Origin of the sequence: Vibrio sp. SCSIO 43086 (assembly GCF_051132235.1) — a bacterium.
GTDB lineage: Bacteria > Pseudomonadota > Gammaproteobacteria > Enterobacterales > Vibrionaceae > Vibrio > Vibrio diabolicus.
Map to the genome: position 1 here is coordinate 1036522 of NZ_CP072677.1, position 230686 is coordinate 1267207.

General features: G+C 44.4%; 204 protein-coding genes, 1 tRNA gene, 1 other RNA gene, 2 riboswitches and 1 other annotated feature (1 of these 209 cut by a window edge). Of the genes, 127 read left to right on the forward strand and 79 right to left on the reverse strand.

Features of this window, described 5'->3' with window-relative positions:
* The 6 genes from J8Z23_RS04855 to udp all read left to right on the forward strand — a co-directional run.
* Positions 1 to 13, forward strand: partial view of a GGDEF domain-containing protein gene (locus J8Z23_RS04855; protein ID WP_104974319.1) — the final stretch only. It extends 1991 nt beyond the left edge of the window; the window shows 13 of its 2004 coding nt (coding positions 1992-2004); its start codon lies beyond the left edge, outside the window; it ends in the stop codon at positions 11 to 13.
* A gap of 137 nt (positions 14 to 150) precedes the next feature.
* Positions 151 to 247: signal recognition particle sRNA small type (ffs, locus tag J8Z23_RS04860), an RNA gene on the forward strand.
* 208 nt (positions 248 to 455) lie between these two features.
* Positions 456 to 1190, forward strand: a complete 735-nt coding sequence (locus J8Z23_RS04865; protein WP_282149347.1) for an RNA methyltransferase — start codon at positions 456 to 458, stop codon at positions 1188 to 1190.
* A gap of 248 nt (positions 1191 to 1438) precedes the next feature.
* Positions 1439 to 1858: a CBS domain-containing protein gene (locus J8Z23_RS04870; protein ID WP_005390603.1), complete on the forward strand. Its 420-nt coding sequence runs from the start codon at positions 1439 to 1441 to the stop codon at positions 1856 to 1858.
* Positions 1859 to 2037: 179 nt separating this feature from the next.
* Entirely contained in the window at positions 2038 to 4344 is a 2307-nt protein-coding gene (locus J8Z23_RS04875) for a zinc/cadmium/mercury/lead-transporting ATPase (protein ID WP_301658977.1), read from the forward strand.
* Between the two features lie 306 nt (positions 4345 to 4650).
* The gene (gene udp, locus J8Z23_RS04880; protein WP_012842006.1) at positions 4651 to 5409 is read left to right on the forward strand and encodes a uridine phosphorylase; all 759 of its coding nucleotides are present in this window, start codon (positions 4651 to 4653) and stop codon (positions 5407 to 5409) included.
* A gap of 156 nt (positions 5410 to 5565) precedes the next feature.
* Here udp and J8Z23_RS04885 read toward each other — a convergent pair whose 3' ends face one another.
* Together J8Z23_RS04885 and J8Z23_RS04890 are read right to left on the reverse strand one after the other, a co-directional pair.
* A complete protein-coding gene (locus tag J8Z23_RS04885) occupies positions 5566 to 6726 on the reverse strand; it encodes a DUF1887 family protein (protein WP_005390608.1) in 1161 nt (386 codons plus the stop codon).
* A 163-nt stretch (positions 6727 to 6889) separates the two neighbouring features.
* Positions 6890 to 8881 carry a methyl-accepting chemotaxis protein gene (locus tag J8Z23_RS04890; protein WP_434635153.1) on the reverse strand — a complete coding sequence of 664 codons (1992 nt, stop codon included), beginning with the start codon at positions 8879 to 8881 and terminating at the stop codon, positions 6890 to 6892.
* A gap of 267 nt (positions 8882 to 9148) precedes the next feature.
* Between J8Z23_RS04890 and hinT the strand changes: the two genes are divergently transcribed.
* The 7 genes from hinT (at position 9149) to J8Z23_RS04925 (ending at position 15368) form a co-directional block, all read left to right on the forward strand.
* Entirely contained in the window at positions 9149 to 9499 is a 351-nt protein-coding gene (hinT, locus tag J8Z23_RS04895) for a purine nucleoside phosphoramidase (RefSeq protein ID WP_005390611.1), read from the forward strand.
* Between the two features lie 72 nt (positions 9500 to 9571).
* Positions 9572 to 10969, forward strand: a complete 1398-nt coding sequence (locus tag J8Z23_RS04900) for a COG3014 family protein (protein WP_434635155.1) — start codon at positions 9572 to 9574, stop codon at positions 10967 to 10969.
* On the forward strand, positions 10969 to 11361 hold the full coding sequence (locus J8Z23_RS04905; protein ID WP_301658974.1) for a YcfL family protein: 393 nt from the start codon (positions 10969 to 10971) through the stop codon (positions 11359 to 11361). The genes J8Z23_RS04900 and J8Z23_RS04905 overlap by 1 nt, the downstream gene beginning before the upstream one ends.
* 66 nt (positions 11362 to 11427) lie before the next feature.
* Positions 11428 to 12018 (forward strand): penicillin-binding protein activator LpoB, encoded by a 591-nt coding sequence (gene lpoB, locus J8Z23_RS04910; RefSeq protein ID WP_005378467.1) that lies wholly within the window; start codon positions 11428 to 11430, stop codon positions 12016 to 12018.
* Between the two features lie 24 nt (positions 12019 to 12042).
* Entirely contained in the window at positions 12043 to 12924 is an 882-nt protein-coding gene (gene thiK, locus J8Z23_RS04915; RefSeq protein ID WP_395213358.1) for a thiamine kinase, read from the forward strand.
* Positions 12925 to 12999: 75 nt separating this feature from the next.
* Positions 13000 to 13539, forward strand: coding sequence for an alpha/beta hydrolase YcfP (gene ycfP / locus J8Z23_RS04920; RefSeq protein ID WP_012842003.1), 540 nt, complete (start codon positions 13000 to 13002; stop codon positions 13537 to 13539).
* 539 nt (positions 13540 to 14078) lie between these two features.
* Complete coding sequence (locus tag J8Z23_RS04925) at positions 14079 to 15368, forward strand: NAD(P)/FAD-dependent oxidoreductase (RefSeq protein ID WP_395185554.1); 1290 nt, start codon at positions 14079 to 14081, stop codon at positions 15366 to 15368.
* Between the two features lie 81 nt (positions 15369 to 15449).
* Here the strand turns inward: J8Z23_RS04925 and J8Z23_RS04930 are convergent, their stop codons facing one another.
* The 4 genes from J8Z23_RS04930 to J8Z23_RS04945 all read right to left on the reverse strand — a co-directional run bounded on the left by J8Z23_RS04930 (position 15450) and on the right by J8Z23_RS04945 (position 20976).
* On the reverse strand, positions 15450 to 15998 hold the full coding sequence (locus tag J8Z23_RS04930; protein ID WP_048626173.1) for a GNAT family N-acetyltransferase: 549 nt from the start codon (positions 15996 to 15998) through the stop codon (positions 15450 to 15452).
* 163 nt (positions 15999 to 16161) lie between these two features.
* Complete coding sequence (locus tag J8Z23_RS04935; protein ID WP_074191059.1) at positions 16162 to 16932, reverse strand: peptidoglycan binding protein CsiV; 771 nt, start codon at positions 16930 to 16932, stop codon at positions 16162 to 16164.
* 7 nt (positions 16933 to 16939) lie between these two features.
* Positions 16940 to 20401 carry a transcription-repair coupling factor gene (gene mfd, locus J8Z23_RS04940; protein ID WP_257887135.1) on the reverse strand — a complete coding sequence of 1154 codons (3462 nt, stop codon included), beginning with the start codon at positions 20399 to 20401 and terminating at the stop codon, positions 16940 to 16942.
* 5 nt (positions 20402 to 20406) lie between these two features.
* Positions 20407 to 20976, reverse strand: a complete 570-nt coding sequence (locus J8Z23_RS04945; protein ID WP_006742154.1) for a hypothetical protein — start codon at positions 20974 to 20976, stop codon at positions 20407 to 20409.
* 249 nt (positions 20977 to 21225) lie between these two features.
* On the opposite strand from J8Z23_RS04945, the gene lolC reads away from it, so the two are divergent.
* Genes lolC through lolE form a run of 3 tightly spaced genes read left to right on the forward strand, consistent with a single transcriptional unit; the run spans position 21226 to position 24381 of the window.
* Positions 21226 to 22434, forward strand: a complete 1209-nt coding sequence (gene lolC, locus J8Z23_RS04950) for a lipoprotein-releasing ABC transporter permease subunit LolC (RefSeq protein ID WP_167426758.1) — start codon at positions 21226 to 21228, stop codon at positions 22432 to 22434.
* Positions 22427 to 23134, forward strand: a complete 708-nt coding sequence (gene lolD, locus J8Z23_RS04955; RefSeq protein ID WP_005378457.1) for a lipoprotein-releasing ABC transporter ATP-binding protein LolD — start codon at positions 22427 to 22429, stop codon at positions 23132 to 23134. The genes lolC and lolD overlap by 8 nt, the downstream gene beginning before the upstream one ends.
* Before the next feature lie 2 nt (positions 23135 to 23136).
* Entirely contained in the window at positions 23137 to 24381 is a 1245-nt protein-coding gene (gene lolE, locus J8Z23_RS04960; RefSeq protein ID WP_109168568.1) for a lipoprotein-releasing ABC transporter permease subunit LolE, read from the forward strand.
* A gap of 148 nt (positions 24382 to 24529) precedes the next feature.
* Here lolE and J8Z23_RS04965 read toward each other — a convergent pair whose 3' ends face one another.
* Positions 24530 to 25039, reverse strand: coding sequence for a DUF2062 domain-containing protein (locus J8Z23_RS04965; protein ID WP_005390643.1), 510 nt, complete (start codon positions 25037 to 25039; stop codon positions 24530 to 24532).
* A gap of 8 nt (positions 25040 to 25047) precedes the next feature.
* On the opposite strand from J8Z23_RS04965, the gene J8Z23_RS04970 reads away from it, so the two are divergent.
* On the forward strand, positions 25048 to 27303 hold the full coding sequence (locus J8Z23_RS04970; protein ID WP_434635161.1) for a DNA internalization-related competence protein ComEC/Rec2: 2256 nt from the start codon (positions 25048 to 25050) through the stop codon (positions 27301 to 27303).
* A 38-nt stretch (positions 27304 to 27341) separates the two neighbouring features.
* On the opposite strand, the gene J8Z23_RS04975 is transcribed toward J8Z23_RS04970, so the two are convergent.
* Positions 27342 to 28331 (reverse strand): glycosyltransferase family 8 protein, encoded by a 990-nt coding sequence (locus J8Z23_RS04975; RefSeq protein WP_434635163.1) that lies wholly within the window; start codon positions 28329 to 28331, stop codon positions 27342 to 27344.
* Between the two features lie 344 nt (positions 28332 to 28675).
* Between J8Z23_RS04975 and msbA the strand changes: the two genes are divergently transcribed.
* Genes msbA through kdsB form a run of 4 tightly spaced genes read left to right on the forward strand, consistent with a single transcriptional unit; the run spans position 28676 to position 32352 of the window.
* Positions 28676 to 30424, forward strand: coding sequence for a lipid A ABC transporter ATP-binding protein/permease MsbA (gene msbA / locus J8Z23_RS04980; protein ID WP_301658969.1), 1749 nt, complete (start codon positions 28676 to 28678; stop codon positions 30422 to 30424).
* 5 nt (positions 30425 to 30429) lie between these two features.
* Positions 30430 to 31437: a tetraacyldisaccharide 4'-kinase gene (lpxK, locus tag J8Z23_RS04985; RefSeq protein ID WP_065645404.1), complete on the forward strand. Its 1008-nt coding sequence runs from the start codon at positions 30430 to 30432 to the stop codon at positions 31435 to 31437.
* Complete coding sequence (locus tag J8Z23_RS04990) at positions 31418 to 31597, forward strand: Trm112 family protein (RefSeq protein WP_005390649.1); 180 nt, start codon at positions 31418 to 31420, stop codon at positions 31595 to 31597. The genes lpxK and J8Z23_RS04990 overlap by 20 nt, the downstream gene beginning before the upstream one ends.
* On the forward strand, positions 31597 to 32352 hold the full coding sequence (gene kdsB / locus J8Z23_RS04995; RefSeq protein WP_085343551.1) for a 3-deoxy-manno-octulosonate cytidylyltransferase: 756 nt from the start codon (positions 31597 to 31599) through the stop codon (positions 32350 to 32352). Before J8Z23_RS04990 ends, kdsB begins: the two co-directional genes overlap by 1 nt.
* Before the next feature lie 77 nt (positions 32353 to 32429).
* On the opposite strand, the gene J8Z23_RS05000 is transcribed toward kdsB, so the two are convergent.
* From J8Z23_RS05000 to J8Z23_RS05040, 9 genes are all read right to left on the reverse strand, one after another.
* Positions 32430 to 33989, reverse strand: coding sequence for a SpoVR family protein (locus J8Z23_RS05000; protein WP_434635166.1), 1560 nt, complete (start codon positions 33987 to 33989; stop codon positions 32430 to 32432).
* A gap of 11 nt (positions 33990 to 34000) precedes the next feature.
* Entirely contained in the window at positions 34001 to 35272 is a 1272-nt protein-coding gene (locus J8Z23_RS05005; RefSeq protein ID WP_005390656.1) for a YeaH/YhbH family protein, read from the reverse strand.
* Between the two features lie 47 nt (positions 35273 to 35319).
* Complete coding sequence (locus J8Z23_RS05010) at positions 35320 to 37254, reverse strand: PrkA family serine protein kinase (protein ID WP_005390658.1); 1935 nt, start codon at positions 37252 to 37254, stop codon at positions 35320 to 35322.
* A 486-nt stretch (positions 37255 to 37740) separates the two neighbouring features.
* Entirely contained in the window at positions 37741 to 38241 is a 501-nt protein-coding gene (locus J8Z23_RS05015) for a YfbU family protein (RefSeq protein ID WP_005390659.1), read from the reverse strand.
* A 136-nt stretch (positions 38242 to 38377) separates the two neighbouring features.
* Positions 38378 to 39043 carry an energy-coupling factor ABC transporter permease gene (locus J8Z23_RS05020; RefSeq protein ID WP_006742143.1) on the reverse strand — a complete coding sequence of 222 codons (666 nt, stop codon included), beginning with the start codon at positions 39041 to 39043 and terminating at the stop codon, positions 38378 to 38380.
* Between the two features lie 154 nt (positions 39044 to 39197).
* The gene (gene pflA / locus J8Z23_RS05025; RefSeq protein WP_005390663.1) at positions 39198 to 39938 is read right to left on the reverse strand and encodes a pyruvate formate lyase 1-activating protein; all 741 of its coding nucleotides are present in this window, start codon (positions 39936 to 39938) and stop codon (positions 39198 to 39200) included.
* Between the two features lie 212 nt (positions 39939 to 40150).
* Entirely contained in the window at positions 40151 to 41128 is a 978-nt protein-coding gene (locus J8Z23_RS05030) for a lipid A deacylase LpxR family protein (RefSeq protein WP_301658967.1), read from the reverse strand.
* Positions 41129 to 41280: 152 nt separating this feature from the next.
* Positions 41281 to 43557, reverse strand: a complete 2277-nt coding sequence (gene pflB, locus J8Z23_RS05035; protein WP_005390666.1) for a formate C-acetyltransferase — start codon at positions 43555 to 43557, stop codon at positions 41281 to 41283.
* Positions 43558 to 43862: 305 nt separating this feature from the next.
* Entirely contained in the window at positions 43863 to 45410 is a 1548-nt protein-coding gene (locus tag J8Z23_RS05040) for a DUF3360 family protein (protein WP_005390668.1), read from the reverse strand.
* A 455-nt stretch (positions 45411 to 45865) separates the two neighbouring features.
* On the opposite strand from J8Z23_RS05040, the gene J8Z23_RS05045 reads away from it, so the two are divergent.
* The 6 genes from J8Z23_RS05045 to J8Z23_RS05070 all read left to right on the forward strand — a co-directional run bounded on the left by J8Z23_RS05045 (position 45866) and on the right by J8Z23_RS05070 (position 53468).
* A complete protein-coding gene (locus tag J8Z23_RS05045; protein WP_005390670.1) occupies positions 45866 to 47227 on the forward strand; it encodes a hypothetical protein in 1362 nt (453 codons plus the stop codon).
* 237 nt (positions 47228 to 47464) lie between these two features.
* Positions 47465 to 48235 carry an ABC transporter ATP-binding protein gene (locus J8Z23_RS05050; RefSeq protein WP_005378438.1) on the forward strand — a complete coding sequence of 257 codons (771 nt, stop codon included), beginning with the start codon at positions 47465 to 47467 and terminating at the stop codon, positions 48233 to 48235.
* An 82-nt stretch (positions 48236 to 48317) separates the two neighbouring features.
* Complete coding sequence (locus J8Z23_RS05055) at positions 48318 to 49088, forward strand: ABC transporter substrate-binding protein (RefSeq protein WP_012841998.1); 771 nt, start codon at positions 48318 to 48320, stop codon at positions 49086 to 49088.
* A gap of 81 nt (positions 49089 to 49169) precedes the next feature.
* A complete protein-coding gene (locus J8Z23_RS05060) occupies positions 49170 to 49910 on the forward strand; it encodes an ABC transporter permease (protein WP_006742137.1) in 741 nt (246 codons plus the stop codon).
* Between the two features lie 3 nt (positions 49911 to 49913).
* A complete protein-coding gene (locus tag J8Z23_RS05065) occupies positions 49914 to 50591 on the forward strand; it encodes an ABC transporter permease (RefSeq protein ID WP_053807157.1) in 678 nt (225 codons plus the stop codon).
* A gap of 156 nt (positions 50592 to 50747) precedes the next feature.
* Positions 50748 to 53468 carry an ImpA family metalloprotease gene (locus J8Z23_RS05070; RefSeq protein WP_434635172.1) on the forward strand — a complete coding sequence of 907 codons (2721 nt, stop codon included), beginning with the start codon at positions 50748 to 50750 and terminating at the stop codon, positions 53466 to 53468.
* A gap of 96 nt (positions 53469 to 53564) precedes the next feature.
* On the opposite strand, the gene xthA is transcribed toward J8Z23_RS05070, so the two are convergent.
* The 5 genes from xthA to dinG form a co-directional block, all read right to left on the reverse strand.
* Positions 53565 to 54371 carry an exodeoxyribonuclease III gene (gene xthA, locus J8Z23_RS05075; protein WP_256966103.1) on the reverse strand — a complete coding sequence of 269 codons (807 nt, stop codon included), beginning with the start codon at positions 54369 to 54371 and terminating at the stop codon, positions 53565 to 53567.
* Positions 54372 to 54465: 94 nt separating this feature from the next.
* Complete coding sequence (gene rsmS, locus J8Z23_RS05080) at positions 54466 to 54630, reverse strand: pleiotropic regulatory protein RsmS (RefSeq protein WP_005378432.1); 165 nt, start codon at positions 54628 to 54630, stop codon at positions 54466 to 54468.
* Positions 54630 to 55175, reverse strand: coding sequence for a primosomal replication protein (locus J8Z23_RS05085; RefSeq protein WP_012841995.1), 546 nt, complete (start codon positions 55173 to 55175; stop codon positions 54630 to 54632). The genes rsmS and J8Z23_RS05085 overlap by 1 nt, the downstream gene beginning before the upstream one ends.
* A complete protein-coding gene (locus tag J8Z23_RS05090; protein ID WP_005390688.1) occupies positions 55172 to 55957 on the reverse strand; it encodes a sulfite exporter TauE/SafE family protein in 786 nt (261 codons plus the stop codon). Before J8Z23_RS05090 ends, J8Z23_RS05085 begins: the two co-directional genes overlap by 4 nt.
* A 14-nt stretch (positions 55958 to 55971) precedes the next feature.
* A complete protein-coding gene (dinG, locus tag J8Z23_RS05095; RefSeq protein ID WP_164666223.1) occupies positions 55972 to 58047 on the reverse strand; it encodes an ATP-dependent DNA helicase DinG in 2076 nt (691 codons plus the stop codon).
* A 515-nt stretch (positions 58048 to 58562) separates the two neighbouring features.
* On the opposite strand from dinG, the gene J8Z23_RS05100 reads away from it, so the two are divergent.
* On the forward strand, positions 58563 to 59594 hold the full coding sequence (locus tag J8Z23_RS05100) for a porin (RefSeq protein WP_434635176.1): 1032 nt from the start codon (positions 58563 to 58565) through the stop codon (positions 59592 to 59594).
* A gap of 76 nt (positions 59595 to 59670) precedes the next feature.
* Complete coding sequence (locus tag J8Z23_RS05105) at positions 59671 to 60348, forward strand: DUF2057 family protein (RefSeq protein WP_434635178.1); 678 nt, start codon at positions 59671 to 59673, stop codon at positions 60346 to 60348.
* 85 nt (positions 60349 to 60433) lie between these two features.
* Here J8Z23_RS05105 and J8Z23_RS05110 read toward each other — a convergent pair whose 3' ends face one another.
* The gene (locus tag J8Z23_RS05110; RefSeq protein WP_053807161.1) at positions 60434 to 61135 is read right to left on the reverse strand and encodes a pseudouridine synthase; all 702 of its coding nucleotides are present in this window, start codon (positions 61133 to 61135) and stop codon (positions 60434 to 60436) included.
* A 311-nt stretch (positions 61136 to 61446) separates the two neighbouring features.
* Here J8Z23_RS05110 and J8Z23_RS05115 point away from each other — a divergent pair, with 311 nt between their 5' ends.
* A complete protein-coding gene (locus tag J8Z23_RS05115; protein WP_434635189.1) occupies positions 61447 to 63672 on the forward strand; it encodes an NADP-dependent isocitrate dehydrogenase in 2226 nt (741 codons plus the stop codon).
* Positions 63673 to 63859: 187 nt separating this feature from the next.
* On the opposite strand, the gene cspD is transcribed toward J8Z23_RS05115, so the two are convergent.
* Entirely contained in the window at positions 63860 to 64078 is a 219-nt protein-coding gene (gene cspD, locus J8Z23_RS05120; protein ID WP_005378407.1) for a cold shock domain-containing protein CspD, read from the reverse strand.
* Between the two features lie 704 nt (positions 64079 to 64782).
* Between cspD and clpS the strand changes: the two genes are divergently transcribed.
* Positions 64783 to 65103 (forward strand): ATP-dependent Clp protease adapter ClpS, encoded by a 321-nt coding sequence (gene clpS, locus J8Z23_RS05125; RefSeq protein WP_031780157.1) that lies wholly within the window; start codon positions 64783 to 64785, stop codon positions 65101 to 65103.
* Positions 65104 to 65153: 50 nt separating this feature from the next.
* Positions 65154 to 67421 carry an ATP-dependent Clp protease ATP-binding subunit ClpA gene (gene clpA / locus J8Z23_RS05130; protein WP_005390700.1) on the forward strand — a complete coding sequence of 756 codons (2268 nt, stop codon included), beginning with the start codon at positions 65154 to 65156 and terminating at the stop codon, positions 67419 to 67421.
* Positions 67422 to 67556: 135 nt separating this feature from the next.
* Here the strand turns inward: clpA and infA are convergent, their stop codons facing one another.
* The 3 genes from infA to aat form a co-directional block, all read right to left on the reverse strand.
* Entirely contained in the window at positions 67557 to 67775 is a 219-nt protein-coding gene (gene infA / locus J8Z23_RS05135; RefSeq protein ID WP_001040192.1) for a translation initiation factor IF-1, read from the reverse strand.
* A gap of 81 nt (positions 67776 to 67856) precedes the next feature.
* Positions 67857 to 68558 (reverse strand): arginyltransferase, encoded by a 702-nt coding sequence (locus J8Z23_RS05140; RefSeq protein WP_145474280.1) that lies wholly within the window; start codon positions 68556 to 68558, stop codon positions 67857 to 67859.
* A complete protein-coding gene (gene aat / locus J8Z23_RS05145) occupies positions 68555 to 69262 on the reverse strand; it encodes a leucyl/phenylalanyl-tRNA--protein transferase (protein ID WP_048626183.1) in 708 nt (235 codons plus the stop codon). The genes J8Z23_RS05140 and aat overlap by 4 nt, the downstream gene beginning before the upstream one ends.
* A gap of 39 nt (positions 69263 to 69301) precedes the next feature.
* Here aat and J8Z23_RS05150 point away from each other — a divergent pair, with 39 nt between their 5' ends.
* Entirely contained in the window at positions 69302 to 69778 is a 477-nt protein-coding gene (locus J8Z23_RS05150; protein WP_005390705.1) for a glycine zipper 2TM domain-containing protein, read from the forward strand.
* Between the two features lie 290 nt (positions 69779 to 70068).
* A complete protein-coding gene (aroA, locus tag J8Z23_RS05155) occupies positions 70069 to 71349 on the forward strand; it encodes a 3-phosphoshikimate 1-carboxyvinyltransferase (RefSeq protein ID WP_434635192.1) in 1281 nt (426 codons plus the stop codon).
* A gap of 63 nt (positions 71350 to 71412) precedes the next feature.
* On the opposite strand, the gene J8Z23_RS05160 is transcribed toward aroA, so the two are convergent.
* Positions 71413 to 71661: a YciN family protein gene (locus tag J8Z23_RS05160; protein ID WP_005387884.1), complete on the reverse strand. Its 249-nt coding sequence runs from the start codon at positions 71659 to 71661 to the stop codon at positions 71413 to 71415.
* A 437-nt stretch (positions 71662 to 72098) separates the two neighbouring features.
* Here J8Z23_RS05160 and topA point away from each other — a divergent pair, with 437 nt between their 5' ends.
* From topA to J8Z23_RS05180, 4 genes are all read left to right on the forward strand, one after another.
* A complete protein-coding gene (gene topA / locus J8Z23_RS05165; protein ID WP_005390711.1) occupies positions 72099 to 74729 on the forward strand; it encodes a type I DNA topoisomerase in 2631 nt (876 codons plus the stop codon).
* 610 nt (positions 74730 to 75339) lie between these two features.
* On the forward strand, positions 75340 to 76557 hold the full coding sequence (gene glgC, locus J8Z23_RS05170; RefSeq protein ID WP_048626184.1) for a glucose-1-phosphate adenylyltransferase: 1218 nt from the start codon (positions 75340 to 75342) through the stop codon (positions 76555 to 76557).
* Entirely contained in the window at positions 76547 to 78004 is a 1458-nt protein-coding gene (gene glgA, locus J8Z23_RS05175) for a glycogen synthase GlgA (RefSeq protein WP_434635193.1), read from the forward strand. The genes glgC and glgA overlap by 11 nt, the downstream gene beginning before the upstream one ends.
* Before the next feature lie 110 nt (positions 78005 to 78114).
* The gene (locus J8Z23_RS05180; protein ID WP_006742124.1) at positions 78115 to 78918 is read left to right on the forward strand and encodes an alpha/beta fold hydrolase; all 804 of its coding nucleotides are present in this window, start codon (positions 78115 to 78117) and stop codon (positions 78916 to 78918) included.
* Between the two features lie 37 nt (positions 78919 to 78955).
* Here J8Z23_RS05180 and J8Z23_RS05185 read toward each other — a convergent pair whose 3' ends face one another.
* From J8Z23_RS05185 to torD, 5 genes are all read right to left on the reverse strand, one after another.
* On the reverse strand, positions 78956 to 79276 hold the full coding sequence (locus J8Z23_RS05185) for a hypothetical protein (RefSeq protein WP_005390719.1): 321 nt from the start codon (positions 79274 to 79276) through the stop codon (positions 78956 to 78958).
* Between the two features lie 20 nt (positions 79277 to 79296).
* The gene (locus J8Z23_RS05190) at positions 79297 to 79983 is read right to left on the reverse strand and encodes a TVP38/TMEM64 family protein (RefSeq protein WP_046874737.1); all 687 of its coding nucleotides are present in this window, start codon (positions 79981 to 79983) and stop codon (positions 79297 to 79299) included.
* Between the two features lie 115 nt (positions 79984 to 80098).
* Positions 80099 to 80689, reverse strand: a complete 591-nt coding sequence (locus tag J8Z23_RS05195; RefSeq protein ID WP_005390721.1) for a TfoX/Sxy family DNA transformation protein — start codon at positions 80687 to 80689, stop codon at positions 80099 to 80101.
* A gap of 116 nt (positions 80690 to 80805) precedes the next feature.
* Positions 80806 to 80895, reverse strand: a riboswitch (cyclic di-GMP riboswitch).
* Positions 80896 to 81180: 285 nt separating this feature from the next.
* Positions 81181 to 82185 carry an HTH-type transcriptional repressor PurR gene (gene purR, locus J8Z23_RS05200; protein WP_053807169.1) on the reverse strand — a complete coding sequence of 335 codons (1005 nt, stop codon included), beginning with the start codon at positions 82183 to 82185 and terminating at the stop codon, positions 81181 to 81183.
* A gap of 467 nt (positions 82186 to 82652) precedes the next feature.
* Positions 82653 to 83300 (reverse strand): molecular chaperone TorD, encoded by a 648-nt coding sequence (torD, locus tag J8Z23_RS05205; RefSeq protein ID WP_006742122.1) that lies wholly within the window; start codon positions 83298 to 83300, stop codon positions 82653 to 82655.
* 266 nt (positions 83301 to 83566) lie between these two features.
* Here torD and torR point away from each other — a divergent pair, with 266 nt between their 5' ends.
* On the forward strand, positions 83567 to 84277 hold the full coding sequence (gene torR / locus J8Z23_RS05210; RefSeq protein WP_005390726.1) for a two-component system response regulator TorR: 711 nt from the start codon (positions 83567 to 83569) through the stop codon (positions 84275 to 84277).
* A 72-nt stretch (positions 84278 to 84349) separates the two neighbouring features.
* Here the strand turns inward: torR and elyC are convergent, their stop codons facing one another.
* A complete protein-coding gene (elyC, locus tag J8Z23_RS05215) occupies positions 84350 to 85135 on the reverse strand; it encodes an envelope biogenesis factor ElyC (RefSeq protein WP_006742121.1) in 786 nt (261 codons plus the stop codon).
* Positions 85136 to 85249: 114 nt separating this feature from the next.
* Here elyC and cmoM point away from each other — a divergent pair, with 114 nt between their 5' ends.
* From cmoM to mukB, 4 genes are read left to right on the forward strand one after another with little or no spacing between them, the layout of a single operon-like run.
* Positions 85250 to 86041: a tRNA uridine 5-oxyacetic acid(34) methyltransferase CmoM gene (cmoM, locus tag J8Z23_RS05220; RefSeq protein ID WP_012841987.1), complete on the forward strand. Its 792-nt coding sequence runs from the start codon at positions 85250 to 85252 to the stop codon at positions 86039 to 86041.
* 2 nt (positions 86042 to 86043) lie between these two features.
* Positions 86044 to 87381 (forward strand): chromosome partition protein MukF, encoded by a 1338-nt coding sequence (gene mukF, locus J8Z23_RS05225; RefSeq protein ID WP_048626187.1) that lies wholly within the window; start codon positions 86044 to 86046, stop codon positions 87379 to 87381.
* Positions 87362 to 88087, forward strand: coding sequence for a chromosome partition protein MukE (gene mukE / locus J8Z23_RS05230; RefSeq protein ID WP_006742118.1), 726 nt, complete (start codon positions 87362 to 87364; stop codon positions 88085 to 88087). The genes mukF and mukE overlap by 20 nt, the downstream gene beginning before the upstream one ends.
* A gap of 2 nt (positions 88088 to 88089) precedes the next feature.
* Positions 88090 to 92553, forward strand: coding sequence for a chromosome partition protein MukB (gene mukB / locus J8Z23_RS05235; RefSeq protein WP_048626528.1), 4464 nt, complete (start codon positions 88090 to 88092; stop codon positions 92551 to 92553).
* Positions 92554 to 92695: 142 nt separating this feature from the next.
* Here the strand turns inward: mukB and J8Z23_RS05240 are convergent, their stop codons facing one another.
* The 7 genes from J8Z23_RS05240 to J8Z23_RS05270 all read right to left on the reverse strand — a co-directional run bounded on the left by J8Z23_RS05240 (position 92696) and on the right by J8Z23_RS05270 (position 99311).
* On the reverse strand, positions 92696 to 92848 hold the full coding sequence (locus J8Z23_RS05240; protein ID WP_005390736.1) for a hypothetical protein: 153 nt from the start codon (positions 92846 to 92848) through the stop codon (positions 92696 to 92698).
* 229 nt (positions 92849 to 93077) lie between these two features.
* Entirely contained in the window at positions 93078 to 94046 is a 969-nt protein-coding gene (locus tag J8Z23_RS05245) for an alpha-L-glutamate ligase-like protein (RefSeq protein WP_006742116.1), read from the reverse strand.
* A gap of 3 nt (positions 94047 to 94049) precedes the next feature.
* On the reverse strand, positions 94050 to 95555 hold the full coding sequence (locus J8Z23_RS05250; protein ID WP_005390741.1) for an inactive transglutaminase family protein: 1506 nt from the start codon (positions 95553 to 95555) through the stop codon (positions 94050 to 94052).
* Positions 95556 to 95566: 11 nt separating this feature from the next.
* Entirely contained in the window at positions 95567 to 96313 is a 747-nt protein-coding gene (locus J8Z23_RS05255; protein ID WP_012841986.1) for an ATP-dependent zinc protease family protein, read from the reverse strand.
* 276 nt (positions 96314 to 96589) lie between these two features.
* On the reverse strand, positions 96590 to 97561 hold the full coding sequence (gene cmoB, locus J8Z23_RS05260) for a tRNA 5-methoxyuridine(34)/uridine 5-oxyacetic acid(34) synthase CmoB (protein WP_167426749.1): 972 nt from the start codon (positions 97559 to 97561) through the stop codon (positions 96590 to 96592).
* Positions 97562 to 97646: 85 nt separating this feature from the next.
* Positions 97647 to 98384 carry a carboxy-S-adenosyl-L-methionine synthase CmoA gene (cmoA, locus tag J8Z23_RS05265; protein WP_012841984.1) on the reverse strand — a complete coding sequence of 246 codons (738 nt, stop codon included), beginning with the start codon at positions 98382 to 98384 and terminating at the stop codon, positions 97647 to 97649.
* A gap of 93 nt (positions 98385 to 98477) precedes the next feature.
* Positions 98478 to 99311, reverse strand: coding sequence for a DUF72 domain-containing protein (locus J8Z23_RS05270; RefSeq protein ID WP_248381142.1), 834 nt, complete (start codon positions 99309 to 99311; stop codon positions 98478 to 98480).
* 306 nt (positions 99312 to 99617) lie between these two features.
* Between J8Z23_RS05270 and aspS the strand changes: the two genes are divergently transcribed.
* The 21 genes from aspS to J8Z23_RS05375 all read left to right on the forward strand — a co-directional run bounded on the left by aspS (position 99618) and on the right by J8Z23_RS05375 (position 118642).
* Positions 99618 to 101396, forward strand: coding sequence for an aspartate--tRNA ligase (gene aspS, locus J8Z23_RS05275; protein ID WP_046874741.1), 1779 nt, complete (start codon positions 99618 to 99620; stop codon positions 101394 to 101396).
* Between the two features lie 142 nt (positions 101397 to 101538).
* The gene (locus J8Z23_RS05280; protein ID WP_005390747.1) at positions 101539 to 102285 is read left to right on the forward strand and encodes a YebC/PmpR family DNA-binding transcriptional regulator; all 747 of its coding nucleotides are present in this window, start codon (positions 101539 to 101541) and stop codon (positions 102283 to 102285) included.
* Between the two features lie 105 nt (positions 102286 to 102390).
* A complete protein-coding gene (ruvC, locus tag J8Z23_RS05285) occupies positions 102391 to 102912 on the forward strand; it encodes a crossover junction endodeoxyribonuclease RuvC (protein WP_012841980.1) in 522 nt (173 codons plus the stop codon).
* A 67-nt stretch (positions 102913 to 102979) separates the two neighbouring features.
* Positions 102980 to 103591, forward strand: coding sequence for a Holliday junction branch migration protein RuvA (gene ruvA / locus J8Z23_RS05290; RefSeq protein WP_005390750.1), 612 nt, complete (start codon positions 102980 to 102982; stop codon positions 103589 to 103591).
* Between the two features lie 287 nt (positions 103592 to 103878).
* Positions 103879 to 104883, forward strand: a complete 1005-nt coding sequence (gene ruvB / locus J8Z23_RS05295; RefSeq protein ID WP_031780162.1) for a Holliday junction branch migration DNA helicase RuvB — start codon at positions 103879 to 103881, stop codon at positions 104881 to 104883.
* Between the two features lie 461 nt (positions 104884 to 105344).
* Positions 105345 to 106931: a cytochrome ubiquinol oxidase subunit I gene (gene cydA / locus J8Z23_RS05300; RefSeq protein ID WP_012841977.1), complete on the forward strand. Its 1587-nt coding sequence runs from the start codon at positions 105345 to 105347 to the stop codon at positions 106929 to 106931.
* Between the two features lie 17 nt (positions 106932 to 106948).
* Positions 106949 to 108085, forward strand: coding sequence for a cytochrome d ubiquinol oxidase subunit II (gene cydB / locus J8Z23_RS05305; protein ID WP_006742909.1), 1137 nt, complete (start codon positions 106949 to 106951; stop codon positions 108083 to 108085).
* Positions 108086 to 108097: 12 nt separating this feature from the next.
* Positions 108098 to 108205: a cytochrome bd-I oxidase subunit CydX gene (cydX, locus tag J8Z23_RS05310; protein WP_000270284.1), complete on the forward strand. Its 108-nt coding sequence runs from the start codon at positions 108098 to 108100 to the stop codon at positions 108203 to 108205.
* Positions 108198 to 108500 carry a cyd operon protein YbgE gene (ybgE, locus tag J8Z23_RS05315; protein WP_046874743.1) on the forward strand — a complete coding sequence of 101 codons (303 nt, stop codon included), beginning with the start codon at positions 108198 to 108200 and terminating at the stop codon, positions 108498 to 108500. Before cydX ends, ybgE begins: the two co-directional genes overlap by 8 nt.
* A gap of 172 nt (positions 108501 to 108672) precedes the next feature.
* Positions 108673 to 109092, forward strand: a complete 420-nt coding sequence (ybgC, locus tag J8Z23_RS05320; protein ID WP_012841975.1) for a tol-pal system-associated acyl-CoA thioesterase — start codon at positions 108673 to 108675, stop codon at positions 109090 to 109092.
* Positions 109082 to 109780 carry a protein TolQ gene (gene tolQ, locus J8Z23_RS05325; RefSeq protein WP_005378301.1) on the forward strand — a complete coding sequence of 233 codons (699 nt, stop codon included), beginning with the start codon at positions 109082 to 109084 and terminating at the stop codon, positions 109778 to 109780. Before ybgC ends, tolQ begins: the two co-directional genes overlap by 11 nt.
* Before the next feature lie 3 nt (positions 109781 to 109783).
* Positions 109784 to 110227: an ExbD/TolR family protein gene (locus J8Z23_RS05330; protein ID WP_005378298.1), complete on the forward strand. Its 444-nt coding sequence runs from the start codon at positions 109784 to 109786 to the stop codon at positions 110225 to 110227.
* 13 nt (positions 110228 to 110240) lie between these two features.
* On the forward strand, positions 110241 to 111308 hold the full coding sequence (tolA, locus tag J8Z23_RS05335; protein WP_269044185.1) for a cell envelope integrity protein TolA: 1068 nt from the start codon (positions 110241 to 110243) through the stop codon (positions 111306 to 111308).
* 12 nt (positions 111309 to 111320) lie between these two features.
* Complete coding sequence (tolB, locus tag J8Z23_RS05340; protein ID WP_005390758.1) at positions 111321 to 112673, forward strand: Tol-Pal system beta propeller repeat protein TolB; 1353 nt, start codon at positions 111321 to 111323, stop codon at positions 112671 to 112673.
* Between the two features lie 30 nt (positions 112674 to 112703).
* Entirely contained in the window at positions 112704 to 113228 is a 525-nt protein-coding gene (gene pal, locus J8Z23_RS05345; RefSeq protein ID WP_005378293.1) for a peptidoglycan-associated lipoprotein Pal, read from the forward strand.
* A 15-nt stretch (positions 113229 to 113243) separates the two neighbouring features.
* Positions 113244 to 113996, forward strand: coding sequence for a tol-pal system protein YbgF (gene ybgF, locus J8Z23_RS05350; RefSeq protein ID WP_006742904.1), 753 nt, complete (start codon positions 113244 to 113246; stop codon positions 113994 to 113996).
* A 253-nt stretch (positions 113997 to 114249) separates the two neighbouring features.
* Positions 114250 to 115311 (forward strand): quinolinate synthase NadA, encoded by a 1062-nt coding sequence (gene nadA / locus J8Z23_RS05355; RefSeq protein ID WP_301659854.1) that lies wholly within the window; start codon positions 114250 to 114252, stop codon positions 115309 to 115311.
* Positions 115312 to 115429: 118 nt separating this feature from the next.
* Positions 115430 to 116473 (forward strand): potassium channel protein, encoded by a 1044-nt coding sequence (locus J8Z23_RS05360; protein WP_053807179.1) that lies wholly within the window; start codon positions 115430 to 115432, stop codon positions 116471 to 116473.
* Positions 116473 to 116889, forward strand: coding sequence for a DUF350 domain-containing protein (locus J8Z23_RS05365; RefSeq protein WP_005390766.1), 417 nt, complete (start codon positions 116473 to 116475; stop codon positions 116887 to 116889). Before J8Z23_RS05360 ends, J8Z23_RS05365 begins: the two co-directional genes overlap by 1 nt.
* An 8-nt stretch (positions 116890 to 116897) precedes the next feature.
* Positions 116898 to 117467, forward strand: coding sequence for a DUF1190 domain-containing protein (locus tag J8Z23_RS05370; RefSeq protein WP_005390768.1), 570 nt, complete (start codon positions 116898 to 116900; stop codon positions 117465 to 117467).
* Between the two features lie 8 nt (positions 117468 to 117475).
* Positions 117476 to 118642 (forward strand): glutathionylspermidine synthase family protein, encoded by a 1167-nt coding sequence (locus J8Z23_RS05375; RefSeq protein ID WP_150918383.1) that lies wholly within the window; start codon positions 117476 to 117478, stop codon positions 118640 to 118642.
* Positions 118643 to 118715: 73 nt separating this feature from the next.
* On the opposite strand, the gene J8Z23_RS05380 is transcribed toward J8Z23_RS05375, so the two are convergent.
* The gene (locus tag J8Z23_RS05380) at positions 118716 to 119327 is read right to left on the reverse strand and encodes a YecA family protein (RefSeq protein ID WP_301659855.1); all 612 of its coding nucleotides are present in this window, start codon (positions 119325 to 119327) and stop codon (positions 118716 to 118718) included.
* A 53-nt stretch (positions 119328 to 119380) separates the two neighbouring features.
* Here J8Z23_RS05380 and J8Z23_RS05385 point away from each other — a divergent pair, with 53 nt between their 5' ends.
* The 7 genes from J8Z23_RS05385 (at position 119381) to J8Z23_RS05415 (ending at position 130413) form a co-directional block, all read left to right on the forward strand.
* Positions 119381 to 121801 carry a hybrid sensor histidine kinase/response regulator gene (locus J8Z23_RS05385; RefSeq protein ID WP_301659856.1) on the forward strand — a complete coding sequence of 807 codons (2421 nt, stop codon included), beginning with the start codon at positions 119381 to 119383 and terminating at the stop codon, positions 121799 to 121801.
* Positions 121802 to 122319: 518 nt separating this feature from the next.
* Positions 122320 to 122769, forward strand: coding sequence for an L-alanine exporter AlaE (locus J8Z23_RS05390; protein WP_047008566.1), 450 nt, complete (start codon positions 122320 to 122322; stop codon positions 122767 to 122769).
* Positions 122770 to 122913: 144 nt separating this feature from the next.
* Positions 122914 to 123001, forward strand: a tRNA-Ser gene (locus tag J8Z23_RS05395).
* Positions 123002 to 123360: 359 nt separating this feature from the next.
* Positions 123361 to 124998: a methyl-accepting chemotaxis protein gene (locus J8Z23_RS05400; RefSeq protein WP_434635199.1), complete on the forward strand. Its 1638-nt coding sequence runs from the start codon at positions 123361 to 123363 to the stop codon at positions 124996 to 124998.
* 463 nt (positions 124999 to 125461) lie between these two features.
* A complete protein-coding gene (locus tag J8Z23_RS05405) occupies positions 125462 to 126601 on the forward strand; it encodes an efflux RND transporter periplasmic adaptor subunit (RefSeq protein WP_005390787.1) in 1140 nt (379 codons plus the stop codon).
* Between the two features lie 2 nt (positions 126602 to 126603).
* Positions 126604 to 129765 carry an efflux RND transporter permease subunit gene (locus J8Z23_RS05410; protein WP_434635200.1) on the forward strand — a complete coding sequence of 1054 codons (3162 nt, stop codon included), beginning with the start codon at positions 126604 to 126606 and terminating at the stop codon, positions 129763 to 129765.
* Positions 129766 to 129957: 192 nt separating this feature from the next.
* A complete protein-coding gene (locus tag J8Z23_RS05415; RefSeq protein ID WP_012841967.1) occupies positions 129958 to 130413 on the forward strand; it encodes a MarR family winged helix-turn-helix transcriptional regulator in 456 nt (151 codons plus the stop codon).
* A gap of 46 nt (positions 130414 to 130459) precedes the next feature.
* On the opposite strand, the gene J8Z23_RS05420 is transcribed toward J8Z23_RS05415, so the two are convergent.
* A complete protein-coding gene (locus J8Z23_RS05420; RefSeq protein WP_434635201.1) occupies positions 130460 to 131416 on the reverse strand; it encodes an AEC family transporter in 957 nt (318 codons plus the stop codon).
* A gap of 599 nt (positions 131417 to 132015) precedes the next feature.
* On the opposite strand from J8Z23_RS05420, the gene trpS reads away from it, so the two are divergent.
* Positions 132016 to 133038, forward strand: a complete 1023-nt coding sequence (gene trpS / locus J8Z23_RS05425) for a tryptophan--tRNA ligase (protein ID WP_434635202.1) — start codon at positions 132016 to 132018, stop codon at positions 133036 to 133038.
* Positions 133039 to 133128: 90 nt separating this feature from the next.
* On the opposite strand, the gene J8Z23_RS05430 is transcribed toward trpS, so the two are convergent.
* Both J8Z23_RS05430 and J8Z23_RS05435 read right to left on the reverse strand, forming a co-directional pair.
* Positions 133129 to 134085 (reverse strand): ATP-dependent dsDNA exonuclease, encoded by a 957-nt coding sequence (locus J8Z23_RS05430; RefSeq protein ID WP_301659861.1) that lies wholly within the window; start codon positions 134083 to 134085, stop codon positions 133129 to 133131.
* Entirely contained in the window at positions 134082 to 135410 is a 1329-nt protein-coding gene (locus J8Z23_RS05435; RefSeq protein WP_085343592.1) for a sphingomyelin phosphodiesterase, read from the reverse strand. The genes J8Z23_RS05430 and J8Z23_RS05435 overlap by 4 nt, the downstream gene beginning before the upstream one ends.
* A gap of 292 nt (positions 135411 to 135702) precedes the next feature.
* Between J8Z23_RS05435 and J8Z23_RS05440 the strand changes: the two genes are divergently transcribed.
* The gene (locus J8Z23_RS05440) at positions 135703 to 135969 is read left to right on the forward strand and encodes a hypothetical protein (protein ID WP_012841963.1); all 267 of its coding nucleotides are present in this window, start codon (positions 135703 to 135705) and stop codon (positions 135967 to 135969) included.
* Positions 135970 to 136124: 155 nt separating this feature from the next.
* The gene (locus tag J8Z23_RS05445; protein WP_434635203.1) at positions 136125 to 137753 is read left to right on the forward strand and encodes a methyl-accepting chemotaxis protein; all 1629 of its coding nucleotides are present in this window, start codon (positions 136125 to 136127) and stop codon (positions 137751 to 137753) included.
* A gap of 127 nt (positions 137754 to 137880) precedes the next feature.
* On the opposite strand, the gene miaE is transcribed toward J8Z23_RS05445, so the two are convergent.
* Positions 137881 to 138651, reverse strand: a complete 771-nt coding sequence (gene miaE, locus J8Z23_RS05450) for a tRNA isopentenyl-2-thiomethyl-A-37 hydroxylase MiaE (RefSeq protein WP_104974277.1) — start codon at positions 138649 to 138651, stop codon at positions 137881 to 137883.
* A gap of 97 nt (positions 138652 to 138748) precedes the next feature.
* Positions 138749 to 139513 (reverse strand): hypothetical protein, encoded by a 765-nt coding sequence (locus tag J8Z23_RS05455; RefSeq protein ID WP_006742886.1) that lies wholly within the window; start codon positions 139511 to 139513, stop codon positions 138749 to 138751.
* A 313-nt stretch (positions 139514 to 139826) separates the two neighbouring features.
* On the opposite strand from J8Z23_RS05455, the gene cysB reads away from it, so the two are divergent.
* Positions 139827 to 140801, forward strand: a complete 975-nt coding sequence (gene cysB / locus J8Z23_RS05460) for an HTH-type transcriptional regulator CysB (protein WP_006742885.1) — start codon at positions 139827 to 139829, stop codon at positions 140799 to 140801.
* 53 nt (positions 140802 to 140854) lie between these two features.
* On the forward strand, positions 140855 to 142051 hold the full coding sequence (locus J8Z23_RS05465) for an SAM-dependent methyltransferase (RefSeq protein WP_301657930.1): 1197 nt from the start codon (positions 140855 to 140857) through the stop codon (positions 142049 to 142051).
* A 93-nt stretch (positions 142052 to 142144) separates the two neighbouring features.
* On the opposite strand, the gene ald is transcribed toward J8Z23_RS05465, so the two are convergent.
* Entirely contained in the window at positions 142145 to 143269 is a 1125-nt protein-coding gene (gene ald / locus J8Z23_RS05470; RefSeq protein ID WP_005378241.1) for an alanine dehydrogenase, read from the reverse strand.
* A gap of 156 nt (positions 143270 to 143425) precedes the next feature.
* On the opposite strand from ald, the gene lrp reads away from it, so the two are divergent.
* From lrp to J8Z23_RS05505, 7 genes are all read left to right on the forward strand, one after another.
* Positions 143426 to 143920 (forward strand): leucine-responsive transcriptional regulator Lrp, encoded by a 495-nt coding sequence (gene lrp, locus J8Z23_RS05475; RefSeq protein ID WP_005378234.1) that lies wholly within the window; start codon positions 143426 to 143428, stop codon positions 143918 to 143920.
* A 152-nt stretch (positions 143921 to 144072) separates the two neighbouring features.
* Complete coding sequence (locus J8Z23_RS05480) at positions 144073 to 147126, forward strand: DNA translocase FtsK 4TM domain-containing protein (protein WP_434635204.1); 3054 nt, start codon at positions 144073 to 144075, stop codon at positions 147124 to 147126.
* Positions 147127 to 147200: 74 nt separating this feature from the next.
* A complete protein-coding gene (gene lolA, locus J8Z23_RS05485) occupies positions 147201 to 147827 on the forward strand; it encodes an outer membrane lipoprotein chaperone LolA (RefSeq protein ID WP_005390816.1) in 627 nt (208 codons plus the stop codon).
* Positions 147828 to 149183: a replication-associated recombination protein A gene (locus J8Z23_RS05490; protein ID WP_202600664.1), complete on the forward strand. Its 1356-nt coding sequence runs from the start codon at positions 147828 to 147830 to the stop codon at positions 149181 to 149183. It abuts the gene before it with no gap.
* Between the two features lie 91 nt (positions 149184 to 149274).
* Positions 149275 to 150582, forward strand: a complete 1308-nt coding sequence (gene serS, locus J8Z23_RS05495) for a serine--tRNA ligase (RefSeq protein WP_301657928.1) — start codon at positions 149275 to 149277, stop codon at positions 150580 to 150582.
* Between the two features lie 365 nt (positions 150583 to 150947).
* On the forward strand, positions 150948 to 151520 hold the full coding sequence (locus tag J8Z23_RS05500; protein WP_434635205.1) for an ATPase: 573 nt from the start codon (positions 150948 to 150950) through the stop codon (positions 151518 to 151520).
* Positions 151514 to 151954 carry a hypothetical protein gene (locus J8Z23_RS05505; RefSeq protein ID WP_256955038.1) on the forward strand — a complete coding sequence of 147 codons (441 nt, stop codon included), beginning with the start codon at positions 151514 to 151516 and terminating at the stop codon, positions 151952 to 151954. Before J8Z23_RS05500 ends, J8Z23_RS05505 begins: the two co-directional genes overlap by 7 nt.
* Positions 151955 to 152250: 296 nt before the next feature.
* Here the strand turns inward: J8Z23_RS05505 and bioA are convergent, their stop codons facing one another.
* Positions 152251 to 153531 (reverse strand): adenosylmethionine--8-amino-7-oxononanoate transaminase, encoded by a 1281-nt coding sequence (gene bioA / locus J8Z23_RS05510; protein ID WP_243327147.1) that lies wholly within the window; start codon positions 153529 to 153531, stop codon positions 152251 to 152253.
* A gap of 130 nt (positions 153532 to 153661) precedes the next feature.
* On the opposite strand from bioA, the gene bioB reads away from it, so the two are divergent.
* The 4 genes from bioB to bioD are packed head-to-tail and all read left to right on the forward strand — an operon-like array spanning position 153662 to position 157341.
* On the forward strand, positions 153662 to 154714 hold the full coding sequence (bioB, locus tag J8Z23_RS05515; RefSeq protein WP_005378222.1) for a biotin synthase BioB: 1053 nt from the start codon (positions 153662 to 153664) through the stop codon (positions 154712 to 154714).
* Positions 154701 to 155852, forward strand: a complete 1152-nt coding sequence (gene bioF, locus J8Z23_RS05520) for an 8-amino-7-oxononanoate synthase (RefSeq protein ID WP_375222976.1) — start codon at positions 154701 to 154703, stop codon at positions 155850 to 155852. The genes bioB and bioF overlap by 14 nt, the downstream gene beginning before the upstream one ends.
* Entirely contained in the window at positions 155852 to 156658 is an 807-nt protein-coding gene (gene bioC, locus J8Z23_RS05525) for a malonyl-ACP O-methyltransferase BioC (protein WP_046874764.1), read from the forward strand. Before bioF ends, bioC begins: the two co-directional genes overlap by 1 nt.
* Positions 156655 to 157341 (forward strand): dethiobiotin synthase, encoded by a 687-nt coding sequence (bioD, locus tag J8Z23_RS05530; protein WP_434635206.1) that lies wholly within the window; start codon positions 156655 to 156657, stop codon positions 157339 to 157341. Before bioC ends, bioD begins: the two co-directional genes overlap by 4 nt.
* Before the next feature lie 76 nt (positions 157342 to 157417).
* Here the strand turns inward: bioD and J8Z23_RS05535 are convergent, their stop codons facing one another.
* Positions 157418 to 157621: a hypothetical protein gene (locus J8Z23_RS05535; protein ID WP_162860661.1), complete on the reverse strand. Its 204-nt coding sequence runs from the start codon at positions 157619 to 157621 to the stop codon at positions 157418 to 157420.
* Positions 157622 to 158093: 472 nt separating this feature from the next.
* Between J8Z23_RS05535 and htpX the strand changes: the two genes are divergently transcribed.
* The 9 genes from htpX to J8Z23_RS05580 all read left to right on the forward strand — a co-directional run bounded on the left by htpX (position 158094) and on the right by J8Z23_RS05580 (position 165328).
* A complete protein-coding gene (gene htpX, locus J8Z23_RS05540) occupies positions 158094 to 158963 on the forward strand; it encodes a protease HtpX (protein ID WP_005390832.1) in 870 nt (289 codons plus the stop codon).
* Between the two features lie 225 nt (positions 158964 to 159188).
* Entirely contained in the window at positions 159189 to 159608 is a 420-nt protein-coding gene (locus J8Z23_RS05545; RefSeq protein ID WP_005390833.1) for a nuclear transport factor 2 family protein, read from the forward strand.
* Positions 159605 to 160330 (forward strand): SDR family oxidoreductase, encoded by a 726-nt coding sequence (locus tag J8Z23_RS05550; protein ID WP_006743053.1) that lies wholly within the window; start codon positions 159605 to 159607, stop codon positions 160328 to 160330. Before J8Z23_RS05545 ends, J8Z23_RS05550 begins: the two co-directional genes overlap by 4 nt.
* Before the next feature lie 12 nt (positions 160331 to 160342).
* Positions 160343 to 161653, forward strand: a complete 1311-nt coding sequence (locus tag J8Z23_RS05555) for an NAD(P)/FAD-dependent oxidoreductase (protein ID WP_434635207.1) — start codon at positions 160343 to 160345, stop codon at positions 161651 to 161653.
* Between the two features lies 1 nt (position 161654).
* Entirely contained in the window at positions 161655 to 162473 is an 819-nt protein-coding gene (locus J8Z23_RS05560; RefSeq protein WP_046874767.1) for a DUF1365 domain-containing protein, read from the forward strand.
* Positions 162467 to 163723, forward strand: a complete 1257-nt coding sequence (locus J8Z23_RS05565; protein WP_047008586.1) for an SAM-dependent methyltransferase — start codon at positions 162467 to 162469, stop codon at positions 163721 to 163723. The genes J8Z23_RS05560 and J8Z23_RS05565 overlap by 7 nt, the downstream gene beginning before the upstream one ends.
* Before the next feature lie 6 nt (positions 163724 to 163729).
* Positions 163730 to 164242, forward strand: coding sequence for a DUF2878 domain-containing protein (locus tag J8Z23_RS05570; RefSeq protein ID WP_041852975.1), 513 nt, complete (start codon positions 163730 to 163732; stop codon positions 164240 to 164242).
* A complete protein-coding gene (locus J8Z23_RS05575) occupies positions 164202 to 164795 on the forward strand; it encodes a chalcone isomerase family protein (RefSeq protein WP_434635208.1) in 594 nt (197 codons plus the stop codon). The genes J8Z23_RS05570 and J8Z23_RS05575 overlap by 41 nt, the downstream gene beginning before the upstream one ends.
* On the forward strand, positions 164795 to 165328 hold the full coding sequence (locus tag J8Z23_RS05580; RefSeq protein ID WP_373275597.1) for a DUF3833 domain-containing protein: 534 nt from the start codon (positions 164795 to 164797) through the stop codon (positions 165326 to 165328). The genes J8Z23_RS05575 and J8Z23_RS05580 overlap by 1 nt, the downstream gene beginning before the upstream one ends.
* 116 nt (positions 165329 to 165444) lie before the next feature.
* Here the strand turns inward: J8Z23_RS05580 and purB are convergent, their stop codons facing one another.
* The 3 genes from purB to mnmA all read right to left on the reverse strand — a co-directional run bounded on the left by purB (position 165445) and on the right by mnmA (position 168715).
* The gene (purB, locus tag J8Z23_RS05585; protein ID WP_343429345.1) at positions 165445 to 166815 is read right to left on the reverse strand and encodes an adenylosuccinate lyase; all 1371 of its coding nucleotides are present in this window, start codon (positions 166813 to 166815) and stop codon (positions 165445 to 165447) included.
* Positions 166816 to 166962: 147 nt separating this feature from the next.
* A complete protein-coding gene (gene hflD / locus J8Z23_RS05590; protein WP_046874772.1) occupies positions 166963 to 167580 on the reverse strand; it encodes a high frequency lysogenization protein HflD in 618 nt (205 codons plus the stop codon).
* A 10-nt stretch (positions 167581 to 167590) separates the two neighbouring features.
* Positions 167591 to 168715 carry a tRNA 2-thiouridine(34) synthase MnmA gene (mnmA, locus tag J8Z23_RS05595; RefSeq protein ID WP_005390857.1) on the reverse strand — a complete coding sequence of 375 codons (1125 nt, stop codon included), beginning with the start codon at positions 168713 to 168715 and terminating at the stop codon, positions 167591 to 167593.
* Between the two features lie 188 nt (positions 168716 to 168903).
* Here mnmA and J8Z23_RS05600 point away from each other — a divergent pair, with 188 nt between their 5' ends.
* A complete protein-coding gene (locus J8Z23_RS05600; protein ID WP_005390859.1) occupies positions 168904 to 169173 on the forward strand; it encodes a hypothetical protein in 270 nt (89 codons plus the stop codon).
* A gap of 117 nt (positions 169174 to 169290) precedes the next feature.
* Positions 169291 to 170595, forward strand: a complete 1305-nt coding sequence (locus J8Z23_RS05605) for an inosine/guanosine kinase (protein WP_434635209.1) — start codon at positions 169291 to 169293, stop codon at positions 170593 to 170595.
* 129 nt (positions 170596 to 170724) lie between these two features.
* On the opposite strand, the gene J8Z23_RS05610 is transcribed toward J8Z23_RS05605, so the two are convergent.
* On the reverse strand, positions 170725 to 171132 hold the full coding sequence (locus J8Z23_RS05610) for an H-NS family histone-like protein (RefSeq protein ID WP_005390863.1): 408 nt from the start codon (positions 171130 to 171132) through the stop codon (positions 170725 to 170727).
* Positions 171133 to 171714: 582 nt separating this feature from the next.
* Positions 171715 to 171897, forward strand: a riboswitch (Lysine riboswitch).
* 109 nt (positions 171898 to 172006) lie between these two features.
* Between J8Z23_RS05610 and tet(35) the strand changes: the two genes are divergently transcribed.
* A complete protein-coding gene (gene tet(35), locus J8Z23_RS05615; protein WP_046874775.1) occupies positions 172007 to 173608 on the forward strand; it encodes a tetracycline efflux Na+/H+ antiporter family transporter Tet(35) in 1602 nt (533 codons plus the stop codon).
* Positions 173609 to 173934: 326 nt separating this feature from the next.
* Here tet(35) and J8Z23_RS05620 read toward each other — a convergent pair whose 3' ends face one another.
* Positions 173935 to 174888 (reverse strand): sigma-54 interaction domain-containing protein, encoded by a 954-nt coding sequence (locus tag J8Z23_RS05620; protein WP_005390867.1) that lies wholly within the window; start codon positions 174886 to 174888, stop codon positions 173935 to 173937.
* Positions 174889 to 175253: 365 nt separating this feature from the next.
* Positions 175254 to 175391 (forward strand) — a sequence feature (His leader region).
* Positions 175392 to 175444: 53 nt separating this feature from the next.
* On the opposite strand from J8Z23_RS05620, the gene hisG reads away from it, so the two are divergent.
* The 8 genes from hisG to hisIE all read left to right on the forward strand — a co-directional run bounded on the left by hisG (position 175445) and on the right by hisIE (position 182615).
* Positions 175445 to 176341, forward strand: a complete 897-nt coding sequence (gene hisG, locus J8Z23_RS05625) for an ATP phosphoribosyltransferase (protein ID WP_005390869.1) — start codon at positions 175445 to 175447, stop codon at positions 176339 to 176341.
* Between the two features lie 5 nt (positions 176342 to 176346).
* Positions 176347 to 177639: a histidinol dehydrogenase gene (gene hisD / locus J8Z23_RS05630; protein ID WP_005390871.1), complete on the forward strand. Its 1293-nt coding sequence runs from the start codon at positions 176347 to 176349 to the stop codon at positions 177637 to 177639.
* An 18-nt stretch (positions 177640 to 177657) separates the two neighbouring features.
* Positions 177658 to 178698: a histidinol-phosphate transaminase gene (hisC, locus tag J8Z23_RS05635; protein ID WP_262593101.1), complete on the forward strand. Its 1041-nt coding sequence runs from the start codon at positions 177658 to 177660 to the stop codon at positions 178696 to 178698.
* Between the two features lie 65 nt (positions 178699 to 178763).
* A complete protein-coding gene (gene hisB, locus J8Z23_RS05640) occupies positions 178764 to 179837 on the forward strand; it encodes a bifunctional histidinol-phosphatase/imidazoleglycerol-phosphate dehydratase HisB (protein WP_104971507.1) in 1074 nt (357 codons plus the stop codon).
* Between the two features lie 26 nt (positions 179838 to 179863).
* Positions 179864 to 180478, forward strand: coding sequence for an imidazole glycerol phosphate synthase subunit HisH (hisH, locus tag J8Z23_RS05645; RefSeq protein WP_047008596.1), 615 nt, complete (start codon positions 179864 to 179866; stop codon positions 180476 to 180478).
* 12 nt (positions 180479 to 180490) lie between these two features.
* Positions 180491 to 181228, forward strand: coding sequence for a 1-(5-phosphoribosyl)-5-[(5-phosphoribosylamino)methylideneamino]imidazole-4-carboxamide isomerase (gene hisA / locus J8Z23_RS05650; protein WP_025766876.1), 738 nt, complete (start codon positions 180491 to 180493; stop codon positions 181226 to 181228).
* Entirely contained in the window at positions 181210 to 181983 is a 774-nt protein-coding gene (gene hisF, locus J8Z23_RS05655) for an imidazole glycerol phosphate synthase subunit HisF (protein WP_004749837.1), read from the forward strand. Before hisA ends, hisF begins: the two co-directional genes overlap by 19 nt.
* A complete protein-coding gene (gene hisIE, locus J8Z23_RS05660; protein ID WP_005533681.1) occupies positions 181980 to 182615 on the forward strand; it encodes a bifunctional phosphoribosyl-AMP cyclohydrolase/phosphoribosyl-ATP diphosphatase HisIE in 636 nt (211 codons plus the stop codon). Before hisF ends, hisIE begins: the two co-directional genes overlap by 4 nt.
* A 280-nt stretch (positions 182616 to 182895) precedes the next feature.
* Here the strand turns inward: hisIE and J8Z23_RS05665 are convergent, their stop codons facing one another.
* From J8Z23_RS05665 to J8Z23_RS05680, 4 genes are all read right to left on the reverse strand, one after another.
* On the reverse strand, positions 182896 to 183411 hold the full coding sequence (locus J8Z23_RS05665; RefSeq protein WP_213966527.1) for a YchJ family protein: 516 nt from the start codon (positions 183409 to 183411) through the stop codon (positions 182896 to 182898).
* Positions 183412 to 183491: 80 nt separating this feature from the next.
* Positions 183492 to 184706: an EAL and HDOD domain-containing protein gene (locus tag J8Z23_RS05670; RefSeq protein ID WP_005378158.1), complete on the reverse strand. Its 1215-nt coding sequence runs from the start codon at positions 184704 to 184706 to the stop codon at positions 183492 to 183494.
* Between the two features lie 98 nt (positions 184707 to 184804).
* Positions 184805 to 185542 carry a UDP-2,3-diacylglucosamine diphosphatase gene (lpxH, locus tag J8Z23_RS05675; RefSeq protein WP_006743038.1) on the reverse strand — a complete coding sequence of 246 codons (738 nt, stop codon included), beginning with the start codon at positions 185540 to 185542 and terminating at the stop codon, positions 184805 to 184807.
* A gap of 60 nt (positions 185543 to 185602) precedes the next feature.
* Complete coding sequence (locus J8Z23_RS05680; protein ID WP_005390900.1) at positions 185603 to 186097, reverse strand: peptidylprolyl isomerase; 495 nt, start codon at positions 186095 to 186097, stop codon at positions 185603 to 185605.
* Between the two features lie 203 nt (positions 186098 to 186300).
* Between J8Z23_RS05680 and cysS the strand changes: the two genes are divergently transcribed.
* Entirely contained in the window at positions 186301 to 187683 is a 1383-nt protein-coding gene (gene cysS, locus J8Z23_RS05685) for a cysteine--tRNA ligase (protein ID WP_005390902.1), read from the forward strand.
* Positions 187684 to 187770: 87 nt separating this feature from the next.
* Positions 187771 to 188349, forward strand: coding sequence for a thymidine kinase (locus J8Z23_RS05690; protein ID WP_005378154.1), 579 nt, complete (start codon positions 187771 to 187773; stop codon positions 188347 to 188349).
* 61 nt (positions 188350 to 188410) lie between these two features.
* On the opposite strand, the gene J8Z23_RS05695 is transcribed toward J8Z23_RS05690, so the two are convergent.
* The 3 genes from J8Z23_RS05695 to J8Z23_RS05705 are packed head-to-tail and all read right to left on the reverse strand — an operon-like array spanning position 188411 to position 190774.
* Positions 188411 to 189049, reverse strand: a complete 639-nt coding sequence (locus J8Z23_RS05695; RefSeq protein ID WP_005390904.1) for a YdcF family protein — start codon at positions 189047 to 189049, stop codon at positions 188411 to 188413.
* Positions 189046 to 189873 (reverse strand): NAD-dependent epimerase/dehydratase family protein, encoded by an 828-nt coding sequence (locus J8Z23_RS05700; protein ID WP_139059745.1) that lies wholly within the window; start codon positions 189871 to 189873, stop codon positions 189046 to 189048. The genes J8Z23_RS05695 and J8Z23_RS05700 overlap by 4 nt, the downstream gene beginning before the upstream one ends.
* Before the next feature lie 22 nt (positions 189874 to 189895).
* On the reverse strand, positions 189896 to 190774 hold the full coding sequence (locus tag J8Z23_RS05705; RefSeq protein WP_104971509.1) for a LysR family transcriptional regulator: 879 nt from the start codon (positions 190772 to 190774) through the stop codon (positions 189896 to 189898).
* Positions 190775 to 190863: 89 nt separating this feature from the next.
* Here J8Z23_RS05705 and J8Z23_RS05710 point away from each other — a divergent pair, with 89 nt between their 5' ends.
* Positions 190864 to 191322: a PACE efflux transporter gene (locus J8Z23_RS05710; protein ID WP_005390910.1), complete on the forward strand. Its 459-nt coding sequence runs from the start codon at positions 190864 to 190866 to the stop codon at positions 191320 to 191322.
* Between the two features lie 36 nt (positions 191323 to 191358).
* Here J8Z23_RS05710 and J8Z23_RS05715 read toward each other — a convergent pair whose 3' ends face one another.
* Positions 191359 to 191592 (reverse strand): TIGR02647 family protein, encoded by a 234-nt coding sequence (locus J8Z23_RS05715; RefSeq protein ID WP_005378148.1) that lies wholly within the window; start codon positions 191590 to 191592, stop codon positions 191359 to 191361.
* A gap of 299 nt (positions 191593 to 191891) precedes the next feature.
* Here J8Z23_RS05715 and focA point away from each other — a divergent pair, with 299 nt between their 5' ends.
* Entirely contained in the window at positions 191892 to 192752 is an 861-nt protein-coding gene (focA, locus tag J8Z23_RS05720; protein ID WP_005393324.1) for a formate transporter FocA, read from the forward strand.
* 83 nt (positions 192753 to 192835) lie between these two features.
* Here the strand turns inward: focA and J8Z23_RS05725 are convergent, their stop codons facing one another.
* Positions 192836 to 192973, reverse strand: a complete 138-nt coding sequence (locus J8Z23_RS05725; RefSeq protein WP_005378145.1) for a hypothetical protein — start codon at positions 192971 to 192973, stop codon at positions 192836 to 192838.
* Between the two features lie 354 nt (positions 192974 to 193327).
* Positions 193328 to 194140 (reverse strand): ABC transporter permease, encoded by an 813-nt coding sequence (locus tag J8Z23_RS05730; protein ID WP_065645351.1) that lies wholly within the window; start codon positions 194138 to 194140, stop codon positions 193328 to 193330.
* A gap of 462 nt (positions 194141 to 194602) precedes the next feature.
* On the opposite strand from J8Z23_RS05730, the gene torE reads away from it, so the two are divergent.
* The 4 genes from torE (at position 194603) to J8Z23_RS05750 (ending at position 200444) form a co-directional block, all read left to right on the forward strand.
* Positions 194603 to 194782 carry a trimethylamine N-oxide reductase system protein TorE gene (torE, locus tag J8Z23_RS05735; protein WP_005378141.1) on the forward strand — a complete coding sequence of 60 codons (180 nt, stop codon included), beginning with the start codon at positions 194603 to 194605 and terminating at the stop codon, positions 194780 to 194782.
* 50 nt (positions 194783 to 194832) lie between these two features.
* On the forward strand, positions 194833 to 196017 hold the full coding sequence (torC, locus tag J8Z23_RS05740) for a pentaheme c-type cytochrome TorC (RefSeq protein WP_006742852.1): 1185 nt from the start codon (positions 194833 to 194835) through the stop codon (positions 196015 to 196017).
* Between the two features lie 25 nt (positions 196018 to 196042).
* Complete coding sequence (gene torA / locus J8Z23_RS05745; RefSeq protein ID WP_041156583.1) at positions 196043 to 198505, forward strand: trimethylamine-N-oxide reductase TorA; 2463 nt, start codon at positions 196043 to 196045, stop codon at positions 198503 to 198505.
* Positions 198506 to 198704: 199 nt separating this feature from the next.
* Positions 198705 to 200444 carry a glycoside hydrolase family 36 protein gene (locus tag J8Z23_RS05750; RefSeq protein ID WP_301659873.1) on the forward strand — a complete coding sequence of 580 codons (1740 nt, stop codon included), beginning with the start codon at positions 198705 to 198707 and terminating at the stop codon, positions 200442 to 200444.
* 77 nt (positions 200445 to 200521) lie between these two features.
* Here J8Z23_RS05750 and J8Z23_RS05755 read toward each other — a convergent pair whose 3' ends face one another.
* Positions 200522 to 201736 carry a putative manganese transporter gene (locus tag J8Z23_RS05755; RefSeq protein ID WP_268845048.1) on the reverse strand — a complete coding sequence of 405 codons (1215 nt, stop codon included), beginning with the start codon at positions 201734 to 201736 and terminating at the stop codon, positions 200522 to 200524.
* A gap of 186 nt (positions 201737 to 201922) precedes the next feature.
* Here J8Z23_RS05755 and J8Z23_RS05760 point away from each other — a divergent pair, with 186 nt between their 5' ends.
* On the forward strand, positions 201923 to 202828 hold the full coding sequence (locus tag J8Z23_RS05760) for a manganese-dependent inorganic pyrophosphatase (RefSeq protein WP_005393312.1): 906 nt from the start codon (positions 201923 to 201925) through the stop codon (positions 202826 to 202828).
* A 68-nt stretch (positions 202829 to 202896) separates the two neighbouring features.
* Positions 202897 to 203286 carry a DUF2750 domain-containing protein gene (locus J8Z23_RS05765; protein WP_012841946.1) on the forward strand — a complete coding sequence of 130 codons (390 nt, stop codon included), beginning with the start codon at positions 202897 to 202899 and terminating at the stop codon, positions 203284 to 203286.
* A gap of 82 nt (positions 203287 to 203368) precedes the next feature.
* Here J8Z23_RS05765 and J8Z23_RS05770 read toward each other — a convergent pair whose 3' ends face one another.
* From J8Z23_RS05770 to pspF, 6 genes are all read right to left on the reverse strand, one after another.
* Positions 203369 to 204160 (reverse strand): peptide ABC transporter ATP-binding protein, encoded by a 792-nt coding sequence (locus tag J8Z23_RS05770; protein WP_006742848.1) that lies wholly within the window; start codon positions 204158 to 204160, stop codon positions 203369 to 203371.
* Complete coding sequence (locus tag J8Z23_RS05775) at positions 204157 to 205152, reverse strand: peptide ABC transporter ATP-binding protein (protein WP_005378126.1); 996 nt, start codon at positions 205150 to 205152, stop codon at positions 204157 to 204159. The genes J8Z23_RS05770 and J8Z23_RS05775 overlap by 4 nt, the downstream gene beginning before the upstream one ends.
* Positions 205152 to 206039: an ABC transporter permease subunit gene (locus J8Z23_RS05780; RefSeq protein WP_005378123.1), complete on the reverse strand. Its 888-nt coding sequence runs from the start codon at positions 206037 to 206039 to the stop codon at positions 205152 to 205154. Before J8Z23_RS05780 ends, J8Z23_RS05775 begins: the two co-directional genes overlap by 1 nt.
* Positions 206026 to 206988 carry an ABC transporter permease gene (locus J8Z23_RS05785; RefSeq protein ID WP_046874787.1) on the reverse strand — a complete coding sequence of 321 codons (963 nt, stop codon included), beginning with the start codon at positions 206986 to 206988 and terminating at the stop codon, positions 206026 to 206028. Before J8Z23_RS05785 ends, J8Z23_RS05780 begins: the two co-directional genes overlap by 14 nt.
* Positions 206988 to 208607 (reverse strand): ABC transporter substrate-binding protein SapA, encoded by a 1620-nt coding sequence (sapA, locus tag J8Z23_RS05790; protein WP_005393298.1) that lies wholly within the window; start codon positions 208605 to 208607, stop codon positions 206988 to 206990. Before sapA ends, J8Z23_RS05785 begins: the two co-directional genes overlap by 1 nt.
* A gap of 205 nt (positions 208608 to 208812) precedes the next feature.
* Positions 208813 to 209823, reverse strand: a complete 1011-nt coding sequence (gene pspF, locus J8Z23_RS05795) for a phage shock protein operon transcriptional activator (protein WP_048626229.1) — start codon at positions 209821 to 209823, stop codon at positions 208813 to 208815.
* Between the two features lie 232 nt (positions 209824 to 210055).
* On the opposite strand from pspF, the gene pspA reads away from it, so the two are divergent.
* From pspA to J8Z23_RS05830, 7 genes are all read left to right on the forward strand, one after another.
* Positions 210056 to 210727 (forward strand): phage shock protein PspA, encoded by a 672-nt coding sequence (gene pspA, locus J8Z23_RS05800; protein ID WP_005393294.1) that lies wholly within the window; start codon positions 210056 to 210058, stop codon positions 210725 to 210727.
* 14 nt (positions 210728 to 210741) lie between these two features.
* Positions 210742 to 210975 carry an envelope stress response membrane protein PspB gene (gene pspB, locus J8Z23_RS05805; protein WP_005393293.1) on the forward strand — a complete coding sequence of 78 codons (234 nt, stop codon included), beginning with the start codon at positions 210742 to 210744 and terminating at the stop codon, positions 210973 to 210975.
* Positions 210968 to 211357: an envelope stress response membrane protein PspC gene (gene pspC, locus J8Z23_RS05810; protein ID WP_012841944.1), complete on the forward strand. Its 390-nt coding sequence runs from the start codon at positions 210968 to 210970 to the stop codon at positions 211355 to 211357. Before pspB ends, pspC begins: the two co-directional genes overlap by 8 nt.
* A 162-nt stretch (positions 211358 to 211519) precedes the next feature.
* Entirely contained in the window at positions 211520 to 212551 is a 1032-nt protein-coding gene (locus J8Z23_RS05815; RefSeq protein WP_301659875.1) for an efflux RND transporter periplasmic adaptor subunit, read from the forward strand.
* 1 nt (position 212552) lies between these two features.
* Positions 212553 to 213650, forward strand: a complete 1098-nt coding sequence (locus J8Z23_RS05820; protein ID WP_074191125.1) for an efflux RND transporter periplasmic adaptor subunit — start codon at positions 212553 to 212555, stop codon at positions 213648 to 213650.
* Positions 213647 to 216757, forward strand: a complete 3111-nt coding sequence (gene vmeI / locus J8Z23_RS05825; protein WP_104971517.1) for an efflux RND transporter permease subunit VmeI — start codon at positions 213647 to 213649, stop codon at positions 216755 to 216757. The genes J8Z23_RS05820 and vmeI overlap by 4 nt, the downstream gene beginning before the upstream one ends.
* Positions 216758 to 216829: 72 nt before the next feature.
* Positions 216830 to 217396: a DNA-3-methyladenine glycosylase I gene (locus J8Z23_RS05830; protein WP_104971518.1), complete on the forward strand. Its 567-nt coding sequence runs from the start codon at positions 216830 to 216832 to the stop codon at positions 217394 to 217396.
* 25 nt (positions 217397 to 217421) lie between these two features.
* Here the strand turns inward: J8Z23_RS05830 and J8Z23_RS05835 are convergent, their stop codons facing one another.
* The 4 genes from J8Z23_RS05835 to cls form a co-directional block, all read right to left on the reverse strand.
* The gene (locus tag J8Z23_RS05835) at positions 217422 to 218282 is read right to left on the reverse strand and encodes a lipase secretion chaperone (protein WP_301659878.1); all 861 of its coding nucleotides are present in this window, start codon (positions 218280 to 218282) and stop codon (positions 217422 to 217424) included.
* A gap of 12 nt (positions 218283 to 218294) precedes the next feature.
* Positions 218295 to 219224 (reverse strand): esterase/lipase family protein, encoded by a 930-nt coding sequence (locus J8Z23_RS05840; RefSeq protein WP_025998621.1) that lies wholly within the window; start codon positions 219222 to 219224, stop codon positions 218295 to 218297.
* Between the two features lie 221 nt (positions 219225 to 219445).
* Positions 219446 to 220654, reverse strand: a complete 1209-nt coding sequence (locus J8Z23_RS05845) for a cystathionine beta-lyase (protein ID WP_434635210.1) — start codon at positions 220652 to 220654, stop codon at positions 219446 to 219448.
* Positions 220655 to 220895: 241 nt separating this feature from the next.
* Complete coding sequence (cls, locus tag J8Z23_RS05850) at positions 220896 to 222350, reverse strand: cardiolipin synthase (RefSeq protein ID WP_005393277.1); 1455 nt, start codon at positions 222348 to 222350, stop codon at positions 220896 to 220898.
* Positions 222351 to 222780: 430 nt separating this feature from the next.
* Between cls and J8Z23_RS05855 the strand changes: the two genes are divergently transcribed.
* The 3 genes from J8Z23_RS05855 (at position 222781) to J8Z23_RS05865 (ending at position 225898) form a co-directional block, all read left to right on the forward strand.
* Positions 222781 to 224151 carry a sodium-dependent transporter gene (locus tag J8Z23_RS05855; protein ID WP_301659916.1) on the forward strand — a complete coding sequence of 457 codons (1371 nt, stop codon included), beginning with the start codon at positions 222781 to 222783 and terminating at the stop codon, positions 224149 to 224151.
* 81 nt (positions 224152 to 224232) lie between these two features.
* On the forward strand, positions 224233 to 224925 hold the full coding sequence (locus tag J8Z23_RS05860; RefSeq protein ID WP_226421794.1) for a TIGR01621 family pseudouridine synthase: 693 nt from the start codon (positions 224233 to 224235) through the stop codon (positions 224923 to 224925).
* A 31-nt stretch (positions 224926 to 224956) separates the two neighbouring features.
* The gene (locus J8Z23_RS05865; protein WP_301659880.1) at positions 224957 to 225898 is read left to right on the forward strand and encodes a class I SAM-dependent methyltransferase; all 942 of its coding nucleotides are present in this window, start codon (positions 224957 to 224959) and stop codon (positions 225896 to 225898) included.
* Between the two features lie 213 nt (positions 225899 to 226111).
* Here the strand turns inward: J8Z23_RS05865 and J8Z23_RS05870 are convergent, their stop codons facing one another.
* The 3 genes from J8Z23_RS05870 to norR all read right to left on the reverse strand — a co-directional run bounded on the left by J8Z23_RS05870 (position 226112) and on the right by norR (position 230613).
* Positions 226112 to 227167, reverse strand: a complete 1056-nt coding sequence (locus tag J8Z23_RS05870) for an FAD-binding oxidoreductase (RefSeq protein WP_434635211.1) — start codon at positions 227165 to 227167, stop codon at positions 226112 to 226114.
* Positions 227168 to 227247: 80 nt separating this feature from the next.
* On the reverse strand, positions 227248 to 228909 hold the full coding sequence (hcp, locus tag J8Z23_RS05875) for a hydroxylamine reductase (RefSeq protein ID WP_434635212.1): 1662 nt from the start codon (positions 228907 to 228909) through the stop codon (positions 227248 to 227250).
* 174 nt (positions 228910 to 229083) lie between these two features.
* Positions 229084 to 230613, reverse strand: coding sequence for a nitric oxide reductase transcriptional regulator NorR (gene norR / locus J8Z23_RS05880; RefSeq protein ID WP_395203972.1), 1530 nt, complete (start codon positions 230611 to 230613; stop codon positions 229084 to 229086).
* Positions 230614 to 230686 lie beyond the last annotated feature (73 nt).

Sequence of the window (230686 nt, forward strand, 5' to 3'; positions counted from 1 at the left end):
GGCTCAATCATAGAGGAATGAATTGATCGAGTTTTGTCCAAACGGTAATGAAATGACGAAATTCAAGGCTTTTGCTCTTGCATTATGAGGGCTGATACTGAATAATCGCCCCATCGATTGAGGCAAGTCCTCTCGAAAAGAATTATGGGGCTCTGGTCCTCTCGCAACAATAGCTCGTGAACTCGGTCAGGTCCGGAAGGAAGCAGCCGCAGCGGGTGACTTGTGTGCCGGGATGTGGCTGGGGTCCCACCCTTTAAAAGCCCTGCGTATATCGCAGGGCTTTTTTCGTTTTTGAACCCTCTTTTACTGCGTTTGCTCTTCAAAGTCTTCTGATGAATCAAGTTTCTTGAGGTTATTTAAGTATAATTTATAATCTCACGCGCTTGATACCGAACTGTCGTGAAGATTGTTTCGAGTACATTCGCCGAATAACCATTTTCACCTGGGATACTTTAATGATTTCAAAAAACCAATTAAAACTGCTTCGTGCTTTAGGTCAAAAGAAACAGCGTAAAGCGCATGGCTTATTCCTAGTTCAGGGTGAAAAGAACGTTTTAGAGCTGGCAAGCAGTTCATTAAAGGTGAAGCATGTCTTCGCAACCGAGGCATTTCTCGAACAAAACGCTAGTGCGCTAAGTGGTTTTGATTGCATTGAAGCATCGCTTGACGACCTGACCAAAGCGAGCACTCTCGTGAGCAATAACGCGGCCATTGCAGTGGTTGAAATCCCGAGTGTAAAAGTGCCTCAAGCAAAAGGCTTGATGATTGCGCTAGATGGCGTATCTGACCCAGGTAATCTAGGAACGATTATTCGTGTCGCAGACTGGTATGGCATCAAGCACATTATTGCGAGTACAGATTGTGCTGATCCGTATAACCCTAAGACGATCAGCGCGACCATGGGCAGTTTTGGCCGCGTACAAGTGAGTCTGGTGGATTTGCCAAGTTACTTAGAAAAAGCCAATTTGCCAGTATATGGTGCGTTTCTGGAAGGGGAGAGCGTTCATAAAACGGAATTCGCTGCTGAAGGTATTTTGTTGATGGGCAGCGAGTCCCACGGCGTACGTGAAGAAGCTGCGAAGCTCGTGACAAATAAGATCACGATTCCGGCATTTGGTGGTGCTGAGTCGCTGAATGTCGCAATGGCAACCGGTATTATTTTAGACAATATGCGTCGACATCATTGTTAATGTAACTATGCGCCAATAATGAAGCCAGTCAATTTGACTGGCTTTGTTGTATTTACCACCTGTCAAAAGTGAGCCCATTTGCAAGTTGTACTCAATTAAACAACAGTGAATGCCGAGGATGACTTAATTTTGATTCAGATCAATAGGCTGCACCTATAAATAAAATTACTCATTTCCATTTAGTAAATTCAGGAAATTAGGCGACACTTATCTAAAGGCCGCAATAAAATGCCCTTAAGGAGATAAGAATGCATTCATTAAAAGTAAAAGATTACATGACGTTGCAAGCGGTGACCTTCACTAAAGATATGTCACTTTCGGCTGCTTTGAATAAAGTCATGCAAAGCGTCACATTAGGTGGGCCCGTCATTGATGAGAATGAAAAGGTAGTTGGATTCTTATCAGAGCAAGACTTGTTAGATAAATTGGTGAAAGCGAGTTATCACTGCCAAGATACGCATACCGTTCAAGAGTGTATGCATGACGATGTTTTATCTGTTTCTCCAGACATGTCAGTGATTGAGTTGGCTGACATGATGAAGATTGGTAAGCCAAAAATGTATCCAGTGGTTGACGGCAAAGGTAAATTGGTCGGCGTTATCACTAGGCGAGATGTGCTGCGCGCCATCGGGATGACTTTAAATGAGTGTTTTAAGCATCCAGTTTAACCTTTTTGATCAAATTTCATAGGTGCTTGATTTTAAATAAGTCATTTGGAAAGACGCTTCGGCGTCTTTTTTTATTTTCAATCGACGAGTTTTTAAAAAATTACCTTGACCTTGGAGCTAGCTCTAAGGTTTATCCTTAGTCATAGGCAAAGAGCCTACACCAATAAGGAAAATAAATTATGTGTACGAAACATCAAGGTTGCCAATCTAGCAAAATCAAAACTGCGGTGCCGCTTGGCGCGAGCGAGTCGTGCTGCGCACCAGTAAAATCTTCACTCAACATTTCTCAAGCTGGCGTAGAAGTGTCCGAAAGTTCATGTTGCAGCGGAGGGAGTTGTAGCACCGACCCTGGTGAGGAAGAAGAGCCCTCAAGGGAGAGTGATTCCTCAATTCGAAACTCGTGGCTTGTGTCAGGTATGGATTGCCCTTCATGTGCGCAAAAGCTTGAGAAGGCTATTACGTCTTTGGAAGGTGTTAACCAAGCAAAAGTCTTATTTGCAACAGAAAAACTGGTTGTCGATTTTGACGATAGCGAGCTGACCTCTACGATAGAGCATACAGCCCAACAAACAGGTTTTCCGCTTTCTTCACTCGATGCTCCAAAACCAAATACCGCAACGAAGGGCTGGCGTGGGGTAGTAAAAGACAACATTCAAATTCTCTCTATTGCTAGTGCGATGGTTGTCGCGGCAATAATTTCTAAGATCGACCCTCAAATAAGCACTTGGTTATTCACGTTGACCTGTTTACTGGGTTTATACCCAATTGCGCTCAAAGCGTTCAAGTTGGCGCGTAGCGGTACGCCTTTTGCGATTGAAACGTTAATGAGTGTGGCAGCGCTCGGCGCTTTATATTTAGGTGAAACCGCTGAAGCGGCAATGGTGTTATTGCTTTTCCTTATTGGTGAAAAGTTAGAAGCATATGCATCATCCCGCGCTCGAAGTGGTGTCCAAGCGCTAATGGACTTAGTCCCAGAAAATTCAATTTTAATTGTTGATGGTGAGCGTAAAGAGGTGCCTGCAGCTCAGCTTAAGCCGGGGGATATTATAGAAGTTGCCCCCGGTGGTCGTTTGCCAGCGGATGGTGTGTTGCAAGATGCGCTTGCGAGTTTTGACGAAAGTGCGTTAACGGGAGAATCCGTTCCCGTTGAGCACCAAACGGGTGGCAAAGTGATGGCCGGGGCTGTGGTTGTCGATAAAGTCGTTCGTTTACAGGTGACCTCTCGTCAAGGCGAGAATGCGATTGACCGAATTCTCCATTTGATTGAAGAAGCAGAATCTCGTAAGGCACCATTAGAACGTTTTCTGGATAAGTTCAGCCGTTGGTATACGCCGCTGATGATGTTGGTGTCCTTGATGGTTATCGTCACGCCACCACTGTTGTTTGCTCAACCATGGGAAACGTGGATTTATCGAGGACTTGCCCTGTTACTGATCGCCTGTCCGTGTGCGTTGGTTATTTCAACGCCTGCAGCGATTACTTCTGGCTTGGCGGCTGCGGCGAAGCGGGGGGCATTAATCAAAGGTGGTGCGGCGCTTGAGTTGCTTGGTAAGGTGGAGTCCGTCGCATTTGATAAAACCGGTACATTGACGCAAGGTAAGCCGCAGGTGACCGACGTCTTTGCTTTTGATGTAGATGAAGACAAGTTACTTAGCCTGACAGCCTCAATCGAAGTTGGCTCAAGCCATCCTCTCGCGGTTTCTTTAGTTAATAAAGTGCAACAGCAGGGGCTTACTATTCCTGAAGCGCTAGATAAAACCGCGCAAGTGGGCTCTGGTGTCACAGGTTACGTCGATGGGAAAATAGTCCAAGTAGTCACGCCTTCTAAGGCCGATTTCCCACTTTCTCAAGAAACCGAAGAGCGAGTGGTGACGTTGGAACAACAAGGTAAAACGGTTGTTATTGTGCGTTACGATTACGAGGTCATTGGCGTGATCGCATGGCAAGATACATTGCGCCCAGATGCCCAAGAAGCTATCGCTACGTTGAAGGAGCTTGGGATAACGTCGGTGATGCTAACCGGTGACAACCCGAGAAGTGCTGAAGCAATGGCGACCAGAATAGGCTTGGATTATAAAGCAAGCTTATTACCAGCAGATAAAGTGCATTACGTCGAGAAACTATCACAGCAACACACCGTTGCAATGGTGGGAGACGGTATTAATGATGCGCCAGCGATGAAAGCTTCGAGTATCGGTATTGCGATGGGAGGCGGTACGGATGTTGCTCTGGAAACGGCCGACGCGGCATTAACGCACAATCGTCTGATTGAGTTACCTGCCATGATAGAACTATCGCGTGCGACGTTAAGCAATATTCGTCAGAATGTTGCGTTAGCGCTTGGTTTGAAAGGCGTTTTCTTGGTGACAAGTTTATTGGGCATTACGGGTCTATGGGTGGCAGTATTAGCCGACAGCGGCGCAACTGCACTGGTTACGTTAAATGCGTTGAGATTGCTCCGTTTTGAGTCCAAGCAGGCCAAGTGACCTACCTAACTAGCTAATAAAAAGCCCGAGGCATTCGTGTCTCGGGCTTTTTTAACCGTATCGACGAAATCTAATAATATGTTTTAGTTTGTTTTTGAAATCACGCATCGCTATGCAACAAAATGAGCCAAACTCCCCAAAAGTGTGATCATTGCTTGTTTTGGGTGAAATTATAGTTTCATTGCATTTTCTCATTGTGATTGTGATCACTCTATGTTGGTGAAAGGTTCGCTACAGTGCATTTGTACCCAATAACTGATTAATGAGCTTATTGTTCATAAAATAAGCCACAATAAGGAGCGACTTATGTCTCAAGCTGTATTTCATTTAGGTGTTACTGAAGCTGATCTTAATGGTGCGACTCTAGCCATCATTCCTGGTGATCCAGCGCGCGTTCAAAAAATCGCAGAACAAATGGAAAACCCAGTATTTCTAGCAAGTCACCGTGAATACACGCTATACCGTGCCGAATTAGACGGTAAACCTGTTGTGGTTTGTTCTACAGGTATTGGTGGCCCTTCTACCTCTATCGCAGTTGAGGAACTCGCGCAGCTTGGTGTTCGTACTTTCCTACGTGTTGGTACAACTGGCGCAATTCAACCGCATGTAAACGTAGGTGACATGATCGTAACGACGGGGTCAGTTCGCCTTGACGGTGCGAGCCTGCACTTTGCGCCAATGGAATTCCCAGCAGTTGCTGACTTTGAAGTAGCAACTGCAATGAAAGCGGCAGTAGAAGAGTCTGGCGCTGCGGTTCACATGGGTGTGACGGCTTCAAGTGATACTTTCTACCCAGGTCAAGAGCGCTACGACACGTTCTCTGGTCGCGTTGTTAAGCGTTTCCAAGGTTCTATGCAAGAATGGCAAGACATGGGCGTACTTAACTTTGAGATGGAGTCTGCAACATTGCTAACAATGTGTGCGAGCTCTGGTCTAAAAGCAGGTTGTGTGGCGGGTGTAATCATCAACCGTACACAAAAAGAGATTCCAGATCATTCAACTCTGAAAGAGACGGAAGCTCGTTCAATTAAGGTGGTAGTAGAAGCAGCGCGTAAAATGCTGTAAGCCGCGATAATTGGCATTTTAAACAAACGGAAAAACCAGAGGCACGCCTCTGGTTTTTTTCTACCTATTTAAACCCACACTTAAAAATTAGGTATGAAAAAAGCAGCCTGTAACGCTGCTTTTGATCATTTTGAATTCTAGTTCTTATCACTGATACTAGATCTCGTCCGAGCCGCCTGCGTCTTTAAACCAAGCCGTTAGGTGCGTTCTTAAATCTTTAAGCTCATCAGGGCCAATCAGAGCTAGCCCCAAATCTTCTGCACGAGTAATGTCATTATGACGAAGCGGTCGGAAGCTCACCAGCATTGCACGTGCTTGTAAACCACCTAGTAGATCTCTGAGGGATTCTAGCTTGTACAAGGTGTCATCGCCGTCATCTCGCATGCCTTTGGTTTTACACTCAATGATGTGGAGCTTGTTGTTTACCACTGTTGCAACATCCAACTCATTGCGTACTTCACTTTCACCAAGTTTGCGATAAACCTGAACATTCAAAGAGCGATCTTGAATCGTCGGCATCGTATCTTGAATTTGCTTGACCGTGCTGTGTACCAGAGTCTCTAACCATTCACCGTTTGAAAAGCGGCGTGCATCTTCATCTGCAAACGTTAGAACGCCATTCTCATAAGTGGCGATTTGCGCTTCCACTAAGTCCGAAAGCAGCATGTTGAGCTCACGGTAGCCTTGTTGCTTTTCAGAAAGCTCCACATCAAGTTTTTGCTCTTTGCGGCATGTGGTTGCAAGGTAGTTAAGAGTCGCTAAGCCTGGACCAAGTTCAAGCGCATTTGAGGCCCAGCGTTCACCAAGTTCATACAGTTTTTTATCAAGAAGAGGAGGTAAATCAACGTGGTGGAACTCGCCGCGTGCGCCGAAGATAGTGAGGTAGTCAGCAATCGTAATGTGGTCTTCGACTTGAGTATCTTCTTTGCCATCTGGGTATAACCAGCAAAGCTTATCGCTACTTGGCTCAACCACAAAAATTGGCCAGCGATAGGTACGGAAAACCTCGTACACAGACAATAAGCGATGACGAAGACCGCAACTGGCGTTCAATTTCACATCTTCGCCGCGCTCATGGAGATCTTTTGCCAGTTTTTGAATCGCTTGTTTGATCAGCGAAGTATTGACGGCGGATGGGATTTCAAAAAATTCGGAAGTAATGTCTCGTTGCTCTAAAACGGCACTCAGTCGGTCAAATATATCTAACTGGCTCTTGTCTCCGATGAAGACGATATGTGTGCTTAGCGTACGATTATCTAATAGAGGAGTGACCAATCTCACTGGGTCTTGGTCGATAATACCAACATGAACAGCCATAGATTTTCCTTTTTATGAGGCCGCTCGAAAAGAGATGTGCAAGGGGATGAGCTGGCCATATTAATCATATGTAGACATGGCTGATAAAAAACAAGGGCGACTTAACAAAAAGTCGCCCTTATACAGTTGATTGCACTAATTAATGCTCAAATTTATAAATTATTTATAACTTAAAGCGGTGAACCAATTCATTCTGCTGATGAGCCAAGTGAGTCAGGGATTCACTGGTCTGTGCGATGCTCGACATAGCTTGGAAGCTTTCATCGGCGATACTATTGATATCTTCAATACTGCGTGCAATGTCTGCTGAGGTTTCACTTTGCTCTGCTGCCGCTTGCGAAATATGCGTACTCATTTGGCTGATTTCGATGATTAGCGCTTGAATCTCTTCCATTGAGCTGTTCGCTTTTGATGCTTGCTCAACAGACATCTCCATATCGCTCATACAGCTTTGTATTACTTGATTTGCTGACTGAGAGCTGGATTGCAGATTACTGATCATCGATTCAATTTCAGTGGTGGACTGAGTGGTTCTGGATGCAAGCACACGCACCTCATCGGCCACTACCGCAAAGCCGCGACCTTGCTCGCCAGCGCGAGCCGCTTCAATTGCTGCATTCAATGCCAGTAGGTTAGTTTGTTCAGCAATGTTGCGAATCACATCGAGGATAGAACCAATTTGACCACTCATTTTTTGAAGTTCAGAGACAGCGGAAACGGATTCGTTCAAACGCGTTTCCAGTTGATTTATGGTCGAGATATTGCTGCTCATGACATTTCTGCCTTCTTCAGAGGCAGATTCGACACGCTGCACCATTTCTAGTGAACCTTGTGCACTTTGAGCGACTTCTTGCACTGAGTGAGACATTTCCGTCATTGCGGTCGCAACGTTTGCTGTTTGCTCGCGTTGTGAGCTTAATTTGCTTTGCGCTTGCGAAGACGTGCTTTCGTTTGTTGCTGAGGTCGAAGATAGGTTCTCTGACGCTTCGTTGAGTTTCACTAAGATCTCGTGAAGACTGTCGGCTAGTGAGTTAATGTGTCCACTCACTCGGCTGAACTCGTTGTTATAGCGAATATCGATACGTTGTGTCATGTCACCTTCAGTCAGGCTTTCAAGCACTTTTAGAATACGAGTCAATGGTTCGCGAACGCTATGCGCGATGTGGTAGCCAATCGCTGTGGCAAGTAACACGACAACAACGCCAATGATGATGGCTTTTGTCACACCCGCAGAATAAATGTCACCAGCGTCTGCTAACGATTCATTAAGTTTATCCGTTGCGGTTGTCGTAAATTGCTCAAGAATCGCCATGGTTGAATCAACTTTATTCGCTAGGTTGGCGATGTTGTTGTATAGCGCTGCACGAGCATTGAGGTAATTATTGTGCTGGTCTAAGACACCTCCACGCATTCCCACGTCGCGTGTGAATTGTTCTACCGACTCACCAAACGCTGTTTTTAGTTCAGGTAATTGAGTAACTAAACCACGGAAAGCATAGTTCAAGTGAGTCACTGCTTTGCGGTTTTTGGTCACGGCTTGCGTAACAAACTCAGGATCAGAACTGGCGAGGGCATCAGAGGTTATAACTTCCGCATCTTTTAGCTTAATGAAGTAACTCTTCGCCATGACTTTGACAGAAATGCTGGTTTGATCTGCCACATATTCTTTAAGGCCGACCGACAACTCGGTATTCAGCTTTTGGAAGCGACGTGACGATTTTTGTACTTTTTCTTGCGCAGCGAACATCGCTTCGTAGTTGTCCATGGCTTCAAGAGCTTCAGTAAAATAGCTCTGCTCTAACGCTTTTAATTGTGAAAACGGTTCGGTAAGAGAAGGATAGATTTGGCTCGCAGTTTCCAGTTGACCCAAAGTGGATTCGAAACGTTGTTGAGATCTAGCAAATTCCTGACGCATTTCATCCATGCGTTGTTTATTCTCTGTCGTCAGAAAATCTTTAAACGATTTGTCGGCAGAAAGCAGTTCAACACTGGTTTGGTTAGATAACGATACCAGTGGTAGGGATGATTTAGACACGGTACCAAACTTCCCGTGAATATCACTCATTCCTCCCATCATAATGGCAATTGTGACGGCAAATAGGATGATGATCAGAGCAAAGCCCGCATACATCCTTTTAATAACTGAACCTCGCATAAGTGAGCTTCCTCTCCCAAAATAGACAAGCTACCCAAGAATTTTGAGCTTACTTGGGTATAAAAATAATAATTGTCTTAAAAAAGTAACAAAATTCATTGGATTGTATTGAGTTTGTGACGCGCATTTTATGACGCACACGACAAAAAAAGCTTCGTTAATTAGCGTTTGATTAATAATGTTAAGTGAACACTGTTTTTATTGAGCTCCGCTTTTGGTTGGCGCATACTAATTGGGGTCTAATTACCTTTATAAAATGGAGTCCTCATGGCGGAAGAAACGATCTTTAGTAAAATTATTCGTAAGGAAATCCCTGCCGATATTCTTTATCAAGATGAGTTGGTGACTGCGTTTCGCGATATTAACCCGCGCACACCGAGCCATATTCTCATTATTCCGAATAAATTGATCCCAACAACGAATGATGTTGAAGCTGAAGATGAAGCAATGATGGGGCGTTTGTTCACTGTTGCTAAAAAACTGGCGAAAGAGGAAGGCATTGCGGAAGACGGCTATCGCCTGATCGTTAATTGTAACCCGCACGGTGGCCAGGAGGTTTACCATATTCACATGCACCTATTAGGCGGTCGTCCTCTAGGTCCAATGGTATTGAGCTAAGCTTTAAAAAAGTGGGTGGCGCAGTTCACCCACTTCTTTTTCCTGTCGAATGACACATTTGTGGAGATAAATGTGAAACTAGGTGTAAAGCTGTTAGGGCTGATGAGCTGGGCTTTAATGGCCTCTGGCTGCGCGAATTTGTCTGCGGGCAATCTGTTTAGTCACTACAGCGACCAGAATCAAGAAGTTTATCAAGCCGTTGTTGCCGGGGAATATGCGAAAGCGAAACAACTTCAATCGAGCGAAGTGGGTGGCGAGATACTTGGCAACTTTGAAAAGGGCCGTATTTCTTTTCTTGCTGAAGATTACCCGACAAGTTTGAAAGCGCTGGAAAATGGTGATCGTGCCGTTCGTGTTCAGCAAGATCGCGCGACTATTTCTGTGTCAGAAACGGCAACGAGCGTCGGCTCTCTCGCAGTGAACGACAATCTCCAAGATTATCATCCCGCCGATTATGAACTTGGCTTTCTGCACCTTTATCTCGGGCTAAACTATTTACAGAAAAACGATTTGGAAGGGGCGCTTGTTGAAGTGCGTCGAGCCAATCAAGTTCAGGAAGCGGCAAGAAAGGCGCGTGAAAAAGAACTAAAAGCAGCAGAAAAAGACCTGAAAAAGCAAGGCATGTCTGCCAATTTAGGCAGTGTGTTGGCGAGCTACCCTGATGCTGGTAAAAAACTAAGCGCAGTACAAAACGGCTATTTGTTCTATCTTTCTGGCTTGTTATATGAAGCGTCACGAGATTTAAACAGTGCTTATGTTGATTACCGACGAGCACTCGCTGTGATGCCAGACAACAAACAAGTTGTTGAAAGCACGCTGTACGCCGCTAAGAAACTAGGCATGCGTGAAGACTTACGCATGCTAGAGAAACGGTATGGTAAAGCACCTTCTGGGTTAACTCAGTCTCAAGGTCGAGTCATCGTTATTGATGAACAAGGCGTTGTGGAGGCTTTGAAAGGTTGGCGTATTGATCTACCGATTTACGACAGTCGCGATAATGGGGCCATTTATTCGTTGGCGCTTCCTTATTATCCGAATCGGGGTGCTCAACGTTTTAGCGATGTGGTTTTAAATGGTCAGGTATTGCCTTCTAGCACGCTGACTGATGTTAATGCGATGGCACAAAACGATCTTAATGAACGTCTGACTACAATGGTGATCCGTCAAGCTCTTCGCGTTTGGGCAAAAGATCGAATCCGAAAAGAGGCGGCGAAAAAAGGCGATGATGTGGGTAACATACTTTTCAATGTATGGAACACATTGACCGAGCAGCCGGATACGAGAAGTTGGCAAGCATTACCAGCGCAAGTGAAAACGGCATCAAAAGTCGTGAAACCAGGAACACAAAGTTTAAACTTGGGTGATCAAACCTATCAGTTTGAAGTGCCTGCACAGCAGACTACATTGGTATGGGTATCTCGTCAGGGAACACACTCAACCGTGTGGCATAAACAGCTAGGGAGACTGTAATGAAAGCATGGCTTATTTGTTTAGCAATGGCTATTGGTTTAGTTGGATGCGCCGAAAACACGGCTGGTATTCGAATTGATAGTCAAACGCAAAAAGTATTTTTTAATGATAACGTTTTGGGTAGTCGCTTATTAGTTGACAACATCACCATCACTTACGTTGATGATCGTCCACGTGGAGTGGTGCAACTAAGCAGTAACTATAAAGGTGACCAGCACATTCTTTACCGCTTCTATTGGTATGACAATAATGGTTTAGAAGTGAATACCAAGCCTGGCCCATGGCGCAAAATGATTGTGCGAGGGTTTGAGCAAGTCACGTTATCTGAAGTTACTGTGAATCCAAATGGCACCAAATTCCGTGTTCAAATTAGAGAAGCACAAGACAATTAATCTTAACGGCTTTGCCGAAGCTGCCGCGCTAACGATGCGCTGGTATTGAAAAACTAAGGAACTCTCATGAAAAAAAGTATTATTGCTCTTTTAGGTCTTGCCGTCATTTTGGGTGGCTGTTCTAACAAAGTCTCTTACGGCGATGCGCAAGCAACAGAAACCACAACTATCGATTTTGGCTCAACAGATTTACAAAAAATCGCGGCTGAAATGGTGGATAGCATGATGATGTCGGGTTCTGTAGCAGCAATTACTCGTGATCAACGTCCTATCGTTTTTGTTGAGCGAATTAAGAACAAGACCAGTGAACACATTGACACTGAATCCATTACCGACACTATTTCTACTAAGATGCTGAACTCTGGTAAGTTCCGCTTTGTTGATATGGATCGTGTTGAGTCTGTGCGTGAACAGCTTAACTTCCAAAACACGGATGAGCTGGTTAACCAAAGCACAGCGATCCAATTTGGTAAAATGGTGGGTGCGCAATACATGCTTTACGGTAACCTATCTAGCATCGTCAAAAATGCAGGTAGCGATAAAGATGTATACTACAAGATGACCATGCGCCTAATGGACCTAGAAACAGGTTTGATTGAGTGGGCGGATGAAACGGAAATTCGTAAAGCGCAATCGAAGAGCTTATTCGGTCTTTAATCGATACTGATGGAGAAGTCATCAATGGCATGGTTTTCTTGGCAACAAGCAAAACAGTTAGATCCGAGTCTTAATGCTCTCGATGGCTTCTTTACTGAGCCTCCGGTAAAAGTTCAAACCGTTACCGGGGGGCTAACCAACCGTTGTTGGCGGTTGGAATCCTCTCAAGGCCTTGTATACATCTGGCGACCGACCAGTAATGTTTGCAAGGCTTTTTCAATTTCTCGCCACAATGAATATCAAGTTCTGAATGCTATCTCTTCATTAGAAATTGGCCCCAAGCCAGTATTTATCCACGAGCAAGGTTTACTAGTGGAATGGATCGAAGGGCAAGCACTTTCAGAGGTAGGGCTACCAGTAAGAGATTTATTATCCATTGCGGCGACCATTCATCAGCACCCGATCAGCGCGCTCCCTTTGGTTCCATTTTCTTATATTTCTCGCATCGATCATTATTGGCTTGAGCTTGATGGTCAGTATGCGGATACGGAATTTGAGGCTCTATACATGAAGTGGCGCACGGAACCGAGTGTAGCGCCGGTTCCACTAGCTCTTTGTCACTTTGACCTGGGGTGTTACAACCTCGTTCGGGGAGAGAGTGGGGTGAAAGTCATTGATTGGGAGTATGCTGGTATTGCTGACCCTAGGCTTGATTTGACCTTGACTATTCAAGTCGCGGATGCGCCTGTGGAAGAGGCGGTGAAACAGTATTGCCAAATTCGAGGTATCGAAGATGCGTCTCTTTGGTTAAGTGGTGTACAGGCGTGGCAGCCAAGAACCCTAGTGATGGCGATGCTTTGGTATTTACTGGCCTATAAATTGTGGGGATATGAGCAATACTTAAACAGTGCGTATGAGTTGAAAGGCTCATTGTGTATGGAAGATCACTGTTTTGAGAACTCGTGATATTTTCCCCTTTAACAGTAAGGAAATAGTGGTAGTTTTAATAAAAGTACCAGATACACACAGGGAGAGGTACACATGATTATTTACTTACACGGCTTTGACAGTACAAGCCCGGGTAACCACGAAAAAGTTCTTCAACTGCAATTCATCGACGACGACGTTCGTTTTATCAATTACAGCACCCTTCACCCAAAGCACGACATGCAACACTTGTTAAAAGAGGTGTCTAAAGTTATCGATCAATCGGATGATCCAAACCCGTTAATCTGTGGGGTTGGTTTAGGTGGTTATTGGTCTGAACGAATTGGTTTTCTATGCGGTATCAAACAAGTGATGTTTAACCCGAACTTGCACCCAGAAAAAACGATGGCTGGTCGAATCGATCGCCCAGAAGAGTACGAAGATATCGCAACAAAATGTGTTGATCAGTTTCGAGCGAAAAATCAAGCTCACTGCTTGGTTATTTTATCCAAAGATGATGAAGTGCATGACAATGCGAAAACTGCAGCTGAGTTAGAAAAATACTATCAAATCATTTGGGACGAAACGCAGTCCCACAAGTTCAAAAAGATCTCTCACCATTTACAAGCGATGAAGGCATTTAAAAATACTTAAGAGTGTTTGAGTGTGAACAGTAAAGCGGCATTTTTTATCGGCTGCTTTGCTGCGACCCCCTCTTGTGAGTATGCCGAGTCCCTTTCTCTTTAAAGACCTCATTTTCTTGGTTTAGCGCTTAGAATATTGTGTTCTCCTTACCGTTTTCTTACTTCCATCCTATGTGGCACGAATACCTTGTTGTAGAGTAGTCGAAAAGTAGTCAATCCGTACTCGTCACACGGATTTTGGTTGCCTTCAAAGTACGTCTCTATATAATGAACCAGACTAAAATAATTTGATAAATATCAAAAAAAATTGAGAGCGAGTAATAAACTTGCCCAAAAATCTCTGGCGTCGTATGCGTACCAGACAAATATGCTGATTCCTAACAAGTTATTGATAGATAAAGAATAAAATTAGGCAGCAGTTTTTAATCCAAATAAATTGAGACACCTCTAAGAACCAAGAATTCATCGGTTGGATGTATGGCACAGCATGTCTGTGAACCATGTATCGAGCTGAACCCCATATATTCATTTTTGTAGAGGAAAATCATTGTGACACGCATTATCGTTGTAGGCGGCGGTGCTGGTGGTCTTGAGTTGGCAACTAAGCTTGGCCGAACTCTAGGTCGCAAGAACCGTGCGCAAATTACGCTAGTAGATCGTAAAGCGAGCCACTTGTGGAAGCCATTATTGCATGAAGTTGCAACTGGCTCTTTGGACGAAGGGGTGGATGCTCTGAGTTATCGAGCTCATGCAAAAAACCACAGCTTCGACTTCCAAATGGGTAGCCTTCAAGACATCGACCGCGAACGTAAAGTGATCATCTTAAGTGAGCTTAAAGATGAGCATGGTGAGCTTCTGATGCCAAGCCGCGAGCTAGAGTACGACATTCTAGTCATGGCGATTGGTTCAACATCAAACGACTTCAACACTCCTGGCGTTCGTGAGAACTGTATTTTCCTAGACAGTCCAGAACAAGCGCACCGTTTCCGCACAGAAATGAACAATGAGTTCCTAAAACTGCACGCGAAAAACGGTAACGGTACGGTGGATATCGCGATTGTTGGTGCTGGTGCAACTGGCGTTGAGCTATCTGCAGAACTACACAATGCCGTTAAAGAGCTGCGTACTTACGGCTTTGGCGATCTTGACTCTAGCAAGCTGAACGTCAACCTGATTGAAGCGGGTGAGCGTATTCTACCTGCGCTTCCTCCACGTATTTCGGCTGCTGCTCATCAGGAGCTGGTGAAGTTGGGCGTAAACGTACGCACGGCAACCATGGTGACTAAAGCTGAAAAAGATGGCCTCACCACGAAAGATGGTGATAAGATCCCGGCACAAATCATGGTTTGGGCTGCGGGTATTAAAGCACCAGATTTTATTAAAGATATCGCCGGTTTAGAAACGAACCGTATCAACCAGCTGGTAGTGAAAAATACACTACAAACGACGCGTGATGATGACATTTTCGTTATTGGTGACTTAGCACAATGTACTCAGGCTGATGGTTCGTTTGTTCCACCACGTGCTCAAGCTGCGCACCAAATGGCAAGTCAAGCATTCAGCAACATCGTTGCGAAAATTAATGGACGAGAGCTGAAAGACTATGTGTATAAAGATCACGGCTCATTGGTGTCTCTAAGCCGTTTCTCTACCGTTGGTAGCTTGATGGGCAACCTAACCAAAGGGTCGATGATGGTAGAAGGCCGTATTGCACGTGTCGTTTATATCTCGTTATATCGAATGCACCTGATGGCGTTGCACGGCGTATTTAAAACCGGACTGATGATGCTTGTGGGCCGTATCAACCGAGTACTGCGTCCAAACCTTAAGCTTCACTAAGACGCCAAATTCATATCTACGCGGATTGCGCGGATGCATCTTCGAAATATAAAAAGCCACCGCAAGTCGGTGGCTTTTTGTCTATGTTAGATCTGCCGGTAAAAGTGAGTACACAACACCATCCTTAGGCTTACCATGAAAAATAAACCGGTTTCTGGCGATGGTTTCTTTTTGTGCACCGACTGACTCAATTAAGGTTTGGCTTGCTTCGTTGTCGGGGTCACAGACAATTTCCAGTCGAGTTAAACTAAGCTTTGCAAAGCAGAATTCAGCCAAGGCTCTAACGGCTTCTTGAGCATAGCCCTGTCGTTGATAGCGGTCAGCAACCCAGTAGCCAATACTTGCCATATTAAACGTGTGATATAACTCGTTTACGGCGGCCATTCCTACTAGCGTGTTACTTTGTCGCTCATAGATACCGAAACCGAAAGCTTCTGTTTTTACCCAGTTAAGTCGGGTTGCCAACAGGAAGTCCTGTGCATCTTTCAACGTAACGTTTTGATTACACCAATCTAGCCACTGGTGTAGGGAAGGGGATTCTGCAAGCAAACGTTGTAGTAAGTGAGCTTCTTCAGAAGGGATGAGCTTGAGCGCTAAGCGGGGCGCAATGATTTCAAAATCTGGACTCATGAACTGATACGACTTCCATGTTGAGTTTAAGTAATTTGAAAACTGTCTATTTCATACTGTAACGCAGTTATTTTCCTTGCTCTGCGTTGGTTAGGAATAACTGAGGACATAACAGATAAAAACAAAGCGCAGCAAATGCTGCGCTTTGTTGAATCACTCGTGCTTATCGAACGCGACGAACTTGAATGATCATGCCCATCAATGGGTTGTCTAGGTAATGAGTCTCACTACTACGCATACGGCGTTTTTGATCCATTCGGTAGCTCTTGAGGAACTTTTCTTCTGTTATTGTAGGGGAGATTTCCGCCAAGTTACCCACTTGAACATTACCATCGACCTCACCCAAATCATCCGCCAATTGCTCGGTTGAAGTTGGTTCAAAACGCACTTCTCTAACACTTGGCTCGCGCAGGTCTAGTGTCGTTTCAGCGAATAGATAATGCTGCACGTAAATTTGGAATCGACCGTCTAGTTCATACAAAGGACCGTTGACTGTCTCTTCACTGTAACCGTCAGTGGAAAATGTCTGAGTACTGCCATTGATTGGACTACCATCTGCGTGATAAGAATCAGAGAAATCTCGTCCACCAACAATACGGAAAATTGGGGCGCTAGATTTGCCTCGGTCACCTTGACGCCATGCTACGTGTTTAAGCACTTTAAACCCAGCGTGGTTGTTTAATGCTGCTTCTTGCGCATTCAGGCGGAAAGATGAGCGTGGCAGTAGTGTTACGCCTTTAGAGCGACGGTATGATTCACTCTCTAAGCTGCCGACATTTTCCATATCGATTTTTGGCAGTTGATTCGGCCAAGATTCAGTGGTGCTTTCAGCGTCGACTGCTCGCTTGAAAATGATCACTTCAATATCAAATTGACGCTGTGCCCAAGAAGGCATTGAGACACATAGAAGCAATAACGGGATCAGTATTCTCATTCGACTATTAGCTCGTTGGTAATAAATTCTGTTTAAAATCATTCAGTAAGTCTTGAACAAACTGAATGCGTTTACGTCGGTCCGCCAATGGTACGCTAAACTTGAACTTAGTTGGACCTTCCATTGCAAATTTTTGCGGCTGTGATTGCAGCAGTTTAACCAAATACGCTGGATTTATGTCAGCATCAGGGTAAAACTCGATAAATCCACCTTTATCATGGGCTTCTATCTTTTTCGCTTTTAGGCTACCAGCCGAAATTTTCAATTCTGAGACAGCAAGTAAGTTCTTCGTCGCGTCTGGAAGCAGTCCAAATCGATCGATAAGTTCCACTTTGAGCTCTGAGAGTTCTTCACCACTCGTAACACTCGCAATACGTTTGTACATCGACAGTCGTGTATTCACATCCGGGATGTAATTGTCTGGCAAGAGCGCTGGGATTCGCATTTCAACTTCAGTTTGTTCACGAAGCAGCTCGTCCAAAGAAGGTTCTTTACCTTCTTTCAATGCTTGGACTGCTTGTTCCAGCATTTCCATGTACAGTGTAAAACCAACCGATTGAATTTGCCCACTTTGCTCGTCACCAAGCAGTTCACCAGCCCCACGGATTTCCAAGTCGTGAGTTGCTAGAGTAAAGCCTGCGCCTAAGTCTTCCAGTGAAGCAATCGCATCAAGACGCTTGATAGCATCTTTGGTCATGGCTTTTGGATGTGGCGTTAATAAGTAAGCATAGGCTTGATGATGAGAGCGTCCAACACGGCCACGCAATTGGTGCAGTTGCGCTAAACCAAGGTTGTCTGCACGATCCATAATAATGGTATTCGCCGTTGGTACGTCGATACCAGTCTCGATGATCGTTGTACACACCAACACATTAAAGCGCTGGTGGTAGAAATCATTCATGATGCGCTCTAGTTCGCGCTCACGCATTTGACCATGTGCCACGGTAATTCGTGCTTCAGGAATCAGCTTTTGCAAGTCTTCCGCGGTTTTCTCGATAGTTTCTACCTGATTGTGCAGGAAGTAAACCTGACCACCACGCATGATTTCACGCAGTACCGCCTCACGGACCACAGATTCTTCTCTTTGACGAACAAAGGTTTTGATGGCTAAACGACGCGCTGGAGGTGTCGCGATGATCGACAGATCGCGCATGCCACTCATGGCCATATTCAGAGTACGTGGAATTGGTGTTGCGGTAAGGGTAAGAATATCCACATCCGCACGCATTGCTTTGACTTTTTCTTTTTGACGAACCCCGAAGCGGTGTTCCTCATCAACGATCAACAAACCTAAATCTTTGAATTTAATGTCGCTCGAAAGCAGCTTATGTGTACCAACGACAATATCGACTTTACCATCGGCAACGTCTTGCAAAATGACTTTTTGTTCTTTGGCCGATTTAAAACGAGACAGTACTTCAACTCGGATTGGCAAGTTGGCAAAACGGTCACGGAAGTTTTCGAAATGCTGCTGAGCAAGTAAGGTTGTTGGTACGAGTACGGCGACCTGTTTACTGTTATCCGTTGCGACAAATGCTGCGCGCATAGCGACTTCCGTTTTCCCAAAGCCCACGTCACCACACACTAAGCGATCCATCGCTTTTGCTTGGCACATGTCTGACAAGACGGCATTGATGGCCATCGCTTGGTCATCCGTTTCTTCAAATGGGAACGTTGCTTTAAACGTTGCGTATTGCCCACGATCTAGCTCAAATTTGAAGCCCGGTTTTAATTCTCGTTTAGCGTAAACATCCAGCAACTCAGCCGCGACATCACGCACTTTTTCTGCCGCTTTACGACGTGCTTTTGCCCAAGCCTCGCCACCCAATTTATGCAGTGGTGCACTTTCTTCAGCACCGCCTGAATAACGGCTAATAAGGTTTAGTGATGAAACTGGTACGTAGAGCTTGGCATCGTTTTGATACTCAAGGGTTACGTATTCCGTTTTCATGCCACCAGCTTCAAGTGTTTGCAAACCGATGTAGCGGCCAATGCCGTGATCAATATGAACCACGGGTTGACCGGGTTTCAATTCCGCAAGGTGGCGAATAACGGTGTCACTGTTGACTGCTTTTTTATCTTTGCGGCGTCGCTGGATAACGCGGTCACCAAGTAGATCACTTTCACAGATCAGAGCGAAGTTCAGCTCTTCGTGAATGAAACCATGCTCTGCAGCGCCTAAGATCAAACTGAAGCGGTCACCCGAATCTAGAGCTTGGTAAAGTGAGCCATGTACGACTGGGCGAACTTTGATGCCTTGCAACAGTTCCGTTAGTGCTTCACGACGACCTTCTGACTCTACCGAGAAAACAATTTTGCCGCTGAATTGCTCACTGAATTGACGAAGACGCGAAAGCGGTTCTTTATTTTGTTGCTGAACGCCAAGCTCGGCTAACGATTGTACTGGTAGGTTTTGACGACCAGCACGCTTAACCACTTTCTCTAGGCTCAATTGAGCCATAGGGAGCTGTTTTAGTTGGCTGAAGAGTTCGTCTTTTTTCAGCCAAAGTTGTTCAGGAGTCAAAAGAGGACGTAGTGGATCAACTTTTTTCTGGTCGTACCGATATTCGACATCGGTTAAGAAAGTATCGACCGCAGATTCAATATCACCATATGTGATGACTTGAGAGTCTTCTGGCAAATATTCAAATAAAGTCTCGGTATGGTCAAAAAACAGCGGTTGCCAATACTCAATACCCGCGGGCCAAGTGCCTTTGGTCACTTGCATGTAGATCGATTCTGGCTCTCGGCGTGCTTCAAATTGGGTGCGCCAACGTGTACGAAAATCCTCAATCGCTTCTTTAGTGGTTGGGAACTCATGCGCAGGCAGCAATTGAATTTGCTGAATATCGTCGATAGAGCGTTGGTTCTCTGGATCAAACGTGCGAATGGTATCTATCTCATCATCAAAGAAGTCGATGCGATACGGGTCATCGCTGCCCATAGGAAATAGATCGAGAATCGACCCACGGCTCGCGTATTCACCTGGCCCAAATACTTGGTCTACGTGGCGGTAGCCCGAATTTTCAAGTTGTACACGTAGTTTCTCAAGCGAGAGTTGATCGCCGGTTTTCACCATTAAGGTATGTTGCAATAGAAAATCACGTGGCGACTGTCGCTGCAGCACCGTACTGACTGGCACGATGGTAATGCCATTACGTTGGCTTGGCAGTTGGTATAGGCGCGCGATACGTTCAGAGATGATTTCTTGATGCGGAGAAAAGTTATCGTAAGGCAGCGTTTCCCAATCAGGGAACAGGCTTACTGTTTGGTCGGTGAATTGTTCAATCTCCGCTTGAAGCTTTAAAGCGATTTGCGGGTCAGGCACGACGAGTAGCGAGTGACTCGAATGCTGCTTGGCTAGCTCAGCAATAGCTAGAGGTAGAGCCGCGCCCGGTAAATTACCTAGCTGTTTTTTGTCGCCACGCTCAGAAGGATTGGTGACGGAAAGAATCGTTGCTTTTGTCATAGGAGTTATTTTTTATCTCGCTCCATCGAGCGCTGACGTAAAAGTTTTTGTTGTTGATATAGTGCCGCTTTTATGAGCAAATCTTGGTCAGATTCACGTAGCATCTTATATCTAAGCGTGATAATGAAATCTTGCTCTGAAGCATCACATTCTTCTACTTGAGCGTAACCGTAAATCGCTGCAGCAGGATGATCGAGAAACAGTTTAACACGAACGAGTTGTTGGGCAGATAGCGCTGTATCTGAACGGTAACTGAGTTGGCTGGCACCAAACTTCGTGGTTTGGTATCGAATGGAGGCATCATCTTGTTGTGAAAGCATAAAGCTCAACAAGAGGTTAAGTTTCGCGTTTTGCGTATCAAGCAAGTTAATCACATGCTTTAAATCTTTGTTTTTTAGCTCTAGACGTGCATTGTCTGCCAACATATCTAGATGGCTAAATTCGCTGGCAACAATAAACGGTGCTGGAATTTCGGAGACAAAGGTTTCTTCATCTGGCAAAGCAAAATCCGCACTCAACGTTTCGACGTTGATAGTGAGATTATGATGGACGGTAAAGTATTCTTGCTCTGTCATATAGTCGGTCCTTTTGCCAGCGAGCGCTCCTTGTTCACTCAACAAACAAAGAGAAGTAGGGCACTGATTATCGCTAACTGAATGAAGTTATCAAGTTTACCTGATTTGTCCTTGAACTTTTTGCCCTAAATACAGACTTATTGCATGTCGTTGACAAATTTAGCGATTCTCTTGTCTTCTTAATGAGAAGAGTAAGGTAAGATAATCTGCTAAAGCTTTATATCAAAACAACCAGTTGGTTTGTCTTATATGTATCATCCTATCTCATTATTTATTGGTTTGAGATATCTTCGGGGACGCTCTGGGGATAGGTTCAGCCGATTTGTTTCTTATATGTCGACGGCGGGTATTACGATCGGTGTAATGGCGTTGGTGACGGTTCTTTCTGTGATGAATGGGTTCGAATCGCAGTTAAAAGAGCGCATTTTAGGTGTGCTGCCTCACGCTGTTGTTTCACAACATGATGGAAAAACGCCGTTGACCGAGTCTGCCCCTCCATTTGTTCAAGCGATGTCGAGTGAATCTGAACCGGAGCCTATCGTTCGTGGAGAGGCTGTAATTCAGAGTTCTGCGCAACTGACGGCAGGTTATCTCATTGGCATTGAACCAAAGAAAGGCGATCCGATTAGCAACCATTTGATTGCTGGGCGATTATCGTCACTTCAAGCGGGCGATTACAATGTCTTTTTAGGTCATAGCTTGGCGCGCTCGCTAAAGGTATCAATGGGGGATAAAGTGCGCTTAATGGTGACCAACGCGACGCAGTTTACCCCACTTGGCCGTATTCCTAGCCAGCGCAATTTTACTGTCGCTGGTATTTTCAATACGGGATCGGACGTTGATGGTCAATTAATGATTGTTAACATGACGGATGCATCTAAGTTGATGCGTTTTCCGAAAGACACGGTTTCTGGTTGGCGTGTCTTTTTCTCTGATCCATTTATGGTGACGGATTTTGCTGATCAACCCATGCCTGACGGGTGGCAATGGAGTGATTGGCGCGAACAGCGTGGTGAGCTTTTCCAAGCGGTGAAAATGGAAAAGAACATGATGGGACTTATGCTAGGTCTAATTGTGGGCGTTGCTGCATTCAATATTATCTCCGCCTTAATCATGGTGGTGATGGAGAAACAATCAGAAGTCGCAATATTGAAAACTCAAGGCATGACTCAATCTCAAGTGATGACCATTTTCATGGTACAAGGGGCAAGCAGTGGTGTAATTGGCGCGATTGTCGGTGGCGCTGCGGGCGTGATCTTGTCACTTAACCTGAATGCGATTCTTGAATCTGCTGGTGTGGCGCTATTCAGTTTCGGTGGCCATCTACCTATTTTGATTGATTCACTGCAAATTCTTTTAGTGGTGGTGTTGGCGATTGCTCTTAGCCTTGCTGCTACGCTTTATCCTTCTTATCGAGCATCTTCTGTTAAACCTGCTGAGGCACTTCGCTATGAATAAGCTATTAGAATGTCGTGATATTCGTAAAGTCTACCGAGAGGGTTCGTTAGATACGGAAGTGTTGAAAGGCGTAAGTTTCGATATCGATAAAGGGGAGCTGGTTTCTATTGTTGGCTCTTCTGGTTCCGGAAAAAGTACCTTATTGCATATTCTAGGGGCGTTAGATGACGCAACTCATGGTGAAGTTGATTTTCTAGGGCAAAACCTATCGGCTTTAAGTTCGAATAAACAGGCGGCTTTACGCAACAAGCACCTTGGTTTTGTATACCAGTTCCATCACTTGTTAGCTGATTTTACTGCGCTTGAAAACGTGGCGATGCCACTGATGATTGGCGGCGCTAAAGTAGCGGATGCAAAACAGGCGGCTAAAGCGCTGTTAGATAAAGTGGGTTTGAGTCATCGGATGCAACACAGACCCTCTGAGTTATCGGGCGGTGAGCGTCAGCGTGTTGCGATTGCGCGTGCATTGGTGAATAAGCCTGATCTTGTTTTGGCCGATGAACCTACGGGGAACTTAGATCATAATACGGCACTGTCTATCTATGATTTGATGCGCGAGCTCAATAAAGAGTCAAACATTGCATTTTTGGTTGTCACGCATGATAAAGAGCTGGCGGCGAAAATGGATCGTCAAATGCACATGCAAGATGGTTTGCTCGTAGATCGTTTTGTGACTGATACAGCATCTGCGGAGGGCTAATTTTGTTTTCATCTTTAGCATTGATGATTGGTGGTCGCTTCAGTCGAGCGAAAAAGCGCAACAAGATGGTGTCTTTCATTTCGCTTTCTTCAACGATTGGCATTGCGGTTGGTGTAGCCGTGATCATTATCGGTCTTTCTGCAATGAATGGCTTTGAGCGCGAGCTGCAATCGCGTGTGTTGTCAGTTATTCCACACGGTGAGTTGGAAGGTGTTAATGGACCGCTTCATAACTACACCAAAACGATGAATCAAGCCCTAAACCATGAAGATGTTGTTGCGGCAGCACCGTATGTTCGTTTTACGGGCTTAGCAGAAAAAGGCAGTAAGCTAAAAGCGATAGAAGTTCGTGGCGTAGAGCCTACTTTCGAGCAAGCGGTGTCGAGCTTATCGAATTTTATTGACCAAGAAGCTTGGCAAAACTTTTATGCCGGTCAGCAGCAAGTGATCTTAGGCCGAGGTGTCGCAAATGAGCTAAATGTCGCCGTGGGGGATTACATTACGTTGATGATTCCGCAAACCGGCGGCGCAAACAAAGTGCAGGCTCCTAAGCGTGTGCGGGTGAAGGTGTCTGGGTTCTTAACGTTGAATGGCCAAATAGACCATTCTTTAGCGTTAGTGCCATTAGCGGATGCTCAGCAATACGCAAGGTTAGGGGAAGGGGTTACTGGCATTTCACTAAAAACTGACGATGTTCTCAATGCGCCTTCTATTGTTCGTGAGGTAGGTAGCATGGTGGATGTTTACGTGTATTTGAAAAGCTGGCAGCAAAAGTTTGGTTTTTTGTATCGCGATATTCAGCTCGTACGCACCATTATGTACTTGGTGATGGTACTGGTGATTGGTGTGGCGTGTTTTAACATTGTGTCTACGCTGATGATGGCAGTGAAAGATCGAGCCGCAGAAATTGCAATTTTGCGAACAATGGGAGCAAAAGATAGCCTAATCAAACGTATCTTTGTTTGGCAAGGCGTGTTCTCTGGTGTATTTGGCAGTCTCGTCGGCAGTGTTATTGGTGTCTTAGTGGCGTTAAACCTGACTCCGTTAATTAAAGGGTTAGAGAGCTTAATCGGTCATCAGTTTTTATCGGGTGATATTTACTTCGTCGACTTCTTACCATCACAGTTACACTGGCCAGACGTAGCATTGGTGTCGGTGACGGCGATCGTTTTGAGTTTGCTTGCAACGTGGTATCCCGCTTCTCGCGCCGCGAAGTTAAATCCGGCAGCGGTGCTGAGTTCTAAATAACCAACCGTTTTACAATACGAGAAAAGCAAAAAGGACCGAATTCGGTCCTTTTTTGTATTTATCCAACTTGAGCGACATCGTGTTTCATTCTAACTGTTAGGTGCCCCTCAACTGATAGCGCAAATGCTGATTTTTATGCAGTAACGTCTTATCTTATTTTGCGTTTTTGCCAGCTCCGAACCACTGAGTAGCGCCAAAGTCCTCTAATGCCGAAGTAGCCAATAATCGCGGATACGACACCACAGATAGCACAGCCTAATAAGAATGGAGGGCCAATAGTGCTCATCTGTTGCATGATGAATTCCCACGAAAGTTCAAAGTGGAAAGGTTGCGGAGGAACATGCATCACTAAAGCGCCAAGCTTATACGCAAAATAAAATAACACAGGCATGGTGATAGGGTTGCTTATCCATACCAAAGCGACGGAGAGAGGTAAATTGACGCCAAGCATGATTGCCAAACCTGCAGCCATGATCATTTGGCTTGGTAGCGGAACAAATGCCATAAATAACCCGACAGCAAAAGCCCCAGACGCCGAGCGACGATTTAAACACCACAAGTTCGGGTTGTACAACACATTGCCGAAGACCTTCAATGCTTTTTGGCGTTTGATCAATTCATGATCTGGCATGAAGCGTTTTATCAGCTTTCTAGGCATAGGACAGCATGACTCTCTCAGAAAAAAGTTGGACCTTGGCGTTATTTGTAGCGAGCGTAATTTCGTCAGCTTGGTGGCCGACAATACCAGATTGGCGTTGGCTGCTGCTGGGAATAATAACCACTGGCTCAATAATCAAATTACGTCGTGGCTTAATTAGCATAGGCGCAATTGCGGGCTTTATGGTTGTCATCGTCCACGGCAATGTATTGGAGTCTCAGAGACAAGCCCTTTTTCAAGCAGGGGAGAATATTACCATAATTGGTAAAGTTGACAGCCCTTTTACGCAAATAAGTCACGGATATGAAGGCATTGTGGCTCTAAAAAAGGTAAATTCTCAAACTCTGTTACCTTTTCTTAAACCTAAAATCCGTCTTATTACGCCTTTTCCACTCGATGTTAACAGTGAGTTTACGACATCCGTCTCGTTAAAGCCGATTACAGGCCTACGCAACGAAGCTGGTTTTGACGCCGAAAAGCACGCAATGGGTAAAAGTATTATCGCACGCGGTGTTGTTAATAAGGATGTTACCTGGATTATTCGTTCTACTACATCTTTGCGCCAAGCCATTATCGCTGATGTTTCGGAGGATGTGTCCTCCCTTCATCATTTCTCGTTAATAAATGCGTTAGTTTTTGCCGATCGCTCTTGGTTATCTAAGGAGGATTGGCAAGCACTCAGAGACAGTGGTTTACTGCACTTGGTCTCGATTTCGGGCTTACATATTGGTATGGCGTTCACTTTTGGGCTAGTGGTGGGCGGTGCCATTCGTTATGCGTTACCTCAATACCAGCTATTGCCTAGCTTATGTGGGCTGATGTTTGCCGTTGCCTATGCTTGGTTAGCGGACTTCTCATTACCTACTACCCGCGCGGTGTCGGTATGTGTTATTTACGTCGTTCTCAAATATACCTTAGTGCACTGGGCTTCCTGGCGGGTACTTTTGCTCGCGGTAGCGCTACAACTGCTTGTTCAACCTTTTGCATCGTATAGCATGAGTTTTTGGTTATCGTATTTGTCAGTTTGCGCAGTGTTGTTCGCAATCAATTTGATTCGGCATCAAAACGGGGGCTGGAAAGCGAAGTTAAAAGTGTTATTGCTTACTCAATTGATGTTGAGTGTGTTAATCGTGCCTATTAGTGGCTATTACTTTTCTGGTTTCAGTTTGTCATCAATTGCATACAACTTGGCGTTTATTCCTTGGTTCGGATTTATCGTTGTGCCTTTGATGTTTCTGGCCCTGTTCTCATCTTTATTTCTTGAAATGATAGCAAAGCCTCTGTGGCAGTTGGTGGACTGGTCATTGCAGCCATTGAGCACGTCAATTCAGTACGCGATAGGCTCCTGGCAACCCATTAGTATAGAAATGACAGGGTTGATTCTGGCGGGAATTATTTGCTTGGTGTTTCAACGATTCATGTTTCAGTACGCGTGGTGTTTGTTACTTGGCATTGTAATTAGTATTAAGCTCACATCGGAATATGATCAGCAACATTGGCGAATTGATGTACTAGATGTGGGCCATGGCCTTGCGGTGATTGTAGAAAAAGACGATAAAGTGTTGCTCTATGATACAGGTAAAGCATGGCAAAATGGCAGTATTGCGGAGCAGGTCGTCACTCCGGTCTTGCATCAACGAGGTTATGAAAGCATCGATACGATGATCCTCAGCCATTCCGACAATGACCATGCAGGAGGGCGCTTGTTCATTGAAGATGCCTTTTCGCCACAGCGCAAACTCAGTAGCCAAAACTTTATCGGATATGAGTCTTGTACTCGCGGCGATCATTGGAAATGGCAAGGGTTAAATATAGAAGTACTTTGGCCTCCTGCTCTTGTTCAACGTGCATATAATCCGCACTCCTGTGTACTACGTCTTACCGACCCTATTTCTACGTTCAGTATGCTTTTTACTGGTGATATTGAGACCATTAGCGAGTGGATCTTGCTCAGGGAGCCTGAAAAGTTAAAAAGTGATGTGATGTTGGTCCCTCATCATGGTAGTAAAAGTTCGTCGAATCCTCGCTTTATTGAGGCGGTAAACCCGAGTGTGGCCGTTGCTTCTTTGGCAAAAAATAATCAATGGGGAATGCCGGCAGAACATGTTGTTGCAGCATATCGCAAGCTTGACATTACTTGGCTTGATACTGGGGAATATGGTCAGGTAAGCTTCTCTATTCACCGTGATAATTGGCGCTCAGAAACCAAACGTAGCGATACATTTGAGCCTTGGTATAGGCAGATGCTGCGTAAGAGTAACTAATATAAAAAGACCTAATATCGAATTAGGTCTATAAGTTTTTAGCTCTTTATTTTTAACATATCAAATCTGAATTTTTTATTCTTTTTTAATGGCAGTGTAAAACTGAATAGCTTCTTTTCACCATTTGGTCTGACTAGTTGCTCTAAGCTAGAAAAATAGTCTTCGTAAAACTCGGTCTTAAGTAGGCATTCTAACCACAAGTTAGCTTTTATTGAGTCTAACTTGTTCCATGGTTTTATGCTTGATGCATAATGGAGTTGAATCGGATTATCATATGCATCCAATAATTCTTCTTTAGTATAGTTAATCTCATCCACAAACTCTTTTCTGTCATACATACTATACACATAGTTACAAACCATGTTCCTTAAGGGTAATTTTCCAACTTTAGGGTGACAACAGAAGTTTAGAACGTCTTGTTCTGGCTGTATTAATCTGTGAGAGTTTTTTTCGAGGTAGTCTTTAAACCTTTTCTCTAAATTATCTTTTCTAACGAGATCGGCATTCATAAAAAAGTATCCAGCACCTATTTTTAGTTGACTAATTTCTTCATTAGAAAAACTCTTTTTATAAACATCATTATAGCTTAGGATCCTATCTACAGAGAATACCCCTGATATATAATTATTATCATCGTTGTTATTATATTCTATAAAATCTTTTGAAATGTCATTTAAGTAAATGACATCGACATCAGATACGATCATTTTTTTATGCTCTTTAATTAAGCTTGAAATGCTAAGTTTGTAAAACATAGCTTTAGAGTAATGACCTTTTGTCTTTATGTTTTTCCAATCATTTTCAAAGTCGAATTTTTCATTGAAATTAATGAAAATAAGTTCTGAGTTTTTGAATTTTTGTATGGTTTTTTTTAATTTTTCTTGATTTTGCAGCGTAATATCTTCATGTAAGACATATATCTGGTATTTGTAGTTTTTATCTGACTTCTCAAGCAAAGAATAGAATGCTACTGCAGCTGGAATAACATAGTTGTTATCAAAACAATGAACAATGGGAATGACTTGCATATTTTTTTGTTGTAAATAAGGATTAACATGTCAAGAGTATAGAGCGAAATATAAAAGACTAAAAGACTTTCTCTAAGTGGACGTAACACATTTATTAATGTTTATCAGTAGAGGGACAGGTACGATGGTCAAGTTTGCTTAACGATGAGATTTGACCCCCCAATTTTCATATTTAAGATTTAATATCAGTTGAGTCAGAGTTGGTTAGCCAATGACACATTGGAGATCTACTGGAAAAGTGGCAGTCTTATACATTAGCAAACTTAGTGTACGTTCTAGGGATAGGCATATGAGCGCTAACAGAGTAGAATGAATGCCTCAATGTAAGAAAACAAAGCACTTCTATGTCAACAAATACTGATGAAACGACTTGGCAGACGTTTAAGCGTCTCTGGCAATTTATACGCCTTTATAAATCTGGCCTAATCGTTGCTGTTTTAGCATTAGTTATTAATGCAATATCAGATACTTATATGATTTCCTTGCTAAAGCCGCTACTCGATGAAGGTTTTGGGAACGCTGAATCTGACTTTCTACGCACGCTTCCATTGATTATTTTTGCCATGATGTTTGTCCGTGGCATCAGTGGATTTGTCTCCACATACTGTTTGAGCTGGGTATCCGGCAATGTGGTTATGCAAGTCCGCCGTATGGTATTCAATCACTTTATGCATATGCCTGTGTCTTACTTCGATAAGGAAAAGACGGGCAATTTATTGTCACGCATTACCTACGATTCAGAGCAAGTATCTGCGGCAACCAGCCAAGCGTTAGTGAGCATTGTTCGCGAAGGTGCAAGTATCATTGGCCTGTTAGTCCTGATGTTTTACAACAGCTGGCAGTTGTCGTTAGTGTTGTTTGCTGTTGCTCCCGTTGTCGCGTGGGGTATTGGTGTCGTTTCTAAACGTTTTAGAAAAATATCCAAAAATATGCAGACAATGATGGGCAACGTGACTGCGTCAGCAGAGCAGATGCTGAAAGGCCATAAAGTCGTGTTGAGCTACGGCGGCCAGGATATCGAACGTAAACGATTTGAAAAAGTCAGCAACCAAATGCGTCAACAAAGCATGAAGTTGGTGACGGCTCAAGCGGCGGCTAACCCTATCATTCAAATGATTGCGTCACTTGCTATTGTTGCCGTTCTTTACTTAGCAAGTATTGACTCGATTAAAGAGCAACTGACTCCAGGTACATTTACGGTTGTCTTCTCTGCGATGTTTGGTTTGATGCGTCCGCTTAAAGCGCTTACTAACGTTACCTCTCAGTTCCAACGTGGTATGGCCGCGAGCCAAACGCTCTTTGCGTTGATTGACCTTGAGCCTGAGAAAAACGAAGGTAAGTTGACAGTTGAACGCGCAAATGGCGATGTTTCAGTTAAAAACGTAAGCTTTACTTATACTGGCGCAGAAAAGCCAGCATTGGAAAATGTCAGCTTCGATATTCCAAGAGGGAAGACCGTTGCGCTGGTTGGTCGTTCTGGTTCCGGTAAAAGTACCATCGCGAGTTTGCTTAACCGTTTCTACGATGTAAATAGCGGCTGTATTACGCTTGATGGTCATGATATCCGTGACTATGAGCTGAAAAACTTACGTAAACAGTTTGCTTTGGTTTCACAAAATGTGCATCTATTCAATGATACGATTGCGAACAATATTGCGTACGCGACAGAAGACAGGTATTCACTTGACGATATTGAACGTGCTGCTTGTCTAGCTCATGCGATGGAGTTCATCAGTAAGATGGATGGCGGACTAGATGCGATGATTGGTGAAAATGGCGCGAGTCTATCTGGCGGTCAACGTCAACGTGTCGCTATTGCACGTGCTCTATTGCGTGATGCACCGGTATTGATTCTTGATGAGGCGACCTCTGCTTTGGATACGGAATCCGAACGCGCTATCCAAGCTGCATTAGATGAGCTGCAGAAAGACAAAACGGTACTCGTGATTGCGCACCGCTTATCCACAATCGAGAAAGCCGATGAAATTCTTGTGGTTGATGATGGCGCCATCATTGAGCGTGGCAACCACGCCGATCTTATTGCAAAAAATGGTGCGTATGCACAATTGCACCGTATTCAGTTTGGTGAATAGACGCGGTGGTTGAAAAAATCTGGTTTGAAAACCATCCAATAAAATATCTATTGTGGCCGCTTTTGTGGCCACTGAGTGTATTATTTGGAGCAATAAGTAAGTCTAAGCGAAAGCAATATCAAACGGGCCGTAAGCAAGCCTACAACGCGCCTATCCCTGTTATTGTTGTCGGCAATATCACAGCTGGTGGTAATGGCAAAACACCAGTTGTCGTTTGGCTTGTTGAGCAACTGCAACAGCTTGGACTTAAGCCAGGGGTCGTTTCTCGTGGCTATGGAGCAAAAGCTCCTGCCTATCCGTTAGTGCTAAAAGAAGATACGCCTGCGAAACATTGTGGTGATGAGCCTAAGTTGATTCATCGCCGCACAGGAGCGCCTGTTGCGGTAGACCCGGTGCGTTCAAATGCTGTGAAAGCACTGTTAGAGTCAGGTGTAGATATCATTATTACGGACGATGGGTTACAGCATTATGCGTTAGGCCGTGATATTGAGTTAGTGATTGTGGATGGGAATCGCCGATTTGGGAATGAAAGCCTCATTCCGCTTGGCCCACTTCGTGAAGGGGTCGAGCGTCTTGCTGAAGTCGACTTTATCATCACCAATGGCGGTCAAGCACATACGGGCGAAATCGCAATGACTTTAGCGCCATCTAAAGCCATTAACCTCAAGACTAAGCAACTTGTGGAAGTTTCTGAGTTAAAAGAGCTAGTGGCATTTGCAGGGATTGGGCATCCACCACGATTTTTTCATACATTAAACTCGATGAACGCAGATGTTAAAGTCACAAAAGGTTTTGCTGACCATCAAGACTTTGACCAACAAGAATTAGAAGCATTGGCTCAACAAGGAGCCAATGTGATTATGACCGAGAAAGATGCCGTCAAGTGCAGCCATTATGCGCAAGATAATTGGTGGTATCTGCCTGTATCTGCCCAGTTTGAACCAAACGATGCAGAGCAAATTTTAAAGAGAATAAAAGAGGTTAAAGCGGCTTATGGATCACCGTCTGCTTGAGATTGTAGCTTGCCCTGTTTGCAAAGGTAAGCTGACGTACGATAAAGAGAATCAAGAGTTGATCTGCAAATTGGATCGCCTCGCTTACCCGATCAAAGAGGGTATTCCTGTTCTGCTCGAGCCTGAGGCTCGTACTATGAGTATGGATGAGGGACGCTAATGTCTTTTACGGTTGTCATTCCTTCGCGTTACGCATCGAGCCGTTTGCCTGGTAAACCGTTAGCGGATATTGGCGGTAAGCCTATGGTTCAGTGGGTTTACGATCAAGCGCTACAAGCGGGTGCGGAAGATGTTATCGTGGCAACTGATGACGAGCGTGTTGCTGATGCTGTCTCGTCGTTTGGTGGTAAAGTCTGTATGACTTCTCCTAACCACGAATCAGGTACTGAACGCCTTGCTGAAGTTGTTGAAAAAATGGCTATTCCTGCAGACCACATTATTGTTAATGTGCAAGGGGACGAGCCTTTGATTCCACCGTCTATCATTCGTCAGGTTGCTGATAACTTATCGGGGTGTGATGCTCCGATGGCGACATTAGCCGTAGAAATAGACTCGGAAGAAGAAGTGTTCAATCCGAATGCAGTTAAAGTTGTGGCTAATGAGCAAGGCTATGCGATGTACTTTAGCCGAGCAACTATCCCTTGGGATCGCGATAACTTTGCCAAACAAGACAAAATCATTGCCAATCCATTAATGCGTCATATTGGTATTTATGCTTATCGAGCTGGTTTCATTAATACGTATGTAAACTGGGCTCCGAGCGCATTGGAGCAGATCGAGTGCCTTGAGCAACTACGAGTGCTTTGGTACGGTGAAAAAATTCATGTAGCGGTAGCGAAAGAAGCGCCAGCAGCCGGCGTTGATACGCCAGAAGATCTAGAGGCGGTGCGCGCTATTGTGGCGAAGCAAGCATAACTAAAGGTCACATTGAATTAAGAACGAGAAAGGCTCCTGAATTAGGAGCCTTTTTGTTGCTTATATCCAAGTATTAGTTAGATGTTTGTGTCATATTGGTTCCGTTTAGGGCAGGTCGCTAAGACTTCTCGGTGACCTGTGTCTTTTACTTCTTGCAGAATGACATCAAATCCCCACAATCGGTACACGTGTTTCAGAACTTCTTCGTAACTGTCATCAAGCGGGATTCGGTTATGAGGTACGTATTGCAACGTGAGTGAGCGGTCCCCACGAACATCGACATTAAATACCTGAATGTTTGGCTCAAGATTAGATAAGTTGTACTGAGCGGCTAAGGTTTCTCTAATACGTTTATAACCCATCTCATCGTGTATCGCGGCGACTTCAATAAAGTTTTTGTGGTCATCATCGTTGATCGCAAACAGCTTGAAATCACGCATTAATTTCGGAGAAAGGTATTGGCTAATGAAGCTTTCATCTTTGAAATTATGCATCGCGAAATGTACCGCATCTAACCAATCGGTTCCTGCCAAATCCGGAAACCACTCCTTGTCCTCATCAGTTGGTTCTTCACAGATACGTTTAATATCTCGGAATATTGCAAAGCCCAAGGCGTATGGATTAATACCATTAAAGTAAGGGCTATTATAAGGCGGTTGAGCTACCACACTGGTATGGCTATGTAAGAACTCTAGTATGAACTTTTCGGATACCAAACCCTCATCGTAAAGATGGTTGAGAATGGTGTAATGCCAGAATGTTGCCCAGCCTTCGTTCATTACCTGCGTTTGTTTTTGCGGATAAAAATACTGACTGATTTTGCGTACAATCCGCACGACTTCACGTTGCCACGGCTCTAGTAGCGGGGCATGCTTTTCGAAAAAGTAGAGCAAGTTTTCCTGAGGCTCGCTTGGGAACCGTTCTTTAAGATCTTCCTCTTTGGTTTTGGCTCTTGGTACTGTGCGCCACAATTCATTCACTTGAGACTGTAAGTATGCCTCGCGTTCTTCTTGTCGCGCTTTCTCTTCGGTAATGGAGATTTTTTCTGGTCGCTTGTAACGATCCACACCAAAGTTCATTAAGGCGTGGCAGGAGTCGAGCAGTTTTTCCACTTCCTGTACTCCATATCGCTCCTCACATTCAGCCAAATACTTTTTGGCAAACAGTAAATAATCGATGATGGAGCTAGCGTCCGTCCAGGTTTGGAACAGATAATTACCTTTGAAGAAAGAGTTGTGTCCGTAACAAGCGTGAGCAATCACCAGCGCTTGCATTGTCACGGTATTTTCTTCCATCAAATAAGCGATACACGGATTGGAGTTAATGACAATCTCGTAGGCTAACCCCATTTGACCATGCTTATAGTTCTGCTCCGTTTGGATGAACTTCTTACCAAACGACCAGTGGTTGTAATTGATGGGCATACCAATACTTGAGTAGGCATCCATCATTTGCTCGGAAGTAATCACTTCTATCTGGTTAGGGTAAGTGTCTAGGCGATAGTGTTGTGCGACACGCTTAATCTCTTTGTGGTAGCGTTCCAACAGCTCAAATGTCCAATCCGGTCCATCTGGCAGCATTTTACTATTACGCTTCTTAGGCGCCTCTCCTGAGAGGTTTTTCGTTGCGGTACTCATCGCTAGCCTCCTTACGCCGTTTCTTTTTGGAATAGTTCACGGAAGACTGGGAAAATATCCTCCACAGAGCGAATGTTTTTCATTGCGAAGTTCGGAAATTCATCGGTAAGCTTTTCGTACTCATGCCATAAAGTTTGGTGCGAGCGTCGTGTGATCTCTATGTAGGAGTAGTACTGACAGTTTGGCAGTAGTTTGTTCACTAATAGATCGCGGCATCTTGGCGAGTCATCTGCCCAGTTATCACCATCGGATGCTTGCGCAGCATAAATGTTCCATTGTCCAATTGGATAGCGCTCTTTTACGATTTCGTCCATCAGTTTCAATGCGCTGGATACAATGGTGCCCCCGGTTTCTTGCGAGTAGAAGAACTCGTGCTCGTCCACTTCTTTCGCTTGGGTGTGGTGGCGAATAAAGACAACGTCTACATTCTCGTAAGTACGAGTTAAGAACAGGTATAACAGAACGTAAAAACGTTTAGCGATGTCTTTCGTTGCTTGATCCATCGAGCCCGATACGTCCATCAAACAAAACATCACAGCTTGACTAGATGGTACAGGGCGTTTTTCATAGTTTTTAAAGCGTAAGTCGAAGGTGTCAATAAATGGAACCCCCTCAATTTTCTTACGCAGCTCTTCAATTTCAGCCTTCAAGCGGTTCTCTTCAAACTGCTGAGCGGGTTCAATGTTTTTGATGCGAGCAAGTTCATCTTCTAGCTCTTTGAGAAGACGTTTCTTACCCGCGGTCATTGCCGTACGTCGTGCAAGAGATTGTTGCAGCGAACGTACTACCGCAATGTTTGAAGGGATACCAGCAGTTTGAAAGCCTGCGCGGTGCGTTTTCCATTCAGTAATTTTGGCAATTTGGTTTTTTTCTAGATTAGGCAGCTCGAGATCTTCGAACAAAATATCGAGGTACTCATCTTTTGATATTTGGAATACAAATTCGTCTTGGCCTTCTCCATCTGGACTGGCATTGCCTTCTCCCGAGCCACTACCTTGACCGCCACCTTTGGGACGCTCAATTTTATCACCAGTAATGAATTGGTCATTGCCGGGATGAACTCGTTCGCGAACACCACCTTTGCCTTGATGAAAGATCGGCTCATTGATGTCTTTGTGAGGGATAGAGACGTCTTCGCCCGTTTCCGTATTCGTAATCGAGCGTCGATTCACTGCGTCTGCTACCGACTCTTTTATTTGCTCTTTGTGGCGCTTCAAGAAGCGCTGTCGATTAACAGCGCTCTTGTTCTTGCCATTGAGCCTTCGGTCTATAAATTGCGCCATGAAATAGCCCTCTTCATGTTTCACAAGCGACCTAACTCAATACTGGGTTAGGATGACTTACGTACTCGTAGGTACCACTCAGAAAGTAGGCGAACCTGTTTCTCGGTATAGCCTTTTTCCATCATGCGAGCGACAAAGTCGTCATGCTTCTTCTGATCTTCAGAAGAGGTTTTCGCATTAAATGAGATAACCGGAAGTAGCTCTTCGGTATTGGAGAACATTTTCTTCTCGATTACTGTGCGCAGTTTTTCGTAGCTGGTCCAAACCGGGTTTTGACCATTGTTATTCGCTTTCGCACGAAGCACAAAGTTAACGATTTCGTTTCGGAAATCTTTCGGGTTAGAAATACCAGCGGTTTTCTCGATCTTCTCTAGCTCAGCGTTGAGTGAAGATCGATCAAATAGCTGACCAGTTTCTGGATCTCGGTACTCTTGGTCTTGAATCCAGAAGTCTGCGTAGGTGACATAGCGGTCGAAGATGTTCTGACCGTATTCAGAGTAAGACTCGAGATAAGCGGTCTGAATCTCTTTACCAATAAATTCAACGTAGCGAGGCACTAGGTAGCCTTTCAAGAACTCGAGATATTTCTCTGCCGTTTCAGCAGGGAACTGTTCACGTTCAACCTGTTGTTCAATCACATAGAACAGGTGTACAGGGTTGGCTGCCACCTCGGTTTGGTCGAAGTTAAATACGCGCGACAAAATCTTAAAGGCGAAACGTGTAGAGAGACCATTCATGCCTTCATCGACACCCGCATAATCACGATACTCTTGATAGCTTTTTGCCTTCGGATCGGTGTCTTTGAGTGTTTCACCATCGTAGACGCGCATTTTTGAGAAAATGGATGAGTTTTCAGGCTCTTTCAGGCGTGAAAGAATACTGAATTGCGCTAGAGTTTCGAGCGTGCTTGGAGAACAAGGAGCCTGAGACAGCTCACTGTTTTCAAGCAGTTTTTGGTAAATTTTCACTTCTTCGGATACGCGGAGACAGTAAGGTACTTTTACAATGTACACACGGTCGAGGAAGGCTTCGTTATTTTTGTTGTTACGGAAGGTCTGCCACTCAGATTCGTTCGAGTGAGCCAGAATCATACCGTCGAATGGAATCGCAGATAGACCTTCAGTACCGTTGAAGTTACCTTCTTGCGTTGCCGTCAATAGTGGGTGAAGTACTTTGATCGGCGCTTTGAACATCTCGACGAATTCCATTAAACCTTGGTTTGCTTTACACAGAGCACCGGAGTAGCTGTAGGCATCTGGGTCGTCTTGCGAATAATGTTCGAGTTTACGGATATCGACTTTACCAACCAGTGATGAGATATCTTGGTTGTTTTCATCCCCAGGTTCTGTTTTAGCAATACCGATCTGATCGAGAATTGAAGGGCGAACTTTCACTACTTTAAATTTAGTGATATCACCGCCAAATTCATGAAGGCGTTTAGCGGCCCATGGCGACATAATCGAGCGAAGATAACGTTGCTCGATACCATATTCTTTTTTCAAAATATCGCCGTCTTCCGTGGCTTTGAATAGACAGAATGGATGGTCATTCACTGGGCTACGTTCGCCATTGGCAGTAAGTACATAGATAGGCATCTGTTCCATCAGAGCCTTAAGTTTTTCAGCAAGTGAGGACTTACCACCGCCGACAGGACCGAGTAGGTAAAGGATCTGCTTACGTTCCTCTAAACCTTGCGCCGCGTGTTTTAGGTAAGACACAATTTGCTCTATGGCATCTTCCATACCATAAAAATCTTTAAAGGTTTCATAACGAGAGATAACACGATTCGAGAAGATGCGGCTCAATCTCGGGTCTTTTGCCGTATCAATTATCTCTGGTTCACCGATCGCCATCAGTAGGCGTTCTGCTGCATTAGCATAAGCGCTTTTGTCATCCTTACACAGGGCTAGAAACTCCTGTAACGACATCTCTTCATCTTTTGCAGCTTCATATCTTGATTGATAGTGGTCGAAAATACTCATGTCGCTTTCCCCTTTAATAGTCAGTCTACCGACGAACGTTGATTCAGGCTTTCCCACCTATTGTTATGCTCCTTGTTGTTTGAATATACGTCCTGTTATCACATTTGGTTCGTACAGAATGTAAGATTGGCGACACCAAAGACTTTGCTTTATGGACAGTTTTTTCATTACAACGGTGAGCGGTGGGTATGAATCTTTCAATCACAGCCTTTCTCTACTTAAGCCTAGTCGGGGATTTGCAATTTTGCTTAACAATTATGAATTTATTGCAAAAGTGACATTTGAATCACTCTTTCACTGAAGATGAATTTATGTCGTGAATAGGTGCAATAGAAATCAGATATTTGGCAAAGACAGAAGAGTCTCAGTGATTCATTGCTCTACATCGCACAAGGGAAGCGTAAGAAGGTGAAAAAGCAGCGGTAAGGTTGTGACAGGGCAAATAAAAAAGGAAAGCGAGTGCTTTCCTTTTCGTAGACGAATATTTTATGCGCTGAAGATTTGTGCAAGCTCGTTTTCGCATAAATGGTACTGACGAGGGCAGTTGCGCCAAGTTTGTAGCATACGACGGTATTTATCCAGCATTGGCATTTGGCTGTTAAAGTGATGGTCTGCTTTATCAAATTGAGGGTACAGACCTTCAGAATCAATAAGGAAGCGTACGTAATGGACTTGTTGGGCCTCTGAAGCAATATCAAACCCAAGAAACTGCAAGCGGCGCTGATCCACTTTGTTACGATCTTCGGTATCGAGCATGTTGTAAGATTCTTGCATCGCGTGATACATCTCCATAACGTCGATGATCTCACGACACTCCGCTTCTGACAGACAGCCGAAATCTTTATTCAACTCACGCATTTGTAGCTCATAGCCACGTTCAACGATCGTTTGTAAGCGTTTGTATTTGGCCGCATTACTTGGATCAAGTTGAGACATAAGGTTGTATTGGTTTGATAGAATCAAACGTTGAGCGTTTGACATTTCCATGATGACCTCACTAGATATCTAATACATTTTTAATGTGCTTAGGTTAACGCTTAAGACATGAGTGAAACATGATCTCAACACATATTTAATACTAAAAAATGGCAAGAACTGTCACTTTTGACCAGTTTAAAAACACTTATTTATGGTAATGATTGTATATGTAGTCTCGGTCTGAAAATACTCTTAGCCACTCTGGCTTGAATACGGTTAAAACCGCCAGTGACATACCATTTAATAGGCCCTCAGGGAAGGCAAGCAACGGTACAAAAATAAAGTAGTTATGTTGAATGGTTTCCCAATCGTAATGACCAACCGATAAATGGTAAAAGGAGTTAATCAGCAGATGCAGGCTTCCTGTTATCGCGCCGTTGAAAAAACCTGCAACGAAGATGAACACAAAAATGTTTCTTGGCAAGTAGTGATAACTCAAAAGAAAGACGAGGTAACTAATGAAGATAGGAAGCAGGGCAGACAATACTAAAGACGTGGGTAACTGCAACAACGACACATCATGTAGCAGGTGGTTGACCAGCATTGCGGGGATACTGATTAGAAAGGCCATACGCCAACCATACATCATCGTCAGCGTTGTTAGCGCGAGAAAATGAATCTGTAGTCCTTCTTTTACGCCTGCCTGGGTTGCCCATAAGATGCTGAAAAAAAAGAGTGTTGCAAAAACGAGGTGCTGAAATGCTTTTTCCTTTTCAAGCTTGGGCCAAACGACTTTTTTCCAATCTGGTAGACAGTAGGCGAGTACTATCCAAAGTATGACAACCAGCGAGCCCAAGTTAAACCAATCCATGTTACTACCTTCCTATGCGATCATGACGCAATCATTTCTATTGTTCTTTTTATACCTAAATCACTTCATAGATATTCATTGAAGGTACTTAGGTATAGTTAAAAAAATACCAGCAATATGCTGGTATTTTAAAGAGGTTAGTCTTGCTGTTCACTTAGTATTTTACGTTATCGTTGTACTGCGCAAGAATGGATTGAATCTCGTCCATGGTTTCTTTCGGTGGAGGGTTTACCCCTTCGAGTGGGTATTCTAAGCCCAATGCTTCCCATTTATGGGCACCCAATTTGTGATAAGGAAGTAACTCGACCTTTTCGATGTTATCCATATCTTTAATAAACTCACCAAGCATGTGTGCTGCTTCTGGGTCATCTGTGTAACCAGGCACGACTACATAGCGAATCCAAGTTTTCTTTCCGATTTTTTGCAAGTAACGAGCAAAGTCCAATGTACGTCGGTTCGATACGCCGATGAGATCTTGGTGTACTTCATCTTTCATGTGCTTGATATCAAGCATTACTAAGTCTGTTGCATCCAGTACTTCATCGATAACATCAGTGTGTTTACGAACATAACCGTTCGTATCTAGACACGTATGAATACCTTCTGCCTTAGCTGCGCGGAAAAAGTCCCGTACAAATTCAGGCTGAAGCATCGCTTCGCCGCCAGAACAAGTAACGCCACCACCTGATGCATTCATGAAGTGGCGGTAACTTTTCGCTTCGGAAATGATCTCTTCAACCGTAACTTCTTTGCCATCATGCGTATCCCATGTATCGCGATTGTGGCAATACTTACAGCGCATCAAACAACCTTGCAAGAAGACGATAAAACGAATACCAGGTCCGTCTACGGTACCACATGACTCAAATGAGTGAATACGACCAGTTGTTGACATCTTTTGCTCTCATTACTAGTAAATTCTAGCTGTTATTTTATTACAAAAAGCAGGGTTAAAACAGCTTTGTCGGTACTAAAGGCAAGGTTATGTGAAGAAATAAAATAGATAGACCAATCTAAATAAATGCTTGATCACAGGGTTGGTTAATACCAAACGAGAGAACTTTGCCTTGTATTTAGATTGGTACGGATACAGGGATAAGTCAGCTTTTAGAAAAAGGCGAACACAGAGAAGGAGCCTGTCCCATAAACATCAGTTTGGGATTCTTCATAATCTGGCGTTTTTATCGTAAAGGTTAGGCTTGCACCGTAATTTTGGTTATACCAAGTTGCACCCGCTACGGCGCTTGCTTGCCAATTTTGCAGTGTGACGTCGTATGGCGCGGATGGCTCAGGAATACCAGGGCGATCGCCTTCGATGGTCATGTCATTGAAACGGTAACGACCTTCAAACCCCGTAAATAAGAACCAGCTTGAAGTATCCTGTGCGAGCATACTCGCTGAGAACGGGCTCTCAACACTAATATTGGCGGCTCCGATACTGCTTGCTAGGTTTGTACCCCAACGAAACATGACGCCTTGAGAGACATCACTACGGAAGTTACCTGCATTGATGTCGTTAATGTTGGTGATTTCCCATTGCGTTTTTTGTTCTTCGCTGCGCATCAATTTATTAAATACGCGGTAGCCAAGGCTAAACGCCACTTTATCGTCGATCTGGTAATCCCAACCTTGTGGGTCAGTCGAGCCTGTTATGCCGTGAACGATTTCTTGCGCTTTTTCTGAAAGCGAACTTTCACCTGTTGCACCGATGGTGAAGTTGTAGCGGACGGCCTTATCATCAGTCAAAGAAAGATAGTTGATCTCAGTATGTAGATAACCCGCATATGGGCGATCATTGACCAGTGGATAATCCGCTTCAATGTCGCTCGGAGTCCACATTTTGTGGCCAAGAACCAACTCTATTTTATCGATATTGGCGTGTTCTGAGTCATCCAGACTCAGCCATTTCCATTGGCTTTCTTGTTTCAGTTGGCCTGTTGCGTAGGAAAGAAAAATACCATTTGTGTAGTCTTGGTCGACGCCGAAAATACCATCATTGTCGAGTGTAAAAGAGACCGTAGACTTAGTGGATGCCATCGCAACTGGAGAAAGAAGAGTAAGAACAATTAATTTACTGAGTTTCATATACTTTATTTACTAACTTTTTTCGCATCATACGTAAGAATGTGGGCAAAATCTTTCGTAATATCACAACTTTCATTCAAGAAATAAAAAAAGGCTGATGCTTAGAAGCATCAGCCTTTGTTGTATCACTAAAACGTTATTTCACTAAAGTCTTATAGAGACTCTGTGAATGTACGTGCGATTACGTCAGCTTGTTGCTCTGCAGTTAGAGAGTTAAAGCGAACAGCGTAACCAGATACACGGATTGTTAGCTGAGGGTATTTCTCTGGGTGCTTAACGGCGTCTTCTAGAGTTTCGCGGTTAAGAACGTTCACGTTTAGGTGTTGACCACCTTCGATACCCGCTTCGTGGTGGAAGTAACCATCCATCAGGCCAGCTAGGTTAGCGCGTTGTGAACCCTCATCTTTACCTAGTGCATTAGGTACGATAGAGAATGTGTAAGAGATACCATCTTGTGCGTCAGCAAACGGCAGTTTTGCAACTGAAGTTAGTGATGCTACGGCACCTTTCTCATCGCGACCGTGCATTGGGTTAGCACCTGGAGCAAATGGAGCACCAGCACGACGACCGTCAGGTGTGTTACCAGTTTTCTTACCGTAAACCACGTTTGAAGTGATAGTAAGAATTGACTGAGTAGGGATTGCATCACGGTAAGTCTTAAGCTTACGGATTTTGCCCATAAATACAGAAACAAGTTCACATGCGATATCATCAACGCGTGGGTCGTTGTTACCAAATTTAGGGTAATCACCTTCGATTTCGAAGTCGATTGCTAGACCGTCTTCGTCACGGATTGGCTTAACTTTTGCGTATTTGATTGCAGACAGAGAGTCAGCCGCAACAGATAGACCAGCAATACCACAAGCCATAGTACGTTTAACGTCACGGTCATGTAGAGCCATTAGTGCCGCTTCGTAGCTGTACTTGTCGTGCATGAAGTGGATAGCGTTTAGTGCAGTCACGTACTGCTTCGCTAGCCAATCCATGAAGTGGTCCATTTTCTCCCACAACTCATCGTAGTTCAGTACATCGCCTTCGATCTTCGGCATTTGTGGACCAACTTGGATTTTTAGCTTCTCATCCACACCACCGTTGATGGTGTAAAGCATAGTTTTCGCAAGGTTAGCACGAGCACCAAAGAACTGCATTTGCTTACCAACAACCATTGGAGATACACAACATGCGATTGCGTAGTCGTCAGAGTTCATGTCTGGACGCATTAGGTCGTCGTTTTCGTACTGGATTGAAGAAGTATCGATAGACACTTTCGCACAGAACTTCTTGAAGCCTTCAGGTAGTTGCTCAGACCAAAGGACAGTGATGTTTGGCTCTGGAGAAGGACCCATTGTGTATAGTGAGTTTAGGAAACGGAAGTTTGTACGAGTAACTAGCGTACGACCGTCAAGACCCATACCACCCATAGACTCAGTTGCCCAGATAGGGTCGCCAGAGAATAGATCATCGTACTCAGGAGTACGTAGGAAACGAACCATACGTAGTTTCATTACGAAGTGGTCGATCATTTCCTGAGCTTGTTCTTCTGTGATGCGGCCAGCAGCGATATCGCGCTCGATGAAGATGTCTAGGAACGTAGACGTACGGCCTAGAGACATTGCCGCGCCGTTTTGAGATTTAACAGCAGCTAGGTAACCGAAGTAAGTCCACTGGATAGCTTCTTGTGCAGTTTCAGCAGGACGAGAAATGTCACAACCGTATTTTGCAGCCATTTCTTTGATTTGACCTAGAGCACGGTGTTGCTCTGCGATCTCTTCACGAAGCTGCATTGTCATTTGTAGGTCTTCGCCGTTCTCGAAACGCTCTTGTAGAGAAGAGAACTGTGCGAATTTATCCTTCATTAGGAAATCAATACCGTATAGAGCAACACGACGGTAGTCACCGATGATACGACCACGACCGTATGCATCAGGAAGACCAGTCAATACGCCAGACTTACGACACGCCATGATTTGTGGAGTGTAGATGTCGAAAACGCCTTGGTTGTGAGTTTTACGGTATTCTGTGTAGATTTTCTTAACTTGTGGGTCAAGCTCGCGGTTGTAGGCTTTGCATGAACCTTCAACCATACGGATACCACCGTTAGGGATGATCGCACGTTTTAGAGGAGCGTCAGTTTGAAGACCTACGATAGTTTCTAGGTCTTTTTCGATGTAGCCTGCATCGTGAGCAGTGATGGTAGAGATAACTGAAGTATCAAAATCAACAGGAGCGTGAGTCGCGTTCTCTTGTTTGATGCCTTCCATTACCTTAGCCCAAAGCTTGTTAGTCGCTTCAGTACCTTCAGAAACTAGGAAAGATTCGTCGCCTTCGTACGGAGTGTAGTTCTTCTGAATGAAATCACGAACGTTTACTTCGTTTTGCCAGTCGCCTGCAGCAAAACCTTCCCAAGCTTTAGCAAATTGCTCTGCCATGACATACCTACCTTTTTAGTAGAAAAAAATACGTACTGCTTCGCCGTTGAGCCAGCTATCCCCAAGTTAAAGAGGGGAACAGTACACTCTTATGAATAACAATATTTATAGTCTTAAATTTAAATGTTCGAGTTACAAAACTATAAATATTGTCACTAGTTTTAACGTTTCTCTTTTTAAGCAACAGTTAGAGGTTAAACTAAAATTTTTTTGCAAACCTTAAACTAAATCAATAAATCCTCAAAAATCTCGATAAAAATGGGGTAGCGACTAGCGCTACCCACACATTTTCTGAACTTTCAGCTTTACAGCCAAGCTTGGATGCCATATTGGCCTTCAAGCATACCAACTGCAAGCATAGCAACTAAACAGATAATAAGTACGCTTACTGGGATCACAATCTTGTCTACAAACGACAAGCGAGACGCGCGCTCTTTATCACCAATTAAGCCGTTGTTATCTAAAAGCATAGTTAGTGCCCAAGCTAGAACAGGGTTAACGACTGCTGAACCAAAGATACAGATGCCTGCTGCTTGTGAATCTTTTGAGTCTTTCACCATCTGCATGCCTGCTTCAAGTAGTGGTAGAGAGACACCAACGAGAAGAGCAACGCGCATAACTGGTGGCCATACTGCAACATCCATAGGGAAACCAAGGATTGCAACAATAATACATAGAGAACCTAGTAAGATTGCACCGCCAGGAATAGGGCGCTTCGCGATTGCTGCAGGGATCATGTAAGTCCCCCAAGATGATGTGATGTTACCACCACCGACAGCGGTACCGACCATTTGGCGCACAGAACACATTGTCATTGTGTCATCAACGTCCATCAGTACTTTTTCACTCTTACGTGGGTAGTTCATTTCTTGGAAGATGCGGTGACCCAAGAAGTCAGGAGACCACATTGCTACAGCAAGAATTGCGAATGGTAGAGAAGCAATGAAGTGTTCCATATTAGGAAGACCAAGCATCCAACCTTCTTCTGTTGAACCCCACCAGTAGATTGGGTTTAGGTTTGGAAGACCCGTCTCGGTTACGAATTTAATATCGAAGCCTGCGCCAAGAACAAGTGCGATTGCAAGGCCAGTGAAGGCACAAACAGGGATTGCTAGCCAGCGTTTGTTCACTTTAGCAAGGAACGCGTATAGGCCAATAGTAACCGCAAGAACGATTAGACCGATGTAACCCATGCTACCTGCGGCAACTGTGTCGGATTGCAAACCAACAGCCCAAGCTTGAATGGAATTAATTTGGCTCATCGTTCCGGTTAAACCCAAGAAGATGAGAAGGCCACCAGCCGTACCTTCAGAGGTGAGGTTAACCAGTTTTGAACCACCTTTTAACAGGCTCAGAATTAAACCAAACACACCAATGAGAATTGCCAATGCAAGAGGGTGAGCACCAGCAAGCGCGATGGTACCAATAAGAGGGATCATTGGGCCGTGGTTACCAGCTAGGTTGGCTTTAGGGTTAATAAAGCCAGAAGCAAGTACACAGAAAAGAAGTGCAGGGATGAGCATCTCTACACGGGCAACTTCGATGGCGAAATCTTTGCCCAGATTAACATGGTCCCATGCGGCAGTTAGGCCTTCAGCCCAAGACATCATTACCGCAGAGTACATCGCGATAATACCAATCGTACCGGCAAGTGCTGGAACAAGATCTTCAAGTTCAAAACGGAAGTCACGACCTGGCAAGTTTAAGCCGAAACGACGCGGCTTCATAATTTGTAGTTCGTGGTCTAGGTAGTCTGAACGGCTTGCGAACTCAGATGCTGGACGATGAAGCTCACGGTAGCTCTTGGTCTCGATATCTGAATCAGAGTGCGTTTTGTTAACTGCGTCTGACATAGATTCCTCATATATTTAAAGTTATGAATTCTTCATTCAATTGTGTTAATCCGCATCCTGCGGCACGCTTATGCTAGCTATTATTAGATTTGTTACACGTCGACATTGTGCCTAAGCATAGCTAATAACTTATTGTGTTGAGGCACAAAAAAATCCTCATCTTTTGGCAGGAGTCTAGCAAGATAGCCATTTAGGGTGATTGATTTAGATCACTTTAAGAATGGTTGTGAAATAAAACTACAGAAAGTTTCTGGCATGCGAATGAGATGGTGAAATCTTGTGTAATTTCATTACACAAGTTGCATAAAATTAGAATTTGTTGCTCTTATCGTTCGAGGGATGCGGGGTAAATATCAATATTCATGATGATTATATAAAGCTGGCTTTATTCTTGCTTTCTACAGGGCAAAGACGATTTTTTGGCTAATCATTGCCGCTCAGTTTAGGAAAAAGACATGAAACAGCTTAAAGTACTGCCACTAGTGGCAATCATCTCAGGGTTAATGGTCGGTTGTGGCGGCGGTGGCGGTGGCGGCGGTGGTGGTACTCCGTCAGACTATGTCACTCTTACTTTTATTCAGAAAGTGACAACTACAACTGATAAATCTGCTACTTGCACTATTTTCGATAAAGTACAGAAAGATAACATTACGACATATACGTATGCGCGAAAGGCTAGCGATGTAACAGTTTATATCCATGATTCGAAGGGCAATGTCATCGATACTAAACACCCTGATACTAATGGGGTTCTAACTATTGATAAGTATCCTTTGGAGGCTAATAGCTATGTTACGGTTATAGATTCTCCGAGTGATAGTGACCCTTTCTATAAAGCGTTATCTATCCAAAAAGAGTATCTTGAGTCGCAACTTATACAAGTCAAAAGACCGCAAGTTGACAAATGTTATTCAGCAGATGCTACACCTGTTCCTCAAAAAGGTTACATCTTAGCATCAACACTAAACGTGCAAGCTGATAGTTACCAATTTTTGTCTTCCCAAGAGGGCAATAGCATCGATACATCTAACTCTAAGGAAGTTGAAAAACTCGGCGATGAATCAGTTCTTGTTAAAGGTATCCTTAATGGAAAACTTTCTGGTTATGAATTTACGAGTAAATTAGGCTCTGAGTCTGCGCCTTCCATAGCAGTACTGGAAACTATTGATACAGATTTGGATTGGACAAACCTATTTGCTCCAACATCAAATCTTGAGTCTCTAAACATTAGTCTAAGTAAAGGTTTATACAGTTACTCTTGGTTTACGCCAGATGTTGCTACGGAAGAGTCGTTCCCTATATCAAGCCTTGATAATAATTATCACTACCAAGCTTATGGCACGTTAACGACAGGTTGGAAATTTAAAACTGTAGGCGGAATCTTAGGTTCTCTCGATGTCAAATTGCCGGACTCATTGCAGACTTACGATGTTAAGCCCTCTATTATCAACTCTGGAGTAAATGGAGTTGTGCGAATCACGGGAGTGGACTCTTCGAACGAGTTAGTTGTCCGCGCGAAGTATACTCAAAGTGTTAGTTCACCTACAATCAAAACGCTAGAGCACGTAATTATTGGTAAACCGGCGGGGTCACAACTGGTGATTCCAGATTTGACTCAAACGGGGCTTTCCTCAGCTACCCCTGAAACTTTGTCTGTGGATGCTTATGAGTACGACAGTTTGTCAGAAGCGCAGGTGCAAAACTTAATGGCGCAATATGAAGACGAAGACACTGTTGCATTGGTCGTAAAACCAAGCCAAAGAGCGAGGCATGATACTGACATCCGAACCCTTAAATATACTAAGTTGTCACGATAATTGTTAAAAATATTCATTATTTAGCCCCTCGCTTGAGGGGCTTTTTTGTGGTCTATATTCACGAATAAAAGAATAAGTTGCTATATATTGCATATTAATTTGGCTATCGTATCTTTCTATTCGAATTATTTAGGTTAATAATTTGTTGCAAGTTTCAGGGTGTGGTGCTAATTTGTTCCGAATTAGAGAGGGCGGAGTCCCTTAATTGCAGTGACAAAAACACAGGGAGTAGAGCGCATGAATGATGTACCAGCGCTAGATATAAAAGACCTGCACAAAACATTTGGACAAAATGAAGTTCTCAAAGGAATTTCTCTTGCCGCGCACAAAGGAGATGTCATCTCCATCATTGGCTCTTCCGGTTCTGGTAAGAGTACCTTTCTTAGATGTATCAACTTGCTAGAAACGCCTACCGCAGGCGAAATTTGGGTGAATGGTGAATTAATCCAAATGAAGAACAACCGAGCAGGGGAATCCGTTCCTGCTAATGAAAAGCAAGTGCAACGTATTCGCTCACGTCTAGCGATGGTGTTCCAAGGTTTCAACTTATGGTCACACCTGACAGTATTAGAAAACGTGATTGAAGCCCCTGTTCATGTTCTAGGCGTACCAAAAGCCCAAGCGATTGAAAACGCAGAAGTCTTGCTTAAGAAAGTAGGCCTGTATGAGCGTAAAGACTATTATCCTGGGCACTTATCTGGCGGTCAGCAGCAACGTGCCGCTATTGCCCGTGCGCTAGCAGTTGACCCTGAAGTGATGTTGTTTGACGAGCCAACCTCTGCGCTTGACCCAGAACTTGTTGGGGAAGTATTAGGGGTAATGAGAGATTTGGCAGATGAAGGACGAACCATGCTGGTGGTCACGCACGAAATGGCATTTGCGCGAGACGTATCAAACCATGTGATGTTCTTGCATCAAGGCTTAGTGGAAGAACAGGGAAATCCAGCTAAGCTATTTACAAACCCGGATTCAGAACGATTACAGCAGTTTATCTCATCCATTTACTAATATTTTTAGGCGGCAGACTATTGCCTCCTAAGCCAGCACAACAAACAAAACGAAATAAAATAGCAATCACAGGAGTATGGAAATGAAAAAGTGGTTATTAGCAGCAACGATCGCTGCAACGGCAGTATCTGGTGTCGCTCAAGCGAAAGAATGGAAAACAGTTCGCTTCGGCATTGAGGGTGCTTACCCTCCGTTTAGCTGGACAGAAACTGATGGTTCTCTGAAAGGCTTCGACGTAGACATGGCCAACGCGCTTTGTGAAGAAATGCAAGTGAAATGTAAGATTGTCGCGCAAGATTGGGATGGCATCATTCCTTCTCTATTAGCGCGTAAGTACGACGCAATCATCGCTGCGATGTCTATTACTGAAGAGCGTAAGAAGAAAGTCGATTTCACTGGCAAATACGCACTGATTCCAAACAAATTTATTGCCAAGAAGGGCGCGAATCTGGATTTTGACAACCTAGATGGCAAGAAAATCGCCGTTCAACGTGCAACAACACACGACAAATATCTGACAGATAACTATGGCGATAAAGTAGAAATTGTTCGTTACGGTTCTTTTGATGAGGCTTACCTAGATTTAGCCAATGGTCGTGTTGCCGCTGTATTGGGCGACGCCTCTGCTCTAGAAGAAGGTGTGCTTAATAAAGCGGGCGGCGACGCGTACGAGTTTGTTGGTCCGTCATTGACCGATCCTAAGTGGTTCGGTGAAGGTTTTGGTATTGCCGTGCGTAAACAAGATAAAGATCTAACGAAGAAATTGGACGCGGCGATAATTTCACTACGTGAGAAAGGTGTTTATCAAGAAATTGCTGGTAAATACTTTAACTACGATGTGTACGGTGAATAAACCGTAATTAAGCGACCGTTGGCTTGTTCCTAGAAGTAGTCAACGGTCGATTTTTTGAGTTTAGGGATTAGGAACTCACCTATGCTAGATTTACAAGGATACGAAGCTTCGATTTTAAAAGGGGCTTTAGTAACGATAGAAGTTGCAGTGCTTTCACTCCTTCTTGCCGTGATCTTAGGTATGCTTGGCGCATTAGCTAAGTTAGCACCTTACAAATGGGCAAGGGCGATTGCCACTCTTTACACCACCGTCATTCGCGGCATTCCAGATTTGGTTCTGATGATGCTGATTTTCTTTGGTGGACAAATACTTTTAAACAATAGCCTGTACTCCATTAACGAAACGCTCAATGAGTGGTTTGCTTCGAGTGATCCAAACCATGAATGGACGTCTTACTTACCCGACTATATTGATGTCAGCCCATTTATTGCAGGTGTACTCACGATTGGTTTTATCTTTGGTGCCTACATGGCGGAGACTTTTCGCGGAGCGATCATGGCGGTGGACAAAGGTGAACTAGAAGCGGCGAAAGCTTATGGTATGAGCTCAGCCTTATCGTTTAGAAGAATCTTACTGCCTCAGATGATTCGTCATGCATTACCTGGATTTGGTAATAACTGGTTAGTGTTACTCAAGACCACTGCGTTAGTTTCCATCATCGGCCTGGATGACATGGTGAGAATGAGCTCGTTGGCGGCAGGTACGACGAAAATGCCGTTTACCTTTTACATGGCTGTCGCGCTCATCTTTCTGTTTTTTACCAGCGTTTCGACCGGGCTACTCAAGCTTGTTGAGCGTAAGTTCAGTATTCATGCGAGGTAAGTTATGGATTTTTCTTTGATTATTGAAAGCTTCCCAACTTATCTTCAGGGACTTTGGACGACAGTTTGGCTGGTAGGGTTAGCGTTGGTTATCGGTTTGTGTGTCTCGATTCCATTAGCTGTGGCACGTAATAGTGCGAATTATGCCTTTAGCTTACCTTCTTGGGGATTCATTTACTTTTTCCGTGGAACACCGTTGTTGGTCCAGTTGTATTTGATTTATTACGGTATGGATCAGTTCTTTCCTGTGAAAGATACCTTGTGGGAAAACGCCTGGTTTTGTGCTTTAGTCGCTTTTATTCTTAATACGTCGGCTTATACAGCAGAAATTATTCGTGGTGCGATTAATGGCTTGCCCAAAGGTGAAGTAGAAGCTGCCAAAGCGTATGGGATGAGTAAGTTTATGACATACAGACGTATTATCTTGCCGAGTGCACTGCGTCGAGCATTACCAGCTTATTCAAACGAAGTGATTTTCATGCTGCACGGTAGTGCGGTCGCGGGTATCGTTACCATTATGGATCTAACTGGCGCTGCGCGCTTAGTTAACTCACGTTACTATGCGCCATTTGAATCTTTCCTTACGGCGGGGCTGTTCTACATGGCACTGACGTTTATGATCTTGTGGTGCTTTAAAGTGGCAGAGAAGCGCTTCTTGGCATACCTACGTCCTTTAAGTTAATAATTAGTGTCAGCAATGGTATCTAAATGGGTACCATTGCTTTTTGATGATTTTGTTATCTTCATTCCTATTTTTCCTACCGATACAAAAGACTATTTCTTTTTATTCATGCACTTACATTAATATTTGATAAACCCATTGTTTAGTAAGTAAAAAATGAAAAAAACAATTCTATCGTTGGGCCTTGCCGCCGTTGCCACTGGATGTGGTGGGGGAGAGGGAGAGTCACAATCTAATGCTCAAGTAAAACCAACGCCAGCTCCAGTTCAACAAGCTCTGGAAACTGGTAATGCTCTGCTCGTTTCTGACCCGAACGATTTCATTCGAGAAAGTCGGCAAGTTGTGGAAGGGCACAAGAAACAGTCGAATACGATCAAATCTGCAATTGCGAAAAACCTTTCTGGCCTTTATTGGGATCCAACCTATGATGCAGCGATATTGGCACCTCAGTATGGGTTCAACGACACAATCTTGATGACCAACAAGGCCATGGTTAGCGGTTATAAAGATCAGGCGTTGTCAATTGGCGTTGCTGGAGAAAAAGCTCATGGTCAACGTTATGCGCTATTAGGTAGTAACCCATTTAGAACGGCACAACGCTTTCCCGAGTCTTCGAATGCAGCGATGACTCAATGGCTAAGCAACCTGGTCACTTGGTTGTCAGGCGGAGCTACTTCAAACGTTGTCATCGCGCAAATGGATCAGTCTTATTACTTCCCTGATGAGCAAGCGACTCGGAATTGGCTGAAAGACAATGTTTCACAAGAGTTGGCGTTTAACGAGGCCAACCTATGCGATGGTTCGAAGCTACTTAGCTGCTTGCAAACCAATACTCCAAACTTATTGATCTTGTCACAGCATCTGCAATCTGGCGACACCAACCAACAAGTACTCGATGCTCTGGCATACGCTGAGCAAGCCCAAATTCCTGTTCTATACCTGCATTGGGATGGAGGACTAACTGAACTTGGCCGAGACATTTTGGAAAAATTCCATGTTGATTATGTGGGAGATAACTATTGGCGTAAGTTAGGCTTGGTTGATTGGGCGCCTTCATCACTCATGAACTTCGTGCCAGACTCTGTTGCTACGCAACAAGCGCTGTTGTCTCGTTTTGAATCTCAAAACTTCAATGTTGACTTGTCACAGTGTGATGACAAATCTTGTCCTGACACTGCGAATATGGAAAGTCAATTTTATGCAGGGGCAAACAGTATTCGCCATCGGTTGAAAAAGCTTGATGAACAAAAAGTAGATTTGTTTAATCAAGATGGCTACCAATACGAAAAACTCATGGTATTGCTGGCTGATCACTATCGTCAAACGGTTGTGTTCCCAATGGACAAACAATCAACCCAAACGACCGAATTCCTAAAATCGTATTTTGCCGATTACGTACAATACAACAGCCGAAGCGTGAACCCAAAACAACCAAATATGGGGAACTTCAGCCGTAGTGAGTTTAGCCCTGAAGTAAAGAGAATCAGCGCAACGATTAATATGGAATCAAAGCGTAACTTCCGCTCTGCTGGTGTGTATGCGCTTCCTGGGGAGACCTTTACGGTCACGCGCAATGACAGTAATGAAGTGACGACTAAAATTGTCATCAACAGTTTAAGAAGTGGTGCAACTCATGAGTTCAGCAAAGATGGATACACGCGACCAAAAATGCTGACTTCTTTCGCCTATGAGGTGAAGCCGGGTGAAACCATCACGCTGACTTCACCTTATGGCGGGCCTATCCAGGTTCACTTTAACAATAATGATGTACCAGTAGCTCTAACATTTAGCCATGTAGCGCAACACCCTGTATGGAGAAGTGAAAAGGATAACGATGCGTTTATTCAGCAGCTTGAAGCGAATTTGTTCGATTGGGCTGAACTGATCACGCCTGGATTTGAGGTACATTCTAAACGTGACAAAATGCTTGAATCTGTCAACGATGAGATGTGGTCGACACCAGCTGAAATGGCGCTGGCGACAGAAGAGTATGTTCATAACTACCCACATGTCTTGGCTGGTTTCCAAGGGCCGGGTATCGATGAGGTTCCGGAAATTATCCAGTATGCCAAAAATCAAGGTTGGGAAATCGCCAATATTGATATGGTGAAGCATATGAACGCTGACCAAGCAACGTGTGGTTACGGCTGTTCTGGTAACCCATACGATGCTTACTGGTCATTCAGCCCACTCGGTCACGGTGATTTACATGAGCTTGGTCATGGCTTGGAAAAAGGTCGATTCCGATTTGCAGGCTGGGAAGGGCATTCAACGACTAATTACTACTCGTATTACAGTAAGTCTCGTTTCTTCCAGAATACGGGGAAAGTTTCAACTTGCCAAAGCTTAGATTTCAAAGGCCAGTTTGAATTATTGCAAGCAAGCCGAACTCAAGCGGATCCAAACGCTTACATGGCAGCGAAAAATCAAACTGGTTGGAGTTGGGGAGCTCGCGTTTACATTCAAATGATGATGGCGACGCAGCATGAAGGTGTACTGCAAAATGGTTGGCATTTATTGGCGCGATTGCACCTGATTGAACGTGAGTTTAACCGCTTGAAATCGGATGATGCGCTTTGGAATGAGAGACGATTGAGTATTGGTTTCACCAACTACTCTCGTGAAGAGGCAAATAGCATCTCAAACAACGACTGGTTGCTTATTGCTCTGAGCTACATCTCTCAGCGAGACATGACGAGCTATTTAGATATGTGGGGCTTCTCGTTCACAGAAAAAGCGAAACAGCAGGTTGTGGCGCTGAATCTACCGCCGATGCCTCTCACTTACTTTGCAAGCAGCAATACCGGCTACTGTCTGAACGAATTTGCTCAAACGCCAGTCAGTGTTGATGGTCAAACGGTTTGGCCGCTGAACTAGCTGAGTAGAAAGTAACTTGCATGAAAAAGGGAGACAGAGTCTCCCTTTTCATGGGGTAAGCTTAGCGTTGAGTCCCGCTTATTGCTCAGTTATGTATTACTTGAACGTCGACCAAATTGGAGCGTGGTCTGAAGGTTTTTCAATACCGCGTAATTCATAATCGATCCCCGAGTCAATACATTTTTTCGCGAGAGAAGGGGTCGCCAAAATGACATCAATTCGTAGACCTCGGTTATCATCAAATCCGCGAGAGCGATAATCAAACCACGAGAATTGATCGTTCACTTCTGGATATAGCTTGCGGAAGGTGTCCTCAAAGCCCCAATCTAGCAAGGTTTTCAGCCATTCGCGCTCTTCCGGTTGGAATGAACATTTACCTGTTTTTAGCCAACGCTTACGGTTTGGTTCGCCGATACCGATATCTGCATCAATAGGGCTGATGTTGATGTCACCCATAACAATCAATTGCTCGTCACTATTGTGATGATCGTTTAGGTAGGTCATCAGATCTTTATAAAACTGACGTTTGTATGGGAATTTTGTTTCGTGGCTGATGTTATCCCCTTGAGGGAAGTAGCCGTTTAGCACCGTGACCTTTTCGCCGTTTTCATTTAAAAACGTTGCCATGATCATGCGCTTTTGGTGCTCTTCGTTATCCGTCGGGAACCCTTTTTGTACGTGTAGAGGTTCTTGCTTACAAAGCATTGCGACGCCGTAATGCGCTTTTTGACCATGGAAATACACTTTGTAGCCCATGGCTTCGACAGCTTCAATCGGGAATGCTTCATCGTGAACTTTAATTTCCTGAAGGCCAATCACATCTGGTTGGTGTTTGTCGATTAGCGCTTGGAGTTGGTGCAGTCGCGCACGTAGTCCATTGATGTTAAAGCTGATTACTTTCATTGTTTATCCTTTTTGAGGGCGTACTTTTTTATGAATAGTATCATTGTGCAAGAGCACTGAAAACGAGTCTCGGTGAAAGGAGCGAAACGTTGGGCTACTTTGCTTTTAATTTGTTTTCTAAGTCGTTTTGCACGATCTTTAAAGCGTTAAGCGCAACTTCTGGATCTATCTCATTGCTCTCAAGTAAATAGATCAAATCGACAGCCAATTTGATCTCTTCAGGTGCGTCATCTAAAGGCGAGGTTGGTTGATCGGCCATTATTGGTGTTTTTCCCTATGTGTAATTTGGTTCTCTAGTTTCAGAAGCGCTGCCTCACAACGAGCCAAACGTTGCTCGGTCGCTAGTAACACTTTCTGAGCCTCGGCACGCATAAAACTAGGAGCGGTTTCGACAGCACGTTCTTTTTCTAACACCATTTCGCGCAAGCGTCTTGCCCACTCTTGGTGTTGAGCGAGTTCCTGATAAAGCACGTTAATAGGCTTGCGGAAATGGCTGCTATGTTTGATCTCATTCTTGCGAATTTTGGTGGTAGAAATCTCGCGTTGAATCGCACCTATTTGCGCTACTAACCGTTCAGTGAGGTACTCAGCACGCAAAGCGGTGAGCTTACCTTCATTTTGCTCACGCACAATCGCATCCAGCGTGGCTTTTGCTTCTTTTACGCAAGGAGTAAGTAAGCGAGAGCGACAACCAAATAAGCGCTCATCAAAAAGCGGAACATGGTGTTCGCCTCTTTGACGGTCAAGAACAGCGGCTTGCTTCGCCATTTGTTCTAGGTTTTCCTGGAGTTGAGAAATGTTCATGACAAACCTACAAACCATGCGTCATAAGCCAATTTTATGGCCAGTATACTGACGACAGTAACAAATACAGGGCGAATGAATTTAGAACCAAACCGAATGGCGGAATGCGCGCCAACAAAAGCGCCAGCCATTAAACATACCCCCATTGTTAAGCCTAGCACCCAGTTGATATGACCGAGGACTGCAAACGTAATCAAAGAGGTAAAGTTGCTGGTAAAGTTCATTGCTTTTGCTAAGCCAGAGGCGAGCAAGATATTCAGCCGATAAAGAGCCATTGAACTTACCGTCCAAAAAGCCCCAGTTCCAGGCCCTGCGAGCCCGTCATAAAATCCTATGGATAATCCTTGCATGTACTGTTTTCTATGAAGTTTTGGGCAAGGCTCGGGAATTGGACTTTGATGAGGAGAGTGCGGTGTTTTATGGAAGACGGTGTATAACGCCGCCGCTAAAATAACAAGAGGTAACCCTTTTTCTAGCCAATCCGTGCTAATCGCGTCCACAAGTAGGGTACCTAATGTTGCTCCGACAAGCGTCGCTACAAATGCTCTTCCCCAGCATTGAGGCTTGAATAAACGTTTCTTGTAGTACGTAAATGCCGCAGTAGAAGAGGCAAAGGTAGCCGCAAGTTTATTGGTGCCTAGTGCAATATGGGGCGGCAAGCCCAATGATAGTAGAGCAGGTACGGTTAGCATGCCACCACCACCGGCAACTGCATCAATAAATCCAGCGACAAAAGCGACAAGCGCCAACACCAACAGCATAGTTGGCTCAATCATTTCCATAAATGGTGATTCTTCTAATATTCTATTTTACGTTTAAATGGAGGTAGTGAGTCGATTAAGGCTTGTCCGTATCGCTTAGTGACTAGGCGTCGATCAAGAATCGTTACTCTACCAGAATCTCTCTCTTTACGCAGTAAGCGACCTACGCTCTGGATCAGCTTTTTGCTTGCGTCAGGTACAGTTATTTGCATAAACGGGTTCCCACCTTTTTTCTCGATATATTCGGAGTGAGCCTGTTCGACAGGAGAGGTTGGAACACCAAATGGAATTTTTGTAATCACCAAGTTTTCAAGTAATTCGCCAGGTAAATCTAGCCCCTCAGAGAAACTGCCAGTACCAAATAAGATGCTGGTTTTATTTGATTCTATTAGATTTTTATGTTTTTTTAGAATTTCTTGACGTGAGCTTTCACCTTGAACTTGCAACGCCCAGCCTTTTTTTATGAACTCCGAAGACAGCGCCTTCGCAACTTGGTTCATCTGCCAATAGGATGAGAATAATACTAAGTTGGCTTTCTTGTCTTCCAAGTACTTAGGCAATATCTCGATAAGATATTCAGTAAATTGAGGCGCTGGTGGTTCATATTTCATCGCAGGGATGAGCAATTCTGCCTGGTTTTGGTAATCGAATGGTGACGCAAGCGCTAAAAACTGTGTGCCTGATTCTGGTTTTCCATCAATACCAACCTGATGGCAAAAGTAATGGAAGGAGTTTAATGCACGCATCGTTGCGGAAACTAAAATGGCGCCAATGCACCTGCTCCAAATTTGTTGGTCGAGTTGCCATCCAATTTCAAGCGGAGAAACACTCACAATGAAATCACCCTCGCGATCGGGGTGGGTTTCTAACCAGCGAGCCAAAGGCGCACCTTTTTCACGAGTTGGCTCAGCCATCAAGTGCCAGACTTGCGCTAGGTTTTCTAACCTTTGAATGTAGAAGCCGAGCTCTGCAAGCGCTGGTTCAGCCAATCTTGTCGCAAGCTCCCCATCTTTTACTCTTTCCGCAATAAGGTCGGCAATTTTTGCCACACTTTGATTTGCTTTTTTACTGAACTGCTTTAACTCTTTGGATTGGTTCTCTAGCCATTCTGGTAGTTCACCGTGCTCAAAGCGGTAGATACTCTCTTCAAATTGAGCTGGATCGAACTGTTTAGGCAGTTGAGTCAGTGCTGGTATCAAGTTCTGAACCGCGTCTTGAAGGTCGTTGCGAAATCGAGCTACGCGCTTCTCGTCTGCGAGCGACGAAAACTTGCTAATCGACTGATTTAACTTCTCAAGCCATGCTGCCGCACCTTTTAAACTCGCAGATGCTGAAGCATGATCGCGGGCGACGTGAGGTAAGTGATGTGCCTCGTCAAAGACGTATATCGTGTTTTCTGGCTCAGGTAAGATTACTCCGCCCCCCAAGTCTGCGTCTGCCATGACGAGAGAGTGGTTCGCAATGATGACATCATTCTTATCCAGCTCCGAGCGCGCTTTTTGAAATGGACAGCCGCGATGGCCCGGTAGACTGTTATTGCAACTGTGTTTATCACTGACAATCAGTTGCCAAAGCTTATCATCGATGGTTTTAGGCCAAGAATCACGGTCACCATCCCATTTACCTTGCGCAAGAGAGCGATGCATTGTTTCCAACAGCTCTATATCTTTTTGCTTAGGCTTGGTTTCGAACATGGCTAACTGACCACCATCAGCACCACAAGATGAAGCAAGTTTTTCTGCACAACAATAGCGTTGACGGCCTTTTGCCAAAATAAAAGAAAACTCTCGGTCGGTAATCCGACGAAAAAGAGGGAGGTCTTTATTTATGAGCTGCTCTTGCAGAGCTACGGTCGCCGTTGAGATAACCACTTTTCTATTGTTATGTACAGCCACGGGGATGGCAGCCATTAGATAGGAGAGCGACTTACCAATTCCAGTCCCTGCTTCTGCAACCAGTATTCGGTTAGATTTGTGGTACTGACCGCACAGCGTTTTTGCAATCTCTGCAACAAGGTAGTTTTGTGCTCTTCTAGGTACAAAGTTATCAAGTTGATCTTGCAGGTTTTGATAGCTATTACGAATCGATTTTTGAATGTTACTGGTCAGCATACGGGCCTCAAATGCGTTGGAGGCGAATAGTAGCACACATCACTAGTTGTACAGTAGTTCACAAAACGGAATGCTTTTATGAGGAATGTAGATCTTCTTCACAAAAAAATATTGAACCTTATCTAAATGAAATTAATTTCATTATATGAAAAATATAAAACTCCAAATATGATATTTGTATGGTTTTTTATTCTATATATTGTGTTTTTTAGTATTTTTTTTGGGTTTAAAATCTCATTGTTAATGGTTTTATAAATTATGAAAAATCAAGAGGATTGATTAGATGTTCGTCGAATAAATAAAGATAAACTTTTCAAGTTATTGTTTTTAAATGTTATTTTTGTTTTTTTACATTGGTATTTAGAAAATTTGACAGCCAGAATAATCTTTTGCACTCTTAGCTCCAGATTTTGAGAAGGCGCTGTATAACGTTTTGTTAACGCTCTATCTCAAACATATAAAAAAAGGGAACCGGACAAGGATATCCCGAACTAAGAAAAGGCAGTGGATTAATTATGAAAAAAACTCTATTAGCACTAGCTGTAGTTGCGTCTGCAACTTCAGTGAACGCAGCTGAAGTATTCAAATCTGAAGAAGGTTCTGTAGATTTCTACGGTCAGCTACGTCCAACTCTTCTATTCCTAGACAGCACAGACCACACTGCAGAGCTAAACACTAGCTCTTCTCGTATGGGTGTAAATGGTGTTTACGTTGTAAACGACAACCTAAAAGTTCTAGGTGAAGTTGAAATCGGTGTTGCTCTAGGTGACAACTACGGTGCAGGTGCTGATTCAAGCGAGCGTACTGATGACTCAGTATACGTACGCCGTCACATCTTTGGCTTCGACATGGGCGATATGGGTACACTTCGTTTTGGTAAAGAAGGTACTTGGGCTGATGACATCTACGGAGCTGATTACTCATACTTCTTCGGTGGTTCTGCACTTCTTTACGGACACGCGTGGAACAACTCTTCTCAAATTAAATACGCTTACGAAAATGACGCATTCTGGCTAAAAGCTGGTTACGCGCTAGGTGAGAAAGATCAAAACGAAGAAATCCGCGAAGTATTCGTAGGTAAGTCTTTCAATGACCTATCTGTACACGCTGGCGTTCTTTCTTCTGAGAACAAGATTGCTTCTAAAGGTAACAACGCTGAGAACCTATCTTTCGAAGTAACTGCTGAATACGCTCTAGATGAGCACACTCTAGGTGCTACGTACTACTACAACGAAAATGAAGACAAAGCAGCTAACGAGACTATCGATTCTCACGGTATCTCTCTAGCAGGCATGTTCGCTGTAGCTCCTAAAACAACACTTTACTCTGGCTACGAGCTAGTAATGTCATCGTCTGACAAATCTGGCAAGAAAGATGGCGACCAATCTAAGTTTTACGCTGGCGTTGAATACAAGTTCTCTAAATGGGCTCGCGTATTCGCAGAAGCGGGTTACAATTTTGATGGTGATAAGCTAGAAGCTGGTAAAACAACTGCAGAAACTGATTCTAAAACTGACTTCGGTGTTGGTGCACGTTTCTACTGGTAATCAATACCCAGTTTGATATTGTAAGACCCAGCTATATGCTGGGTCTTTTACTATGAAGATAAGGATGAAAAACTCTATGCAGTTATCATTAAAAGTGGCAATGGTGTTGTCTATTCTTGCCAGTACAAACCTTTATGCTGCAACGACTTTAGTGGTTCCAGAAGACGTGAAGTTACTGGCCGTCAATATGGAGAAGCCAAAACTTGAGGGGGGACTTTTCTCTAGTGAGAAGACAATTGAGATCCCCGACGGAACTAACCAAATTGTCTTCAAATATCAACCTGCTTTTGAAACAAACGAAAACCTTAAGACAGTTTACAGTGACGTGATCATCGCTAAGTTTGATGTTGAAAATGAAAAACTAAAGTTTGAACTACCAGAGTTTAAAACTCTTCGTCAAGCGCAAAACAACATCTCACCTTTAGATTGGCAACTGCTGGACACCAAAGGTCAACCTATTGCTTTGGTCGAAGATGTATTAGAGTCAGATGGTGTTCAAATTGGTCGTAATTACCCTCAAGAATCTCGTAACTACAATATTGCTGGCGGTATCGCGAGTATTGCCGTTAGTTATGTAACTGTGAATCAGCATCAACAATCAGTAAGTGATATCGAGCCTCGAGTTGAGAGTAGTGATACCCGTTCAACAGTCGCATCGAACGACAGCCCAATGGTTGATGTATTAAAGACGATGTACCAGAAAGCGTCTCCGGCGGAAAAAGAGGCATTTAAAAACTGGCTTGCTGAGCAGTAATCCCTTAGTTCATTAGATAGGGCTTAACTGAAAAAGTATGAATCTAAAAAGCAGGCTTTAAGCCTGCTTTTATCTTTTCTGCCTATTAGAGAGAGATTTCTCTCCATTCACCAGGCATTAGGTCTTTAAGGACGATATCACCCATCGAATGACGAATGAGGCGCAAAGTAGGGAAGCCAATGTGCGCAGTCATGCGACGCACCTGACGATTTCTTCCTTCAATAATGGTAATGGCTAACCAAGTGGTAGGGATATTTGCGCGAAAACGGACAGGAGGGGTTCTATCCCAGACTTGTGGTTCTGGAATCACTTCAACTTCGGCTGGTAGAGTCATACCATCTTTTAGCTCTACTCCCTTTCTCAATTTTTCAAGATCTTGCTCCTGAGGAGCGCCATCGACTTGAACCCAATAAGTCTTCGGGGATTTTGACTTTGGCTGCGTTAGCTTCGCCTGCAAGATGCCATCGTTAGTGAGTACCATCAAACCTTCGCTGTCTCGGTCCAATCGGCCAGCCGCATAGACATCTTTGATTGGGATATAGTCCGCTAACGTTTTGCGACCATCGCCATCGGTAAATTGACTGAGCGTATCGTAAGGCTTATTGAAAATAATGACTTTACGATCTTTGGGGGCCACTTTTGGCTTTTGGCTTTTTGTTGGGCGATTAGGGCGACGGTCTTGCTGAGTACGAGTCTTCGAGCCATTGCGAGCTCCTGAGTGTTTAAAATGGCCCGTTTTAGACTGGTTACGACTGCGACCTTTTTCCTGACCTGTACGAGATGACATGTTAACTACCCTGCAAAAATGTAAATGAACTGTGTTTGAAAGTTTTAAGTTTTCTCATGATCGGATATGATTTGCGCGCCTAAAACTAACAAACGCGCACAGAATGATAGACTAATTCGTGTTATTTGTTTAATTATATCAGTGCACTCATGGATTCAGAGCTTAGAGCTTCAAACTACAACAAAGAGTGCGAACCGCATGTGGCGTTAGTGAGGAGACATGTACTGCTAACGTGCAGCAATGCGTCAATTAAACCAACTCAGACGCTGAGTTGATCAGCCAACAAGTTGATTAAAAAATAGGGAAATTTCATGCCTACAGAAAAACCTACAATTATCTACACCATCACTGATGAAGCGCCGGCGCTAGCAACTTATTCATTACTACCAATCATTCAATCATTCACAGCATCGTCTGGCATCAATGTAGATACTCGTGATATTTCACTAGCAGGTCGAATTATCGCTAACTTCCCAGAGCATCTAAAAGAAGAACAGCGCATTGGCGATGCGTTGACTGAGCTTGGTGAACTGGCTCAAACTCCAGAAGCAAATATCATCAAGCTGCCTAACATTTCAGCTTCAGTTCCTCAGCTTAAAGCGGCGATTAAAGAGCTTCAGGCGAAAGGTTACGATTTACCAAACTACCCAGAAGAACCGAGCACGTACGAAGAGAAAGCGATTAAAGCGGCTTACGACAAAATCAAAGGTAGTGCGGTTAACCCAGTACTTCGTGAAGGTAACTCAGACCGTCGTGCTCCAACTTCGGTTAAGAACTACGCGAAGAAAAATCCACATTCAATGGGTGCGTGGTCATCAGAGTCTAAGTCTCATGTTGCGAGCATGTCAGACAATGACTTCTTTGGTAGCGAAAAGTCCACGACTATCTCTGGTGCAACAGAGGTAAAAATCGAGTTTGTTGGTAATGACGGTACAGTTAAAGAGCTCAAGTCTGCGTTCCCATTACTAGATAAAGAAGTCATTGACACTTCAGTGATGAAGAAGAAGGCGCTGGTTGAATTTTTCGAGAAAGAGATTGCTGAAGCGAAAGCACAAGACGTGCTGCTGTCTCTTCATATGAAAGCGACAATGATGAAAGTTTCTGACCCTGTCATTTTCGGCCATGCAGTAAAAGTTTACTACAAAGACGTTTTCGATAAGTACGGCAAGCTGTTTGAAGAGCTAGGCGTTGATGTAAACAATGGCATCGGTGATGTTTACTCAAAAATTGAGTCTCTACCTGAAGCGCAAAAAGCAGAAATTGAAGCGGCCATTCAAGCGGTTTACCAAACTCAACCAGAACTTGCGATGGTTGATTCTGATCGTGGTATCACAAACTTACATGTACCAAGCGACATTATTGTAGATGCTTCTATGCCAGCAATGCTTCGCTCTTCTGGTCAAATGTGGGGACCAGATGGTAAACAAAAAGACACCAAAGCGATGATTCCAGATCGTAGCTACGCAGGTATTTACCAAGCGGTTATTGATTTCTGTAAAGAGCACGGCGCATTTGACCCAACCACTATGGGTAGCGTACCTAACGTTGGCTTAATGGCTCAAAAAGCAGAAGAGTATGGTTCTCACGACAAGACATTCATTCTAGACGCAGCGGGTACTGTTCGCGTTGTTGATACTGCGGGTAACGTATTGTTAGAGCAAGCGGTTGAAGAAGGCGATATCTTCCGTATGTGTCAGGTGAAGGACGCACCAATCCAAGATTGGGTTAAACTAGCAGTGACTCGCGCACGTGCAACAGGTGTTCCAGCCGTATTCTGGCTAGACGAAAACCGTGCGCACGATGCTGAACTCATTAAGAAAGTAAATACGTACTTACCAGAGCACGATACTGACGGTCTAGAGATTAAGATCCTATCTCCTGTTGATGCTTGTAAGTACTCGCTAGAGCGTATGAAAGCGGGTCTAGATACTATTTCTGTAACGGGTAACGTTCTTCGTGACTACCTAACAGACTTGTTCCCAATTTTAGAGTTAGGCACGTCAGCTAAGATGCTATCTATCGTTCCATTGATGAATGGCGGTGGTCTATTTGAAACTGGTGCTGGTGGTTCTGCTCCTAAGCATGTTCAACAAGTAGAAAAAGAGAATCACCTTCGTTGGGATTCTTTAGGTGAGTTCTTAGCACTAGCTGCATCCCTAGAACATCTAAGTGTGGTGGCAAACAACCCGAAAGCACAAGTTTTGGCGGATACGCTAGACAAAGCGACTGGTGAGTTTTTAGATACCAACAAGTCTCCGTCACGTAAAGTGGGCGAATTAGATAACCGAGGTAGTCATTTCTACCTCGCACTTTACTGGGCGAAAGCACTTGCCGAGCAAACAGACGATGCTGATCTCGCTGCTGAGTTTGCACCGATTGCGAAAGCGTTGTCAGAGCATGAAGAAAAAATCGTCGCTGAGCTAAACAACGCACAGGGTGTGAAAGGAGAACTGGGCGGTTACTACCTGCTAGACGATGCATTGGTTTCTAAGTTGATGCGCCCAAGCGAAACCTTTAACACGATCATTAACAAGTAAAATAGATGAAAAGAGCACGTCGCTTTCGACGTGTTTCTTATTTTATCAATACTTTGTATGTGGTCTATCTGCATTTCATAAGCTACAAATAGTAAGAAACCCGCTATCTTGGCGGGTTTATTTTTCTCTTCAGAACATCAAAATGATGCTTCGAGAGCAATATTTTTATTTTTCGACAGCGCTCTAATTATTTGGCTTGACCTTCAAGAGGCACGACGCTACTCGCGTGACAGCCTTTGGGACCTTTTTCAATCTCGTATGAGACTTGTTGGCCTGCTTTCAGTGTACGATAACCGTCCATCTGGATAGTTGAGTAGTGGGCAAAGATATCTCCCTCTTCTTCATCTGAACAAATAAACCCAAATCCTTTGGCATTGTTAAACCACTTTACTGTACCTGTAGCCATGCTTTTACATCCCTCATGCATTTTTTACTGAGTTGTTACAACAACCAAGTTATACCTTTAACCTGGTACTACTATTGTCAGCGAACGCTAACAAACATCTAGTCAATGAGAAATCACATTCACCAAGCTGCTTAAAAACAAATGGATTCAAAATGACGATTTATGCATCAACACTTTCCACTGTAGTCAATGAATCCCGACAGTCAATAGCATTAAGCAACAAACAGAAACATAATTGAAAACAAATCACTTTTGAGATTAACAAATTTGCAAACAGTTTTTCGTATATACGCGGAAGTTTGGTCAATTAGCCTGCAAAGTAGTATTCACTGGAAAAACCATACTGTTCGTGTTGCTTATGATAGATGAATCCTCTAACTGAATAAAAAATGAAGTTTTCGTGATAATTACCCCATTCTCAGTTAGGAAGTGTGATCTCGGTAGAAGACTGAGAGATGTTTCGCAATAGCTCGGAGGGGGTAAAAAGAAAGTTATTTTATAAGTAAAAATGTGTAACTTATCGACAAGCATCTTTTATTTGCGCCCCCTCAAGACCTGCATTAGTCTCTATATTAGGTAGCAACTTTTATCGATCAAAGATCGAATTCGGTGCCATATCTCACTACACCGCGCTGCACGCTTGTGGTAGATTGTTTTTATAGGTCGAAAACATCAACCCTTTGATACGATATCTTTGAATTGCCATGAGTAAAAATTTTGAATGGGTCACTCCGGACTCTGATCTTCTGGAGCGAGAAAGTACGAAAGTTCAGCCACCTAAGCTGTACAATGTTGTACTAAATAATGATGACTATACACCTATGGATTTCGTCATAGAGGTACTTGAGCGATTCTTTTCACATGACATTGATAAAGCGACTCAGATCATGCTCAAGATTCACTATGAAGGAAAGGCAATCTGTGGCACTTACAGTGCAGAAATTGCCGAAACAAAAGTAGCGCAAGTTACGATGTACGCAAGGGAAAATGAACATCCGCTACTTTGCACTATGGAGCAAGCGTAAACAAAGAAGACTTGCTCGAACAACCCAAGTTGTTTTTTCGGGAGGTACTTATGCTAAATAAAGAACTAGAGTCAAGCCTTAACGGTGCATTTGCTCGGGCGCGAGATAAACGCCACGAGTTTATGACTGTCGAACACCTCCTACTTGCATTATTGGAAAATGATGCAGCTAAGGAAGCCCTTTTAGCTTGTAAAGCGGATCTTGACGCTTTACGTAACGAACTCGATATATTCATCGATCAAACTACGCCTCTTATCCCAGACAGTGATGAGACGCGTGAAACCCAGCCGACTTTGAGTTTTCAACGTGTGCTACAACGCGCCGTCTTTCATGTACAGTCGTCTGGCCGCAACGAAGTAACAGGTGCAAACGTGCTTGTGGCGATCTTCAGTGAGCAAGAGTCGCATGCCGCCTACTTACTGAAGAAAAACGACATCTCCCGATTAGATATTGTTAACTTTATCTCCCATGGTATTACTAAAGCGTCAGGTGCAAGCGAAGACCCATCATCAGATTCGTTCAGTTCAGAGAGTGTCGAAGAGCCGAATTCTGAAGAACGTTTGGAAAGCTTTGCGACTAACCTTAATCAGGTCGCTAAAGATGGCAATATCGATCCACTGATTGGTCGCGATAAAGAGCTAGAGCGCACTATTCAAGTACTTTGCCGCCGCCGCAAGAATAACCCATTACTAGTGGGTGAAGCCGGGGTAGGTAAAACAGCCATCGCAGAAGGTCTTGCTTGGCGAATTGTAGAAGGGCAGGTCCCGGAAGTTATTCAAAACAGCGTGATTTACTCATTGGATATTGGTTCTCTATTGGCTGGTACTAAGTACCGTGGTGATTTTGAAAAACGCTTCAAGGCGATTTTGAAACAGCTTGAAAAAGAAGAAGATGCAATTTTGTTCATCGATGAGATACACACAATCATCGGTGCGGGTGCGGCTTCTGGTGGTCAAGTTGATGCCGCAAACCTTATCAAACCTCTACTAAGTAGCGGTAAGTTGCGTTGTATCGGCTCGACTACATACCAAGAATACAGCAACATTTTCGAGAAAGAGCGTGCGTTGTCCCGTCGTTTCCAAAAGATAGACGTTGTAGAGCCTTCTCTGGATGACACAACTAAAATCTTGATGGGCTTGAAGCCGAAGTACGAAGCACACCATGAAGTACGTTACACCAATAAAGCACTGCGTGCCGCGGTAGAACTTTCGGCGAAATACATCAATGAACGTCATTTACCAGATAAAGCCATTGATGTCATTGATGAAGCTGGCGCTCGCAGTCGTCTTGCTCCTGCAAGCCGCCGTAAGAAAACGGTTGGTGTTGCCGATATCGAAGCGATGGTTGCCAAGATGGCACGAATCCCAGAGAAGTCGGTTTCTTCTTCAGATAAAGACATCTTGAAGAACCTAGATAGCAAGATGAAGATGTTGGTATTTGGTCAAGATAATGCGATTGATGCATTATCCGAAGCGATCAAGCTGACACGTGCAGGTTTGGGCGTGGATAACAAACCAGTTGGTTCATTCTTGTTTGCTGGCCCTACTGGGGTGGGTAAAACAGAGGTGACGGTGCAGCTATCTAAGCTTCTAGGGATCGAGCTACTTCGTTTTGATATGTCGGAATATGGTGAGCGTCACTCCGTGAGTCGCTTAATTGGTGCACCTCCTGGTTATGTCGGTTACGACCAAGGTGGCTTGCTGACAGACGCTGTTATCAAGCACCCACATTCAGTCGTATTACTCGATGAGATTGAGAAAGCGCATCCAGATATCTTTAATTTGCTATTGCAAGTGATGGATAATGGTACGCTAACGGACAACAACGGTCGTAAAGCAGACTTCCGTAATGTCATCCTCGTTATGACAACCAACGCGGGTGTGGCTGAAACTGAGAAGAAATCAATTGGTTTGATTCAGCAAGACAACAGTCACGATGCGATGGCGGAAATTAAGAAGGTATTCACTCCTGAGTTCCGTAACCGTCTTGATAACATCATCTGGTTTAACAGCCTTGATGAAAGCGTTATCCATCAAGTTGTTGATAAGTTTATTGTTGAACTGCAGGTGCAACTTGATGCTCGTGGCGTATCAATGGAGGTATCGCAAGATGCACGCCATTGGTTAGCGAATAAAGGTTATGATAAGGCGATGGGTGCTCGCCCAATGGGACGCGTTATCCAAGAGCAACTTAAGAAACCTTTGGCTAATGAATTGTTGTTTGGCTCTCTAGTCGACGGCGGCACTGTGAAAGTAACACTAGTGAATGACACACTTAAATTTGAATATTTGAGTGAGAAAGAGGCAGCGATGCATTAATTGCTCCGTAGGGAAGTAAAAGCGCACGATTTTATCGTGCGCTTTTTGTTTGTCTGAACCTACTCGGAAATAAAAATCATGCAATAAAAAACGGAGCAAACTGCTCCGTTTTTTATTGCATCCGAAAATCAGAGATTAACGAGCGCGGAAGACGATGCGGCCTTTTGACAGGTCGTATGGAGTCATCTCTACAGTTACTTTGTCACCCGTTAGGATACGGATGTAGTTCTTACGCATCTTGCCAGAGATGTGAGCAGTCACAACGTGACCGTTTTCAAGTTCAACACGGAACATAGTGTTTGGTAGAGTGTCAAGGACCGTGCCTTGCATCTCGATTACGTCTTCTTTAGCCATTTAATCCTCTTTAGAAATTAGGCAATATTAGCGGTCTATATTCTGCCGCTAAATAGTAATTATGTAAAGTTGAGGCGTATTCTACCCTCGCCAACGCTGATTTACTAGCCTTTGGTGGCGTTGAAAGCGTGTTTTATAGTTCATTGCTGGACACTCATCAATCTGATAACCCAAATAAAGCCACTGTTGTTTGTTTTCTTGGCAGTATTTTATTTGATAGAGCACTGCCAAAGTGCCAAGAGATAACGGGTAGTCAGGGTCAAAAAAAGTATAAAATGCACTCGAACATTGAGTCATTACATCCGTTACCGCAATGGCGAGTAATTGATTTGACTCATCGTAAATATGCAAAAATGAAGTGGTCAACCAGCTGGTTTGGGCAAACCGATAAAATTCATCACGCTTTGGTGGATACATAGTGCCGTTTTTATGCCGTTTGCAGATGTACCGACTGTAAAGCGCAAACCATTCCTCATCCATTTCGGGTTTCATTTCCCAACGTAAAGGCTGTGCTTTACTGAGCAGCCTCTTCTGACTTTTTGATAGTCTAACGTCTGGAATCGAGACTCGAATTGGCTGGCAAGCGGTGCAATGCTCGCAGTGCGGTTTATATATGGTATCTCCACTACGACGAAAACCGTTAGCCATCAGTAGTTGATAGTTTTCTTCAGTATGCAGCCCTGCATCAAGTGCCACCGCCACACGCTCTTGCCGTTCAGGCAAGTAACTGCAAGGGTGATTATTCGTTAATCCAATTCGAATATGTTGTATATCCGTACTCATACTGAATCCTGCAAAACTTGGGGCTTATAGGTATCAAATAGTGTTTGTTTTTCTCTTAAAGATAGTAGTTTTTGCATAAACTCGTTACGCTCTAGTTCAAATGCGCCAAGTGATGCCAAGTGCGAGTTCATAACCTGACAATCGATTAATTGACCTTGCTTTGACGCCAAATGGTTGCATAAGTACCACAATGCAATTTTAGATGCGTTATCTTTTAGGCTAAACATCGACTCTCCGCAAAAAAGCTGACCAACGCAGATGCCATATAGTCCCCCAATGAGCTCGTTGTCATGCCATACTTCTACAGAGTGACAGTGACCAAGTTTAGCTAACTCAATGTAAGACGCTTGCATTTCCTCGTTGAGCCAAGTTTCCTCTGCAGGACGTGTTGATGAACATAGTCTAATCACTTCTTCTGTCGCGAAATTGAGCGTTACTTTATAGTTATGTTTACGCTGAAATTTTTTGAGACTTTTAGACGGTTTAAACGCTAAGGGATCAAAAACAGCGCGTGGGGAAGGGCTCCACCATAGAATAGGTTCTCCAGGACCATACCAAGGGAAAATGCCTTGATAGTAACCATTGAGGATTCTCATGGGATCTAAGTCACCGCCAAAAGCAAGCAAACCATTGGGATCGCTGAGTGCTTTATACGGTGAGGGAAAGTTGAACGTATCATCGAGTTCAGTTAAATAAATAGCCATAAGAAGTCGTTACCAACATTAGAGTCAGAGGAGTTTATGATGACCTGGTCAAGAAATATTGTGAAAGTATGGCTTTGGATCATACTGTTTTTCCCACTTGCCGCCAACGCAGCATATGAAAGAAATGTTGCCAAGCCGGTAAATGAAGTGGTGTATGGGAAGATTGACTCTGTCCGTTATATTACTCAGCAAGAGGTCGTTCAATCGAAAAATAATGGTTGGAAAACGCTACTTGGTGCCACAATAGGCGGTTTAGTCGGCAATCAATTTGGTGGTGGTACTGGACGAGAAGTTGCGACGGCAGTGGGTGCACTTGCAGGTGCAGCGGTTGCACAAAATCAAAGTAATTACCAATACACGGTTGAATATAAGTTAGTTGAGCTACTCATCAAAGTGAAGGGCGACAAGCTGATTAATGTTATCCAAGATGTTGATAAAAATATGCTATTTAGTCGAGGGGATGAAGTTCGTATCTTATATTTTGATGATGGAGTCAGGGTTGATATCGCTTATTAATCCTACGTTATTTTAACCTAAGGTAGCCTAACCAGGCATGCACAGTAGGGCTGGCTTATCGTCAAATAAAGTCGAAATAGCTTGCTGTTTCGTCGCGCCTCTTTCGCTCTTATTTACATCGCTGGCAATGCCTTTAATTCTGCATCTTTAGGCTACTTGAGTATATTCATAAATTAGCGCCGATTTGCTCTGGTTTTGTCGTGTTTTTTTGGGTAGTCTGAATTCACGAAGAATTGTTTAGCTCTCATAAAAAATCGTATGTTGAGGGCACAAAGGATTATCAACTTTTAATGGAAAGCCTAACGTTACAACCTATCAATAAAATTCAAGGGGAAGTGAATCTTCCTGGCTCTAAAAGCGTTTCTAATCGAGCTCTTTTACTTGCTGCTCTTGCTAAAGGCAGAACTCGCCTTACTAACCTCCTCGACAGTGATGATATCCGTCATATGCTGAATGCGCTGACTAAACTCGGCGTTCAATACCAACTTTCCGAAGATAAAACAGAATGTCTCGTTGAAGGCCTTGGGCGTCCGTTTTCTGTCTCAGAACCGGTAGAGTTATTTCTCGGTAATGCTGGCACTGCGATGCGACCATTAGCTGCGGCTCTTTGTCTTGGAGAAGGGGAGTATGTACTGACGGGCGAACCTCGTATGAAAGAGCGTCCAATTGGTCACCTTGTCACGGCACTGAAAGATGCTGGTGCGAACGTTGAGTACATGGAAAACGAGAACTTTCCGCCTCTCAAAATAGTCGGTACTGGCCTAAAAGCAGGTACAGTTTCTATCGATGGATCCATTTCAAGTCAGTTCTTGACCGCTTTCTTAATGTCTGCGCCATTGGCTGAAGGTGAAATTCGCATCAACATCGAAGGCGAGTTGGTTTCTAAGCCTTATATCGATATCACCCTGCATATCATGAAGCAGTTTGGGGTCGATGTGATCAACAACGACTATCAAGAGTTTGTGATTCCTGCCAGTCAGCAATACATCGCTCCAGGTGATTTCTTGGTTGAAGGTGACGCGTCTTCTGCTTCTTACTTCTTGGCGGCGGCAGCCATCAAAGGCGGAGAAGTTAAAGTCACGGGTATCGGTAAAAACAGCATTCAAGGTGATATTCAATTTGCTGATGCGCTTGAAAAAATGGGTGCAGAAATTGAATGGGGTGATGACTACGTAATTTCACGTGTTGGTCAATTGAAAGGCATCGATATGGATTACAACCATATCCCTGATGCTGCAATGACCATCGCGACAACAGCGCTATTTGCCGAAGGCACTACTGCTATTCGTAACGTTTATAACTGGCGTGTAAAAGAAACAGACCGTTTGTCAGCTATGGCGACGGAATTACGTAAAGTTGGTGCGGAAGTGGAAGAAGGGGAAGACTACATCATCGTCAAACCTGTCTCTCAGTTAAAGCATGCTGCGATTGATACTTACGATGATCATCGAATGGCGATGTGTTTTTCGCTGGTGGCACTTAGTGATACGCCTGTGACGATTAACGATCCAAAGTGTACGTCGAAAACGTTCCCTGACTACTTCGACAAACTTAAGGCTTTAAGCTGCTAAATATCCTGACCTGAAACAGGAAAGCCAGAGTGAATAACACTCTGGCTTTTTTGTTTTCCGCTACTATTTAACCAGCGTAAATTCCTTGGAAAGGTGATGCGCTAAGTATTTGAACATATTGAATACTGCAGTCGTATTTGAAGTTGGTAAACCTTTGTCATCAAGGAAGTATTCACCTTTAAAAACTAAAACACCTTCTTTTTCTTCTACGCTTGTTGCTCGCATTCCCTCGATGTAATCATCGTGCTCTTGGATGATTTGGTTAGCGATCAAAAGAAGGTCGAACTCTTCGATAAACGTTCTATCAGACATAATTTTTCTACCATTCATTTCAGTTGAGAACGCTGAGTATACCTACAACTAAAATGGGTTTGCATGATTAATTCAGTCAATCGTTCACTTAGCCTAAACAGATCAATTTTTAGAGTGTAAGTATGATTAGTTGGAGGATATGACAGAGCCACTGAACGAAACTATTTTGTGATGCGTAACAAAATTTATTGCATTGGATTAGCGGATGCTAAGTTTGCCTGTTTAGATATGCCGCTCAATACCTTTCAGAACCCTGTCTCTTTGAAGTATAAAGACGATGAATTGTCAACCAATCGGATCTGAATTTCAAAAAAGCAGTTGATCTTCTTTTCATCTCGCACAATAGTAAAAAAAGAAGCAATGAAATAGAACATTATGCGGGTGGCCTTTAAACAAGGTTTCTACCCGCATTATTATGAAGGACGTTAGAGTCAGTTATGGGTAAATCACTCGTTATAGTGGAGTCACCAGCCAAGGCAAAGACGATAAATAAGTACCTTGGTAAAGACTTTATTGTTAAGTCTAGTGTTGGTCATGTGCGTGATCTGCCTACGGCCGGTCAAAGCACTGGTGAGAAAAAAGCCGCAGCCATCTCAACAAAAGGGATGAGTCCGGAAGAGAAAGCGCGCGTTAAAAAAGAGAAAGACCGCAAAGCGTTGATCAAAAAAATGGGGATTAACCCATATCATGACTGGGAAGCGAATTACCAAATCCTTCCAGGCAAAGAAAAAGTTGTCAACGAACTACAAAAACTCGCCAAAGACGCAGATTGCGTTTATCTCGCAACCGATTTGGACCGCGAAGGGGAAGCAATCGCATGGCACCTTCGTGAGATCATCGGTGGCGATGAAGAGCGATACAAACGTGTAGTTTTTAACGAAATTACGAAAAACGCGATCCAACAAGCTTTCCAGACACCTGGTGAGCTGAACATGGATGGTGTTAATGCCCAACAAGCGCGTCGCTTCATGGACCGTGTCGTTGGTTTTATGGTTTCACCTTTACTTTGGAAGAAAGTGGCTCGTGGTTTATCTGCTGGTCGCGTGCAGTCTGTTGCGGTGAAACTATTAGTTGAGCGTGAGCGTGAGATTAACGCGTTTGTACCAGAAGAATTCTGGGATATTCATGCGAATACGAAAACGAAAGACAAAGCTGACTTTAAGCTGCTTGTTGCTCAGAAAGATGGTTCTGCGTTTAAGCCAGTTAATGAGGCAGAAACCAAAGCAGCGATGTCTGTGCTTGAGAATGCAAGTTACGAAGTATGTAAGCGTGAAGATCGCCCGACGAAGAGCAAGCCTTCAGCACCTTACATCACCTCTACGCTTCAACAGGCAGCGAGTACACGTCTTGGCTACGGCGTGAAAAAGACCATGATGCTAGCTCAGCGCCTCTATGAGGCCGGTTACATCACTTATATGCGTACGGACTCGACTAACCTAAGTGCCGAGGCTGTGGACGCTGTACGTGACTTTATTGGTTCTGAGTTTGGTGATAAGTACTTACCAGCGAAACCGCTGACGTATGGTAGTAAAGAAGGGGCACAGGAAGCGCACGAAGCGATCCGTCCTTCAAATGTGGGTGTTAAAGCGGAAGACCTGCAAGGTGTCGATGCTGATGCGCACAAACTTTACGCTTTGATTTGGAATCAGTTTGTCGCGTGTCAAATGACGCCAGCAGAATACGATTCAACAACCATCAGTGTAAAAGCGGCAGAATACACGCTTAAAGCGAAAGGCCGTATCCTTAAATTTGATGGTTGGACTCGTGTACAGCGTCCAATGGGCAAAAACGAGGATACAATCCTTCCTGCGGTACAACTTGGCGATAAGCTAAGCTTAGAGTCACTTGACCCTAAACAGCACTTTACTAAGCCACCTGCGCGCTACACTGAAGCGGCACTGGTTAAAGAGCTGGAAAAACGAGGCATTGGCCGTCCTTCGACTTATGCATCGATCATTTCTACGATTCAAGATCGTGGTTACGTGAAAGTTGATCAGCGCCGTTTCTACGCTGAAAAAATGGGTGAAATTGTTACTGACCGCCTTGATGACAGCTTTAACGATTTGATGAACTACGACTTTACTGCGCGTATGGAACAGAAATTGGACCAAATCGCTGAAGGTGAAGTGAACTGGAAAGCTGTGTTAGACAACTTCTTTGCTGATTTTACTGGCGATCTTGAAAAAGCGGAGCTGGATGAGTCAGAAGGCGGTATGAAGTTAAACCACATCGTCATGACGGATATCGAGTGTCCGACGTGTAGCCGTCCAATGGGTATCCGTACTGCTTCGACAGGTGTGTTCTTAGGTTGTTCTGGTTACGCGTTACCACCAAAAGAGCGTTGTAAGACAACCATCAACTTGGGTGACGAAGAAGGTATTATTAACGTTCTAGAAGAAGACGTTGAAACGGCCGCGCTTCGTGCTAAAAAGCGTTGTCCGATCTGTGAAACGGCGATGGACGCATACCTGATTGATGACAAGCGTAAGATGCATGTTTGTGGTAATAACCCGAACTGTGAGGGCTACCTTGTTGAATACGGCGAGTTCAAAGTCAAAGGCTATGATGGTCCAGTTGTTGAATGTGACAAATGTGGCTCTGATATGGTTCTTAAAAACGGTCGCTTTGGTAAATACATGGACTGTACGAGTGAAACGTGTAAGAACACTCGTAAGATTCTGAAGAATGGTGAAGTCGCGCCACCGAAAGAAGATCCTGTTCATTTTCCCGAGTTGCCATGTGAAAACTCAGATGCGTATTTCGTACTTCGTGATGGTGCTTCAGGTCTATTTATGGCGGCAAGCAACTTCCCTAAATCGCGCGAGACACGTGCTCCTTTGGTTGCTGAACTGGCACGTTTTGAAGAGCGTTTACCTGAGAAGTTCAAATACCTAGCGACCGCACCGCAAGAAGATCCTGATGGTCGTCCTGCAGTTGTACGCTTTAGTCGCAAAACAAAAGAGAACTACGTTCGTTCGGAAGAGAACGGCAAACCATCTGGTTGGACAGCGCTCTTTGTTGAAGGTAAGTGGGAAGTCACAGATAAGCGTAAAAAAGCGAAAGCATAAAAATGCACCATTAAGGTAAAGTAAAAAGGCAGCGATATCGCTGCCTTTTTTGCGTAGGGGCCGACAGTTTTCTCCTGCGCATTCTTCCTCTAATCGACCTTTCCTCACTTTAACAAGCACCATTGTCGCTAGAAAACACCAGAGTCACGATTTATTAGTAGCGAACGTATTTTTTATGTAAAAAACATTCGTCGTAACTTTCATTTTGCGTTCATATATTTGTTATATATTAAGCTCAAAAAGTCGGTCGTGTAGTGAATCCGTTCGTAAATTGTTTTCATAATGTAATCGTTTGCTTTTGCATGTGTGATCTAGATATCGTCTTGAGTAAGCAAGAACTGTATGGAACACAGAATGGCGTATTAAAAATTGTAATTTAGAACCTGCTTAGATAATTTATTACAAAAATTAGTGCAACTGTGTGCATTTTGCGTCGAAAAATAAGAAAAGAGTGGACGTTGCATACTGGAAGTGCCGTAGCTTTTTTATCGTGTTGTAAGAGTTCAAAGAAACTCCTGATACGGTTACTAAATGTATTCGCTTGACTCCCCGAGTATGACTCATTCAAGCGAGTACCAAATCCAAGCTATAACGATATGGAGAACAACAAATGGCTGGTGTTTTGGGAATGATTCTTGCTGGCGGTGAAGGCTCTCGTTTGAGACCTTTAACAGAATCTCGTAGTAAACCTTCGGTACCGTTTGGTGGTAGCTATCGATTGATCGATTTTGCTCTAAACAATTTTGTAAATGCGGATTTAATGCGCATTTACGTCCTCACCCAATTTAAATCTCAATCTTTGTTCCATCATTTAAAAAAGGGCTGGAACATTAATGGCATCACTGACCGCTTTATCGATCCTATTCCTGCTCAAATGCGCACTGGTAAGCGTTGGTACGAAGGAACGGCAGACGCGATCTATCAAAACCTCCGTTTTATGGAACTAGAGGAACCGGATCAAGTTTGTATTTTTGGCTCTGACCATATCTATAAGATGGATATTAAACAAATGCTGAACTTCCATTCAGAAAAGCAGGCTTCTCTGACGGTATCTGCATTGCGTATGCCACTAAAAGAGGCGTCGCAATTTGGGGTTATCGAAGTGGACAGTGAAGGTCGCATGATAGGCTTTGAAGAGAAACCAGCAAACCCGAAGTCGATTCCTGGCGATCCTGATTACGCTTTAGTTTCAATGGGTAACTACGTTTTTGAAGCTCAGGTGTTATTCTCTGAGTTGGTTGAAGATGCGGATAATGAAGCTTCATCACATGATTTTGGGAAGGACATTATTCCTAAGATGTTCCCTCGAGGTGACGTGTTCGTGTATGACTTCAGTACTAACAAAATCAGCGGTGAAAGAGAAGAGGTGTACTGGCGTGACGTGGGAACCATTGATGCGTACTGGGAAGCGCACATGGATCTGCTAGAAAAAGATGCACCGTTTTCACTATATAACCGTAAATGGCCGCTGCATACTTATTATCCTCCATTGCCGCCAGCGACATTTACAGACTCTGATAATGGCCGTGTTCAGATCATCGACAGTTTGGTATGTAATGGCAGTTACGTCAGAGGCTCAAGAATAGAAAAGTCGGTGCTTGGGTTCCGCAGTAATATTGCATCTGCTTGCGATATCAGCGAATGTATCCTTCTTGGTGACGTGAAAATTGGCGAAGGCTGTGTTTTACGTCGTGTGATTGTCGATAAGGATGCCGATATTGCTCCTGGTACTCAGATTGGTGTGAATCTTCAAGAAGATAAAAAACACTTCCACGTGTCTGAGGAGGGCATTGTTGTTATTCCGAAAGGAGCTCGAGTTGGCTACTAACAACTTATCTATTCTGTTTGTAGCTTCTGAGGTCGAAGGTCTCATTAAAAGTGGTGGCTTGGCAGACGTTGCCAAGGCACTACCGGAAGCCCTTCAAAACCTACAGCAAGACGTAAGAATTACCATCCCTGCGTACAGTAGTATTGATAAACTCGCTGACGCAGAAGTTGTATTAGAAACAGAACTAACATCATGGCCGCATACGGAGTATCGAGTTCTGCGGCTCATGCTAGGTCAAAATCCTGTTTATCTGATTGATTGTCAGCCGTATTTCAATCGACCATCGATGTATGCGGAGAACAACCAAGCGTATACCGATAACGGTGAGCGCTTTGCGTTTTTTAGTGCAGCATGCCTCGACATGTTACCCAAGCTCGCCTTTCAACCTAATATCATACACGCGAACGATTGGCACACAGGTCTTGTTCCATTTTTGCTCAAGCACAGGTATGGCAATGATCCGTTTTTTGCTCATACTAAAAGTGTCATTTCTATACATAATGCGGTTTTTAAAGGCGTATTTAGTTATGAAGACGTGCAGTGCTTGCCAGAGTTTCATTGTCGAAACGTTCCCGATGCTGCGGTGAGTACAACGCATATTACTATGCTCAAAGCTGGTGTAATGAATGCCGATAAGATAAACGCTGTCAGCCCTACGTACGCAGAGGAACTCAAAACAGAGCTTGGCAGTCATGGAATGGCTTGGGAGTTTCAGCAACGCGAGCAGGACTTAGTTGGTATTTTGAACGGTTGTGATTACAGTGCTTGGAACCCGGAAACGGATACTTACTTGCCAGTTAATTACTGCGCTAACCAACAAAGTATGACGCAAGGCAAGAAAGCGTGTAAACAAGCATTACAACTGCGGCTAAATTTGCCTGAAAAAGATGTAGCCATGTTCGGTATGGTTTGTCGGTTGACCCAGCAAAAAGGTGTGCATTACTTGTTGCCTGCTTTGGCCGATTTTTTGAAGCACGATGTTCAACTAGTTGTCGTTGGGACCGGAGACCCTGTACTAGCCGCTCAGCTAGAAGAGGTTGCTGCACAGTTTTCTAGTAAATTTGTCTTCGTAGAAGCTTATGATAATGAACTTGCGCATATCGTTGAAGCGGGTTCTGATTTCTTTCTGATGCCTTCTGAGTTTGAGCCGTGTGGTTTGAATCAAATCTATAGTATGGCTTATGGGACATTACCGATAGTACGTGGTGTCGGTGGTCTAAAAGACAGCGTCAACGATTATGATGTGAACCCTTCTGAAGCGACGGGGTTTGTTTTTTTCGAACCGACACCGCAGGCATTGTTGTTAACGATGCTAAGGGCACTGTTGCTCTATGCTCAAAACGAACCTGAAGTGAATAAAGTACAGTTGCACGCGATGCAACAAGATTTTTGTTGGCAAAAGGCCGCAGAAACTTATTTGCAACTTTACAATTCGGCGTTAAATTGACTTAAAATTGTAACGAAAGGCACCGAATAAGGTGCCTTTATTATCTTGAGTAAGGGGAGTGTGGTAGGATGGCTTTTTACTCAATAGCACGACCTTTTTGATACTTGAATATGACCCAGCCGCTACTTTTTCATAAAACCTATTTGCACCCTACTAGTCATGAGTGGGTTGTATTTGTGCATGGTGCTGGCGGTAGCTCTTCTATCTGGTTCAAGCAAATCAAAGCTTACAAGCAACACTTTAACTTATTGCTGATCGATTTAAGAGGTCATGGAAAGTCAAATCAGTTACTTAAAGAGCTCATTGCCAGCCGTTATACCTTTACTGAAGTTACCCAAGATATTTTGAAAGTATTGGACCATTTAAAGATCCAATCCGCTCATTTTGTCGGTATGTCACTTGGTACCATTATTGTTCGAAACCTTGCTGAATTATCAGCGGAACGCGTGCGTTCAATGGTACTCGGTGGCGCTGTCACAAGGCTCAATACTCGTTCTCAAATATTGGTTAAATTAGGTAATTTTTGTAAGCACATTCTGCCGTACATGTGGCTCTACAAACTTTTTGCGTACATTGTTATGCCACAGAGAAGCCAGCGAGAGTCTCGCCATCTTTTTATTCGTGAGGCCAAGAAGCTTTGCCAAAAAGAATTTAAACGTTGGTTTATTCTTGCTGCTGATGTAAATCCTTTAATGAAGTATTTTAAAGATCGAGAGTTACCCATTCCCACACTCTATTTAATGGGCGACAGAGATTACATGTTTATTAAGCCTGTTAAAGAAATGGTTGCGGCGCATAAGCTTAGTGTTTTACGAGAGATCCCAAACTGTGGTCATGTTTGTAATGTTGAGCGCCCTGAAGATTTCAATCAACATTCCATCGAATTTATTAAGCAGCAAACGGTTTCTGCTTAGCGCTGAATAAATCGATTGAGTAGGAGTAGGGGAGTTATTAAGGCTCCCCTATTTGATGTCCACATTGCCAACAAGCACCAAACTGCCCCTCGTTTACCTCATGGCACTTCGGGCACTGCCAATCTTGATACTCATTTCCATCGGATTGTTTGCGGTAGGCTTGTACTATTCCTTCTGCTTTTACTTGTTGTTTGGCGTCAAAAAGCCAGACATAAGGATCGGTATCATCACTAAACGGCAGCTCTCCTTTTAAACCGAAAATACCTTCTCCGCGGACTTCACAGTAGACTTGCTCGGTTTTCAATAATTCGCACACGATATGCGCTTCTGCTGGGTTTTTAGCAATGAATATTTTCATTAAAGACGTCCACTTACTAATTATGAGTTTTGCTGACTCGGTGTTGGCCTTACTTTATTCATAACCCATTTAGTGATGATTGGAAACAGCCCCAGTAACGCAAAAGAGGCCAATACCGCAGGTGAAATAATGCCTGACAGGCTTTCAATTGTTGCTAACTGAGTACCGGCGTTTAAGTAAACTGCAGTGCCTGGCAACATACCTACTTGGCTAGTAAGGTAAAATCGACCTACAGACATTGGCGTTAAGCCCATCAACAAGTTGATAAGAAAGAAAGGGAATACCGGAATGAGACGCAAGGAAAATAGATAAAATGCACCGTCCTTTTCTACACCTTGGTTAATTGCGATTAACTTATTGCCAAACTTGTTTTGTACCCAGTCACGCAGCAAATATCGGCTGCTTAAAAATGCTAGCGTTGCACCCATAGTACTGGCGAAAGAAACCAGTAATAAGCTCGTCCAAAAACCAAATAGAGCCGCACCAAGTAATGTAACCACAGCAGCCCCAGGAATAGAAAAAGCGGTAATTGCAATGTAGGCAAAAAAGTAAATAGCTGCCGAAAAAACAAAGTTCTGATCGATGTATGTGGTCAGCGCTTCTTGTTGGGCTTTTGCATTTTCCAACGTTAAATACTGACTAAAGTTAACGCCTAAAAAGATAATGATCGCGACCAGGATTAGGCCTAATATCAGTTTCTTATTCATATTTATGATTCCAATTTGGGATATATGTAATAAGACAGAAGGAAAGTCGAAAAAATTTCACAAAAAAACCGCAGATTAGACTGCGGTTTTACAAGATAGTTTTTAAGGCCGACTTTTATTGGAGGCCATTCATCAACTCATCTCGGCGAGCTTGAGGTACAACGCTCCAATGAGTACCGTTAATAGCCCCTTCTAGTGCCCATAACAGTTCAATGTTGACGGTTGCAGAGTGCGTATCTCTTATCGCTTTATAAGCGTTAAGTGCACCTTCCTCTTCCAGTTTTTCTACTGACTCAATGCCTGCTTTTTTTAGCATGCGTTCAGTAGCCAGTCGTAAGTTAGGCAAATCTTTTAAGCGATTAGGCTTTGTAGTTGCTTGCTGTTCTTTTTCAAGCTTTGCCTTTTTCAACGATTGGTTAGCTACTTCGATTAAGCGTTCGCTAGACTCCCATAAATCGTTGGAAATTGCGTAGTACTTAGTAACGACTGGGAAGCCACGTTTTTTATAAACGTAAGGCTTTAGCCCTTGTTTCTCGAAGTCAGATGAAGTTTGTTGGTCTGCTCTTATATGAAGCTGATTATTTACAACTAGTGCAAACATTGTTTCATCAGCGAATAGTCCGAAGCCACCAAACATTGAGCGCGACTTGATATTACCAAGTGCCTCAAATAGCTTCATAGAGTCTTTGAGTATCGGTTTATCCATGTTTTGTTATCTCGGTGTAATTAATATTACGCCACCAAAAGTCAGGTCCGAGAGAGTAGCAAACATGCGCAAAAGCAATGTCATTACAGGGTAAAGTCATCGCTTGCACACTTGCCATCGGTAACCCCGCTACCTTCCATATAGTACTATGGTTCAGGCCGGAGGCTTTGCGTCCCACCCTTTCGAATGGTTTGCCCTGTGCGTGACAGAATGAGCATACTTCGTATATTGAATTAACATCACGTTTTACCCGTAAAAGTGTGATTTTGGTTCAATAAAAAGTGTCGACAAGCGCATGTTTGTGCATATTTGAGAATAAGGCGGGATGATCTCGAGGTTGTGAGGGAGTGTGATTTACCTACATATAAAACAGAGACTTAGAGATTCGGGATTTTTTGCCTAACAAACCTAAGTCAGGGAAAAGTTATTTAGAGGTAAAAAATAAGCGCCCTTTTAGAGCGCTTATTTGACATCGTTATATTTGGCGAATTTTAGTTCATTTTCTTCACGGTGTTTCGAATTACAAGCTCAGGTTGCATTTCGAAAATTCGCTTTTCGTGTTCTTTATCTTTGATTCGCTCAAGTAGGATCTCGAACGCATTTTTACCCACACGACGTTTAGGTTGGTGGATAGTTGTTAACGGTGGAGAGAAGTATTCCGCAAGCTCGATGTTGTCGTAGCCGATCACTGAAATATCATCAGGAACTTTGATACCATTTTGTTGTAGGCGGCTCATTAGGCCCAGAGCCATTGTGTCGTTAAAACAGAATACCGCTGTCGGACGTTTGTCCATTGCTGTAATTTTATCTGCGACTAATACGGCCGTATCACATTCAAAGTTACCTTCAAGGATCCAATCTTCATTTACAGCTAGGTTTGCTTCGCTCATCGCGCGACGGAAACCTGCAATGCGCTCTTGGCAAGCAAGTTTTTCAAAATGACCGCTTAGACAAGCAATATCAGTATGGCCATTGTCGATCAGATGTTTGGTTGCGATGTAGCCACCTTCTTCTGAGTTATCCATGATCTTGTCCGCTTGTGAGCTTTCTGGACCCCAATCCATGACCACTTTAGGAATGTCGGCATGACGGTCAAGCATCTCTTTAAGCTCTTCGGTTAAGTCAGAACACATCACTAGGATGCCATCAACACGTTTTTCAGCCAGCATACGGATGTAATCGCGTTGTTTTTCGTAAATCCCACCCGTATTACACAGAATCAGAGTGTAGCCTTGGCGGTAACAGTAGCTCTCAACCCCGTCAATCACTTCTGAGAAGAATAGGTTTGTTGACTGCGTTACTAACATGCCAATCGTACGAGTTGAGTTGCACTTTAGGCTGCGTGCAACCGCACTTGGCGCGTAATTCAACTCGTCCACGGCTTTCATTACTTTTTCTTGCGTTGCTTCTGCAACGAAACGCGTTTTATTGATAACGTGCGAAACTGTCGTAGTGGAAACGCCGGCTAAGCGAGCAACGTCTTTTATAGTGGCCATAAATGGTGTCCTGTATCGAGCTACTGAAATATGTCGTGTTGGATGTACCTGATGCTCTAATGGTTTTACACCCAGCAATCTAAGGTTGGCGCTAAGTGTTTCGGCAGCGGTTGGTCCAAGTACGACAAAAGGGTACGTAGCAGCATCGGTCGATGAATTTTATCTTTTTTCTATCTGATGAGAAATTGCCATCAACCTGTTAAAAAACACAAAAACCGCTATATTTCAGCGGTTTACATATAAATCATATTTAATCGTTTGCGCTCACATTTTAGCCCTATGTGGACTGACTAGCAATGTTTTCAGCAAGAGATTTGTGTATTTGAAGTCACATTTTGACTGCTAAATAACCAAGCGTCTTTGAGCTAAGTTAAGGCAAACGAATAATATACCCAACTTACTTACATTCAGTTATTTCAGGTATACAGGAAGCCCGATAGGCGGGCTCCTTAAAAAATAGGCGGCAATTATTCCCCAAGAAGGTAAGCGCTGTCTAGTTTACAAAATGCAACTAATAGTTTCGCGACGCTCGAGTAGAACCCAAATTCGTCGAATTGTTTACATTTGTCTGCAAACTGAGGTAGCCAAGACATCAACTGTTGCTGGATAAAGTCGTTTTGTTTAACGAAGGCTTCTTCCATGTGTTTTTCTTGCTCAAGTTCGTTTGAGCGGATAATCATGTTGCCGAGAAAGTCGAGTTCAACGGCTAAGTGGTCCGCAGGCTCTTTTAGATTTTCATCTACTTGAACGCCAAATTCTGCCATCAACTTTTCCATTTCCTCGGCTGGCTTGTCATTCAGCAAACCTGATTCACCGATGTACATCGATGCGTAAGGAAGAGCGCCGTATTTTTCTGTCTTCAAAAACAGTTCACAAAAGTCAGCAGCAAGCTCCAATTGAGCGTCTTCACGATCTTGCAATCGGTTTAGCGCATCAACGAGGCTATCAACAGCTGGTTTCAGCGACTCATTTTCACCTAAACCTGCTAGAAAACTGCGAATTTCAACACTGTGGTAGGCTTCCAGCTCTTTCTCTGTTAGTTCTTTTGCGAACAAGCTCGAAAACCACCAGTAAATTTCAGCGCGTTTTTCATTAAAAGCTTTCACTTCTTGCATTTTGGGCTCCTGAATGATGCTTCAAGTTGTGCATCACAAAGTCAATTAGGGATATCCCCTAAGTGTAATCAATTAAAATGAATAGCAGTAACTATAATTATTATGTTTTATGGTCAAAAATTAACGTTTATTAATAGCGATGGGTAAGCTTGTTTTGAATCAATAAAAACGCTAAATCTTGCTTTTTAATGTATCTATGACTAGAAATGTTACTAGTTATGAATAGAATACGTCTTGGATAATAAGAAGACAGAAAAGTGGTGTAAATGAGCTATCACGTATTAGTCGTAGAAGATGATGTTGTAACTCGTAGTAAGCTTGCGGGATATTTCCAAAATGAGGGTTACCAAGTCAGCGAAGCAGAGAGTGGCGCAGAAATGCGTGAGGTCCTGCAAGCGGGCGATGTAGACCTGATCATGCTGGATATCAACCTGCCGGGTGAAGACGGCCTGATGCTTACTCGTGAATTACGTAGCCAATCGGATATTGGTATCATATTAGTAACAGGACGCACGGATAGCATTGATAAAATCGTAGGCCTAGAAATGGGCGCTGACGATTATGTTACAAAACCTTTTGAACTGAGGGAATTGTTGGTTCGCGTTAAAAACTTGCTGTGGCGTATTTCAGCAGCGCGTAGCGGTAGCGCGAAAGCGAACGAAACCAGTGAAGAACATATTGTACGTTTTGGAGAGTGGACATTCGACATTCAACGTCGTGCGCTGAGCCGTAACGGCGAACCCGTAAAATTGACCAAAGCAGAATACGAACTTTTGGTGGCGTTATCGTCTTACCCTAACCAGGTGTTAAGTCGCGAGCGTATTTTGAATATGATCAGCCACCGAGTTGATGCTCCCAATGATCGTACTATTGATGTTCTTATTCGACGTATGCGCGCAAAAATGGAGTTTGATCCAAAGAACCCGCAAATTTTTGTGACGGTGCACGGCGAAGGCTATATGTTTGCTGGTGATTAAACTGAACAAACCTAAGTCTTAAAAAGAAAAAGGAGAGCTTCGGCTCTCCTTTTTTGTGGTTTCAAGATAGTACTACTTTGCTTCAACCATTGGTGTTTGGCCGACAGTATCACGCAATCTTTGCCAAATGCTGCCCAAGTACTCATGCCAATAAAGCTCCGTTTGTTCTAAGTAACGCGCTTTAGGTGAGTATTTATCCCAAGGTTGACTGATTTCGCTAATAGCTAAGAAGTTGGTCGGGGCTGGGATTGGTTTAATGCCTGCTGCGTTGAACTCATACAATGCACGGCTCATGTGGCTCGCAGAAGTGACTAACACAATCTCCTTTTGTTGAACGAATGCAGCCGCTTGACGCGCCTCTTCCCACGTATCTTTCGCATCTTCTAATAAAATGATATCGGATTTCGCGACTCCCAACGCAAGGGCAACGTTCGCCATCATTCTCGCATGGCTAATTTCAGAACCGCCAGCATAGCCAGACAAAATTAATTTAGCACCTGGATACATTCTTAAAATACGAATGCCTTCAGTTAAGCGCATTAATGCTGCACGGCTTAACTGCGAGGTGGGTGGAATTTCGTCATCGATAACATGACCATTCCCTAAAACCATCACGTAGTCGATGGTGCCAGAAACTGGCAAAAAGGCTTTATGCTCTCGCTCTAATGGCATAAGAAGCTTGGTTGAAACAGGTTGGAAGGCAACAAGAAAAATGCCAACAAAAGAGAATAGAACAACGAAGCAGCCAGTTTTACGTTTTGTGGTAAAACTAATGAGAGCAAGACCCAACAAGCCTATCAGCAGCAATGCCGGAAGTGGCATAAGCAAGGCTGACACTACTTTTTTCAGCTCAAACATACATAAATAGTCCGAAAAAACATCAATTGATAATAAAAATGAGGGTACCCCTCTTTATTCCTGCTTTCCTTGTGCCAGAATAGCGGCACAATCCGTTATGATAACTCAGCAGAAGTGACAGAAGACCGCAATTTCGACGATATCGCCCACAAATTTGCAAAAAATATTTACGGCTCCGACAAAGGGGAGATCCGCCAAATCATTGTGTGGGAAGATTTTCTACAGATTCTAAGTGAATTAGATGCTGACCAGCAACCCCTAGAGGTGTTGGATGCTGGTGGTGGTTTGGCACAAATGTCGCAAAAGCTTGCTAAGCTCGGACATCGAATCGCTTTATGTGATCTATCTTCGGAAATGCTGCAGTTGGCTAAGCAGGATATTGAAAAAAACGGTTTGCTTGAGCAGTATCGCCTGATTCATTCGCCTGTCCAATCCATTGGTGAGCATATGGATGAACAGGTGGATCTTGTTATGTTTCACGCCGTCATGGAGTGGTTGGTCGATCCTAAGGCCGCACTTGAAACGGTACTAGAACAAGTAAAACCGGGAGGCATCGCATCAGTGATGTTCTATAACCACCATGGTTTAGTCTATAAAAACGTGGTTTGTGGCAACATTCCTCATATATTAGACGGCATGCCTCACCGAAAAAGATTTAAACTACAGCCGCAAAAAGGCTTAAAACCTGAAGAAGTCTACCAATGGATAGAAGATTCAGGCTTTAGTATTTGTGGTAAATCTGGTATCCGCTCATTTAGTGATTACATAGGCAATATGCAATACATGGGCGATTACGAGTTTGAAGATGTGTTGGCGCTAGAAAAACAACTTTGTCGACAAGAGCCATACCTCTCATTAGGCCGCTACATTCATGTGTGGGCTAAAAAGAACGATAAACAGGAATAACAATGAGTGAGATGACTCTCAATGCTGCAGAGCAACCAATCGATGAGTTGGTTGGCTGGGTTAAGCAGCACGATTTCTCGTTGAACCTGACCACAGAGCGATTGGCATTCTTGATAGCCATTGCCGTACTGAGTAATGAAAGGTTCGATGAAGAATTGGGTGAAGGTGAATTGCATGATGCGTTTGCCATCGTCACTCGATTATTTGATGAGACTGGCGAAGCCTCCGCTTTTCGTGCGAACAACGCCATCAACGAGATGGTCAAGCAGCGCCTTATTAGCCGTTTTGTCAGTGAGATTACCGACGGAGCGAGCATTTACCGCTTGTCGCCTTTAGCGATAGGAATTACCGATTACTATGTGCGTCATCGTGAGTTCTCGAAACTGCGCCTTTCTATTCAACTGTCTATGGTGGCAGATGAAATGGCGAAAGCGATTGAGGCAGCACAAAAAGGTGGCACACCGGGCCACTGGAAGAAAAACGTATACGGAGTTTTAAAATATTCTGTAGGCGAGATCTTCGATCAAATCGATCTTAACCAACGTGTGATGGATGAGCAGCAACAGTCTGTAAAACAACAGATTGCTGATCTGCTTAACAAAGACTGGCGTGAAGCGATCAACAACTGTGAAGCGCTACTGTCAGAAACGTCGAGCACGTTGCGTGAACTTCAAGATACGCTGCAAGCCGCCAGTGATGAACTGCAAACTCAGATCCTAGATATTCAAGAAATTGTTTACGGCGATCCTGAGCTAGAGTTCATCGAAGAAGCGTTGTTTGGTCTGCAAATGAAGCTGGACCGAATCACAAGCTGGGGCCAGCAAGCGATCGACCTTTGGATTGGCTACGACCGACATGTGCACAAGTTCATCCGTACTGCAATTGATATGGATAAGAACCGTGCGTTTAGCTCGCGTCTGCGTCAATCCGTCAAAGATTACTTCGATGCGCCTTGGTATCTGACTTATGCAGATGCGGAAAGGCTTTCTGACCTTCGTGATGAGGCTCTAGTACTGCGTGATGACGAGGTAACGGGTCAAGTTCCGATGGAAGTAGAATACGAAGAGTTTCAACAAGTCAATGATGAGTTGTCTGAACGAATTGGTGACATGCTAAAAGCGCATAAAGATCAAGGCACGCCAATCGACTTGAGTGTGGTATTGCGAGATTACCTTGCACAGCATCCTTACACTCATCATTTTGATTTAGCTCGCATTATCGTTGATCAAGCCGTACGTCTGGGGTATTCAGAATCGGATTACCAAGCGATTCAACCGGACTGGAAAGCAATCAACGAATTTGGGGCAAAGGTACAAGCGAATGTCATCGACCGATACTAATGAATACATGTCAGATAAACTGGCAAAAGCAATTTCTAACCCTCTGTTCCCAGCGCTAGACAGCATGCTTCGAGCAGGGCGTCATATCTCAAGTGAAGATCTGGATAACCACGCGTTGTTATCGGACTTCGAACTTGAGCTTTCTTCTTTCTACCAACGCTACAACACTGAATTGGTAAAAGCGCCAGAAGGTTTCTTCTATCTTCGTCCTCGTTCAACGTCTCTGATTGGCCGCAGTGTGCTTTCTGAGCTGGATATGCTGGTGGGTAAGGTACTGTGTTTCCTTTACCTAAGCCCAGAGCGTCTTGCGCACGAAGGTATCTTCACTAACCAAGAGCTGTACGACGAACTGCTTGCACTAGCAGATGAAAATAAGCTGATGAAGCTAGTGACGAACCGTGCTACCGGTTCTGACCTTGATAAAGAAAAGCTGTTTGAAAAAGTACGTACGTCACTTCGTCGTCTGCGTCGTCTAGGCATGATCATCAACATCGGTGAAACCGGTAAATTCAGCATCAGTGAAGCGGTATTCCGCTTTGGTGCCGATGTACGTATTGGCGATGATATGCGTGAAGCGCAGCTACGCCTGATCCGTGATGGTGAAGCGGTAGTGCACACCAAAGAGCCAAGCCAAGGCAGCCTATTGTCTGAAGAAGATCAAGACGACCAAGCCCAAGAAGAAACAACAGAAGAGGGTGAAGCATGAGCATGATTGAACGCGGTAAATACCAATCGCTGACCATGGTCAACTGGAACGGCTTCTTTGCCCGTACTTTTGACATCGATGGTCTGGTCACCACGCTATCAGGTGGTAACGGTGCAGGTAAATCAACCACAATGGCGGCGTTCATCACCGCATTGATTCCTGACCAAACGCTACTGCACTTCCGTAACACAACCGAAGCGGGCAGCAGCCAATCGTCTCGCGACAAAGGTTTGTACGGTAAGCTACAACCGGGCGCGTGTTACGCGGCGCTGGACGTGGTGAACTCACGTAACCAACGCCTATTGTTTGCAGTAAAACTGCAGCAAGTTGCGGGTCGTGATAAGAAAGTAGACATCAAACCGTTTGTTATTCAAGGCCTTCCAAGCCATGTAAAACCAACAGATATTTTGGTTGAAAGCGTATCTGCGACTCAAGCTCGTGTACGTCAAATCAACGAAGTAAAAGAATCGATCGCGGAATTTGAAGGCGTTCAGTTCAAAGCGTTCTCTTCTATCGTGGATTACCACGCACAAATGTTTGAATTCGGTGTGATTCCGAAGAAACTGCGTAACTCTGGTGACCGCTCTAAATTCTACCGCCTGATCGAAGCATCGCTTTACGGTGGTATTTCAAGTGCGATTACGCGCTCGCTACGTGACTACCTTCTGCCACAAAACGGCGGCGTGAAGAAAGCGTTCCAAGATATGGAATCGGCGCTGCGTGAAAACCGCATGACGCTAGAAGCGATCAAAACTACGCAAGCAGACCGTGACTTGTTCAAACACTTGATTACAGAGTCGACCAACTATGTGGCAGCTGACTATATGCGCCATGCCAACGAGCGTCGTAAAAAACTAGAACAGACATTGTCTTTGCGTTCAGAGTTATTTGGTTCTCGCGAGACCTTGATTGAGCAAAACAATCTGCTTAACCGCGTTCAAGAAGAGCTGGAACTGCTGATCGAGTCAGAATCTTCTTTAGAGCAAGACTACCAAGCGGCTTCTGATCACTTGCAACTGGTGCAAAACGCGCTGCGTCAGCAAGAGAAGATCGAACGCTACCAAGAAGATCTTGAAGAGCTGAGCGAGCGTCTTGAAGAACAAATGATGGTAGTGGAAGAAGCGCAAGAACGCGTGATGATGGCTGAAGAGCAAGCTACCGTTGCAGAAGAAGAGGTGGATAGCCTTAAGACGCAACTTGCTGATTACCAGCAAGCTCTTGACGTTCAGCAAACTCGCGCCCTTCAATATCAACAAGCAGTTCAAGCGCTGGAGAAAGCGAAGCAGCTACTTGGCGATGACAGCCTAACGGCAGAATCCGCACAAGCGTTAGTGGCGGAGCTTAAAAACAAAGAGTCAGAAAATACCAATACGTTGTTGTCTGTGAAACATAAGCTCGATATGTCATCAGCTGCGGCAGAGCAGTTTGATACTGCATTGAAGCTTGTACAGAGCATCGTTGGCCCTGTTGAGCGCAAAGAAGCCTCTGAGCACGCAAAATCGGCAATCGCTAAAGCTCGAGAATCACAGCAAATTGCACAAAACGAACAGCAATGGCGAGCACAACACCGTGATCTCGAACGCAGCCTTAACCAGCAGCGTCAAGCACGTGAACTGGTTGCTGAATACAAAAAGCAATATCACGTCGAGCTAACCGATGAAGTTACGTTTGAACAAGAACGTGAACGTCATGCGATGCAAATCGAATCACTAGAGATAGCTCAAGAGGAAGTTCGTGATCAGCGTGGTGAACAGCGCCGTCTAGAGCAAAACGCGGCGGCAGAAATCAGTAAGTTTGAAGCGATAGCGCCAGCTTGGATTGCGGCGAACGATGCGCTAGAGAAACTGAGAGAGCAGAGCGGGGCAGACCTTGAGGATCGCCATGCGGTAATGAACCACATGCAGGTTGTTCTTGAGCAAGAAAGGGAGCTGTCCTTAGCTAAAGATAAACTTGCTGAGCGTCGCAGTCAGCTTGACACTGAGATTGAACGTCTTGCTTCTCCTGGTGGTTCAAACGACCCTCGCCTGAAAGGTTTGGCTGATACTTTAGGCGGTGTATTACTGTCTGAGATCTACGATGACATCACGATTGATGATGCGCCTTACTTCAGTGCGATGTACGGTCCGGCTCGTCACGCTATCGTTGTTTCTGACCTGTCAGGTATCGAAGAGAAACTGGTAGAGCTAGACGACTGTCCAGAGGACTTGTACATCATTGAAGGTGACATCGATGCCTTTGATGACAGCTCATTCGATGCAGAAGAGTTAGAGGGTGCGGTTTGTGTTCGCATGAACGATCGCCAAATGCGTTACTCTCGCTTGCCTGAGATCCCATTGTTTGGTCGTGCAGCACGTGAGCAGCGTCTTGAGTTGCTGCGTAACGAACGAGAAGAAGTGGTAGAGAAACACGCAAAAGCGGCGTTTGATTCTCAGAAAATGCAGCGTTTGTACCAAGCATTTAACCAATTTGTGTCTAACCATATTCAAGTTGCTTTTGACGCCGATCCAGAACAAGCACTCGCAACCATTCGTGATAAGCGTAACCAAATCGCTCGCGTGCTGGCGGATCTGGATGCAAAAGAGCAGCAGCAACGCTCTCAGCTTCAAACTAGTAAGCAAGCACTGTCTTCTCTGGACAAGTTATCATCACACATGGTGCTTGTTGAAGATGAATCATTGCAAGCGCGTTTTGATGAGCTAGAAGAGAAAATCGCTCAGCTTGCAGAGGCGAAAAACTTCTTAAACAACCATGCAAAAGCCGTCGCGCAACTAGAGAATATTGCGTCTGCGCTTGATGCTGACCCAGAGCAATTTGATGCACTAGAAGCAGAATACAAAGCGGCAGATGAACAGTTACAAGATCTTAAGAAGCAAATCTTTGCACTCTCGGATCTGGTTGAACGTCGTCACTACTTCGCTTACTCAGATTCAGTAGACCTATTGAACAAGAGCAGCGAACTGAGCGAGCAGCTAAAAGCGAAGTTGGTTCAAGCTGAACAGACTCGTACTCGTTCTCGTGAAGAGTTGAAGCAAGCACAAGGACAAATGAACCAATACAACCAAGTATTGGCGTCTTTGAAGAGTTCGCATCAAGCTAAGCAAGAAACCGTACAAGAGTTCAAACAAGAGCTGCAAGAGTATGGCGTAAATGCCGACGAAGGTGCGGAAGAGCGTGCAATGCGCCGTCGTGACGAGCTGCACGAACGCTTACATACTTCACGTAGTCGTAAGAGTGAATACGAGCGCACGATAACGTCGACCGAGCTTGAGATGAAAGGCTTAGCGAAACGTCTGAAGAAAGTGCAGAAAGAATACGCAGAGCTGCGCAAATTTGTCGTTGCAGCGAAAGCGGGTTGGTGTTCAGTACTTCGCTTAGCGCGTGAAAACGATGTTGAGCGTCGTCTACACAAACGTGAACTGGCGTATATGTCGGCAGATGAATTGCGTTCCATGTCGGATAAATCATTGGGTGCGCTGCGTCTTGCTGTTGCAAACAATGATGACTTGCGTGATGCACTCCGTTTGTCTGAAGACAACGCTCGCCCAGAGCGTAAAGTTCTGTTCTACATTGCGGTATACCAACACCTTCGTGAGCGTATTCGTCAGGATATCATCCGTACTGATGACCCAGTTGAAGCAATCGAAGAGATGGAAGTGGAACTGGCGCGTCTAACGGAAGAGCTAACGCAACGTGAAAACCGCCTAGCGATCAGCTCTGAGTCGGTAGCGAGCATCATCAAGAAGACGATTCAGCGTGAGCAAAACCGTATTCGTATGCTGAACCAAGGCTTGTCGAACATCTCGTTCGGTCAGGTCAAGGGCGTACGTCTAAACGTGAAAATTCGCGAAAGTCACGAAGTGCTACTGAACGGTCTAGCGACACAACAAGAGCAGCATAAAGATCTGTTCGAATCGACTCGCTTTACCTTCTCTGAAGCAATGGCGAAACTGTTCCAACGTGTGAACCCACATATCGATATGGGTCAACGTTCTCCTCAGGTTCTGGGTGAAGAGCTACTGGATTACCGTAACTACCTAGAGCTAAGTGTAGAAGTGAACCGTGGTACAGATGGCTGGCTACAGGCTGAGTCTGGCGCACTATCGACAGGTGAAGCGATCGGTACCGGTCAGTCAATCCTACTGATGGTAGTGCAAAGCTGGGAAGAAGAGTCTCGTCGTCTACGCAGCAAAGACATTGTGCCTTGTCGTTTACTCTTCTTGGATGAAGCAGCGCGTCTGGATGCGAAATCGATCGCGACATTGTTCGAATTGTGTGACCGTCTGGATATGCAGCTTCTTATCGCGGCACCAGAAAACATCAGCCCAGAGAAAGGTACTACCTACAAGTTGGTGCGTAAGGTGTTTAAAGACCATGAGCACGTACACGTAGTTGGTCTACGAGGTTTTGGTCAAACGGATAAGCCTAAGACCGAAGCGCAAGAGATGATCGAAGAGTTTGAATCGTAAACTCCAAATCTAGTGAAACGCCCGCATTTATTGCGGGCGTTTTTGTATTTGTTAGCTGGAGGCTTCAAAGCGTATAAAATAAGCCGAGACTGTAGGACGACAGTCTCGGCTTATTAATAGAACTTAGCGGGGAGGCTAAGTTTTATTCCTCTGAAATATCGTCTCTGATATCGATCATTTCAGCAAGCTCTTCAAGTGCTTGGACAGAAAGCTCAGACAAGCGTTGTAAATGCTGGTCTAAGCTCTCTTGTTCTTCAAGCTCTGGTTCATCGTTATCTGTTTCTTTTGTTAGCATTTCTCAACCTCTCAAGTTGAGTAAGGGGAGACCTCATCATACTCAAAAGTTAAAGGAGAAAAGAAACGATCTATGTTGATTCTGTTAGCTCGATCATTGATTCAAGTTATAGGTGAGATGGGTTTGTTTAATAAGATGAGTAGGTAGACGGTTGTAGACGGTTTTGGAAACGGAAACAAAAACGCCAGCAATCCGAACAATTACTGGCGAATGATATTGTGATTGGCGATTAGAACTGTGGTTTTACCCCAAACTGCTCTGCTGCGTAGGCGACACGTTCAATCGGCTTTGGATACTCGGCAGGTGTGCCGAGGCTCTCTATGTGTTTCAAACGAGGAAGCAAGCCTGCACCATTGGCGATTTGGATTGCCAAGCCAGGACGAGCGTTGAGCTCTAAAACCATAGGTCCTTCCTCTTTATCCAGCACCATATCCGTACCCATGTATCCCAACCCTGTCATCTCCCACGCACTAGACGCCAGTTCCAGCAAGCGCTCCCAATGCGGGACTTGGAGGGTAGAAAGGTCTTTGCCGGTATCCGGATGGTGGGTGACTGGATGGTCGAATTGCACCGCTCGGATTGCTTTACCTGTGGCGATATCAATGCCCACGCCCACAGCGCCTTGGTGGAGGTTTGCTTTACCGTCCGACGCCGCCGTAGAACAGCGCATCATTGCCATAACAGGGTAGCCTTTAAATACGATGATTCGAACATCAGGCACGCCTTCATAACTGAAGCCATCGAAACAATCATCAAACTTAATCAGGTTCTCAACGACTGCGACGTCGTTTTTACCACCAAGAGAGAAAAGGCCAGCAAGCGCATTACTGATATGACGTTCAACTTCATCCTTACCAATTGTAGAGCCGGAAGGTTTGGTATAGACCCCATCTTTATGCGAGGTAATAACCAAAATACCCTTACCACCACTACCTTGAGCGGGCTTGATAACAAAACCAGGCCAATCTTGCACCATTCTATGGATTGTCTTTACTTCTGCTTGGTTATGAATAACGCCGATCAGGGCAGGGACTGTCGCCCCTGCTGCCTGCGCAATGATTTTAGTCTTGAGCTTGTCATCAACTAATGGGTACTTAGAACGATCATTGTAACGGCCGATATAACTGTGGTTACGTTTGTTCATCCCCATAATGCCTTTATGGCGAAGCTTAGCTGGCGAAGTAAAACTTTCGAACATCGTTTAGTCCTCCGCTAGTGGTTTGAAACGACGTAACTCAGTTAGACGGTAACCTGTGTAAGTACCTAGCAATAGAATACCGGCCAGAACAATCAACTGTAGACCTATGAAATTAAAGGTTAGGTGCTGAATGTATGAGTTCGTCATTGCTAAGTAAACCAATACTGCGGTGAGCAGTGAGCCCCCACCTTGCAAAGCGACTTCTTTCGCACCTTCTTCTTCCCATAGGATAGACATACGTTCAATTGTCCAAGACAAGATGATCATCGGGAAGAACGTAATTGTTAAGCCTTCCGTTAAGCCCATCTTAAATGCGACTACTGTGAACACCGAAATGATCATAATAACGGTAATAATGACCGCTGATATCCGTGCTACAAGTAGTAAGTTCAACCTCGATAAGTAACTTCTAATAATCAAGCCTGTGCCAACGATCAGTAAGAAACCGACAATACCCGTTAATAGCTGGGTTTGAACAAACGCAACAGCAATCAGTACTGGCATGAAAGTACCGGATGTTTTTAGACCGATAATCACACGCAAGAACACCACGATAAGGGCACCGATAGGGATCAGCATGATAGTCTTAAACATCGCTTGTTCTTCAAGAGGCAAGCTATGAATTGAAATATTCAGCAGCCCATCAGCTTCTATCTTGTTGTTCGTCGCTTGCTGTGGAGTCATTTCTTGCTTGATCATTGAGAAATGAACTTGGCTATTTTTACCACCAACAAGATCAAGCAGGGATACATTCGACTCATCCCAAACTAATAAGTTTGGTTTCACGGCTTTCTGTTCGGAATTTGGTGAGAACAGTACCCAATCTTTACCCGACCAAACCTGAACCATTGGTTGAATGGTTTGGCGTCGACGTCCATCTTCTAGTTCGATAACACCGACTGTTTTACTCTGTATACCTGCGGTAAGCAAAATATTATGTAGTGCATCAGTACGGCTGAAGTCATTCAGTAGTAGCGATGAATTTTGACTGTCTGGGTCATTAAGCGCTTTGATGAGCTCACGAGTAAAGGTCACATTGTCGGCAGAGCGACTCATCGCACGCTCTACAAGGGCATTTGCCGCCGCGGCTTGTGGCGCTGATAGCGTTGGTGGCGTAATGTCTTCAGTTGGTGGTAGAGGCGTAACTTTAGCCTGAGGGTCCACTAAGAACTGCGCTTTGTAGTAAATGGTTTGAGGACCTTTGGCCTGACGAATGGACCACTCGGCACGACGTCCAGAATCAGAATTAATGTAGGAAACGCCATAACCAGAAGAGGAAGCGGATTCACCGATAAGCGTATAACCACTTTGTGTATGAGGTGCTGCGAGTGAAGCTTTGACTTCATTGCCGTTAGCATTGAACTCAATACGTGCCTCTACATCCCATACCTGACGAGTTTCGCCTGGTGTCCAAGGCACGCCGTAGTTTTCATGTCTGAAAACACTCAAAGCAATGCCCGCAATCACCAATAAGATGATTGAAAGGTAAAACGGTATTTTTGACGTCATAATCTACCTTATTATTTTTTATCTTCGTCCGTTTGGATATAGGTACGACTTACATCGACAAGTGCGATGTCGCGCATAAATTCTCTACCCAGTAAAATAGGATGGTTCATATGCGAGCGATCTGCCAACGTAAATTGCGCTTTTTCATGAATTTTTCCAACGCGCACCCAAAGTTCGACTACAGCGCGACGTTCTAGTTCTTCACTGGTAACTTGGCGAATTTTTACGTAACGAATGACTGGCGCTTCGATCCAAGTATTTTTTTCTTCTTCAGATTTACTGGTATCTGCCAGGTGGAATCGAACCCAGTTTTTGCCGTTTCTTTCGAACTCTTCAATATCAACTGCATTTAAAGATGAGGTTGCGGCACCGGTGTCGACACGTGCATCAAAAGTCTGCTTAATGGAGTCGATAGTGACCTTTTCAATTGAGCCAAGGACAATATCATGAGTTGGTGTTGGTTCCACAGGAGCAGGAGATTGGACAATAATCGGCTCTTTTGGCTTTTTCACTTCTGCCATTGCTTCATCACGAAATGTCAGAAGTTCAACCTGTAGTTTATCGACTTGTTCTTCAAGGCTGTCGATATAGTCCGATTGGTTGCTGAGCTGAAGCTCTAAGTTAGTAATGCGATTATTGACATTCGCTTCTGAAGTTTGAATAGCCGCTAACGTTTCTTGGTGGTACTGTTCGCCTTTGGTTAGTGAGCATCCAGATAGTAAGGCGATGGCAACAATCGGGGTCAATCGTAATAACATTGAAAACCTTGGGATTGGATTAAGTTGTTTATTTTTTAGGAGTTTAGCTCATATCGATAAAGCCTCACAAGTAAGAATGTTTCTCTATTACTTATTGTTTGAGGAATAGTGATGAAAAGCTAAAAATCAAGGACATAAAAGCGCATCCTTATTTAGAGCGTGCTTATGTTTTGATGTAACAAATGGACTCGAAAAACAAACACGCTCAGTACGAGGAAAGAGGGTAATGTCTTAACTCGTAAAATGAGTTAAGACAATGTCAGGAATCTCAGCGAATTATGGTTTGCGAGCGACAAGAACCGCGCGGCGAGGGGCAGGGTAACCTTCTACAGTCTTGCTTGGGTCGTTCGGATCTAGATAGTCTGGTAGAGAGTTATGCGTCATCCAATCTGTGGTACGTTGCTCATCAACCGAAGTGACGCTTTCATCAACGATGCGCACATCTTCAAATCCTACCAACTCTAACCACACTTTCAGCGCTTTTGCTGAAGGGAAGAAATAGACATTACGCATTTGTGCGTAACGAGAAGTTGGAACCAACACTGCATTCTCATCACCTTCAATCACGAGTGTTTCCAATACTAGTTCACCACCAGACACTAATTGATCTTTTAGCTGCACCAAGTGATCCAGTGGAGAGCGACGGTGGTAAAGTACGCCCATGCTGAATACCGTGTCGAACGCTTCTAACTTAGGTAGTTGTTCAATACCCAACGGCAGTAGGTGCGCACGTTGGTCATCGCCCATTAGTTTACGAATTGCTTCGAACTGAATTAGGAACAGGTGAGATGGATCGATACCGACGGTTAAGCGTGCACCTTCACCCAGCATACGCCACATGTGGTAGCCGTTACCACAACCAACATCGAGTACGCTGCGGTTCTTTAATGGAGAAATATGCGGAAGCACGCGGTCCCATTTCCAATCACTGCGCCACTCAGTATCAATATGAATGCCGTGTACGTGGTATGGCCCTTTGCGCCACGGATGGAATGTACGAAGTAAGTTCTCTAATTTCTTCAGCTCACCTTCATGGAAAGGAGTGTCGTTGCTGATGGTCACTGAATTCTTGATGTCAATTTGATCCGGTGAGCCTTCTGGGATCTTGTTCAGTGCTTTCAACCAGCGACCAAAGTCACCGTGCTCTGCATTTTGCCAATCCGTTAGCTGTTGTGGTAGCACATTGAGCCAAGGTTGAAGACGTGTGTCTTGGGCAATCAATTGGTAGAAGTTTGCAAAGTTAAACATAGTTAGTTAATCGCTGAGTTGATGGTATTAAAATTATTAAATAACAGCCTAAAGTGGCGTGATTCAGGGCCTTTATATGCAGGGTTTATTTAATTGCGAACATAGAGCCAAAGTTAAAGCATTGGAACCAAACATCGTAGCTAGAAAAGCCAATTTTAGCGAAACGCTCTTTATGCTCTTTCTTTGAATCTGGGCGCATTACGTTTTCTATCGCGCTGCGCTTTTGGCTGATTTCTAGTTCGCTATAACCATTTGCACGTTTAAAGTCGTGGTGAAGGTCAATTAATAGCTCGTTTGACACTTCATCTTCGAAGACGAATTTCTCCGACAAAATCAAAATTCCGCCTGGACGTAGACCCGCGTAGATTCGTTCAAGCAGGGCGTAACGATCGTCTGGAGAAAGAAATTGCAGAGTAAAGTTCAGTACGACAACTGATGCGTTTTCAATATCGATATTACGAATATCCGCTTCAACCACATCTACAGGAGTATCGCTTCGGTACGCGTTTACATGCAATTTGCAACGCTCAACCATCGCAGGAGAGTTGTCCACTGCGATGATTTGGCAACCTTCTTGTTTGATATGGCGACGCATAGACAATGTTGCAGCACCCAAAGAACAGCCAAGGTCATAGATGTTTGAGTGGGGCTTTACAAAACGCTCTGCCAGCATACCGATTGCAGAAATAATATTGCTGTAACCCGGTACCGATCGTTGAATCATGTCAGGAAATACTTCCGCTACGCGTTCATCGAACGTGAAATCCCCAATTTTATCGATTGGAGCCGAAAAAATAGTATCTGGATTGCTCTTAGGGTTCATAACCAAGTCTCTGCATACAAGCTGCCTGAAAACGTCAGGCACCAAAAAAGGCGCGTATTTTATGGGAATTTCACGCCTCTGTCATGTGTTGCGTTAGAACATCTGCAACTGCGAGTTGCCATCGTTAGCCGGGAAAGATGCCAAGTCAGGAAGTGTTATACGCTTTTGTATGTCTTTATACAGATTGGCTGCCAACTCCGGCGCAATTATATTGTCCGCAGTATGGATCATGACATACGGCTGTTTACCTTCTGCAATCCATTGCGGCAACTTGCTGAGCCATGGTGTAAAAAACTCGTAATTTTGCTGTTCTTCTGGATGACCAATAAAGCGAATCAAAGGGTGTGAAGCGGTAGCAATGGCGTGGACTGGTACTCTTGGTTTTTTCATTTGCGCATCGATGATCGCTTCATTGTCTGGCTTAGCGGCAAAGACAGGGCGGCTATCCATAATAATGCGGTCAATGTTATTTTCTACTAACCATTGGTTAAGCGCTCGCTCTTCTTCACCTTTGGAGAAAAATGCCATATGACGAACCTCAACACCAAGAGGGAAGTTAGGTGGAAAGCTCGCACAGAACTTTTTCAGTCGATCAAGGTGCTCAGGACCAAATGCGGCTGGCAATTGAATTGTCCATTGCCCCACACGGTCATGCAACGGCTCCATGACTTTCATGAAGTCTCTCAGTTGTTCGCTGCAACCTCTTAGCATTTGCTCATGAGTGATGGCTTTAGGAAGTTTGAAAGTAAAGCGAAAATCATCGTGGGTTGCTGCTCTCCAGTTTTGCACCGTGTTGAGCGTCGGCGTGGCATAAAATGTCGTGTTGCCTTCCACGGTATGGAACACCTGTGCATACTTTTCTAAACGTTCAGCGGGCTTTGTCCCGCTGCCGTAAAAGCTTTGTTGCCATTGATTGTGCGACCACATTGTCAATCCAAGTCGAAGAGGTAAGTTATCCATTATTCTTTACTGCTTGCTACTCGTGTGAATACTTTACGAGAGTTTTGCTGAAATAGGTAATTTCACGCTATAATCCCCACCAATTTTTTCGCTTTGGTGCGCTTTTGAACATTTGTTGTACTAAAAAGCACCAGTGAATGATAAAACACACTTAATTGTATGTTGAGTAGTCGATTTTCGTGGACATTCAGCGTATAACTGAATCTTTACTCTGCTTGGCAATGAGGCTGACAGAGCGTAGTTAACAACATTTGAGAGATTGGGAATTTCATTATGCGTACCCATTACTGTGGTCACCTGAACAAGTCCCTTGCAGGACAAACTGTAGAACTTTGCGGCTGGGTTAACCGTCGTCGTGATTTAGGCGGTCTTATTTTTATTGATATGCGAGATCGCGAAGGTATCGTTCAGGTAGTTGTTGATCCAGATATGGCGGATGCGTATGAAGTGGCTAACACACTTCGTAATGAATTCTGTATCAAACTAACGGGTGAAGTACGCGTTCGTCCAGAAAGCCAAGCAAACAAAGACATGGCAACAGGTGAAGTTGAGATCCTTGCGACAGGTCTTGAAATCATCAACCGCAGTGACGTTTTGCCTCTAGACTTCAACCAAAAGAACTCTGAAGAGCAACGTCTGAAGTACCGTTACTTAGATCTACGTCGTCCTGAAATGAGCGATCGCATCAAGCTACGTGCTAAAGCGTCTAGCTTTGTTCGTCGTTTCCTAGACGACAACGGCTTCCTAGACATTGAAACTCCAGTACTAACGAAAGCGACACCAGAAGGTGCGCGTGACTACCTAGTACCTAGCCGTGTTCACAAAGGCAGCTTTTACGCGCTTCCTCAGTCTCCACAGCTATTCAAACAGCTTCTAATGATGTCTGGTTTTGACCGTTATTACCAAATCGTTAAGTGTTTCCGTGATGAAGACTTGCGTGCTGACCGTCAGCCAGAATTCACTCAGATCGATATCGAAACGTCATTCATGACGGCTGACCAAGTACGTGAAGTGACGGAAAACATGGTTCGCGATATGTGGCAAGAGCTACTAAACGTAGACCTAGGTCAGTTCCCAGTAATGCCATTCAGCGAAGCTATTCGCCGTTTCGGTTCTGACAAGCCAGACCTACGTAACCCGTTAGAGTTAGTTGATGTCGCTGACCTAGTGAAAGACGTTGAGTTCAAAGTATTCTCTGGCCCAGCAAACGACGAGAAAGGCCGCGTTGCCGTTATTCGCGTTCCAGGTGGTGCATCTTTGACTCGTAAGCAAATTGATGGCTACGGTGAATTCGTTGGTATCTACGGTGCGAAAGGTCTAGCTTGGATGAAGGTTAACGACCGTGCAGCAGGCATGGAAGGTATCCAGTCTCCAGTGGCTAAGTTCCTAAACGAAGATGTGATCAACGCTATCCTAGATCGCACTCAAGCGGAATCTGGTGATATCATCCTATTTGGCGCTGATAAAGCGGGTATCGTTGCAGAAGCAATGGGCGCGCTACGTTTGAAACTAGGTAAAGATCTAGAACTAACTGACGAATCTGCATGGGCTCCACTATGGGTTGTTGACTTCCCAATGTTCGAAGAAGATGACGAAGGCAACCTACACGCGATGCACCACCCATTCACGTCACCTCTAGGTGTGACTGCGGAAGAGCTAAAAGCGAACCCAGCTGCGGCAAACTCTAACGCTTACGATATGGTTCTAAATGGTTACGAAGTTGGCGGCGGTTCTGTTCGTATCCACAACGCAGATATGCAAGAAGCCGTATTTGATATTCTAGGCATCACACCTGAAGAGCAACAGCTTAAGTTCGGCTTCCTGCTTGATGCACTAAAATTCGGTACGCCTCCACACGCTGGTCTTGCATTCGGTCTTGACCGTCTAGTGATGCTGCTATGTGGTACCGAGAACATCCGTGATGTTATTGCATTCCCGAAAACAACAGCAGCGGCGTGTCTACTAACAGACGCACCAAGCATTGCGAACCCAGCAGCGCTAGAAGAGCTAGCAATCGCAGTGACTGCAGCGAAAGAAAAAGACGCAGAATAAGCGCACAACATTTGAAGAAAACTCCCGCAACTGCGGGAGTTTTTGTTTAAATAAACCTAAGAAACTTCCAAAGCAATTTCCCAAGCAACGCTTTTTAGCTCATGTTTGCTATTCAGCGTCAAAATACATTAAAAGGTGAATTATGGCAGGTCATAGTAAATGGGCGAATATTCGTCACCGTAAAGCAGCGCAAGATGCGAAGCGCGGCAAAATCTTTACCAAATTAATCCGTGAAATCGTTGTTGCTGCAAAAGAGGGAGGCGGTGAGCCAGAAAATAACCCACGTTTGCGAGCTGCAATTGATAAAGCGTTGTCTAACAACATGACGCGTGACACTGTCAACCGCGCTGTCAGCCGAGGTGCTGGTGGTGAAGGCGATGACAATATGGAAACCGTAATCTATGAAGGTTATGGTCCGGGTGGCACTGCGGTCATGGTCGAATGTATGACGGATAACCGAAATCGCACAGTATCTGGCGTACGCCATGCGTTCTCGAAGTCAGGAGGCAATCTGGGTACGGATGGTAGTGTAAACTATCTTTTCGACAAGAAAGGCGTGATCTCATACGCCCCAGGTTTAGATGAAGATGCGGTGATGGAAGTGGCGTTAGAAAGTGGCGCTGATGACATCGAAACATCAGAAGATGGCTCGATTGATGTTTACACCGCGCCAAGCGATTTTGGACTCGTAAAAGATGCCCTTGATGCTGCAGGTTTTGAGGCGGAAAACGCCGAAGTGTCGCTTATCCCTTCAACGAAAGCAGAACTGGATGTGGACACTGCGCCAAAACTACTTCGTTTGATTGACGCTTTAGAAGATCTGGACGATGTTCAGGAGGTTTATCACAACGGTGACATCTCTGACGACGTTGCAGCCTCTCTAGAGTAAACTCAATGTGCAGTGAGCGGTATTCGCTCCGACGAAGTTAGAAAGTAAGCTAAAAGTAATAATAAGAAATTGAGGCCGTATTCGGCCTCCTTTTTAGGAACATTCATGTCAATTATTTTGGGCATTGACCCAGGTTCACGCATTACCGGTTATGGGGTCATTCGTCAAAATGGACGCCATTTGCAATACCTTGGTAGTGGCTGTATTCGTACTTCAGAAAAAGAACTTCCGGGCCGTCTTAAGCAGATTTACGCTGGCGTCACGGAAATCATTACTCAGTTTCAACCGGACGTATTTGCGATTGAACAAGTGTTTATGGCTAAAAATGCGGATTCAGCATTAAAGCTTGGCCAGGCTCGTGGCAGCGCAATTGTTGCTGCGGTGAATGCAGAGTTGCCGGTATACGAATACGCCGCGCGTCTTATTAAGCAAGCTGTAGTCGGTACTGGTGGTGCGGACAAAGCGCAAGTTCAGCATATGGTTCAGCAGATGCTTAAACTGCCCGCCAAGCCTCAAGCGGATGCAGCCGATGCTTTAGGTGTGGCGATTTGTCATGCCAATACGAACAAAACCCTCGTTGCCTTAGCGGGCAAAGCAACCAGTGCCAGAAAAGGGCGCTACCGATAAAATTAACTGGATGTCTATCCAGTTCTTTATTATCCTGTCGCAAATTCATTTCCAAAGAGTATTTATAGTGATTGGACGTCTTCGTGGCACACTGATTGAAAAACAACCACCTGAAGTATTAATTGAAGTTAATGGCATTGGTTATGAAGTACAGATGCCAATGAGCTGTTTTTACGAGCTGCCAAATGTTGGCGAAGAAGCCATTATTTATACTCACTTTGTCGTCCGTGAAGATGCACAATTGCTATACGGTTTCAACACAGTAAAAGAACGAGCACTTTTCCGTGAAGTGATCAAAGCCAATGGCGTTGGTCCTAAACTCGGTCTTGGTATTCTCTCTGGTATGACAGCAACGCAATTTGTTACTTGTGTGGAACATGAAGACGTTTCTACGCTGGTTAAGCTTCCAGGCGTTGGCAAGAAAACCGCAGAGCGATTGGTTGTTGAAATGAAAGACCGCTTGAAAGGGTGGGGCGCTGGCGATCTATTTACACCATTTACGGATGCTGCTCCTGCGGATTCTGGTTCGACATCCAACAACGCGGAAGAAGAGGCAATTAGCGCGCTTCTAGCTTTGGGTTACAAGCCGACTCAAGCGTCGAAAGTGGTGTCTCAAATTGCTAAACCGGACATGAGCAGTGAGCAAATGATCCGTGAAGCTCTAAAATCAATGGTGTAACGCTGGTTTCACAGTGAGCATTTGTTCAAGATAACTCATTCTCTAAGGTTAATGCCAATCGCTTAACGATATTTTTGTGTCATTCCAGCGAGCCTTGGCGAGACTAGGAATCTAATAGCAGCGCGCTGAGCGGTTAATGAAACAATTTTGACCATAAAGTGCTCGGATAGAAGATCCTGTATCACGCTCCTTCGTCGCTGTACAGGATGACGAGATACAGAAATATGCCACTTGCTGTTAAACGAGCGGCATTATTCTCTCAGGTAACCATTTTTCAAGGTAAAAAGATGATTGAAGCCGATCGTTTAATCGCTCCAGAAAACCCTGCCTTTCGTGATGAAGATGTCATTGACCGTGCTATTCGACCAAAGAAGTTGGCGGATTACCAAGGTCAGGACCACGTTCGTGACCAAATGGAGATTTTCATCAAAGCCGCTCAGTTACGTAGTGAAGCTCTTGATCACCTGTTAATTTTTGGCCCTCCGGGTTTGGGTAAAACCACGCTAGCAAATATTGTCGCCAACGAGATGGAAGTAAACATCCGTACTACTTCAGGGCCAGTTCTTGAAAAAGCAGGCGATTTAGCCGCGTTACTAACCAACCTAGAAGAAAATGACGTTCTATTTATTGACGAAATTCACCGCTTAAGCCCGATGGTTGAAGAGGTTCTGTATCCGGCGATGGAAGATTATCAACTGGATATTATGATCGGTGAAGGTCCGGCCGCTCGTTCTATTAAGATCGATTTGCCACCGTTTACTTTGATTGGTGCAACGACCCGAGCTGGCTCTTTAACGTCACCATTACGCGATCGTTTTGGTATTACTCAGCGTCTTGAGTTTTATAAGATAAAAGACCTACAAGATATTGTGCAGCGCAGCGCGGATTGTTTAGGTTTGTCAATGGAACCTGAAGGCGCCTTGGAAGTGGCAAGACGTGCACGTGGCACACCACGTATTGCTAACCGTCTACTACGTCGTGTTCGCGATTATGCGGAAGTGAAAGGAAATGGTCACATTTGTGCAGAGGTTGCCGACAAAGCGCTGAATATGCTTGATGTGGATGCCGAAGGTTTCGATTATATGGACCGCAAACTGCTACTCGCAATTATGGAGAAATTTGGTGGTGGTCCGGTCGGACTCGATAACATGGCGGCAGCGATTGGTGAAGAAAAGGATACTATCGAAGACGTTCTTGAGCCTTATCTTATTCAGCAAGGTTATTTGCAACGCACTCCGCGTGGAAGAATCGCGACAGATCGTGCGTATTTGCATTTCGGAATTGAAAAATAAGATTCCCGCGCTGGGCCTTTGCTGCCCAGCGCTTCATTAAAGTTGACCAAACTCACATTTTTTGAATTTCTTCTCATACCAGTTTAGTAAGTAAAAAGCATTGATTGTTAACTCTATGTTTGCTCGCAACTGGTTAATTTCTCTCCTGATTACTCTCTCTTAACATCCGTATCTAATACTGGTTGATCTGGATCAATGTGATGGATTTTTGTGCAAATTCCGCGCATAAACATTGATGTATATCAAAGCGCATTCCGGCTATAAACCTTTTGAAACAATCTGTTTTTACAAGTAATATTAGCCCTAGCTATATTAGCTGATGCTTAACAATTAACTAACCAATGAAGCACATTTTTGCAACAATGAGTTGTGATAATTCAACATTTTTCAAGTGTAAATAACACTTGAATATGGATTGCAATATGTAGAGAGTGTCATTCAGCCGACACATAGGAGTTACCATGATTGACGTAGTTGATCTATCGCGGTTGCAGTTTGCACTGACAGCGATGTATCACTTCCTATTCGTACCATTGACCCTTGGTATGGCCTTCCTTCTGGCCATTATGGAATCGATGTACGTAATGACGAACAAGCAAATCTACAAGGACATGACCAAGTTCTGGGGTAAGCTATTCGGTATTAACTTTGCACTTGGTGTGGCGACAGGCCTTACCATGGAATTCCAGTTTGGTACGAACTGGTCTTACTACTCCCACTATGTAGGTGACATCTTCGGTGCGCCGCTAGCGATCGAAGCCCTTGTCGCATTCTTCCTGGAGTCAACTTTTGTTGGTCTATTCTTCTTCGGGTGGGATCGTCTATCTAAACGTCAACACTTAGCGGTTACTTGGCTTGTGGCGCTGGGCTCTAACTTCTCTGCACTTTGGATTCTTATCGCAAACGGCTGGATGCAAAACCCAGTAGGCGCGGACTTCAACTTCGAAACCATGCGAATGGAAATGGTGAGCTTCTCTGAAGTTGTACTAAACCCAGTTGCTCAGGTTAAGTTCGTGCATACGGTTGCTTCTGGTTACACTTGTGGCGCAATGTTTATTCTAGGCATCAGTTCATACTACCTATTAAAAGGTCGTGACATTGCATTTGCTCGTCGTTCATTTGCTATCGCTGCTTCTTTCGGTATTGCGGCTATCTTATCTACCATCGTTCTTGGCGATGAATCTGGCTACGAGCTTGGTGAAGTTCAAAAAGTGAAGCTTGCTGCAATTGAAGCAGAGTGGCACACAGAACCAGCTCCAGCAGCGTTTACGTTGTTTGGTGTTCCTAACCAAGAAACCATGCACACAGATTACGCAATCAAGATCCCTTACGTAATGGGTATCATCGCGACACGTTCTTTTGATGAGCAAGTAACAGGTCTTCGTGACCTACGTGATGAGCACGTCGATCGTATTCGTGACGGTATGTACGCGTATGAACTTCTTGAGAAGCTTCGTGCGGGCGACAAGTCAGAAGAAAACATGACTGCGTTTGATGAAGTGAAGGGTGACCTAGGTTACGGTCTACTTCTAAAACGCTACACAGACAATGTTGTTGATGCGACAGAAGAGCAAATCCAAGCTGCTGCGGATGACTCAATCCCAACAGTATGGCCGCTATTCTGGTCATTCCGTATCATGGTTGCTTGTGGTTTCATCATGCTATTCGTTTTCGGTGCGGCATTTATTCAAACGTGTCGTCAGAAGATCGAACAGAAACAATGGATTCTTAAAGCTGCACTATTCAGCATCCCACTACCGTGGATTGCGATTGAAGCGGGTTGGTTCGTCGCTGAGTACGGTCGTCAGCCATGGGCTGTTGGTGAAATTTTACCAGTGCACGTTGCAGCTTCTGCACTAACTGCTGGCGAAATCTGGACTTCACTCTTCGCAATTCTGGCGCTATACACGGTATTCCTGGTTGCAGAAGTTTACCTAATGTTGAAATTCGCTCGTAAAGGCCCAAGCAGCCTGAAAACGGGTCGCTACCACTTCGAGCAAAATGCTGACTCTGTTGAAGACAAAGTTAGTCGCCAAGTAGAAGCGTAAGGTAAGGAGATAACAAGATGTTTGATTACGAAATCTTGCGACTCATCTGGTGGGTACTAATCGGTGTTCTACTAGTTGGTTTTGCAGTAACAGACGGTTTCGATATGGGTGTAGGCGCGCTTGTACCTATTATCGGTAAAAACGACACGCAACGTCGCGTCATGATTAACTCAATTGCCCCTCACTGGGATGGTAACCAAGTTTGGCTTATCACTGCTGGTGGTGCATTGTTTGCAGCTTGGCCTTTGGTTTATGCAACGTCATTTTCAGGCTTCTACTTAGCGATGATTTTGACACTAGCAGCACTTTGGCTTCGTCCTCTGGGCCTAGACTACCGCTCTAAAATCGAAGATCCAAAATGGCGCAATACCTGGGATATCTGTATCTCAATCAGTGGTTTTGTTCCACCAATCATCTTTGGTGTAGCGTTTGGCAACCTACTACAGGGCGTACCATTCCAATTGAGTGAGTTCTTGATGCCAACATACCATGGCTCATTCTTTGGTCTTCTAAACCCATTTGCACTGCTGTGTGGCCTAGTTAGCTTGTTCATGATTTTGATGCAAGGTTCGACTTGGCTACAAATGAAAACAACGGGCGAAGTGCATGTGCGTGCTCGCAACGTTGCTCAGTTGGCAGGTTTACTGACGGTTGCAGCGTTTGTAGCGGCTGGTTTCTGGATCCAAAATATCGATGGTTACGTCATTGTTGGCGGTATCGACACTAATGCAGCTTCTAACCCTCTAAACAAAGAAGTAATCCGTGAAGCTGGTGCGTGGATGAAGAATTTTGAAAACTACCCACTACTATGGGCAGCTCCTGTACTAGGTGTTGCAATGCCGCTTCTTGCCGTATTGGCATCTCGTCTTGAAAAATGTGCGATTTCGTTCATTACTTCAAGTCTGGGTGTTGCTGGCGTTATCTTTACTGCAGGTTTTGCGATGTTCCCATTCATCATGCCTTCAGACTTAATGCCAAGCCACAGCTTAACAATGTGGGATGCAACGTCATCTGAACTGACTCTGAATCTAATGACAGGCGTTGCGTTTGTTATGGTACCAATCATCCTTGGTTACACGTCTTGGACTTACTACAAGATGTTTGGTCGCCTTGATGATCAGTACATTGAAGACAACAAAAACTCACTTTACTAAGGAGCATTTACTATGTGGTATTTCGCATGGATTCTAGGTGTACTACTTGCTTGTGCATTCGGTATCATCAACGCTCTTTGGTTAGAGCACTCAGAAATGATGGACAAAGACAGTGAGTAATCTCGCTGATAAGGTAGCGCAACTTCATGCTCCGATGGATAAGACTCTGTTAAGAGTCTTATCTCTCATCCTTGGCTTTATGCATGTAGGATTGGTGATGTGGGATCCTGAAGCTTATCATCAAGCGATTGGTGGTTTTAACTCAATCATCGCACCGGCACTGATTTGGTCTGTATGCTCAAGCATGGTTTACGGTGTGGGCTTCAAACCGAGAAACTGGTACTGGCAAGTTTTGTTTAGTCCCTATTTTTCGTTAGCTATCTTAATTTATCTAACGGCACTTTATTTCTTTTAGGCTGAAATACGCTGTAATAAAGTCGGTTACTAAATCATCGAATAAAAGCTAGGTATTTCGCCTAGCTTTTATTTTTTCTACAAATTTCAAAAATATTCCCTTAGCTCGGTACCAATTGCTGTCGCTTCAGTTATAGTAATTACTTTAAAGAATTGAATATATTGGGACTCCCTTGCAAGGCACATCAAATCTCTTTCGCTGGCCGATCACCGTGTACTATGAAGACACCGATGCGGGCGGCGTTGTATATCATTCTAATTATCTAAAATTCTTTGAGCGCGCGCGGACAGAAATGTTACGTGCTAAAGGCATTTCTCAACATGTGTTACTGGAACAAAATATCGGCTTTGTTGTCCGACACATGGATATTGATTTCAACCAAGGGGCAAGGCTGGACGAGCATTTGACAGTATTAACCCGAGTGTCAGAAATAAAACGTGCTTCCCTGCAATTCTGTCAAGAGTTGGTCAATGATCAAGGCAAGATATTGTGCAAGGCCTCTGTTAAGGTAGCATGTATCGATAATAAGAAAATGAAACCAATAGCTATTCCAACCTTTATAAATTCGGAGCTAACAAATAGTGACTGCTGATATTTCCATTTTAGATCTCTTTCTTCAGGCCAGTCTGTTGGTAAAGCTTGTGATGCTGACGTTGCTTGGCATGTCAATTGTGTCATGGGCAATGATCATCAAGCGCAGCAAAGTGCTTTCTCAAGCGTCAAAGAATGCAGAGCAGTTTGAAGATAAATTCTGGTCGGGTACTGATCTTTCTCAGCTTTACCAAAAAGTAAAAGCGCGTAAAGACGAAATTGAAGGCACAGAAGAAATTTTTTACGCAGGTTTCACGGAGTTTGCTCGTCTACGTAAGAGCAACGCAAACTCACCAGCGTACATTATGGAAGGCACTGGCCGCGCAATGCGCGTTGCTGTCTCTCGTGAAGTTGATGAACTAGAAACAAGCTTACCGTTCTTAGCGACAGTCGGTTCTATCAGTCCTTACATCGGCCTATTTGGTACCGTTTGGGGCATCATGCACGCTTTTATTGCGTTGGGAGAAGTAAAACAAGCTACGTTGTCTATGGTTGCACCGGGTATCGCCGAGGCATTGATCGCGACAGCGATGGGTCTATTTGCGGCTATTCCGGCTGTAATGGCCTACAACCGCCTAAGCAATAAAGTGAGCAAACTAGAGCACACTTACGCAACATTCTCTGAAGAATTCCATAGCATCCTTCATCGTCAAGCGATGGCTGGCCGAGACAGCGCGGATAAGGAATAAAGCATGGCGGGTTATCAACCTAAAAAGCGAAAAATGACAGCGGAGATCAACGTTGTTCCGTACATTGACGTAATGCTCGTACTGTTGATCATTTTTATGGCGACCGCTCCATTTGTGACTCAAGGCGTCGACGTTGATCTTCCGAAAACATCGACCGCAGAATCTATGCAAGACCTTGCTGGCGAGACTGACAGTAGCTTTATTATCATCGAAATTGATAGCGAGGGTAATTTAGGCCTAAGCGTAAATGATGAAGAAGTTCAGCGAGGTTTGTCGTTGCAAGATGTTATTGTGCGAGTGAAAGCGGAGCGAGAGGTTAAGCCAGATTCACCAGTTGCGGTAGGTGGCGACGCGGCAACACCATATGCCGATGTTGTTCTATTACTGGATGAACTAAGTCGAGCTGGTATCCCTAAGGTAGGTCTAATGACCGATATCAGGGAATAGACATCAATTATCTATGAAAGATCACAAGAAGAAACCCAACCAATACGCCAAACCGATAGCAATATCGATTGGCTTGCATGCAATTCTAGTTGCAGCCCTGCTTTGGGGGACGGACTTCAACATGTCTAAACCAGAGCCTACAGGGCAAATGGTTCAAGCTGTTGTCATCGATCCAAAACTTGTGCAGCAACAAGCGAAAGAAATTCGCCAGCAACGCGAAAAGGCAGCAAAAAAAGAACAAGAGCGTCTTGATAAACTGAGACGCGAAGCGGAGCAGCTAGAAAAAAACCGTAAAGCTGAAGAAGAGCAAATTCGCAAGTTGAAAGAACAGCAAGCGAAAGATGCTCAAGCGGCACGAGAAGCAGAAGCAGCACGTAAGAAAAAAGAGCAAGAGCGCAAGCAGGAAGAAGAACGCGTTCGCAAAGAAAAAGAGCGAGCTGCTAAGCTAGAGAAAGAGCGTAAGGCAAAAGAAGAAGCTGTGCGTAAAGCTGAGCAGGAGCGTTTAGCGAAAGAAGCGGCTATAGCAAAAGCTGAGCAAGAACGTCTAGCTCGTGAAAAGGCGGCAAAAGAAGCGGAAGAAAAAGCACGTCGTGAGCGTGAAGCCGCTGAAAAAGCTGAACAAGAGCGCATCGCAAAAGAGAAAGCGGCAAAAGAGGCGGCAGAGCGAGAGCGCAAAGCGAGAGAAGCTGCGGAACGTGCAGAGCGCGAGCGTAAAGCGCAAGAAGCCGCGCTAGATGATATTTTTGCAGGCCTTGAGGATGAGGTTAGTAAAAATAGTGCTGCTCGAAATCAATTTATTGACGACGAACTTTCTCGAATGTCATCCATCTATACTCAAAATATTCAGCAAAAGTTGATTAAGGATGACTACTTGCTGGGAAAGGAGTGTAGGGTAAACATCAAATTGATTCCGACAGGAACTGATATGATGGTCTCTGGTGTTACCGTTTTGAGTGGCGATACTCGAGTATGTGCAGCGGCGAAGCGAGCGATAGCTCAGGTAGGGACGTTCCCTAAATCTTCAGAAGCTGCGGTAAACGAAAGACTAAAAGACATCAACATAACTGTTGCTTTGGACTAAAAGGAATAAGACGTGATTAGACGCCTTTTACTAGGAATGTTTGTACTGTTTAGCAGTATGACAAATGTGGCGAATGCCGCATTAGAGTTGGTCATTACCGATGGTATTGATTCAGCACGACCAATTGCTGTTGTTCCGTTTAAGTGGGAGGGCACTCAAGCGCTTCCAACGGATATTTCTGCTGTTATTGCCTCGGATTTGCAACGCAGTGGTAAGTTCAGCCCCGTTCCAACGAGCAAGATGCCACAAACTCCGTTCAGTGAATCAGAAGTCAATTTTGATGCCTGGACTAATTTAGGTGTAGATGCTCTGCTGACTGGCTCAATCAAACAAAATGCTCAAGGTGATTACGTTATCAACTACCAACTTGTTGATATTGTGCGTGGCCAGCTAACGGGCGGGAAAAGTAAAGCGCTTGGTAGCGATGGCGAATTAGTACTGTCAAAAGATCATGTGCTGTTCAATAAGGTCGCGACCGTTCAAGGCCCTCGCATGCGTGAGTACGCTCACCGCATCTCTGATTTGGTGTATGAGCAGTTAACGGGTGACCGTGGTGCCTTCATGACCCGTATTGCATACGTGGTGGTGAATGATAAAGACCGTTTCCCTTACCAACTTCGTGTGGCTGATTACGATGGTTACAACGAGCGCTTGGTTTTACGTTCTAAGCAACCATTAATGTCACCAGCATGGTCGCCAGATGGTAAAAAGCTTGCGTATGTTAGCTTCCAAAATGGTCAAGCAGAAATCTTTATCATGAACATCTACACCGGTGAGCGTGAGAAGATTACTTCATACCCACGTCATAATGGTGCGCCAAGATTTTCGCCTGACGGCAATAAGTTAGCGATTGTTCTCTCTAAGACAGGCTCGCTTCATGTTTACACGTTCGATCTTAACACTCGCAAGCTGACGCAAATTACGCGTGGCAGATCAAATAATACTGAACCGTTCTGGCATCCAGATGGAAAATCGTTGATTTTCACATCGGATAGGGGTGGTAAACCACAGATTTATCAAGTAAATTTGGGCAGCGGTTCTATTGACCGTTTGACTTGGCAAGGCAGCCAAAATTTGGGTGGCCAGATTACTCCTGATGGGCGATTCCTAGTAATGGTGAACCGCAGCAACGCAGGATTTAACTTGGCGAAACAAGATTTGGAAACTGGTGCTCTTCAAGTCTTAACTAAGACCTTGCTTGATGAGTCTCCTAGTATTGCCCCAAACGGTGGCATGGTTGTGTATAGCTCGATTTACAACAAGAAAAACGTACTATCGATGGTGTCAATTGATGGTCGATTCAAAGCTAGATTACCGGCAACAAATGGGCGTGTTAGAGCGCCTGCATGGTCACCGTTTTTGTAGTAATAAGTTTGATTAATAAAGGAAAATAAGATGCAACTGAACAAGGTTCTAAAAGGGCTACTAATCGCGCTTCCTGTAATGGCTGTTACAGCGTGTAGTTCAAGCGACGACGCTGCTTCTAACACTGGTGCAGCAACAAACAACAATGGCGCAGTTGAAACAACAGTAGCTACGCCAATTGATCAAAGCGGTCAGCTAACAGAGCAAGAGCTAAAAGAGCAAGCGCTACGTGAAACTCAAACAATCTACTTTGCTTTTGATAACTCAACAATTGCAGCAGATTACGAAGAGATGCTTGCAGCTCATGCTTCTTACCTAAGCAAGAACCCAGCTCTTAACGTGACTATCGAAGGTCACGCTGATGAGCGTGGTACTCCTGAGTACAACATCGCTCTTGGTGAGCGTCGTGCACAAGCAGTAGCGAACTACCTGCAAGCACTAGGTGTTCAAGCTGACCAAATCTCAATCGTTAGCTACGGTGAAGAGAAGCCACTTCTTCTAGGTCAATCAGATGAAGTTTACGCTAAGAACCGTCGCGCGGTTCTAGTATACTAATTCGAGGTAATCCTCATGTTCAGTAACACTAAGCGCGCTGTTGCGCTTACGTTACTGGCAAGTGCAGCGAACTTTGCGTTCGCTGCACCAGCTCCAGTATCCGATCTCAACAGCACATCATCCGTCTCTAAAAGCCGTTCATCTGAAACGGAGGTAGAGCGTCTAGAGCGCTTGCTACAAAACCGCAATCGCGTTCAGCTCCAAATGCAACAGCAAATTGACCAAATGTCACAAGAGATCAGTGAATTACGTGGTCAATTAGAGCGAAATAGCTACGAAATGAAGCAAATGTTGCAACGTCAACGAGAGTTGTTTGTCGAGCTAGATCGTGTGCGTGGAGAAATCAAATCCGCGCCTGCGCAAGAAGCGAAACCGGCTAAAACAGGTGGTCAGTATACGCCAAATGTTGATGAGCAAACGGCATACCAAAATGCAGTCGACCTCATTCTCAAGAAACGTGACTACACTGGCGCAATTGCAGCGTTCCAGCAGTTCCAGAAAGATTATCCTGACTCCACATACTCAGCGAACTCTCACTATTGGCTAGGCCAATTGTACTTCGCTAAGAAGCAGGACAAAGATGCTGTAAAGAGCTTTGCTGCGGTGGTGTCTTATAAAGACTCCAATAAGCGAGCCGATGCTTTGCTCAAGTTAGGTGAAATCGCTGAGCGTAATAACAATGCAGCTCAAGCGAAAAAGTACTACCAACAAGTGGTTGATGAATACCCAGGTAGTGCATCTGCAAAACTTGCCAGCTCTAAGCTGTAAGACGTTATGTTTTAAAAAGGAAGCTTCGGCTTCCTTTTTCTTTTCCGTTTCTTTATCGGTGGTGATCGAATAAATCGAGAGGAATGGCATCGAGCCTTTTATCCCCATCTTGCAACGGATCCTTTCAATCAGAAATGCTACCTGTAACAAAGATATACGGCTAGATAGCTAGAAATCCCCGCGACAAGTTGGTTTTTGAAAATTAACGAGGTTACAATACTCGGATTAAAGGAAGTTGCGTAGAGCAAGAGCAATGAGCCATATATTAGATAAAATCGACACTGTTTACCCATTCCCACCGAAGCCAGTTCCATTAAGCGAAGAAGAAAAAGCGTCTTACATTGAGCGCATTAAAAAGCTGCTAAAAGAAAAGGATGCGGTACTTATCGCACACTACTATACCGATCCTGAGATTCAAGCCCTAGCGGAAGAAACGGGTGGTTTTGTTGGTGACTCGTTGGAAATGGCGAAGTTTGGTAATCGTCATCCTGCAAGCACACTGATCATTGGCGGTGTTCGCTTTATGGGCGAGTCGGCCAAAATCCTAACACCAGAAAAGCGAATTCTAATGCCAACGTTGGAAGCGGAATGTTCGCTCGATCTTGGCTGTCCAGCGGATAAGTTCAGTAAGTTCTGTGATGCTCACCCTGATCACACGGTTGTGGTTTATGCAAATACGTCTGCCGCAGTTAAAGCTCGTGCCGATTGGGTCGTTACATCAAGCATTGCGCTTGAAATCGTGGAACACTTAGACGCTGAAGACAAGCCAATCATCTGGGGACCAGACCGTCACCTAGGGTCGTACATCGCTAATAAAACTGGCGCAGACATGCTGCTATGGCAAGGTGAGTGTGTGGTTCATGATGAGTTCTCTGCTGATGCGCTACGCAAAATGAAGAGCGTGTATCCAGATGCGGCTATTTTGGTTCACCCTGAATCACCAGCAAGCGTGGTTGAACTTGCCGATGCCGTTGGATCAACGAGTCAGTTGATCAAAGCAGCGAAAGCGCTTCCTCACAAACAAATGATCGTTGCTACAGACAAAGGCATTTTCTTTAAAATGCAGCAACTTGTGCCAGAGAAAGAACTTATCGAAGCTCCAACCGCAGGTGCTGGCGCAACATGTCGTAGCTGCGCACACTGCCCTTGGATGGCAATGAACGGTTTGAAAGCGATAGAGAAAGCGCTTAGCGAAGGCGGTGAAGAACACGAGATCTTTGTTGATGAAGAATTGCGTGTTAAATCGCTCATTCCGTTAAATCGCATGTTGGACTTTGCTGAGCAGCTAAATATGCAAGTGAAAGGTAATGCTTAAAAAGTAGGCGTAACTGAAAGTAAATCTCAAAAACCAGCCGAATATGGCTGGTTTTTTTGTGTCTTACTATCAATGAGTTACTATTGATACAATCAATGAATATCGAGGTTATAAATTTATGGCGGTGTGGTTAGTAGTTAAAAAGTGGCTTAGTTCACACCTTTTTAAATTGAGCAACCGAAGTCTTCTCATCTTTAGTGGCTTGTATGTGAGCCTTTCATGGGGACTGCTCGTTCTCGCTGGTGAAACCGCATTAACAGACAGCTTCTCTAACTTTATCTATTACCTTATGGTTACGGCGAGTACGGTTGGCTATGGCGATCATTCTCCAGTGACAGATTTGGGTAAATGGGTTGTTGTTCTGTTTGTGATCCCAGGCGGTTTGAGCCTATTCGCTGCATTATTGGGACGTGTCGCTGGAGCAGCGATGGATTACTGGCGAGCGGGTATTTTAGGAAAACGGAGAGTAAGAGTGGAAAACCATATTGTATTGTTGGGTTGGAATGGATCGAGAACGATGCACCTTATTCGCATGTTACAACATGAAGAAGAGGGGAAGCGTCCGATTGTTTTATGCAGCCGTTCAGAAATAGAAAACCCGTTGCCAGGCGAGATCAGTTTTATCAAAGTGACCAGCTACACGGATTCGCAAGAGATGAAAAACGCCAATATTGCTGAAGCAGCTTGCGTTATTGTTGATAACCTCTCGGACGATATTACGCTGTCAGCCGCGCTGTACTGCGCTTCTGTGAATCCTTCCGCACATTTGGTCGCTTACTTTAAAGATGAGGCGTTAGGCCGTCTTTTAAGTCAACACTGTCCTAAAGCGGAATGCATACCTGCAGTTGGCGCAGAAATGTTGGCAAAAGCGGCGGTAGATCCAGGCTCAAGTGCACTTCACCAAGAGCTATTAGCTTCAACACGGGGTATGACTCAATACTCGGTCATTTATCCTGAAAGGCTGCCAGTAACTACTGTTGAGAGTCTCTTCGTTTTTCTCAAAAGACGTCATCATGCCACGCTAATTGCTTTTGACATTGGCCATGGTATCCAACTCAACCCAGATTTAGATGCAGAAGTACCACCGAGTACCAAGCTGTTTTACATTGCAGATGAACGTATTGAAGATTTTGCATGGAAAGAAATGAACAAGGAACAATAATGCACATGATTGCTGACCTGTTAGCAGGTTTTCCCAATTTTTTACTCTATTTTTCTGTTTCTATTATTTTCGTTTTGGCGTTTAAGTTCATCTACGTCAAGCTTACGCCTTACGATGAATGGCACCTGATCAAAGAAAAGCAAAATACAGCGGCAGCGATTGCACTAAGTGGCGCATTTCTTGGTTATTGTATTGCGATTTCGGGGGCTGCAAAAAACTCAGTCAACATTGTCGATTTTATGGTGTGGGGCGTTGTTGCAATGCTGGCGCAGATCATTGCATTTGCGATTGTACGTTTTGTTTTACTTCCAAAAGTGACTGAGCGTATCGAAAAAGATGAGCTGCCTGCCGGTATTGTATTAGCGGCTGTTTCTATATCGGTCGGTGTATTAAATGCCGCTTGTATGACGTACTAGGAGGGACGATGAAGCGGAGTTCTAACGTTAAACGTTCTTCCATGGACAAAAGTTTAAAGCTTGGGAAAATTATTCCCTTTGCTGCTTTTGGCGGTATTTTCTTCTTTGCGACACAAGAATCGAAAACCGAAGGCTACATTTTTTCTGACGCTGATGAATGTAAATCAAACTCGCCAGAGTTCAGTGAGCAGTGTGACATTGCTTATCAAGAAGCTTTGGCTCGCGCCGAACGAAATGCCCCTCGCTACAACAATGAGTTCGAATGTGAAAATGATTTTTACGAAGACGATTGTTACTACAGTTCCAGTTCCCGAGCTTATGTGCCTCACTTTGGGGGCTTCTTTTACAGTCGAGCACTGAGCGGTTTGAAAGGTTACAACAAGAGCTATTACTCTGAACCAATGTATCGCTATAAATCCAAATTCTATAATGGTGCCGGACAATTTTTTGGTTCCTATCGTAATCAGCCGACGAAGGTTGCGACCAGTAACCTAAATAAACGTGGTGGCGGAACTATTGGTAGAGCAATGTCTCGAGGCGGGTTTGGTAAAGCGGTATCGGTCAGCCGAGGCGGTTAATAAGCACTATGTTTCGACGAGAAATACAAGAACGAGAAAACTGGCGTGATTTAGCACGCCAGTTTGGTTTTGGCTTCCATTCCATGTATGACCAACCGTATTGGGATGAGAGTGCTTACTATCAATTCACGCTTGAGCAAATAGAGAACGATATTGAAGCGCCCACTGAAGAGCTGCATCAGATGTGTCTGGCTATTGTGGATGAAGTAGTTCGGAGTGAGAGGTTGCTGACGCAATGTGCGATCCCTGAATTTATGTGGGAGCAGGTTGCTTCTTCGTGGCACCGAAATGAACCCTCACTCTATTCGCGTCTGGATTTTGCATACAACGGAACTTCGCCAGCTAAGTTACTGGAGAACAATGCGGATACGCCGACCAGCCTGTTTGAAACGGGTTTTTGGCAGTGGGTGTGGTTAGAGGATGTTGTAAATAAAGGTCTAATTCACCAGAGCGCGGATCAATTCAACATTCTTCAAGATTTTTTGATTGAGCGTTTTTCCGAGATAGCCAAATATCAACCCGGGCAAACCCTTCACTTTAGCTGCTGCAAATACACTGAAGAAGATAAAGGGACTGTCCAGTATTTAGAAGATTGCGCGCGCGAAGCTGGGTTAGCGACGGCGTTTGTTTATGTCGAAGATATTGGTGCGACGGAAGATGGTCAGTTCGTGGATGCAGATGACAGAGCGATTCGTTGGATGTTCAAGCTTTATCCGTGGGAGTTTATGTTTGAAGAGGAATATGCGAAATACTTAGCGACCGCGAAAGTGAATTGGTTAGAACCCATGTGGAAGTCGATTCTATCCAACAAAGCACTTTTACCGTTATTGTGGGAGCGCTTTCCGAATCATCCTAATCTTTTACCTGCCTATTTTGCTAACGATTCAAAAGCGAACGGTTTGAAAGACTATGTAATCAAACCACTATTCTCTCGAGAAGGCGCAAATATTGAGATCGTCAAAGGTGGGAAACGCATACTCAAAACGGCAGGGCCTTATGAATCTAAATTCAATATCGTCCAGCAGTATCGTCCGTTACCCAAGTTTGGGCAAAGCCATACGTTAATTGGCAGTTGGCTAGTCAACGATAGAGCCGCTGGGATTTCGATTCGGGAAGACACTAGCTTAGTCACGCAAGATATGGCGCGATATATTCCACATGTGATTTTAACATGATCAAAAAAGCTCTCCATCCAGAGAGCTTTTGTCTATTCAGCGGTTCAATCTTGATGGTCGACAGCGTTGTGTCTTATTGTTCTTCAGCTAATACAACACCGCGCTGAGTAAGACCACATAGCATCACTGGCATGGCATTGAAGATCTCTTCAAACTGTTCTAAGCCTTCCATGCCTTGTTCTGCCAATGTTTCAATGGTCGTTTCTGGATCGTAAAGCATCGTAAGAGAAAGCAAAACACCGCCGAGCAGAGCATTATCTTCGCTGTCCTCTGGCATTAGCGTTTCCCAGTCATCACGAGCAAGTTGCCAACCTTGTAATACACCTTCACAGAAATCACGGGTCTGGCTTGTTACAATATCTTGTTCATCTAACGCGCATCCTTCAGGCCACTGCCAAGATCCTTCTAGAAGAGCAGGACGAGTTTGGTTCCACATTTGCACAATCTCATCAATGTATTGCTCTAATTGCTCACCGTCAGTAAATGGCGCTGTTTCTTCACCACCCCATAAGAATGGCAACCACTCTTGAGGCATTAATACGTTTGGCGCTGCAGCCATCGCTGTTACAAAGCCTTGAGTTTTTGCTAGGTTTAGTAGTTTACCGTCAAGTTCTGGGAGAGAAAGGATGTCTTGTAGTTTCAAAATAGAATACCATTTGTTAATGGGCTGGTTGATTGCGCTCATCTTACCAATCAATTTGTGATAAATCGATATTAGGGAATGATTCACAGACATCTATGGAAATTCGCTCATCACTTAGAAAAAAAAGCATTCTCGCCCTGACACTGTACCTGTGTTTCTTTATCGCAACGATTGGTTCTGTTGCCTATTTGGTTGTCGAGCCTCCGGTTAGGCAAAAGCTGGAGCAAAACCTAGAGTTACGCACCCAACTGCTTGCACTAGAGATTAAAGAGCCTCTCCTTAGCTCTACTGGTGTATTGAGCAGCCTAGCAGGACTCGCCCAGGGGACTGAAAAAATTCAATCTCTCAACACGACAATTCCGCATATTCTCCAATTGAGTGATGAGATGCTCGTCAGTGGTGGCGTATGGCCTAAACCAGAACTCAAAGCTGAACAATGGCGATATAAAAGCCTATTCTTCAACAAAAACAGTGATGGCGGTATTGACCAAATTCACTCCTACAATAATCCTGAATCTGGCGGCTATGATAATGAACCATGGTATAAGGCAGCTGCTGACGCGCCAGTTGGTTCTGTGAGTTGGTCTACGGTTTATATCGACACTTTTACTCAGGTTCAGATGATTACTGCGTCTTCCCCATATTATCAAAACGGTCAATTCGCTGGCGTTGTAACGGTAGACTTATCGCTTGATGCACTTTTTCAGTTTATTCGAGAGCACACGAACCTGCACTCTTTAGGTGTGGTGGTTCGCGATGCTGACTCGAACGTGATTATTGAGCACAACTTCCAACTAACAGACGAAATTTATGTCAGTGAGCTTGATTTTGGAGAGTTCGATTGGCGCATGGAAGTTGTCAACGCGAAAGCTAAAGTAGCCGATCAAGTGTTTGAACAAGTCATGAGTGTTGAGGGGAGGATCATTCCATTCTTACTCTTGTGTGTACTGGTCGGGTATTACTTGCTGAATCGTTACATTGTCGAACCGATTGTCCTTATTGCGGCTAAGATTGATGACTCGAAAACTGGCGGGATCATAGACATTGATTACGATAGCGAAGATGAAATTGGACAGCTCATCGAGAAGTTCAATGAAAAAACCATCTATCTAGAGCAAGAGAGAATAAAAGCCCAGGCTTCGACAAACGCTAAAACGGCATTTTTAGCCACATTATCCCATGAGATTCGTACGCCAATGAACGGTGTATTAGGAACCGCTCAGATATTGTTAAAAACGCCACTCACCGATGATCAACGTAAGCACCTGAGAACACTTTATGACTCAGGTGATCATATGATGACGTTACTTAATGAGATTTTAGATTACTCAAAAATTGAGCAAGGACATGTTGAATTCGAAAATACGCCTTTCCCCATTGAGTCGATCATCGGCAGCATAAAAAGTGTTTATCAAACACTATGTGCAGAAAAAGGTCTTCGTTTTAGAGTCGTGTCTCATTTACCAACAGGGCGCTGGTACAACAATGACAAAGCCCGTCTGCGCCAAGTATTGTTTAACCTACTAAACAACGCTGTCAAGTTCACCGACCGAGGCATCGTAGAGGTAGAGCTGACCGAGAAATCGAGCAAGGCAGGTACCAAGCTTATTCTCGCGGTGAAAGATACGGGGATCGGTATTTCTCAAGAAGCGCAAAAACGCATTTTCCGTCCTTTTGAACAAGCGGAGTCCTCGACGACGAGGCGGTTTGGTGGGACAGGGCTTGGTTTAGCGATAGTAAAAGAAATTGCCGAGCATATGGGAGGTCATGTGATTGTGCAGAGTCAAGAGAATGTCGGGACAACCTTTACCGTCGAGATCGCGCTTACGCCTTGTGAGCCTGGGAAAGTGGAAGCAGTCAATGCACATAAGCTGAATTGCAAAGGTTTGAAAGCGCTCATTGTCGAAGACAACCGAACAAATGCAATCATTATGGAAACTTTCCTAAGAGCCAAAGGCTTTGAGTGCACAAGTGTTGAAAATGGTCAGCTTGCCGTCGATGAGGTGGCCGTTCAGTCATTTGATTTGATATTAATGGACAATCATATGCCTGTTCTTGATGGTGTTGGGGCGATATCAGCCATTCGAGCGATGAGTTCGCCTGTAAAGTCGGTACTGATCTTTGGCTGCACAGCGGATGTATTCAAAGAAACACAAGAGCGCATGATAAATGTAGGAGCCGACCACATAATTGCGAAACCAATTGTGGAGTCTGAATTAAATGATGCGTTATATCTCCATGCAGCACGGTTATACCAATACCAGTCGGACTTTGGTGATAATACAACGGATATCCTTGATGCGGAAAAGTGGCTACTAAACTTCTATGTTGCTCTAGATAATGGTCATCTCAACGAAGCGCTAGAGGCTATTTCAGCGATTATTGCTCAAGTCACCCCAGATGCTAATAAAGACGTTTCTTTAGTTGCCGAGCGAATAAGGCGTAACTTAAAGCGTCAGCAGTCTCCAAACCAAGATGATATCGACACATTAACGCTCTTGCTCGCATCATCATAGCTTAATCCATATAGCGCGATTCAACGCAATCATGAATTGTCTTTACTCTTCATACCTAACCTTAGCTGAATCGTCTGTTTTTTCCTTACTTTCAATGAGCTTAGCGCTGCTGTTGGATTCTGTCATAAGAGAAACGGTGCGGCTCTAAGTTGCGCTCGCATCGGGAATACTCTGAATTTTTACAACTCAGTAGCATAAGTTATTAGAATGATCGTTTATTCCCCGAACTTTATCCTAACCTTCCATCCAAACAATCACTTATCCCACTTTTTGTGTAAGTTAAATCCGTATTTTTCTACCATTTTTACGTCATTTTAAGCGTGTTTAGTTGTTAGTGGTGAAAAAAACTACTTTTATTTTAAAAAATGGTTATAAATTTACAACTTGATTTCAAATACAGTGCCATGCGCTGCTTTTTATGTGATTTAATTGTCTTATTAACTGGTCATGTGTTTGTTTGATGGTTGATAGTTTTATTTTGTTTATTGTTGGTAGTATTTAATTTTAGGGGTTGGTTAATGAAGTCTCGTGGACCATTTTGTATTCGTCACGCCGCAGCGGATACCTTTGCTATGGTTGTTTTTTGCTTTATCACAGGGATGATTGTCGAGATTTTGATTTCAGGGATGACGTTTGAGCAATCTTTAGCATCACGTACACTATCTATTCCAGTGAATATTGCTATTGCTTGGCCGTATGGCGTTTTTCGTGATTGGGTACTACGTCAGGGTAACAAGGTATCGCCGTCTTCATTTATGAAAAACGTATCTGATCTGGTCGCTTATGTGCTTTTTCAGTCTCCAGTTTATGCGGGAATTTTATTCGCAGTTGGTGCGTCTACAGACCAAATAGTGACCGCGGTGACAAGTAACGCCATTATTTCTTGCGGTATGGGTGTGTTGTATGGGTACTTCTTGGACATGTGCCGCCGTTGGTTCCGTGTTCCCGGTTATTCTCAAGGCATCTAAATGCCCCAGTTTTGCTCAATTTAGTTACTTAGTGAGCAATCGAGTGGAAAAGGGCGCTTTTTTTTATGTTTAGCCTTGACCATCAGGCACATAATCATTAAATTAGCGCCTCGTTAGCCAATGATGCTAACCAAAAATTGATTCGGTGAGTTGTCCGAGTGGCTGAAGGAGCACGCCTGGAAAGTGTGTATACGGCAACGTATCGAGAGTTCGAATCTCTCACTCACCGCCACATTTAAGCCCTAGCAGAAATGCTGGGGCTTTTTCGTATTACGCGACAAGTTCAATCCCAGAGCTGTATATCGTATTGATTCTCAATTACTCATTGAGTCGGCAAGCCCTTCAAAAAGCCTCCTTTTTTATTCATCTTTTGTTACACATTTTCCGTACAGGTAGTGCGTTTTTATTCGCATGTTGTGATGAGCGTTCCTTATTAAATTTTCCATAAAATCAATTAATTGTTGAAATTAGAACGCTTGTCAAAAAGTCATCAGATATCATGTTTAATAGAGTCTTTTACCTAATGGGATACTCTATTTGTTTGATATAATTTCTGGCAGTTTGTATACCATAATTAAAGAGAGTCTATTCATGTTCCAGAACTTAACGATCAAGCAGAAGATAGTGATTCCGCTGTCACTGATTATTGGATTGTTTATTGTGAGCTCTGTATTAAACGTTATGACAAGTTGGAAACAATCTGAGTTGAGTGAAACACTTAACGAACAGATAGTGCCGAACTTATTAACGATTGAGGATGCTTACCGCGATCTTTACCAAGCTACATCTGCAATCCAAGGTGTTGCTCTTTCTGATACTCAAACCGATATTGACCACCACATCGGTGAATACAAAGACAACGCATACAAGGCGCTGCCTCGTATGGAGAAAATGATTGAGCTATCGCAAGCTGGCGTGATGCCTTCTTCGCACGGTAATGAAGTGAGAAAGCTTGTCTCCCTAGGTGAAAAATGGTTGGCGAGTTATGAAGCGATGTTGGGTTTACCTCAATCACAATGGCTTGGTTACTACAACGAACACAAACACACCTTTGAAAATCAGTTTATCGAGGTAAGAGCGCAACTTAATGTTGTGAAAGATGCGATAGAAGAAAAACAAAGCTTATTGAAAGATGAAATCTCAGCAGCCGCAACAAGAGCTCAGGTAATTCTTGAAGCGGGCATTGTGATTGTTATTCTGGCCGCTATTGCGATGGCATTTTTGTTGTTGCAAACCGTCGTGAAGCCTATCAACGATATCAAAAATGCGATGACAGAAATTGCTTCTGGTGAAGGTGATTTAAGCCAGCGAATCGATGTGAAAACACAAGACGAAATTGGCAATTTAGCGAACGCGTTTAATCAGTTTGTGTCTAAAATCCAAGCGACAGTTTCTCAAGTAATTGAAAGTTCGAATACCTTGCGTAATGAGATGGAAAATCTTAGCTCGTTGACCACGACCATCGCGAACTCGACCGTTTCACAGCAAAAAGACAGCGAGGCGGTAGCGGCGGCAGTGCATGAAATGCAAGTCACCAGCAGAAATGTCAGCGATAGCGCTAACGAAGCTGCGGTTGCGAGCCAAACAGCGAATGATGAACTTACCAATACCAATATTATTTTGGATCAAACCGTTAGCTCAATTCGTAGCCTCGCAAGTGAAATCGAAAGTGCAAGCCACGTCATTAACACATTGGATCATGATGTGAGTAACATTGCTTCTGTATTGGATGTCATTCGTGGTATCGCAGAGCAAACGAACTTATTGGCGCTTAACGCAGCGATTGAAGCGGCTCGTGCAGGAGAACAAGGGCGAGGCTTTGCTGTTGTCGCAGATGAGGTCCGCTCGTTAGCCAGTCGCACACAACAGAGCACGGGTGAAATCCAAACCATGATTGAAAAGCTACAATCTGGTGCGGGACAAGCCGTAGAAGTGATGCGTGGTAGCCAAAATAGCAGTGATGAAACAATTCAATCGGCAGGGAGAGCGAGTCAATCCCTTTCTGAAATCTTAAACGCGATTTCACGTATGAACGAGATGAACACACACATTGCAACGGCTGCAAGCCAGCAAAGTACGGTAAGTGACGAAGTAAATAGCAACGTACAAGGCATTGCAGATAGCAGTACATCTATTGTGGAAATCGTCAACCAAGCGCAAGCATCTTTAGCCATGTTATCAGAGCAAACCCAGCGCTTAGATCATCAGGTTAGTCAGTTCAAAGTATAAGCTTGAGAACTGCAGTCTCACTGACGAAATAACCCGCTTCTGAGCGGGTTATTTTTTAGATAAGGGTCGAACCTGACTTGTGAAGGCTCGACTATATTTACATTCCTCTTTTACTTAACTTTGTATACCAGAGGTGCAAATAATCCTAGACAGCGGTGACAAACTCTGTACAGCGTGATGATGCTTTTATCATCACTTTTGCTGCTTTTTAACCATTGCAATTGCTCACAGGAAAGTGTGATTTCCAACCCAAAATCTTCAAATTTGAGAACTTCATTACACCTTTACCATAAACGTTTTTCGTAAGCGTATAGAACTGTAAATTTTGTTGTATGTACAACACTGGGTAATTATCATCCTAATTAATTTGTTCTGGATATACATCCGTTAGTCATCATTAAGTCATTCTAGAAGTTTTTAGCAAGGAATCTTGAAGGCTTGTAGGTAAAAGAGAGAAAAATTCATGAGACGTAAAACCACGCTATCTCTGCTGATTGCGTCGAGCCTTTTTGTGGTTGGATGTCAACCTAGCGAAGAAGGATCGAGCCAAGGTAGTGGTCCTGCGCCCGCAACCGAAGTTGAAGTGTTAACGGTGGAACCAACTCGCCAAGCGTTAACTGTCGAGTTGCCAGGTCGTAGCCGTGCATTCAAAGAAGCGGAAGTTCGTCCGCAAGTTACAGGCATTATTTCAGAGCGAAATTTTGTTGAAGGGGGCCTTGTTGAACAAGGACAGTCCCTATATCAAATTGATGATTCATCATTTCAAGCGGATTTGCTGAGCGCTGAAGCGGAATTAATCCGAGCTCAAGCAGCGGCAGAATCGACCCATGCCACAGTGAAGCGTTACAGAACCTTGATCACCAAAAAGTCCATCAGCCAACAAGATTTGGATGAAGCAGAAGCAGCATACAAGGAAGCGCAAGCACAGGTCCTAGTCGCAAAAGCGAAGATCAATACGGCAAAAATCAATTTAGATTACACGCAAGTGAAAGCTCCGATTAGCGGTGTGATCGGTAAATCGAGTGTGACGGCGGGTGCGTTGGTTACGGCTAACCAAGCAGCCAAATTAGCGACCATTCAGCAGCTTGATCCTATCAACGTTGATATTGTGCAATCATCCGCGCAACTGCTGCGTTTAAAAGCGGCTCTTTCCCAAGGTCATATGCAAGAAGATGATTCTGCGCAAGTTACATTGATGCTTGAAGATGGCAGCACGTACGAACATAAAGGCACGATGAAATTTACCGAGGTCAATGTGAACGAAAGCACGGGTAGCGTGACGCTTCGTGCTGAATTCCCAAACCCTGACGGTTTGTTGCTACCAGGAATGTTTGTTCGTGCGACGGTTATTACTGGTGTTGACCCTGACGCGATTCTGATACCACAAAATACCGTTTCTCGCGATGCGACAGGCAAAGCGACAGTGATGATGGTGAATGGTGAGAACAAAGTGGAAGCGAGACCAGTGAAGACAGCCGAAGCGATCAATAATCAATGGCGTATTATTGATGGTTTGAAAGCGGGCGATAAAGTCATTACTGCTGGGTTACAAAAGGTAGGTCCAGGCAGTCCTGTAACTATCCAAAACGGTGAACAGGAGTAATCATGGCACGATTTTTTATCGATCGTCCGGTATTTGCTTGGGTTCTCGCAATTCTAACGATGTTGGCGGGGGTAATGTCATTATTCAATTTACCCGTCTCGCAATACCCAACGATTTCACCGACAACGATCACCATCAGTGCACGTTATCCAGGTGCATCAGCGAAAACCGTTGAAGACTCGGTAACGCAGGTTATCGAGCAAAATATGACGGGATTAGATTATCTTCGCTACCTATCATCGAGCAGTGATGCATTCGGTAATGCGACAATTACCCTGACGTTTGATAGCGAAGCTGATCCTGATATCGCGCAAGTACAGGTGCAGAACAAGCTGCAATTGGCCTTGACATCATTGCCGATGGAAGTACAAAACCAAGGTATCGTTGTGAATAAATCCAACACGGCGTTTCTCATGGTGGTGGCAGTTTATTCTGAAGATCCTGACTTTACAGAAAACGATATCGGCGACTTTGTTGTAACGAATATTCAAGACCCGATAAGTCGTGTAACTGGCGTAGGACAAGTGCAGGCGTTTGGTGCGCAGTATGCGATGCGAGTCTGGCTGGACCCATTTAAGCTTACGCAGTTCAACTTGACCGCAATCGATGTAGCAAATGCTATCAGTGAACAGAACGCGCAAGTTTCTTCAGGTCAACTTGGTGCAGCACCTGCGCAGGAAGGTCAGCTGTTGAATGCAACGATTTCGTCTGCAAGTCGTTTGAGCAGTGTAGAAGAGTTCCAAGACATCATTCTTAAGTCTGACGCCAGCGGTTCGAATGTTTATTTGAAAGATGTGGCTCGTGTTGAACGTGGTGCAGAAAGTTATGACATTCGAGGCCAATATAATGGCTTCCCAGCATCGGGTTTAGGTATTTCATTAGGTACTGGTGCAAACGCGCTTGAGACAGCCAATGCGGTGAAAGAGCGTTTAGAACAACTGAGTGCAACGTTCCCAGAAGGGTTGCAGATTGCTTACCCATTTGAAACAACGCCATTCGTCAAAGCCTCGATTCAAGAAGTGGTTAAAACGCTATTAGAAGCCATTCTTCTTGTGTTCTTAATCATGTACCTGTTCTTGCAGAACTTCCGTGCGACGATCATTCCAACGATCGCAGTGCCTGTTGTACTGCTCGGCACCTTCGCTATTTTGTACGCGACTGGATTTAGCGTAAACACGTTAACCATGTTCGCGATGGTTCTGGCTATCGGTTTGCTGGTGGACGATGCCATCGTTGTGGTGGAAAACGTCGAGCGTGTGATGCATGAGGATGGGTTAGAGCCCAAAGAAGCGACCAAAAAATCGATGGGGCAGATCACTGGTGCTCTGATTGGTGTGGGTCTGACGCTTTCTGCGGTATTCGTCCCTATGGCGTTTATGTCTGGTTCTACAGGGGTTATTTACCGTCAGTTCTCGATAACGATTGTGGCGGCGATGACACTTTCAGTTTTGGTAGCGATAATTCTGACTCCAGCATTATGTGCAACATTACTGAAAAAAGGCGATGCTGAGCTTCTAGAAAAGAAAGGCTTCTTTGGCTGGTTTAACCGCAAGTTTGATGAGATGACAGCTGGCTATGAAACCGGCGTTGCTAAACTCCTAAAGCGCACAGGTCGTATGTTGATTGTATTCTTGGCAATGAGTGCAGGTGCGGGCTGGCTGTTTATGAACCTTCCGACGTCATTCTTGCCGGATGAAGACCAAGGCACGGTATTCTCAATGGCCATTTTGCCGCCTAACTCAACGCAAGAGCAGACGGAAAAAACACTTGAGAAAATGCGCGACTTTTACCTTGTGGATGAGAAAGACAACGTGAAATCCGTCTTCTCCGTTGCGGGCTTTAGTTTTGCAGGCCAAGGCCAAAACATGGGGATGGCCTTTATCGGTCTGAAAGATTGGTCAGAGCGTGAAGCGCCGGGTGCTGATGCAGCTTCCATTACGGGTCGAGCGATGGGGTACTTCTCAACCATTAAAGAAGCACTGGTGTTTGCATTTGCACCTCCTGCGATTCAAGAATTGGGTAACTCGACAGGCTTTGATTTCTATCTTCAAGATTCGTTGAACAAAGGTCACGACGCATTAGTCGCTGCGCAAGGTCAACTGCTTGGCATGGCTGCACAAAACCCGAAACTTGTCGGTGTTCGTCCGAACGGTCAAGCAGATGCGCCAATGTACAAAGTGAACATTGACCACGTTAAACTGCGTGCTCTGGATGTTAGCATTAATGACGTCAACCAAATCCTGTCAGCGGCATGGGGCGGAGCGTACATTAACGACTATATTGATCGCGGTCGAGTGAAAAAAGTCATGATGCAAAGTGATGCGGAATACCGTATGCAGCCAAAAGACTTCGATTCGTGGTATGTGCGTAACTCAAAAGGTGAGATGGTGCCTTTCTCTGCCTTTGCGAGCGGAGAGTGGACGTATGGTTCACCTCTTTTGCAGCGTTTTGATGGTTTGCCAGCGATGAATATCCAAGGCGGCGCAGCTCCTGGCGTCAGTACTGGTGAAGCTATGGCAGAAATTGAAGCAATGGTAGAAAAGCTACCAGAAGGATTCACGGTGAACTGGAATGGTATTTCGTATGAAGAGCGCCTTTCCGGAAACCAAGCGCCAATGTTATATGCGCTGTCTATCCTCGTCGTATTCTTAGTTCTCGCCGCTTTGTATGAAAGTTGGTCAGTACCTTTCGCCGTGGTGTTAGTTGTGCCTCTTGGTGTGCTTGGTGCTGTGCTCGCGGTAATGACGCGAAGTATGGACAACGATGTATTCTTCCAGGTGAGCTTATTAACGACGGTCGGCTTGGCAACTAAAAACGCCATTCTGATTGTTGAGTTTGCGAAAGATTACTACGAGAAAGGTGCTGGCCTTATCGAAGCAACCCTGCATGCCGTTCGTGTTCGTCTGCGCCCAATTATTATGACATCGCTTGCCTTTGGTCTAGGTGTAGTACCGCTTGCTATCAGCTCTGGCGTGGGCTCAGCAGGTCAAAATGCGGTAGGTACTGGTGTACTTGGTGGCATGATCAGTGCAACGATCTTAGGTATATTCTTTGTGCCAATCTTCTTTGTGGTGGTTGAGCGATTGTTTGATCGACGTGCGAGAAAAGAATCGGAGGCAGAGTTGTCTGAGATTAATCCTAAACCAGCTCAGCAAAGCGAGTAAGACGTGGTTGCTGTAACTAAGTTATACTGGTGAGAATAAACACGATAAAAGGGCGCTTCGGCGCTCTTTATTTTATGTTTTCACTTGGTGGTCACCGTCTTTGACGCAAACTTGAAGGGGGAGCGTTTTGCCTTATGCAGAATCTGTTTATTCCTTCCGACCGAATGAAAGCCTAAAGAAGAACAAACGACGATGAAAGATCAGAAAATCTCCCCAATTTCCGTTTTGGATCAAAGCCCTATGTTTGTCTGCGGTGTGATGCAGCGAATGTACCGCAATCGTGCTCAAGCCGAGCTCTCTCGGCAAAACTTAATGACACTCGAGATGGCAAGTGCACTGGCCGCTTTGGAAGAGTTTCAACCCATGAGTCAGCAAGCGTTGGCTGACGCGGTTCGAACTGAGCGAAGTGTAGCAAAGCGAATGGTGGATAATTTGGAAAAGCGAGGGTTTGTTCAAGTTTCTAAAAGCAAATCGAATCAGCGTCTTAAAATGCTCAGCATGACAAAAGAGGGGGCAAACGCTTTAAAGCAAGTGCATCAAATCATGACGAATTTACAGAAAGAATTTTTTGCTTGTTTGTCTGAATCAGAAGCGAGTGAGTTTTTTCGTCTGGTAAGAAAACTCACTTTTGCGAATCACGACCAGTAGCTTATCTTAATGCTATCTAGCGCGCCTTTACTTTATCGCTGGCCAATTATATTAAGTCGTAAAACTTAAGAAATAGAATGCCCAACGTACACGTGACGGTAGAAAGCACCGTAGTGAGTGCGATGATATTTGCGGCTAATGTGGCATTGCCTCCCATCGAACGTGCCATGACATAACTGGCTGCTGCCACTGGGGAAGCGTTCATAAAGAAAAGAATACCTAACTCAATTCCTCGAAAACCTACTAAGTAAGCACCAATAGTGATCATTACGGGTGCCACGATGAGCTTGTAACTGCTTGCAAACCAAGATGGACCTTTCTCTTTTCTCATCAAGCTAAAATCGAGTGAGCCGCCCGTACACAACAGCGCTAAAGGTAATGTCATTTTGGACAAGTAGTCCCCTGCATCAATAACAACATTCGGTACTGGAATAGAGAGCAAATAGAAAGCCATCCCTAGGACGATTGAGATTATCAGTGGATTCCTCGTCAGTGTTCGGCCCATCATTTTTGCGGCTTGTGGGACAGAAGTTGCCCCCTTGGGCGATAAGCAAATTACCGCTTGGACGTTGTAAATAAATGTGGTGATCGCGACATAGAGCGCTGCTAGCGCCACACCTTGAGAACCATACGCATTGGCAACGTAAGCGATGCCAATAATACCTGTGTTTGCTCGGAACCCACCTTGGATGAGAACGCCTTGGTCAGGCGATGCTTTGAAAAGAAGTTTGACGGAAAGGTAGGTGAAAATGAAAAACGAAATACTAGCGATGACGCCGAAATTGACGAATTCACTTGCCGCGGAAAAGTCGTGTTCTGAAGCCACAATGCTGACAAATAACATTGCAGGCAAGGTAACTTGAAACACCAGTTTAGAGCCTACTTCGATAAAATTATCGTTGATTAGACCAAAGCGCTTAAAAAGAACGCCAAGTACCAACATCAAACAGATAGGTCCGGTTATCGACAAAGAGAATTGCAACTGATGTAGAACAGCTTCCATGTAAGTACCCGCAGCAAAAGAAAATATTCCTGCTGTCTATTAAGCCATAAACTCTGGGAGACAGGATAGAAAAGTGATGAAATTTTCCTCTTTTGTTGTTTCCAGAACCATTTGCATTCCAAGTTATGGACGAGGTCCCAGTTTAACAAAGCTGCACTGGTTCTATGCGCGATATGTTGGTTTACTACTTATCGTGATGCATCCACATGCGTATTAAATAAAAGGGTTGGTCATTGTGGTTATGGATAGGAGTTCATCGATGAAAAGGAAACACAACAAAACCGTACTTTGTGCATTTGTCTCAGGTTCGGTGTTTGGTGCAGCTTTAGTCATTGCGATGTCTTTACCAATGTAATCGTTTCTGTAGGCTCTTTGAATACTTACGCTAATTCAATACAAAAACAGATTGAGTTCAGCTTGATGTACTGTTAGTTTGAAAACATGAAAATACACGTTAGCCCTTCATCAACAACCTTCTTTTGGTGGCGCTCTAAATAGAGCGGCACGGAATACTCACATTCTTAAGCTGCTGGATGGTAGCTAAGAGTGTTTGATCTTTTTATCTCCAGTAGCGATCTATTAAATACTTGGAGATAAATATGAACACCATTCAAAGTACATCGCAGCGCGAAATTATCCTTACCGGCGATCGAGCGACAGGTCCGTTACACCTCGGGCACTATGTCGGTTCATTGCAACAACGAGTCAAGTTGCAAACGGAGCATGAGCAAACGATCTTAGTCGCAGACATGCAAGGGTTGACGGATAACGCCCACAATCCATCAAAAGTATCCTCCAATATTCTTAATGTCGTTGCGGATTATTTGGCCGTTGGTATCGACCCCACACAAACCACGATCACGTTGCAATCTCAAATTCCAGCGTTAGCCGAGTTGACAATGTATTACAGTAATCTTGTTTCTATCGCGCGTTTAGAGCGTAATCCCACGGTTAAAAATGAGATTCAGAGTAAAGGTTTTGAACGCTCTATTCCCGCAGGCTTTTTAACGTATCCAATTTCTCAAGCTGCTGATATTACGGGGTTTCATGCGACGCTAGTACCAGTGGGTGATGACCAACTGCCGATGTTGGAGCAAACTAATGAAATCGTAAGAAAAATAAACCACCTGGGTGGAAAAGAGGTTCTTAGAGAATGCCGTCCATTACTTAGTGATGCTCCTCGTTTGCCGAGTACTGATGGAAAAAATAAGATGTCTAAAAGCATGGGGAACGCAATCAACCTAGGGGCGTCTGAAAAGGAGATTTCTGCGGCGGTGAAATCTATGTATACCGACCCCAATCACCTGAAAATTGAGGCCCCTGGCCAAGTCGAAGGTAATATCGTATTTACCTACCTCGATGCCTTTCACCCTGATAAAGATTATATCGAACAGCTAAAAGAGCATTATCGACGAGGTGGGTTAGGTGATGGTTTGACCAAGAAAGTGTTAGAAGAATGCCTACAAGAGATGCTTCGACCTATTCGAGAAAAGCGCACTATGTATTTGAATGATAAAGCACAGCTGATTGATATTTTAAAACAAGGCAGTCAGCGTTCTCGTGAGAAAACTGAACAAGTGCTATTTGATGTGAAAGATGTATTTGGTTTGAATTTGTTCTGAATTAAAAAACAGGGTTCTGAATAAAAGGCACGGCTGTTTATTCGTAACGTGCCTTTTGGACTTTCAATTCCCATCAATGAAAGCTGACGTTTAAGAAGAAAAGAACTCACGACGAAAATCCGCGACTTCTTGTTGGTAATACCTTTGCCATTCCGGTTCTGACAAATTCGAATGGCTTGTGGATCTTTCTTTTCTGAGTCTGGACTCAAGTTGTTGCAATGCTTGTTGGTAATCTCTGACTTGCTCTTTTTGCTCGGCAATTTGTTGCTGACGATCGTGAATCTCTTCGCTTTCGTCCTTCGTTAAGTAAGTTTTTTCCAGTTCTGCGATGATGCTTTGGCGATCTGGAAAGCTCATGCTATTGGGTATCAGGGCGACTGCACGCTCATATTTTGCTTGGTCGTTTGTAAGCCCGATAGCCTCTGCATTTTCTTGCCAGTCTATGATGAGTTGCTCGAAAGCTTGCAAAAAGCTTTCTGGACTTTGCGTGTTGAGCTGTTGGGCCTCTAAATTGAAATCGTATAGGGCGAACTCATCCGCGAAAATAACATCAGCCAACTCGCCCCAAATGCCTCTTGCCTCGGCTTTAAGTTGTGCAATACGTGAGGCTAGTGGTTGTTGCTCATCAAACAACAAATTACCCACACTTTCTTGCCATTGACTGTTGAGTTGATGGTAGCTCGCCAAAAGTTGAAATCTTGCTGAAGATAAATAAGGCTCGAGCAAGGCTAACTGTTCCTCACAGTCGCGGTTCGACATGCACTCATGCCAAAATGACTCAAGCTCTGCGACGAGTTCTCTCCCTTTGAGCAGAGTTAGTCTCTCAGTCGTTATTTGAGTCGCAGAAGGGAGCTCTGCGGTCTGTGGTGAAGCATCTGCACTGGGAGCGATATTGCTTGTTTTTAGTGATGTACTGGGGACGTTCTTATTTTTTGTCTTTAGAGCAGAAGCGGACACGGCTGCTTCTTGCTGCCCATCTTGACTGAAAGTTAAAAACATCATGCCCGCCATAATGGCGGACATGATTATCAACGCGATTTTCTTCATGGCTTGATTGTTGCGCTAACTGGGAAATGGTCAGAAAGGTTGTAGTGTTTCCATAAACTTTCTGAAGTTGTACGCGGCACGTCCACACGGTTGTCATTGAATGATTTCACCCCGTATTCACTACTCACCATAACATAGTCAAGGTATTCCACGTTTTCGCCACCTGATAACGCTTCACCTGCGAAGTTATTGATGCGGGGATCAAAGGTTGACTCCGTGTATCCAGAATACTGAGGTTCGATGGCGCTTAAGTTAGCGATCATTTGTTGGTAGTCACCAGGGAACTTTCTTTTGTTTACGTTAAAGTCGCCGCTGTATACCACAGTTTCGCTTGAAGGAATGTTGAGAGATTTAGCGAGTGCGCGGATTTGTTTGAACTGGCGCTGACGATACTCGCGAGCGGTGTCTGTATCGAAAGATGCGGTATGGGTAGCAAACACATGGTAAGCCTGACCACCTTTAATAATTTCCGCATAATTCACGCCTTTGTCGGCAAAGCAGTCTGTGCCAGAGCAGTCGGGGAAGACATATTGCGCTTCATTCACGATAGGATAGCGACTGACAATGATCACCCCACCATCATGAATATTAACGCCTTCTTTATCTAACATTTTAGTTTGGTACGGATATTCCTTAGCTAACTCACGTAGGAATGCTTCACGACCGCTTGCAAACACTTCTTGCAGCGCTAATACATCATAACCTTTGACGTATTGAGGAATCAGTTCGTAACGATCACCGATGTGCGATGCAATAGCCGTAAGAGCCCAGATGTTGTAAGTCATCAACTTAAGGTTTTGTTCTTCGTTATCGACAGATTCATTTACTTTGCTTGGCGTGATCGTGTAATAAAGATCGTCGTATCGAGCGGTACTGTCTGACTTAAATGCCAGCTCGGTTTCTCGGATGCCAAAAGCGTTAGTGTTGGCACGATGAATATTACGATCATCTTTAAGAGATAAATCGACATCGGCGGCCGATAAGCCATATTCAATGGTTGAATTATACCAATGACCTTCCATGACCTGATTGAGTGTTATGCTTTCACCTTTAGGGCTAGAAACCACAGTTTCAAAACGGTAAGTTTGGTTTGATTTCACGCCTTCCCAACGATTGAAGCTCAATACAGGTTTGGTTTCCCACGGACCAAGTACTTGTACATGTTGCTGCCACTCTTCTCCGTATTGAAGTAAATCACTGCCTTCGTGCTTTACTTGAATAGTTAAAGGCTGATCAGAGTTATTGGTTAGATAAACATCTGTATCTGCAATGCTTGGCAATGCCACCAAGCCACTTAATAAAAGACCCCACTGCGATAATTTCATCTTATTTTTCCATCATTTGAACTAGAGCAATCATTCTTGTTTATAAATATTACTTGCACGTTAAATATGGATGACATCGAAGCCAGTACTGAAAATTGTTATCAGAATGTGATCTTTATTCAATGGTGCGGAGTCGGGGTAGAGAGTTACTGGCTGCTTAAGCGGCTGTAAATAATAGCGATGGTTAACGAATCGTACTCACTGCAATCAAGTTGTCATCTTCGCTCTATAAGTTGTGCGGCGTCATTCATCCAGCCACATGGCTAGAACTTAAATTGATAGATGGAGCACCATGGCTAGAGCAGTAAATCCAATCGATGAAACCATCATTAAATTACTACAAGACCAAGGTTTGATTAGAAGCGAAGCAGAAGCTCGTTTAAAGAAAGAGGTATACCGCTTGCAGCCTAATGAGATTGAAAAAGTCAAAAATTATGCCCAGCACTTTGGCATCAACGCTAAAGAAAAACTCATCGATGAGATCTTAGAGTTGCGCCGGGAAGCGCTCATAAAAAAATGTAGACACAATACGGAGCATGCGAGCCTATCTCTAAAATAGCACGTGATAAAAATATCAATTACTGGTCAAGATTTGATCTCTCAGGCCGATGTATATAAGAGCGATCAATGATATCGAGCGCAAAAAACAGTGTGTTTTAGAGGTTAAGCTTTCACTTAAGTGAGAGGTTTGGAAAGGCTGCAGGGAGAAAGTGCATGCGTATTAAAGACTTAAGTGTCGTAAAGAAAATATCGGTTAGTTATTTAACCGTTTTTGCCGTGTTTGGTTTAGTGTCAGTAATGTTGGTACAAGGTTTGTTAACACTGAATAAAGACATCTCAGTGCTAACAGATAAAAGCTTACCTTCTGTTGCGATTTTGAAAGGTATCCAAGTTGATATTACTAGAGTGCGCAAAGATGAGTTCTCTTTATTGCCAAACGCAAATCACCCCCAAATTGGTGAGTGGTTAAAAGGCCTAGACCAATGGCGTTCTGATGTGCAGGCTGGTATTGCAGAATACGAAAAGCTCGACCTTAATCAGCGTGAAACGCAGTCTTTTAACGTTTTTAAAGAAACCTGGAATCAATACATCAAGGAAACGAAGACTTACAACGCACTGCTAAGCCAAGGTGATGCTGAAAGTGCAAATGATGTGATTTTATCGAGTTTCGATACCTACTCAAAAGCGTTGAGCAGCTTAGATGATACCCTCGCGTTGAACGATGAGTTGGTGAATTTGATTGGCGAAGAAGTACAAAATGAAGCGGCATTTACACAATACAGCGCTGCTGTTGGTGCGCTTGTCGTCGCATTGGTCATGGTAATGTCTGCCATGTTGCTTTCTCGAGTCATTTGCGGGCCTGTTGATCGAGCATTGGAATTCGCTTCCAAAATCGCCAAGGGTCAATTGAATAATCAAATCGACGAAAGTGAATTGAGCAAAGACGAGTTAGGAACGTTGCTCAAAGAGCTTGTCGGTATGCAAACAAACTTACATTCGCTGGTTTCTGAGATTAATGACTCAACGATTCAGCTAACGGCAGCAGTAGAGGAGGTGAGTGCTATTTCTTCTCAGACCGCTTCTGGTATGCAAAATCAACAAATTGAACTTAGCTCGGTGGCTTCTGCGATGACAGAAATGCAAGCTGCTGTAAGTGAAGTGGCACAAAATACCGAAGTTGGCGCGACCTCTGCTTACTCGGCAACGGAAGTGGCAAAGCAAGGAACGGCGACGTTACAACAAACTATTGCAGTAATTGAGCGTGTATCACATACGATCCAAGAGTCAGATGAACTGGCACGTGAGCTTGAATCTAGCTCAAACAATATCAATGTGGTCGTAGATGTGATCCGCGGGATTGCGGAGCAAACAAACTTGTTAGCACTGAACGCCGCAATTGAAGCTGCTCGGGCCGGTGAACAAGGACGTGGTTTTGCTGTTGTGGCAGATGAGGTTCGTTCTCTGGCGCAACGCACTCAAGACTCCACTTCACAAATTGTGGAAATTGTTAATCAACTACAAGAGAGCAGCAGCAAAATAGGGCATTCAAGCCGTGATTGTCAGGAGGGCATTTCTCAGTGTGTTGAGCAAGTCAATGACGCTGATAGCCAGATAAAAGAAATTGAACATTCTGTCGATAGCATAGCGCAAATGAGCACACAAATCGCAACGGCGTGTAGTGAGCAGAATTCTGTATCCGAAGAGCTGAATCGCAGTGTGGAGCATATTAATAGTGCTTCAACAGAGATGGCTGAGGGAGCTTCGCAAACGGCTGTGGCTTGCCAGCAGATCAGTAGCCTAGCGCACAACTTGAAAACTCGAATGGGTTCATTCCAGCTCTAGTTGTTGTGTTTCAGCTTTATTCCTAACCTCATTACTACAAAAAATAAGCCGGACGAAATGTCCGGCTTATTTATTCTCTGTCTATAAATAAGTTCAGAGCATGCTCAATCTTGGGAGAATATGCTCGCTAGGCTGGAATACCACTATGGAACTTAAAATCTGTATCTGGCGTAGAAATTAAATCCGCCTCAACTCGGCCAAAATAGGCTATGCGTTCGCTGATGTCTTTCCCCGCGATTTGCTCTGCCAATACAAGATAATCTTGATAGTGGCGTGCTTCTGAGCGCAGTAAAGAAACGTAGAATTTTGCGATATCGTCATCCATATGTGGTGCTAGTTTGGCAAAACGCTCACAAGATCGGGCTTCGATGTACGCACCAATGATGAGCTTATCGATCAGTGTTTCCGGTTCATGAGTCTTCATATGCGAAATGAGCCCTTTAGCATAGCGACTTGCAGGGATATTTTTGTACTCAATTCCACGACTTTCCATGATCTCTAAAACTTGATAAAAGTGGTGCAATTCCTCTTTAATCAAAAGCACCATTTTATCGATCAAATCTTGGCTGTAAGGTGAGTTGGACTTAGCCATGATCGCTTTGGAAATATTGCTCTTACCTTTTAAAGTTTCTAGTGAGCCTACATTGCGATAAGCAAAATCTTCATAGGGTTTAAACCAGTCAAGCAGAGCATGTGAACTGGATTGGTCAACGGCATACTTACGAATTAAAAACATCGCAGATTGGCCAGCTTTTAGCTCACACAGTAGGTGGTCTAATAAAATGGTTTGAAGGTTTTCTGGTTTCTTTGCTTCCTCTACCCATTCATCAGGTGTGCTGCATTGCAGAAATTGGTTAATGGGAGCAAGAAGATCTTGATAGGCGTCTAGATTCATCATTTTAGTTTTAGTACTTCACATTCTAATTGGGCATATCCGCTATCTTACGGATAGAAAAAAGGCTGCGATCGCAGCCTTTATTGACCTTAAGTGAATGTTACCACTTTTTCTTCTCGCCGAAGAGTGCTTCCATGTCATTGTCGCGCTCTTTATCGGCGATCTGCTGCATTTCGGCATCACTTTTATCTTGGCGTTTTTTATCTAGGTCGCCCAGCATGTCTTCAAGCTTCTGTTTCGCTTGAATAGAGTAGGGATCGCTCTTTGTACTCAATGCATCGATACCTTTGCGTAGCAGTTGAAGTGCTGTACCAGGTTGACCTCGAGCGATTGAGTCGTTTGCTCTTTTAATGACGTTTTCGATGTTGATACGAATCTGCATCGTTTCTAAACGCGCATTTTCAGCGACATAAGTCTGGGTGTCGATACGGCCTTTATTGTGTTCGTTACGGATAGTATCGCGGAGGCGTTTCACCAACTTAAGCATGACGATGGCTTGTTTATCACTGCTCGGCATTTTGAACGTGGTACTCTCGCCAGTGGGACCATTCTCTTTCAGTTGCTCAATCTGTTGCTTCATGTTTTCGATACGTTGAGCAAGCTGCTTATTCTTCGGGTCAAGCTCATGCATGCTTTCTAGCGCGTCAAGAATACGATTGTTTAGACACAGCAACAGCTCCTTGCTAAAAGGGATATGATGCGCATGACCAATCAACTCTTCAGTGCCATCAATCAAGGCAACATAGCGTGCGGACTCCTGTCTTTTCGCAGTCTCTACCTTGACCTTATACTGCAACATAATGTTATAGCCTAGGATCAACACCAGTAGGATGGCTACCAAAGCGATTATTAAACCAATATTCATATCTTTGCGTCTGCTTTACTTTTCTACGGCTAGCGTTAAAGAATACATGAATCTTATCTTACTCGGCACCCTATTTGTTTGATTATTTTGTCTCTCCCACGTTTTAGCTACTGATAGAAGTCACATCATAGAAATTCAGTCATTTATTGGCTCAACTTTGTGCATATTGTTTCTATGTTGAGGATTATCAGTATGTGATTGAGGTATAAGTTAGAAATTACTGTTCATTTCGATTTGAACGCGTTATAACTAATTATTATATCGCTCGTCCGAGTGGCCAATAAATTATCTCATGAACAAGTAAGGGATTACGATGAAACTGCAGCAGCTGAAGTATATTGTTGAGGTTGTAAACCATAATCTGAATGTATCCGCGACGGCAGAAAGCTTGTATACCTCTCAGCCAGGTATCAGTAAACAGGTTCGGTTGCTGGAAGATGAGTTAGGCATTCAGATTTTTGAACGTAGCGGTAAGCACTTAACACAGGTGACACCTGCTGGTGAAGAAATTGTACGTATCTCTCAAGAAATTCTCGCTCGTGTAGAAAGTATCAAAGCTGTAGCAGGGGAGCACACCCACCCAGAAATGGGGACGCTGAATATCACCACGACACATACGCAAGCGCGTTATGCTTTGCCGGATGTCATCAAAGGTTTCACTTCTCGCTACCCCAAAGTGTCATTACACATGCATCAAGGTACGCCGTCACAAATGTCTGAGGCGATTGCCAAAGGTACGGCGAACTTTGCGATTGCGACAGAAGCACTTCATTTATATCAAGATGCCATCATGCTGCCTTGTTATCACTGGAACCGTTCAATTGTCGTGCCCAAAGATCATCCATTAGCGAAGAAAGACAAAGTAACGATCAGCGATCTTGCCGCTTATCCATTGGTCACTTATGTGTTTGGTTTTACGGGCCGTTCAGAGTTAGATACCGCATTTAATCGTGAAGGTTTAACCCCGAGAGTGGTGTTCACTGCAACTGATGCGGACGTTATTAAAACGTATGTTCGCATGGGTATTGGTGTCGGCGTAATTGCTAGCATGGCTGTGGATGAAGAGCAGGACAGCGATTTAGTCGCAATAGATGCGAGCCATTTATTCGGGGCTAGTACGACAAGTATTGGCTTCCGTCGCGGCACATTCCTGCGCTCATACATGTTCGATTTTATGGAACGCTTTGCTCCTCATTTAACTCGCCCAGTGGTAGAGCAGGCGATTTCGTTGAAATCTAATGCAGAAATCGAAGAGATGTTTAAAGACATCGAGCTCCCGGTGAGATAACACTTCATTGATGATTCGATTCCCTCTACAATGCGCTCGTTGTAGGGGGAGTTATGAAAACGCAATTTCAATTTATTAATGACTGCTTATTGGAAAACGAATCGCTATGGCGGTTTGAACCATTTAAAAGTAGCATCCACACCTCATTACCTTGGCAAGAGCAACACCCTCAGTTGTGCCAGTGGTTAGTGTCTCTTTCTCCCTCTCAAATCGAAGAGTATAAAGCGGAACCTGAACTCGCCTTAAAAGCGATAAGCGCGTTCGTGTCTCAACTCGAACAACTCGCTTATCACACGCGTTTAGAGTCTTTAACCTTAAATGGTTTGGCACTCGCTCGTGGTTTAGACAACGGCATTCCCGGACGTAAGCTGGAGCAAATCAGCTCGATGGGTGAAGCTGCAATTCAACAACACTGTGGCGAAGAATGGTTAGAGTGGTGTTCAGGGAAAGGTTATTTAGGACGAATCCTGGCAACACAAACCGATCAGCCTGTGACCAGTTTCGAATATCAACAAGTACTGTGTGATTCGGGACAACAAGCTGCGAATGAACACCATTGGAAAATGACGTTTATTCAAGGTGACGCGTTCGATAGCAAAGCAAAAGCGGTATTCAAGCCAGCGCAACACGCGGTGGCACTGCATGCGTGTGGTGACCTCCATGTTCGTCTAATGCAGTACGGCAGTGAGAATGGGATTGCTGCGATGACCATCTCACCTTGTTGTTATCACTTGATTAAGTCGGAACAATACCAGCCGATGTCGAAACCGGGGAGGGTTTCTTCTCTCTCATTGTCTAAGCAAGAACTGCGTATCCCGTTACAGCAAACGGTGACAGGGGGAGAGCGTGTACGTCGCCATCGTCAGCAGGAAATGGTGTTTCGTCTTGGCTTCGATTTGATTACTCGACGAGCGTTAGGCATGGCAGAGTACCAACCTGTCCCCAGTATTCGTAAGTCGCAATTAAGTGAAGGCTTTGAATCTTTGTGTCGTTGGGCGGCGGAGCAGAAAGGTATCGTTCTTTCTCAAGAAATCGATTTCGATCATTTTGAAAAGTTAAGCGAACAACGTTTCTGGCAAATGGAGAGAATGAGCTTAGTGCAACTGGTTTTTCAACGTCCATTGGAGATCTGGCTCGCATTGGACAAAGCACTTTATCTTGAAGAACGTGGTTATCGTGTTAGATTGTCAGAGTTTTGCCCTAAATCAGTTACACCTAGAAATATTTTAATTTGTGCATATAAGAATTAGTTATTTTTTATAGCTAAACGCTCTATATGAAAAAGCCCACTTATGTGTGGGCTTTTGTAAACAAAACGTGACAAATTGTGTTTTATTTTGTCATTAATTGAACATAGCGATAGCTTGAGTTGGTTCAACGTATTCCAAGTCAAAGCTTTCTGCTACTTCTTTACATGTTACTTTTCCGTGAATAACGTTTAGACCTTCAAGGAAGCCTTTGTCTTCTAGAAGTGCCTCACGGTAGCCTTTGTTTGCGAGTTTCACAATGTAAGGGAGTGTTGCATTGTTCAATGCGAAAGTTGAAGTACGTGCAACCGCACCAGGCATATTTGCTACGCAGTAGTGAACCACTTCATCAACGATGTAAGTTGGATCTGCGTGGGTTGTTGCGTGAGATGTCTCGAAACAGCCACCTTGGTCAATAGCCACGTCAACCACTGCCGCACCAGGTTTCATCTTAGCAATGTGCTCTTTTGTTACCAGCTTAGGCGCTGCTGCTCCAGGAATTAGAACTGCACCGATAACAAGGTCAGCTTCTAGAACATGCTTCTCGATAGCGTCTTCAGTAGAATAAACCACTTTAGCGCGACCTTGGAATTCTTCGTCAAGCTTACGAAGTGTATCTACGTTACGGTCTAGAATGGTTACGTCAGCGCGGAGACCAACAGCCATACGAGCTGCGTTTGCACCAACAACACCACCACCAACGATGACGACTTTCGCTGGCTCAACACCAGGTACGCCACCTAGTAGCAGACCACGACCGCCGTGTGATTTTTCCAATGTTTGCGCACCAGCTTGGATAGACATCCGACCTGCCACTTCTGACATTGGTGCTAACAGTGGCAAACGACCCATATTATCTGTTACAGTCTCATAGGCTATACAGACAGCTTTGCTCTTGATTAGCTCATCAGTTTGTGGAAAATCTGGTGCTAGGTGTAAATAAGTAAATAAAATTTGCCCTTCGCGGAGCATTGCTCTCTCTACTGCTTGGGGTTCTTTTACTTTTACAATCATGTCTGCTTGCGCGAATACGTCTGCAGCATGAGGGAGAATGGATGCGCCGACAGCGATGTAATCATCGTCTGAAAAACCAATGCCGGCACCTGCATTGGTCTCAACTAAAACTTGGTGACCATGTGAGATGAGTTCTCTCACGCTTGCTGGGATCATACCAACACGATATTCGTGGTTCTTGATTTCCTTAGGTACGCCAATGATCATCCTGTATCCTCTTTCTATAATGGTTGTATTAACTGTTTGTAGGGTGTTATTGTCGAATTAATAACTAGTATAGTTATAGATTTGTAAAATTTGGCACCAAATATTAAAAAGTTGTAGTATATTTTTTTGCAAGGAAGTAATAAGGTGGAATAAAAAATGGCAGACAACTATAAAAAGCCGTCCAAGGAACTAGACCGTATCGACCGCAACATTCTTAATGAACTGCAGAAAGACGGTCGTATTTCAAACGTTGAGCTTTCAAAACGTGTGGGACTTTCTCCAACGCCATGTTTGGAGCGTGTACGTCGCTTAGAGCGTCAGGGTTACATCACAGGATACACTGCATTATTGAATCCGCAGTTCCTGGATGCGTCACTATTAGTATTCGTTGAGATTACACTAAACCGTGGTGCGCCGGATGTATTTGAGCAGTTTAACTCAGCTGTTCAAAAGCTAGACGACATACAAGAGTGTCATCTTGTATCAGGTGACTTTGACTATCTTCTTAAAACCCGTGTATCAGATATGGGTGCTTACCGCCGACTATTGGGCGATACGTTACTACGCCTACCTGGCGTAAATGACACTCGCACATACGTTGTAATGGAAGAAGTGAAACAATCTAACCAGCTTGTGATCAAAACTCGTTAATTTCTTGCAAAGAAAGCGGTATATGCTTCCGCTTTCGCCAGAGAGTAATTGGGTTTTTCTCTTTGATATGGTTAAATCAATTTACCGAGCGGCTTGATGCCGCTCGGAATGTTTTGCAATTTCCTATTTCATTTCCATATTCAAGTTGATTTATGTTCAAAGAGAACGCAAAGAAAGTCGAAACCATTATCAAAACCAGTGAAGAGCCCCAGTCTTCACGCTTAAATGGCTTCCAACGCTTAAAAGAGTGCTGCTTTATCGTTGGCGTTCTTAGCTCGGTATTGCTTGCGGTTGCACTATTTACCTTCAGTCCGGCCGATCCTTCCTGGTCCCAAACCGCATGGGGAGGGGAGATCGACAATGCTGGTGGCCTTTTCGGCGCTTGGCTTGCGGACACACTATTCTTCACATTTGGCTCTCTCGCTTATCCCATCCCTTTCTTGCTAGCGGCGGCTGCATGGGTGATTTGCCGTAAACGAGGAGAAGATGAGCCAATTGATTTCATGTTATGGGGTACGAGGTTACTCGGCCTTGTCGTCCTTATAATGACTAGCTGTGGTCTAGCCGATATTAATTTTGATGACATTTGGTATTTCTCGTCCGGTGGTGTCGTCGGGGACGTGTTGTCTAGCCTAGCTTTACCTACATTGAATGTACTTGGTACGACATTGGTACTGCTGTTCTTATGGGGAGCGGGTTTTACTCTCTTTACTGGCATCTCATGGCTTAATATTGTGGAGTGGCTTGGTGATCGTGCATTAGCGCTAATTGCGGCGCTTGCAAATAAGATAAGAGGCTCTGAGCAAGAAGTTTTAGAACCTCAGTTAGATGAGTTCGTGGAAGATAAAGTCTCTACGCCTAGACATAAAGTAGACCATGACATTGATGATGAACCGCTTCCTCATTTAACGGCGTTCGATGTCGATGAGCCGAAAGAATCGGCGCCTGCGCATGAGTATCCTATTTATATGCCGCAAGCTAAACCTGAGAAACCAGCGGAACAAATGATGGTGGAACCGACGCCACCACAACACAAGGCTACGGTTAATGCTGCGCCAGTTTATGATCAACCTGAGCACCAAACGCAACCTGTCCATGCGGTGAATACTGATAACGTTGATCCGCTTCTGGAGCGTACCAAGCAGCTGAATGTCACGATAGAAGAGCTTGAAGCTGCAGCGCAACAAGCAGATGACTGGGGAACTGAAGAACAGGTAGCCCCATCATTTGCAGACACTTACTCTTCCTATGTAGAGCAACATACAGCTACAGAAGAACCGAACAGTGTTGAACCAGATTATGCGGAGTACGAACAATTTGAAGCAGAGAAAGTACAGCAGCCAAGTATTGAGCATCCTGTGCATGAAGAGCCTGTAATTGATTCCGCTGCGCTAGATAGCATCACGGAGCAAACAGAATCGAGTCAACACATTGAACCTACGATCTCTGATTTTGACGTGTTAGACGATGAAGACGAAGTTGAGTCACAGTCTGTACAACAACTACAGCCAGCTCCAGCAACACCTCATCAGCAAGTGGCAACACCTTCAACAACATTTGAACCTGCACTTCAAAAAGCGGAGGTTGAAGAGGTTCAAGACGGCGACGAAGATGTAGCGGCATTCCAAGACATGGTTTCTAGTGCGCAAGCCAAAGTAGCAGCGACACAGAACCCATTTTTGGTACAGAAAGAAGAAAACTTGCCTGTTCCAGAAGAGCCACTTCCAACGCTCGAGTTGCTTTACCATCCAGAAAAACGCGAAAACTTTATCGACCGAGATGCGCTAGAGCAGGTCGCTCGATTGGTTGAGAGCAAGCTAGCGGACTACAAAATCAAAGCCGACGTGGTGGGGATTTATCCTGGTCCAGTGATCACTCGTTTTGAGCTTGATTTGGCGCCGGGGGTAAAAGTAAGCCGTATTTCTGGTCTTTCAACTGACTTAGCTCGTGCATTGTCTGCAATGGCGGTACGTGTTGTAGAAGTAATCCCAGGCAAGCCTTACATCGGTTTGGAACTGCCAAACATGAGTCGTCAGACGGTCTATTTATCTGATGTAATCAGTAGTCCTCAGTTTGAGCAAGCAACGTCACCAACAACGGTTGTGTTAGGTCAAGACATTGCGGGCGAAGCTGTTGTGGCCGATCTCGCGAAGATGCCTCACGTGCTAGTAGCAGGTACAACTGGTTCTGGTAAGTCGGTGGGTGTGAACGTGATGATTTTGAGCATGCTATATAAAGCAGGTCCAGAAGATGTGCGCTTCATCATGATTGACCCGAAAATGCTAGAGCTTTCTATTTACGAAGGTATCCCTCATCTTCTTTCTGAAGTTGTGACTGATATGAAAGACGCATCAAACGCTCTACGTTGGTGTGTGGGTGAGATGGAACGTCGTTATAAATTGATGTCGGCATTGGGCGTTCGTAATGTGAAAGGCTTTAACGAGAAGTTGAAGATGGCGGCAGAAGCGGGTCACCCAATCCATGATCCATTCTGGCAAGAAGGCGACAGTATGGATACGGAACCGCCATTGTTAGAAAAACTGCCTTACATCGTTGTTGTTGTCGATGAATTTGCTGACCTGATGATGGTGGTTGGTAAGAAGGTAGAAGAACTGATTGCACGCTTGGCACAAAAGGCGCGTGCGGCAGGTATTCATTTAATTCTTGCGACTCAGCGTCCATCGGTGGATGTTATCACGGGTCTGATTAAAGCGAATATTCCAACTCGTGTTGCGTTTACGGTATCGACTAAAACAGACTCCCGTACGATTCTAGACCAAGGTGGTGCAGAATCACTGCTTGGTATGGGTGATATGTTGTATCTACCGCCGGGCTCAAGTCATACAACTCGTGTCCACGGTGCATTTGCATCAGATGATGATGTTCATGCTGTTGTAAACAACTGGAAAGCGCGTGGTAAACCGAACTACATTGAAGAGATCGTCAGCGGAGATCAAAGTCCAGAAAGCTTATTGCCAGGTGAGCAAATGGAAGCGGATGAAGATGTAGACCCACTCTTCGATCAAGTCGTTGAGCACGTAGTTCAGTCACGTCGAGGCTCGGTTTCTGGCGTACAGCGTCGATTTAAGATCGGTTACAACCGTGCCGCCCGTATTGTTGAGCAACTCGAAGCGCAAGGTATCGTGAGTGCTCCGGGTCACAACGGTAACCGCGAAGTTTTAGCTCCTGCGCCGCCAAAAGATTAATGAACTTGTTTTACTCACTTCAGTCCAACTGAGGTGAGTAACTTTAGGTCTTTGACCCTCTGATAGGTATCTGAATGAAAAAACGATTTTCAGCGAAACTTTTCTCAGCGCTAGTTTTAAGCGTTTCTTTCTTCTCAGCTGCGAATGCAGCATCTCCAAAAGATGAACTCAATAAACGTCTCGCAATGAACGAAGGTTTCAGTGCCGATTTCTCCCAGCAAGTGATCAGCCCTGAAGGTGAAACGGTAATGGAAGGTGAGGGCACGGTTGAAATCGCTCGTCCAAGCTTGTTCCGTTGGAGTACGACTTTTCCTGATGAAAACCTTTTAGTATCTGATGGCAAGACGTTGTGGTATTACAGCCCATTCATTGAGCAAGTAAGCATTTACTGGCAAGAGCAAGCGACCGAGCAAACACCATTTGTGCTGTTAACTCGCAATAGAGCAAGCGATTGGGATAACTATAAGATTTCTCAGAAAGGTAATGAGTTTACGCTCATTCCAACGGCAATTGACTCTACTCAAGGCCAATTCCAGATTAATATTGATACAAAAGGCGTAGTGAAAGGCTTTAACGTCATTGAGCAAGATGGTCAGAAAGGGCTGTTTACTTTTAGTAATGTTAAGCTTGGTAAACCAAAGGTAGACAGATTTACATTCACAATTCCAGATGGCGTGGAAGTTGATGACCAAAGGAATTAATTGGTAGTGAGTAATTACACGTTAGATTTCTCAGGGGACGAAGATTTTCGTCCCCTTGCTGCTCGTATGAGACCACAAACTATCGAACAGTATATTGGACAGCAGCATATTTTAGGTCCGGGTAAACCCCTACGCCGAGCGCTAGAGGCTGGACACATTCACTCGATGATTTTGTGGGGACCACCAGGCACAGGCAAAACGACATTAGCGGAAGTGGCAGCAAACTATGCCAACGCCGAAGTTGAGCGTGTATCTGCGGTGACGTCTGGCGTTAAAGAGATCCGTGCTGCGATCGACAAAGCGCGTGAGAACAAAATGGCAGGTCGCCGCACTATCTTATTCGTGGATGAGGTGCATCGCTTTAACAAATCACAACAAGATGCGTTTTTACCGCATATTGAAGACGGTACGGTTACGTTTATCGGTGCGACCACAGAGAACCCTTCGTTTGAGTTAAACAACGCATTACTCTCGCGTGCTCGCGTTTACAAGTTGACTTCTCTTGGCCAGAGCGAAATATCGCTGGCGCTTGATCAAGCGATTAACGACAAAGAGCGTGGCTTGGGGAATATACCAGCACATTTCGCCGATAACGTACTAGATCGTCTAGCAGAGCTAGTTAACGGTGATGCTCGCATGTCTCTTAACTACCTTGAGCTGCTATACGATATGGCAGAAGACAATGCGCAGGGTGAAAAAGAAATCACGCTTAAGTTGCTTGCGGAAGTGGCGGGAGAAAAGGTCTCTCGCTTCGATAACAAAGGTGATATCTGGTACGACTTAATCTCTGCGGTTCACAAATCCATTCGTGGTTCAAATCCAGACGCCGCTTTATATTGGGCTGCACGTATGATCGCCGCAGGTTGTGATCCGCTCTACATCGCTCGCCGATTACTTGCGATAGCATCGGAAGATGTTGGCAACGCGGACCCTAGAGCCATGCAAGTTGCACTCTCCGCGTGGGACTGTTTTACCCGTGTTGGTCCGGCAGAAGGTGAACGTGCGATTGCACAGGCGATCGTTTACTTAGCGTGTGCGCCAAAAAGTAATGCGGTGTACGTGGCATGGAAACAAGCGCTCACAGATGCTCATAACTTACCTGAATATGAAGTGCCTCATCACCTTCGAAATGCACCTACCAGTTTGATGAAAGACATGGGTTATGGAGCAGAGTATCGTTATGCTCACGATGAGCCGGGTGCCTATGCAGCCGGTGAGCAATATTTGCCACCAGAAATGGCGGATCGTAAGTATTATCAGCCAACAAATCGCGGTCTAGAAACCAAAATCGGCGAAAAGTTAGATTACTTGGCTAAATTAGACGCAAATAGCCAACAAAAGCGCTATGAAAAGTAGGCGTTTTTGGATACATTTGTTCAGTAAATTTTTTTAACGCGTACGCTTGGAAAGTGCGCGTGATTTCACAACAAAAAGCATAGGATTAACAATGCTGGATTCTAAATTACTTCGTACAGAGCTGGATGAAACAGCTGCTAAACTGGCGCGTCGTGGCTTTAAGCTAGACGTAGAGACTATTCGTAAACTTGAAGAACAACGTAAGTCCATTCAAGTAGAAGTAGAAAATTTACAATCCACGCGTAACTCCATCTCCAAACAAATCGGCCAAAAAATGGCGGCTGGCGACAAAGAAGGCGCAGAAGATATCAAGAAACAAATCGGTACTCTAGGTAGCGATCTTGACGCGAAGAAAGTTGAACTTGAGCAAGTAATGGCTCAACTAGACGAATTCACGCTTTCTGTACCAAATATCCCAGCAGATGAAGTGCCAGATGGCAAAGACGAAAACGACAACGTTGAAATCTCTCGTTGGGGTGAGCCTAAGACTTACGACTTCGATTTGAAAGACCACGTTGACCTAGGCGAAATGGGTGGCGGTCTAGACTTCGCAAGTGCAGTTAAGATCACTGGCGCACGTTTCATCGTGATGAAAGGCCAATTTGCTCGTCTACACCGTGCAATTGCTCAGTTCATGCTAGATCTTCACACAGAAGAACACGGCTACACTGAAATGTACGTACCTTACCTAGTGAACTCTGATAGCCTATTCGGTACTGGTCAGCTTCCTAAGTTCGGTAAAGACCTTTTCCACACAGAGCCTCTAGCGGAAAAAGTAAACGACGAAGAACCACGTAAACTGTCGCTAATTCCTACGGCAGAAGTACCAGTAACGAACCTAGTTCGTGACACGATTTCTGACGAAGCGGATCTACCAATTAAGATGACAGCTCACACGCCGTGTTTCCGTTCAGAAGCGGGTTCATACGGTCGTGATACTCGTGGTCTGATTCGTATGCACCAGTTCGACAAAGTTGAGCTAGTACAAATCACTAAGCCAGAAGATTCAATGAATGCGCTAGAAGAGCTAACAGGTCACGCTGAGAAAGTTCTACAACTTCTTGAACTTCCTTACCGTAAAGTCGTTCTATGTACTGGCGACATGGGCTTCGGCGCTCGTAAAACTTACGACCTAGAAGTTTGGGTTCCTGCTCAAGAAACTTACCGTGAAATCTCTTCATGTTCTAACATGTGGGACTTCCAAGCTCGTCGTATGCAAGCGCGTTTCCGTCGTAAAGGCGAGAAGAAACCTGAGCTTGTACACACGCTAAACGGTTCTGGTCTAGCTGTAGGTCGTACCATGGTCGCTATCCTAGAAAACAACCAAGAAGCAGACGGTCGCATTGCAATCCCTACAGTACTTCAGAAGTACATGGGCGGCGCAACGCACATCGGTTAGTGCATTAGCCACTAGAACACCAAAACCCAGCCATAGTGCTGGGTTTTTTGTTATCTGCGTCGAGTGAAAATACGTTGTTATGTAATTAGCACACGCAATAGTGAAGAGCTCGCCCAGAATCTGGCAGTACGAGACAAATGATATTTTTCTAAACGGTTTTTCACGTGACAAGCTAATGGCATCATTTGCCCTTGTTGTTAAACGTTATGCCAGTAAATCATCTTTCATTTCTCGTAACTTTTTCGTTTACCTTACTCGTTAGTGAGAGTGTTATCGCAAGTAAACTTATCCAGCCTCAATACTTAGATAGTGAGCGAACCAACCGCTTTTTTGCGCGCGAAATAGCGCAACCTTCCAAAGAAAATATGCAACTTCGTAACTCACTCGATTGGGGCTATGAACTTGAATTGAAACGTGCATCTGATGAAGAAAAACTAGTATCTAATTGCCAAGACTTAGCTACGGCAAACTCTACGGGCTTTACTGCGGCAAAAGCCTATGAATACGGCGCGTTTAAAGCATATTTAACTCAGTGCCAAACATGGAGTGAGATGGAAAAGTTAGCTGCCTCTAAGCGTTCATTTATATCAGACTTTAAGTTAGACGATACCTTTCCTAATTTCGCTCCAAGTGCACTTGCTTTTGTTATTTCTGACGAAAGTGCAGAGAAAGCAAAGACACTATCAACGTGGGATGAAGCAGACCATATCCAAAGAACTCAGGTCATCAGTGAAGTCAGAGCAGAGTATTACGATTCGACTGATGGCTTTCAGGTTATTACCGTTACCGCAAAAGGTGATTACAACGCTGACGGCATCGAGGATATCGTCATTGAGAAAGAGAATAGTGTACTCAGTGGCTCGTATTCATCTTCACACGGATATGTATTAACCCGTATGTCTGAACAAGCGCTATTTACAGTGTTGGCTGAATGGTAATGAAACGATTGGCGGTCACTTTGGGTTTAAGTGTTGCGATGATGAGCATGTTTGCTGTTGCTAACACCTCGCCCAGAAAAGTCTTTGAATGCTCAGTGAACCAAACTATGAACTTTAGTATTTTTATAGAGCAAGGCAAAGGTGGGATTATCTTTAATGAGTCCATTGAGAATCAAAGCTCTGTTTTACAGCGGATAAAACCTCAAGATTATCGTGTTGAACATTATCATCGAGCGTTGGTAGATGAGAAGTCTTTGGAATTTAGTATTGGTGAGCGCGTCATATTAGTCAGTGAGTACTTTAGTGAGGAGTTTAATGAGGCAGAGAAGATACTCAGTGTTACTTTGAGAGAGCCTGAGCAAACGCAGTATTTTGAATGTGAGGAAGGGAGTATGAGTAACCTTGCATTGCTTTTCCATGAGAGTGCCGAATAATCGATTACAGAGTGATTATTACCAAATCGTAATAGTGTTTTCGAATTTACCCTAATTATCTTGTTATTTGTAGGCGATATAGTCATCCACCTTAACACGGTAAGTAGATTTTTCTCATTCAAGTAACGAGGAGGGCTTGTGGCCGTAGGGTGGGCAAACGACGATAGCGTCAGCCAACAAATTCAACATATCATCGACGAGCGAGTAAAGACAGTCAACTTCGATAGCTTTGCTTTTCTCGTAAATAAAGAGACGGTTTGAGTCTCATACTCAAACCGTTTTCGTGTTGAGTTGAACTATGAAGCGAAGCAGTCGTTACGTTGCAAAGCAGCATCAATCGCATTCACTAGCTTCTCAATTTCGTCTGGTTTGCTGATAAACGGTGGCATCATATAAATCAGCTTGCCAAATGGGCGAATCCAAACTCCGTGTTCAACAAACAAGGCTTGGATGGTTTCCATATTCACTGGACGATGCGTTTCCACAACGCCAATGGCACCTAACCAACGAGTGTTTTTCACCAAGTCGTATTTTTCAAGTTTTGGCAGTAGTTCAGAAAACAGCGTTTCAATTTGCTGGGTTTGCTGCTGCCAGTTGCCTTGTTCTATCAATTCTAAACTTGCGGTGGCAACGGCGCAGGCGAGCGGGTTACCCATAAAGGTTGGACCATGCATGAAACAACCAGCATCACCACCACAAACAGTATCCGCGACGTGTTTGCTCGCTAGGGTCGCAGAGAGCGTCATGTAGCCGCCAGTGAGTGCTTTCCCAACACACAAAATGTCTGGCTGGATATCTGCGTGTTCGCAAGCAAACAGTTTACCGGTACGCCCAAATCCGGTTGCGATTTCATCTGCAATCAATAACAAGCCGTATTTGTCGCAAAGCCTACGCACGCCTTTGAGAAATTCTGGATGATAGATACGCATGCCACCTGCGCCTTGAACGATAGGCTCTAGGATCACCGCAGCGAGTTCTTGATGATGTGTTTCAATCTTGTGCTCAAAGTCAGCAAGATCTTCAGATTTCCACTCATCCCAAAAGCCACAAGTTGGTGACTCCGCAAAGATATGCTCAGGCAAAAAGCCTTTGTAGAGAGAGTGCATTGAGTTATCAGGATCGGTAACCGACATGGCCGCAAAAGTGTCGCCGTGATAACCGTGTCGCAAAGTAAGAAACTTCGGTCGGCGTTCGCCTTTTGCATGCCAATATTGCAGTGCCATTTTTAAGCTGACTTCTACGGAAACGGAGCCTGAATCGGCAAGGAATACATGTTCAAGATTACTTGGTGCTAAGGACAGCAACTTCTTACACAAATTGATTGCTGGCTGATGGGTAATCCCGCCAAACATCACATGAGAGACCTGATCGATTTGCTGGTGAGCCGCTTGATTTAAGTGCGGATGATTATAGCCGTGGATTGTCGACCACCAAGAAGACATGCCATCGACAAGCTCAGTACCGTCTTCCAATTTAATGTGAACACCACTTGCTGATTCTACTGGGTAGCAGGTCAGAGGTGTTAATGTCGAAGTGTAAGGATGCCAGATATGCTGGCGGTCGAAGGCGAGATCCATGTGCGATTCCAATAATAATTAAGATTAAAAAATAAACAGGTGTAAACTTTGTTGCTTTGTGTTGTGTTGACAGTTTATCGAGACTCAGTAGACTGTCAACACAACAACAAAAGTGACTAAAGGAATACACGTGGAAGTTCGTCATAACTGGACGCATGCTGAAGTGCGCGATCTCATGGAAAAACCATTCATGGATCTCCTATTCGAAGCGCAGCTTGTACATCGTCAATATCAACAAACCAACCATGTTCAAGTAAGCACGCTTCTGTCGATTAAGACAGGTGCTTGTCCAGAAGATTGTAAGTACTGTCCTCAGAGTGCTCGTTACACCACAGACATCGAGAAAGAGCGTCTGATGGAAGTAGAACGCGTACTCGATGCTGCGCAAAAAGCCAAAAATGCTGGTTCTACTCGATTCTGTATGGGTGCAGCATGGAAAAACCCGAAAGAGCGTGACATGCCGCATTTGACCGACATGATCAAAGGCGTGAAGGGCATGGGTTTAGAAACGTGTATGACATTGGGCATGTTGACGCCAGATCAAGCAAAGCAATTGGCAACCGCTGGTCTGGATTACTACAACCATAACCTAGATACCTCACCTGAGTTTTACGGCAATATCATTACCACACGGACTTACCAAGACCGTTTAGACACTTTGTCTCACGTTCGTGATGCTGGCATGAAGATTTGTTCCGGTGGCATAATCGGCATGGGTGAGAGTGCCAATGACCGAGCTGGTTTGTTGGTTGAACTGGCTAACTTGCCGGTACACCCTGAAAGCGTGCCAATCAACATGCTGGTTAAGGTGAAGGGTACACCATTAGAAGAAGTGGACGACGTTGAGCCGTTCGACTTTATTCGTCTGATTGCAATAGCACGAATCATGATGCCTCAATCAGCCGTTCGTTTGTCCGCTGGCCGTGAAAACATGAACGAACAAATGCAAGCGCTGTGTTTTATGGCGGGTGCAAACTCCGTCTTCTATGGTTGCAAGCTTCTGACCACGCCAAACCCTTCAGAAGACAAAGACATGATGCTGTTCAACAAGCTCGGTATTAACAGCCAAGAGGTGTCTCAAAAACCTGATGAAATCGAAGAAAACGAGTTACTCGATCGCGTCGTAGAGCGCGTTGCTGCTCGTCCGACAAAAGACGACCTTTTCTACGATGCCAGCGTTTAAATCTCGTATCGAGTCCGCCCTTGCTGAGCGTAAGACGCAAGGGTTGAATCGTTCTATGAATGTGGTGTTTGCCGGTAACCAGTCCGTTTTGGAACACGAAGGCAGACGCTACATCAACTTCTCAAGTAATGATTATTTAGGCTTGGCTAATGACCAAGCGCTTGTTCGTGCTTGGCAGCAAGGTTTAAGCGTATATGGTAGTGGCAGTGGAGCATCACCGATGGTGACTGGTTTTAGTGCCGCGCACAGCAATTTAGAAGCCGCACTGACCGAATGGCTGGGCTACGACAGAGCAATTCTGTTTGGCTCTGGATTCAGTGCTAATCAAGCCTTGTTGTTCACCTTGTTAGAAAAATCAGACGTATTGATCCAAGACCGTTTGAACCATGCCTCACTAATGGAAGCGGGGATGTTGTCACCAGCTAAGATGAAGCGTTTCAAGCACAATGACATCGAACACCTGAAGTCGCTGATTAATAGCGAAGACAACCATCTAGTTGTGACTGAAGGGGTATTCAGCATGGACGGTGATTGTGCCCCACTTGCTGATATAGCTGAAGTAGTTCGCAGTCATGATGCTTGGTTCGCCGTCGATGATGCACACGGTATCGGCGTTCTTGGCCAATCTGGTGGTGGTTCTTGCGAGTTGGCAGCGGTTAAACCCGAGATACTGATCGTTACTTTCGGCAAAGCGTTTGGTATGTCTGGCGCGGCTATTTTATGTGACCACGCAACGGGGGACTTTTTAACTCAGTTTGCTCGTCACCATGTGTATTCCACGGCGATGCCTCCGGCACAAGCCTACGCGCTAACGCACGCAGTTTCTATGGTTCAAGAGCAGTCTTGGCGACGTGAAAAGCTCACAGAGTTAAGTGAAGTGTATCGAGATAGCCTCAGCGACGTTGAGGGCTTTGTTGAGACTCAAACTTCGATTAAGCCGTTTGTGATTGGTGAATCTGATTTGGCTTTGCGAGTAGCAGGTGCTTGTCGCCAAAACGGTATTTGGGTTACTGCTATTCGTCCTCCAACAGTTCCGAAAGGGACGTCTCGTCTGCGAATCACACTCACTGCTAATCACACTAACGAACAAGTTAAAACGCTTTCAATGGCATTGAAGCAAGCATTAGGAACGCAGTAATGGATAATGCAGAGCAGATGAAGTTGGATTGCTTACTGCCTAATAAACAAGCGATCGCCGCTTCCTTTAGTAAAGCAGCTAACACGTACGACAAACATGCCGCTTTCCAGCGTGATGTCGGCCATCGCTTACTAGACAAACTTCCGAATGACTTAACTCATAAACGTGTTTTGGATTTAGGATGTGGTACGGGCTATTTTTCTCAACTTCTTCAAGAGCGTGGCGCTGAAGTGTTTTGTGTGGACATCTCTCAAGAGATGTTAAGCAAAGCTATGGTGCGCTGTGGCCATGAACGAATGAATTATGTGCTAGCCGATGCAGAAAACTTGCCTTTCGACGATACAAGCTTCGACTATGTATTCTCTAGCTTGGCTTTGCAATGGTGTGCCGATTTAAGTTATCCCCTGAGAGAAGTTCGTCGTGTACTAAAAGCTAATGGGAAGGCGGCTTTTTCTACACTAGCTGAAGGGTCACTGTGCGAGTTGCGAGCATCATGGAAAAAAATTGATGCATATCAACACGTCAATAACTTTCTATCGCTCAATCAGGTAAAAATTGCGTTAGCGCAATCTCGATGTGACAACCATCAACTAGACTTGACCACCATCACAGTTTGGTACGACTCAGCATTTTCAGTTATGCGTGACCTCAAAGGTATAGGTGCAAATCACGTAAGCGGGCGCTCACATGGTTTAACCAGTCGAGAGACTTTGTTGCAAGTTGAGCATGAGTACCAAGCGTTTAAAAATGATCAAGGTCTTCTACCTGCAAGTTATCAGGTTTGTTTTGGAGTAATACATCTATGATTGATGCTTTTTTTATTGCTGGTACGGATACTGATGTAGGAAAAACGGTAGCGTCTAAAGCCATTTTGCAAGCGTTGGCAGCAAAAGGACTAAACACTATTGGTTATAAACCAGTGGCAGCAGGGAGTGATAAGACTGAAGCTGGATGGCGTAACTCTGACGCCTTACATTTACAAGCGGCCGCGACACTCGATGTTGGTTATGATGATGTGAATCCATACGCTTTAGAATTGCCTGCTTCACCTCACATCGCGGCAAAACATGAACATGTCGAAATAAAATACGAACTCCTCAGTGAAAAGCTGGCTCAACACAAGCAGCAAGCTGATGTCGTTCTCGTTGAGGGCGCTGGTGGTTGGCGTGTGCCTGTGTCAGATACCGACTGTTTATCTACTTGGGTACAAGCAGAGCAGTTACCCGTGGTCTTGGTGGTTGGTATTAAATTAGGTTGTTTGAGCCATGCTTTACTCACGGCAGAGAGTATTAAAGCGGATGGCTTGAATCTTGTTGGTTGGGTGGCAAACCGAGTGAACCCTGGCACCGAGCACTATGCTGATATTATCGAGATGCTTGAAGCGCGTATTGGTGCGCCTAAGCTTGGCGAAATCCCATACATTCCAAGTGCTAAGCGCAAAGAGCTAGGCAAGTACATTAATGTCGAGCCTTTGCTAAATACTGACTGATTGTGTTTAAAATACTAAAAACCAAAGGGCTGCGTAATGCAGCCCTTTTTTTATTGGTGTAGTCTATAACATCAGATTACTTATCTTGGCTAAGCCCCATCAATGCTTGCTGAGTTTCTGCAACACGCTGAGACATATGATGATCGGTTGAAATACCAAGTTGTTGCTTCGCCTCATCCTCTGAGATGCCTAGATGACAACGTAGTAAATCAATAGCCATTTGATAATCGTTAGTTTCTACCATGGTTTTTCCCTCAATACATGGAAGTTTTGAGCTCACCTAATGTACCTTTTTAATGTACTTAGAGTGGCTCTGTTTTGTTCATCTCACTTGAATCTAGCATGTCCATGTCGCCGCACAATAAGACCAAAGTCTATAGCGGGGCTAACATACTGTTTTTGGTCTAGTAAAATATTTCTAGCTAAGTTGCCCAGAGGTGATTGATTTAACATCAAGGTCATCCATTGATAGATGAGGTGCGATTCAAAGTACTTTTCATTACGGAAAGGAATGAATATGAATGGAGGTAATGGCTTTTATCAGAACGTGCCTAGAAATCGCTTGAACATAATCTTTCAGTCTCGAAAACAAATGTTGCAATTTATTGCTTAACCTTGTTTTTATCGCGGATAGACTATATCTATAACGCATGGAGCATGAAACTTAGCGGAATTGGCTTTTACAGCGATTACCACCTGTTCCTTATAACAATCCGTTTTAAAAAAACGATAAGCTTCCTCGGAGAAAAGTAATGAAGCGAATTATGTTATTCCTAGCAACTAACCTAGCTGTCGTGCTAGTGCTTAGTGTTGTTCTGAATATTGTTTACGCTACCACTGGAATGCAACCTGGCAGTCTTTCTGGTTTGCTAGTTATGGCCGCCATATTTGGTTTTGGTGGTGCACTTATTTCGTTGATGATGTCAAAGGGCATGGCACTGCGCTCGGTTGGCGGTATGGTCATTGAAAGTCCGCGTAACGAAACTGAGCATTGGTTAGTCGAAACTGTGGGTCGTCAAGCTCAGCAAGCGGGTATTGGTATGCCAACGGTGGCTATTTATGACTCACCAGATATCAATGCATTCGCGACGGGGGCAAAGCGAGATGACTCTCTTGTCGCGGTTTCCACTGGCCTTTTACACAATATGACTCGTGATGAAGCAGAAGCGGTACTGGCCCACGAAGTGAGCCATATTGCAAATGGTGACATGGTCACGATGACATTGATGCAAGGCGTTGTGAACACGTTTGTTATCTTCCTATCCCGTTTTATCGCCAATATTGTGGCATCGAACGATGATGAAGAAGGTCAAGGTACAAACATGATGGTTTACTTCGGTGTATCTATGGTGCTTGAGCTAGTGTTTGGTTTCTTGGCAAGCTTTATTACCATGTGGTACAGCCGTCATCGCGAATTCCATGCCGACGCAGGTGCTGCTCACTTAGTTGGTAAAGAGAAAATGATCGCGGCATTGGAACGTTTGAAGATGAGTCACGAATCTCAACTTGATGGCACAATGATGGCATTCGGTATCAATGGCAAGCAGTCATTGACTGAGCTACTGATGAGCCACCCTCCGCTAGATAAACGTATTGCAGCGTTACGTAGTCAGCAATACTAGTTGTAAAAAACTGACAGCGCACACGAAAGTAATCGTTAATTTCCTGAAAAGGCTTGGTTTTGACCAAGCCTTTTTTTTGATCGATTGATCGCTTGCGAGATTCATCACGTATCTACCTACAGAAACAAAGTTATACAAAATAATTTTTGTACAACTTTTAACGAATGAACTATCTTGTACATATAATAATTTTGTACAACTTGATGGGCATGTAGGAGTAAACACATGGACATACAGTCTGTTGGCAATATCTATCAAAAGCTGAATAAAGCGAACTTACATCTGCTTAAAGACGTATATCACCAAGATGTCGTCTTTGAAGATGCTGCTCATCGTTTAGAGGGGTGGCCTGCACTTTCAGATTACTTCACATCATTATATGCCAACGTCATAAGCTGTGACTTTGTTATCCACGAACATCAACAAGTCGGAGATACTGGCTTCCTAACGTGGACCATGGATCTTCAGCATCCCAAACTTCAAAAAGGTGCACCTATTCTCGTTAATGGTGTGTCGCATCTTAAATTCAGCGAAGGCCAAGTTATTTATCACCGAGATTACTTTGATCTCGGAGAAATGCTTTACGAAAACTTACCTTTACTTGGCTCAGTCGTAAAAACTATCAAGCAGAGGTTAGGACAATGAACAATACTATCTTAATCACTGGCGCTACCTCCGGAATAGGGAAGCAACTGGCTTTAGATTACGCGAACTCTGATTGGAGCGTTATTGCTTGTGGGCGAAACAAAGACGTTCTTGCTGAATTGGGGGCTGCTTCTTCTAATATCCATACATTGCAGTTTGACGTGACAAACCATGAACAAACTCAGCAGGCGCTGTCCAGTTTGCCTTTCACGCCGAGTACCTGGGTTTTTAATGCAGGGGATTGTGAGTATATGGACAACGGTGTGGTTGACGCGAAACTCATGGCGCGTGTGATGAATGTAAACGTCGTTGGTGTTGCCAACTGCGTAGAAGGTTGCCAACCACACTTAGATAAAGGGCATCGCATCGTTATCGTAGGTTCTATTGCTTCAGAAGTTGCGTTGCCAAGGGCTGAAGCCTACGGCGCTTCTAAGGCTGCTGTGAGCTACTTTGCTCGCACATTAGCTGTTGATTTGAAGAAGAAGGGCATTCAAGTGGTGACCGTGTTCCCAGGCTTTGTGGAAACCCCGTTAACTGACAAAAATGACTTCGAAATGCCGATGATTATTTCTACGCGGCAAGCCTCGAACTCTATCAGAAAACAGTTGGCTGCCAACAAGACTCACATCTATTTCCCCGCGAGGTTTACCAGTATTTTACGTTTTATCTCGTTACTTCCATACAGTTGGCAAGCTCGCCTAACTGCTAAACTCGTGTCATAAGAAGGAATAAAAATGAAAACAGCAGGAAGAAAGAAGATAGCGATTGTGGGGACCGGAATTTCTGGCCTTACGTGTGGTTACTATCTACATAAAGAGCACGATGTCACCGTATTTGAAGCTAACGATTACATTGGCGGGCACACCGCGACGGTGGATGTAAAACTCGATGGTAAAGAATATGCGATTGATACGGGCTTTATCGTTTACAACGATCGCACTTATCCTAATTTCATCAAAATGATGAACGAGATTGGTGTCGAAGGATTGCCAACCCAGATGAGCTTCAGCGTAAGAAACGACGGCAATGGCTTGGAATATAACGGTCATACCGTGTCGACATTATTTGCTCAAAAGCGCAATTGGGTAAATCCTAAGTTCTATCGTTTTATCTTCGAGATCCTTCGTTTCAACAAACTTGCCAAAAGCGTCGCTAGCAAACAATCGAGTCATTCTCAGACGCTAGGTGAGTTTCTTGATGAGCACAACTTCAGTACTTTCTTTTCAGATAACTACATTTTGCCGATGGGCGCTGCAATTTGGTCTTCGACTCTAGCAGACATGCGCGCATTTCCGCTGATGTTTTTCCTTCGCTTTTTCTTAAATCACGGATTGCTTGATGTCACTAACAGACCGCAATGGTATGTAATTAAAGGTGGCTCTCGTGAGTACATTCCACCTTTGACTCAAGGTTTTATCGATAAAATTCGACTCAATAGTCCGGTAGAAAAAGTGCTCCGTAGTGAGAATGGTGTGGGTTTAAAAGTTAACGGTGAAATGCACTGGTTTGATGATGTCATCTTTGCTTGTCACAGTGATCAAGCGATGAACATGTTAGGTGACATTAGCCCAGTCGAGCAAGAGGTGCTGGGTAATATGGCTTATCAAGCGAATGAAGTGGTGCTTCACACTGATACGAGTGTACTTCCAAAGCGTAAAGCGGCGTGGGCTTCGTGGAACTACCTACTGGAGGGCAGTGAAGACGAACAGCAACGTCTCCCTTCGCTTACTTACAACATGAATATTCTCCAACATGTTCAATCTGAGCACACATTCTGTGTCACGCTAAATAGCACTGAGCAGATCGAACCGAGCAAAGTATTACGGACGTTTACCTATCACCATCCAGTTTTCTCCACCGACTCTATCGCTGCACAGCAACGTAAAGAAGAGGTGCAAGGGCTGAACAATACTTGGTTCTGCGGCGCTTATTGGTACAACGGTTTCCATGAGGATGGCGTTCGCAGTGCGTTGGACGTAGTGAAAGGGCTTGAAGAGAAATATCGCGTTCAAACGGCTGTCAACTTAGAAAAAGGTGCTGCGTGATATGGATAGCCAAATGAACAGCCAGTTGTTTGTTGGCAACGTTCGACATCGCAGGTTCACGCCGATAAAACATGAATTGAACTACTCATTGTTTATGCCAGCTATTGACGTCGATGAGCTAAAAAAACTAGAGGAAAAAGTTTGGGGATTTGGCTCTCGTTGGTGGCATTGGGCACGCTTTAAACGCAGTGACTATGTTGGTGAGGGCTGTTTAAAGGTGGCCGTACACGACAAAATTGAAGAGTTAACAGGTGTTCGTTGTACCGGCAAAGTCATCGCTGTTTGTCATTTGCGCTATTTAGGACTTTATTTTAGTCCGGTGAATTTCTACTACGTTTATAACAAAGAAGGGGAATGGAAATACCTCTTAGCTGAAGTCAGCAATACACCTTGGAACGAGCGTCATTACTACGCAGTCGCTGCTGAGCAAAACGATGAAAACTTTGGATGGGAACAAGAGAAAGCCTTTCATGTTTCTCCGTTTAATCCAATTGACCAACAGTATCATTGGAAGATTAAACCACTGACGGACAAGTTAAGGATTCATCTTGAATGCCACACAAGCGAAAAGCACTTTGATGCGACGATGACAATGAAAGCTCAAGTGTTTTCGAGCAAAAGCCTATTGAAGTGTTTGATCGTTACGCCAATACAGACGGTAAAAGTAATGGTTGGTATTTATTGGCACGCATTAAAACTTTGGGTGAAAGGCGCGCCTTTTTATTCTCATCCTAAATATTCAACACACGACGAAATAGAAGCCGACACTAAAAAAACAGACAAAAAAAATAAAAAGCACAAGGAGAATTCTGCATGTTAAATACCAGTTCTATGACATTGCCGCGCAAATTGACGACAACACAAAAGGCGGCTCGCGGAGTTATTTTTCAATGTCTGCAAAAAATGGAAATCGGCTGCTTAACTGTTATTGAAAGCTTTAAGACGGAAACGAAAGAAAGAAGCGAGCGCTTTAATGCGCCCAACGGTGAATACAGCGGTCAGCCTGTTGTGGCGACGATTGAGGTAAAGCATCCTGGCTTTTACTCGCGAATCTTGCAAGGTGGCAGCATTGCAGCGGGTGAGGCTTATATGGATGGTTGGTGGGACAGCCCGGATCTAACCTCGTTAATGAAACTTATGGCTCTCAATATGCGCGCGCTAGATAAACTTGAAGAGAAAGGAAGTTGGCTGACTAAAATACTGTACAAGTTCAGTCATTGGACCAACCGCAATTCTCAAGAGAACTCTCGTAAAAACATTCATGCGCATTACGACTTGGGCAACAATTTGTACGAGTCATTTTTAGACGACAACATGCTGTACTCATCGGCCTTATATGCGCAACACAACGACACTTTGGAACAAGCGCAAATCAACAAAATGGATCGTTTGTGCCAGCAGCTTGATCTTCAACCATCCGATCGAGTGATTGAGATCGGTACAGGGTGGGGGGCTATGGCCATTTACATGGCAGAGCAATATGGTTGTCATGTAACGACAACGACGATTTCTGAAGAGCAGCATGCTTACGCTGAACAAAAAATTAGAGAGCGAAATTTGGGTGACAAGATCACTCTATTAAAACAAGACTATCGAGACCTTTCGGGTCACTACGATAAGCTAGTCTCGATAGAAATGATCGAAGCGGTTGGAAAACAATTTTTGCCTTCCTACATCAAGCAATGCCAATCATTACTCAAGCCGGGTGGTTTAATGGCAATTCAAGCCATCACTATCGCTGACCAGCGTTATGATTACTACAGTAACAACGTTGACTTTATCCAGAAATACATCTTTCCAGGTGGTTTTTTACCTTCGGTTACATCTTTAACTCAAGCTGCGACCAAAAACAGTGACTTGGTGGTGAGAGACTTATTTGATATTGGCTTGGACTATGCGAAAACCTTGAGCGAGTGGCACTCTAGATTTAATCAAGCTGAAGAGCACGTACGCTCTCTCGGTTATGACGACCGCTTTGTCCGCATGTGGCGCTACTACCTGAGTTATTGTGAAGGTGGCTTTTTAGCTCGAAGTATCAGTGCCGTTCACATGACATTCCAGCGACCTTAAACCGTTATGAAGTTGCTGATTGCCTCTACATGGTTCCAGCTCTGTTGGTTCTCTGCAGTGCTTGGGACCTATCAATGGCAGTGGCTAACACTGATCTTAACATTTCTTACTCTTGTCTATTGTTGGAGGACGGACGCTTCTGCCTTGAAGCACATCGCGAGTATCGTTTTGGCGGGTGTAGTGCTCGATACGCTCAATCAACAGTTTTCTGTTTTTGTCTTTCCAACACAATGGCTACCCATTTGGTTGTTGTGCCTTTGGGTTTTGTTCTCTTGGTATGCCTATCAGCTCAAGCCTGTTTTGTACCGTTTCCCAAAAATCTACGTATCAATTGTAGGTGGCGTTGGAGGAACCGTCAGTTACTACGCCGGTTACAAGCTCCAAGTCGTTGAATATGGATTTAATACCAGCGTTACGTTGGTCATTCTATTTGCTGAATGGTTTGCCATGACGCTTTTGATACTCAAGGTATACGGATATGAAAAGCTTGAAGAGAGATTTAACCCAGAGGCTGATTAAGGTAGTTTCTTCTCTAGTAGTTATGGGCTCCTTTGCTCTACAAGCTCAGTCAGTTGGAAACAGTGAAAACGCAGATAAGATGTCGAGTTGGAAGGGGTGGAAAACCGTCGGTGAGGCACAACTCACATGGTTCATCTTCGATATATATCAGTCTCGACTAAGAGCACCTGATGGAAAGTTTATTGTAAATGGCGATGTATCACCGCACCCTCTGGTATTGGAAATTAACTATCAAAGAGACATCAGCAAGCAGCAGTTGCTTGATGTAACTGATGAGCAATGGGCAAAACTTGGTTTTACTGAATCATATCGAAAAAGTTGGATCAGTGAACTAAACCGTATGTTCCCTGATATAAAAAAAGGGGATGAGCTTACTTACTTAACCGATGGTAAAACTGGTCAGCTTCTATACCGACAAGCTGGCATTGCACAAATCAAGACAGTCGGCTTCGTTCAAGATGAGCGAATGAACGATGCGTTTTTGTCTATATGGTTGTCACCTAATACAGAGTTCCCAAAACTTCGAAAACAATTAATAGGGCAGGTTAGATAGTGCTTAAACGAATTTTAAAATCAGTCGCCTTGGCCGCTGCGGCCTTACTTTCAGCATGCTCAGCAGATATCGATAATTATCAATCATCTACACCGACTTTTGATTTATTCGGCTATTTTGAAGGCGAAACTAAGGCGTGGGGGATGGTCCAAGATTACACTGAACAACAAACTCGTCGTTTTGAAGTCGACATCGTGGGTACTGTGGAAGGTAACACGTTGACGCTGGTGGAAGACTTTGTGTTTGATGATGGAGAGGTTGACCAGCGAATTTGGGTTATTACCAAATTAGAAGATGGACGCTATGAAGGTAAAGCAGAGGATATTATTGGTGTAGCAACAGGGGCTGAGCAAGGCAATGCGTTGCAGTGGCGGTATGACTTTGAGTTGCAAATGGATGACTCAACAGTAACGGTCGCTTTTGATGATTGGCTTTATCGTCAGGACGAGAAGCATGTTTTCAACCTCACCAAAATTAAAAAGTTTGGTATAGAGGTCGGGACAATAACCTTATTCTTCCAAAAACAGCCATAATAGTTGAGGGATTTATCCTCTTGCATTACTACCAAATAACCGAAATTATTTCTTCCTAACTAAAAAGGTTGACACTTTCACGTCAACCTTTTCAATTGCAGATCATCAAGGTGTGATTACAGCTTATCTGTCAGCTCAACCGCTTGACCAATGTAGTTCGCTGGCGTCATCTCTTTCAGACGTGCTTTCTCGTGCTCAGGGAGCTCAAGACCGTCGATGAAGTTGCGCATTGCTTCGCCGTCTACACGCTTACCACGAGTTAGCTCTTTTAGCTTCTCATATGGCTTCTCGATGCCGTAACGACGCATAACTGTTTGTACTGGCTCTGCTAGTACTTCCCAGTTTTTATCTAGTTCAGCAAGAAGCGCTTCACGGTTTACTTCTAGCTTGCTGATGCCTTTAAGCGTAGAAGTGTAAGCGATAATAGCGTAGCCAACACCAACACCAAGGTTACGTAGAACCGTTGAGTCAGTTAGGTCACGTTGCCAACGAGAGATAGGCAGCTTTTGTGCTAGGTGGCCGAATACTGCGTTCGCAAGACCTAGGTTACCTTCAGAGTTTTCAAAGTCGATTGGGTTAACTTTGTGCGGCATTGTTGAAGAACCGATCTCACCAGCAATGGTTTTTTGCTTAAAGTGGCCTAATGCAATGTAACCCCAAACGTCACGATCGAAGTCAATCAGGATAGTGTTGAAACGAGCGATAGCGTCGAACAGCTCAGCGATGTAATCATGCGGCTCGATTTGTGTTGTGTAAGGGTTCCAAGTTACGCCTAGAGACTCTGTAATGAATTCTTCAGAGAACTTGTGCCAATCTAGCTCTGGGTAAGCAGAAAGGTGTGCGTTGTAGTTACCTACTGCACCGTTGATTTTCGCTAGGATCTCAACGTTTTCGATTTGCTTGAATTGACGCTCCATACGGTACGCCACGTTTGCCATTTCTTTACCCATTGTAGATGGAGAAGCAGGCTGGCCGTGTGTACGAGATAGAAGAGGAATGTCGCGGTATTCAACTGCGAGTGCTTTGATAGCGTCAATTAGGTTACGGATTTCTGGAAGAATCACTTGCTCACGTGCTTCTTTTAGCATTAACGCATGAGAGGTGTTATTGATGTCTTCAGAAGTACATGCAAAGTGGAAGAACTCATTAACAGCGTGCAGTTCAGGAACGTCTGCTACTTTCTCTTTTAAGAAGTACTCAACCGCTTTAACGTCGTGGTTAGTTGTACGCTCGATTTCTTTAATACGGCGTGCATCTCCTTCAGAGAAGTTAGCAGCAAGGTCGTCTAGGAATTGGTTAGCTTCTGCGCTGAATGCTGGCACTTCTGCAATTTCAGCAGTAGCCGCTAGCTTCTGTAGCCAACGAATTTCTACGATAGTACGGTATTTTAGTAGACCGTACTCGCTGAAAATTTCGCGTAACGCAATCGTCTTACTTCCGTAACGGCCGTCTACTGGTGAAACAGCAGTCAATGCTGACAGTTCCATGATGTTCTCCTGAATTGGGTTTCTAAATTTCGTGAGCGTTATACCAATAACTGTGGCAATTGTCACGAATATTGCGCAAACGTTTGCGCGGGATTTGTTTTATTCGAAAAAAAGTAGCTCGCGATAAACGCGAGCTAGCAGAGTATTCTACATTCTGGCTAACAGGATTTGAGCCTGTTCGACCATTTTCTTTCGGCCAAAAATTAGATGACGACGTTTACCGCCTACTTGGCGCCACAGAACAGCACTACGAATGCCAGATAGCAGTAGAGCACGGACTTTGTGTTGGCTGGCCGTTTGTTGCAGTACAGAAGGCGTGCCTGTTACTTGAATGCGTGGTCCAATAGGGCTAACAACATCCAAGTAGATGCTCGCTAAATTGCTGATCATTTGATCATCGAGCAGTTCAAAATGCTCTGACTGACGTTTTGCCATTTGGATACGGTCACCAAGCTGGGACATGGCATCGTTGCGAGCGCTTAACTTACGTTCTAGTGCCATTAAGCTAATGATGTAACGAGTGATCTCACTGCCTGATGGGGTGCTATCAATCCCTTTAACCAGACACTCCAGACCGAGCTTTAGATCGGCTTCGCGACCGAATACGCCAACGGTGTTAGCAGGGTTTGTGTTCAAAATAGCGTTGATTGATGTTTCAAAAGCATCTTGATCACAATGCCCGTTTCTCGCAACTTGTTGAACCAAAGCGACAGCTTGGCAAATACCAGCGAAAGCGATAGTACGGTCATAAAGTGTATTCGCCACGTAACGACTCCTAAGCTTGAGAATATTTAATGCGTTGCTCGATGATGCCGCCACCTAGACATACGTCATCTTTATAAAACACTGCTGATTGACCAGGCGTCACTGCAATTTGTGGTTCATCAAAGATCACTTTAATGTTTTCATCATCGATCGGGATGATTGTACAAGGAATATCTTCCTGACGGTAACGAGTTTTCACTGTGCACTTCATAACATCGCGAATTGGCTCACGATCTACCCAGTGAAGTTGTGACGCAAGTAGACCTTCTGATTTTAGCATCGGGTGGTCTTTACCTTGGACTGCGATTAGCACGTTACGCTCTAGGTCTTTTTCACCAACAAACCACGGCTCTTCATTACCACCGCCGCCTTTACGGCCACCGATGTGTAGACCTTTACGCTGACCTAGTGTGTGGTACATCAAACCTTGGTGTTGACCGATCACTTCGCCTTCTGGCGTTTCGATATTACCAGGCTGAGCAGGAAGGTAACGACCTAGGAAGTCGGTAAATTTACGCTCACCGATGAAACAAATACCTGTCGAGTCTTTCTTCTTCGCTGTTACTAAACCTTGCTCTTCCGCAATACGGCGTACTTCAGGTTTCTCTAAATCACCAACAGGGAAGAGGCTACGGCCAATTTGTTCGTGGCTTAGTGTATATAGAAAGTAGCTCTGGTCTTTGTTGCCATCTAGGCCACGCAACATCGCTGGTTTCTCACCGTTATCCGGGAAAGAGCGACGTACGTAGTGACCCATTGCAATGTAGTCAGCATCAAGCACTTCATCAGCGAATTCTAGGAATGCTTTGAACTTGATTTCTTTGTTACAAAGAATGTCAGGGTTCGGTGTACGACCCGCTTTGTATTCAGCAAGGAAGTACTCAAATACGTTATCCCAGTATTCGGCAGCAAAGTTGATGGTGTGTAGATGAATGCCTAGCTTGTCACATACTGCCTGAGCATCAGCAAGATCTTCTGCTGCTGTACAATATTCTTCGTTGTCATCTTCTTCCCAGTTCTTCATGAACAGGCCTTCTACTTGGTAGCCTTGTTGCTTGAGAAGATACGCAGAAACAGATGAATCAACGCCGCCGGACATACCGACGATGACTTTCTTTTGGCTGTTATCAGACATTACTAAACACCACTTAAATAAACGGGATGCAGATTCTATCAGAATCCACAGACCGGTGACAGATCCGAGATCGAAATCACAATTCGTTTCGCTGCATTTTTCTTCAACAGAAATTCGAACGGGCAATTTCGCAAGTATAGAAGAGGTATATATGGCATAGTTGGCAAAAATCCAAGAGGAAAGTCCAAATGACCGAAGAAAACCAGTTTATGCAAGAAGCCGAGTTGATTGAAATTGTTGAAAACCAACTTGAGGACGGCAATCCATTAAAAGTTAAAGAGACGCTAATGCGCTTAATGATGACAGGGACACCTAGAGAAGAAGCGGTTGCAATGATGGCATGTGCCATGTCGATTGAAATTTTCGATGTGATGAAAAATGAAGGTGAGTTCAACCTAAAGCGTTACTGCGAGCACCTTGAGCAACTGCCAGATCTAAGTTTTATGGAAGGTGAATAAGGAGTCTAGAAGAAAAAAGTGGCTAGCAAACGTTTGCTATAATTGCTTTTATTGCCGCTTTATTATTAGCGGTATAGAATCCGTTCTCCTTTTCATCCCCTTACTCAGACTGACAATATGAAATTTCCTGGACAACGCAAATCGAAGCACTATTTTCCTGTTCATGCTCGTGACCCGCTGGTGAGCCAAGCACAAGAAAGCAAGAAGATGACGCGCACTCACATCATTGGTATTGACCAAACTTTGGTTGATATTGAAGCTAAAGTTACAACGGATGTGATTGAAAAGTACGGTCTGAGTAAAGGTCACTCTTTGGTTATTGATGACGAAAGAGCAGAAGAGTTGTACCAGCAACTTAAAGAAGAGAACTTAATTACCAATGAGTATGCGGGTGGCACAATTGGTAACACGCTACACAATTACTCTGTGCTAGCAGATGATCGCTCTACGCTGCTTGGAGTGATGAGCCAGGATATCAAAATTGGCAGCTATGGCTACCGTTACCTTTGTAATACATCAAGCCGCATGGACTTGAACTACCTACAAGGTGTTGATGGCGCTATCGGTCGTTGTTTCGCTCTTATTACAGAAGATGGTGAACGTACTTTTGCGATCAGTGAAGGGCAAATGAACCAACTGCATCCTGATAGCATTCCAGAAAAAATCTTTAAAAATGCATCGGCGCTTGTACTAACGTCATATTTAGTACGTTGTAAAGAAGGCGACCCAATGCCTGAAGCAACAATGAAAGCGATTGAGTACGCGAAAAAGAATGATGTGCCCGTTGTTCTGACTCTTGGGACGAAGTTCGTTATTCAAGATGACCCGAAATATTGGCAAGAATTCATTCGAGATAACGTTTCAGTCGTTGCGATGAATGAAGATGAAGCAGAAGCTCTGACGGGTGAGTCAGACCCACTTGCTGCATCTGATAAAACACTGGAGTGGGCAGATCTAGTATTGTGCACCTCGGGGCCTGTAGGCCTATTTATGGCGGGTTATACGGAAGACAGCGCGAAGCGCGAAACTTCTTTGCCATTACTTCCGGGGTCAATCGCTGAATTTAATCGCTATGAATTTAGTCGTCCGGCGAAAAAAGATACATGTGAAACACCAATAAAAGTGTACTCACATATCTCGCCATATATGGGTGGTCCAGAAAAAATCAAGAATACCAATGGTGCAGGTGATGCTGCGTTATCTGCTGTTCTTCATGATATGGCGGCAAACAAATACCATAAAGAAAATGTGCCTAATTCAAGCAAGCACAGTAACGAATATTTAACTTACTCTTCTTTTTCTCAAGTATGTAAATACGCAAACCGTGCGAGCTACGAAGTTCTCGTGCAACATTCTCCACGTTTGTCACGTGGGCTTCCTGAGCGAGAAGATAGCCTAGAAGAAGCATACTGGGAACGTTAATACACAGTAGTTTAATTAACTATTCTATAACTAAAGTAAAAGGCGCATTTTTTAATGCGCCTTTTTTTATTTGTAATGAACCAAATAAAAAAGGCTCCCATTGGGAGCCTTTTAAAAAATAGCGCGGATTTAGATCAGGAAATCATCCAGAGATTTACCTGCATCAAGTTGCTCTTGAATTGCAGAAGGTGTACGACCTTGGCCTGTCCAAGTCTTCTCATTACCGTTTGAGTCTGTGTATTTGTATTTAGCTGGACGAGGTGCACGCTTCGCTTTGCCTTTCGTCTTAGTTTCGCCAGATAGCGCAGTAATAAGCGCTTCTACGTCAATACCGTCTTGAGCAATTTTCTCTGCGATCTCTGCTAGCTTAGCTTCTTGCTCAGCTTGTGCTGCACGTTCTGCTTCTTCTGCTTCACGACGCTCTTCTACGACAGTAGTTAGTTTATCTAGAGCTTCTTCCAATTGTTCTAGAGTCAGCTCACGAGAAAATGCACGAAGGCTACGGATATTTAGAAGGGTTTTAGTCAGCTCTGACATAACGATTCCTATTAAAAGGTTAATGTGTTGGGCACTTTTTATCGTTACGATTAAATAATGCCAATCTATAAATAAACAAAGAGTCCTTATATTTAACTTTATCTTTTCCTTATGTGCAAATACTAAATCAAGATTTTGTTTAAATTTAGCTATTTTTTTAAAGCAATAAATATTATTACACTCGAAATAAATCTTATTAGATGAGAATTGAAATCAACACTCGTTATTGTATAGAGATAGAGCCAGCTTGGTTTTTATAAAAAAAGTTGAGTTATTACTTAAAAATATGAAGCGTCCATCTTTGATGGAGTGTCATATATCCTTAATTTATTGATACAAGATAAACCATGATATTTTTAAGGTAGTAATAATGTTTCATAAATAACAAAATTGATGTGATTTCAGTTGCACAAAACTAACTTGAAGTAGACAAGGTTTATAAATTATCTCAGTCATTATTTATTTGTTTAATTTAGTTTGATGTGTTGCATTGACTCTCATCATAAGTACAATGGCTGCTACCTGATGCAATATTGCAGACAATTTGTTGTTAATTTGTACAGTTAGTGGTTAATTGTTTGTTGTTGCCGTAGAGGCGCGGTCTCGAAGAGTAGCTATTATTGGGGTGATGCCAATGAATAATAGTGGAAGGCGAAGATTGCCGAAGTAAGTAACTCATCAAAGTTACTTGCTGGGGTTGTATCTGAAAGGAACAACACTGCCATAGTATATATTCACATTAAACTATGGAGCGCTACTGTAGGGTTGGGTGGAGTGTTCGCTTCCCTGTCGCTAAGTTCAACATGAGCACGTATCGTATGCTACGTGACTTGTCTGCAGTAGATCTCTAGCCAAACTTTGGTTTTTGAAGATCATGAATTTAATAGATTTTTCTAGTTCTCCTGTTTCATTATTGCCACCTATTGTCGCTTTGACTTTGGCGATTCTGACTCGACGTGTATTAGTTTCCTTAGGTGTAGGTATCGTGCTGGGTGCGGTTCTACTTAATAGCTGGTCTATCGGTGATACCGTTAGTTACGTGAGTTCTCAAGTTTCTTCTGTCTTTATTGAAGATGGCGGAATTAACACTTGGAACATGAGCATTGTTGGTTTCCTAATCTTATTAGGTATGACAACTGCGTTATTAACGCTATCTGGTGGTACTCGTGCATTTGCCGAATGGGCACAATCTCGAGTAAAGAGTAAACGCGGCTCCAAACTTCTTGCTGCCTTTTTAGGCGTATTCATTTTTGTCGACGATTACTTTAACAGTCTTGCTGTTGGTGCCATTTCTCGTCCAGTAACCGATCGTTTTTATGTGTCTCGCGCGAAGCTTGCGTACATTCTAGACTCAACTGCTGCACCAATGTGTGTGATCATGCCTGCTTCTAGCTGGGGTGCTTACATTATTACGATTATCGGCGGTATTTTAGTCTCACATGGGATCACTGAGTATTCGGCTCTTGGCGCGTACGTTCGTCTTATTCCAATGAACTTCTACGCAGTTTTTGCACTGCTTATGGTGTTTGCTGTGGCGTGGTTTGGCCTCGATATCGGTAAGATGCGTGAGCATGAAATCTCTGCATCTCAAGGCCGCGGCTTTGATAAAGACAAAGAAAACGACTCGCAAGAAGCGCATGATCTAAACGAAGAGCTAGATATCCGTGAAAGCGAAAAGGGTAAAGTGTCAGACTTGGTACTTCCTATCGTGACGCTGATTATTGCGACTATCGCTTCTATGCTTTACACGGGTGGCCAAGCATTGGTTGCTGACGGCAAAGAGTTTGCGCTTCTAGGTGCGTTTGAAAATACAGATGTAGGTACATCACTAATCTACGGTAGCTTGCTTGGCTTAGCAGTTGCACTGTTTACTGTTGTGAAGCAAGGTCTTCCAATGGGTGAAATTGCACGCACACTTTGGATTGGTGCTAAGTCTATGTTTGGCGCGATTCTAATCCTAGTATTTGCTTGGACTATCGGTTCGGTTATCGGTGACATGAAGACGGGTTCTTACCTTTCTACAATGGCGCAGGGCAATATCAATCCACATTGGCTACCGGTTATCCTATTCTTGTTGTCTGGTCTAATGGCATTTTCAACCGGTACTTCTTGGGGGACGTTCGGCATTATGCTTCCAATCGCGGGTGATATGGCTGGTGCAACCGATCTTGCGCTAATGCTCCCAATGCTAAGTGCAGTTTTAGCCGGTGCCGTTTTTGGTGACCATTGTTCACCTATCTCCGATACCACTATTCTGTCGTCGACTGGTGCACGTTGTAATCATATTGATCACGTATCGACCCAGTTGCCTTATGCATTGTCCGTGGCGCTAGTTTCCTGTGTTGGCTTCATTACTTTGGGGATGACTGCGTCAATTGCATTCTCATTCATCGCTGCATCAATCACATTTATTATTGTATGTGGAGCACTTTCTTGGTTGTCGAAGTCTAAAATGGCATCGTGTCAAAATGTCTAGTACAGCTCAGTGTTTTTAATAAAGAGGAAGCTCCGCTAAATTTAGCGGAGCTTTTTTTTAACGCGATTTAGGTGAGGGGGGCAATCGCGTTTTTGGGGATAATCGTTTCGTGTTAAAAGCGAGCTATTTGTGTTCTGAGCACTCCTTTCTGTGCTGTGATAGAAAATCTATCAACCGACTTCTTCTTAGCTCTAAGCAAAGACTATGCCTAGTTTAAGTTGTTGATTTTAAAGGCGGCAATATCAAGAGGTTTATGATGAGGGGCTAAGTAAATGATATATGATGAGTTGTCTGTTACACAGTGTCACGTTACACCTGTACAGCAACTAAACATTTAAGTTGTATTTCTTTATTAGACGATAAAGCGTTGTTCTTGAAATACCAAGATGACGTGCAGCCGCACTCATATTGTGCTTATTTTCTTCGATAGCTTGCAGTAGGTAGTCAAGATCAATTTGGTCCACTGAAGGAAGTAATTGTCTTTCATTATTATCAAGGCCCAAGTCAGCGACGAGAAGCGTGTGATCTTCACACATGACAATCGCTCGTTGGATTACATTTCGCAGTTCTCTTACGTTACCTGGCCAACGATGCTTGAGGAGCTTGGCTTTCACTTTATCCGACATTTTTTGTACCTGACCATGAGACAAATCGGTCAAGAAGTGTTCTGATAACATAAGGATATCTTTCCCACGCTTTCTCAGTGGAGGAATAGTTAATGGCAAGATATTAAGCCGATAGAATAAATCTTCACGGAATCCGCCTTGTACAACCTCATTTTTCAAATCCACGTGGCTCGCAGCAATGACTCTACAGTCCACGTCAATGAATTTATCAGCGCCGACTTTATGGATTTGCTTACTTTCTAAAAAGTGCAGAAGGTGGATTTGTAGATCCGGCGGCATATCACCAATCTCATCTAGGAATAGGGTACCTTTATGCGCTTTTTGAATAAAACCGATACGATCTGAAATCGCTCCTGTAAATGCTCCTTTTTCGTGACCGAAAAGTTCGGACGCAATAAGACCACTTGGAATTGCGCCGCAGTTAACTTCAACAAAAGGTGCCGAGTGTCTGTTCGACAACTGATGAATAAGACGAGCACAGAGACCTTTGCCCACCCCTGTTTCACCCTGAATGAGTACTTCAGCATCACATTGAGCGTACTTTTGGATTGCCGTGCGAAGTTCTTGGATACATGCACTATTGCCGATTAATGGGTATAGTGTTGTATCGCTGAAATCCACAGCTTGTTTGTTACTACCGTTACGCAGTTTCATGGTTAATCACTATTTTTTGCCCCACTCAAATAATAGTTTTGAATGAGTCGTCTCAAACGTGAGTGGATGTCTCTTTATTGAGAATGATGTCAATTACTAAGGGCGGTGAGATCTAAATAGTTGTTTTGATGAAAATTCATACTATTCTTCTTTTTCTTTAAGAATAGGGTTGAATAGAAACCTAATTTCTACCCATATACTCAACTGAAATTAAATTTAAATCCTTTAAAATCAAGTAATTATAAAAAATAGTTAGAAAATGCTAAATTCAGTATTGAAAAATATAGAATCCTTGGTTAGTGTGGTTACTAACGAAGCAACTCAATAGAGCCTTAAATAAGTATGCGTAATTTTGTAATGAACATTCATCACCATCATCACCCAATCTAGTCTTTCGGGCGATGCACGCATACCCGGGAGGCAGGAAACTCCCGGAGGTGAAATCAAAGTAAAAGCAGATTTTAAACCCTCGGGAGACTCCAATCTCTCGAGGGTTTTTTAGTTTTATTAATTCAAAAATTACTTAGATATCAAAATCTTGCACAGGGAAAAAGCAATGCAAACACAACGCTTAAGAATCGCAATTCAGAAAAAAGGTCGCCTTAGCAAAGAGAGCCAAGCTCTGCTAAAACAGTGCGGCGTAAAATTTAATGTAATGGGTGAGCGTTTAGTGGTTCACTCGGAGAACATGCCAATTGATTTGCTTTTGGTTCGTGACGATGACATCCCTGGCTTGATCATGGATGGCGTGGTTGACCTTGGTTTCATCGGAGAAAACGAACTAGAAGAAGTTCGTCTTGATCGCAAAGCTTTGGGTGAGCCATGTGAGTTTGTTCAACTTCGTCGACTGGATTTTGGCGGTTGTCGCTTGTCTATCGCTATCGACAAGGATGAAGAGTACAACGGTCCACAAGACTTAGCTGGTAAGCGTATTGCCACAACTTACCCTCAACTCCTAAAAGCTTACATGGATGAAGCAGGCGTTCCATTCTCCACATGTATGCTAACTGGCTCTGTAGAAGTTGCACCTCGCGCAGGTCTAGCTGACGCTATTGCTGATTTGGTATCGACTGGCGCAACGTTAGAAGCGAATGGCTTAAAAGAAGCGGAAGTGATCTTTAAATCTAAAGCGACGCTGATTCAACGTATCGGTGAGTTTGATGCAGACAAAACAGCACTGATTGAAAAACTACTGACTCGCATGCAAGGCGTACAACAAGCGAAAGAGTCTAAGTACATCATGCTTCACGCGCCAGCTGAAAAGCTCGATCAAATCAAAGCACTACTTCCTGGTGCTGAGGATCCTACGGTTCTTCCTCTTTCTGCAGATAAGCAGAAAATGGCTGTTCACTTAGTGAGTTCTGAAAACCTGTTCTGGGAAACCATGGAACAGCTAAAAGAGTTAGGTGCTAGCTCAATCCTAGTGCTACCAATTGAAAAAATGATGGAGTAAACATCATGAGAACAGTCGTTTGGCAATCTTTAAGTGAAGAGCAGCAAGATTCGATCTTAGAACGTCCTGCTATTGCAGAAGGTGCAAATATCACTGCAGCAGTGTCTGAGGTTATCGCTAAAGTTAGAAATGAAGGCGACTCTGCTCTCAACGAGCTGACAGAAAAGTTTGATCGCGTTAAACCTGAGTCCATTCGTGTTTCTTCTCAGGAAATTAAAGCCGCTTCAGAGCGCTTGTCTGAATCAATGAAAAACGCATTAGAGCAAGCTTATGCCAATATTTCTAAATTCCACAAAGCGCAAAAGCCACAGCCAATTAAAGTCGAAACTCAACCGGGTGTGCTTTGTGAACAGGTAACACGTCCAATTCAAAAAGTGGGTTTGTACATTCCTGGTGGTAGCGCGCCATTGCCATCGACGGTTTTGATGCTGGGCGTGCCTGCGAAAATTGCTGGCTGTCGTAAAGTTGTGCTTTGCTCTCCGCCTCCAATCGCTGACGAGATCCTTTATGTAGCAAAATTGTGTGGCATTGATGAAGTGTACAACGTCGGTGGTGGTCAAGCTGTTGCTGCAATGGCATATGGTACAGAGACCGTATCAAAAGTTGATAAGATTTTTGGCCCGGGTAACGCTTACGTGACGGAAGCAAAGCGTCAGGTGAGCAATGATTTCCGTGGCGCAGCGATTGATATGCCAGCGGGTCCTTCGGAAGTTCTTGTGATTGCGGATGAAACAGCGGACCCAGATTTTATTGCGGCGGACCTTCTAAGTCAGGCAGAGCATGGACCTGACTCTCAAGTTGTACTTGTGACGCCATCAGCCATTATTGCAGATCAGGTGACAGATGCCGTTCGTCGTCAATTGAAAGAGTTGTCTCGTTCAGAGATTGCAGAAAAAGCGCTCGCATCGAGTTTAATCATTATTGCTGAATCGATCACCCAAGCTATCTCTATTTCTAATTATTATGGCCCTGAGCACTTAATTGTTCAGACTAAGAACCCACGCGAGCTTCTGCCTCTATTAGACAACGCAGGTTCGATCTTCCTTGGTGATTGGTCGCCTGAATCTGCAGGTGATTACGCATCGGGCACTAACCACGTTCTTCCTACTTACGGTTACACACGGACATATTCAAGCTTAGGTTTGGCTGATTTTTCTAAACGAATGACGGTTCAAGAGCTTTCAGCTGACGGTCTTAAAAATCTTGCGCCAACGGTTGTCACCATGGCTGAAGCAGAAGGTTTGGACGCTCACAAACGTGCTGTTACTATCCGCGTAGAAAAATTAGCAAGTAAGTAAGAATAAGAGAGTAATGAGATGGAAAAGCTAGCGCGTAAACAAGTCCAACAGCTTACCCCTTATATGTCGGCTCGCCGAATCGGTGGTACGGGTGACGTATGGCTAAATGCCAACGAATCACCATTTAACAATGAATACAAAACAGACTTTGCTCGTCTTAATCGTTACAGCGAATGCCAACCGAAAGAACTGATTTCCGCTTACGCAGCGTATGCGGGTGTTAAACCAGAACAAACACTGACTTCTCGTGGCGCAGACGAAGGTATTGAGTTGTTAATTCGTGCATTCTGTGAGCCGGGTGAAGATGCGATTCTTTACTGCCCACCAACTTACGGTATGTACGCCATCAGCGCTGAAACCATTGGTGTTGAGCGCAAAACCGTGCCGCTAACCTCAGATTGGCAACTCGATCTTGCAGGCATCGAAGCTAATCTGGATAACGTGAAACTGGTTTTTGTATGTTCGCCAAACAACCCAACAGGTAACTTGGTTAAGCGTGAGGACATTGTGTCTCTGCTTGAGATGACAAAAGACCGAGCAATCGTGGTGATGGATGAAGCATACATCGATTTTTGTCCAGAAGCGTCAACGGTAGATTTACTGGCGCAATACCCGAATCTTGCGATTCTGCGTACTCTGTCGAAAGCTTTTGCGCTTGCAGGTCTGCGTTGTGGATTTACGCTTGCGAACGAAGAGCTGATTAATGTACTTCTTAAAGTTATCGCACCTTACCCAGTCCCAGTTCCAGTGGCAGAAATTGCGACTCAGGCACTTTCGGAAGCTGGTTTAGCGCGAGCGAAGTTTCAAGTTCTCGATTTGAATGCAAACCGTGCTTACTTGCAAGTTGGCCTTTCAATGATTCCGGGCTTGGAAGTGTTTGAAGGGTGGGGAAACTACCTATTGGTGAAATTCCCAGATGGCGATGACCTTTTCAAAGCGGCTTGGGATACGGGCATTATTTTGCGTAACTCGCCAATTGAAAACTGTGTGCGTATCAGTGTTGGTAACCGCGACGAGTGTGAAAAGACACTGGGTTTCATTAGAAACTACTATTCATAAATAGAATTCTCAACGTTCTCGGTTTATGCCGAGAACGAAACAAGATTAGTAATAAGGAAGTTCGAGTGAGCAAGCAACAAAAAATCCTATTTATCGACCGAGATGGCACCTTAATTGTTGAGCCGCCGATTGATTTTCAAGTAGACCGTTTAGATAAGCTAAAACTAGAGCCATTTGTTATCCCAAGCCTGTTGTCGTTGCAGGATGCAGGATACCGTCTAGTGATGGTCACTAACCAAGATGGTTTGGGTACTGACAGCTACCCACAAGCTGATTTTGATGCACCGCACAACATGATGATGGAGATCTTCGAGTCTCAAGGTGTGAAGTTCGATGACGTGTTGATTTGTCCTCACTTTGAAGAAGATAACTGCTCTTGCCGTAAGCCTAAGCTAGGCATGGTGAAAGAGTACCTTCAAGGTGGCAAAGTTGATTTTAAAAACTCTGTTGTGATTGGCGATCGTCAAACCGATCTTCAACTTGCAGAAAACATGGCGATTCGCGGTATTCAATACAACCCAGAAACCATGGGTTGGAAACAGATCCTGAAAGATCTGACGGTGAAAGCTCGTATTGCTGAAGTGATTCGTACTACTAAAGAAACCGATATCAAAGTTGCGGTTAATCTGGATGAGCAAGGTGGCAATGATATCTCAACAGGTCTTGGTTTCTTTGACCACATGCTGGATCAAATTGCCACTCACGGTGGATTCCAAATGGTGTGCAAAGTAGAAGGTGATCTACACATTGATGATCACCACACGGTCGAAGATACCGCTCTTGCTTTGGGTCAAGCATTGAAAGAAGCACTGGGTGACAAGCGTGGTATTGGTCGCTTTGGTTTTAGCCTGCCTATGGATGAGTGCTTGGCACAATGTGCACTAGATCTATCTGGTCGTCCTTACCTTAAGTTCGACGCGCAGTTTAGTCGCGAGCAAGTGGGGGACCTTTCAACAGAGATGGTGGTTCACTTCTTCCGTTCTTTAACTGACACACTAGCGTGTACACTGCACCTGTCTTCTGCGGGCAACAATGATCACCACATCATTGAGAGCCTATTTAAAGCGTTTGGTCGTACTCTGCGCCAAGCAATCAAAGTAGAAGGCACTGAGCTACCGAGTAGTAAAGGCGTACTTTAAGGCTAACCTTAGCAAGGAGAAAAACAGTGACAGAACAGAAAGTTGTCATTATCGATACTGGCTGTGCCAACGTCTCTTCGGTGAAGTTTGCTATTGAACGCCTAGGTTATGACGTAACGATTTCAAAAGATCCACAAGTTGTATTGGCGGCTGACAAGCTATTTCTACCGGGCGTGGGAACCGCTAGTGAAGCGATGAAGAACCTAGAAGAACGTGACCTTATCAGCTTAGTAAAACAGGTAGAAAAGCCACTGCTAGGTATCTGTTTAGGCATGCAACTGCTGGGCAAAGTGTCTCAAGAAAAAGGGCAGAAAGCCGACGAGTTAGTTGAGTGTCTTGGACTTTGCGATGGCGAAGTGAAGCTGCTTCAAACCGGCGATTTGCCACTGCCTCACATGGGGTGGAATACCGTTTCTGCAAAAGCAGGCAATCCGTTATTCAAAGGTATTGAAGAGGGTGAGTACTTCTATTTTGTGCACAGCTTTGCGATGCCAGTTGGAGACTACACCATTGCCGAATGTGATTACGGAAATCCATTCACTGCTGCGGTTCAAAGCGGTAACTATTATGGTGTGCAATTCCACCCAGAGCGTTCTTCAAAAGCGGGCGCGAAGCTTATTCAAAACTTCTTAGAATTATAAAAGGGATTTAGTGTGATTATTCCAGCTCTTGATTTAATTGAAGGACAGGTGGTTCGCCTTTATCAAGGTGATTACGGCCAAGTAACCGAGTACAAAGTCGATCCAGCAGAGCAGTTTAATTTGTACCACCAAGCAGGTGCTAACTGGCTACACTTAGTGGATTTGACAGGTGCGAAAGACACAACAGCGCGCCAACTTGATTTGATTGCAAAACTACTCGCAAGCACGCCAGCGAACATCCAAATCGGTGGTGGAGTGCGTACAGAGCAAGACGTGATTGATCTGTTAGAAGCCGGTGCTCAACGTGTTGTGGTTGGTTCTACAGCAGTAAAACAACCAGAGCTTGTGAAAGGTTGGATGGAAAAATACGGCGCTGAGAAAATCGTTCTCGCGTTAGACATCAACATCGATCAAGACGGCACACGTAAAGTGGCGATCTCTGGTTGGCAAGAAGATTCAGGCGTGACTATCGAAGCTCTGATCAACGATTACCTAACGGTAGGTCTACAGCATGTGCTTTGCACGGACATTTCTCGTGACGGTACGCTAGAAGGCTCAAACGTAGAGCTTTACATCGACTTATGTAAACAATACCCACAAGTGCAGTTCCAATCTTCAGGTGGCATCGGTTCATTAGCGGATATCGAAGCACTAAAAGGCAGCGGTGTTGCTGGCGTGATTGTTGGTCGTGCATTGTTAGATGGTAAGTTCACAGCAGAGGAGGCATTTGCATGCTGGCAAAGCGAATAATTCCATGTCTTGATGTCCGTGATGGACAAGTGGTAAAGGGCGTTCAGTTCCGTAATCACGAGATCATTGGCGACATCGTTCCTCTGGCACAGCGTTATGCGGAAGAGGGCGCAGACGAGCTTGTGTTCTACGATATTACTGCTTCAAGTGATGGTCGTGTCGTCGATAAAAGTTGGGTCGCTCGCGTTGCTGAAGTGATTGATATTCCTTTCTGTGTGGCTGGTGGTATTAAATCAGCGGAAGACGCGGCGCGCATTCTTGAGTTTGGTGCAGACAAAGTGTCTATCAACTCACCTGCCTTGGCGAACCCGCAATTGATTACTGACCTTGCTGATAAGTTTGGTGTGCAATGTATCGTCGTTGGTATCGATTCATACTACGACAAAGAGACCGGCAAGTATCAGGTTTACCAGTTTACTGGCGATGAAGAACGCACCAAAGCAACTCAATGGGAAACGCGTGATTGGGTGCAAGAAGTACAAAAACGCGGCGCTGGTGAAATCGTACTGAACATGATGAACCAAGACGGCGTACGTAACGGCTACGATATTGAACAACTTAATATGGTGCGTGAAGTGTGTAACGTGCCATTGATTGCATCGGGTGGTGCAGGTGCCATGGAGCACTTCGCAGAAGCCTACCAAAAAGCAAATGTGGATGGCGCGCTTGCCGCATCGGTATTCCACAAGCAAGTCATCAATATTGGTGAACTAAAGCAGTATTTGAAACAACAAGGCATTGAGGTACGACTATGAGTGTGAAAGCCGCCGAAGTAAGTTCGCTAGCTGAGCGAATCAACTGGGAAAAGGTGGATGGTCTGGTACCTGCCATCGTACAAGATTTCCAATCAAGCCAAGTGCTGATGATGGGTTACATGAACCAAGATGCGTTGGCAAAAACGGGCGAAACGGGTCAAGTGACGTTTTTCTCTCGAACTAAACAGCGTCTTTGGACGAAAGGTGAGACTTCCGGTAATGTATTGCAATTGGTGAACATGCAGCTAGATTGCGACAACGATACGCTACTGGTTAAGGTGAATCCCATTGGTCCTACGTGCCACTTGGGTAATACAACTTGCTGGGATGTGGACCCTCAAGAGGAGTCACAAATGGTGTGGCTTCATCAACTTGAGCAGCTATTGGCTGCCCGCAAGAGTGCCGACCCAGATTCCTCTTATACTGCCAGTCTTTATGCCCGTGGCACCAAGCGTATTTCGCAAAAAGTGGGCGAAGAAGGCGTTGAAGTCGCGCTTGCGGCGACGTCGGGCGATAAGGCGGAGTTAGTGTGTGAATCAGCAGATTTGATTTATCACTTAATGGTATTGCTTCAAGACCAAGGCTTATCGATGAATGACGTAGTGAACAAACTGAAAGAGCGTCATAAGTAAGCTTGCTATAGATAAGTGAAAGCCCCTATGCTCTCGAGCCTAGGGGCTTTTTTAATTTAGTGTTCTTGATTCGGGGTAAAAACCGGCAACAGTGCTAGTAGCGATTAGATTCTGAATCACACTCGTTCCTCGCCGTTCAGAATGACGGTATATTTTCTAATGGTGCTTGCAGTAGAGTTATTTACTTCAAACAGGTACATATATTCACGTTATTCCGACGAGCTTAGGTGAGGTCAGGAATCTCATTAAAGCGAACTCAATAAGCTAGGCGTGGATGCCTTTACCCACAACACTTCTTAAACTTCTTACCGCTTCCGCAGATACACGGATCGTTACGACCTAGCTTTAGGCTACTCACTGGCTGGCTCAATCGTGGATCCTGTTCTGGTTCTTCTTCTGGCTCTTCTTCAGGAAATGTGCCGTCAATGTAGTACCAAAGCCCATTTTCTTTTACGAAGCGAGAACGTTCTGTCATACAGTAGCGTTTGCCGTCTTCATCAAAATAAGCGCTAAACTCGACAAAGCCTTCATTGTCATTACTGCCAGCTTCTGTTTTTAATACTTCAAGTTTGCACCAATCGCTGTCGATAGATTGGGCAATGCCTTCTCGTTGTTCTTCTGCATTACAGCTTGGGTGGTACGTGTTCACCACGTAATCTACTAGACCTAACACATGCGCACTGTAACGAGAGCGCATTAACTGCTCCGGAGTGGTAACGTAAGCATGGTTATTGTGGGCAATTTCACAACACTGTTGGTAGGTGCGGTTAGATCCGCAAGGGCAAGAAGAAGCCATAAAATGAAATCTCGATTAATTAAGCGGTAAAAACAAACAACCCCACAATTGCGAGGCTGGAGGTGAGGCATTATAGCGATTTAGGGCGTTTGAGACAGCAGTTCTTGAGCCCATTCCGTCGATTGATTAAAAGCGTCCGCTAATTGAGGTTCGGTTAATTTAAGAACGGTGCAATATCGCTCGGCTAACTCCCAGTCCGCTTGTTCATAGGCGATTGTCATCGAAAGTAAGTGACCAAGTACGCCTTTTCGACTGGTTAATGCGAGTTTTATATCTTCGTCAACGGGGATATCTTCAATGACATCCGAGAGCGGTTGATCGAGCAAAGATCCGAGTAAAGAAAACATGCCTGTCAAAAAAGCCTGCCCAGGGTCATACCTAGTGTTCATTTGACTAAGTAACAGTTCACACATTCGTGCACGCTGAATCGCTAAAGAGTAAAGAGAGTCAGGTTTATCTTCTTGAACGGACGCAATTGCAACTAAGGAAATAAAGCGTCGTAGTCGCTCTTCACCCAGATAAATAAGCGCCTGTCTGAACGATTTGATCTTAGTCGTTAATGTATATCCTGAATTTACGTAAGTAAGCAACTTGTATGACAGCGTCACATCAATTGAAAACAGACGTTCAACCTCATTGAAGTCGATGGGCTTATCTGCAATCTCTTTACAAAGCTGGATGACGGTAAGAAACGCGGGGTTCAACCGTTTTTTCTGGATCATCTCAGGCTTGCTAAAAAAATACCCTTGAAAGTAGTTAAAACCGGCTTCTAAAGCTTGCTCAAACTCTTCGTAGGTCTCAACTTTTTCAGCAAGAAAGTCGATTTTAAATGGGCTTAATGCCTGAATAAAAATAGCGGCTTTCTTGATCGGTACGAGTCGAATGTCAAACTTGATCATGGAAACATATGGAAGAAAACGTTTCCAAGCCTTCGTCGGCACAAAATCATCTAAAGCAATTTTGTATCCGCACTCATGCAGGTGCTTGATGGCTTCTAGCAGCTCCTCTGTCGGTTCACAATCTTCAAGGACTTCAATGACGAGAGACTCTTTGGGAAACAGAGTTGGGACCAGATTCACCAAGCTTTGATGCGGAAAGTTAACAAAGCCAAGTTTGTTCCCTAATGTGTTGTAATGCGTCGACAAAAAATGATCGGATAGCAGTCGACTAGTAGCCAGCTCTGGTTCTACTTCAGGGAAGGTATTTTTAGGACCGTCTCGAAAGAGAAGTTCGTAACCTATGGTTCGTTTTTCTCTATCCAGAATCGGTTGGCGAGCTACGTAAGAATACTTCAATTAGGTACTTCGTTCTGTTTAACTTAGTATTATGATAATAGCGATTTTTTACAAAATATCTACGACTTGAGCGTGAATCTTCTACACGCTCTACATGCTTAACGCAAATTCTGTATGAATGGTCTCGTTTGTAGGTCAAAGCCATCAGAATTTACTTGTAAAACTGAGCCTTGCGTATACCAATCCCCTAAAACTATCCGGGTCTTTTTAACGCCATCGACGTCAAAAAAATGTGTATTCGGGCGATGAGTGTGACCATGAATCATTAAGTTGACGCAATTCTGAGACATCACTTTCTCGACTTCATTTTGATTGACGTCCATGATATCTAAAGGCTTGCTCATTTTATCATCACGAATATCGGATTGAACTTTTGAGACAATTTTCTTCTTAATAAACCAAGGAATGTGATTAAACAGCCATTGCAACCAAGGTTGATGAACAGTCTTACGGAATTTTTGATAATCAATGTCGTCAGTACACAGGGTGTCACCGTGGAGAATAACTGCTTTAGTACCATAAAGGTCTATGAGGCTAACTTCATCCAATAATGTAATGCCTGTCTCTTTACAGAAGCGTTTTCCCAATAGGAAGTCGCGATTGCCCTGAATGAAATAAACAGGAACGCCAGTCTTTGTTAGTTGCTGGAACTCTGTACGGATTTGATTGGCAAAAGGAGTTTTGTCATCGTCGCCAACCCAAAACTCGAACAGATCGCCTAATACATAAAGTGCATCGGCTTTCGTTGCTTCTGTTCGCATGAACGTCACAAAACATTCCGTAATATCCGGACGCGATGGGGTGAGGTGAAGATCGGAAATAAATAATGTTGTCATAGAAATAAGGGGAAGCGATGCCTCCCCATTAACTTATCTCTTAGAAATAATTCTTACGAATTATTCTTCAATTGTTGTACCAGTGATTACTACGTCCTCTAGAGGTACGTCTTGGTGCATGCCGTAAGAACCAGTGCTAACGCCTTTGATCTTATTTACGATGTCCATGCCTTCTACAACTTCACCGAATACACAGTAACCCCAACCATCTAGGCTTTCGCTACGGAAATCTAGGAATGTGTTGTTGTTTACGTTGATAAAGAACTGAGAGCTTGCTGAATGCGGCTCCATAGTACGCGCCATAGCAAGTGTACCCACTTTGTTGCTTAGGCCGTTGTTTGCTTCGTTCTTGATAGGTGCACGTGATGCTTTTTCACGTAGACCAGGTTCCATGCCACCACCTTGGATCATGAAACCGTCAATAACACGGTGGAAAAGAGTGTTGTCGTAAAAGCCATCGCGGCAGTACTGAAGGAAGTTTGCGCTAGTCTCTGGCGCTTTCTCTTCGTTTAGTTGAATCTTGATGTCACCAAAATTAGTGTGAAGGGTGATCATGCTACTTTCCTTTACTGTGTTGTGTTGAGCCCGAGATTCTAGCCTAAGTTCTAGTGCATTAAAAACTCAGGAAGAGGAAATTCTTCGTTTTGTGCTTGAAGTTTAGCCGATTATCGTTTTATCGGTTAATTGCTATTACCTAACCAGGTCGGAGTTGATATACTCGACCTTCTTTTATTCATTCACAATCATAGATAGAGATCATGTTAAAGATATATAACACACTCACAAGACAGAAAGAGGAATTCAAACCAATTACAGCTGGCAAAGTCGGCATGTATGTCTGTGGAGTTACCATCTACGATCTCTGTCACATCGGTCACGGTCGCACTTTTGTCTCCTTTGACGTGGTATCACGTTACCTTCGTTACCTAGGTTACGATCTAACGTTTGTACGCAACATCACAGACATTGATGATAAGATCATTAAACGTGCGGCTGAAAATGGCGAGTCTTGTGACTCATTGACCGAGCGCTTGATCGGTGAAATGCACGCAGACTTCGACGCATTAAACATGAAGCGCCCAGATATTGAGCCTCGTGCAACCCAGTTTATTCCAGAAATCATCGAACTTGTTCAAAAACTGATTGAACGTGGTTTTGCTTACGTTGCGGATAATGGCGATGTAATGTTTGAGGTTCGCAAGTTTGACGAATACGGCAAACTGTCTAAACAAGATTTGGATCAGCTGCAAGCGGGCGCGCGCGTTGATGTCGAAACAGCCAAACGCAGCCCACTAGACTTTGTACTTTGGAAGATGTCTAAACCAGGTGAACCTACGTGGGAATCACCATGGGGCCCTGGTCGTCCAGGCTGGCACATTGAATGTTCTGCTATGAACTCTTCAATCCTAGGCGATCACTTTGATATTCACGGTGGCGGCTCTGATCTTCAGTTCCCACACCACGAAAACGAAATCGCGCAATCATGCTGTGCACACGACACTAAGTACGTAAATACTTGGATGCACAGTGGCATGGTGATGGTAGATCGCGAGAAGATGTCTAAGTCTCTAGGCAACTTCTTTACTATCCGTGACGTACTTGGTCACTACGATGCAGAAACGGTTCGTTACTTCCTTATGTCTGGTCACTACCGTAGCCAGTTAAACTACAGCGAAGAGAACCTAAACCAAGCACGCGCTTCGCTTGAGCGTCTATACACTTCTCTACGTGGTTTGGATCTAAATGCTGCTCCTGCTGGTGGTGAAGAGTATGTATCTCGCTTTACAGCAGCGATGAACGATGACTTCAATACGCCAGAAGCGTACTCAGTTCTGTTCGACATGGCGCGCGAAGTTAACCGTCTGAAAACAGAAAACCTAGAGAAAGCGAGCGAGCTAGGTGCGCTAATGCGTGAACTAGCAGATGTGATCGGTATTCTTCACCAAGATCCAGAAGCCTTCCTAAAAGGTGATGCAGGTAACGATGATGAAGTGGCTGAAATCGAAGCTCTTATCAAGCTGCGTAACGACTCTCGCGCTGCGAAAGATTGGGCGAATGCAGATATGGCTCGTGATAAGCTAACCGAAATGGGCATTGTTCTGGAAGATGGTCCAGAAGGCACAACGTGGCGTCGTAAGTAATTGAATTTTCAATTTTAAAGGGCTGATAATTCAGCCCTTTTATTTTCCATTTCCATAAATTAAAACTTTAACTTTAGGTAATGCTCTGTGGCTCAGATGTATTTCTATTACTCAGCAATGAATGCGGGTAAATCAACAACGCTTCTTCAATCCTCTTTCAACTATCAAGAACGCGGCATGACGCCAGTTATTTTTACGGCGGCACTAGATGATCGCTTTGGTGTCGGTAAAGTGAGCTCTCGTATTGGTCTTCAATCTGACGCACACTTGTTTCGTCAGGATACCAATTTATATCAAGAGATCGCAGCTCTGAATGAGGTTGAGAAACGTCACTGTATTCTTGTTGATGAGTGTCAGTTCTTGTCGAAAGAGCAGGTTTACCAACTTACTGAAGTTGTTGATAAACTACATATTCCAGTATTGTGTTACGGCCTTCGCACCGATTTTCTAGGCGAACTTTTTGAAGGCAGTAAGTACTTGTTATCTTGGGCAGACAAGTTGGTTGAGCTCAAAACGATCTGCCACTGCGGTCGCAAAGCGAATATGGTTATTCGTACCGATGAACATGGCGTGGCGATTAAAGAGGGCGATCAAGTTGCGATCGGCGGTAACGACAAATATGTCTCCGTGTGCCGTCAGCATTACAAAGAAGCACTCGGTAAATAATCCGTATTAATACAGAAAAGCCACCGTAATCGGTGGCTTTTTGTTGTCTGCTAGAAAGGGCTTAGACTAAGTCAAAACCAAATCTCTCTAGCAAAACCTGGTAAGACGATTCGACTTGCTGAGGGATGTTCTGCTCGGTTTGAAATCCTTTCTCTGGATAGCTTTTTACACGAGAGAAATCTTCCATTAGTGCTTCTAGCACCATCATTAATGGCATGTCTTCATTAATATACTCAAAAAACGGATGAGCCGTAGAGCTTACTTGGAGCTGGGAGTAGGGTGACTGCCACTGTTTTTCAAATGTCGCTATAGCTCTGCGTTCCATAAATGGTTTTTGCACCAGAATAAACGATGAGCAATTTTTTCCTTCCTCTTTCAATCGTTGCTCAGTAAAGCGAACGTTTTCTCCACTGTTGGTGGATTCAGTTTCGAGCAAAATTGCTTCACTGGGAACGCCTGACATCTTGGCAATTTCGGCAAAAGTTTCCGCTTCGCTTTTTTCAAACAGTCCATCGGTAAAACGACCTTCTCCCCCTGAAAATACAATCAAAGGCGCTAACTTTTGGTGGTACAGATTTGCTGCATGCTCTGCAACACGCACATCGTTACTGCACATCACAAACAAACAGTCTGCGGGTTTCAGCTCATGTTTGAGTTGCATGTAATCCCAAAGTGTTTCTATGTGTCGATAGAGTTTCATAGCGCGTCCAAAGTTGAGTTGAAATGAAATTGATAGCCAAGTGAGAGTAGTTTGTCTGCGAGAATGCGCTTATCCGTTTGTTCTGTGACTGGGGGAAGAGGTATCTCACTTTCGCTCTTATTTATAGCGGCTTGGTAGAACTCCGCCTTGCTGACGGTATGCGGTGTGGTCACGTTAATGACTTGGTTACTTAAATTATCTAAAGCAAATTTGACCGCCGATACCGCATCATCTTGATGAAGCATATTAGCAGGCGCTTTACGACTGACTTGTTTTAGTCTCATTGCAAAGCGAGAAGGGTGCCTATCTGGCCCAATTAGCCCGCTACAACGCATAATGACGAAGCTAATATTAGAATCGATAACATGCTGCTCGGCTTGCAGCATAATACGTGCATTGTCAGAGAAATAAGGGCTGTCGGCTGCTAAAGAGAGTGACGCATCTGCTTCTTCCATATCAGAAGCTAGGTTGGGATACACCGTTGTAGAGCTAATCATAACGAGCTTTTCAACGTTGTTTTGCTTTGCTGCGTTTGCGAGCATTTGCCATTGTTGGGCGTATTCTTGTCCGCGTCCTTTACGAAAACCAGGGGGAAAAGCACCGACAACGTGAGTAATTTGATGTTGCTTAACCAACTCATCTAGCCGTTTCGCCGCGTTAAGTTGATTAAAATCGAATAATGCGGAGTGAGTTAATGAAGCGGGTAACTCGTTTAACCGAGCTTGGTTACGACGAGTAACGACAACGTGGTGTCCGTCTTTCATCAAAGTTTCTGCTAGCGGAGTTCCGAGCCAGCCTGCACCTACGATCAATGTATTTGCCATTTGGGTCTTCCTACTTACTTATTTATGTCTGCTCGAATAGATTGAGCAGCTCTGCTTTGGCTTGTTGATGGAGGGGATCTGAATGCCATTTCTGATGTTGAATAAGGTCAACATTGACTTGCCAAGCCAGCTTTGTGAAATCATCCCCAACTCTTGTCAGTGTGTTCGGTGAATACGCGACTAAATGCTCTGGAAGAAAGCACCAACCAAACCCTTTATTCGCTAATTCCAACAAAATATAGTAGTTATCAGCGTACCAGATATCCGGGCTGAATGCTTGATTGAGACCACATGGCTCTGCGTTTTTGGAGCGTATGACCAGTTGACGATGTTGTTTGAGTTGATCAATGTGAGTGACGCGTTGTTGTGCCAGAGCGTGTGTTGAAGAGACATAGACATCGAACGCAATGTTACCAAGATTAGTGAAATCGATATGTCTTGGCATTTGTAAGTCACTCAAAATAATCCCAGTAGTGGCGCGCTCCGATTTGACTAATTCAATGATATCCGGACTTGAAGCTGTTAAGCATTCAACTTGCAAATGTGGAAAGCATTGCTCTAAATTTTTTAGCACGTCGGGCAAGCGAGTCAGAGGAATCCCTTCATCAATGGCTAAAACCAATTTATTAGTTGGTGTTGAAAAAAGCTGTGATGCTCTGTTGTTCAATCGGTCTAGTTGGCTGATTGCCGCTTGTGCATAAGGTATGAGCGCGAGGCCACTCTCGGTTAATTTCGGATATCGACCAGAGCGATCAAATAGATCAACACCACAGTCGACCTCCATATTTATGATGTGTTGGCTGACTACGGATTGAGCTCGCCCCAGTTTTCTTGCCGCGCCTGAAAATGATCCGGTTTCTGATGTAGCAATGAAAGCTTGCAGTTGTTCGATGGTAAACATATCGCTTTTGCCGATGGTATCTAACTTTTTGTTATCTGAATAATAGATAAAATTCTAAGCATTGAGTAGAACTATTTGGACAGAGAAATATGACTCGTAACGAACGAATTTTTCATGCAGTACTTTTTGAGTTAATCGCACTCGCGATCATTGTGCCAGCGGCTTCATTGATCACCGGAAAGGGATCGAGTGATCTCGCGTTAGTTGGGATTGGGTTGAGCATGTATACCGTCGTGTGGAATTACATCTACAACTTGTACTTTGATAAGTGGTTTGGCAGCAATCGAACTGAGCGAAGTTTAGCGATGCGTTTTGGGCATACAATTGGATTCGAGGGAGGGTTGATCTTTATCTCTATACCCGTCATTGCTTGGTTCTTAGAAATTACGCTTCTCCAAGCTCTGGTGTTGGAAGCTGGCTTCCTAGTGTTCTTCCTATTTTATGCCACAGGCTTTAATTGGTTGTACGACAAGGTTCAGCCATTTAGCAAAATGAAAAAACGATTAGCACCGCAGGTTTCGGCAGGAACAAAATGCAGGGACCAATAAAAAACGCCACCGAACTTGGTGGCATTTTTGTTCAAATTACACAGAAAGGACTCTTAAAATCTTATCCGCATGCTCTGCGACTTCAATACCTTCATCTGTTAAATAACCACCATCAGGCTGTGTACAAAGTTGCTTCTCGTATAGACGAGCAACGGCTGCCTGCATTTCTTCTGACGCGTCTGTATGAACTTTAATACCAGTTGCAGCACTACTTAAGTCGAACTGAAGAAGTAGGTTCAATTCGGCGATATGTTCAGCTGAATATTTCATAAATGATTCCTTTACGCTTTTTTTACCAAGCTAGTCTGAAAAGAAGAGTTGAGCAACATTAAACGATAAGAAGTGTTAAGTATGGCGCTATCAGGCTGATATAACGCAGGATCTTTGTTCGAAAGGCAGAATACTTGTTAAGTATCAATGATAGTTACGATTGCTAATGATAGTTGACCTTTATTGGTTGATCTCTCGATAACAACATTTTTAGTAAACATGTCAAATAGCGCTTGAAAAAGTAGGGAAATGGAGCGATTATCCGCGCCTCTTTAATTGTTTCTAAATGTTACACCACAATGAACTTCAATCAGTTTGATTCACTATTACCGCCTCAGGCTGCGGAACGCGCGGCTGAAGTGGGGGTAGGTAAAGCAACTAAAGCACCGATCAAATCTTTTTTATTGGCAATTTCTGCCGGACTTCATATTGGTATTGCGTTCATCTTTTACACCACGGTGACAACAGGCGCAGGCGACCTTCCATGGGGTATTACCAGGCTAATCGGTGGCCTAGCCTTCAGTCTTGGTTTGATTCTTGTTGTCGTTACAGGTGGTGAGCTTTTCACTAGCTCAGTATTAACATTGGTAGCGCGAGCGAGTGGAAAGATCTCGTGGCAAGCGCTCATCAAAAACTGGTTTGTGGTTTATTTCGGCAACATGGTTGGTGCTCTTTTGTTGGTAGCATGCATGTTGGTCACCAAGCAGTATATGTTTGATCACGGCCAAGTTGGCCTCAACGCGATGGCGATCTCTCAACACAAATTGCACCATGGTTTCTTTGCTGCTGTTGCGCTTGGCATCATGTGTAACGTGCTGGTGTGTATTGCTGTTTGGATGACGTTTAGTGGACGTACATTAACTGACAAAATAGCGGTCATGATTCTGCCAGTAGCTATGTTCGTGTCGGCAGGTTTCGAGCACTGTATTGCGAACATGTTCCAAGTACCCATGGCGATTGGAATCAAATATTTTGCACCGGAAGCATTTTGGCAAATGACAGGGGCGGATATTGCAAACTATGCGGACTTAAACATGATGGGGTTCATCGTAAATAACCTTATCCCTGTAACGATAGGGAACATCATTGGTGGCGGTGTATTCGTTGGTATGTGGTATTGGATGATTTATCTACGTGATGAAGACAAGCATTTACGATAAATCTAAAAGAATAAAAGAAAGGCGAGCCAAATGGTTCGCCTTTCTTTTATTCATGTCGATAAGTTTCACACAAATCGAGTGAGTTAAATCAGCTCTTCATTGATGCCAAAATCGGTTGGGAGCCAATGAGAAGTCACTTCCTTTGGTTCTTGAACGAGCCAGTCCAGAGGTGCATCGGATAGGAGTTCATCGTAATTTTCTTTGATCATTAAGACATCCATGTACGTCTCTCCAAGTTTGTGGTCACTATCTTTACTCTAAAATTAGAATATGTCAGGCAAGTGATCAAAGCATGACGATTAGATTGATCACTTATGTTGCTATGTTTCTGGTTGCGTATGGGTTTAGGGTGTTTATCCACATTTTCTGTGGATAACCTGTCTCAAAGGCCGTGCGTATCTAAACTTGCAAAGAAAATTTCATAAAATTAGAGGCTTATACTCGAGAGAATTCTGTCTGACTTTTCTCCAGAAAGCGTCTTGATGAATGTTTAAAGAATGGATGAGTTATTCAGTTAAAAGTGCGTTTGACTTGATAATACAAGCCCTTCAACTGGCTTTGTTCACACGCTTAAACTATCTATGAGTTTTGGTAGGTTCTGGTTGTTGGATTTTTATTTTGATCCGGCCTTCTTTCGTTTGTACCCAGCTCAGTGTCATCTCCAGCGTAATAGCGACGGAGGTACTCAACATGACGAAAATAGCCAGCATAATCACCAACTGATATTTAATTGCAACCATCGGGCTTGCGCCACCTAGAATTTGACCAGTCATCATGCCTGGCAAGGTAACCAGCCCTGTAGTGGCCATAGAGGCTAAAGTTGGAGCAAGTGACTTTCTAAGGGCCTCTTGAATGAAGGGGAATGATGCATAACGAGGAGAGGCACCAAGTGAGATAGCAGCCTCGTATTCTGATTGTCTCTGTTCAAAAGCCGTAAATAAATTCTGCAGTGCGATGATGTTACTACTTAAGCTGTTACCCAATAGCATGCCCGCAAGTGGGATCATGTACTGGGCGTTGTAAATAGGGGATGGCTGCACTAGGCCTGCGGTAATCGCTATAAGAAGTGGAATTAGACCACAGGTTAAGCCTGTAAGAAGAGGAAGCATAAGTGGCTTTTTAGGCAGGCGAGCTTTTCCTGCAATTGAGCTTGCGCCAATCAGTAACATGATGGCAAGCCAAAGTATATTGACAAGTAAGCTGTTTAATTGAAAAAGATATTCTAAATACACGCCAATCAATATGAGCTGAAGTGTCATACGAATAACACTAATTATTGTGTCTTTCGCAATCCCTAATTTGTAGCGGGCATTAATAAAGAAGGGAACCAACAAAATCAGACCAAACAATGCCAGTTTGGTCCAACTTATATCCACCACGCTATCCATAATCGCTCCTCGAAAATCCGCGAATAATTGTAACTAAGCTCCTCCTTTATATGAACATCAATGTGCATTTTTTGATGTTCTCAACGTAAACCTTTAGCGCTATTCTTGTCATTATTTTGCATCATTTTATTCACAATTTATTATCTTTTGACGGGTTTTTAAGCCAATTTATGACCCGTTAATTACTATCCAAATGTAACTTATGTTTGGTAAATGTTGTCGTTTTAACAATTAGTTAAAAGACTTATTTTGTCACATCTGTTCATGTTTTTTAATAAATAACATCAATCAATCACATCTCTGGATGAGCTCAAAAAAGTGTTGAATTACAAGGTCTGAGAGCTCTTATTTGATTGAACCTTACTATTAGTATGGTCTAACATTTTCCATTAGAGATTGTAAAAAACTTAAGCTTGGTTACGCGGGCTTTTCAATAACACTAGATACAAAATAGGCAAATGTATGAGTGATGTTAATAAAATTGAGAGTGGTGAAAAACGCTCCCTGGAGTGGAAGTCGTTCCTCTTCATTGCAGTTGTTCTCTTCCCAATTCTGAGTGTGGCTTTTGTCGGCGGTTACGGGTTCATCGTTTGGATGTTGCAAGTGTTCTTCTTTGGACCTCCAGGCGCGCACGGCATGTAAGCCTGTGAGCTCATAACCACACTTTTGAAAAGATTTTAAGAGAGCAAATAATGAAATCATTAATCATTAAACTGTGGCGTACCATGACGCGCCCAGCTGTACATATCAGCCTAGGTGTGCTGACTATGGGCGGCTTCATTGCTGGTGTTATCTTTTGGGGTGGCTTTAACACCGCTCTAGAAGCAACCAACACAGAAGAATTCTGTATTAGTTGTCACACAATGCGTGACAACGTGTACGTTGAGCTGCAAGAAACGGTTCACTGGAAAAACCATTCAGGCGTTCGTGCTACTTGCCCTGACTGTCACGTTCCTCATAACTGGACAGACAAAATTGCTCGTAAAATGCAGGCGTCTAAAGAGGTATTTGCACAAGTATTTGGCAACTACGACGAACCGGGTGTGTTCGAAGAGCGTCGTATCGAACTTGCGAAACACGAATGGGATCGTTTCTCGGCAAACAAATCTTTAGAGTGTAAGAACTGTCACAATTATGAATCGATGGATTTCGAGCAAATGTCTCCAACCGCTCGTATCCAAATGAAGCAAGCAGCAGAGAAAGATCAAAGCTGTGTTGACTGTCATAAAGGTATCGCGCATAACCTGCCAGCAGGTATGGACAGCATCGGCGGTATCGTGGGTGACCTAGAAGGTATGACTTCAAATACAGATTACTCTGTAGGTCAGCAACTAGTGAGTGTTCGTCACCTACCTATTTACTTTGATGCACAAGGCACTAAAGAAGCCGGTCTTCTTAACCCAGCATCGACCGTTAAAGTTCTTGAAGACAAAGGCGAGTTTGTTGAAATCGAAATCGATGGCTGGCGTAAAGCGAAAGGCTTTGGTCGCGTAATTCAAGAAGACTTCGGTAAGAACATTGCGACTGCGTCTCTGATGAAAGAAGCAGCGACAGATAGCAACATTGTGACGACTGGTGAGAAAAAAGTGGATGAGCTAACGGGTCTTCCATGGGAAAAAGTGGCAGCGAAAGTATGGATTAAGAAAGAGTCTATGCTGAACGACATCAATCCTGTTTGGGAAAAATCTCGTGAAGCGTACAAGACCAATTGTTCTGTATGTCACACTCAACCTGCGGAAGCGCACTTCGACGCGAACACCTGGCCAGGTATGTTCGACGGTATGTTGGCGTTCGTTAACCTAGATACAGACAGTGAAGCCCTGATCTTGAAGTATCTACAGAAACACTCTTCAGATTATGCTGAAGGTCACCACTAATAAGCGTCGGATTGGAGTAATTTAAATGGCTATTACACGAAGAAGTTTTCTTAAAGGTGTAGCAACCACAAGTGCAGCGTCAGTTATTGGTCCTAGCTTATTGGCGTCAGCCTCTGCCAATGCTGTTGAGACGACAGGTACTTGGAAAGTAACAGGTTCTCACTGGGGCGCGTTCCGCGCCCACATCTACGCGGGTAAAGTTCAAGAGATCAAACCGCTAGAGCTAGACAAAAACCCAACTGAAATGCTAAACGGCATCAAGGGCATTATTTACAGCCCTTCACGTGTGCGTTACCCAATGGTTCGTCTAGATTGGTTGAAGAAACACAAATATAGCGCGGATACTCGCGGTAACAACCGTTTCATCCGCGTGACTTGGGATGAAGCGCTAGATTTGTTCTACCGTGAACTAGAACGTATTCAAAAAGACTACGGTCCATGGGCGCTACACGCAGGTCAAACGGGTTGGAACCAAACAGGTTCATTCAACAACTGTACCGCGCACATGCAACGTGCAGTGGGTATGCACGGCAACTTCATCACGAAAGTAGGTGACTACTCGACGGGTGCAGGTCAAACCATCATGCCTTACGTACTTGGTTCAACCGAAGTTTACGCACAAGGTACGTCTTGGTCTGAAATCCTAGAGAACTCTGACAACATCGTTCTTTGGGCTAACGACCCAGTGAAAAACCTTCAAGTAGGTTGGAACTGTGAAACGCATGAGTCGTTCAAGTACCTAGCACAACTAAAAGAAAAAGTAGCGAAAGGTGAGATCAACGTTCTATCTGTAGATCCAGTGAAGAACAAGACTCAGCGCTACTTAGAGAACGATCACTTGTACATTAACCCGCTGACAGACGTAGCGTTCATGCTTGCTGTGGCGCACGTGCTGTACAACGAAGACTTGTACGATAAGAAGTTCATTGATACTTACTGTCTAGGCTTTGAAGAGTTTATTCAATACGTTCAAGGTAAGACAAAAGACAAAGTAGAGAAAACACCAGAGTGGGCTGCGGCTATCTGTGGCGTGAAAGCGGACAAGATTCGCGAATTCGCGCGTATGCTAGTAAGTGGCCGTACACAGATCCTGATGGGTTGGTGTATCCAGCGTCAAGAGCACGGTGAGCAACCATACTGGGCGGCGGCTGTGGTTGCTGCAATGGTTGGCCAAATCGGTCTACCTGGCGGTGGCATCTCTTACGGTCACCACTACTCAAGTATCGGTGTGCCTTCTACTGGTTTCGCGGGCCCTGGTGGTTTCCCTCGTAACCTTGACCAAGGTATGAAGCCGAAGTGGGACAACAACGACTTTAACGGTTACAGCCGTACTATCCCAGTTGCACGTTGGATCGACTGTCTGCTTGAGCCAGGCAAAGAGATCAACTACAACGGCGGTAAAGTGAAACTGCCAGACTTCAAGATGATGGTGATCTCGGGTTGTAACCCATGGCACCACCATCAAGATCGTAACCGCATGAAGAAAGCGTTCCGCAAACTTCAAACGGTTGTAACGATCGAGTTTGCTTGGACTGCAACATGTCGTTTCTCGGATATCGTTCTACCTGCGTGTACGCAATGGGAACGTAACGACATCGACGTATACGGTTCATACTCGAACAAAGGTCTGATTGCAATGCATCGTCTCGTCGATCCATTGTTCCAATCTAAGCCTGATTTCCAAATCATGAGTGAACTCACTCAGCGTTTTGGTCGCCGCGAAGAATACACTCGTGGTATGAGCGAGATGGAATGGATCGAAAGCCTTTACAACGATTGTAAGAAAGCGAACGAAGGTAAGTTTGAAATGCCAGAATTCAACGAGTTCTGGGAGAAGAGCGTACTAGACTTCGGTGAAGGTAAACCTTGGGTTCGTCATGCGGACTTCCGTAAAGACCCTGAGCTTAACCCACTAGGTACGCCATCTGGTTTCATCGAGATCACGTCTCGTAAGATCGGCCGTTACGGCTACGAACACTGTCAAGAACACCCAATGTGGTTCGAAAAATCAGAGCGTTCACACGGTGGCCCTGGTTCAGATAAATACCCATTCTGGTTGCAGTCTTGTCACCCAGACAAGCGTCTGCACTCTCAAATGTGTGAATCTGAAGAGTTCCGTGCAACTTACGCGGTGCAAGGTCGTGAACCTGTTTACATCAACCCAGCGGATGCGAAAGCGAAAGGCATCAAAGACGGTGACTTAGTGCGCGTATTCAACGGTCGTGGTCAGCTATTAGCTGGTGCTGTTCTTACTGACAGCTACCCACGTGGCGTTATTCGTATCGAAGAAGGTGCATGGTACGGTCCTCTAAACGAGAAAGAGGGCGCAATCTGTACTTACGGTGACCCTAACACGCTAACGCAAGACATTGGCTCTTCTGAACTTGCGCAGGCGACTTCTGCGAACACATGTATCGTAGACTTCGAGAAGTTCACCGGCAAAGTACCGCCAGTGACTTCATTCGGTGGTCCAATCGAAGTTGCTTAATTAATGCAATTCACATCAATCGAAATACCAGCCTTCGGGCTGGTATTTTTTTAACCAAAATTTCAGTGAGCGTTATCTCAATAATAAATTTGTGACGCTAAACGACAGTAGGATTCGTGACGTCGATAACGAATTGGGTGGGACAAGCAGGGGATAATGAACCAAGCTAAACAATAATAATTAAGTGAGTAGACTCTTTATGGCTCAGAGCATTCAATTGGCAAATCACATTGAGATCACTGTGAATAACAACGACCTCCAAGTTGAAGTTGAGGGTAATCAATTACATTTTTCTTTTGCTGGGCTTCACAATAAAACGTTTACCGACCGTGAAGTGTTGTTCGAGATGCCGTTTTTATATGAGCACGAGGCCAACGTGATTGGTGATGGCTTCCAAATGCTGGCGCAAACAGCGGGAACGGTTAGCCATCCCGTTGAAATTGGTCGCTGTCCAGACAACAACCCTTCTTATCGAATCTATCCCAAAGATGCCCCTAAGCGTTACTACAACTATTTAGTGGTGGAAGGCTCGGCTGGCTATACCTTGTTTGGCTTTACTTCATGTCACCGTTTTGCGGGCTATTTTGATGTTGTCCTGCGTGATGGACATTGGGTTTTATCGGCCGCGATTGATGGTGAGTTTACTCAAGTGGCGGATTGGGAAAGTAATCAACTTGAATCCGTGGCGGTACTCTGCGGCCAATCTCTGTCTGAGCTTTATCAAATCTATGGAGAGATGATTGCAGAGCATCATCCTGTTCGCCAAGGCGTAACACAAGATGCGCCTGTCGGTTGGTGTTCGTGGTATGCCTACTACGCAGACGTGACAGAGCAAAACATCATGCAGAACGTTGATTGCATGCAAGATAAGCTCGAAGACCTAGAATGGGTACTTCTGGATGATGGCTATCAAGCCTTTATGGGCGATTGGTTAACCCCATCGGATAAATTTTCTGGTGGTGTGAAAGAGCTCATTCATAGTATCCGTGCAAAAGGCAAAAAGCCGGCGATTTGGATGGCCCCCTTTATTGCTCAACCTGAGTCGGAGATCTTCAAACAACACCCAGAGTGGTTTGTTCGTCACAAAGATGGAAGCTTACTTAAAGCAGAAGATGTCACATACGGTGGTTGGCGCTGCACGCCTTGGTACATACTCGATACCTCAAACCCAGAAGTGCAAGACCATCTGACGAATGTGGTCTCTGTCATGAGACAAGAGTGGGGCGTTGAATTGTTCAAGCTAGACGCGAACTATTGGGGCACCTTGAAAGGTGTGCGTAAACAATCTGGTATTACCGGCGTTGAGGCGTATCGCTTAGGAATGGAAGCGATTGCTAAAGGCGCTGGTGATGCGTGGCTTTTAGGTTGCAACGCGCCAATGTGGCCATCACTAGGGCTTGTGGATGCAATGCGTGTTTCTGATGACGTAGAACGCCATAGTCGTCGTTTCGAGCAGATAGCCAAAGAAACCTTTTACCGTAGTTGGCAGCATCGAAAACTGTGGCAAATTGATCCGGATTGCGCGACATTCACGTCATTAGCTAATCAAGCCGCATCCAGAGAAGAGTATGAATTTCATCGCACGGTGTTATTGGCGTGTGGTGGTTTGCTGCTGTCTGGCGATCCGCTCCCTGAGATTACGCCATTTGCAAAAAAGACATTGGCTAAGCTCATGCTACGTCAACAACGTAACCAAGAGTCAGCAAAGTTCACGGCTTTGAGTTTAAATCATGCGTTTTTAAAACTAACGACGAAGAATGACCTTCACTGCTTGTTTAACTATACCAGCTACGGGGCGATGGAATTTACGCTGACGTCTGATCAACCGATGGATTGGTATGATTACTGGACAGGAGAAAAGCTAAACCAAGAACCTTGTCAGTTATTAATGGTGAGCGTGGATAAAGGGCTAAATGCGAAAGCGATCGTCACGGCATAACGTGAAGCAAATCGTTCGATTATAAAAACAAGAAAGGAGCCTACTGTGGCTCCTTTCTTGTTTTGACGTCCTGAGCGTTAGAACTCGAATAAAAAGTAATACCCGTATCCAACGATAAAAGCAGGAATGGACGAATAAATAGTCGCGACCAAAGCGGCTTTCGGTGCCATAGCAATGGCGGGGAATAGGGCGTCACCATCATTGGAAATCGCATTTGCCAGCTGCGCCGAAAGTGGAGCAGCACCAGAAATGTATAGGCTGGTGACTAAAATTTGCGGTCCGCAACCAGGCAACATACCAATGGCTAGGCCAGCTAATGGCATCCATATCCCCCAATGAGAAAAGGTTTCTGCGAGGTCGAGCCCAGAAAAATAGGCCGTCAGTTCAAACGCCAGAAACGCCACGATCACCCAAGCACTGACGAAATTCGTATCTTGGGCTGCTTTTTGAATCGGGTGTGAGTCCACAATTTTTTCATCTTCAGAGACCGTTGACTGATAATCGCCGAGCTCTTTTGTCATCGCCCACAACGACATTGTGATCACCGCGAAGATAGCGCCCAGCCATTCAATGGTATTGGCCTGCAAAGACAACAGCTGATTAATATCGATTTGGAAAGACATTAACACAGCAACGACACTAGCAGGCACAATAAGCCATTTCCAAAATGCGCCTTGTAAATTGATTGCACGTTGTTCAAGAGGCGTGTGACGGTCTGTCTGGTGTTGGCAACAAGCATGTGTCTGAGGCGCTTCTTTTGGTTCTGGGCGCAGAAAGTTATCAGCATGAAAAGCATTAACGACCAACCCTGAAAGAGTACCCACGATAATGCCCAATCCAACCACGCCTAACCCAACACTAGGTTTGGCGGCGAGAAGCAAAAAGGCAGCGTCACCCATTGTTGAAGTAAGTACCGCGACAATCGCACCAAATCCTACTCGGCCACTAATAAATTGCGTTGTCACAACAATAGCGCCACCACAGCCAGGCAAAGCGCCCAATAAAGAAGCAAAGAAAACCTGATGATTACGCGAGCGGTGGTATAGCTCGGTAATTCGATTGGTTTTCGACATAAAGTTTGAAAGATAATGATAAATAGCCAATGTGGCAGCAACATAGCATGACACCGCCCAGAATGAGTCGGATAGCGTCTGTACGGCTACGTCACGTGTATTTTCATTGCCTAGCAAAATGAGCATGACGATAGGGATCAACAATCGCTTATAAGCTAAACGAAACTGAGTAGGCTGAAACAACTGTTGTGCAGAGTGTAAAAATTGGGTCGCGTTCATCGTTTACTCAAATGCAAATAGGAATAATTATCATTATATGTAAATGAGATTTATTCGCAATAGCATTGTAAACTTTTCTTCGTGTCAAACTCTCTGAAATCAGGTAAAGTATCGGCCTTTGTGAGCAAACACGCCCTAATTAACTGTATTAGGCGGCGTATAAAATTGACTTGAATAGGAAGAAACATGATTCTAGTTGTAGGTCATAAGAACCCAGACAGTGACAGTATTTGTAGTGCACTCGTTGCAACTGAACTTCTAAAAGCGCGTGGCGTTGAAGCTATGCCAATTCGCCAAGGCGAAATCAACCGTGAAACTCAGCACATCCTAGAAGTTGCTGGCGCTGAAGTTCCTGAGCTTCGCACATCAGTTGCGGGTGAGACCGTTTGGCTAGTAGATTACTCAGATCTAGCACAAGCACCAGACGATATCGCAGAAGCTGAAATTGCGGGTATCGTTGACCACCACCGCCTAGGTGACGTGATGACAGTAAACCCAATGGAAGCATGGATCTGGCCTGTTGGTTGTACCAACACTGTTCTATTCAACATGTTCAAGATTGAAGGTCACGCGATTACTCCACAAATCGCTAAGCTAATGATGTCAGCAATTCTATCTGACACAGTAGGCTTCGCTTCTCCAACTTGTACACAAAAAGACAAAGATGCCGTTGCTGAGCTAGCGGTAATCGCAGACGTACAAGATGTTGACGCATTCACTAAAGATCTTCTAATTGCTAAGACAAACATCGAAGGTCTATCTGCGGCTGAGCTTGTTGAGAAAGACCTTAAAGGTTACCCATTCAACGGTCGTGACGTAGTAGTAGGTCAGGTTGAGCTTGCAACACTAGAGCAAGTTGACGGTATGATCGAAGCACTAGAAGCGGATCTAGAAGCGCGTTGCGAAAAAGACAACCTTGCATTTGCTGCTGTAATGCTAACAGACATCACGACTGCTCAAACTCGTCTTCTATACAAAGGTGAGTGGGCTGAGAAGCTTGTTAAGCACGAAAAAGACGGCATGCTAATGATGGAAAACACGCTAAGCCGTAAGAAGCAAGGTTGGCCTTGGCTTCAAACTGAGCTAGCTTAATTTTCTAGCATATACTTTAAATGCCCGCCTAGCTGCGGGCATTTTTCTATGGGAAATAGGAGACGAATATGTCTGAGCAACTGACCCAAGAGCAGATGGATACCATCAATCGTTACAACGAAGAGCAACGTTTAAAGTACTGCGTAAAAGAGATTGTGGCGAATCGTAAAGTTTGGATTCTGAAAGATGAACATGGCTGTGTCATGTTAAATACAGAAGATGATGATTGTGTACCAGTATGGCCAAACGAAGAGTTTGCTTTGCAATGGGCGAATGGTGATTGGGAAGATTGCGAGCCAGAAGCGATCTCTCTAAACAAGTGGCACAGTCGTTGGACATCTGGTCTAGAAGATGACGAATTATCTGTTGTTGTATTCCCAAATCAAAATGAAGAAGGGGTGGTTTTGTTTCCTGATGAGTTTGATTTCGAACTGCGCAAACAAGCGAGCCGCCGCTAATTTTTTGATTCGTGTCCATTTAATAAAGAAGCCTGCTTTAACGCAGGCTTCTTTACATTTGCACGATGACATCTTTGATAGGCTATTTTGTTTGGTGGCTTGGCGCCTTATAGAAGTGGCTTTCGACTAGGCGTTGAGTGATCGGATGTTCTGGGCTAGTGAGTACCTGGTTAGTTTCGCCAAACTCGACCACTTCACCTTCATGCATCACCATCACTTTGTCAGTGATGTGCTTAACAATGCCAATGTGTTGAGATACATACACAAACGACAATCCCATCTCTTCTTGTAACTCGAGGAATAAGTTAATGATCTGTGAGCGCATTGCCATATCCAAACCGTTTAACGCTTCGTCAGCGACAATGATGGAGGGTTGAAGAATAAGCGCACGAGCTAAACACACACGCTGTTTTTGGCCTGCCGCTAGCATTTGTGGGTAAAAATAGGCGTGTTCAGGCAACAATCCGACGCGGAGTAGGGTGTTCTTCACACGCTGCATGCGTGCATCTGGCGGCATGTTGGTGTTTCGCTTTAATGGACCTTCCAAAATACGGCCAATCTGGATACGCGGGTTGAGCGATGTGTTTGGATCTTGGAAAATCATGCGAATGAGCTTGCAGCGTGTCGCGTAATCTTTGTGCTCCAACCGTTCGCCATTCACACGGATCTCTCCGGAGCTTGGCTCTACAACGCCTGCAAGCATACGGGCAAGAGTGGATTTTCCTGAACCGTTTTGGCCAATAAAACCGATAGTTTGCCCCGGCTCTAACGTAAAGCTCACCGGTTTGACAGCCTCATTAACCTGACGTTTGAATAGTCGGGAGCGCGTAACAAACTGCTTCGATAAATTATCGACTTCAAGTAACGCACTCATGACTTTTTCTCCGTGTTCAATGGAAAGTGGCAGTTAAATTTATGATTCTTAATTCGTCTGGTGTGTGGAATTTCAACACATTGTTTCTGCGCATACGGACAACGTGGACCGAGTCGACAACCGATTGGCAGATGCTGCAATGGCGGAATCGAGCCCGGTAGGGATTGGAGTTTTTGCTTGTGTGGTACCCAATCATTAAAGTCTGGCATCGCTTTAAGCAAGGCATCTGTATACGGGTGCTTGGGTGCTGCAATGATTTTACTGGTATCGGCAGACTCTACCGACTGACCACAATACATTACCGTAATGCGGCCCGCCCATTGTGTAATGGTTGCTAAGTCGTGACCGATAAGCAGAATGGTCGTGTTATTGAGCTGGTTCATACGGCTCAATAAACGCAATATTTGCGACTGGGTAATCGGGTCCAAGTCGTTCGTTGGTTCATCTGCGATTAGCAACTTTGGTTTGGTCGCTATCGCCATGGCAATCATGACTTTTTGGCACTCACCATCGGTCAGTTCATAAGGATAGCTACCCATTAAGCGTTTATGGTCTTTAATCCCCACTTTGTGCAAAAGCGCGATGGCCTGTTTTTTACGCCATTTAAATCGCTCCCACCATTTCCCTTCAAACGCGCGAGATGGGATGGACTCGATCAATTGACGTCCCACTTCTTCTGAAGGATCAAGACAGGTTGATGGCTCTTGGAAGATCATCGCAATATCACGGGCAATGACACGTCGACGCTCTTTTGGCGTAAGCTGAAGCAAGTCAATATTGCCAAGGCGCATACGGTCTGCGGTAATGCGCCAGTTATCTTTACTTACCCCAACAATCGCTTTTGCAACCAAGCTTTTCCCTGAACCAGACTCACCTACAAGACCACGAATTTCGCCTTCATTCAAAGTTAGGCTCATTCGGTCCACGGCTTTGACCAACCCTTGAGGGGTTTCAATCTCAATAGTCAAATGTCGAATATCTAACAACGGCATTATTCGATCCCCGCATTAAGCGCTTGACGTACACCTTCACCTACTAAGTTTAGGGTAATAACGGTAAACATGATGGTTAGGCCGGGTAGGGTTACGGTCCAAGGTGCAATATAAATCAACTCGACAGAGTCACCTAATATCGCTCCCCACTCAGTACTTGGGGCTTGTGCGCCTAAGCCAAGAAAACCCAGCGCAGTAATATCTAAAATCGCAGCAGAGAGCGCGAGCGTGATTTCAGCAGCAATAACCGTCAATATGTTGGGAAGAATTGAACTCCACAGTAAGTAGAAATCATTAGCGCCATCAAGGCGTGCCGCCATGATGTAGTCTTTTTCAACTTCGGTGTGGACTGCGATATAAACGGAGCGAATAAAACGCGGAATCAAAGCCAAGCAGATCGCGAGTAAAATATTGAACCCACCAAAGCCTAGAAATGCCACAAAAATGATTGCTAATAAGAGCGACGGTATCGACATGACGGTATCGAGCAAGTGATTGAGGGTACTCGACAGTAAGCCTTTCGTCATGCCTGCTAATACGCCAATCAAACAACCTACGACCGCGGCAATCGCAGTGATGGCAACGGCTGCACCAAATGTAAGTTGAGAGCCCATGATCAAGCGTGACAGAATGTCTCGGCCTAAGTCATCGGTTCCCAAAAAGTAATCAACCGTTCCTGCTGGGGCCCATGATGGCGGCACAAGCAATTCGCCTGACTGTGCTTGGGCATCAAACGGCGCAAGCAGTGGCGCAAAAATGGTAATTAGGACGATAAATACCAAGCACCATAGGCCAAACATGGCTAGCCCGTTGGCGCGGTAACTTCGCCAAAATCGCTCAAACTGAGTTGGAATGCGTTCTTCCTGATAAACGTTATTTGTTAGCATACCATTCCTTTCGAACTAGAGGGTTAATCATCGCGCCAATCAAATCAGAGAGAATATTAGCGGTGAGAACCAAAGTCGCAAGTACCATCACGCCAGCTTGGATTGATGCATAATCTTGGTTTGCCAATGCATCTAACAACCAACGACCAATACCTGGCCAGTTAAAAATAGATTCAGTGATGATAGCCAAGGTAATCATACTGGAAAGCTGAACACCGACTTTGGGAATGATAGGCGGTATCGCATTACGCAGCACATGTTGAGTAACGATCTCGCGGTTAGAGAGACCTTTGATTCTCGCTGCACGAATGTAGTTTTGGCTCATCACTTCCGCCACCGAAGAGCGCATTAGTCCGACAACCTGCGTGGTTGGAGCCAAAGCGAGCACCAAACATGGCAGCACCATATGCTCAATGACGCTTTGCAGTGCGTGAGCGCGGTATTCACCTTTCGCCATGAATGCATCGATAATGGCAAATCCGGTTACATGATCAATTTCATAAAGTAGGTCATACCGTCCTGCCACGGGAAAGAGTTGGTATTCCAATGAAAAAACCATGATAAGTAGCAGAGCCACCCAAAAAATTGGAGCGGAATAACCAGACATCGACATGAATGAAATGCTGGTGTCGAGCCATTTACCTTGCTTCATCCCAGCAACGGTTCCAAGCGGAATGCCGATCAAAAGGGACACCAAAAAGGCAAAAAAGCACAGTTCCAAAGTGGCAGGGAATACGACGGCGAGCTCGTCATAAATCGCGTTGCCGTTTTTACTTATGCCAAAATCAAGCTGAGAAAGGTTGATTAAATAAGTTTGCCAACCTGACCAAAAATCAACGTTTGCCCAGTGCGAGAGGGGGTCGAGGCGAAGCAGAGAAAAGCCCACTAACGTGAGGATCATCAAAGTGATGAAAAATAGGTTAAAGCGTCGAACGGTATACCAAAACATCAGTGAATTCTCTCAACTCTATCAAACGGTTGGGCATTGAAAGGGCTTGATTTGAAGCCTGTCAGTGATTTGTCGTGAACACGGAATTGCACACCATGTGCCAGAGGAATTACCGGGAATTCTTGATTTAAAATGTTCTGCGCTTGGCGATACAGGTTCAGACGGTAACGCGGTTCTTGGGTTTCCAATGCCAAATCGAGCAAGAAATCGAAATCATCGTTACACCACATCGATACGTTGAGGCCAACGCGATCAGACTCACAAGATAATAACGGGCGGAAAAAGTTGTCAGGGTCCCCGGTATCACCAATCCAACCAGTTAAAAGTAAATCGATGTCGTTGATGTTCTCTAAATCCACACGTTCGAATCTATCATCGGTTAGCAACGTTAACTCAACCCCAATATCGGCAAAATTCGCTTGGATTAGCTCCGCGGTCTTGCGAGGACTTGGGTTAAAGGCGCGTGGTTCAAGTGGTACCCACATGGTCAGCTCTAGACCGTCTTCATAGCCAGCATCACGGAGTAATGCTAATGCATAGTTACGGTCATAACGAATTTTTACGCTGTCCTTTTGATAAGCCCATGAATTAGGCGGTAGCAATGTATAAGCTTGCGAGCCAGTTCCGTAGTAAACCGAATCTAAAATGTTCTGACGGTTAATCGCTAAGTTAAGTGCTTGGCGGACGCGAGCATCACTCAGTGCCGTCGTTTCAGTGTTGATCGCAATAAAGGATACGTTGTTGGCTGGCGTAGCAGTTAGCTCAAGATTGTCATTTTCTTGAATAACGGGTATTTGGCTCGAAATAGGCGAAGAGAGCACATCGCACTCGTTTCTTAAAAGTTTCGCCAAGGTACCAGTGCCTCGATGAGAGATATCGAACACCACTTGTTCCATTTTCGCGGGTGACTTCCAGTAGTTAGAGTGACGTTCCAAACGAATCAAGTCGTTCACTTGGTACTCTTTTAGTTGATATGGGCCGGTACCGATAGGAAGTTGGTCGATTTCTTCTTTATGATCTTTTGCTGCCAGTTGCTGTCCGTACTCCGCAGACAATATGACAGCATGGCTGGTGGCAATATTGGCCAAGAAGGAAAAGTTTGGCTGAGATAAGGTAAACCTTACCGTATGCTCGTCAATCGCAGTCACGTCTTGCAGCAGGTTTTGAAAATCTAACCCTGCAAACCATGGATAAAAACCACCACCTACTTGGTGAAAAGGATGGTCTACATCAATGATTCGCTTGAAGCTAAATACCACATCCTTTGCATTCAATGGGCGAGTGGGAGTGAACCAGGACGTGGTTTGGAATTGAACATTACGTTTAAGCTTAAATGTGTATTCCGTTCCTGACTCATTCACAGACCAACTCTCAGCGATATTTGCTACTGGCTGATGTGATTTAGGATCGAGCGTGAGCAGCGTATCGTACAACTGCGGGCTCAGTGCCTCTGCGGTAATACCGCTATCAATAAGCTGAGGGTTAAACGTGGTTGGCTTACCTTGTCCGCAAAACACAAAGCCAGCTTTGCGAATGTCATTGTGGTCAATTTCATCACCACAAGCGGTCAGTAGGCTAATCCCAATAAGGCTCAGCGATAATCTTATAAAAGCATTCATAATATGAAATGTTCATTGGATCTTGCTTGTTTCATTTGATCTTACTCTTTCAGAGCTAACAAGCGAAAATGATCTCGCTAATTTATCACCTTTGTGAACTCGCTCCAAACATAAAATCCATACACTGTAAGGTGTTATGCTTGAAAGACATACAAATTAGAGCGCTGTCACTCGCTCGCTAACCGATCAAGCACCTTCGACCTAGCTAGCTTTGCCCGACTAAACCATATTTTCTAACCATCCCTCGTAATTGGTGGTAGCTCAAACCAAGTAGCTCGGCTGCTTGTCGTTGATTAAACTTGGCTTCTTCCAATGCGCGATTGAGTAAGTGGATGTCTTGCTCTTCTTGCCACTGTTTATAGTCTAGAGGGAATTGAACTGCGCTGCTTGGTGCTTCCTCTTCTTGCTGCAGTTCGGCTTGCTCGGCATTATGACCAAGCGTGTTATTCCAAACTGTTTCAAAAGGATTGAAAATCAGTTCATCAATTGGATCGGCATTGAGACCATGTTGGTAAATAGCACGTTCAATCACGTTTTTTAGTTCACGGACATTACCTGGCCATTCATATTCAAGAAGCGAATGCTGTGCTTTTGAGGTAAAACCGACAAAATATTCGAGCTGAAGTTCACGGCACATCTTCATCGCGTAGTGCTCTGCTAAAGAGAGGATGTCTTCTTTTCGTTCACGAAGAGGAGGCAGCATGATGACATCAAACGCTAAACGATCGAGTAAGTCGGCACGGAAATCGCCTTGTTCCGCCAATTTTGGTAAGTCCGCATTGGTTGCACAAACAAGTCGAACATCCGCATTGAGAGCGGTATGACCGCCAACTCGTTCATATTCACCATATTCGATGACACGCAACAGCTTTTCTTGAACTAAAAGTGGTGCGGTGGCCAGTTCGTCAAGAAACAAAGTGCCGCCTTCGGCGCGTTCGAAACGTCCTTTATGCTTGCCCTTAGAGCCTGTAAAGGAGCCGGACTCATGACCAAATAGCTCTGAATCTATTAGTCCTTCGCTTAAGGTCGCACAGTTGAGTGATAGTAGTGGCTTATCCCAACGTCTTGATAAATAATGCAAACGCTGAGCGATGAGTTCTTTACCCGTTCCTCGTTCACCGATAATGAGGACTGGACGCTCAATAGGCGCAAGTTGTGATACTTTATCTAATACGGCGAGAAAAGCAGGTGATTCACCAATCAGGTTTTGCTTCATAAAGTCCTTCTTATTTAACAGCCGAGCCATGATTTACATATGGAGTTGGTGAATTTCACCAACAGTTGGTGAAAAACATCATAGCATAATAGTGCATAACGACAACAAAATGCATAAATTGCTGATTTTAAATGTAATTTTAAGTTGGCATGCTACTTGTAATGTATTCAGGGAGACGCAAGGTCAACCACCACCTTGTCGAGTTTTAATAGGAAAAAAGAGGAGTTCCGTTATGGGTATTTTTTCTCGATTTGCAGATATCGTTAACTCAAACATCAGTGCATTGCTGGACAAGGCGGAAGATCCTGAAAAAATGATCCGTCTTATCATTCAAGAAATGGAAGACACACTTGTTGAAGTGCGTACTAACTCGGCTAAAGCGATTGCAGACAAAAAAGAGTTGGCTCGTAAAGTTGAAACGTTAGAAGAGCAAATTGGCGAATGGAGCCAAAAAGCGAGCCTAGCGTTGGTAAAACAGCGTGAAGATTTGGCTCGTGCAGCATTAATTGAAAAGCAAAAGCTTGAGCAAGTGATTAAAGGCCTTCACACTGAGCAGACGTTAGTAGAAGAAACGATCGACAAGCTTACAGGCGAGATCGGTAAGTTAGAAAGCAAAATTGCAGAAACGCGTGCAAAACAGCAAGCACTAGCAATTCGTAACCAAACCGCCTCTAACCGTCGTGATGTGCAAAAACACCTGCACACTAGCCGTACTAATGAAGCGATGGCGAAGTTTGAGCAGTACTCGCGTAAAGTGGATGAAATGGAAGCAGAAGCAGATTTGTACGCACAAACTGGTAATGCAAAATCGCTAGAGCAAGAGTTTGCAGAGCTTCAAGCTCAAGACGAAATCGAAAAAGAGTTGGCAAAACTGAAAGAACAGATGTCATCGAAAGATAAATAACAAAGGAGCCATTTATGTCGGCATTTTTTATAGCAGGACCAGTGATTGTCTTTTTAATCTTTGTCGCTCCACTATGGCTCTTCTTACACTATCGCAGCAAACGCAAAACAGATAGTGCACTGTCGAGCCAAGATTTAGAGCGCCTTCAGGTACTATCTGAAAAAGCGGAAGCGATGCAGTCCCGAGTTGATACATTGGAGCGCATCTTGGATGCTGAGTCACCAACATGGAGACGCAAGTATGACTAATCGAGAGCTGTATCGTGACCCAGTAAATGGCAAAATCTCCGGTGTTTGTGCCGGAATTGCCAACTACTTTGGTGCAGAGGTTTGGTTGATTCGTATTGTAGTGATTTCTGCAGCGCTGTTGGGTGGTACGTTTTTGGTGCTGTTAGCATACGTCGCGATGGCGTTTATGTTAGAAAAGCAACCAGTGACGTATTCTGAAAATATCCGAGCGCAACAAGAGCACACACTTAAAAGTAAGCCTTGGCAGAAAGGACAAAGTCCGGACCAATTGCTCAGTGTGTTGGAACGCGATTTTGACCGTCTTGATGGCAAAATCCGTAACATGGAAGCGTATGTTACGTCTGATACATATAGGGTGAATCGGGAGTTCAGTAAGCTCTAAACACTCCGCATCCAAAGAAGATTTAAACGAAGCAGGTGCAAAGCCTGCTTTTTTGTCACAAATTACTAATTTTAAAGCACTATTAATCTTTTCAACTCTGGAAGTTCGCCCAGAATTCATCTACTTTAAAAATAATCCCTTAATTTTTTATGGATGAATGTAATGAGAAGATTGCTCATTCCTGTCGCCATCTCGGCTGTGTTGTCGGGGTGTGGTAAAGAACTTCCCCCTGTTCCAGAACCTGAATCCCGCCCCGCAAAGCTATTTACAGTATCTGTTGGCAATGCCCAATTTGAACGACACTTTCCTGCCACGACGGAAGCTGGTGATAAAGCGGTACTGACGTTTCGAGTTCCTGGACTTCTTCAAACGATTGAGGTGAATGAAGGTCAAGTCGTCAGCAAAGGCGATGTATTGGCTTCATTAAACCCTGATGAATATTCTCTGCTTGAACAGCAAGCTCGGGCAAATTTCGCGCTCGCAGACGTGCAGTACAAGCGATACCAAAAGTTACGTAAAGACCAAGTGGTGTCCGAACAAGATTTTGATGAGGCAAAAGCGAATCACAATTCAGCCAAAGCTCAGTGGAATCAAGCAAAGGCAAATTTAAGGTATACCAAACTTGTCGCGCCATATGATGGTACGATTTCGTATATTCCAGCAGAAAACCATGAGTATGTCGCCGCAAAAGAAGGCGTGATGAATATTCAATCCAACCAACTGCTTAAGGTGATATTCCAAGTCCCTGACTATCTGCTAAATCGTTACACTCAGGGTAGCGATGTCTCTGCCAGAATGGTCTTTGACGCTTTCCCCGAGCAGTCATTTGACTTGACCTTTCAAGAAATCGATACAGAAGCCGATCCTAAAACCGGTAGTTACAAAGTCACTATGGTGATGGAGCGACCAGCAGAAATAGGCCTTTTACCGGGCATGTCTGGTAATGCTTACCTCCTATCTAAAAATGCTGGTGCAACAAAAATTCCTAATTCCGCGCTGCTAGAAGAGAACGGCAAAACATACGTTTGGCGTGTCGATGAGCAAGGTATTGTGTCCAAAGCCGCTATTGAAATGAATGACAAAAACCAAGTGTTAGCTGGGCTTAACGATGGCGATCAAATCATTATCTCTGGTGTTAGTGTAATTAAACCCGGAATTAAGGTAAGAGCCTGGATTAAGGAAAGAGGGTTGTAATATGAAAGGAATCATCTCTCTAGCGGCATTATTTTCAACGTTTCTTCTTGTTGGTTGTGGCGATAAGGCACCAGAAAAAGCTCTTGAGACACCGCGTGTAAGAGTTACCTCATTAGCGGGAAATCGGGTGGATGACAACTTATATTTCCCTGCGGTTGCGAATGCAGCGGATCGCTCTCATTTGAGTTTCCGAGTGGCAGGAGAAGTCAGCCGCATCATGGTAAAAGAGGGCGATAAAGTCACGAAGGGTGATGTTATCGCAACGTTGGACCCTACGGACTATGAGTTGGATGTAGATAATGCGAGTGCGCGTTTTTCTGTTGTTGACAGTCAGTATCGCCGTTCACGTCCTTTGGTTGATAAAGGCCTATTAGCTAAGTCTCAGTTTGATGAAATTGCAGCACAACGACAAATCGCTTTGGCTGAGCTTAAGTTAGCGAAACTCCGTTTATCATTTACTACCTTAAAAGCGCCTGTGGATGGGATCATTTCTCGAGTTAATATCGAGCAATTCGAAAATGTCCAAGTCGGACAGCATATCGTCAATATTCATAGTTTGGAGCGAGTAGAGGTGCTGATTCAACTTCCAGACCGGCTCTATGTGAACCAACCGCCAACGGAAGAAAGACTTACCGCGATAAAAGCATTGGTGCGCGTCCCTAGTGGTAACGAGTACAACGCGACCGTGAAAGAATTTACGACTGAGCCAGACCCAACCACAGGCACGTTTACCGTCACATTATCGCTTCCTATGCCGGAAGAAGAATACATCCTAGATGGGATGGCAGTTGAGGTGACCTCCAAAGATAAGAACGTTGGCTTGGATCTCAATTTAGGAATTAATGTTCCTATTGAAGCCATTTTCAATGCGGACGGTGACGAGCTGGGGCGGGAAAACAAATTTGTTTGGGTACTGAATGATGACAATACGGTATCGCGCAGACAGGTTCGAGCAGGTAAAGCATCTAAAACATCCATTCAAATCCTTGATGGTCTCATGCTGAAAGACAAAGTTGTGATTGCCGGTGTTTCTCGGTTAAGGGATGGCATGAAAGTGGAAGTGATACAGGAAATGGCTACGCAGGAGGCCGGTCTATGAGCGATCTTAATAAATCAGTGCCTCAAAGTGATGATGATGTGACCGGTATTGCTGCGTACTTTATCCGAAATCGTGTCATCAGTTGGATGGTCGCACTGATCTTTTTGATTGGTGGTATCGCTGCATTCTTTGGGTTAGGGCGTCTTGAAGACCCTGCTTTTACCATCAAAGATGCCATGGTGGTGACCTCTTATCCTGGTGCGACGCCGCAACAAGTCGAAGAAGAAGTGACTTATCCGATCGAAAAAGCGATTCAGCAGCTTACTTATGTTGATGAAGTGAATTCGATTTCCAGCCGAGGATTATCGCAAATCACGGTCACGATGAAGAACAATTATGGCCCTGATGATCTGCCACAAATCTGGGATGAGTTACGCCGTAAAGTGAATGACCTTAAAGGGACGTTGCCTCCGGGTGTGAATGAACCTCAAGTGATCGATGATTTTGGTGATGTTTACGGGATTTTGTTAGCGGTGACTGGCGACGGTTATAGCTATAAAGAGCTACTGGATTACGTCGATTACTTACGCCGAGAGCTCGAACTGGTTGATGGCGTGAGTAAAGTTTCGGTATCCGGGCAACAGCAAGAGCAAGTTTTCATCGAAGTATCTATGAAAAAGCTGAGCAGTATAGGACTTTCTCCCGATACGGTCTTTAATCTTCTCTCGACGCAAAACGTGGTTTCTGACGCAGGGGCGATCAGAATTGGTGACGAGTACATCAGAATTCAGCCGACTGGCGAATTCCAGAGTGTGGATGAGCTAGGCGATTTGTTGATTACTGAGTCGGGAGCTCAGGGGCTCATCTTCTTGAAAGATGTAGCGGAAATAAAACGTGGTTATGTAGAAGTCCCGAATAATATTATTAATTTTAACGGCAGCCTCGCACTAAACGTGGGTGTTTCTTTTGCTGAAGGCGTCAATGTCGTTGAAGTCGGAAAAGCGTTTGATCATCGCCTTGCAGAGCTAAAGTACCAACAACCTGTCGGTATCGAAATTTCCGAAATTTACAGTCAGCCTAAAGAGGTGGATAAATCGGTTAGCGGTTTTGTTGTCAGCTTGGCTCAAGCTGTCGGTATCGTCATTATCGTACTTCTGTTCTTTATGGGGCTACGTTCAGGTCTGCTTATCGGTTTAATTTTACTGCTGACGGTGTTGGGTACGTTCATTTTCATGAAGTATCTCGCGATAGATTTGCAGCGGATTTCATTAGGTGCCTTGGTTATCGCGTTAGGTATGTTGGTGGATAATGCGATTGTCGTGGTTGAAGGGATTTTGATTGGTACTCAAAAAGGGCGAACTCGACTCCAAGCGGCGACTGACATTGTTACCCAAACCAAGTGGCCATTACTTGGGGCAACTGTGATCGCGGTAACTGCATTTGCGCCCATTGGACTGTCTGAAGACTCGACGGGTGAATACTGTGGCACTTTGTTTACGGTTCTTCTGATCTCATTGATGTTGAGTTGGTTTACCGCTATCTCGTTGACACCGTTCTTCGCTGACATCTTCTTTAAAGGCCAGAAGATTAAACAAGGTGAAGGGGAAGAAAATGATCCATATAACGGGGTTATTTTCGTTATTTATAAAAAATTTCTCCAGTTCTGTATGCGCCGTGCTTGGTTTACCGTTGTGGTGCTGATTGCGGGATTAGCGGCGAGTGTTTATGGGTTCACCTTTGTGAAGCAAGCGTTTTTCCCATCGTCGACAACGCCTATTTTTCAGTTAGATGTATGGATGCCGGAAGGAACTGATATTCGCGCCACCAACACAACGCTTAAAGAGCTAGAAAGTTGGTTAGCCAAGCAAGAGCATGTTGACCATATCACGACGACCGCGGGTAAAGGCTTACAGCGCTTTATGCTAACGTACGCGCCAGAGAAAAGTTATGCGGCTTATGGTGAGATAACCACTCGTATGGAAAACTACGAAGCGTTAAAACCATTAATGGCGAAGTTTCGAGAGTATTTAAAAGCCAAATACCCAGAAATAAATTACAAGCTCAAACAGATTGAGTTAGGCCCTGGTGGTGGTGCAAAAATTGAAGCGCGCATTATTGGTTCTGATCCAACCGTCCTTCGTACGATAGCCGCTCAGGTCAAGGACATCATGTACGCCGATCCTCAGGCAACAAATATCAGGCATGATTGGCGTGAACGAACCCAAGTTCTTGAACCTCAGTTTAATGAGAGTCAGGCACGTCGCTATGGCATTACCAAATCGGACGTCGATGATTTCTTGTCCATGTCATTCTCTGGAATGACGATAGGCCTTTACCGAGACGGCACGACGCTCATGCCTATCGTGGCTCGTTTACCTGAAGATGAACGCATTGATATTCGTAACATTGAAGGCATGAAAATATGGAGTCCAGCACAGAGTGAGTTTATCCCACTTCAACAAGTCACAATGGGTTACGACATGCGTTGGGAGGATCCTATCATCGTACGTAAGAACCGTAAGCGTATGCTCACTGTGATGGCAGACCCTGATATTCTAGGTGAAGAAACCGCATCGACGTTGCAAAAACGTTTACAGCCCCAAATTGAAGCGATTCAAATGCCTCCTGGCTATTCACTAGAGTGGGGTGGTGAATACGAATCTTCAGGTGATGCTCAAGAGTCGCTGTTTACTACCATGCCAATGGGGTACTTGTTCATGTTCTTGATCACTGTATTCCTATTTAACTCTATCAAAGAGCCACTCATTGTTTGGCTTACCGTGCCGCTGGCGTTAATTGGTGTCACCACCGGTTTGTTGGCACTCAACACGCCGTTTGGTTTTATGGCATTGCTCGGCTTCTTAAGCTTATCGGGAATGGTGCTCAAAAATGGCATCGTATTACTGGACCAAATTGAAATAGAAATGAAATCGGGTAAAGAGGCTTATGATGCGGTCGTTGATGCTGCGGTAAGCCGTGTTCGTCCTGTGTGTATGGCTGCAATCACGACGATCCTTGGTATGATCCCACTATTACCAGATATTTTCTTCAAACCAATGGCGGTTACGATTATGTTTGGTTTGGGCTTTGCGACAGTCCTGACACTGATTGTCGTGCCAGTGTTGTATCGTTTATTCCATAAAGTGGCAGTACCGAAACAGGCTTAGTGCTACTGATATAACGATGAAAAGTATCGCGCCTCTAGCTCATCAGTTAGAGGCGCTTTTTAAGGAAGAATAATGACAGAACAAAAAACGTGTGCGTGGGCGATGAATCACCCATTAGAGCGCGAATATCATGATTCCGAATGGGGCGTGCCAGTATATGACGACCAAACCCTGTTTGAATTTATTACGTTGGAAGGTGCGCAAGCTGGGCTTAGTTGGATTACCATTCTTAAAAAGCGCGAAGGGTATAGAGAAGCGTTCGAGAACTACGACCTAGATGCGTTGGAACAAAGAAATGAAGAACGCGCTGAATACATCGTGGAAAACTTCGATGTTGTAAGGCATCGCGGAAAGATTAACTCGGTTTTCAGTAATGCTAAAGCGGCCAAAGCGTTAATTGCTGAATACGGAAGTTTATCAGACGCGTTGTGGCAGTTCGTGGACGGCGAACCAATCGTCAATCAATGGCAGCATATGAGTGACGTACCAGCTTCGACAGAGCAATCCAAAGCCATGAGTAAGTTCCTAAAAAAGAAAGGCTTCAAGTTTGTCGGTGAAACTATCTGTTATGCTTTCATGCAAGCCGTCGGCATGGTGGATGACCATATCGTTGGATGTCCTAAAAAGCAGAATAAGTAACGTTTGGCTTATTAAGTTTATGTTGTTAGTTCTGGTTATCATGAATACGTTCCAAAGCTTCGATTCGACGCCATTGAGTGGCATCGAAGCTTTGCTTTCTTAAAGCAATGATTTCTGCCTGTTTTTCGTCTTGCCCTAGAAAATCCCTATTCAGAATCTCTTGACGCTGTTTTAAGTAAGTGGCGAGTTGAGTCTCAAATGATGCTCTTTGCTCATCAAGCTTTTGCAGCCTTTGCGCTCCAGCGTCTCCCACCAGTGCAACACGGGCGATGTACTTATCTTGTGAATCAAGCTGAGAAGCTTGCTCGAGTTGCTCCGCTAATGCGTTATTGCGTTCACTTTCTCGGATATAATCTGGTTGTTCTGATAGCGCTTGATTGAGAAGGTGTGTTTGACTCTCGATATCCGATGCCTGTTTTTTAATCGTCAGCTTTTCCAATGCAAGTTGGCGAAGTCGGTTTTCTTCGTCAAACAATTGAGCTATCTGGACCTCGCTAAAGTATTGAAGTTGTAAATTCAGTATCGCTTCATTCAGCATGGTTAGCTGTTCAATCGTTAGTTGGTTATGCTCAAAAGGCTCTAATGCAGAGAGCGCTTGCTTGTAGGAAAGGTAGGTCTGGAAGAGTTTGGCATCAATATTCAGTGTTTGTTTTGCTAAAGTGTCATCATTGACTTCCGCTTTGATCGTATCGAGATCTTCTTCGCCCAGCCGGCTAAGAGAATATTCGAAGAAGTCTTTTGGGGAAGAGACATCGGCGGCTATATCTTGCTGAGATTGCGAATGGTTAGAGGCTATCTCTTGTTGTTTGTCGCTTTGCAACAGAGAAAGCGCTCCCACGCCAAATATCGAGAGCAGGATAAAAGTGGTGAGAGCGACTTTCTTCATTGTCATGACCTCTTATAAACCTTGAAGTTTGAGACGATTTGCATGTTGGCGATAAAGCGTGACTGGATCGGTTTCAAAAAGATGATGAATACCGAGTAGGCCGTTAATTTCATCCAAATGGTTCATTTGATAATCATCACGTATGACTTTGCCCAAATGTGTGCTGCACGCACCAACTAAGCCATCATTTGGCCCATCAAAGGCTAAGCCAAGTACCATCATGGCAGCGTCGGTCGGATCGAAAACGTTTGTAAAAGTGGATGATCCGGTCCATGAGTAGTAATAAACGCCATTTGAAGCCAGCAAGTCACCATTACCACATTCACTGGTAGGGACTCCCTCTGGGTAGTGCTGGTTAAACGCTAATGATCCTTCCGTGGTTAATGCTGCTAGTGAGGCTAAAGGGTCTTGGTCGAGATCAGAACCGCCTGATAGAAGATTAATAAGAGTGGTTAAGCCTTGCGCCAGTTTTACCGCGAGCTGCTCGCTGCCAGAACCCTCAGATACGGTGCCACGAACTAAATCTGCCACTTTAGACCCTTTATTAACGCCACCTATACTCGTAACTGATGCAACTAGGTCTGGACGGACAGAGGCAACATAGCGCGTTGTTGGACCACCATGACTGTGACCGATGAGATTGACTTTCTCTGCGCCTGTTGCAGCAAGTAAGGTTTCTACTTGAGCAAGCAGTTGTTCCCCTCTAACTTCGCTGCTGTTGGTCGCGGATACCTGCGCTACATAAACTTTAGCGCCGTCTTTCGTTAAGGAATGTGGTATTCCGAAAAAGTAATCTACGCCTGCGAGGGTATCAAAACCAAATAATCCATGAACCAGAACAATCGGATACTTGGTTTGGGTATAACCCGTTGCGGCGTGTACGGAGGTTATTGGGACGGTAATTAAGGTAAAAAGCATTAGCGCTATGAATTTGAGTTTCAAAACTATCTCCTTGTGGTATGACCTCTTATGAATGATAAAAAGTAGGAGAGAAACTCTAAATTTGGAAAGCCTATTTGTGGCACATTATTTCATTCTGTGACTGCTCAATTGAAAAACAACACAAATGATTAACATTAACGAATAGCTGGTGAGAATGTTAGATAATTCTAATTAAGTCAGCGAGTTATAAAAACGCCCCGCGAAGCAGGGCGATTCAATTACTATTTTAGAGAGACTTCTTTTTCTAAAATTAACGCGTTATAGCGTGCAAAACCAGCCTCTAGATCGGCGATCAAGTCATCCACGTCTTCTAAGCCAATATGAATACGAACTAAAGTGCCCTCAAAGTGTGGGTGCGCTACGGTTCTCAAGCTGTTAAAGCTCTTTGGTTCGTTAGCTAGAATGAGGCTTTCATACCCGCCCCAAGAATAACCCATACTGAAGTGTTTCATACCGTCAAGCAGAGCCGTCGTCGCTTTTGGATAAGACGTTTTGAGAACAAATGAAAACAAGCCGTTTCCACCAGTGAAGTCACGTTTGAAAAACTCATGGCCAGGGCACGATTCCAATGCTGGGTGGCGGACATGATCAACTTCCGGACGAGAAGCTAGCCACTTGGCGACTTTCAAGCTACTTTCTGCGTGTTGTCTTAGGCGAACATCCAGCGTGCGAATACCACGAAGGCCTAGGTATGCGTCGTCAGGAGAAACGCACTGACCCATCAAGTAGCTTTGTTCACGCAGTTGGGGCCAGTATTTTTCGGAAGCTACGGCTGTACCTAACATTACATCAGAGTGACCAACTATGTATTTGGTGGCGGCTTGAATAGAAATATCGACACCATGTTCAAATGGTGAGAAGTTCACGCCAGCTCCCCATGTGTTATCAAGCATCACAATAATATCGTGCTCGTGAGCGATGCGCGCCAATGTTGGTACGTCCTGCACCTCCATTGTGACTGACCCCGGAGATTCTAGGAAAAGGACTTTGGTATTTGGTTGAATCAAATCACGAATACCTTCTCCAATCATCGGATCATAATAGGTAGTTTCGATGCCCATTTTCTTCATGATGATATTACAAAAATCACGAGTTGGTTCGTAACAAGTGTCCACCATCAGAATGTGCTCGCCAGTTTCGACGAAAGAGAGAATCGCATTTGAAATTGCTGCCGTGCCACAAGGGTAGAGAGCACAACCTGATCCACCTTCAATCTCAACCATTGCATCTTGAAAAGCGAAGTGCGTGTTGGTGCCACGGCGACCATAAAATAATGTTTTATTGGTGCGGTTCATGGTGGCTTGGTTCTTCTCTGCAACCGTGTTGAATACCACGGTTGAAGCGCGTTGAACGGGTGGGTTTACAACACCGTTTGTCCACTTTTTATCGCGGCCAGCGGTAATGAGCTTGGTTTTTTTGCCCTCTGACATAAAAGTTCCCTGTCTTAAATATTACGATTTTGATTATTTAAAACATGGACGACATAACGTTTGCAAGGGAAAAGTCAACTATCACCCAATAATAGCCGAGATTATCGAGTGAAGGCGTCAAAGCTGAAAGGTTGAGTTGTAGGCTTAGAGTGTATCGCTAAGGTGGAAAACGTAAGTAGAACAAACCTCCAGCAAGATGTTTGAAGCGCTGGAGGTTTTTTTAGTCGGTGTATTTGAGGTATTAGAGGAGTGGATTGAAGAGATAGAACACTCGCTCTAAGAATCGAGAAAATAGGCTTCTTTTCTCCCATTCTTCCAATACAACAGTGTGAGATTGCTTAATATAGCTATCTTGTAACCAAGACATTTGCTTCGTGAACTCTTCGTCGTCAACGGCGAGGGTAACTTCGAAGTTCAGCCACAAGCTGCGCATATCCATGTTTACGGTGCCAACTAAACAGAATTGGTCGTCAATTACGACGGATTTCGTATGCAGCAAACCACCATAAAACTCATAGATTTTGACTCCTGCACACAAAAGCTCACTATAAAACGCGCGTGACGCCCATTGCACCATCATCGAGTCATTTTTATGTGGAATAATGAGTTCAACATCAATGCCTCGTTGTGCTGTCATCTTTAACGTTTCAAGTAAGTCTGCATTGGGCACGAAATATGGTGTTGTAATTCGTACCGAGCGATTGGCTTGGTTGATTGCCAATGTTAATACTTGATAGATCAGATATTCCGGCATACCAGGGCCAGAAGGCACAACCTGAATAGGGTGTTGGAATTCACTCTCATCGATCTTACATTCAGGTAGTCTCGGTAAATGACGTTCGCCAGTTTCGACTTCCCAATCCCAACAGTGGATAGCACTCAATACGTTTACCGTTGGTCCCGTAATGCGAACCATGATGTCCACCCAATGCCCGACGCCACTGTTTTGTTTGAAGTAAGCCGGGTCAACTAAGTTCATTGAACCTGTATAAGCAATTTCATCATCAATTACGATGATCTTGCGATGTTGGCGAAGATCAAGACGACGTAAGAAAATACGCCACATCTTCACTTCTAGCGCTTGAATAACTTCAATTCCAGCATCCTGCATCATTCGATACCAAGGACTTCTGAAAAAACGTGGACTACCTGCTGAATCGAGCAATAGTTTGACATCTACGCCGCGTTTAGCCGCTTGGATAAGTGCAGAAGCGACAGAGTCAGCCAAACCACCTGGATGCCAAATGTAGAATACCATTCGAATACTGCTCTGTGCGTTTTCGATGTCTTCAATAATGGAATGCAAAATCTCATTAGGTGACTGTTGCAGCGACAATGTATTACCGCTCAATGCGGGAAGACCAAGGCGGTTGTTACAAAGTTCATCAATTCGGTAGATGTGCCTTCCCATTGTTTCTGGGTTGTGCGCGTTACAGTCGTTCAACTGACTGAACCACTTCTCGAATGGTGTAAACATCTCTTTTGCGCGTTCGGCCCGTTTTCTGCCTAAGTTCAGTTCACCGAAGAGGAAATAACACGCGACACCCAGAACGGGAAGGATATAAATGATCATTAGCCAAGCTAAAGACACGCTCACTGCACGGCGCTTTAAAACGACACGAATGGTCACACCTGCGACCAGTAACCAATATAGCCCGATGCCAGCTAAAGTAAGAAAGTGATAAAACTTGTCCATATACGCTCAGAGTAATATGCCCTTCTAGGATATTAAGCATAAAAGTGGGTTGGGGGAATAGATTTCCCATTTAGACGTGGGATTGACCTTATATGAGGAACGAATTTCATAACAGCTGATTCTGTTATTTTAATGTGAAAAATAAGGTCATTCTTTAACTTTTGAACAAAAAAGCAGCATTTAACCTGCGTAACTCGACACTTGTGCGATAAATGTACTTTTTTGGGGTTCCAATTTTAAAGGGGAGCTGCTTTACTTTCTAGACATAGTGCGTCGAACGCTTATTTTATAAGTGTACAATAATTTTTACATAAACTTTTTAGACGCCTATCTCTATGCATACACAACAAACTAATTTTGGAGAAAAAGCGTGGCTACAACTAATACAGCAGCACCACGTGATACGTGGGGGTCTAAACTAGGCTTCGTAATGGCAGCAGCGGGTTCCGCTGTCGGTTTAGGCAATATATGGAAATTCCCTTACACAGCAGGTGAGAGTGGCGGCGGTGCATTCGTTGCTATCTACCTTATCTTTGTTATTTTTATCGGCTTTAGCGTGATGCTGACAGAGTTCGCTATTGGTCGTAAGACAGGTCTTTCTGCCGTAGGTGCATTCAAAACAACTGACCGACGCTGGACGTTCACTGGCGTTATGGGAGTCTTCAGTGGTCTTTTGATCATGGGCTTCTACCCAGTGGTTGGTGGTTGGGCATTGGCCTACATCTTTAAAGTGGGCGGTGGTCTACTCAGCGCGCCAGAAGCAATTGGCGACAGCTTTGGCGGTTTCATCTCAGATCCGATTCAACCTTTAATGTGGATGGGGGTTTACCTGTTCCTTAACGTCATGATTGTGATGAAAGGGATTTCGGGTGGTATTGAGAAAGCCGGTAAGGTTCTGATGCCGCTTTTGTTCTTAATCCTAATCGTTGTTTCTGTTAAAGGCTTGATGCTGCCAGGTGCAATGGCTGGCCTTGAGTTCTTATTCATGCCGGACTTTTCTAAAGTCGATAGCAATGTGGTTCTTGCTGCACTAGGGCAGGCGTTCTTCTCACTTAGCTTAGGTATGGGCTGTATGATGACGTACGGTTCTTACCTGAAGAAGAAAGAGAACCTAGTTCAAACAACCGGTATGGTTACTGCGATGGATACAGGTGTAGCGATTCTTGCTGGTGTTGCTATGTTCCCGGCTATGTTTGCCTTTGGCATGGAGCCTGCGGCAGGCCCTGGTCTTGTATTCGTTGTCGTTCCTCAACTATTTGCTGAAATGGGCGGTGTGATTGGGTTGCTATTCGCGTTGCTATTTTTCATCGGCTTGACGGTGGCGGCATTAACTTCTTCAGTATCACTATTGGAAGTTGTCGTGTCTTACCTAATCGATGAGAAAGGCATGAAGCGCTCTAACGCGGTTCTGTCTGCAAGTGCAGTTATGGCGGCATTATGTATTTTTGCGTCACTATCGTTAGGTGGAATGGGGCCAACGCTGTTTGGTACAGGTGCCTTTGATATCTTCGACTTGCTAACGGATAAAATCTTCCTAGCGGTTGGTGGTATGTTGGTTTGTATCTTTGCTGGATGGCGCCTAAGCCGTGCTGAGCTAGAAAAAGAGATCACTAATGACGGCGAAGTATCCTTCCCGCTATTTGGATTGTGGTACAACCTAGTTAAATACTTGATTCCTTTTGCTATCGCTATTGTTGCCTTCATGGGGATTAAGTCTGGCTTTGACAGTGGCAAAGGTGAAATCATGCTGCTGGGTATCGCAATCATTGGTCTTGCTGGTATTTTCTCTAGAAAGCTCTAGCTCAGGCCTTGGGGCAAGCCTCGATAGCTTTGTCCGATAACTTATGTATACTGCTGGCTCCAAACGTGGAGCCAGTTTTTTATGTTCGATATTCTACATACCCATCCCGATTTTCTGATCATCAATAAGCATCCCAACGTCTCTGTTCATAAAGACGATGGCGACACAATGCTGCTGCAAGAAGTGGCTAAGCAGAGTGGTGATGAGCAGCTTTATCTTATCCATCGCTTGGATAAAATGACATCGGGTATTCTGCTCCTCGGACGCAACGCCAAAGCGGCCAGTGCGTTATCGCAAGCCTTCGCTGACCGCCAAGTGGAAAAGTTCTATCTGGCGATTGGCTCTAAAAAGCCGAAAAAGAAACAAGGTTTGGTCGTTGGTGATATGGAGCGTTCGCGCCGTTCATCATGGAAGCTGGTCAACAGCAAAAATAACCCAGCCGTTACCCAGTTTTTCTCTCTTGCGGCAGAGCCCGGAGAGCGCCTATTTTTATGTAAGCCACACACTGGTAAAACGCATCAAATCCGCGTGGCATTAAAATCGGTTGGCTCAGGTATTGTTGGTGACCCGATTTACAATGCAGGCAATGAGGCTGATCGCGGTTATCTGCATGCATTTTCACTTTGCTTCCAATACCGAGATGAGCAATATCGCTTTGTTTGCGACCCACGAGAACACAAAATGCTTGGTAACAAATGGCACAGTGAAATCGTCTCTCAGGGTTTGGATACTTGGCTTTCCCCTTGGGGACTGAACTGGCCTACGATCAAATAATCGTCACAAAGAAAACTAATAAGAGAACTCGATGCAAGCATCACAACTTCCGCTGTTTTTTCAGCACCTAGAAACCGAGCTCGCGCAAGCTCCGAATGAAATTCGTCGACTGTTTCATGGTCGTGGCCGCCGTTTTGAGGGCCTAGAGCAAATTACCTGTGACTGGTTACAAGGTCAGTTGATCATCAACTTGTTTAAAGAAGTCGACGACGCATTTCTCGCTGAGCTGAAAAGCGGTCTCAATGCGGTGGCACAATCACAACTGTGGGCAGATAAGCAAGGTCGCACTATGGTTCTTCAGCACCGTTATGCCGATGGTGCGCCTTCAGAAGTGCTTGTCGGTGAATTAGACGCTCGCCCTGTCGTTGAAGAAAGCGGTTTGAAATACCAATTGGATATTGGCCGCAACCAAAATTTCGGTCTGTTTTTGGACATGCGCTACGGTCGTGATTGGGTACGGGAAAATGCGAAGCATAAAAACGTGCTTAACTTGTTTGCTTACACGTGTGGCTTTTCTGTCGCTGCCATTGCGGGTGGCGCAGATAAAGTGGTTAACGTCGACATGGCAAAAGCGTCGCTGTCTAAAGGTCGTGAGAACCACAAGCTAAATGGTCATAACATCAACCAGGTAAGCTTTATGGGGCACGATATCTTTAAATCGTGGGGTAAGATTAAAAAATCTGGTCAGTATGACTTGATCATTATCGATCCGCCTTCATTCCAGAAAGGCAGCTTTGCGCTGACTAAAGATTACAAAAAGATTCTACGTCGATTACCGGATTTGTTGGCAGACGGCGGTCAAGTGATGGCATGTGTGAACTCGCCATCTGTGACAAGCGACTTCTTGATTGAAAGCATGAAAGAAGAAGCGCCACAACTGACGTTCCGCGAGCGTCTGGATAACCCGCCAGAGTTTACGGACGTAGACAGCGAAGCAGCATTGAAAGTGTTGTTGTTTAGCGAGAAGCAATGACGACGAAATGAAAGTTGTACTTATCTATAATACCAGCCGTTTGAGTACGGCTGGCATCTCCGCGATACCCCGTCAATCTGAATAGCGAAACACGAGTGTGATTCAGAGTCTATTCTCAGAGTGAGCTATTCCTAACACGCTGATATTAGATTCCTGATCTCGCCTAGGCTCGTCGGAATGACGGGAAACAATAAAAGATCGATACCAGCAGCATTAACCGATCTGCACTTCAAGATCCGCTTCGATGGTTGATGAGCAGGCGAGCACATAGCCTTGTTCAATTTCTTCTGGCGTTAATGTTTCTAGGCTGGTGGAAGAGACGCTGCCTTTACTAACCTTGCATTTGCACGAGCCACAAATGCCGCTACGACAAGCGACGATTAATGGTAAACCTGCGCCTTCAAGCACATCGGCCAGTACCTGACCTTTTTGCGCATCGATGGTTTGAGCAAAGTCAGGAACAGAAACACGAACAACTTCATCGGAGACCGATGTTTCTGCGCCAGTCGCTGGCGTAAAACTCTCTTGGTAGAAGTTCGTCATGTCAAAACCAAGGTCATTCAAATAGCCGTGAACATCTTGCATGAACTGACTTGGACCACACAGGTAAACGGTGCGTTGCTTGAAATCAGGAACAAGCTCTTTAAGCCAGTCGGCATTCAAACGACCTTGTGGGTGTGACGTTCCTTCGCGGTTTTTCAGCAACAGCTTTAAATGGAAGTTGGGATACACAGCGTCGAATGTTTCTAGCTGATCGTAGTAAATCGTCTCTTCAGGGCTGCGTGCGATATGAAGAAATGCGATGTCCACATCGTTGTCGTTTTCATCTTGATTACTCAGCCAGTGTTTTGCCATCGAAAATACGGGCGTGACGCCGCAACCTGCACTGATAAGCAAGGCTTTTGTTTCGCCATCACGTAAAACGGGTGGATGGTCAATGCAGTTAAATTCGCCCGCTGGTGGTAATGCTTGAACGGTATCACCGAGCAGCAGCGAGTCAACGATGTAGTTCGATACTTTACCGCCAGATACTCGTTTGATGGTGAGTTGAAGGTGATCGTCTTCATTGATCGAGCTGATTGAATAGGCACGAAACTCCATTTTTCCATCAATTTCGACGCCCAAGTTAATAAACTGGCCAGGCTTAAACTGAAACAGAAGTGATTCGGTTAGTTCGGCCAATTTGATGCTGACGGTGTCGTGTGTTTCGAAGTATTTGTCGATGCAACGGAGTGTGACGGGTTGGTTACCTTGCCATTCAAAAAACATAACAATCTCTTTGGTTGTGGCTATTTTTAGTTCGAAATAGATAGCGCCTCCGCGTAAGGAGGCGCGAACAAGCAAGTTTATTAAGCTGCTAGGATAGCTTTTAGATCATCCTGAACATTGCCAATACTGCGCATATCGAACTTCTCTTGGATGATGGCGATTAGGTTTGGCGTTAGGAATGCCGGTGCAGTAGGGCCTGTGTAAATGCCTTTCACGCCCAATGCAAATAGCGTTAGCAAGATAACGATCGCTTTTTGCTCGAACCAAGAAAGCACAAGCGTGAGTGGTAGCTCATTGATGTCACAGTCAAACTCTTTCGCCAGTGCAAGTGCAAGCTGGATTGCTGAGTAAGCATCGTTACATTGGCCCACATCCAATAGGCGAGGGATGCCGTTGATATCGCCGAACGTATTCTTGTTGAAGCGGAACTTACCACACGCCAAGGTCAGGATTAGCGTGTCTTCTGGCGCTTCAGCCGTAAAATCGGTGTAGTAACTGCGTTCCGCTTTATCACCATCACAACCGCCGACTAGGAAGAAGTGTTTGATGTTGCCTTGCTTCACTTGGTCGATAACCGCAGGGGCGGCGTTCATCAGTGCATTGCGACCAAAACCAACCGTGATGTGGTGTTCGATTTCATCGTGTTGGAAACCGTCTTGCGCTAGAGCACATTCAATCACTTGGCTAAAGTCATTGCCTTCGATGTGAGCCACTCCAGGCCAGCCAACAATACTGCGGGTGAATAGACGGTCTGCGTATTGACCCACATTTGGATTCAACAAGCAGTTTGACGTCATTACGATTGCGCCAGGGAAGTTTGCGAATTCTTTCTGCTGGTTTTGCCATGCACTGCCGTAGTTACCGACAAGATGAGAGTATTTCTTCAGCTCAGGGTAGCCGTGTGCAGGCAGCATTTCACCATTGGTGTAAACGTTAATGCCTTTGCCTTCGGTCTGTTGCAGGATTTTTTCTAGGTCATGCAAATCATGGCCAGAGACAAGAATACATTTGCCTTTTACTGGTTTGACGTTCACCGTGGTTGGTTCTGGATGGCCGAAGGTCGTTGTTTCGCCTTGGTCGAGCATTTCCATCACTTTGTAGTTCATCAGGCCAATGCGCATTGAGCAATCAAGTAGTTCGCCAAGATCTTCAGGATCTGTGCCCAACCACGCCATGATTTCATGGTATTCGGCATAGATATCGTTGTTGGTTTGCTCAAGAACACGTGCGTGCTCCATGTACGCGGCTGCACCTTTAAGTCCGTATAGGCAAAGTAGGCGTAGGCCAATAACATCTTCATGTACTTGGTCTTTACCACGGTTAACCGCGACTTGAGGAGCAAATGCCAGGATTGCTTCTGCACTGTTTGGCAGCTCAAAGTGAGCAACCGCAGGAATGTCAGCGACTTCGGTATCGGCGAGCGTGGCTGCAGACATCACTTGCTCTTTTAGCAATGCTTTATACGTTGCAGCTTGAGAAGTCAGCTCTAGAACACGTTTAGGGTCGAAGTTTACGTTCGTCAATGTAGAGAAAAATGCTTTTGGTGCCCATTGGTTGATTTCATCGTTAATGATATTGAATTCAAGTGCTTTTGATGCCCAAAAAGAAACCCCTTGCAGTGTGTAAACCAACACGTCTTGTAGGTCTGATACTTCAGAAGTTTTGCCACACATGCCTTGTGCAAAAGAACAACCTTTAACAGCAGGGGTTTGAATTGTCTGTTCACATTGAATACAGAACATATTGGGTTCTCCAGTGATTATTTTAATAGTCGTGATGTTGACCACTAGAGAGCAGAATGCGTGCCAATTGTTATCTTATTGATTTGTATTTAATTTTATCGTTTTTAGATAAGTGGTTGATGTAATTAAGACAACGCAGTTGATGTCTTAATTACATCGGCTTCTTGTGGTTGGTTATTTATTGATCCCAAGTTTTTTACCCATTCGATATAAGTTCCCGCGATCCATTTGTAAAAATTCCGCTGCTTTTGCCCAAACGCCACCAGTTTGGCTCAAAGCATGTTCAATTAAATCACGCTGATAGCTTTCTATCAGCTCCCGCATTGGTTGGCTTTCTTTAGGCAGATAATGCGATGTGTTTTTTACATCATCGAGAGCCAATGAGGTGTCGAAATGGTTAAGCATGATTGTGCTCGCGCCTTGTTGAATGGCGTGTAAAGCCGCGCGAGTTAAAGTGTGTTCGAGCTCGCGCACGTTTCCGTACCAAGGTAAAGACTCCAGTTGAGTCAACACCTTAGGATGAACGTGCAGATTGGGCGCATTAAATTGTTGGCGTACTTTTTCTAACAGGTATCCTGCTAAAACGGGAATATCACCGTCACGGGCACGCAGTGGGGGGACTTGGATTGGGAACACGTTCAAACGGTGGAAAAGGTCTGCTCGAAACGTGCCAGCTTCGACCTCTTTTTCTAATTGTCGATTGGTCGCGGCGATGATGCGCACATTGACCATCAAATGCTGATCGCTACCCACACGTTGCAGCTCGCCTTGCTGAATTACGCGCAGCAATTTTGCCTGTAAAATCAAAGGCAGTTCGCCCACTTCATCGAGGAAAATCGTTCCGCCGTCTGCCAGTTCAAACTTACCGGCGCGGTGGCTATTGGCTCCAGTGAATGCGCCTTTGACATGACCAAACAGTTCACTCTCAGCCAGACCTTCAGGCAGGGCCGCACAGTTGACGTAAATCATAGGCTTATCGCTACGATGAGATTGCGCGTGCGCCGAGTGCGCGACCAGTTCTTTACCAGTACCGGTCTCTCCTGTGATAAGTACCGCGTAATCTGATTGAGCAACGGTCGCAATGTTGCTTCGTAACTGGTTAATCTGCGGACTCAAACCCACCATTTCGCCATGTTGAGAACGGGCTTGCTGGATAAGGGTTTGAGTGACGCTTTTTTGCTTCTGGTTTTGCGCTTTGAGTGCTTTTAATTGAGCAATGTTACGCAATGTCGCAGCGGTCAAAGCCGCAAAGGTTTCGATAGCGACAGGGTCAATGTCATCAAACGCGCCCACCGTTAGAGCATCCATAGTTAGTGCGCCAACAAGTTGGCCTTCTACATACAAGCTAAAGCCCATGCAATCGTGAACATCAATGCACTGGTCTTCGGTTAATAGTGTGCCGTCAAAAGGATCCGGCAGTGAACAATCGGCATCGAAACGCACAGGTGCGCGGCTATGAATAATGGCATCTAAGCGTGGATGTGCTTTGGGGAAATAGCGACGACCTAAGACCGAGCTGGATAAGCCTTTTACCGCGACAGGAGTCAGAAACCCATCCTCATCGAAGATAAACAGGCAGCTCGCATCACATGGGAATACTTGCGCAACCCCATCAATGAGGTTTTGATATTGCTGCTCGTGAGAGCGATTTGAGCTGAGGTTTAGCGCGATATTAAGGAGTACGTGGTCAACAGTCGGAGTCATAACAAGCCCAAAGTTATCTGGAATGGGCTCATGCTAGCAACTTGATGTCATTTGAACATCGAAAGGTGTGGGA

Coding starts and splice junctions, on each gene's coding strand:
- pflB (WP_005390666.1), bottom strand. CDS start 43,557: ATGGCAGAGCAATTTGCTAAAGCTTGGGAAGGTTTTGCTGCAGGCGAC.
- J8Z23_RS05030 (WP_301658967.1), bottom strand. CDS start 41,128: ATGAAACTCAGTAAATTAATTGTTCTTACTCTTCTTTCTCCAGTTGCG.
- J8Z23_RS05070 (WP_434635172.1), top strand. CDS start 50,748: ATGAAAAAAACAATTCTATCGTTGGGCCTTGCCGCCGTTGCCACTGGA.
- J8Z23_RS05005 (WP_005390656.1), bottom strand. CDS start 35,272: ATGGCGCAATTTATAGACCGAAGGCTCAATGGCAAGAACAAGAGCGCT.
- sapA (WP_005393298.1), bottom strand. CDS start 208,607: ATGAATGCTTTTATAAGATTATCGCTGAGCCTTATTGGGATTAGCCTA.
- J8Z23_RS04865 (WP_282149347.1), top strand. CDS start 456: ATGATTTCAAAAAACCAATTAAAACTGCTTCGTGCTTTAGGTCAAAAG.
- J8Z23_RS05715 (WP_005378148.1), bottom strand. CDS start 191,592: ATGAAATATTCAGCTGAACATATCGCCGAATTGAACCTACTTCTTCAG.
- msbA (WP_301658969.1), top strand. CDS start 28,676: ATGTCAACAAATACTGATGAAACGACTTGGCAGACGTTTAAGCGTCTC.
- J8Z23_RS05570 (WP_041852975.1), top strand. CDS start 163,730: ATGAAGTTGCTGATTGCCTCTACATGGTTCCAGCTCTGTTGGTTCTCT.
- J8Z23_RS05010 (WP_005390658.1), bottom strand. CDS start 37,254: ATGAGTATTTTCGACCACTATCAATCAAGATATGAAGCTGCAAAAGAT.
- J8Z23_RS05115 (WP_434635189.1), top strand. CDS start 61,447: ATGCCTACAGAAAAACCTACAATTATCTACACCATCACTGATGAAGCG.
- torR (WP_005390726.1), top strand. CDS start 83,567: ATGAGCTATCACGTATTAGTCGTAGAAGATGATGTTGTAACTCGTAGT.
- ycfP (WP_012842003.1), top strand. CDS start 13,000: ATGATTATTTACTTACACGGCTTTGACAGTACAAGCCCGGGTAACCAC.
- J8Z23_RS05100 (WP_434635176.1), top strand. CDS start 58,563: ATGAAAAAAACTCTATTAGCACTAGCTGTAGTTGCGTCTGCAACTTCA.
- J8Z23_RS04885 (WP_005390608.1), bottom strand. CDS start 6,726: ATGGCTGTTCATGTTGGTATTATCGACCAAGACCCAGTGAGATTGGTC.
- J8Z23_RS05545 (WP_005390833.1), top strand. CDS start 159,189: ATGGACATACAGTCTGTTGGCAATATCTATCAAAAGCTGAATAAAGCG.
- J8Z23_RS05815 (WP_301659875.1), top strand. CDS start 211,520: ATGAGAAGATTGCTCATTCCTGTCGCCATCTCGGCTGTGTTGTCGGGG.
- ruvB (WP_031780162.1), top strand. CDS start 103,879: ATGATTGAAGCCGATCGTTTAATCGCTCCAGAAAACCCTGCCTTTCGT.
- J8Z23_RS05695 (WP_005390904.1), bottom strand. CDS start 189,049: ATGAAACTCTATCGACACATAGAAACACTTTGGGATTACATGCAACTC.
- J8Z23_RS05050 (WP_005378438.1), top strand. CDS start 47,465: ATGAATGATGTACCAGCGCTAGATATAAAAGACCTGCACAAAACATTT.
- J8Z23_RS05775 (WP_005378126.1), bottom strand. CDS start 205,152: ATGCCGTTGTTAGATATTCGACATTTGACTATTGAGATTGAAACCCCT.
- elyC (WP_006742121.1), bottom strand. CDS start 85,135: ATGTTTGAGCTGAAAAAAGTAGTGTCAGCCTTGCTTATGCCACTTCCG.
- J8Z23_RS05360 (WP_053807179.1), top strand. CDS start 115,430: ATGGCGGTGTGGTTAGTAGTTAAAAAGTGGCTTAGTTCACACCTTTTT.
- ybgF (WP_006742904.1), top strand. CDS start 113,244: ATGTTCAGTAACACTAAGCGCGCTGTTGCGCTTACGTTACTGGCAAGT.
- J8Z23_RS05105 (WP_434635178.1), top strand. CDS start 59,671: ATGCAGTTATCATTAAAAGTGGCAATGGTGTTGTCTATTCTTGCCAGT.
- ruvC (WP_012841980.1), top strand. CDS start 102,391: ATGTCAATTATTTTGGGCATTGACCCAGGTTCACGCATTACCGGTTAT.
- J8Z23_RS05195 (WP_005390721.1), bottom strand. CDS start 80,689: ATGGATAAACCGATACTCAAAGACTCTATGAAGCTATTTGAGGCACTT.
- J8Z23_RS05600 (WP_005390859.1), top strand. CDS start 168,904: ATGACCGAAGAAAACCAGTTTATGCAAGAAGCCGAGTTGATTGAAATT.
- pal (WP_005378293.1), top strand. CDS start 112,704: ATGCAACTGAACAAGGTTCTAAAAGGGCTACTAATCGCGCTTCCTGTA.
- J8Z23_RS05110 (WP_053807161.1), bottom strand. CDS start 61,135: ATGTCATCTCGTACAGGTCAGGAAAAAGGTCGCAGTCGTAACCAGTCT.
- focA (WP_005393324.1), top strand. CDS start 191,892: ATGAACTTCAATCAGTTTGATTCACTATTACCGCCTCAGGCTGCGGAA.
- cmoA (WP_012841984.1), bottom strand. CDS start 98,384: ATGAACCCTAAGAGCAATCCAGATACTATTTTTTCGGCTCCAATCGAT.
- bioA (WP_243327147.1), bottom strand. CDS start 153,531: ATGGATCTCGCCTTCGACCGCCAGCATATCTGGCATCCTTACACTTCG.
- J8Z23_RS05255 (WP_012841986.1), bottom strand. CDS start 96,313: ATGTTATTACGATTGACCCCGATTGTTGCCATCGCCTTACTATCTGGA.
- cydB (WP_006742909.1), top strand. CDS start 106,949: ATGTTTGATTACGAAATCTTGCGACTCATCTGGTGGGTACTAATCGGT.
- pspC (WP_012841944.1), top strand. CDS start 210,968: ATGACTAATCGAGAGCTGTATCGTGACCCAGTAAATGGCAAAATCTCC.
- J8Z23_RS05435 (WP_085343592.1), bottom strand. CDS start 135,410: ATGAAATTATCGCAGTGGGGTCTTTTATTAAGTGGCTTGGTGGCATTG.
- J8Z23_RS05020 (WP_006742143.1), bottom strand. CDS start 39,043: ATGGATTGGTTTAACTTGGGCTCGCTGGTTGTCATACTTTGGATAGTA.
- htpX (WP_005390832.1), top strand. CDS start 158,094: ATGAAGCGAATTATGTTATTCCTAGCAACTAACCTAGCTGTCGTGCTA.
- J8Z23_RS05845 (WP_434635210.1), bottom strand. CDS start 220,654: ATGTCAGAGGGCAAAAAAACCAAGCTCATTACCGCTGGCCGCGATAAA.
- J8Z23_RS05185 (WP_005390719.1), bottom strand. CDS start 79,276: ATGAAAATATTCATTGCTAAAAACCCAGCAGAAGCGCATATCGTGTGC.
- xthA (WP_256966103.1), bottom strand. CDS start 54,371: ATGAAAGTAATCAGCTTTAACATCAATGGACTACGTGCGCGACTGCAC.
- J8Z23_RS05015 (WP_005390659.1), bottom strand. CDS start 38,241: ATGGAAATGTCAAACGCTCAACGTTTGATTCTATCAAACCAATACAAC.
- norR (WP_395203972.1), bottom strand. CDS start 230,613: ATGACTCCGACTGTTGACCACGTACTCCTTAATATCGCGCTAAACCTC.
- J8Z23_RS05400 (WP_434635199.1), top strand. CDS start 123,361: ATGTTCCAGAACTTAACGATCAAGCAGAAGATAGTGATTCCGCTGTCA.
- trpS (WP_434635202.1), top strand. CDS start 132,016: ATGAACACCATTCAAAGTACATCGCAGCGCGAAATTATCCTTACCGGC.
- J8Z23_RS05410 (WP_434635200.1), top strand. CDS start 126,604: ATGGCACGATTTTTTATCGATCGTCCGGTATTTGCTTGGGTTCTCGCA.
- J8Z23_RS05390 (WP_047008566.1), top strand. CDS start 122,320: ATGAAGTCTCGTGGACCATTTTGTATTCGTCACGCCGCAGCGGATACC.
- J8Z23_RS05785 (WP_046874787.1), bottom strand. CDS start 206,988: ATGTTTTGGTATACCGTTCGACGCTTTAACCTATTTTTCATCACTTTG.
- hisIE (WP_005533681.1), top strand. CDS start 181,980: ATGAGTGTGAAAGCCGCCGAAGTAAGTTCGCTAGCTGAGCGAATCAAC.
- J8Z23_RS05000 (WP_434635166.1), bottom strand. CDS start 33,989: ATGAGTACCGCAACGAAAAACCTCTCAGGAGAGGCGCCTAAGAAGCGT.
- J8Z23_RS05480 (WP_434635204.1), top strand. CDS start 144,073: ATGTTCAAAGAGAACGCAAAGAAAGTCGAAACCATTATCAAAACCAGT.
- torC (WP_006742852.1), top strand. CDS start 194,833: ATGAAATCATTAATCATTAAACTGTGGCGTACCATGACGCGCCCAGCT.
- J8Z23_RS05250 (WP_005390741.1), bottom strand. CDS start 95,555: ATGACGTCAAAAATACCGTTTTACCTTTCAATCATCTTATTGGTGATT.
- aat (WP_048626183.1), bottom strand. CDS start 69,262: ATGGCTATTTATTTAACTGAACTCGATGATACGTTCAACTTTCCCTCA.
- J8Z23_RS04975 (WP_434635163.1), bottom strand. CDS start 28,331: ATGCAAGTCATTCCCATTGTTCATTGTTTTGATAACAACTATGTTATT.
- J8Z23_RS05380 (WP_301659855.1), bottom strand. CDS start 119,327: ATGAGCGCAATCAACCAGCCCATTAACAAATGGTATTCTATTTTGAAA.
- J8Z23_RS05565 (WP_047008586.1), top strand. CDS start 162,467: ATGTTAAATACCAGTTCTATGACATTGCCGCGCAAATTGACGACAACA.
- J8Z23_RS04990 (WP_005390649.1), top strand. CDS start 31,418: ATGGATCACCGTCTGCTTGAGATTGTAGCTTGCCCTGTTTGCAAAGGT.
- aroA (WP_434635192.1), top strand. CDS start 70,069: ATGGAAAGCCTAACGTTACAACCTATCAATAAAATTCAAGGGGAAGTG.
- J8Z23_RS05765 (WP_012841946.1), top strand. CDS start 202,897: ATGTCTGAGCAACTGACCCAAGAGCAGATGGATACCATCAATCGTTAC.
- J8Z23_RS05730 (WP_065645351.1), bottom strand. CDS start 194,140: ATGGATAGCGTGGTGGATATAAGTTGGACCAAACTGGCATTGTTTGGT.
- J8Z23_RS04945 (WP_006742154.1), bottom strand. CDS start 20,976: ATGACAGAGCAAGAATACTTTACCGTCCATCATAATCTCACTATCAAC.
- hisD (WP_005390871.1), top strand. CDS start 176,347: ATGAGAACAGTCGTTTGGCAATCTTTAAGTGAAGAGCAGCAAGATTCG.
- dinG (WP_164666223.1), bottom strand. CDS start 58,047: ATGCTGACCAGTAACATTCAAAAATCGATTCGTAATAGCTATCAAAAC.
- cysB (WP_006742885.1), top strand. CDS start 139,827: ATGAAACTGCAGCAGCTGAAGTATATTGTTGAGGTTGTAAACCATAAT.
- cydA (WP_012841977.1), top strand. CDS start 105,345: ATGATTGACGTAGTTGATCTATCGCGGTTGCAGTTTGCACTGACAGCG.
- J8Z23_RS05700 (WP_139059745.1), bottom strand. CDS start 189,873: ATGGCAAATACATTGATCGTAGGTGCAGGCTGGCTCGGAACTCCGCTA.
- J8Z23_RS05455 (WP_006742886.1), bottom strand. CDS start 139,513: ATGAATATTGGTTTAATAATCGCTTTGGTAGCCATCCTACTGGTGTTG.
- torD (WP_006742122.1), bottom strand. CDS start 83,300: ATGCAAGAAGTGAAAGCTTTTAATGAAAAACGCGCTGAAATTTACTGG.
- J8Z23_RS05060 (WP_006742137.1), top strand. CDS start 49,170: ATGCTAGATTTACAAGGATACGAAGCTTCGATTTTAAAAGGGGCTTTA.
- J8Z23_RS05375 (WP_150918383.1), top strand. CDS start 117,476: ATGTTTCGACGAGAAATACAAGAACGAGAAAACTGGCGTGATTTAGCA.
- hcp (WP_434635212.1), bottom strand. CDS start 228,909: ATGTTCTGTATTCAATGTGAACAGACAATTCAAACCCCTGCTGTTAAA.
- J8Z23_RS05855 (WP_301659916.1), top strand. CDS start 222,781: ATGGCAGCAGCGGGTTCCGCTGTCGGTTTAGGCAATATATGGAAATTC.
- J8Z23_RS05370 (WP_005390768.1), top strand. CDS start 116,898: ATGAAGCGGAGTTCTAACGTTAAACGTTCTTCCATGGACAAAAGTTTA.
- J8Z23_RS05280 (WP_005390747.1), top strand. CDS start 101,539: ATGGCAGGTCATAGTAAATGGGCGAATATTCGTCACCGTAAAGCAGCG.
- lpoB (WP_005378467.1), top strand. CDS start 11,428: ATGAAAAAAAGTATTATTGCTCTTTTAGGTCTTGCCGTCATTTTGGGT.
- ald (WP_005378241.1), bottom strand. CDS start 143,269: ATGATCATTGGCGTACCTAAGGAAATCAAGAACCACGAATATCGTGTT.
- lpxH (WP_006743038.1), bottom strand. CDS start 185,542: ATGACAACATTATTTATTTCCGATCTTCACCTCACCCCATCGCGTCCG.
- J8Z23_RS05040 (WP_005390668.1), bottom strand. CDS start 45,410: ATGTCAGACGCAGTTAACAAAACGCACTCTGATTCAGATATCGAGACC.
- J8Z23_RS05555 (WP_434635207.1), top strand. CDS start 160,343: ATGAAAACAGCAGGAAGAAAGAAGATAGCGATTGTGGGGACCGGAATT.
- J8Z23_RS05835 (WP_301659878.1), bottom strand. CDS start 218,282: ATGAAGAAAGTCGCTCTCACCACTTTTATCCTGCTCTCGATATTTGGC.
- mukB (WP_048626528.1), top strand. CDS start 88,090: ATGATTGAACGCGGTAAATACCAATCGCTGACCATGGTCAACTGGAAC.
- J8Z23_RS05830 (WP_104971518.1), top strand. CDS start 216,830: ATGACAGAACAAAAAACGTGTGCGTGGGCGATGAATCACCCATTAGAG.
- rsmS (WP_005378432.1), bottom strand. CDS start 54,630: ATGGCCGATCAACCAACCTCGCCTTTAGATGACGCACCTGAAGAGATC.
- lolA (WP_005390816.1), top strand. CDS start 147,201: ATGAAAAAACGATTTTCAGCGAAACTTTTCTCAGCGCTAGTTTTAAGC.
- clpA (WP_005390700.1), top strand. CDS start 65,154: ATGCTAAATAAAGAACTAGAGTCAAGCCTTAACGGTGCATTTGCTCGG.
- mfd (WP_257887135.1), bottom strand. CDS start 20,401: ATGACAAAAGCAACGATTCTTTCCGTCACCAATCCTTCTGAGCGTGGC.
- miaE (WP_104974277.1), bottom strand. CDS start 138,651: ATGATGAATCTAGACGCCTATCAAGATCTTCTTGCTCCCATTAACCAA.
- torE (WP_005378141.1), top strand. CDS start 194,603: ATGAGTGATGTTAATAAAATTGAGAGTGGTGAAAAACGCTCCCTGGAG.
- J8Z23_RS04935 (WP_074191059.1), bottom strand. CDS start 16,932: ATGAGAATACTGATCCCGTTATTGCTTCTATGTGTCTCAATGCCTTCT.
- tolA (WP_269044185.1), top strand. CDS start 110,241: ATGAAAGATCACAAGAAGAAACCCAACCAATACGCCAAACCGATAGCA.
- lolC (WP_167426758.1), top strand. CDS start 21,226: ATGTATCATCCTATCTCATTATTTATTGGTTTGAGATATCTTCGGGGA.
- J8Z23_RS04970 (WP_434635161.1), top strand. CDS start 25,048: ATGACTCTCTCAGAAAAAAGTTGGACCTTGGCGTTATTTGTAGCGAGC.
- J8Z23_RS05865 (WP_301659880.1), top strand. CDS start 224,957: ATGCAAGCATCACAACTTCCGCTGTTTTTTCAGCACCTAGAAACCGAG.
- J8Z23_RS05240 (WP_005390736.1), bottom strand. CDS start 92,848: ATGCTAACAAAAGAAACAGATAACGATGAACCAGAGCTTGAAGAACAA.
- pspA (WP_005393294.1), top strand. CDS start 210,056: ATGGGTATTTTTTCTCGATTTGCAGATATCGTTAACTCAAACATCAGT.
- J8Z23_RS05605 (WP_434635209.1), top strand. CDS start 169,291: ATGAAATTTCCTGGACAACGCAAATCGAAGCACTATTTTCCTGTTCAT.
- cmoB (WP_167426749.1), bottom strand. CDS start 97,561: ATGTTTAACTTTGCAAACTTCTACCAATTGATTGCCCAAGACACACGT.
- cydX (WP_000270284.1), top strand. CDS start 108,098: ATGTGGTATTTCGCATGGATTCTAGGTGTACTACTTGCTTGTGCATTC.
- J8Z23_RS05770 (WP_006742848.1), bottom strand. CDS start 204,160: ATGAGTGCGTTACTTGAAGTCGATAATTTATCGAAGCAGTTTGTTACG.
- lolD (WP_005378457.1), top strand. CDS start 22,427: ATGAATAAGCTATTAGAATGTCGTGATATTCGTAAAGTCTACCGAGAG.
- pspF (WP_048626229.1), bottom strand. CDS start 209,823: ATGAAGCAAAACCTGATTGGTGAATCACCTGCTTTTCTCGCCGTATTA.
- udp (WP_012842006.1), top strand. CDS start 4,651: ATGTCTCAAGCTGTATTTCATTTAGGTGTTACTGAAGCTGATCTTAAT.
- J8Z23_RS05610 (WP_005390863.1), bottom strand. CDS start 171,132: ATGTCAGAGCTGACTAAAACCCTTCTAAATATCCGTAGCCTTCGTGCA.
- J8Z23_RS05330 (WP_005378298.1), top strand. CDS start 109,784: ATGGCGGGTTATCAACCTAAAAAGCGAAAAATGACAGCGGAGATCAAC.
- J8Z23_RS05665 (WP_213966527.1), bottom strand. CDS start 183,411: ATGGCTTCTTCTTGCCCTTGCGGATCTAACCGCACCTACCAACAGTGT.
- hisC (WP_262593101.1), top strand. CDS start 177,658: ATGGAAAAGCTAGCGCGTAAACAAGTCCAACAGCTTACCCCTTATATG.
- J8Z23_RS05710 (WP_005390910.1), top strand. CDS start 190,864: ATGACTCGTAACGAACGAATTTTTCATGCAGTACTTTTTGAGTTAATC.
- torA (WP_041156583.1), top strand. CDS start 196,043: ATGGCTATTACACGAAGAAGTTTTCTTAAAGGTGTAGCAACCACAAGT.
- J8Z23_RS05870 (WP_434635211.1), bottom strand. CDS start 227,167: ATGTTTTTTGAATGGCAAGGTAACCAACCCGTCACACTCCGTTGCATC.
- J8Z23_RS05420 (WP_434635201.1), bottom strand. CDS start 131,416: ATGGAAGCTGTTCTACATCAGTTGCAATTCTCTTTGTCGATAACCGGA.
- clpS (WP_031780157.1), top strand. CDS start 64,783: ATGAGTAAAAATTTTGAATGGGTCACTCCGGACTCTGATCTTCTGGAG.
- infA (WP_001040192.1), bottom strand. CDS start 67,775: ATGGCTAAAGAAGACGTAATCGAGATGCAAGGCACGGTCCTTGACACT.
- mukF (WP_048626187.1), top strand. CDS start 86,044: ATGAGTGAGATGACTCTCAATGCTGCAGAGCAACCAATCGATGAGTTG.
- J8Z23_RS04930 (WP_048626173.1), bottom strand. CDS start 15,998: ATGAGTCCAGATTTTGAAATCATTGCGCCCCGCTTAGCGCTCAAGCTC.
- J8Z23_RS05760 (WP_005393312.1), top strand. CDS start 201,923: ATGATTCTAGTTGTAGGTCATAAGAACCCAGACAGTGACAGTATTTGT.
- J8Z23_RS05705 (WP_104971509.1), bottom strand. CDS start 190,774: ATGTTTACCATCGAACAACTGCAAGCTTTCATTGCTACATCAGAAACC.
- bioC (WP_046874764.1), top strand. CDS start 155,852: ATGGATAATGCAGAGCAGATGAAGTTGGATTGCTTACTGCCTAATAAA.
- J8Z23_RS05085 (WP_012841995.1), bottom strand. CDS start 55,175: ATGAACATTTCTCAACTCCAGGAAAACCTAGAACAAATGGCGAAGCAA.
- J8Z23_RS05445 (WP_434635203.1), top strand. CDS start 136,125: ATGCGTATTAAAGACTTAAGTGTCGTAAAGAAAATATCGGTTAGTTAT.
- J8Z23_RS05750 (WP_301659873.1), top strand. CDS start 198,705: ATGGCTCAGAGCATTCAATTGGCAAATCACATTGAGATCACTGTGAAT.
- J8Z23_RS05465 (WP_301657930.1), top strand. CDS start 140,855: ATGAAAACGCAATTTCAATTTATTAATGACTGCTTATTGGAAAACGAA.
- J8Z23_RS05780 (WP_005378123.1), bottom strand. CDS start 206,039: ATGCTAACAAATAACGTTTATCAGGAAGAACGCATTCCAACTCAGTTT.
- J8Z23_RS05575 (WP_434635208.1), top strand. CDS start 164,202: ATGAAAAGCTTGAAGAGAGATTTAACCCAGAGGCTGATTAAGGTAGTT.
- hisF (WP_004749837.1), top strand. CDS start 181,210: ATGCTGGCAAAGCGAATAATTCCATGTCTTGATGTCCGTGATGGACAA.
- J8Z23_RS05055 (WP_012841998.1), top strand. CDS start 48,318: ATGAAAAAGTGGTTATTAGCAGCAACGATCGCTGCAACGGCAGTATCT.
- J8Z23_RS05180 (WP_006742124.1), top strand. CDS start 78,115: ATGACCCAGCCGCTACTTTTTCATAAAACCTATTTGCACCCTACTAGT.
- J8Z23_RS05405 (WP_005390787.1), top strand. CDS start 125,462: ATGAGACGTAAAACCACGCTATCTCTGCTGATTGCGTCGAGCCTTTTT.
- J8Z23_RS05680 (WP_005390900.1), bottom strand. CDS start 186,097: ATGATCACCCTTCACACTAATTTTGGTGACATCAAGATTCAACTAAAC.
- J8Z23_RS05755 (WP_268845048.1), bottom strand. CDS start 201,736: ATGAACGCGACCCAATTTTTACACTCTGCACAACAGTTGTTTCAGCCT.
- serS (WP_301657928.1), top strand. CDS start 149,275: ATGCTGGATTCTAAATTACTTCGTACAGAGCTGGATGAAACAGCTGCT.
- nadA (WP_301659854.1), top strand. CDS start 114,250: ATGAGCCATATATTAGATAAAATCGACACTGTTTACCCATTCCCACCG.
- J8Z23_RS05430 (WP_301659861.1), bottom strand. CDS start 134,085: ATGAAGAAAATCGCGTTGATAATCATGTCCGCCATTATGGCGGGCATG.
- bioD (WP_434635206.1), top strand. CDS start 156,655: ATGATTGATGCTTTTTTTATTGCTGGTACGGATACTGATGTAGGAAAA.
- J8Z23_RS05245 (WP_006742116.1), bottom strand. CDS start 94,046: ATGTTCGAAAGTTTTACTTCGCCAGCTAAGCTTCGCCATAAAGGCATT.
- J8Z23_RS05365 (WP_005390766.1), top strand. CDS start 116,473: ATGCACATGATTGCTGACCTGTTAGCAGGTTTTCCCAATTTTTTACTC.
- glgC (WP_048626184.1), top strand. CDS start 75,340: ATGGCTGGTGTTTTGGGAATGATTCTTGCTGGCGGTGAAGGCTCTCGT.
- mnmA (WP_005390857.1), bottom strand. CDS start 168,715: ATGTCTGATAACAGCCAAAAGAAAGTCATCGTCGGTATGTCCGGCGGC.
- J8Z23_RS05620 (WP_005390867.1), bottom strand. CDS start 174,888: ATGAAACTGCGTAACGGTAGTAACAAACAAGCTGTGGATTTCAGCGAT.
- J8Z23_RS05140 (WP_145474280.1), bottom strand. CDS start 68,558: ATGAGTACGGATATACAACATATTCGAATTGGATTAACGAATAATCAC.
- cspD (WP_005378407.1), bottom strand. CDS start 64,078: ATGGCTACAGGTACAGTAAAGTGGTTTAACAATGCCAAAGGATTTGGG.
- vmeI (WP_104971517.1), top strand. CDS start 213,647: ATGAGCGATCTTAATAAATCAGTGCCTCAAAGTGATGATGATGTGACC.
- J8Z23_RS04965 (WP_005390643.1), bottom strand. CDS start 25,039: ATGCCTAGAAAGCTGATAAAACGCTTCATGCCAGATCATGAATTGATC.
- cysS (WP_005390902.1), top strand. CDS start 186,301: ATGTTAAAGATATATAACACACTCACAAGACAGAAAGAGGAATTCAAA.
- purB (WP_343429345.1), bottom strand. CDS start 166,815: ATGGAACTGTCAGCATTGACTGCTGTTTCACCAGTAGACGGCCGTTAC.
- kdsB (WP_085343551.1), top strand. CDS start 31,597: ATGTCTTTTACGGTTGTCATTCCTTCGCGTTACGCATCGAGCCGTTTG.
- topA (WP_005390711.1), top strand. CDS start 72,099: ATGGGTAAATCACTCGTTATAGTGGAGTCACCAGCCAAGGCAAAGACG.
- purR (WP_053807169.1), bottom strand. CDS start 82,185: ATGGCCACTATAAAAGACGTTGCTCGCTTAGCCGGCGTTTCCACTACG.
- J8Z23_RS05440 (WP_012841963.1), top strand. CDS start 135,703: ATGGCTAGAGCAGTAAATCCAATCGATGAAACCATCATTAAATTACTA.
- J8Z23_RS05820 (WP_074191125.1), top strand. CDS start 212,553: ATGAAAGGAATCATCTCTCTAGCGGCATTATTTTCAACGTTTCTTCTT.
- J8Z23_RS05270 (WP_248381142.1), bottom strand. CDS start 99,311: ATGTGGTCGCACAATCAATGGCAACAAAGCTTTTACGGCAGCGGGACA.
- J8Z23_RS05860 (WP_226421794.1), top strand. CDS start 224,233: ATGTTCGATATTCTACATACCCATCCCGATTTTCTGATCATCAATAAG.
- pspB (WP_005393293.1), top strand. CDS start 210,742: ATGTCGGCATTTTTTATAGCAGGACCAGTGATTGTCTTTTTAATCTTT.
- J8Z23_RS04870 (WP_005390603.1), top strand. CDS start 1,439: ATGCATTCATTAAAAGTAAAAGATTACATGACGTTGCAAGCGGTGACC.
- J8Z23_RS05160 (WP_005387884.1), bottom strand. CDS start 71,661: ATGTCTGATAGAACGTTTATCGAAGAGTTCGACCTTCTTTTGATCGCT.
- hinT (WP_005390611.1), top strand. CDS start 9,149: ATGGCGGAAGAAACGATCTTTAGTAAAATTATTCGTAAGGAAATCCCT.
- J8Z23_RS05045 (WP_005390670.1), top strand. CDS start 45,866: ATGAAACAGCTTAAAGTACTGCCACTAGTGGCAATCATCTCAGGGTTA.
- thiK (WP_395213358.1), top strand. CDS start 12,043: ATGGCATGGTTTTCTTGGCAACAAGCAAAACAGTTAGATCCGAGTCTT.
- J8Z23_RS05725 (WP_005378145.1), bottom strand. CDS start 192,973: ATGGATGTCTTAATGATCAAAGAAAATTACGATGAACTCCTATCCGAT.
- J8Z23_RS05150 (WP_005390705.1), top strand. CDS start 69,302: ATGACCTGGTCAAGAAATATTGTGAAAGTATGGCTTTGGATCATACTG.
- aspS (WP_046874741.1), top strand. CDS start 99,618: ATGCGTACCCATTACTGTGGTCACCTGAACAAGTCCCTTGCAGGACAA.
- pflA (WP_005390663.1), bottom strand. CDS start 39,938: ATGTCAACAACTGGTCGTATTCACTCATTTGAGTCATGTGGTACCGTA.
- bioF (WP_375222976.1), top strand. CDS start 154,701: ATGCCAGCGTTTAAATCTCGTATCGAGTCCGCCCTTGCTGAGCGTAAG.
- J8Z23_RS05500 (WP_434635205.1), top strand. CDS start 150,948: ATGCAACTTCGTAACTCACTCGATTGGGGCTATGAACTTGAATTGAAA.
- cls (WP_005393277.1), bottom strand. CDS start 222,350: ATGGACAAGTTTTATCACTTTCTTACTTTAGCTGGCATCGGGCTATAT.
- J8Z23_RS05385 (WP_301659856.1), top strand. CDS start 119,381: ATGGAAATTCGCTCATCACTTAGAAAAAAAAGCATTCTCGCCCTGACA.
- J8Z23_RS05505 (WP_256955038.1), top strand. CDS start 151,514: ATGGTAATGAAACGATTGGCGGTCACTTTGGGTTTAAGTGTTGCGATG.
- J8Z23_RS05560 (WP_046874767.1), top strand. CDS start 161,655: ATGGATAGCCAAATGAACAGCCAGTTGTTTGTTGGCAACGTTCGACAT.
- J8Z23_RS05065 (WP_053807157.1), top strand. CDS start 49,914: ATGGATTTTTCTTTGATTATTGAAAGCTTCCCAACTTATCTTCAGGGA.
- J8Z23_RS05190 (WP_046874737.1), bottom strand. CDS start 79,983: ATGAATAAGAAACTGATATTAGGCCTAATCCTGGTCGCGATCATTATC.
- J8Z23_RS04905 (WP_301658974.1), top strand. CDS start 10,969: ATGAAAGCATGGCTTATTTGTTTAGCAATGGCTATTGGTTTAGTTGGA.
- J8Z23_RS05415 (WP_012841967.1), top strand. CDS start 129,958: ATGAAAGATCAGAAAATCTCCCCAATTTCCGTTTTGGATCAAAGCCCT.
- J8Z23_RS05550 (WP_006743053.1), top strand. CDS start 159,605: ATGAACAATACTATCTTAATCACTGGCGCTACCTCCGGAATAGGGAAG.
- mukE (WP_006742118.1), top strand. CDS start 87,362: ATGTCATCGACCGATACTAATGAATACATGTCAGATAAACTGGCAAAA.
- J8Z23_RS04890 (WP_434635153.1), bottom strand. CDS start 8,881: ATGCGAGGTTCAGTTATTAAAAGGATGTATGCGGGCTTTGCTCTGATC.
- J8Z23_RS04875 (WP_301658977.1), top strand. CDS start 2,038: ATGTGTACGAAACATCAAGGTTGCCAATCTAGCAAAATCAAAACTGCG.
- lrp (WP_005378234.1), top strand. CDS start 143,426: ATGGCAGACAACTATAAAAAGCCGTCCAAGGAACTAGACCGTATCGAC.
- hisG (WP_005390869.1), top strand. CDS start 175,445: ATGCAAACACAACGCTTAAGAATCGCAATTCAGAAAAAAGGTCGCCTT.
- J8Z23_RS05090 (WP_005390688.1), bottom strand. CDS start 55,957: ATGGAAATGATTGAGCCAACTATGCTGTTGGTGTTGGCGCTTGTCGCT.